213 protein-coding genes, 6 tRNA genes and 1 pseudogene (2 of these 220 cut by a window edge) are annotated in these 228,833 nt (G+C 71.3%); 150 read left to right on the top strand and 70 right to left on the bottom strand.

What is annotated here, in order from left to right; translation table 11 throughout:
• The 4 genes in view from qcrB to ctaE are tightly spaced (at most 53 nt apart) and all read right to left on the bottom strand, a layout consistent with a single transcriptional unit that may run on beyond the window.
• A protein-coding gene (qcrB, locus tag FJ657_RS11330) for a cytochrome bc1 complex cytochrome b subunit (protein WP_141163718.1) crosses the window boundary here: on the bottom strand, positions 1-1,188 show its 5' portion. It extends 432 nt beyond the left edge of the window; only the first 1,188 of its 1,620 coding nucleotides appear in the window; its start codon is at positions 1,186-1,188; the stop codon falls past the left edge of the window.
• Entirely contained in the window at positions 1,188-2,258 is a 1,071-nt protein-coding gene (gene qcrA / locus FJ657_RS11325) for a cytochrome bc1 complex Rieske iron-sulfur subunit (RefSeq protein ID WP_141163717.1), read from the bottom strand. The genes qcrB and qcrA overlap by 1 nt, the downstream gene beginning before the upstream one ends.
• Positions 2,259-2,295: 37 nt before the next feature.
• Positions 2,296-3,126, bottom strand: coding sequence for a cytochrome bc1 complex diheme cytochrome c subunit (qcrC, locus tag FJ657_RS11320; RefSeq protein WP_141163716.1), 831 nt, complete (start codon positions 3,124-3,126; stop codon positions 2,296-2,298).
• Between the two features lie 53 nt (positions 3,127-3,179).
• Positions 3,180-3,806 (bottom strand): aa3-type cytochrome oxidase subunit III, encoded by a 627-nt coding sequence (gene ctaE, locus FJ657_RS11315; RefSeq protein ID WP_141163715.1) that lies wholly within the window; start codon positions 3,804-3,806, stop codon positions 3,180-3,182.
• 78 nt (positions 3,807-3,884) lie between these two features.
• Between ctaE and trpD the strand changes: the two genes are divergently transcribed.
• Both trpD and dhaK read left to right on the top strand, forming a co-directional pair.
• Positions 3,885-4,940 (top strand): anthranilate phosphoribosyltransferase, encoded by a 1,056-nt coding sequence (gene trpD / locus FJ657_RS11310; RefSeq protein ID WP_141163714.1) that lies wholly within the window; start codon positions 3,885-3,887, stop codon positions 4,938-4,940.
• A gap of 130 nt (positions 4,941-5,070) precedes the next feature.
• Positions 5,071-6,072, top strand: a complete 1,002-nt coding sequence (dhaK, locus tag FJ657_RS11305; protein ID WP_141163713.1) for a dihydroxyacetone kinase subunit DhaK — start codon at positions 5,071-5,073, stop codon at positions 6,070-6,072.
• Positions 6,073-6,167: 95 nt separating this feature from the next.
• Here the strand turns inward: dhaK and FJ657_RS11300 are convergent, their stop codons facing one another.
• On the bottom strand, positions 6,168-6,650 hold the full coding sequence (locus FJ657_RS11300) for a hypothetical protein (RefSeq protein ID WP_141163712.1): 483 nt from the start codon (positions 6,648-6,650) through the stop codon (positions 6,168-6,170).
• Between the two features lie 214 nt (positions 6,651-6,864).
• Here FJ657_RS11300 and thrS point away from each other — a divergent pair, with 214 nt between their 5' ends.
• Both thrS and FJ657_RS11290 read left to right on the top strand, forming a co-directional pair.
• Positions 6,865-8,820 carry a threonine--tRNA ligase gene (thrS, locus tag FJ657_RS11295; protein WP_141163711.1) on the top strand — a complete coding sequence of 652 codons (1,956 nt, stop codon included), beginning with the start codon at positions 6,865-6,867 and terminating at the stop codon, positions 8,818-8,820.
• A gap of 62 nt (positions 8,821-8,882) precedes the next feature.
• Complete coding sequence (locus FJ657_RS11290; RefSeq protein ID WP_141163710.1) at positions 8,883-9,458, top strand: HIT family protein; 576 nt, start codon at positions 8,883-8,885, stop codon at positions 9,456-9,458.
• A 3-nt stretch (positions 9,459-9,461) separates the two neighbouring features.
• On the opposite strand, the gene pdxY is transcribed toward FJ657_RS11290, so the two are convergent.
• Positions 9,462-10,313 carry a pyridoxal kinase PdxY gene (gene pdxY / locus FJ657_RS11285; RefSeq protein WP_141163709.1) on the bottom strand — a complete coding sequence of 284 codons (852 nt, stop codon included), beginning with the start codon at positions 10,311-10,313 and terminating at the stop codon, positions 9,462-9,464.
• 197 nt (positions 10,314-10,510) lie between these two features.
• Here pdxY and pdxS point away from each other — a divergent pair, with 197 nt between their 5' ends.
• From pdxS to FJ657_RS11270, 4 genes are all read left to right on the top strand, one after another.
• Positions 10,511-11,410, top strand: a complete 900-nt coding sequence (gene pdxS / locus FJ657_RS17085; protein WP_181408945.1) for a pyridoxal 5'-phosphate synthase lyase subunit PdxS — start codon at positions 10,511-10,513, stop codon at positions 11,408-11,410.
• Entirely contained in the window at positions 11,407-12,033 is a 627-nt protein-coding gene (pdxT, locus tag FJ657_RS17080; RefSeq protein ID WP_255447272.1) for a pyridoxal 5'-phosphate synthase glutaminase subunit PdxT, read from the top strand. The genes pdxS and pdxT overlap by 4 nt, the downstream gene beginning before the upstream one ends.
• Positions 12,034-12,117: 84 nt before the next feature.
• Positions 12,118-13,416: a histidine kinase gene (locus tag FJ657_RS11275; RefSeq protein WP_141163708.1), complete on the top strand. Its 1,299-nt coding sequence runs from the start codon at positions 12,118-12,120 to the stop codon at positions 13,414-13,416.
• Positions 13,413-14,078: a response regulator gene (locus FJ657_RS11270; protein ID WP_219995897.1), complete on the top strand. Its 666-nt coding sequence runs from the start codon at positions 13,413-13,415 to the stop codon at positions 14,076-14,078. Before FJ657_RS11275 ends, FJ657_RS11270 begins: the two co-directional genes overlap by 4 nt.
• A 24-nt stretch (positions 14,079-14,102) precedes the next feature.
• On the opposite strand, the gene FJ657_RS11265 is transcribed toward FJ657_RS11270, so the two are convergent.
• Positions 14,103-14,666: a hypothetical protein gene (locus FJ657_RS11265; RefSeq protein ID WP_141163707.1), complete on the bottom strand. Its 564-nt coding sequence runs from the start codon at positions 14,664-14,666 to the stop codon at positions 14,103-14,105.
• Positions 14,667-14,750: 84 nt separating this feature from the next.
• Between FJ657_RS11265 and FJ657_RS11260 the strand changes: the two genes are divergently transcribed.
• From FJ657_RS11260 to FJ657_RS11225, 8 genes are all read left to right on the top strand, one after another.
• Complete coding sequence (locus tag FJ657_RS11260; RefSeq protein WP_141163706.1) at positions 14,751-15,518, top strand: YebC/PmpR family DNA-binding transcriptional regulator; 768 nt, start codon at positions 14,751-14,753, stop codon at positions 15,516-15,518.
• 137 nt (positions 15,519-15,655) lie between these two features.
• A complete protein-coding gene (gene ruvC / locus FJ657_RS11255) occupies positions 15,656-16,300 on the top strand; it encodes a crossover junction endodeoxyribonuclease RuvC (protein WP_141163705.1) in 645 nt (214 codons plus the stop codon).
• Positions 16,297-16,905 carry a Holliday junction branch migration protein RuvA gene (gene ruvA / locus FJ657_RS11250; protein WP_141163704.1) on the top strand — a complete coding sequence of 203 codons (609 nt, stop codon included), beginning with the start codon at positions 16,297-16,299 and terminating at the stop codon, positions 16,903-16,905. Before ruvC ends, ruvA begins: the two co-directional genes overlap by 4 nt.
• The gene (ruvB, locus tag FJ657_RS11245) at positions 16,902-17,975 is read left to right on the top strand and encodes a Holliday junction branch migration DNA helicase RuvB (RefSeq protein ID WP_141163703.1); all 1,074 of its coding nucleotides are present in this window, start codon (positions 16,902-16,904) and stop codon (positions 17,973-17,975) included. The genes ruvA and ruvB overlap by 4 nt, the downstream gene beginning before the upstream one ends.
• A 105-nt stretch (positions 17,976-18,080) precedes the next feature.
• Positions 18,081-18,470 (top strand): preprotein translocase subunit YajC, encoded by a 390-nt coding sequence (yajC, locus tag FJ657_RS11240; protein WP_141163702.1) that lies wholly within the window; start codon positions 18,081-18,083, stop codon positions 18,468-18,470.
• Between the two features lie 98 nt (positions 18,471-18,568).
• Complete coding sequence (gene secD / locus FJ657_RS11235) at positions 18,569-20,278, top strand: protein translocase subunit SecD (protein ID WP_255447270.1); 1,710 nt, start codon at positions 18,569-18,571, stop codon at positions 20,276-20,278.
• Positions 20,278-21,309, top strand: coding sequence for a protein translocase subunit SecF (secF, locus tag FJ657_RS11230; RefSeq protein WP_141163700.1), 1,032 nt, complete (start codon positions 20,278-20,280; stop codon positions 21,307-21,309). Before secD ends, secF begins: the two co-directional genes overlap by 1 nt.
• Before the next feature lie 60 nt (positions 21,310-21,369).
• Positions 21,370-23,625, top strand: a complete 2,256-nt coding sequence (locus tag FJ657_RS11225; protein WP_141163699.1) for a RelA/SpoT family protein — start codon at positions 21,370-21,372, stop codon at positions 23,623-23,625.
• On the opposite strand, the gene FJ657_RS11220 is transcribed toward FJ657_RS11225, so the two are convergent.
• From FJ657_RS11220 to FJ657_RS11210, 3 genes are all read right to left on the bottom strand, one after another.
• Positions 23,612-24,283, bottom strand: a complete 672-nt coding sequence (locus FJ657_RS11220) for a hypothetical protein (RefSeq protein WP_141163698.1) — start codon at positions 24,281-24,283, stop codon at positions 23,612-23,614. The two genes, FJ657_RS11225 and FJ657_RS11220, sit on opposite strands and share 14 nt — an antisense overlap.
• A gap of 112 nt (positions 24,284-24,395) precedes the next feature.
• Positions 24,396-25,625, bottom strand: a complete 1,230-nt coding sequence (locus tag FJ657_RS11215; RefSeq protein ID WP_255447269.1) for a DUF349 domain-containing protein — start codon at positions 25,623-25,625, stop codon at positions 24,396-24,398.
• A gap of 138 nt (positions 25,626-25,763) precedes the next feature.
• A complete protein-coding gene (locus tag FJ657_RS11210) occupies positions 25,764-26,558 on the bottom strand; it encodes a peptidylprolyl isomerase (RefSeq protein WP_141163697.1) in 795 nt (264 codons plus the stop codon).
• A 166-nt stretch (positions 26,559-26,724) separates the two neighbouring features.
• Here FJ657_RS11210 and FJ657_RS11205 point away from each other — a divergent pair, with 166 nt between their 5' ends.
• The 13 genes from FJ657_RS11205 (at position 26,725) to nusB (ending at position 39,537) form a co-directional block, all read left to right on the top strand.
• Positions 26,725-28,260, top strand: a complete 1,536-nt coding sequence (locus FJ657_RS11205; protein WP_439653940.1) for a replication-associated recombination protein A — start codon at positions 26,725-26,727, stop codon at positions 28,258-28,260.
• A 179-nt stretch (positions 28,261-28,439) separates the two neighbouring features.
• A complete protein-coding gene (gene rpsD, locus FJ657_RS11200) occupies positions 28,440-29,069 on the top strand; it encodes a 30S ribosomal protein S4 (RefSeq protein ID WP_141145829.1) in 630 nt (209 codons plus the stop codon).
• A gap of 244 nt (positions 29,070-29,313) precedes the next feature.
• Positions 29,314-29,541: a hypothetical protein gene (locus FJ657_RS11195; protein WP_141163696.1), complete on the top strand. Its 228-nt coding sequence runs from the start codon at positions 29,314-29,316 to the stop codon at positions 29,539-29,541.
• Between the two features lie 116 nt (positions 29,542-29,657).
• Positions 29,658-32,315 carry an alanine--tRNA ligase gene (gene alaS / locus FJ657_RS11190; protein WP_141163695.1) on the top strand — a complete coding sequence of 886 codons (2,658 nt, stop codon included), beginning with the start codon at positions 29,658-29,660 and terminating at the stop codon, positions 32,313-32,315.
• Positions 32,312-32,806, top strand: coding sequence for a Holliday junction resolvase RuvX (gene ruvX / locus FJ657_RS11185; protein ID WP_141164005.1), 495 nt, complete (start codon positions 32,312-32,314; stop codon positions 32,804-32,806). Before alaS ends, ruvX begins: the two co-directional genes overlap by 4 nt.
• Positions 32,807-32,808: 2 nt before the next feature.
• Positions 32,809-34,158 carry an endolytic transglycosylase MltG gene (mltG, locus tag FJ657_RS11180; protein ID WP_255447268.1) on the top strand — a complete coding sequence of 450 codons (1,350 nt, stop codon included), beginning with the start codon at positions 32,809-32,811 and terminating at the stop codon, positions 34,156-34,158.
• Positions 34,151-34,975, top strand: coding sequence for a shikimate dehydrogenase (locus FJ657_RS11175; protein WP_141163694.1), 825 nt, complete (start codon positions 34,151-34,153; stop codon positions 34,973-34,975). Before mltG ends, FJ657_RS11175 begins: the two co-directional genes overlap by 8 nt.
• A gap of 106 nt (positions 34,976-35,081) precedes the next feature.
• Positions 35,082-36,281 (top strand): chorismate synthase, encoded by a 1,200-nt coding sequence (gene aroC / locus FJ657_RS11170; RefSeq protein ID WP_141163693.1) that lies wholly within the window; start codon positions 35,082-35,084, stop codon positions 36,279-36,281.
• Entirely contained in the window at positions 36,278-36,823 is a 546-nt protein-coding gene (locus tag FJ657_RS11165; protein ID WP_141163692.1) for a shikimate kinase, read from the top strand. Before aroC ends, FJ657_RS11165 begins: the two co-directional genes overlap by 4 nt.
• A complete protein-coding gene (gene aroB, locus FJ657_RS11160; protein ID WP_141163691.1) occupies positions 36,820-37,896 on the top strand; it encodes a 3-dehydroquinate synthase in 1,077 nt (358 codons plus the stop codon). Before FJ657_RS11165 ends, aroB begins: the two co-directional genes overlap by 4 nt.
• Before the next feature lie 25 nt (positions 37,897-37,921).
• Positions 37,922-38,359 carry a type II 3-dehydroquinate dehydratase gene (locus tag FJ657_RS11155; RefSeq protein ID WP_141163690.1) on the top strand — a complete coding sequence of 146 codons (438 nt, stop codon included), beginning with the start codon at positions 37,922-37,924 and terminating at the stop codon, positions 38,357-38,359.
• 156 nt (positions 38,360-38,515) lie between these two features.
• Positions 38,516-39,079 carry an elongation factor P gene (gene efp, locus FJ657_RS11150; RefSeq protein ID WP_141163689.1) on the top strand — a complete coding sequence of 188 codons (564 nt, stop codon included), beginning with the start codon at positions 38,516-38,518 and terminating at the stop codon, positions 39,077-39,079.
• Positions 39,076-39,537 (top strand): transcription antitermination factor NusB, encoded by a 462-nt coding sequence (gene nusB, locus FJ657_RS11145; protein ID WP_141163688.1) that lies wholly within the window; start codon positions 39,076-39,078, stop codon positions 39,535-39,537. The genes efp and nusB overlap by 4 nt, the downstream gene beginning before the upstream one ends.
• A 94-nt stretch (positions 39,538-39,631) precedes the next feature.
• On the opposite strand, the gene FJ657_RS11140 is transcribed toward nusB, so the two are convergent.
• Positions 39,632-40,075, bottom strand: a complete 444-nt coding sequence (locus FJ657_RS11140) for a MarR family winged helix-turn-helix transcriptional regulator (protein ID WP_141163687.1) — start codon at positions 40,073-40,075, stop codon at positions 39,632-39,634.
• 180 nt (positions 40,076-40,255) lie between these two features.
• Here FJ657_RS11140 and pyrR point away from each other — a divergent pair, with 180 nt between their 5' ends.
• The 32 genes and pseudogenes from pyrR (at position 40,256) to FJ657_RS10980 (ending at position 77,017) form a co-directional block, all read left to right on the top strand.
• On the top strand, positions 40,256-40,813 hold the full coding sequence (pyrR, locus tag FJ657_RS11135; RefSeq protein WP_141163686.1) for a bifunctional pyr operon transcriptional regulator/uracil phosphoribosyltransferase PyrR: 558 nt from the start codon (positions 40,256-40,258) through the stop codon (positions 40,811-40,813).
• Complete coding sequence (locus FJ657_RS11130) at positions 40,810-41,763, top strand: aspartate carbamoyltransferase catalytic subunit (protein ID WP_141163685.1); 954 nt, start codon at positions 40,810-40,812, stop codon at positions 41,761-41,763. Before pyrR ends, FJ657_RS11130 begins: the two co-directional genes overlap by 4 nt.
• Positions 41,760-43,070, top strand: coding sequence for a dihydroorotase (locus FJ657_RS11125; RefSeq protein ID WP_141163684.1), 1,311 nt, complete (start codon positions 41,760-41,762; stop codon positions 43,068-43,070). Before FJ657_RS11130 ends, FJ657_RS11125 begins: the two co-directional genes overlap by 4 nt.
• Positions 43,067-43,633 carry a PH-like domain-containing protein gene (locus FJ657_RS11120; RefSeq protein ID WP_141163683.1) on the top strand — a complete coding sequence of 189 codons (567 nt, stop codon included), beginning with the start codon at positions 43,067-43,069 and terminating at the stop codon, positions 43,631-43,633. The genes FJ657_RS11125 and FJ657_RS11120 overlap by 4 nt, the downstream gene beginning before the upstream one ends.
• Positions 43,630-44,793: a glutamine-hydrolyzing carbamoyl-phosphate synthase small subunit gene (gene carA / locus FJ657_RS11115; RefSeq protein WP_141163682.1), complete on the top strand. Its 1,164-nt coding sequence runs from the start codon at positions 43,630-43,632 to the stop codon at positions 44,791-44,793. Before FJ657_RS11120 ends, carA begins: the two co-directional genes overlap by 4 nt.
• Positions 44,793-48,104, top strand: coding sequence for a carbamoyl-phosphate synthase large subunit (gene carB, locus FJ657_RS11110; RefSeq protein ID WP_141163681.1), 3,312 nt, complete (start codon positions 44,793-44,795; stop codon positions 48,102-48,104). The genes carA and carB overlap by 1 nt, the downstream gene beginning before the upstream one ends.
• The gene (gene pyrF, locus FJ657_RS11105) at positions 48,097-48,963 is read left to right on the top strand and encodes an orotidine-5'-phosphate decarboxylase (protein WP_141163680.1); all 867 of its coding nucleotides are present in this window, start codon (positions 48,097-48,099) and stop codon (positions 48,961-48,963) included. The genes carB and pyrF overlap by 8 nt, the downstream gene beginning before the upstream one ends.
• On the top strand, positions 48,960-49,889 hold the full coding sequence (gene gmk / locus FJ657_RS11100) for a guanylate kinase (protein WP_141163679.1): 930 nt from the start codon (positions 48,960-48,962) through the stop codon (positions 49,887-49,889). The genes pyrF and gmk overlap by 4 nt, the downstream gene beginning before the upstream one ends.
• 51 nt (positions 49,890-49,940) lie before the next feature.
• Positions 49,941-50,819 carry a hypothetical protein gene (locus tag FJ657_RS11095; protein ID WP_141163678.1) on the top strand — a complete coding sequence of 293 codons (879 nt, stop codon included), beginning with the start codon at positions 49,941-49,943 and terminating at the stop codon, positions 50,817-50,819.
• A gap of 58 nt (positions 50,820-50,877) precedes the next feature.
• Positions 50,878-51,147 (top strand): DNA-directed RNA polymerase subunit omega, encoded by a 270-nt coding sequence (gene rpoZ, locus FJ657_RS11090; protein ID WP_141163677.1) that lies wholly within the window; start codon positions 50,878-50,880, stop codon positions 51,145-51,147.
• A 33-nt stretch (positions 51,148-51,180) separates the two neighbouring features.
• Positions 51,181-52,437: a bifunctional phosphopantothenoylcysteine decarboxylase/phosphopantothenate--cysteine ligase CoaBC gene (coaBC, locus tag FJ657_RS11085; protein ID WP_141163676.1), complete on the top strand. Its 1,257-nt coding sequence runs from the start codon at positions 51,181-51,183 to the stop codon at positions 52,435-52,437.
• A gap of 86 nt (positions 52,438-52,523) precedes the next feature.
• Positions 52,524-53,720, top strand: coding sequence for a methionine adenosyltransferase (metK, locus tag FJ657_RS11080; protein ID WP_141163675.1), 1,197 nt, complete (start codon positions 52,524-52,526; stop codon positions 53,718-53,720).
• A gap of 2 nt (positions 53,721-53,722) precedes the next feature.
• Positions 53,723-55,798: a primosomal protein N' family DNA-binding protein gene (locus tag FJ657_RS11075; RefSeq protein ID WP_255447267.1), complete on the top strand. Its 2,076-nt coding sequence runs from the start codon at positions 53,723-53,725 to the stop codon at positions 55,796-55,798.
• A gap of 186 nt (positions 55,799-55,984) precedes the next feature.
• Positions 55,985-56,905: a methionyl-tRNA formyltransferase gene (gene fmt / locus FJ657_RS11070; protein ID WP_141163674.1), complete on the top strand. Its 921-nt coding sequence runs from the start codon at positions 55,985-55,987 to the stop codon at positions 56,903-56,905.
• Entirely contained in the window at positions 56,902-58,596 is a 1,695-nt protein-coding gene (locus tag FJ657_RS11065; RefSeq protein WP_141163673.1) for an RsmB/NOP family class I SAM-dependent RNA methyltransferase, read from the top strand. The genes fmt and FJ657_RS11065 overlap by 4 nt, the downstream gene beginning before the upstream one ends.
• A 55-nt stretch (positions 58,597-58,651) precedes the next feature.
• The gene (gene rpe, locus FJ657_RS11060; RefSeq protein WP_141163672.1) at positions 58,652-59,314 is read left to right on the top strand and encodes a ribulose-phosphate 3-epimerase; all 663 of its coding nucleotides are present in this window, start codon (positions 58,652-58,654) and stop codon (positions 59,312-59,314) included.
• A 37-nt stretch (positions 59,315-59,351) separates the two neighbouring features.
• Positions 59,352-59,723: an FKBP-type peptidyl-prolyl cis-trans isomerase gene (locus FJ657_RS11055; protein WP_141163671.1), complete on the top strand. Its 372-nt coding sequence runs from the start codon at positions 59,352-59,354 to the stop codon at positions 59,721-59,723.
• A 137-nt stretch (positions 59,724-59,860) separates the two neighbouring features.
• Positions 59,861-60,124: a phosphoribosyl-ATP diphosphatase gene (locus FJ657_RS11050; protein ID WP_141163670.1), complete on the top strand. Its 264-nt coding sequence runs from the start codon at positions 59,861-59,863 to the stop codon at positions 60,122-60,124.
• 63 nt (positions 60,125-60,187) lie between these two features.
• Positions 60,188-61,027 (top strand): ATP phosphoribosyltransferase, encoded by an 840-nt coding sequence (gene hisG / locus FJ657_RS11045; protein WP_141163669.1) that lies wholly within the window; start codon positions 60,188-60,190, stop codon positions 61,025-61,027.
• An 11-nt stretch (positions 61,028-61,038) separates the two neighbouring features.
• Complete coding sequence (gene hisF, locus FJ657_RS11040) at positions 61,039-61,800, top strand: imidazole glycerol phosphate synthase subunit HisF (RefSeq protein ID WP_141163668.1); 762 nt, start codon at positions 61,039-61,041, stop codon at positions 61,798-61,800.
• A pseudogene (gene hisI, locus FJ657_RS11035) lies at positions 61,797-62,189 on the top strand (phosphoribosyl-AMP cyclohydrolase); the annotation flags it as partial. The gene hisF and the pseudogene hisI, both read left to right, overlap by 4 nt.
• Before the next feature lie 77 nt (positions 62,190-62,266).
• Positions 62,267-63,817 carry an anthranilate synthase component I gene (locus FJ657_RS11030; RefSeq protein ID WP_141163666.1) on the top strand — a complete coding sequence of 517 codons (1,551 nt, stop codon included), beginning with the start codon at positions 62,267-62,269 and terminating at the stop codon, positions 63,815-63,817.
• On the top strand, positions 63,814-64,542 hold the full coding sequence (locus FJ657_RS11025; protein ID WP_141163665.1) for a Trp biosynthesis-associated membrane protein: 729 nt from the start codon (positions 63,814-63,816) through the stop codon (positions 64,540-64,542). The genes FJ657_RS11030 and FJ657_RS11025 overlap by 4 nt, the downstream gene beginning before the upstream one ends.
• A gap of 102 nt (positions 64,543-64,644) precedes the next feature.
• Positions 64,645-64,875 (top strand): DUF6704 family protein, encoded by a 231-nt coding sequence (locus FJ657_RS11020; protein WP_141163664.1) that lies wholly within the window; start codon positions 64,645-64,647, stop codon positions 64,873-64,875.
• Positions 64,876-64,877: 2 nt separating this feature from the next.
• Complete coding sequence (gene trpC / locus FJ657_RS11015; protein ID WP_141163663.1) at positions 64,878-65,711, top strand: indole-3-glycerol phosphate synthase TrpC; 834 nt, start codon at positions 64,878-64,880, stop codon at positions 65,709-65,711.
• Complete coding sequence (trpB, locus tag FJ657_RS11010; RefSeq protein ID WP_141163662.1) at positions 65,708-66,922, top strand: tryptophan synthase subunit beta; 1,215 nt, start codon at positions 65,708-65,710, stop codon at positions 66,920-66,922. The genes trpC and trpB overlap by 4 nt, the downstream gene beginning before the upstream one ends.
• Positions 66,919-67,701: a tryptophan synthase subunit alpha gene (gene trpA, locus FJ657_RS11005; protein ID WP_141163661.1), complete on the top strand. Its 783-nt coding sequence runs from the start codon at positions 66,919-66,921 to the stop codon at positions 67,699-67,701. The genes trpB and trpA overlap by 4 nt, the downstream gene beginning before the upstream one ends.
• Before the next feature lie 80 nt (positions 67,702-67,781).
• A complete protein-coding gene (gene lgt, locus FJ657_RS11000) occupies positions 67,782-68,810 on the top strand; it encodes a prolipoprotein diacylglyceryl transferase (RefSeq protein ID WP_439653939.1) in 1,029 nt (342 codons plus the stop codon).
• 124 nt (positions 68,811-68,934) lie between these two features.
• Positions 68,935-73,530, top strand: a complete 4,596-nt coding sequence (gene gltB / locus FJ657_RS10995; protein ID WP_141163660.1) for a glutamate synthase large subunit — start codon at positions 68,935-68,937, stop codon at positions 73,528-73,530.
• Positions 73,531-73,581: 51 nt separating this feature from the next.
• Positions 73,582-75,039, top strand: a complete 1,458-nt coding sequence (locus FJ657_RS10990) for a glutamate synthase subunit beta (RefSeq protein WP_141163659.1) — start codon at positions 73,582-73,584, stop codon at positions 75,037-75,039.
• A 57-nt stretch (positions 75,040-75,096) separates the two neighbouring features.
• Complete coding sequence (gene pyk, locus FJ657_RS10985) at positions 75,097-76,563, top strand: pyruvate kinase (RefSeq protein WP_141164001.1); 1,467 nt, start codon at positions 75,097-75,099, stop codon at positions 76,561-76,563.
• Positions 76,564-76,759: 196 nt separating this feature from the next.
• On the top strand, positions 76,760-77,017 hold the full coding sequence (locus FJ657_RS10980; RefSeq protein ID WP_141163658.1) for a hypothetical protein: 258 nt from the start codon (positions 76,760-76,762) through the stop codon (positions 77,015-77,017).
• A 75-nt stretch (positions 77,018-77,092) separates the two neighbouring features.
• Here the strand turns inward: FJ657_RS10980 and FJ657_RS10975 are convergent, their stop codons facing one another.
• Positions 77,093-78,004 (bottom strand): helix-turn-helix transcriptional regulator, encoded by a 912-nt coding sequence (locus tag FJ657_RS10975; RefSeq protein ID WP_141163657.1) that lies wholly within the window; start codon positions 78,002-78,004, stop codon positions 77,093-77,095.
• A gap of 107 nt (positions 78,005-78,111) precedes the next feature.
• Here FJ657_RS10975 and FJ657_RS10970 point away from each other — a divergent pair.
• Positions 78,112-78,195: transfer RNA gene (locus FJ657_RS10970), tRNA-Leu, on the top strand.
• A 72-nt stretch (positions 78,196-78,267) separates the two neighbouring features.
• Positions 78,268-78,876: an ANTAR domain-containing response regulator gene (locus FJ657_RS10965; RefSeq protein WP_141163656.1), complete on the top strand. Its 609-nt coding sequence runs from the start codon at positions 78,268-78,270 to the stop codon at positions 78,874-78,876.
• A 110-nt stretch (positions 78,877-78,986) separates the two neighbouring features.
• On the opposite strand, the gene FJ657_RS10960 is transcribed toward FJ657_RS10965, so the two are convergent.
• Positions 78,987-79,715, bottom strand: a complete 729-nt coding sequence (locus FJ657_RS10960; RefSeq protein WP_181408943.1) for a tyrosine-protein phosphatase — start codon at positions 79,713-79,715, stop codon at positions 78,987-78,989.
• Positions 79,712-80,128 carry a PaaI family thioesterase gene (locus tag FJ657_RS10955; RefSeq protein WP_246287164.1) on the bottom strand — a complete coding sequence of 139 codons (417 nt, stop codon included), beginning with the start codon at positions 80,126-80,128 and terminating at the stop codon, positions 79,712-79,714. Before FJ657_RS10955 ends, FJ657_RS10960 begins: the two co-directional genes overlap by 4 nt.
• A 131-nt stretch (positions 80,129-80,259) precedes the next feature.
• On the opposite strand from FJ657_RS10955, the gene polA reads away from it, so the two are divergent.
• The 28 genes from polA (at position 80,260) to FJ657_RS10815 (ending at position 114,282) form a co-directional block, all read left to right on the top strand.
• The gene (gene polA, locus FJ657_RS10950; protein ID WP_141163654.1) at positions 80,260-82,917 is read left to right on the top strand and encodes a DNA polymerase I; all 2,658 of its coding nucleotides are present in this window, start codon (positions 80,260-80,262) and stop codon (positions 82,915-82,917) included.
• 257 nt (positions 82,918-83,174) lie between these two features.
• Positions 83,175-83,939, top strand: coding sequence for a DeoR/GlpR family DNA-binding transcription regulator (locus FJ657_RS10945; protein WP_141163653.1), 765 nt, complete (start codon positions 83,175-83,177; stop codon positions 83,937-83,939).
• Positions 83,936-84,889: a 1-phosphofructokinase family hexose kinase gene (locus FJ657_RS10940; protein ID WP_141163652.1), complete on the top strand. Its 954-nt coding sequence runs from the start codon at positions 83,936-83,938 to the stop codon at positions 84,887-84,889. The genes FJ657_RS10945 and FJ657_RS10940 overlap by 4 nt, the downstream gene beginning before the upstream one ends.
• Positions 84,890-84,961: 72 nt before the next feature.
• Positions 84,962-86,227, top strand: a complete 1,266-nt coding sequence (locus FJ657_RS10935) for a PTS transporter subunit EIIC (protein WP_141163651.1) — start codon at positions 84,962-84,964, stop codon at positions 86,225-86,227.
• Positions 86,228-86,259: 32 nt separating this feature from the next.
• Positions 86,260-86,568 carry a PTS sugar transporter subunit IIBC family protein gene (locus tag FJ657_RS10930; RefSeq protein WP_141163650.1) on the top strand — a complete coding sequence of 103 codons (309 nt, stop codon included), beginning with the start codon at positions 86,260-86,262 and terminating at the stop codon, positions 86,566-86,568.
• Positions 86,569-86,571: 3 nt separating this feature from the next.
• The gene (locus FJ657_RS10925) at positions 86,572-87,042 is read left to right on the top strand and encodes a PTS mannitol transporter subunit IIA (protein WP_141163649.1); all 471 of its coding nucleotides are present in this window, start codon (positions 86,572-86,574) and stop codon (positions 87,040-87,042) included.
• 6 nt (positions 87,043-87,048) lie between these two features.
• Complete coding sequence (locus tag FJ657_RS10920) at positions 87,049-88,089, top strand: zinc-dependent dehydrogenase (RefSeq protein WP_141163648.1); 1,041 nt, start codon at positions 87,049-87,051, stop codon at positions 88,087-88,089.
• 57 nt (positions 88,090-88,146) lie between these two features.
• A complete protein-coding gene (locus FJ657_RS10915; protein WP_141163647.1) occupies positions 88,147-88,416 on the top strand; it encodes an HPr family phosphocarrier protein in 270 nt (89 codons plus the stop codon).
• 35 nt (positions 88,417-88,451) lie between these two features.
• Entirely contained in the window at positions 88,452-90,131 is a 1,680-nt protein-coding gene (locus FJ657_RS10910; protein ID WP_141163646.1) for a DUF885 domain-containing protein, read from the top strand.
• A gap of 225 nt (positions 90,132-90,356) precedes the next feature.
• Complete coding sequence (gene rpsA / locus FJ657_RS10905) at positions 90,357-91,817, top strand: 30S ribosomal protein S1 (protein WP_141163645.1); 1,461 nt, start codon at positions 90,357-90,359, stop codon at positions 91,815-91,817.
• A gap of 134 nt (positions 91,818-91,951) precedes the next feature.
• Entirely contained in the window at positions 91,952-92,551 is a 600-nt protein-coding gene (gene coaE / locus FJ657_RS10900) for a dephospho-CoA kinase (protein WP_141163644.1), read from the top strand.
• Between the two features lie 82 nt (positions 92,552-92,633).
• Positions 92,634-94,700 (top strand): excinuclease ABC subunit UvrB, encoded by a 2,067-nt coding sequence (gene uvrB / locus FJ657_RS10895; RefSeq protein WP_141163643.1) that lies wholly within the window; start codon positions 92,634-92,636, stop codon positions 94,698-94,700.
• A 177-nt stretch (positions 94,701-94,877) separates the two neighbouring features.
• On the top strand, positions 94,878-96,062 hold the full coding sequence (locus FJ657_RS10890; RefSeq protein ID WP_141163642.1) for a hypothetical protein: 1,185 nt from the start codon (positions 94,878-94,880) through the stop codon (positions 96,060-96,062).
• A 115-nt stretch (positions 96,063-96,177) separates the two neighbouring features.
• Positions 96,178-97,746: an AAA family ATPase gene (locus FJ657_RS10885; protein WP_141163641.1), complete on the top strand. Its 1,569-nt coding sequence runs from the start codon at positions 96,178-96,180 to the stop codon at positions 97,744-97,746.
• A 14-nt stretch (positions 97,747-97,760) separates the two neighbouring features.
• Positions 97,761-98,375: a hypothetical protein gene (locus FJ657_RS10880; protein ID WP_141163640.1), complete on the top strand. Its 615-nt coding sequence runs from the start codon at positions 97,761-97,763 to the stop codon at positions 98,373-98,375.
• On the top strand, positions 98,375-100,393 hold the full coding sequence (locus FJ657_RS10875; RefSeq protein ID WP_141163639.1) for a vWA domain-containing protein: 2,019 nt from the start codon (positions 98,375-98,377) through the stop codon (positions 100,391-100,393). Before FJ657_RS10880 ends, FJ657_RS10875 begins: the two co-directional genes overlap by 1 nt.
• Positions 100,386-101,081: a phosphohydrolase gene (locus FJ657_RS10870; RefSeq protein WP_141163638.1), complete on the top strand. Its 696-nt coding sequence runs from the start codon at positions 100,386-100,388 to the stop codon at positions 101,079-101,081. Before FJ657_RS10875 ends, FJ657_RS10870 begins: the two co-directional genes overlap by 8 nt.
• Positions 101,074-102,495: a phenylacetate--CoA ligase family protein gene (locus FJ657_RS10865; protein ID WP_255447265.1), complete on the top strand. Its 1,422-nt coding sequence runs from the start codon at positions 101,074-101,076 to the stop codon at positions 102,493-102,495. Before FJ657_RS10870 ends, FJ657_RS10865 begins: the two co-directional genes overlap by 8 nt.
• Positions 102,496-102,557: 62 nt before the next feature.
• A complete protein-coding gene (uvrA, locus tag FJ657_RS10860; protein ID WP_141163637.1) occupies positions 102,558-105,461 on the top strand; it encodes an excinuclease ABC subunit UvrA in 2,904 nt (967 codons plus the stop codon).
• Positions 105,461-107,596, top strand: a complete 2,136-nt coding sequence (uvrC, locus tag FJ657_RS10855) for an excinuclease ABC subunit UvrC (RefSeq protein ID WP_141163636.1) — start codon at positions 105,461-105,463, stop codon at positions 107,594-107,596. Before uvrA ends, uvrC begins: the two co-directional genes overlap by 1 nt.
• The gene (rapZ, locus tag FJ657_RS10850; protein ID WP_141163635.1) at positions 107,593-108,483 is read left to right on the top strand and encodes an RNase adapter RapZ; all 891 of its coding nucleotides are present in this window, start codon (positions 107,593-107,595) and stop codon (positions 108,481-108,483) included. Before uvrC ends, rapZ begins: the two co-directional genes overlap by 4 nt.
• A gap of 68 nt (positions 108,484-108,551) precedes the next feature.
• On the top strand, positions 108,552-109,526 hold the full coding sequence (gene whiA, locus FJ657_RS10845; RefSeq protein WP_141163634.1) for a DNA-binding protein WhiA: 975 nt from the start codon (positions 108,552-108,554) through the stop codon (positions 109,524-109,526).
• Between the two features lie 202 nt (positions 109,527-109,728).
• Positions 109,729-110,358, top strand: coding sequence for a superoxide dismutase (locus FJ657_RS10840; RefSeq protein WP_141163633.1), 630 nt, complete (start codon positions 109,729-109,731; stop codon positions 110,356-110,358).
• An 88-nt stretch (positions 110,359-110,446) separates the two neighbouring features.
• Complete coding sequence (gene gap / locus FJ657_RS10835) at positions 110,447-111,451, top strand: type I glyceraldehyde-3-phosphate dehydrogenase (RefSeq protein ID WP_141163632.1); 1,005 nt, start codon at positions 110,447-110,449, stop codon at positions 111,449-111,451.
• Positions 111,452-111,509: 58 nt separating this feature from the next.
• Positions 111,510-112,718: a phosphoglycerate kinase gene (locus tag FJ657_RS10830; RefSeq protein WP_141163631.1), complete on the top strand. Its 1,209-nt coding sequence runs from the start codon at positions 111,510-111,512 to the stop codon at positions 112,716-112,718.
• Entirely contained in the window at positions 112,709-113,497 is a 789-nt protein-coding gene (tpiA, locus tag FJ657_RS10825; RefSeq protein ID WP_141163630.1) for a triose-phosphate isomerase, read from the top strand. Before FJ657_RS10830 ends, tpiA begins: the two co-directional genes overlap by 10 nt.
• 113 nt (positions 113,498-113,610) lie before the next feature.
• Complete coding sequence (gene secG / locus FJ657_RS10820) at positions 113,611-113,862, top strand: preprotein translocase subunit SecG (protein ID WP_141163629.1); 252 nt, start codon at positions 113,611-113,613, stop codon at positions 113,860-113,862.
• Between the two features lie 54 nt (positions 113,863-113,916).
• Entirely contained in the window at positions 113,917-114,282 is a 366-nt protein-coding gene (locus tag FJ657_RS10815; protein ID WP_141163628.1) for an RNA polymerase-binding protein RbpA, read from the top strand.
• Between the two features lie 88 nt (positions 114,283-114,370).
• Here the strand turns inward: FJ657_RS10815 and pgl are convergent, their stop codons facing one another.
• From pgl to tkt, 6 genes are read right to left on the bottom strand one after another with little or no spacing between them, the layout of a single operon-like run.
• On the bottom strand, positions 114,371-115,174 hold the full coding sequence (pgl, locus tag FJ657_RS10810; RefSeq protein ID WP_141163627.1) for a 6-phosphogluconolactonase: 804 nt from the start codon (positions 115,172-115,174) through the stop codon (positions 114,371-114,373).
• The gene (locus FJ657_RS10805) at positions 115,171-116,169 is read right to left on the bottom strand and encodes a glucose-6-phosphate dehydrogenase assembly protein OpcA (protein WP_141163626.1); all 999 of its coding nucleotides are present in this window, start codon (positions 116,167-116,169) and stop codon (positions 115,171-115,173) included. The genes pgl and FJ657_RS10805 overlap by 4 nt, the downstream gene beginning before the upstream one ends.
• Entirely contained in the window at positions 116,166-117,728 is a 1,563-nt protein-coding gene (gene zwf / locus FJ657_RS10800) for a glucose-6-phosphate dehydrogenase (protein WP_141163625.1), read from the bottom strand. The genes FJ657_RS10805 and zwf overlap by 4 nt, the downstream gene beginning before the upstream one ends.
• 3 nt (positions 117,729-117,731) lie before the next feature.
• Entirely contained in the window at positions 117,732-119,339 is a 1,608-nt protein-coding gene (locus tag FJ657_RS10795) for a phosphoglucose isomerase-related protein (RefSeq protein WP_141163624.1), read from the bottom strand.
• Complete coding sequence (gene tal, locus FJ657_RS10790; RefSeq protein ID WP_141163623.1) at positions 119,336-120,448, bottom strand: transaldolase; 1,113 nt, start codon at positions 120,446-120,448, stop codon at positions 119,336-119,338. Before tal ends, FJ657_RS10795 begins: the two co-directional genes overlap by 4 nt.
• A 48-nt stretch (positions 120,449-120,496) precedes the next feature.
• Entirely contained in the window at positions 120,497-122,596 is a 2,100-nt protein-coding gene (tkt, locus tag FJ657_RS10785; RefSeq protein ID WP_141163622.1) for a transketolase, read from the bottom strand.
• A gap of 373 nt (positions 122,597-122,969) precedes the next feature.
• Between tkt and FJ657_RS10780 the strand changes: the two genes are divergently transcribed.
• The 7 genes from FJ657_RS10780 (at position 122,970) to FJ657_RS10750 (ending at position 129,180) form a co-directional block, all read left to right on the top strand.
• Positions 122,970-123,905, top strand: coding sequence for a heme o synthase (locus FJ657_RS10780; RefSeq protein WP_141163621.1), 936 nt, complete (start codon positions 122,970-122,972; stop codon positions 123,903-123,905).
• Positions 123,906-123,918: 13 nt separating this feature from the next.
• Complete coding sequence (locus FJ657_RS10775) at positions 123,919-124,887, top strand: COX15/CtaA family protein (protein WP_141163620.1); 969 nt, start codon at positions 123,919-123,921, stop codon at positions 124,885-124,887.
• Between the two features lie 211 nt (positions 124,888-125,098).
• On the top strand, positions 125,099-126,517 hold the full coding sequence (gene sufB, locus FJ657_RS10770; RefSeq protein ID WP_141163619.1) for a Fe-S cluster assembly protein SufB: 1,419 nt from the start codon (positions 125,099-125,101) through the stop codon (positions 126,515-126,517).
• Positions 126,514-127,698 (top strand): Fe-S cluster assembly protein SufD, encoded by a 1,185-nt coding sequence (gene sufD, locus FJ657_RS10765; protein WP_141163618.1) that lies wholly within the window; start codon positions 126,514-126,516, stop codon positions 127,696-127,698. The genes sufB and sufD overlap by 4 nt, the downstream gene beginning before the upstream one ends.
• Entirely contained in the window at positions 127,695-128,021 is a 327-nt protein-coding gene (locus FJ657_RS10760; RefSeq protein ID WP_141163617.1) for a non-heme iron oxygenase ferredoxin subunit, read from the top strand. The genes sufD and FJ657_RS10760 overlap by 4 nt, the downstream gene beginning before the upstream one ends.
• Positions 128,022-128,044: 23 nt before the next feature.
• Positions 128,045-128,803 (top strand): Fe-S cluster assembly ATPase SufC, encoded by a 759-nt coding sequence (gene sufC / locus FJ657_RS10755; protein WP_141163616.1) that lies wholly within the window; start codon positions 128,045-128,047, stop codon positions 128,801-128,803.
• A 47-nt stretch (positions 128,804-128,850) separates the two neighbouring features.
• Positions 128,851-129,180, top strand: coding sequence for a metal-sulfur cluster assembly factor (locus FJ657_RS10750; protein WP_141145744.1), 330 nt, complete (start codon positions 128,851-128,853; stop codon positions 129,178-129,180).
• Positions 129,181-129,265: 85 nt separating this feature from the next.
• Here the strand turns inward: FJ657_RS10750 and FJ657_RS10745 are convergent, their stop codons facing one another.
• Together FJ657_RS10745 and FJ657_RS10740 are read right to left on the bottom strand one after the other, a co-directional pair.
• On the bottom strand, positions 129,266-129,910 hold the full coding sequence (locus tag FJ657_RS10745; protein WP_141163615.1) for a biotin transporter BioY: 645 nt from the start codon (positions 129,908-129,910) through the stop codon (positions 129,266-129,268).
• Positions 129,907-130,596 (bottom strand): TetR family transcriptional regulator, encoded by a 690-nt coding sequence (locus tag FJ657_RS10740; RefSeq protein ID WP_181408941.1) that lies wholly within the window; start codon positions 130,594-130,596, stop codon positions 129,907-129,909. The genes FJ657_RS10745 and FJ657_RS10740 overlap by 4 nt, the downstream gene beginning before the upstream one ends.
• A gap of 86 nt (positions 130,597-130,682) precedes the next feature.
• Between FJ657_RS10740 and FJ657_RS10735 the strand changes: the two genes are divergently transcribed.
• The 4 genes from FJ657_RS10735 (at position 130,683) to FJ657_RS10720 (ending at position 134,481) form a co-directional block, all read left to right on the top strand.
• Positions 130,683-131,369 carry a biotin transporter BioY gene (locus tag FJ657_RS10735; protein ID WP_141163614.1) on the top strand — a complete coding sequence of 229 codons (687 nt, stop codon included), beginning with the start codon at positions 130,683-130,685 and terminating at the stop codon, positions 131,367-131,369.
• Complete coding sequence (locus FJ657_RS10730; protein WP_141163613.1) at positions 131,366-132,121, top strand: energy-coupling factor ABC transporter ATP-binding protein; 756 nt, start codon at positions 131,366-131,368, stop codon at positions 132,119-132,121. The genes FJ657_RS10735 and FJ657_RS10730 overlap by 4 nt, the downstream gene beginning before the upstream one ends.
• Positions 132,118-132,726 (top strand): energy-coupling factor transporter transmembrane component T family protein, encoded by a 609-nt coding sequence (locus FJ657_RS10725; protein WP_141163612.1) that lies wholly within the window; start codon positions 132,118-132,120, stop codon positions 132,724-132,726. Before FJ657_RS10730 ends, FJ657_RS10725 begins: the two co-directional genes overlap by 4 nt.
• Before the next feature lie 156 nt (positions 132,727-132,882).
• The gene (locus FJ657_RS10720; protein ID WP_141163611.1) at positions 132,883-134,481 is read left to right on the top strand and encodes an ABC-F family ATP-binding cassette domain-containing protein; all 1,599 of its coding nucleotides are present in this window, start codon (positions 132,883-132,885) and stop codon (positions 134,479-134,481) included.
• A gap of 19 nt (positions 134,482-134,500) precedes the next feature.
• On the opposite strand, the gene FJ657_RS10715 is transcribed toward FJ657_RS10720, so the two are convergent.
• The 3 genes from FJ657_RS10715 to FJ657_RS10705 all read right to left on the bottom strand — a co-directional run bounded on the left by FJ657_RS10715 (position 134,501) and on the right by FJ657_RS10705 (position 135,911).
• The gene (locus FJ657_RS10715; protein ID WP_255447264.1) at positions 134,501-135,334 is read right to left on the bottom strand and encodes an SURF1 family cytochrome oxidase biogenesis protein; all 834 of its coding nucleotides are present in this window, start codon (positions 135,332-135,334) and stop codon (positions 134,501-134,503) included.
• A complete protein-coding gene (locus FJ657_RS17560) occupies positions 135,331-135,558 on the bottom strand; it encodes a hypothetical protein (RefSeq protein ID WP_439653938.1) in 228 nt (75 codons plus the stop codon). Before FJ657_RS17560 ends, FJ657_RS10715 begins: the two co-directional genes overlap by 4 nt.
• A gap of 71 nt (positions 135,559-135,629) precedes the next feature.
• A complete protein-coding gene (locus FJ657_RS10705) occupies positions 135,630-135,911 on the bottom strand; it encodes a DUF3099 domain-containing protein (RefSeq protein ID WP_141163610.1) in 282 nt (93 codons plus the stop codon).
• 61 nt (positions 135,912-135,972) lie between these two features.
• Here FJ657_RS10705 and FJ657_RS10700 point away from each other — a divergent pair, with 61 nt between their 5' ends.
• Positions 135,973-136,680: a beta-ketoacyl-ACP reductase gene (locus FJ657_RS10700; RefSeq protein ID WP_141163609.1), complete on the top strand. Its 708-nt coding sequence runs from the start codon at positions 135,973-135,975 to the stop codon at positions 136,678-136,680.
• Between the two features lie 22 nt (positions 136,681-136,702).
• Complete coding sequence (locus FJ657_RS10695; protein ID WP_141163608.1) at positions 136,703-137,083, top strand: hypothetical protein; 381 nt, start codon at positions 136,703-136,705, stop codon at positions 137,081-137,083.
• Between the two features lie 60 nt (positions 137,084-137,143).
• Here FJ657_RS10695 and serB read toward each other — a convergent pair whose 3' ends face one another.
• Together serB and glgC are read right to left on the bottom strand one after the other, a co-directional pair.
• Positions 137,144-137,785, bottom strand: a complete 642-nt coding sequence (gene serB / locus FJ657_RS10690; protein WP_141163607.1) for a phosphoserine phosphatase SerB — start codon at positions 137,783-137,785, stop codon at positions 137,144-137,146.
• An 84-nt stretch (positions 137,786-137,869) separates the two neighbouring features.
• The gene (gene glgC / locus FJ657_RS10685; RefSeq protein WP_141163606.1) at positions 137,870-139,108 is read right to left on the bottom strand and encodes a glucose-1-phosphate adenylyltransferase; all 1,239 of its coding nucleotides are present in this window, start codon (positions 139,106-139,108) and stop codon (positions 137,870-137,872) included.
• An 88-nt stretch (positions 139,109-139,196) separates the two neighbouring features.
• On the opposite strand from glgC, the gene glgA reads away from it, so the two are divergent.
• The 3 genes from glgA to FJ657_RS10670 all read left to right on the top strand — a co-directional run bounded on the left by glgA (position 139,197) and on the right by FJ657_RS10670 (position 141,629).
• On the top strand, positions 139,197-140,390 hold the full coding sequence (glgA, locus tag FJ657_RS10680) for a glycogen synthase (protein ID WP_141163605.1): 1,194 nt from the start codon (positions 139,197-139,199) through the stop codon (positions 140,388-140,390).
• 76 nt (positions 140,391-140,466) lie between these two features.
• Positions 140,467-141,252 (top strand): ABC transporter ATP-binding protein, encoded by a 786-nt coding sequence (locus tag FJ657_RS10675; RefSeq protein ID WP_141163604.1) that lies wholly within the window; start codon positions 140,467-140,469, stop codon positions 141,250-141,252.
• 128 nt (positions 141,253-141,380) lie between these two features.
• Positions 141,381-141,629: a type B 50S ribosomal protein L31 gene (locus FJ657_RS10670; protein WP_141163603.1), complete on the top strand. Its 249-nt coding sequence runs from the start codon at positions 141,381-141,383 to the stop codon at positions 141,627-141,629.
• Between the two features lie 112 nt (positions 141,630-141,741).
• Here the strand turns inward: FJ657_RS10670 and FJ657_RS10665 are convergent, their stop codons facing one another.
• From FJ657_RS10665 to treS, 3 genes are all read right to left on the bottom strand, one after another.
• Positions 141,742-142,194 (bottom strand): NUDIX hydrolase, encoded by a 453-nt coding sequence (locus FJ657_RS10665; protein ID WP_141163602.1) that lies wholly within the window; start codon positions 142,192-142,194, stop codon positions 141,742-141,744.
• Positions 142,191-142,880 (bottom strand): exonuclease domain-containing protein, encoded by a 690-nt coding sequence (locus tag FJ657_RS10660; protein WP_141163601.1) that lies wholly within the window; start codon positions 142,878-142,880, stop codon positions 142,191-142,193. Before FJ657_RS10660 ends, FJ657_RS10665 begins: the two co-directional genes overlap by 4 nt.
• Before the next feature lie 74 nt (positions 142,881-142,954).
• A complete protein-coding gene (gene treS, locus FJ657_RS10655) occupies positions 142,955-144,682 on the bottom strand; it encodes a maltose alpha-D-glucosyltransferase (RefSeq protein WP_141163600.1) in 1,728 nt (575 codons plus the stop codon).
• A gap of 102 nt (positions 144,683-144,784) precedes the next feature.
• Between treS and FJ657_RS10650 the strand changes: the two genes are divergently transcribed.
• The 3 genes from FJ657_RS10650 to FJ657_RS10640 all read left to right on the top strand — a co-directional run bounded on the left by FJ657_RS10650 (position 144,785) and on the right by FJ657_RS10640 (position 150,006).
• Positions 144,785-145,726: an alpha/beta fold hydrolase gene (locus tag FJ657_RS10650; protein WP_141163599.1), complete on the top strand. Its 942-nt coding sequence runs from the start codon at positions 144,785-144,787 to the stop codon at positions 145,724-145,726.
• Positions 145,723-146,832, top strand: a complete 1,110-nt coding sequence (locus tag FJ657_RS10645) for a glycosyltransferase family 4 protein (protein ID WP_141163598.1) — start codon at positions 145,723-145,725, stop codon at positions 146,830-146,832. Before FJ657_RS10650 ends, FJ657_RS10645 begins: the two co-directional genes overlap by 4 nt.
• Positions 146,833-147,006: 174 nt before the next feature.
• Positions 147,007-150,006, top strand: a complete 3,000-nt coding sequence (locus FJ657_RS10640; protein ID WP_219995896.1) for an MGH1-like glycoside hydrolase domain-containing protein — start codon at positions 147,007-147,009, stop codon at positions 150,004-150,006.
• A gap of 45 nt (positions 150,007-150,051) precedes the next feature.
• Here the strand turns inward: FJ657_RS10640 and FJ657_RS10635 are convergent, their stop codons facing one another.
• Both FJ657_RS10635 and FJ657_RS10630 read right to left on the bottom strand, forming a co-directional pair.
• Positions 150,052-150,675 carry a histidine phosphatase family protein gene (locus FJ657_RS10635; protein WP_141163596.1) on the bottom strand — a complete coding sequence of 208 codons (624 nt, stop codon included), beginning with the start codon at positions 150,673-150,675 and terminating at the stop codon, positions 150,052-150,054.
• A gap of 30 nt (positions 150,676-150,705) precedes the next feature.
• On the bottom strand, positions 150,706-151,506 hold the full coding sequence (locus FJ657_RS10630; RefSeq protein WP_141163996.1) for a Sir2 family NAD-dependent protein deacetylase: 801 nt from the start codon (positions 151,504-151,506) through the stop codon (positions 150,706-150,708).
• Positions 151,507-151,657: 151 nt separating this feature from the next.
• Here FJ657_RS10630 and FJ657_RS10625 point away from each other — a divergent pair, with 151 nt between their 5' ends.
• The 8 genes from FJ657_RS10625 to FJ657_RS10595 all read left to right on the top strand — a co-directional run bounded on the left by FJ657_RS10625 (position 151,658) and on the right by FJ657_RS10595 (position 159,221).
• The gene (locus FJ657_RS10625) at positions 151,658-152,464 is read left to right on the top strand and encodes a TrmH family RNA methyltransferase (RefSeq protein ID WP_141163595.1); all 807 of its coding nucleotides are present in this window, start codon (positions 151,658-151,660) and stop codon (positions 152,462-152,464) included.
• 119 nt (positions 152,465-152,583) lie between these two features.
• Positions 152,584-153,825: a D-alanyl-D-alanine carboxypeptidase family protein gene (locus FJ657_RS10620; RefSeq protein WP_141163594.1), complete on the top strand. Its 1,242-nt coding sequence runs from the start codon at positions 152,584-152,586 to the stop codon at positions 153,823-153,825.
• 208 nt (positions 153,826-154,033) lie between these two features.
• Complete coding sequence (locus FJ657_RS10615) at positions 154,034-154,303, top strand: GlsB/YeaQ/YmgE family stress response membrane protein (protein WP_141163593.1); 270 nt, start codon at positions 154,034-154,036, stop codon at positions 154,301-154,303.
• 91 nt (positions 154,304-154,394) lie between these two features.
• Positions 154,395-155,630, top strand: coding sequence for a DNA polymerase IV (locus FJ657_RS10610; protein ID WP_141163592.1), 1,236 nt, complete (start codon positions 154,395-154,397; stop codon positions 155,628-155,630).
• Between the two features lie 144 nt (positions 155,631-155,774).
• The gene (locus tag FJ657_RS10605; protein ID WP_141163591.1) at positions 155,775-157,580 is read left to right on the top strand and encodes a DEAD/DEAH box helicase; all 1,806 of its coding nucleotides are present in this window, start codon (positions 155,775-155,777) and stop codon (positions 157,578-157,580) included.
• Positions 157,581-157,638: 58 nt separating this feature from the next.
• Positions 157,639-157,929: a hypothetical protein gene (locus FJ657_RS17410; protein WP_255447263.1), complete on the top strand. Its 291-nt coding sequence runs from the start codon at positions 157,639-157,641 to the stop codon at positions 157,927-157,929.
• 27 nt (positions 157,930-157,956) lie between these two features.
• Positions 157,957-158,727 (top strand): DUF4037 domain-containing protein, encoded by a 771-nt coding sequence (locus FJ657_RS10600; protein ID WP_255447262.1) that lies wholly within the window; start codon positions 157,957-157,959, stop codon positions 158,725-158,727.
• A gap of 44 nt (positions 158,728-158,771) precedes the next feature.
• The gene (locus tag FJ657_RS10595; protein ID WP_141163590.1) at positions 158,772-159,221 is read left to right on the top strand and encodes an MSMEG_6728 family protein; all 450 of its coding nucleotides are present in this window, start codon (positions 158,772-158,774) and stop codon (positions 159,219-159,221) included.
• A 148-nt stretch (positions 159,222-159,369) separates the two neighbouring features.
• On the opposite strand, the gene FJ657_RS10590 is transcribed toward FJ657_RS10595, so the two are convergent.
• Positions 159,370-160,209, bottom strand: a complete 840-nt coding sequence (locus tag FJ657_RS10590; protein WP_255447261.1) for a Cof-type HAD-IIB family hydrolase — start codon at positions 160,207-160,209, stop codon at positions 159,370-159,372.
• 135 nt (positions 160,210-160,344) lie between these two features.
• Positions 160,345-163,827 carry an error-prone DNA polymerase gene (locus tag FJ657_RS10585; RefSeq protein ID WP_141163588.1) on the bottom strand — a complete coding sequence of 1,161 codons (3,483 nt, stop codon included), beginning with the start codon at positions 163,825-163,827 and terminating at the stop codon, positions 160,345-160,347.
• A 104-nt stretch (positions 163,828-163,931) separates the two neighbouring features.
• On the opposite strand from FJ657_RS10585, the gene FJ657_RS10580 reads away from it, so the two are divergent.
• The gene (locus FJ657_RS10580) at positions 163,932-164,603 is read left to right on the top strand and encodes a GNAT family N-acetyltransferase (protein WP_141163587.1); all 672 of its coding nucleotides are present in this window, start codon (positions 163,932-163,934) and stop codon (positions 164,601-164,603) included.
• A 16-nt stretch (positions 164,604-164,619) separates the two neighbouring features.
• On the opposite strand, the gene FJ657_RS10575 is transcribed toward FJ657_RS10580, so the two are convergent.
• A complete protein-coding gene (locus FJ657_RS10575; protein ID WP_141163586.1) occupies positions 164,620-166,236 on the bottom strand; it encodes a DNA polymerase Y family protein in 1,617 nt (538 codons plus the stop codon).
• A 98-nt stretch (positions 166,237-166,334) separates the two neighbouring features.
• Between FJ657_RS10575 and FJ657_RS10570 the strand changes: the two genes are divergently transcribed.
• Together FJ657_RS10570 and FJ657_RS10565 are read left to right on the top strand one after the other, a co-directional pair.
• Entirely contained in the window at positions 166,335-166,682 is a 348-nt protein-coding gene (locus tag FJ657_RS10570) for a VOC family protein (protein WP_141163585.1), read from the top strand.
• 91 nt (positions 166,683-166,773) lie between these two features.
• The gene (locus FJ657_RS10565; protein ID WP_141163584.1) at positions 166,774-168,273 is read left to right on the top strand and encodes a hypothetical protein; all 1,500 of its coding nucleotides are present in this window, start codon (positions 166,774-166,776) and stop codon (positions 168,271-168,273) included.
• A 22-nt stretch (positions 168,274-168,295) separates the two neighbouring features.
• Here FJ657_RS10565 and imuA' read toward each other — a convergent pair whose 3' ends face one another.
• The 3 genes from imuA' to FJ657_RS10550 all read right to left on the bottom strand — a co-directional run bounded on the left by imuA' (position 168,296) and on the right by FJ657_RS10550 (position 170,154).
• Positions 168,296-169,354 carry a DnaE2-dependent mutagenesis accessory factor ImuA' gene (gene imuA' / locus FJ657_RS17075; protein ID WP_181408940.1) on the bottom strand — a complete coding sequence of 353 codons (1,059 nt, stop codon included), beginning with the start codon at positions 169,352-169,354 and terminating at the stop codon, positions 168,296-168,298.
• Between the two features lie 73 nt (positions 169,355-169,427).
• Complete coding sequence (locus FJ657_RS10555) at positions 169,428-169,958, bottom strand: hypothetical protein (RefSeq protein ID WP_141163583.1); 531 nt, start codon at positions 169,956-169,958, stop codon at positions 169,428-169,430.
• Positions 169,959-170,069: 111 nt separating this feature from the next.
• A tRNA-Leu gene (locus FJ657_RS10550) sits at positions 170,070-170,154 on the bottom strand.
• A gap of 267 nt (positions 170,155-170,421) precedes the next feature.
• Between FJ657_RS10550 and FJ657_RS10545 the strand changes: the two genes are divergently transcribed.
• Both FJ657_RS10545 and FJ657_RS10540 read left to right on the top strand, forming a co-directional pair.
• A complete protein-coding gene (locus FJ657_RS10545; RefSeq protein ID WP_141163582.1) occupies positions 170,422-171,720 on the top strand; it encodes a M20/M25/M40 family metallo-hydrolase in 1,299 nt (432 codons plus the stop codon).
• A gap of 14 nt (positions 171,721-171,734) precedes the next feature.
• Complete coding sequence (locus FJ657_RS10540) at positions 171,735-172,589, top strand: undecaprenyl-diphosphate phosphatase (protein WP_141163581.1); 855 nt, start codon at positions 171,735-171,737, stop codon at positions 172,587-172,589.
• Here the strand turns inward: FJ657_RS10540 and FJ657_RS10535 are convergent.
• Complete coding sequence (locus FJ657_RS10535) at positions 172,523-173,170, bottom strand: VanZ family protein (protein ID WP_141163580.1); 648 nt, start codon at positions 173,168-173,170, stop codon at positions 172,523-172,525. The two genes, FJ657_RS10540 and FJ657_RS10535, sit on opposite strands and share 67 nt — an antisense overlap.
• 23 nt (positions 173,171-173,193) lie before the next feature.
• Entirely contained in the window at positions 173,194-174,057 is an 864-nt protein-coding gene (locus tag FJ657_RS10530; RefSeq protein ID WP_141163579.1) for a proteasome assembly chaperone family protein, read from the bottom strand.
• A 68-nt stretch (positions 174,058-174,125) separates the two neighbouring features.
• Between FJ657_RS10530 and FJ657_RS10525 the strand changes: the two genes are divergently transcribed.
• From FJ657_RS10525 to lnt, 9 genes are all read left to right on the top strand, one after another.
• Positions 174,126-174,800 carry an HAD family hydrolase gene (locus FJ657_RS10525; protein ID WP_141163578.1) on the top strand — a complete coding sequence of 225 codons (675 nt, stop codon included), beginning with the start codon at positions 174,126-174,128 and terminating at the stop codon, positions 174,798-174,800.
• The gene (locus tag FJ657_RS10520) at positions 174,797-175,870 is read left to right on the top strand and encodes a tRNA (adenine-N1)-methyltransferase (RefSeq protein ID WP_141163577.1); all 1,074 of its coding nucleotides are present in this window, start codon (positions 174,797-174,799) and stop codon (positions 175,868-175,870) included. Before FJ657_RS10525 ends, FJ657_RS10520 begins: the two co-directional genes overlap by 4 nt.
• 31 nt (positions 175,871-175,901) lie before the next feature.
• Positions 175,902-176,831 (top strand): hypothetical protein, encoded by a 930-nt coding sequence (locus FJ657_RS10515; RefSeq protein WP_141163576.1) that lies wholly within the window; start codon positions 175,902-175,904, stop codon positions 176,829-176,831.
• A 73-nt stretch (positions 176,832-176,904) separates the two neighbouring features.
• Positions 176,905-177,945 carry a helix-turn-helix transcriptional regulator gene (locus tag FJ657_RS10510; RefSeq protein WP_141163575.1) on the top strand — a complete coding sequence of 347 codons (1,041 nt, stop codon included), beginning with the start codon at positions 176,905-176,907 and terminating at the stop codon, positions 177,943-177,945.
• A complete protein-coding gene (locus tag FJ657_RS10505; RefSeq protein WP_141163574.1) occupies positions 177,932-178,930 on the top strand; it encodes a helix-turn-helix transcriptional regulator in 999 nt (332 codons plus the stop codon). Before FJ657_RS10510 ends, FJ657_RS10505 begins: the two co-directional genes overlap by 14 nt.
• 76 nt (positions 178,931-179,006) lie before the next feature.
• On the top strand, positions 179,007-179,261 hold the full coding sequence (gene tatA / locus FJ657_RS10500; protein ID WP_141163573.1) for a twin-arginine translocase TatA/TatE family subunit: 255 nt from the start codon (positions 179,007-179,009) through the stop codon (positions 179,259-179,261).
• 53 nt (positions 179,262-179,314) lie between these two features.
• On the top strand, positions 179,315-180,085 hold the full coding sequence (gene tatC / locus FJ657_RS10495) for a twin-arginine translocase subunit TatC (RefSeq protein WP_141163572.1): 771 nt from the start codon (positions 179,315-179,317) through the stop codon (positions 180,083-180,085).
• Positions 180,082-182,529: a DEAD/DEAH box helicase gene (locus FJ657_RS10490; protein ID WP_141163571.1), complete on the top strand. Its 2,448-nt coding sequence runs from the start codon at positions 180,082-180,084 to the stop codon at positions 182,527-182,529. The genes tatC and FJ657_RS10490 overlap by 4 nt, the downstream gene beginning before the upstream one ends.
• Positions 182,526-184,127, top strand: a complete 1,602-nt coding sequence (gene lnt / locus FJ657_RS10485; protein ID WP_255447259.1) for an apolipoprotein N-acyltransferase — start codon at positions 182,526-182,528, stop codon at positions 184,125-184,127. The genes FJ657_RS10490 and lnt overlap by 4 nt, the downstream gene beginning before the upstream one ends.
• Positions 184,128-184,249: 122 nt before the next feature.
• Here lnt and FJ657_RS10480 read toward each other — a convergent pair whose 3' ends face one another.
• The 4 genes from FJ657_RS10480 to FJ657_RS10465 all read right to left on the bottom strand — a co-directional run bounded on the left by FJ657_RS10480 (position 184,250) and on the right by FJ657_RS10465 (position 187,140).
• Positions 184,250-184,612 carry an RNA polymerase-binding protein RbpA gene (locus tag FJ657_RS10480; protein ID WP_141163570.1) on the bottom strand — a complete coding sequence of 121 codons (363 nt, stop codon included), beginning with the start codon at positions 184,610-184,612 and terminating at the stop codon, positions 184,250-184,252.
• Positions 184,613-184,718: 106 nt separating this feature from the next.
• The gene (locus FJ657_RS10475) at positions 184,719-185,513 is read right to left on the bottom strand and encodes a glycerophosphodiester phosphodiesterase family protein (RefSeq protein ID WP_255447258.1); all 795 of its coding nucleotides are present in this window, start codon (positions 185,511-185,513) and stop codon (positions 184,719-184,721) included.
• The gene (locus FJ657_RS10470) at positions 185,510-186,670 is read right to left on the bottom strand and encodes an SPFH domain-containing protein (RefSeq protein WP_141163569.1); all 1,161 of its coding nucleotides are present in this window, start codon (positions 186,668-186,670) and stop codon (positions 185,510-185,512) included. Before FJ657_RS10470 ends, FJ657_RS10475 begins: the two co-directional genes overlap by 4 nt.
• Positions 186,667-187,140, bottom strand: a complete 474-nt coding sequence (locus FJ657_RS10465) for an NfeD family protein (protein ID WP_141163568.1) — start codon at positions 187,138-187,140, stop codon at positions 186,667-186,669. The genes FJ657_RS10470 and FJ657_RS10465 overlap by 4 nt, the downstream gene beginning before the upstream one ends.
• A gap of 111 nt (positions 187,141-187,251) precedes the next feature.
• Here FJ657_RS10465 and FJ657_RS10460 point away from each other — a divergent pair, with 111 nt between their 5' ends.
• From FJ657_RS10460 to FJ657_RS10445, 4 genes are read left to right on the top strand one after another with little or no spacing between them, the layout of a single operon-like run.
• Positions 187,252-188,013: an SDR family oxidoreductase gene (locus tag FJ657_RS10460; protein ID WP_141163567.1), complete on the top strand. Its 762-nt coding sequence runs from the start codon at positions 187,252-187,254 to the stop codon at positions 188,011-188,013.
• Between the two features lie 4 nt (positions 188,014-188,017).
• The gene (locus FJ657_RS10455; protein WP_141163566.1) at positions 188,018-188,485 is read left to right on the top strand and encodes an NUDIX hydrolase; all 468 of its coding nucleotides are present in this window, start codon (positions 188,018-188,020) and stop codon (positions 188,483-188,485) included.
• Position 188,486: 1 nt separating this feature from the next.
• Positions 188,487-188,981 (top strand): heme-degrading domain-containing protein, encoded by a 495-nt coding sequence (locus FJ657_RS17405; RefSeq protein ID WP_141163565.1) that lies wholly within the window; start codon positions 188,487-188,489, stop codon positions 188,979-188,981.
• On the top strand, positions 188,978-189,781 hold the full coding sequence (locus FJ657_RS10445; RefSeq protein WP_181408969.1) for an ABC transporter ATP-binding protein: 804 nt from the start codon (positions 188,978-188,980) through the stop codon (positions 189,779-189,781). Before FJ657_RS17405 ends, FJ657_RS10445 begins: the two co-directional genes overlap by 4 nt.
• Before the next feature lie 45 nt (positions 189,782-189,826).
• On the opposite strand, the gene FJ657_RS10440 is transcribed toward FJ657_RS10445, so the two are convergent.
• The 3 genes from FJ657_RS10440 to corA form a co-directional block, all read right to left on the bottom strand.
• Positions 189,827-190,378 (bottom strand): dihydrofolate reductase family protein, encoded by a 552-nt coding sequence (locus tag FJ657_RS10440; protein WP_141163563.1) that lies wholly within the window; start codon positions 190,376-190,378, stop codon positions 189,827-189,829.
• A gap of 437 nt (positions 190,379-190,815) precedes the next feature.
• Positions 190,816-191,097, bottom strand: coding sequence for an antibiotic biosynthesis monooxygenase (locus FJ657_RS10435; RefSeq protein WP_141163562.1), 282 nt, complete (start codon positions 191,095-191,097; stop codon positions 190,816-190,818).
• A gap of 40 nt (positions 191,098-191,137) precedes the next feature.
• Positions 191,138-192,100: a magnesium/cobalt transporter CorA gene (corA, locus tag FJ657_RS10430; protein WP_141163561.1), complete on the bottom strand. Its 963-nt coding sequence runs from the start codon at positions 192,098-192,100 to the stop codon at positions 191,138-191,140.
• Positions 192,101-192,190: 90 nt separating this feature from the next.
• On the opposite strand from corA, the gene FJ657_RS10425 reads away from it, so the two are divergent.
• Entirely contained in the window at positions 192,191-193,276 is a 1,086-nt protein-coding gene (locus FJ657_RS10425; RefSeq protein ID WP_141163560.1) for a hypothetical protein, read from the top strand.
• Between the two features lie 45 nt (positions 193,277-193,321).
• Here FJ657_RS10425 and FJ657_RS10420 read toward each other — a convergent pair whose 3' ends face one another.
• Positions 193,322-193,834: a TetR/AcrR family transcriptional regulator gene (locus FJ657_RS10420; RefSeq protein WP_255447315.1), complete on the bottom strand. Its 513-nt coding sequence runs from the start codon at positions 193,832-193,834 to the stop codon at positions 193,322-193,324.
• Positions 193,835-193,870: 36 nt separating this feature from the next.
• Between FJ657_RS10420 and FJ657_RS17215 the strand changes: the two genes are divergently transcribed.
• From FJ657_RS17215 to FJ657_RS10410, 3 genes are all read left to right on the top strand, one after another.
• Positions 193,871-194,308, top strand: a complete 438-nt coding sequence (locus tag FJ657_RS17215) for an NAD-dependent epimerase/dehydratase family protein (protein WP_219995895.1) — start codon at positions 193,871-193,873, stop codon at positions 194,306-194,308.
• Positions 194,265-194,747: a Rossmann-fold NAD(P)-binding domain-containing protein gene (locus FJ657_RS17210; RefSeq protein WP_219995894.1), complete on the top strand. Its 483-nt coding sequence runs from the start codon at positions 194,265-194,267 to the stop codon at positions 194,745-194,747. The genes FJ657_RS17215 and FJ657_RS17210 overlap by 44 nt, the downstream gene beginning before the upstream one ends.
• A 69-nt stretch (positions 194,748-194,816) precedes the next feature.
• Positions 194,817-195,251, top strand: a complete 435-nt coding sequence (locus FJ657_RS10410; protein ID WP_141163559.1) for a DUF1801 domain-containing protein — start codon at positions 194,817-194,819, stop codon at positions 195,249-195,251.
• A gap of 3 nt (positions 195,252-195,254) precedes the next feature.
• On the opposite strand, the gene FJ657_RS10405 is transcribed toward FJ657_RS10410, so the two are convergent.
• The 10 genes from FJ657_RS10405 to FJ657_RS10360 all read right to left on the bottom strand — a co-directional run bounded on the left by FJ657_RS10405 (position 195,255) and on the right by FJ657_RS10360 (position 200,457).
• Positions 195,255-195,527, bottom strand: coding sequence for a putative quinol monooxygenase (locus FJ657_RS10405; RefSeq protein WP_141163558.1), 273 nt, complete (start codon positions 195,525-195,527; stop codon positions 195,255-195,257).
• Complete coding sequence (locus FJ657_RS10400) at positions 195,524-196,012, bottom strand: hypothetical protein (RefSeq protein ID WP_141163557.1); 489 nt, start codon at positions 196,010-196,012, stop codon at positions 195,524-195,526. Before FJ657_RS10400 ends, FJ657_RS10405 begins: the two co-directional genes overlap by 4 nt.
• 40 nt (positions 196,013-196,052) lie before the next feature.
• Positions 196,053-196,775, bottom strand: coding sequence for a dihydroxyacetone kinase phosphoryl donor subunit DhaM (gene dhaM / locus FJ657_RS10395; RefSeq protein ID WP_141163556.1), 723 nt, complete (start codon positions 196,773-196,775; stop codon positions 196,053-196,055).
• Positions 196,772-197,410: a dihydroxyacetone kinase subunit DhaL gene (gene dhaL / locus FJ657_RS10390; protein WP_141163555.1), complete on the bottom strand. Its 639-nt coding sequence runs from the start codon at positions 197,408-197,410 to the stop codon at positions 196,772-196,774. The genes dhaM and dhaL overlap by 4 nt, the downstream gene beginning before the upstream one ends.
• A 148-nt stretch (positions 197,411-197,558) precedes the next feature.
• Positions 197,559-198,407 carry a cytochrome c oxidase assembly protein gene (locus FJ657_RS10385; RefSeq protein WP_255447257.1) on the bottom strand — a complete coding sequence of 283 codons (849 nt, stop codon included), beginning with the start codon at positions 198,405-198,407 and terminating at the stop codon, positions 197,559-197,561.
• Positions 198,408-198,710: 303 nt separating this feature from the next.
• Positions 198,711-199,295, bottom strand: a complete 585-nt coding sequence (locus FJ657_RS10380) for a hypothetical protein (RefSeq protein ID WP_141163554.1) — start codon at positions 199,293-199,295, stop codon at positions 198,711-198,713.
• The gene (locus FJ657_RS10375) at positions 199,292-199,870 is read right to left on the bottom strand and encodes a helix-turn-helix domain-containing protein (protein ID WP_141163553.1); all 579 of its coding nucleotides are present in this window, start codon (positions 199,868-199,870) and stop codon (positions 199,292-199,294) included. Before FJ657_RS10375 ends, FJ657_RS10380 begins: the two co-directional genes overlap by 4 nt.
• Positions 199,871-200,183: 313 nt before the next feature.
• Positions 200,184-200,255: transfer RNA gene (locus FJ657_RS10370), tRNA-Val, on the bottom strand.
• Between the two features lie 26 nt (positions 200,256-200,281).
• Positions 200,282-200,352: transfer RNA gene (locus tag FJ657_RS10365), tRNA-Cys, on the bottom strand.
• Positions 200,353-200,384: 32 nt separating this feature from the next.
• A tRNA-Gly gene (locus tag FJ657_RS10360) sits at positions 200,385-200,457 on the bottom strand.
• Between the two features lie 154 nt (positions 200,458-200,611).
• Between FJ657_RS10360 and FJ657_RS10355 the strand changes: the two genes are divergently transcribed.
• Positions 200,612-200,684 (top strand) — tRNA-Val (locus FJ657_RS10355).
• Between the two features lie 104 nt (positions 200,685-200,788).
• Here FJ657_RS10355 and FJ657_RS10350 read toward each other — a convergent pair.
• The 6 genes from FJ657_RS10350 to FJ657_RS10325 all read right to left on the bottom strand — a co-directional run bounded on the left by FJ657_RS10350 (position 200,789) and on the right by FJ657_RS10325 (position 210,418).
• On the bottom strand, positions 200,789-201,283 hold the full coding sequence (locus FJ657_RS10350) for a PaaI family thioesterase (protein WP_255447256.1): 495 nt from the start codon (positions 201,281-201,283) through the stop codon (positions 200,789-200,791).
• A 61-nt stretch (positions 201,284-201,344) separates the two neighbouring features.
• Positions 201,345-202,358, bottom strand: coding sequence for an ammonium transporter (locus FJ657_RS10345; protein ID WP_141163552.1), 1,014 nt, complete (start codon positions 202,356-202,358; stop codon positions 201,345-201,347).
• A 205-nt stretch (positions 202,359-202,563) separates the two neighbouring features.
• Entirely contained in the window at positions 202,564-203,832 is a 1,269-nt protein-coding gene (locus FJ657_RS10340; RefSeq protein WP_141163551.1) for an ammonium transporter, read from the bottom strand.
• Between the two features lie 307 nt (positions 203,833-204,139).
• A complete protein-coding gene (gene cydC, locus FJ657_RS10335; RefSeq protein ID WP_141163550.1) occupies positions 204,140-207,763 on the bottom strand; it encodes a thiol reductant ABC exporter subunit CydC in 3,624 nt (1,207 codons plus the stop codon).
• The gene (gene cydB / locus FJ657_RS10330; protein ID WP_141163549.1) at positions 207,760-208,788 is read right to left on the bottom strand and encodes a cytochrome d ubiquinol oxidase subunit II; all 1,029 of its coding nucleotides are present in this window, start codon (positions 208,786-208,788) and stop codon (positions 207,760-207,762) included. The genes cydC and cydB overlap by 4 nt, the downstream gene beginning before the upstream one ends.
• Positions 208,789-208,807: 19 nt before the next feature.
• The gene (locus FJ657_RS10325; RefSeq protein ID WP_141163548.1) at positions 208,808-210,418 is read right to left on the bottom strand and encodes a cytochrome ubiquinol oxidase subunit I; all 1,611 of its coding nucleotides are present in this window, start codon (positions 210,416-210,418) and stop codon (positions 208,808-208,810) included.
• A gap of 167 nt (positions 210,419-210,585) precedes the next feature.
• Here FJ657_RS10325 and FJ657_RS10320 point away from each other — a divergent pair, with 167 nt between their 5' ends.
• Complete coding sequence (locus tag FJ657_RS10320) at positions 210,586-210,957, top strand: BlaI/MecI/CopY family transcriptional regulator (RefSeq protein WP_141163547.1); 372 nt, start codon at positions 210,586-210,588, stop codon at positions 210,955-210,957.
• A 9-nt stretch (positions 210,958-210,966) separates the two neighbouring features.
• Complete coding sequence (locus tag FJ657_RS10315; RefSeq protein WP_141163546.1) at positions 210,967-211,896, top strand: M56 family metallopeptidase; 930 nt, start codon at positions 210,967-210,969, stop codon at positions 211,894-211,896.
• A gap of 12 nt (positions 211,897-211,908) precedes the next feature.
• Here the strand turns inward: FJ657_RS10315 and zapE are convergent, their stop codons facing one another.
• On the bottom strand, positions 211,909-212,880 hold the full coding sequence (gene zapE / locus FJ657_RS10310; RefSeq protein ID WP_141163990.1) for a cell division protein ZapE: 972 nt from the start codon (positions 212,878-212,880) through the stop codon (positions 211,909-211,911).
• Positions 212,881-213,076: 196 nt separating this feature from the next.
• Between zapE and FJ657_RS10305 the strand changes: the two genes are divergently transcribed.
• From FJ657_RS10305 to FJ657_RS10295, 3 genes are read left to right on the top strand one after another with little or no spacing between them, the layout of a single operon-like run.
• Positions 213,077-213,976: a sulfurtransferase gene (locus tag FJ657_RS10305; RefSeq protein WP_141163545.1), complete on the top strand. Its 900-nt coding sequence runs from the start codon at positions 213,077-213,079 to the stop codon at positions 213,974-213,976.
• Positions 213,977-213,988: 12 nt separating this feature from the next.
• Complete coding sequence (locus tag FJ657_RS10300; RefSeq protein ID WP_141163544.1) at positions 213,989-214,432, top strand: SufE family protein; 444 nt, start codon at positions 213,989-213,991, stop codon at positions 214,430-214,432.
• Positions 214,433-214,457: 25 nt separating this feature from the next.
• Complete coding sequence (locus FJ657_RS10295) at positions 214,458-215,183, top strand: dihydrofolate reductase family protein (RefSeq protein ID WP_141163543.1); 726 nt, start codon at positions 214,458-214,460, stop codon at positions 215,181-215,183.
• On the opposite strand, the gene FJ657_RS10290 is transcribed toward FJ657_RS10295, so the two are convergent.
• Entirely contained in the window at positions 215,167-216,375 is a 1,209-nt protein-coding gene (locus tag FJ657_RS10290) for an alpha/beta hydrolase family protein (protein ID WP_141163542.1), read from the bottom strand. The genes FJ657_RS10295 and FJ657_RS10290 overlap by 17 nt on opposite strands.
• Positions 216,376-216,473: 98 nt before the next feature.
• Here FJ657_RS10290 and FJ657_RS10285 point away from each other — a divergent pair, with 98 nt between their 5' ends.
• The 4 genes from FJ657_RS10285 to FJ657_RS10270 all read left to right on the top strand — a co-directional run bounded on the left by FJ657_RS10285 (position 216,474) and on the right by FJ657_RS10270 (position 221,752).
• Positions 216,474-217,082, top strand: coding sequence for a DUF3000 domain-containing protein (locus FJ657_RS10285; RefSeq protein WP_141163541.1), 609 nt, complete (start codon positions 216,474-216,476; stop codon positions 217,080-217,082).
• Positions 217,075-218,310 carry an HRDC domain-containing protein gene (locus tag FJ657_RS10280; protein ID WP_141163540.1) on the top strand — a complete coding sequence of 412 codons (1,236 nt, stop codon included), beginning with the start codon at positions 217,075-217,077 and terminating at the stop codon, positions 218,308-218,310. The genes FJ657_RS10285 and FJ657_RS10280 overlap by 8 nt, the downstream gene beginning before the upstream one ends.
• 80 nt (positions 218,311-218,390) lie before the next feature.
• The gene (locus FJ657_RS10275) at positions 218,391-219,593 is read left to right on the top strand and encodes a thiolase family protein (RefSeq protein ID WP_141163539.1); all 1,203 of its coding nucleotides are present in this window, start codon (positions 218,391-218,393) and stop codon (positions 219,591-219,593) included.
• Complete coding sequence (locus tag FJ657_RS10270) at positions 219,590-221,752, top strand: 3-hydroxyacyl-CoA dehydrogenase NAD-binding domain-containing protein (RefSeq protein ID WP_439653937.1); 2,163 nt, start codon at positions 219,590-219,592, stop codon at positions 221,750-221,752. Before FJ657_RS10275 ends, FJ657_RS10270 begins: the two co-directional genes overlap by 4 nt.
• Positions 221,753-221,846: 94 nt before the next feature.
• Here FJ657_RS10270 and FJ657_RS10265 read toward each other — a convergent pair whose 3' ends face one another.
• The 4 genes from FJ657_RS10265 to FJ657_RS10250 all read right to left on the bottom strand — a co-directional run.
• The gene (locus FJ657_RS10265; protein ID WP_255447255.1) at positions 221,847-223,361 is read right to left on the bottom strand and encodes a DHA2 family efflux MFS transporter permease subunit; all 1,515 of its coding nucleotides are present in this window, start codon (positions 223,359-223,361) and stop codon (positions 221,847-221,849) included.
• Between the two features lie 256 nt (positions 223,362-223,617).
• Positions 223,618-225,561 carry a 1-deoxy-D-xylulose-5-phosphate synthase gene (gene dxs / locus FJ657_RS10260; protein WP_141163538.1) on the bottom strand — a complete coding sequence of 648 codons (1,944 nt, stop codon included), beginning with the start codon at positions 225,559-225,561 and terminating at the stop codon, positions 223,618-223,620.
• 137 nt (positions 225,562-225,698) lie between these two features.
• Positions 225,699-228,557: an aconitate hydratase AcnA gene (gene acnA / locus FJ657_RS10255; protein WP_141163537.1), complete on the bottom strand. Its 2,859-nt coding sequence runs from the start codon at positions 228,555-228,557 to the stop codon at positions 225,699-225,701.
• Between the two features lie 133 nt (positions 228,558-228,690).
• Positions 228,691-228,833, bottom strand: partial view of a DUF3159 domain-containing protein gene (locus FJ657_RS10250; RefSeq protein ID WP_141163536.1) — the 3' portion only. Its footprint extends 628 nt past the window's final position; only the last 143 of its 771 coding nucleotides appear in the window; the start codon falls outside the window, past its right edge; it ends in the stop codon at positions 228,691-228,693.

Here is a 228,833-nt window from a genome sequence, read left to right as displayed (position 1 = left end):
GTAGAACGTGACACCGGCGGCGCCGATGGCGGTGCGGGTCGGGGCGTTGCGCGGACGGTCGGCGATGTGGTGCTCGCGCTTGTCGTTGGTGATCCACGCCTCCACGAAGGGGTAGACGGCGACGACCGCGAGGAACACCAGCAGCACCAGGATCGGCACGAGGATGTTCAGCGACAGGGTGTACGGCCCGAGCATGAGCTCCCAGCCCGGCGGGATCAGACGCAGCGCGCCGTCCGCGAAGCCGATGTACCAGTCCGGCTGCGTGCCGGCGGAGACGGGGGAGGGGTCGTACGGTCCGTAGGCCCAGATCGGGTTGATCGTGACGGTGGCCGCGACGAGCGCGATGACGCCGAAGACGATGAAGAAGAACCCACCCGCCTTCGCGGCGAACACCGGCATGATCGGCGATCCGACCACGTTGTCGTTCGTCCGGCCGGGGCCGGCGAACTGGGTGTGCTTGTTGACGATGAGCAGCAGCATGTGCACGCCGAGCAGGGCGACGAGGATCGCCGGCAGCAGCAGGATGTGCAGCGTGTACAGGCGGCCCACGATCTGGGTGCCCGGGAACTCCCCACCGAACAGCAGGTACGAGATCCAGGTTCCGAAGAACGGGACGCCCTTGACCATGCCGTCGATGATGCGGAGGCCGTTGCCCGAGAGCAGATCATCCGGCAGCGAGTAGCCGGTGAAGCCCTCGGCCATCGCCAGCACGAAGAGCAGGAATCCGACCAGCCAGTTGACCTCGCGCGGCTTGCGGAACGCGCCCGTGAAGAACACGCGCAGCATGTGCAGGCCGATCGAGGCCACGAACAGCAGTGCAGCCCAGTGGTGGATCTGACGGATCAGGAGTCCGCCGCGCAGGTCGAAGCTGATGTTCAGCGTCGACTGCATGGCGGCCGACATCTCCAGGCCCTTGAGGGGGACGTAGGAGCCGTCGTACTCGACCTCGGCCATGGAGGCCTGGAAGAAGAACGTCAGGAACGAGCCCGAGAGCAGGATGACGACGAAGCTGTAGAGCGCGACCTCGCCGAGCATGAACGACCAGTGGTCGGGGAAGATCTTGCGGCCGAGCTCCTTAACGAGGCCCGACATGCTCGTGCGCTCATCGACGTAGTTCGCGGCCCAGCTGGTGAAGCGGGTTCCGCGAGTCGCCTGTTCGTTCGGCGCCGGTGCGGTGGTGGTGGACATCAGTGCTCACGCTCCCAGAAGCTGGGGCCGACGGGCTCGTGGAAGTCGCTCCGCGCGCGGAGGTAGCCCTCGTCGTCGACGTAGATGGGAAGCTGCGGCAGCGGGCGCTTGGCCGGTCCGAAGATCACCTCGGCTTCGCGGGTGATGTCGAACTGCGACTGGTGGCACGGGCACAGCAGGTGGTGGGTCTGCTGCTCGTACAGCGCCACAGGGCAGCCGACGTGCGTGCAGATCTTGGAGTAGGCGACGATGCCGTCGTAGCTCCAGTTCTCCTTGCCCTTCGAGACGTGGAGGTCTTCGGGCTTGAGGCGCATGAGCAGAACCGCGGCCTTGGCCTTCTCCTCGAGCTTGTGCTCGGAGTCGTTGAGGCCCTCGGGGATGACGTGGAACGCCGATCCCAGGGTGACCTCGGAGGCCTTGATGGGCGTGCCGGAGGGGTCGCGGGTCAGACGCGTGCCCTTCTTCCACATGGTGTGGCGGAGCACGTCGTTGGCGTCCTCCTTCGGCGCGAGGCCGCGGAAGAGCACGATGCCGGGGAGCGGGAACGCGACGAGGGCGCCGATCAGCGTGCCGACGATCGCCTTGCGGCGCGAGAAGCCCGACTCCTCGTTGCCGGCGGTGAAGACGGCGACCGCCTTGGCGCGGGTCTCCTCGCTGCCGCGGGTGGGGTGCCGCATCTCGACCAGGTCGTGACCGTGCATGAGCGACTTGGCCCAGTGAACCGCGCCGAAGCCGATGCCGAAGAGGCCGAGGGCGATGCCGAGGCCGATCAGCAGCGTGACGATGCGCGTCTCGGACGGGTCGATGGATCCGCGGGTGTCGAGCGGGAAGGCCACGTAGGCGGCCACGGCGCCGACGGCGCCGATGATGCCCACGACGAACCAGGCGACGACGCGGCGCTCCTGCTGCTTCTCCTTGGCGGGGTCGAGGTCGGCGACGCGCTTCCGCTCCGGCGGGAAGCCGGGGTTCTGCGGACGGTCGGTCGGCACGACGGCAGCACTGCGCGGACCCGGGTCCGTCGCGATGATCTCGACGGCGTTGCCGGTGTCGGCGCTGCCATGGTCTGCCATGAGGTTCCTCTCGCTGTGTTTCTCGCGCCGAGGCGACTTAGTTGGACTTCGCCGTCAGCCAGACGGTGATCGCGACGATCGAGCCGAGGGCGAAGATCCAGACGAACAGACCCTCCGACACCGGGCCCAGGTCGCCGAGGTCGAGACCGCCGGGCGAGGCGTGGTCATCGAGGTAGGTCAGGTAGGCGATGACGTTCGCCTTGTCCTCGGGGGAGATGTTCTGGTCGTTGAAGACCGGCATGTTCTGCGGGCCGGTGAGCATGGCCTCGTAGATGTGCGCGGCGCTGACGCCCTTGAGGCTCGGCGCGAACTTGCCCTCGGTCAGCGCGCCGCCGGCACCGGAGACGTTGTGGCACATGGCGCAGTTGATGCGGAAGAGCTCGGCGCCCTCGGTGACGTCGCCCTTGCCCGTGAGGTACTCGTCGGCGGGGATCTCCGGGCCGGGGGCGAGGGAGGCGACGTAGGCGGCGAGGTCCTTGACCTGCGCATCGGTGAACTGCGGGGGCTTGCGCTCGGCCTGCGGTCCCTGAACGGCCATCGGCATGCGGCCGGTGCCGACCTGGAAGTCGACCGAGGCCGCGCCGACGCCGAGCAGCGTCGGGGCCTGGTTGGTGCCCTCGCCGTTGGTGCCGTGGCAGGTGGCGCAGTTCGCCTGGAACAGCTTCTCGCCGTTCTTCGCGTCGGCGTCCGCGATGTTCGCGCTGCCGTTGTCTTCAGCGCTGGCCGCCGAGGTGAACGCGGCGTAGGCGCCGCCCGTGGCCATGAGGCCGATGACGAGCAGGGCGACCGAGGCGAGCGGCGAGCGGCGCCCGGTGCGGGTGCGGCGGGCCGAACGGCTGGTGCGGGGGCTGGATGCTGACTTCGCCATGCGCTGCGAGGTGTCCGATCTGTCTCGTGGGTTCGTCGTCGGGGCGGGGTCGGTCATCTCAGCACGTAGATGACGAGGAACAGGCCGATCCAGACCACGTCGACGAAGTGCCAGTAGTACGACACGGTGATCGCGGTCGTCGCCTCGCGGTGCGTGAACTTCTTGACGGCGAAGGTGCGGCCGATCACGAACAGGAAGGCGAGGAGGCCGCCCGTGACGTGCAGGCCGTGGAAGCCGGTCGTGAGGTAGAACGCCGAGCCGTAGGAGTCGGACTGGAATCCGACGCCCTCGGTGACGAGGTTCGCGTACTCGTAGATCTGACCGATGACGAAGACGGCGCCCATCGCGAAGGTCACGAAGAACCACTCGACGAGGCCCCAGTGACGCGGGTTCCAGCTCGTGCGACGGGGCTGGAGACGCTCGGCGGCGAAGACGCCGAACTGGCAGGCGAACGACGACAGCACGAGGATGATCGTGTTCGTCAGCGAGTACGGCAGGTCGAGCTTCGACGACTGGTCGGCCCACAGCTCGGGCGAGACCGAGCGGAGCGTGAAGTAGATCGCGAAGAGGCCGGCGAAGAACATGACCTCGCTGCCGAGCCACACGATGACTCCCACCGACGTGACGTTCGGCCGGTTGACGACCACAGGTGTCCTAGGGAGTGATGTCGCAGTGCTCACGACTCCATTATGGCCCCATGTGAGAGTGCCCAGAACGCACGGAGGGGCGGGTGTCGCCGTCGTCGATACGATTTCGGCATGGCGACCTCCCCGACCTGGCCGGAACTGCTGACGCGACTCCTCGAGGGGGAGCACCTCACGATCTCCGAGTCCGCGTGGGCGATGGGCGAGATCGTGGCCGGTCAGGCCACTCCGGCTCAGCTCGCGGCCTTCCTCATCGCCCTGCGCGCGAAGGGCGAGACGGTGGATGAGGTGGTCGGCTTCCGCGACGCGATCCTCGAGAACGCCCTGCCGCTGACCGTCGATCCGATGGCTCTGGACATCGTCGGCACGGGAGGGGACCGCTTCCGCACGGTGAACGTGTCGACGATGTCGTCGATCGTCTGCGCGGCCGCCGGCGCCCGCGTGATCAAGCACGGCAACCGTGCGGCGTCGTCCGCGTCCGGCTCCTCCGACGTGCTGACGGCGCTCGGTCTCGACCTCACCATCCCGCCGGAGAAGGTCGCGGCGGTGCTCGAGTCGAGCGGCATCACCTTCGCCTTCGCGTCGCTGTTCCACCCGGGGTTCCGGCACGCGGCGCCGGTGCGCGCCGACCTCGGCATCCCGACCGTGTTCAACTTCCTCGGCCCGCTCGTGAACCCGGCGCGTCCGGAGGCCTCGGCCGTCGGCGTGTCGAGCCTCGAGAAGGTGCCGCTGTTCGTCGGCGTCTTCCAGACCCGCGGCGCGACGGCGCTCGTGTTCCGCGGCGACGACGGCCTCGACGAGCTGACGACGACGGGCCACAGCCACCTCTGGGAGGTCAGCCGCGGCTCCGTCACCGAGCACGACCTCGACCCGGCCGACCTCGGCATCCGCCGCGCGAAGATCGACGACCTGCGCGGCGGCTCGCCCCAGCACAACGCCGACGTCGTGCGGGCGACGCTCGCGGGCGAGGAGGGCGCGGTGCGCGACATCGTGCTGCTCAACGCCGCGGCGGGTCTCGTCGCCTGGGATCTCGCGCGCGATCACACCCAGGCCGAGCTCGACATCCGCGCCCGCTTCCGCGCCCGCATCGCGGATGCCGCCGCCGTGATCGACGACGGCAGCGCGACGGCGAAGCTGGACGCGTGGGTCGCCGCGACGACCGCCGGGTGAACGGATTCTCATGATGCGCGCGGGCGTCTTCCCCGCGCGTGTCGGCCGCGCGTAGATTCGGCCTCGGACCGATGGGGATCGCCCCCGATCCCGGCCAGCGTCGGCGTCGGTCGCGAGAGGACCCGAGTTCATGAAGAAGCTCATCAACGACCCCAAGAACGTCGTCGCCGAGGCCCTCGAGGGCGTCGCGCTCGCACATCCCGGCCTCGTCACCGTCGTCGCCGATCCCGCCCACATCGTGCGGGCGGATGCGCCGGTGCAGGGCAAGGTCGGCCTCGTCTCCGGCGGCGGCAGCGGCCACGAGCCGCTGCACGGCGGATTCGTCGGCTACGGCATGCTCGACGCCGCGGTTCCCGGCCCCGTCTTCACCTCGCCGACGCCCGATCCGATCGTCGCGGCGACGAAGGCGGTCGACGGCGGCAAGGGCGTGCTGCACATCGTGAAGAACTACACGGGCGACGTGCTCAACTTCGAGACGGCCGCCGACCTGGCGCTTGCGGAGGGCATCGAGGTGCGGGCCGTGGTCGTCGACGACGACGTCGCGGTCAAGGACTCGCTCTACACGGCGGGACGCCGCGGCGTCGCCGGCACCGTGCTGATCGAGAAGATCGCCGGCGCCGCCGCGCAGCGCGGGGACGACCTGGATGCGGTGGCCGCGATCGCCGAGAAGGTCAACGGCCAGGTGCGCTCGATGGGCGTCGCGCTGACCGCGCCCACCGTGCCGCACGCGGGGGAGCCGAGCTTCAGCATCGGCGACGACGAGATCGAGATCGGCATCGGCATCCACGGCGAGCCCGGCCGCGAGCGCGTCGGACTCGAGCCGGCCGACCAGATCGTCGACCGCATCCTGCACCCGATCCTCGAGGACCTGCCCTTCGCCTCGGGCGACAAGGTGCTGCTCTTCGTGAACGGCATGGGCGGCACCCCGCTCGTCGAGCTCTACATCGCGTTCCGCCGCGCGGCGCACGTGCTGGCGGAGCAAGGCATCGAGGTCAGCCGCACGCTCGTCGGCAACTACGTCACGTCGCTCGAGATGCAGGGCTTCTCGATCACCGTGCTCAAGCTCGACGACGAGTTGACCGAGCTGTGGGACGGGCCGGTGCAGACCGCGGCGCTCCGCTGGGGTCGCTGACGCGGGTCGTCCGAATCGACGATCGTCGCTGCTGCGAGGCCGTCATCCCGTTCGCGCGGCGTGGCGGCCTCGTCGCGTCGGCCCTGGGTTCTGCGTCAGCCGACGTCGGAGTGGCGACGCGCCTCGAACGACTCGACGCGCTCGAGCGTCGCCTCGACGACGATCGGCGGCACGATGTCGGCCGGGTCGATGCCGATGAGCAGCTCGTGCTCCTCGGTCAGGATCGTCTCGATGTGGCCCAGCGTGAGGGTCGGATGCTCGGTCGCGAGCCGGGTCGCGAGCTGCTCATAGCTCTCGGCCGAGCGCGTCGCGGCCTCGGGCGGGGGAGCGAGACGCGGGGCGCGGAGGACGGCCTCGCGGGCCGCGGCCTCGCACTCGAACAGGCCGAGAGCGAGGTTCGGCTCGGCGATCGCGAACCAGCCGTTCGCGAGGTGTTCGACGCGGCCGAGCACCTCGCCGTCCCGCGTCGCGATCCAGACCGCGGTGCGCAGCTGGTGCCACGAGGTCGCCGCCGGGCTCTCGGCGGACGGGACCGGGATGACGGGGAGGTCGGGGGAGATGGAGCTGTCGGCGGCCATGCGGCTCTCTTCTCTGCTCGCGGTGCGGAGGAGTCGGAGGGACGAGGGCATCGCGGGCGCTCGAGGCGAGGTTAGGTCGCGCCGGGAATCCGCGACAGGGGTTGACGCGGATGTGACGTCGTGATCCGCCCCCTCGTCCGGCTCGTGCGCGGAGCGCATCGACGCCGCCCGACGGCGTCGGCCGCGCACCCCGCGCCGCACTAATCTGGGAGGCGTGACTGAGCAGACCGGATTCGACCTCTTCCCCGACCGCTCCGTCGTCGCCCTGCGCGTCGACGGCGAGCTGAAGGACCTGGCGACGACGGTCACCGAGACGCAGACCGTCGAGCCCGTCACGATCGACTCCGAAGACGGGCTGAACATCCTTCGTCACTCGGCCGCGCACGTGCTCGCGCAGGCCGTGCAGCGGATCAACCCCGAGGCGAAGCTCGGCATCGGCCCGCCCGTCGCCGACGGCTTCTACTACGACTTCGACGTCGCCACCCCCTTCACGCCCGAGGACCTCAAGGCGATCGAGAAGGAGATGGACCGCATCATCCGCCAGGGCCAGCGCTTCGTGCGCCGCGTCGTGAGCGACGACGAGGCCCGCCGCGAGCTCGCCGCCGAGCCCTACAAGCTCGAGCTGATCGGGCTCAAGGGCGGTTCCGCCGAGAGCGGCGACAACGAGTCGGTCGAAGTGGGCGCGGGCGAGCTGACGATCTACGAGAACGTCGACGGCAAGACCGGCGAGCGCTACTGGCAGGACCTCTGCCGCGGACCGCACCTGCCCAGCACCCGGATGATCGGCAACGGCGCGAAGCTCATGCGCGTGGCCGCCGCCTACTGGCGCGGCAGCGAGAAGAACCCGCAGCTGCAGCGCATCTACGGCACCGCCTGGCCGACGAAGGACGAGCTGCGCGCCTACCTGACCCGCCTCGAGGAGGCCGCGAAGCGCGACCACCGCAAGCTGGGCAAGGAGCTCGACCTCTTCTCCTTCCCCGACGAGATCGGCTCGGGCCTCGCGGTCTTCCACCCGAAGGGCGGCGTCGTGCGCGCCGAGATCGAGAACTACATGCGCGAGCGCCTCATCGCGCACGGCTACGAGCAGGTGTACTCGCCGCACATCACCAAGGCGAACCTGTTCGAGACCAGCGGTCACCTGCAGTGGTACAAGGACGGCATGTTCCCGGCCATGCACCTCGACGAGGAGACGGATGCCGAGGGGCACGTCACGCGCCAGGGCCAGGACTACTACCTGAAGCCCATGAACTGCCCCATGCACAACCTGATCTTCCGCGCGCGCGGGCGCAGCTACCGTGAGCTGCCGCTGCGCCTCGCCGAGTTCGGCACGGTCTACCGCTACGAGAAGAGCGGTCAGCTCTCCGGACTGACCCGCGTGCGCGGCCTCACGCAGGACGATGCGCACGTCTACGTCACGCCCGACCAGGTCAAGGCCGAGGTGGCCAGCCAGCTCGAGTTCGTGCTCGAGACGCTGCGCGGCTACGGACTCACCGACTTCTACCTCGAGCTCTCGACGAAGGACCCCGAGAAGTACGTGGGCAGCGACGAGGCCTGGGATGAGGCGACCGACACCCTGCGTCAGGTCGCCGAGGAGTCGGGCCTCGAGCTCGTCGCCGACCCGGGCGGCGCGGCCTTCTACGGCCCGAAGATCTCGGTGCAGGCACGCGACGCGATCGGCCGCACCTGGCAGCTCTCGACCGTGCAGCTCGACTTCAACCAGCCGGAGCGCTTCGAGCTGGAGTACACCGCATCCGACGGCACGAAGCAGCAGCCGGTCATGATCCACCGAGCGCTGCTCGGCTCGATCGAGCGCTTCTTCGCGATCCTGCTCGAGCACTACGCCGGCGCCTTCCCGGCCTGGCTCGCACCGGTGCAAGTCGTCGGCATCCCGATCGCCGAGGAGTACAACGACTACCTCGGCGAGATCATCGCGCGTCTGCGCACGGCCGGCGTGCGCGCCGAGCTGGATGCCAGCGACGACCGCATGCAGAAGAAGATCCGCACGCACACGCAGCAGAAGGTGCCGTTCCAGCTGATCGCGGGCGAGCAGGATCGCGCCGGCGGCTCCGTCAGCTTCCGCTTCCGCGACGGCACGCAGGACAACGGCGTGCCGATCGACGAGGCGGTGCGACGCATCCTCGAGGCCATCGAGACGAAGGCCCAGGTCTGAGCGTGACCCCGGGGTCGGACGGCGGCGCGGTGTCGGATGACGGCGCGGCGTCGGAGGGTGCCATGCCGACCGGTGCGGTGCCGACCGACTACGACGGCACGCCCTACCCGCAGGCCGAGCCCGCATCCGACCTCGCCGGCGTGCCCGACGGGCTCTCGCGACTCTGGACGCCGCACCGCATCGCCTACATCGAAGCGGGCGGCGTTCTCGCGAGTCACGAGTGCCCGTTCTGCGTCGCGCCGACGCTGAGCGACGAGCAGGGGCTCATCGTGCACCGCGGCGAGCACGCCTTCGTGCTGATGAACCTGTTCCCCTACAACAGCGGGCACCTGCTCATCTGCCCCTACCGCCACGTCGCCGGCTACGACGAGACGTCGGAGGCCGAGTCGGCCGAGATGACGCACCTCACCCAGACCGCGATGCGCGTGCTGCGGGCGACGAGCGGACCGGCGGGCTTCAACATCGGCATGAACCAGGGCGCGGTCGCCGGGGCTGGCGTCGCCGCGCACCTGCACCAGCACGTCGTGCCGCGCTGGGCGTCGGACGCGAACTTCTTCCCGATCATCGCCCAGACGAAGGCGATCCCGAAGCTGCTCGGCGACGCCCGTCGCGAGCTCGCCGAGGCCTGGCCGGCCTGAGCCTCAGCGCACCTGCGTGACGGTGAACTGGCGGCGCGGGTCCGCGTAGAACTCCTGCGACTCGACGAGCAGCAGCTCCTTCGCGCCCGACTCGTGGGTCGTGCGCAGCAGGTCGAAGACGCTCGAGACGGCGAGCTCGAGGGCCTCGGCAGCCGACCCGGTGCGGCGGTAGTGCGCCGTGAACAGCGCGGCCGTGACATCCCCCGAGCCGTTCGCCTTGAACGGCAGGTGCGGGGTCTGCACGAGCCAGGCGCCCTGATCGTCGACGGCGAGCATCTCGATCGTGCCCTCGGGGCGGTCCGGACGCTCGACGCTCGTGACGAGCACGGTCTTCGGGCCCATCGCACGCGCGAGATCGGCGGAAGCGAGGGTCGACTCGAGCGTGTCGGGCTCGGTCTCGGTGAGGAAGCCCAGCTCGAACTGGTTGGGCGTGATGATGTCGGCAACGGGCACGACGCGCTCGCGCAGCAGCACCGGGATCGCGGGGGCGACGAAACAGCCCGACTTGGCGTTGCCCATGACCGGGTCGCAGGCGTAGATCGCGCTCGGGTTCGCCGCCTTCACGCGGTTCACGGCGTCGATGATGACCTCGCCGATGCCCTCGCCGCCCTGGTAGCCCGAGAGCACCACGTCGATCTCGCCGAAGACGCCGCGCTCCTCGATGCCGGTGATGACCTCGCGCACGTCGTCGGGCGAGATCAGGGGCCCGCGCCACGCGCCGTAGCCCGTGTGGTTCGAGAAGTTGACCGTGTAGACCGGCAGCACCTCGACGCCGATGCGCTGCAGCGGGAACACCGCCGCCGAGTTGCCGACGTGGCCGTAGGCGACCGCGGACTGGATGGACAGCACCTTCATGCCGCCGATCCTGCCACCGCGCGCCCGGCCGCGGCGGCGAGAAGGCGGTCGACGGGCGGCCCTGTGCGAACAGCCGGTCCACTCGATCGCGATCGGCCTGATCGGCGGTCCGCTTCGCGGCCCGTGGCCCGAACGCCGGTCCAGTCGATCGGCGTCGGCCCGCGCGCCCGGGCCGGGGCCCGACCTACCGTCCCCTCGTGACCGAGAACACCACGACCCAGACCGGCGGACTCCGCGTGAAGCGCGGCCTCGCCGAGATGCTGAAGGGCGGCGTCATCATGGACGTCGTCACCGCCGAGCAGGCCCGCATCGCCGAAGACGCGGGCGCCGTCGCCGTCATGGCGCTCGAGCGCGTGCCCGCCGACATCCGCGCCCAGGGCGGCGTCGCGCGCATGAGCGACCCCGACCTGATCGACCAGATCATCGCCACCGTCAGCATCCCCGTCATGGCGAAGGCCCGCATCGGCCACCAGGTCGAGGCGCAGGTGCTGCAGGCGCTCGGCGTCGACTACATCGACGAGTCGGAGGTGCTGAGTCCCGCCGATTACGTCAACCACATCGACAAGCAGCCGTTCACGACCCCGTTCGTGTGCGGCGCGACCAACCTGGGGGAGGCGCTGCGGCGCATCACCGAGGGCGCGGCCATGATCCGCTCGAAAGGCGAGGCCGGCACGGGGGATGTGTCGGAGGCGACGAAGCACATCCGCACGATCACGGGCGAGATCCGCGCGCTGGCCGCGAAGAGCCGCGACGAGCTCTACGTCGCCGCGAAGGAGCTGCAGGCGCCCTACGACCTCGTCGTCGAGATCGCCGAGACCGGCAAGCTGCCCGTCGTGCTGTTCACGGCCGGCGGCGTCGCGACTCCCGCGGATGCGGCGTTCATGATGCAGCTCGGCGCCGACGGCGTCTTCGTCGGCTCGGGCATCTTCAAGTCGGGCGACCCGGCCGCGCGCGCCGCCGCGATCGTCAAGGCGACGGCGTTCTTCGACGACCCGGCCGTGATCGCCGAGGCCTCGCGCGGCCTCGGCGAGGCGATGGTCGGCATCAACGTCGCCGACCTGCCCGCCCCGCACCGCCTGGCCGAGCGCGGCTGGTGAGCGCCCCCGACCTCGGTGCCGCGCCGGTCGGCGCCGGACTGCGCGTCGGCGTGCTCGCCCTCCAGGGCGACGTGCGCGAGCATGCGGCCGTGCTGACCGCGCTCGGCGCCGGGGTCGTGCTCGTGCGTCGCGCGAGCGAGCTGGATGACGTCGCCGGCCTCGTGCTGCCGGGTGGCGAATCGAGCGTGATGGACAAGCTCACCCGGCGCTTCGCGCTGCGGGATCCGCTGCGCGAGCGCATCGCCGCCGGGCTCCCGGTCTACGGCACCTGCGCGGGTCTCATCCTGCTCGCCGACCGCCTGCTCGACGGGATCGCCGGTCAGCAGACGCTCGGCGGACTCGACGCGACCGTGCGCCGCAACGCCTTCGGCGCGCAGAACGAGTCCTTCGAGACCCGGCTCGCGGTGCCGGCGCTCGGCGATGCGCCGGTCGCGGCGACGTTCATCCGCGCCCCCGAGGTCGTCGAGGTCGGCGCCGGGGTGGATGTGCTGGCCCGCCTCGCCGACGGACGCATCGTCGCGGTAGAGCAGGGCCCGTTGCTCGGCACCGCCTTCCACCCCGAGGTCGACGGCGAGACCCGGTTCCACGCGCGCTTCCTCGAGCAGGTGCGCGCGGCCGTCTGAGCACGGATCCGCGCTCTCCGCCTTTCGGACGATTTCGTCGGCGGCGTGCCAGTTCGCGCCCGCGATCCGCTTAGCGTGAGCCTCATGTACATCTCGCGCGATCACCTGAAGCCCTGGGCCGTGCCGACGGCGGCAGCCCTGATCTTCATCGCCGGTGCGCTCACGCTCGTCAGCTCCGGGGTCACCTCGGTGATCCTGCTGCTGATCATCTGCGTGGCGGCCGGGCTGAGCTGGTCGTATCCGGTGGCGGCGCTGGCGGTGCTCGCGCCGTCGACCGTATTCGGCACGGTGATCATGTCGATCTCGATGGGATGGAGCGTGAGCGTCGGATGGTTCGCGGCGATCATCGCCGTCGCCCTGACAGTCGGGGTCGTCGCCGCACGCCACCGTCAGCTGCGCTGGATCGCCCTGGGGGCGGTTCTGACCGCGGGAGTCGCGTCCTCGGCCTGGTGGAACGGGCAGGGGCTGATCACGAATGTCGCGAGCTTCCTCTTCTCCAACGCGGTCGCCGCCGCCGGATGGGGCATCGGGGTCGCGATCCGCGAGAACTCGGCCCGGATCGCCGCACTCACACAGGCGGCGCGTCTGGAGACCCGCCTCGAGACGACCGAGTCGAGCCTCAGCCTCGCCGACGAGCGCAACCGGCTCGCCCAGGAGATGCACGACGTGGTCGCCCACTCGCTCGCGGTGATCGTCGCGCAGGCCGACGGCGCTCGGTATCTCAAGGAAGCTCGGCCGCAGGCGATGGCCGACGCGCTCGAGGCGATCGCGGGTTCGGCACGTTCGGCGCTGCTCGACGTGCAGGGCATGATCGACGGGATGCTCGACGGCACCGAGGCGCCGCAGCCGACGCTCGAACAGCTCCCCGATCTCGTCGAGGGCTCGCGCGGGGCCGGCCTCGAGGTGACGCAGGTCACCGCCGGCGAACCCGCCGCGCTCGGCCTCGCCCAGCAGGCCGCCGCCTACCGCATCGTGCAGGAGGGTTTGACCAACGCCCTGCGGCATCGCGGCCGCGGCAGCTCGGTGTCGATCGTCTTCGACTGGCGCGGCCCGGGGCTCTCGATCCAGCTCGTCTCGAGCGGGCAGGGGGAGCAGTCCGGCCTCGAGACCCGCGGAAGCGGACGCGGTGTCACCGGCATGCAGGAGCGCGCGCGCCTCGCCGGCGGCTGGCTCGCCGACGGCGCCGACGAGAGCGGCGACCATCGTCTGACCGCGTTCATCCCCTACCGCGAACTGGAGGTCGACGAGCAGCTGGCCGCGGCGTCCGGCACGAACGGTCCGTTCCCGACGCCCTCGGCGCCGGCGCCGGCGGCGTCGGTCGCGTCGACGCCGTCCCGGCCGGCCTCCTCGACATCTCCGAGCACCCCCGGGGCTCTCGCGTGAGCGCATCCATCCGCGTGCTCGTCGCCGACGACCAGCGGCTGTTCTGCGACGGGATCGCGATGCTGCTCGAGTCGCAGGCCGACCTCGAGCTCGTCGGCAGCGCGGCGACCGGCGTCGAGGCGGTCGAACTCGCGAGCACGACCCGCCCCGACGTCGTGCTCATGGACATCCGCATGCCCGTGCTCGACGGCCTCAGCGCGACCGAGCGCCTGCTCACCGCGCCGGTGCCGCCCGGCGGGGCGGCTCCTCGCGTGCTCGTCGTCACGACCTTCCGTCGCGATGAAGCGGTAGCCCGCGCCATCCGCGCGGGCGCGAGCGGATTCGTCACGAAGGATGCGCAGCCCGAGTTCCTGCTCGCCGCGATCCGCACCGTGCACGCCGGTCAGGCGGTGATCGCACCCGCGGCGACCTTCGACCTGCTCGCCCGCTTCTCGCAGCCGGTGCGCGAGGCGCGGCCCGACCTGATCCAGGTGCTTTCGCCGCGCGAGAAGGAGATCTTCCTGCTCGCGGCGAAGGGACTCAGCAACGCCGAGATCGCCGCGGACGCCTTCGTCGAGGAGACGACGGTGAAGACGCACGTGGGCAGCATCCTCGCCAAGCTGGGACTGCGCTCGCGCGTGCAGGTCGTCGCCTTCGCCTGGGAGAACGGGCTCGTCGGCTGAGCCGAGCGGTCGACCGCGCGGGTGTCAGCTCTTCTTCGCCGGGGGAGTCCAGCGCCAGTGCTCGAGCAGGGTCAGCTCGCGCACGCCGCCCTTCTCGCCGAGCAGGATCTGGCACGCCGCGACCTCTTCGCCCTTCGCGAGGGCCTTCGCCTCGTCGGCGCCGAAGGCCGGGCAGGAGCGCAGCGAGCCGAAGACGCTGAGCGGCGCGAGCGTCGCGCCGGTCGCATCCGCGCCTGACCACGCGTCGTAGAACGGCGTCTGGAAGTCGCTGCTGTAGTCGCCGTCGGCGAGCTTCGCGCGGAACTGCACGAAGTAGGGCGTGAGTGCGCGCTCCTCGGCGTCGAGGTCCACGCCGTCGAGCGCATCCGCCGGGGCGACGTCGACGCCGGTCACCGTGACGGCGACGGTCGCGTCGGTCTTCGTGCGCTCATCCGTCACCCGCACCGACTGCGCTCGGCCGTAGGCGACGGCGGCGGGATCGCCCGAGCAGCCGGAAAGCAGCAGAATCGAGGCGGCGAGCGTCGCCGCGGTGACGCCGACGCGCAGAACCGGAGCCGTGCGCGGACGGCGGACTCGGGAGGCGCTCACCCGCCCAGCCTAGGTCGCCCCGGCGGCCGCACCACCGCGTGGTCGCTAGGATGACGGGGTTCAGACCATCGACGAAGGAGCACCGTGAGCGGGCATTCCAAGTGGGCGACGACCAAGCACAAGAAGGCGGTCATCGACCAGCGCCGCGCGAAGTCGTTCGCCAAGCTCATCAAGAACATCGAGGTGGCCGCCAAGATCGGCGGCGCCGACCTCTCCGGCAACCCGACGCTCGTCGACGCCGTGCAGAAGGCCAAGAAGACCTCGGTCCCCAATGACAACATCGACCGCGCCATCAAGCGCGGCGCGGGTCTCACGGGCGAGACGATCGACTACACGACGATCATGTACGAGGGCTATGGCGCCAACGGCGTCGCGTTCTACGTCGAGTGCCTCACCGACAACAAGAACCGCGCCGCGGCCGAGGTGCGCACCGCGTTCTCGCGCAACGGCGGAACGCTCGCCGACCCCGGCAGCGTCGCCTACAACTTCAGCCGCAAGGGCGTCATCTCGGTCACCAAGGCCGACGGCGTGACCGAGGATGCGATCCTCGAGGCCGTGCTCGAGGCCGGCGCCGAGGAGGTCGTCGACCAGGGCGGCGGCTTCGAGATCCTCACCGACCCCTCCGACCTCGTCGCCGCGCGCACCGCGCTGCAGGGCGCGGGCATCGACTACGACTCGGCCGATGCCGAGTTCGTGCCGAACCTGCAGGTCGAGGCCGACGCCGACACGGCGCGCAAGGTCTTCCGTCTGATCGACGCGCTCGAGGACAGCGACGACGTGCAGAACGTGTACACCAACATCCAGGTGAACGCCGACGTGCAGGCCGAGCTCGACGCCGACTCGGACGACTGACGCGCGACGCGGTCTCCGCGAGAAGGGCGCTGCCGGTCGGCGGCGCCCTTCTCGTCGTCTCCGAAGGGTCCATTCGTGCGGGCATCGCCCGGTGAGTCTCGAACATCTGTACGACCGGATGCCGTAGCGTCGCCCTCATGCGCGTGCTCGGAATCGACCCCGGTCTGACCCGCTGCGGCGTCGGCATCGTCGACGTCGCGCCGGATCGCCGGGCGACCCTGGTGCACGTCGGCGTCATCCGCACGAGCCCCGACACCCGGCTCGAGCAGCGCATCCACGCGATCGCCGTCGGCGTGCGCGCCGCGCTCGACGAGCACCGGCCGGATGCGGTGGCGCTCGAGCGGGTCTTCGCGCAGCACAACCTCAGCACCGTGATGGGCGTCGCGCAGGCCAGCGGCGTCGTGCTCGCCCTCGCCGCCGAACGCGAGTTGCGGGTCGGACTGCACACCCCGAGTGAGGTCAAGGCCGCCGTCACCGGCTACGGCGCGGCCGAGAAGGCGCAGGTCGGCACGATGGTCGCCCGCGTGCTGCGCCTCGACGAGATCCCCAAGCCCGCCGACGCCGCCGACGCCCTCGCGCTCGCGCTCTGCCACGCCTGGAGCGGGCAGGCGGTCGCGTCGGCCTCCGGCTCCGCCGCCGCCGCGAGCGGCTCCGGAACCGCGGACGGCCTCACCCCCGCCCAGCGCGCCTGGCGCGACGCCGAGAAGCGCACGGCGCGCACCGACCCGCGTTCTGCCGCTCCGTCGCGGCTCGGCGCCCCGACCCGAAAGGCCACCCGATGATCGCCTCCGTGCGCGGACCCGTCCTCAGCGCCGCCGGAACCCTCGTCGTCATCGAGGTCGGCGGCGTCGGCATGGCCGTGCAGGTCACCCCCCAGCACGCCCTGAGCCTGCGTCTCGGTCAGGAGGCTTTGGTGCACACGGCTCTCATCGTGCGCGACGACGACCTCAGCCTGTTCGGCTTCGCGACCCGCGAAGAACTCACCGTGTTCGACCTGCTGCGCGGCGTCACCGGCGTCGGCCCGAAATCGGCGCTCGGCGTGCTGGCGGCGCTCAGCCCCGACGAGATCGCGCGGGCGATCGGCGCCGAGGACGACGCCGCGTTCCGCAAGGTCTCGGGCATCGGACCGAAGACCGCCAAGCTCATCACCGTCAGCCTCGCCGGCAAACTCGTGCCGGTCGCCCCGGCCGCTGCCGGGGGAGCGACGACCGCCGCGCCGCGGGGCACCGCCGACAGTGTGCTGGCCGCGCTCGTCGGGCTCGGCTGGCCCGAGAAGAACGCCGCGCAGGCCGTCGACGAGGTGCTGACCGAGGTGGATGACGCCACGCGCGGCTCGGTGCCGACGGTGCTGCGCCTCGCCCTGTCCCGTCTGGGACCGCAGCGATGAGCGGCGACGACCTCGACCGCGACGGCGCGCGCGACGTGGATCTCGGCGACGACCCGGTCGTGCGACCGCAGCCGGAGTCGGAGGCCGAGCTCGCCTTCGAGGGCGCGCTCCGCCCGCGCTCGCTCGCCGAATTCGTGGGACAGACGAAGGTGCGCGGCCAGCTGCAGCTGCTGCTGACCGCCGCGACCCTGCAGCAGCGCACGCCCGACCACATCCTGCTCGCCGGTCCGCCCGGTCTCGGCAAGACGACCCTCGCGATGATCGTCGCCCACGAGGGCGACCGGCCGCTGCGCATGTCGAGCGGTCCCGCCATCCAGCACGCCGGCGACCTCGCCGCCCTGCTGTCGAGCCTCACGCCCGGCGAGGTGCTGTTCATCGACGAGATCCACCGCATGGCGCGCAGCGCCGAGGAGATGCTCTACCTCGCGATGGAGGACTTCCGCATCGACATCATGGTCGGGAAGGGCGCCGGCGCGACGAGCATCCCGCTCGATCTCGCCCCGTTCACGCTGGTCGGCGCGACGACGCGCTCCGGTCTGCTGCCGAACCCGCTGCGCGACCGCTTCGGCTTCACCGCCCACCTCGAGTTCTACGACGATGGCGAACTCGAGGAGGTGCTGCGCCGTGCCGCCGGCAAGCTCGGCCTCGACATCCCCGCGCCGGCCCTCGCCGAGATCGCCGGGCGCAGCCGCGGAACCCCGCGCATCGCCAACCGGCTGCTGCGTCGGGTGCGCGACTACGCGCTCGTGCACCGCACCGAGCCCGACGTCGCCGTCGTCGGCGCCGCCCTCGAGCTCTACGACGTGGACGCCCACGGTCTCGACCGCCTCGACCGCGCCGTGCTCGACGCGATCGTCACCCGCTTCGACGGCGGCCCCGTCGGGCTGACGACGCTCGCCGCCGCCGTCGGCGAGGAGGCCGACACGATCGAATCCGTCGTCGAGCCCTTCCTGGTGCGCATCGGGATGGTCACCCGCACCCCGCGGGGACGCGTCGCCACGCGCACCGCCTGGCAGCACCTCGGCGTCGCGCGCCCCTCCACAGGGGCGCTGTTCGACGATGACGTATGATCTGACCGAATCGCCCGGGCCGCTCGGCTAGGGCGCCGCCGCCGCATCGCGGCACCTCTTGATCGGCGAGTTCCGCCGAGACCCCCGGAAGGCCCCCACACCACCATGGACCAGACTCTCCTCTACGTCGCCCTCGGCGCCGTCCTCGTCGTCTTCATCTTCCTCAGCTGGCGCAACAGCAAGAAGCGCCAGAAGGAGCAGACGGAGCTCAAGGAGAAGATGGTGCCCGGCGTCGAGATCATGACCTCGACCGGCATCTACGGCACCCTGATCTCGGTCGACGACGACAAGAACGAGGCCGTCATCGAGACCGCGCCCGGCCAGACCCTGCGCATCCACAAGCAGACCCTGCTCAAGGTCGTCGAGCCCGAGGCCACCGAGCCGGAGGTCGAGGAGAAGGCCGGTCCGAGCCTCAACGAGTCGAGCGTGCAGCCGATCAGCGAGAAGGCCGAGTTCGGCGAGCGCACCGCGTCCGACAAGAAGGACTCGGAGTAGCCACTAATGTGGTGAACCGTCGCCCGGGATGAGCCGGGCGGCGTAGATGGGGCCGGGGGCAGTCACGCCATCGGCTCCGGATGGAGAGCGAACCCTTCGTGGCGACCAGAACCACCCCCACGCGCAAGGCGTGGAGAGCCCTGACCTGGCTGATCCTCATCCTCGTCGTCCTCGCCGGTCTTCAGACCGCGGGGATGATCTGGGGCAAGTGGGGCACGACGCCGAAGCTCGCGATCGACCTCGACGGCGGCACGGAGATCATCCTGTCGCCGGTCGTGCCGGGCGGTAAGCAGGCCACGGCCGAGCAGCTGCAGCAGGCCGTGTCGATCATCCGTCAGCGCGTGGACGCCACCGGTTCCTCCGAGGCGGAGATCTCGACCCTGGGCAACCAGAACATCGTGGTCTCGATCCCCGGCACGCCCGACCAGGCGACGCTGCAGCGCATCCAGTCGTCGTCGAAGCTCGAGTTCCGCCCGGTGCTGCTGACCGGCGCGCCGACGGCCGCCGCGTCGACCGACCCCTCCGCCTCGCCGAGCGACGACCCGAGCCTGTCGTCCACGCCGAGCGTGAAGCCGTCCAACGCGAGCGACACCAACTGGGTCACGCCGGCGCTGCAGAAGCAGTACGACGACTTCCAGTGCGCCGACGTCGAGAAGTCGGGCGCGAACGTCGCCGACCCGAAGAAGCCGCTCGTCACCTGCGATGACACCGGCACGAAGAAGTACATCCTCGGGCCGGTCGAGGTCGACGGCGCCGACATCACCGACGCGAGCGCCGGCACCATCCAGGGCTCGCAGGGCGTCAGCACCAACACCTGGGCCGTCAGCCTGCGCTTCAACAGTGCCGGCGGCGACGCGATCAAGAAGATGGGCACCCGCCTCATCGCGCTCGACAGCCCGCGCAATCAGTTCGGCGCCGTGCTCGACGGACTCGTCATCACCGACCCGGCCGTTCAGGGCGTGACCGACCAGCCGCAGATCACCGGCAGCTTCACGCAGGAGAGCGCGCAGGCGCTGGCCGACCAGCTCAAGTACGGCGCACTGCCGGTGAGCTTCCAGGTGCAGAGCCGCGACACCGTCTCGGCCACCCTCGGAACCAGCCAGCTGCAGAGCGGCCTGATCGCCGGCCTGATCGGCCTGATCCTGGTCGTCATCTACTCGCTGTTCCAGTACCGCCTGCTCGGCTTCGTCACGATCGCCTCGCTCGTCGTGACGGCCGCGATCACCTACGGCGTCATCCAGGTCGCCTCGTGGCACTCGGGCTACCGCCTGTCGCTCGCGGGCGTCGCGGGTCTGATCATCTCGATCGGTCTGACAGCGGACTCGTTCATCGTCTACTTCGAGAGAATCAGGGATGAGCTGCGCGACGGGCGAGGTCTCGTCGGCGCGGTCGAAGCCGGCTGGGGTCGAGCTCTGCGCACGATCGTGGCCGCCAAGGGCGTCAACCTGCTGTCGGCCGTGGTGCTCTACATCCTCGCCGTCGGCAACGTGCGCGGCTTCGCGCTCACCCTCGGCATCACGACGATCATCGACGTCCTGGTCGTGCTGCTGTTCACCCATCCGGTGCTGCAGCTGCTCGCCAAGACGCGCTTCTTCTCCAGCGGCCATCCGCTCTCGGGTCTCGACCCGAACGCACTCGGCGCCGTGTATCGCGGCCGTGCGCAGTTCCGCGTCTCGACGGAGGCCCGCAAGGGCGGCGCGAGCCGTGAGGCGCAGCGACGACAGACGATCGCCGAACGCAAGGCGGCTGAGCTCGCCGACGCGAAGTCCGGCTCCTCCGACCGTGCCGAGAAGGGCAAGGACTCCTGATGGCCAGCATGCAGAAGTTCGGAAACGACCTCTACACCGGCGCCCGCTCGGTCCCCTTCGTCGGCAAGCGCCGCATCTGGTTCACGATCGCCATCGCGCTGATGGTCATCGCGATCCTCGTCCCCTTCATCCGCGGTGGCGGCAACTTCGGCGCCGGGTTCAACTTCGGCATCGAGTTCCGCGGCGGGTCGCAGTTCCTCGTGAGCGACATCCCGAACCCGGGCAGCTCGACCGCGCTGCAGAAGCGCGGTGAGGACACCGTGACCGAGATCGTGCCGAACGCGGTGCCGCGCTCGTCGACCCTCGGTGAGAACGGCCTGCGCGTGCAGACCACGCAGCTGAAGGACGAGCAGACGCAGGAGGTGCGCGCCGCCCTCGCGAAGGAGTTCGACGTCGCCGAGAAGGACGTCACGGCCTCGTTCATCGGCGCGACCTGGGGTGCGGATGTCACGGGCAACGCCCTGCGCGGCCTCGGCGTCTTCCTGCTGCTCGCGGCTGTCGTGATGGCGCTGTACTTCCGCACCTGGAAGATGTCGGCCGCCGCCATGCTCGCGCTGCTGCACGACCTCGTGATCACGATCGGCGTCTACGCGGCGACCGGATTCGAGATCACGCCGGCCGCGATCATCGGCTTCCTCACCATCCTCGGCTTCTCGCTGTACGACACCGTCGTGGTGTTCGACAAGGTGCGCGAGAACACCACCGAGTGGGGCCCCGACTCGACGCGCACGTTCAGCGAGACGATCAACCTCGCTGCGAACCAGACGCTCGTGCGCTCGATCAACACCGGTGTCGTCGCCGCCCTCCCGGTGGCCGCGATCCTGTTCATCGGAGCCTTCGTGCTCGGCGCCGACACGCTGCGCGACATCTCGCTCGCACTGCTCGTCGGAACGATCATCGGCACCTATTCCACGCCGTTCATCGCGACGCCGCTGTACGCGCTGTTCCGCCAGGGCGAGCCGGAGCTCGCCAAGGCCGAGAAGCGCATCCTGCAGCAGCGTGCGCGCTCGACCGACGTCGTCCCGGCCTGATCGGCGCCATCCCGTGAAGCCGGTCATGCGCGCGTATCATCCTCGGATGGAGGCGCGCGCATGACCGAGACCCAGCCGTCTCCGTCGAGCACCGCCACGCTGCGGACGATCCTGCCGCGGCTGTTCTCTCGGGCTCAGCCGGCGGGCGCAGTGGACCGCCTGCTGAAGACGGTGCGTCAGCATCATCCGAAGGCGGACCTCGGCTTCATCGACCGCGCCTACGTCACCGCCCGCAAGGCGCACAACGGTCAGATCCGCCGATCGGGTGAGCCGTACATCACGCATCCGGTCGCGGTCGCGCAGATCCTCGCCGACCTCGGGATCGGCACGAAGACGATCGCGGCGGCACTGCTGCACGACACCGTCGAGGACACCGACTACACGCTCGACGATCTGCGCGCCGACTTCGGCGACGAGGTCGCGATGCTCGTCGATGGCGTCACCAAGCTCGACAAGCTGAAGTACGGCGACAGCGCGCAGGCGGAGACCGTGCGCAAGATGGTCGTGGCGATGTCGAAGGACATCCGCGTGCTGATCATCAAGCTCGCCGACCGCCTGCACAACGCCCGCACCTGGGGCTTCGTGCCGGCGGAGTCCGCCCGGCGCAAGGCGCAGGAGACCATCGAGATCTATGCGCCGCTCGCGCACCGTCTCGGCATCCAGACGATCAAGTGGGAGCTCGAGGACCTGAGCTTCGCGGTGCTCTACCCGAAGCTCTACGTCGAGATCGAGAGCCTCGTGCGCGACCGCACGCCGGAGCGCGAGGAGTTCGTGCAGCAGGTCATCGACTCGGTCGCCGACGACCTGAAGTCGCAGAAGATCAAGGGCCAGGTCGTCGGGCGCCCGAAGCAGTACTACTCGATCTACCAGAAGATGGTCGTGCGCGGTCGCGAGTTCGACGAGATCTACGACCTCGTCGGCATCCGGGTGCTCGTCAACAACATCCGCGACTGCTATGCCGTGCTCGGCGCGATCCACGCGCGGTGGAACCCGATCCCGGGCCGCTTCAAGGACTACATCGCGACACCGAAGTTCAACCTGTACCAGTCGCTGCACACGACCGTGGTCGGGCCGAAGGGCCGCGCGGTCGAGATCCAGATCCGCACGCACGAGATGCACCAGCGGGCCGAGTTCGGCGTCGCCGCGCACTGGGCCTACAAGGAGCGGATGGCCGGTCGCACCGCGGACGTGAAGCAGGCCGGCACCGAGATGGCCTGGCTCGCGCACATCAGCGACTGGGAGGCCGAGACGGCCGACCCCGGCGAGTTCCTCGACAACCTCCGCTTCGAGATCGGGGCGAAGGAGGTCTACGTCTTCACGCCGCAGGGCAAGGTCATCGGCCTGCCGGCTGGGGCGACGCCGGTCGACTTCGCCTACGCCGTGCACACCGAGGTCGGCCACCGCACGATGGGCGCCAAGGTCAACGGGCGTCTGGTGCCGCTGGAGTCGACGCTGAACTCGGGCGACTCGGTCGAGGTGTTCACCTCGAAGAACCCCGACGCGGCGCCGAGCAAGGACTGGCTCAACTTCGTCAAGAGCCCCCGCGCGCGCAACAAGATCCGCGGCTGGTTCACGAAGGAGCGCCGCGAGGAGGCGATCGAGCAGGGTCGCGACGCGATCGCGCGCGCGATGCGCAAGCAGAACCTGCCGCTGCAGAAGCTGATGAACCAGGACTCGGTCGGCGAGGTGGCGCACAGCCTGCGCTACGAGGGCGTGGATGCGCTCTACGCCGCGGTCGGCGAGGGTCACGTCTCGACGCAGTCGGTGATCGAGAAGGTCGTCGCGCTCGTGCAGGGCGAGGGCGAGGTCGAGGAGCACGAGGTCTCGGTGCCGAGCCGGGCCCGTGGCCGACAGCTGCGCACGAGCGATTCCGGCGTGCTCGTACGCGGGGCGCCCGACATCCTCGTCAAGCTCGCCAAGTGCTGCACCCCGGTTCCGGGCGATGTCATCGTCGGCTTCGTCACCCGCGGCGCCGGCGTGAGCGTGCATCGCGACGACTGCCCGAACGTGAAGACGCTCACCGCCGAGCCCGACCGGATGATCGACGTGGAGTGGGCGCCGACCTCGCGCAGCCTGTTCCTCGTGCACATCCAGGTCGAGGCGCTCGACCGCTCGGGTCTGCTGTCGGATGTGACGCGGGTGCTCTCCGAGCATCACGTCAACATCCTCTCGGCGTCGGTGTCGACCTCGAGTGACCGCCTCGCGATCAGCCGTTTCGTCTTCGAGATGGGCGATACGGTGCACCTCGATCGTCTGCTCAACGCCGTGCGCCGCATCGACGCCGTCTACGACGTCTACCGCGTCAACAGCGGCTGAATCGCCGGTCACCGGCCGCACCCGCGCTCGTGTCGGCGAGCTCGAGTCGGCGCAGCCGCTCAGTCGCGCGTCGCCGCCCCGGCAGCCCGCGCCCGTGGTCGAGCCGGGCCAGCGCGGCGTCGACGCTGACGTCGGCGCGGTCGAGCAGCGCCCGGAGCGCGACGTCGCCCCGCTCGATCTCGCGCGGATCGCGGGCGATGTCGACCAGCGTGCGCAGCGGTGAGGTGATGCCGAGGCCATCGAGTCGCCGCAGTTCGTCGTCGCGCAGCGTCAGCTCGCGCACCTCGACGCCGGCGCCGGAGCCCTCGGCGCGGCTGCCGAGCGCGCAGCAGAGACGCACGACGGACGGCGGCATCGGCAGCGCGCCCCAGACCCACGCCGCGGTCATGCCCTCGGCGGCGAGGCGGCGGGACCGCGTCTGCAGGATCGAGCGCAGCCGCTCGGCGGGCCCGACGAGCACGTCGCTCGGACAGTAGCCGTCGCCGAGCGCGAAGAGCTCTCCGTCGAGTCCTGCGGCACGCAGCTCCGCCTCCGGGAGATCCATCGCGTCGTCGACGCCGCGCGCTCCGCCGCCCGAGCCGTCCGCGCCGTCCCCGGGGCGGCGGGCGACCGCTCCCGATCGGGCGGGAGCGGGGAACAGCACGCGGGGGAGAGGCATGCCTCGATCCTCCGCGCGATCGCCGGCCCGGAGACGCCGCAGCCCCGATCTGTGGACAGACCGGGGCTGTGGAGAGCGACGGCGCGCACCCGCGGGCGCGACGCCGGCGCGATCAGTTCTTGACGGCGCCGAGCAGGGCGCGGCGTGAGGCGAGCTCCTCCTCGAGCGCGGCCTGCTTCTTCGCGTCGCCGCGCTTCTTGGCGTCGGCGATGTCGCTCTCGAGCTTGTCGATCGCGGCGCCGAGCAGAGCGGCGAAGCCCTCGGAGCGCGCCTGCTTCTCGGGGTCGCTGCGGTTCCAGTGGTCTTCGTCGAGCTTGCGCACGTGCGTCTCGACCTTGCGCAGACGGTCTTCGACCGTCCGGATGCTGTCGCGCGGCACCTTGCCGATGGCATCCCAGCGGCGCTGCACGCCGAGCAGGAGCTCCTTGGCCTTGACGCGGTCGTCGACCTCGAGGATCTTCTCCGCCTCGGTGAGCAGCTCGAGCTTGAGATCGAGGTTGCCGCGGAACTCCTCGTCCTCGACGGCGTCGACCTCGGCCTTCGCCTGGTAGAGCACGTCGCCCGCGGCCTTGAACCGCGCCCAGAGCGCGTCGTCGGCCTTCTTGCCGGCGCGACCGGCGCGCTTCCAGTCGTCGAGCAGGTTGCGGTAGTCGGGGATGCCGGCGGCGCCGCGCGACGCGAGCGACTCGGCCTTCTCGACGAGCGACTGCTTGCGCGTGCGGGCGTCCTTGTGGGCGCTGTCCAGCTCGGCGAAGAACGCCTTGCGGTGGGTCTCGATCGTGCTGCGCGCGGCGCGGAAGCGCTTCCACAGCTCATTGCTCTCGCCCTTGGGAAGGCGGGGGCCGTCCTGCTGGTGGCGCTGCCACTGCTGGAACAGGCTGTCGAGCTCGGCGCTCGCCTGCTTCCACTGCACGCGCGCCGGATCCTGCGCGGCGAGCTTCTCGGCGGCGACGACGATGGTCTCGCGCTCGGCGAGCCCCTGCTGCACGGCCTCGCGGGCCTCTTCGCTCTGCTTCTCGGTCAGCTCGCCGACGGTGCCGCCGAGCTTCTCGACGCGGGCGCGCAGCGACGCGAGGTCGCCGACGGCGTTCGGCTCGGCGACGGACTCGCCGAGGTGCTTGAGCGCCTTCGCGACGTCGCCGGCGGGGGCGCCCTTGAGGATGCGCTGCTCGAGCAGCGTCACCTGGCCCTCGAGCTCGACGAACTTGCGGGTGAAGTACGCGAGCGCCTCCTCGGGCGTCGCGTCGGGGTACTGACCGACGGCCCGTTCGGCGTCGCCCTCCCGCACGTACACGGTGCCGTCGTCGTCGACACGTCCCCAGGGCGTGCTCTGGTCGCTCACGTTCGATCCCACTTCGTCGTCATCCCGGGCGGAGGCGCACCGGCGCCGTCCAGCCTAGGGCACCCTCGCCTGCGGCTCACCCCGAGTTCGGAGCGGGCGTCATCGTCGTGGCGCGCGGTCGCGGCGACGACCGCGCGATCACTTCAGGCTGAAGGCCGTGATCTTCGTCGCGACGGTGGGTGCGCCATCCGACGAGCCGCCGGTGATGCCCTTGTCGACGATCTCGCTCTTCAGCTTGTCGAGGCCGCTCGTGACCTTGCCGACCACGGTGTAGCCGCCGCCGTCGGTGGGCAGCTTGGTGTCCTTGTAGACGACGAAGAACTGGTGGTCCATCGAGTACTGCGAGCTGGCGCGCGCCATCGCGATGGTGCCCGCCGGGTACACGCCGTCCTCGGGCGCGTTCTCGACCGGTCCGTACTGGAAGTCGGGATCGCCGCTGCCGTCGCCGGTGAGCGAGCCGCACTGCAGCACGCCGAAGTCGGTCGAATCGGTCAGGCGGTGGCAGGTCTTGCCCGGGTAGTAGCTCTTCTTCACGTCCTGGATGATCGAGCTGACCGCCTGCGGCGCCTTCGCACCGTCGAGGGTCACGCCGAGCGCGATCTCGTTGAGCGTGAGCGTGCCGGTCCAGTCGCGCCCCTCGGCGAGACTCGGATCGGGCACGTCGCCCTTGTTCTGCTCGGCCGAGTCGCTGGGCGACGCCGAGGGCGAGGGGCTGGCGCTGTCCTTGCCGCCCGAGCCACCGGGTCCGGCGGTGAAATAGAAGATCTGCGTGCCGGCCGCGAGGCCCGCCACGACGACGACGCCCACGATCGCGAGCAGGTTGTCGCGCCAGCGGCGCTTGCGCTGGCCCTCGTGCACCTGCTGCCGGGCCGAGTAGCTGCGGAGTCGATCGCGCGCCTCGCGCGCATCGCGCTCGTTCCTGCTCGGTGCCACCGGACCTCCCGTGTCGTCGAGGCCGCGGTCATCGCGGCCACCGAGAACTCTAACCAAGCCGCGCCCCTCCTCCCTGCGCCACCTCGCGCAGCGCGTCGCGACGGGGCCTCGCGGGATGCGGCGACGCGGGTCGGCTCGTGTCGGCCGCCGGCTGTAGCGTGGGCGCATGGCCAGCCAGCAGGGGCTCTTCGCCGGATCGACCCCGCTGGCGGTGCGGATGCGTCCGACCTCGCTCGATGAAGTCGCCGGGCAGCAGCACCTTCTGCGCCCGGGCTCGCCGCTGGTGAATCTGGCGAACGACACGACCGGCACCTCGGGTGCGGTGTCGGTCATCCTCTGGGGTCCTCCGGGCACCGGCAAGACGACGCTGGCGCAGGCGATCGCGCACAGCTCCGGCCGGCGCTTCGTCGAGCTCTCGGCGGTCACGGCCGGCGTCAAGGACGTGCGGCAGGTCATGGTCGACGCCCAGACCAACCGCGATCTGTATGGCGTCTCGACCGTCCTCTTCCTCGACGAGATCCACCGTTTCACCAAGGCCCAGCAGGATGGCCTGCTGCCGGGCGTCGAGAACGGCTGGGTGACGCTCGTCGCGGCGACGACCGAGAACCCGTCGTTCTCGGTGATCTCGCCGCTGCTCTCGCGCTCGCTGCTGCTGACCCTGCAGCAGCTCGACGACGACGATCTGGGTCTGCTGATCGATCGCGCCGTCGCCGACGACCGCGGGCTGCGCGGTGCGGTCGAGGTGGATGCCGAGGCGCGGGCGGCGCTCATCCGCCTGGCGTCAGGGGATGCGCGGCGCGCGCTCACCGCGCTCGAGGCCTCGGCCGGCTCCGCGGCCTCGCAGACGCCCGAGGGCGAGACCCCGATCGTGACGGCCGACATCGTCGCCGCGAGCGTCGACCGCGCGCTGCTGCGCTACGACCGCAACGGCGACGAGCACTACGACGTGATCAGCGCCTTCATCAAGAGCGTGCGCGGCAGCGACGTGGATGCGGCGCTCCACTACCTGGCGCGCATGATCGAGGCGGGGGAGGATCCGCGCTTCATCGCGCGTCGGGTCATCATCTCCGCAGCGGAGGACATCGGTATGGCCGACCCGCAGGCGCTGCCGATCGCGGTGGCCGCGGCGGAGGCCGTGCAGATGATCGGCATGCCCGAGGGGCGCATCCCGCTCGCTGAGGCCGTCGTCTACCTCGCGACGGCGCCGAAGTCGAATGCGGCCTACAACGGCATCAACGCGGCGATCGCGGATGTGAAGGCGGGCCGCATCGGCCGCGTGCCGAAGCACCTGCGCGACGCGCACTACCCGGGCGCGAAGCGGCTGGGGCACGGGCAGGGCTACCGCTACGCCCACGACGCCCCGTTCGGCGTCGCCGAGCAGCAGTACCTGCCCGACGAGCTCGTCGGCACCCGCTACTACACGCCGACCGGGAACGGGCACGAGCGCGAGGTCGGGCCCCGGCTCGAGCGGCTGCGTGCCGTGATCGAGGGGCGGCCGATGCCGGCGCGCGAGAAGCCGACGGAGAAGGCGCCCGAGGTGACGGAGGCGAAGGCCGCCGAGAAGCCGGAGGCGAAGCCCGCCGAGCGGGCGACTGACGAGGCCGCCGAGAAGCCGGCCGAGTCCGCTTCGGCCGACGCGGAAATGGATGCCGAGAGCACGTCGTCGACCGACGCGGGCTCTGCTAAGCTTCCGGAGGCCTGAAACCTGATCTCCCCGTGCGGCTGCGTGGGAGATCGCCGGTCGAGGCGGATCTGCTCTGTAGCCGAGCGACCGCCGTGGTCGACACCCTCTCTTCGCACGGATCCTCCGTTGCGCGCGTCCGCGGGCGTGCGAGCGGCCGTGACATCCGAACGTTCGAGACAACCAGAAGGACACACTTCGTGACCACCAAGTCCCAGGACCGCCGCAAGGTCCGCCTGTCGCGCGCCCTCGGCGTCGCGCTGACCCCGAAGGCCGCCCGCTACCTCGAGAAGCGTCCCTACGCCCCGGGTCAGCACGGCCGCACCAAGCGCCGCACCGACAGCGACTACGCCGTCCGTCTGCGCGAGAAGCAGCGTCTGCGCGAGCAGTACGGCATCCGCGAGAAGCAGCTGCGCATCGTCTTCAACGAGGCGCGCCGCACCCAGGGCCTGACCGGTGAGAACCTGGTCGAGCTGCTGGAGATGCGCCTCGACGCCCTCGTGCTGCGTGCCGGCTTCGCCCGCACCACCGCGCAGGCTCGCCAGCTCGTCGTGCACCGCCACATCATGGTCGACGGCCAGCTCGTCGACCGCCCGTCGTTCCGCGTGAAGCCGGGCCAGCTCATCCACGTCAAGCCCAAGAGCGAGGGCACCGAGCCCTTCCAGGTGGCGGCCGCCGGCGGTCACGCCGAGGTCCTGCCCCCGGTTCCGGGCTACCTCGAGGTCGAGCTCGACAAGCTGCAGGCGCGCCTCGTGCGTCGCCCGAAGCGCGCGGAGGTCCCCGTGACCGCCGAGGTGCAGCTCGTGGTCGAGTACTACGCCGCTCGCTAAGCAGCAGCTCAGCGACAGCACGAAGGCCCCCGGAGAGATCCGGGGGCCTCCGTCGTCTCCGCGTCGTCAGGCGGGAGGCATGTCGCATCGGGGCCACGGCTCGGATACCGCGTCGCCGCATGAGAAGACGCTCATCCGCCGGGCGTGCTGCGTCGAGAGCCCGCGCAGGGCGCGCGTAATAGGCTGAAGCCCGATCGAATCCGCCGTGACCCCACGGCGTACCCCGCGAGCTGAGGAGAGTCCCATGAAGAGCGCCTTCTGGCTGGTCGTCGGCGTGGCTGCGGGCTTCGTCGCCGCCCACTACGTCTCCCGCACCCCGCAGGGCCGAGCCCTGTTCGACGAGATCGACGAGAAGACGCGCGGCTTCGGCGCCGCCGTGGTCGACGGCTACCGCTCGCGCGAGGCCGAGCTGCGCGACTCGATCCGCGACGCCGAGGATGCGATCGCCGACATCGCGAAGCGCCTCGACTGACGCCACGCCCCGACCTGACAAGCTGACACTCCGCCACCTAGAGCTCCGTCGTCCGAGCGTCGCGCTCGCGCGCATCCGACTCGTTCCAACTCCGCACCACCGAACCGGGAATACCTGTGCAGACCGCTGAAATCCAACGCCGCTGGCTCACCTACTTCGGAGAGCGCGGCCACACCGTCATCCCCTCCGCCTCCCTGGTCAGCGACGACCCCTCGCTGCTGTTCACCGTCGCCGGCATGGTGCCGTTCATCCCGTACCTCACCGGTGTCGTGCCGGCGCCGTACCCGCGCGCGACGAGCGTGCAGAAGGTGATCCGCACGAACGACATCGAGGAGGTCGGCAAGACCCCTCGGCACGGCACGTTCTTCCAGATGAACGGCAACTTCTCCTTCGGCGACTACTTCAAGGAGGGCGCCATCACCTACGCCTGGGACCTGCTCACGAGCAGCCAGGCGGATGGCGGATTCGGCTTCCAGGAGAAGGATCTCTGGGTCACCGTCTACGAGGACGACGACGAGGCGATCCAGCTCTGGCGCAAGGTCGCCGGGCTGCCGGAGGAGCGCATCCAGCGCCTCGGCAAGGACAGCAACTACTGGTCGACCGGCCAGCCCGGCCCCGCGGGCCCCTGCTCGGAGATCTTCTTCGACCGCGGCCCTGCCTACGGCGTCGACGGCGGTCCGGTCACCGATGACGATCGCTACGTCGAGATCTGGAACCTCGTGTTCATGCAGTACGCGATCCAGAACGTGCGCTCGAAGGTCGATTTCGACATCGTCGGCGAGCTGCCGAAGAAGAACATCGACACCGGCATGGGCATGGAGCGCGTCGCGTTCCTGCTGCAGGGCGTCGACAACATGTACGAGATCGACCAGGTGCGCCCCGTGCTCGACGTGGCCTCGCAGCTGTCGGGCCGCCGCTACGGCGCCGACCACGAGGACGACGTGCGCATGCGCGTCATCGCCGACCACGTGCGTTCGTCGCTCATGCTCATGACGGATGGCGTGAGCCCGTCGAACGAGGGCCGCGGCTATGTGCTGCGCCGCCTCATGCGCCGCACGATCCGCGCGATGCGGCTGCTCGGCTACGACACCGCGAGCTTCCCCGAGCTGTTCGCCGCGTCGCGCGACGCGATGGCGCCGGCGTACCCGGATGTCGCGGCGGACTGGGCCCGCACCTCGGGCATGGCGTTCGCCGAGGAGGAGACCTTCCTGCGCACGCTCGCCGGCGGGACGACCATCCTGGACGTCGCGGTGCAGGACACGAAGAAGGTCGGCTCGGCCGTGCTGCAGGGCGACACCGCCTTCCTGCTGCACGACAGCTTCGGATTCCCGATCGACCTGACGCTCGAGATGGCCGAGGAGGCCGGGCTGAGCGTCGACCGCGCCGCGTTCGACACGCTCATGCAGGAGCAGCGCGACCGGGCGAAGGCCGACGCGAAGAACCGCAAGAAGGCGATCGCCGACCTGTCGGTGTACGCCGACTTCCGTGCGCAGGGCGAGACCACCTTCACCGGCTACGACTACCTCGAGACGGAGACGAGCATCCTCGGCCTCCTCGTCGACGGCGTGGCCGTGAACAAGGCGGTCGCGGGCGAGATCGCCGAGGTGATCCTCGCCGAGACCTCGCTCTACCCCGAGTCGGGCGGTCAGTCGGCTGACGCCGGCACGATCGTGGGCAGCGGCTTCGAGCTCGAGGTGCTCGACGTGCAGCGTCCGGTCAAGGGGCTGATCAGCCACACCGTGCAGGTGCGCTCGGGCGAGGTGGGCGTCGGCGACGCCGCGACGAGCGTCGTGGATTCGGACTACCGCCGCGGGGCGACCCAGGCGCACTCGGCGACCCACCTCATCCACGCGGCCCTGCGCCAGACGCTCGGGCAGCAGGCGCATCAGGCGGGCTCGTTCAACAAAGCCGGCTACATGCGCCTCGACTTCTCGTGGAGCCAGTCGCTGAGCCCCGAGACGCGCAGCGAGATCGAGGAGATCGCGAACGACGCGATCCGCAAGGACTTCGAGGTCGTCACGCGCGTGCTGCCGCTCGACGAGGCGCGCGCCGCGGGCGCGATGGCGCTGTTCGGCGAGAAGTACGGCGACACCGTGCGCATGGTCGACATCGGCGGCCCCTGGTCGCGCGAGCTCTGCGCGGGCACGCACGTCTCCAGCTCGGCGCAGGTCGGGCTGATCAACCTCGTCAGCGAGTCGTCGATCGGCTCGACCAACCGCCGCGTCGAGGCGCTGGTCGGCGCCGACGCCTTCCGCGACCTCGCCGTGGAGCGCTCGATCGTCGGCGCGCTGTCGTCGTCGCTCAAGACCCCGCGCGAGCAGCTGCCCGACCGCATCGCCGAGCTGGTGGCCAACCTCAAGGCGGCCGAGAAGAAGATCGCGGCCTTCGAGGCGAGCAAGCTGGCCGATCGCGTGCCCGCGCTCGCGCAGGGCGCGACGCGGCTCGGCGCGCACACCGCCGTCATCGAGGATCTCGGCGAGCTGGCCTCGGCCGACGAGCTGCGTCAGCTGGCCCAGCAGGTGCGCGAGCGCCTCGGCAGCGACTCCGCCGTCGTGGCGCTGCTGGCCCGCGTCGGCGAGCGCCCCTCGGTCGTCGTGGCGACGAACCCGGCCGCGCGCGATGCCGGCGTCAAGGCCGGTGCGCTCGTCAAGCAGGCCGCGGGCGTGCTCGGCGGCGGCGGCGGCGGCAAGGACGACCTCGCACAGGGCGGCGGAACCGACGTGACCGCGGTCCCGGCCGCGGTCGAGGCGCTGCGCCGGGCCCTGGAGGGCTGAGCGTGCGTCGTGGCCGCCGGCTCGGGATCGACGTCGGGCGGGCGCGCGTCGGCGTGGCCACCTGCGATCTCGACGGGCTGATCGCGACTCCCGTCGAGACCGTCCCGCGCGACGAGCGCACGGTGCTCGTCCTGCGGGAGATCGTCGACGAGTACTCGCCGATCGAGGTGGTCGTGGGGCTGCCGCTGTCGCTCTCGGGCGCCGACACCCCGTCGACCGACGACGCCCGCGCGCTGGCGGCCGAGATCGCGACCGCGCTGGCCGCCGTGCCCGCCGCCGACGGGCAGAGCGGCATCCCCGTCGTGCTCGTCGACGAGCGGATGTCGACCGTCACCGCCCAGCGTCAGCTTCGCGAGAGCGGCAAGAAGGCCCGCAAGCAGCGGCCCGTGGTCGATCAGGCGGCCGCTGTTATCATCCTGCAGACCGCGCTCGACGCCGAACGTGCGTCGGGCCGACAGCCGGGTACCCCGGTGACTCCGGAAGGAAGCTGACCGTGTCGCACGAGCCCGGATCGCCCGACGACGACCAGCGCCGCCCCGCTCCGGGCGAGCCCAGCTGGGACGAGATCTTCCAGCCGGGGGGCGCGAGCGAGACGGCTCGGGTCGAGCAGGTCGAACAGCATGCGCCGGCGCCGCGCAGCGGGGTCGCGGCCGCCGCCGAGCAGGCGCGCACTGGCCAGATCCCGCAGCAGCAGGCCGCACCCGCCGGGCGTCGCGGACGCCGCGGCGCCGAACCGCTCAGCGCCCGCGAGCAGCAGCGCCGCCGCACCCGCCGTCGTCGCCGCATCGCCCTGCTGGTCGTGCTCCTGGTCTTCATCGCCGGCGTCGGCGCCACCGGCGCGGTCGTCTACCACCAGTACGGCGACCGCATCAACGCGATCCTCGGCGTCGGCGAATCGAACGACTACGAGGGCGAGGGCACCGGCGAGGTCACGATCGCCATCCAGTCGGGGCAGATCGGATCGGATGTCGCGACGACCCTCGCCAAGGCGGGCGTGACGAAGACCTACACGGCCTTCTACCGTCTGCTGCTGAAGAGCCCCGACGTCTCCTTCGAGCCCGGCAACTACAAGCTGAAGAAGCAGATGAGCGCGAAGTCGGCGCTCGCGGCGCTGCAGGACCCGAAGAACCGGGTGCAGAACACCGTGCTGATCCCTGAGGGCTTCAGCGCCGAGGCGGCGTTCGAGCAGCTGTCGGCGGGCACGGGCATCCCGATCGCCGACTTCCAGGCCGCCGCGAAAGACTACGTCGCGCTCGGCGTGCCGGCCGAGGCGCCGAGCATCGAGGGCTTCCTGTTCCCGGCGACGTACACCTTCGATCCCGGCGTGACCGCGCACGATGTGCTCGCGAAGCTGGTCGCCGAGATGAACTCCCGCCTCGACAAGGCCGGGGTCGCGCCGGCCGACCGCTTCAAGGTCGTGACGCTGGCCTCGATCGTGCAGCGCGAGTCGGGCCCGAGCGTGGAGGACATGCACAAGATCGCCCGTGTGTTCGAGAACCGTCTCGAGATGGGGATGCGTCTGCAGTCGGATGCCACGGTCGCCTACGGCACCGGACACACCGACCGCGTGACGACGACCGGCGCCGAGCGCGGCGACGCGAGCAACAAATACAACACCTACGCCAACGACGGCCTGCCGATCGGGCCGATCGGGCTGCCGGGCGCCGACGCGATCGACTCGGCGCTGCATCCCACGCCAGGCCCGTGGCTGTACTTCGTCGCCGTCAACCTGAAGACCGGCGAGACCCGCTTCTCGACGACGATCGCCGAGCACGACGCCGCCGTGAAGGAGTGGCAGGCCTGGTGCCGCGAGAGCGACGAGAACAAGGCCTACTGTGCCTGATCCGGTGCGGCGTCTCGCCGTGCTGGGCTCCCCGATCGGCCACTCGCAGTCGCCGGCGCTGCACCGTGCCGCGTACGGCGTGCTCGGCCTCGACTGGGAGTACGACCGCGCCGAGGTGACCGACGCCGAGCTCGAGGGCTTCCTCGCCGGGCTCGGGCCGGAGTGGCTCGGGCTGTCGCTGACGATGCCGCTGAAGCGCCGGCTGATCGAGCTCGTCGACGACGTCGATCCGGTGGCCAGGGCGACCGGCCAGGCGAACACGCTGCTGTTCACGCCCGAGGGGCCGCGCGTCTTCAACACCGACGTCGCCGGCATCGTGGATGCGGTGCGCGAGGCCGGGGGAGCGGATCCCCGTCGCGTGCTCGTGCTCGGCGGCGGGGCGACCGCGCGCAGCGCCGTCGCGGCCGGGCACGAGTTCGGCGCCGAGGTCCTGCTCGCCGCCCGTGCGCCGGAGCGGGTCGCCGACGCCGGCGGGGCCGAGGTCGTCCCGCTCGCCGCGGCCGACCTCGCCGGCGCCGACCTCGTCGTCAGCACGATCCCCGGCGGCGTCGACATCCCCGTGGTCGTTCCGGCGCTGCGCGCCGATCAGCTGCTGCTCGACGTCGTCTACCACCCCTGGCCGACGCCGCTCGCGGCGCGCTGGCAGGTGTCCGGGGGCGCGCTCGTGCATGGACTCGGGATGCTGCTGCACCAGGCGGTGCGTCAGATCCGCATCTTCCGCTCGGGCGATCCCGAGCTCCCGCTCCCCGATGAGGCCGCGGTGCTCGCGGCCATGCGCGCGGCCGTGCACGGTGAGGCGCCGTCGCGCCGCTCGTGACCCGTCGGCCGCCCCGTCGCGGCTGTGGGAGGATCGACCGCGTGCCCGCGCGTCGATCGCCGGGCCCGCGAAAACGCGTCTGCCGCACTGATGGAGTTCTGATCGCATGCTGCGCTGGTTGACCGCGGGCGAGTCCCACGGCCCCGAACTGCTGGCCATCCTCGAGGGGCTCCCGGCCGGGGTGCCGGTGTCGCTCGACGACATCCGGGCCGACCTGGCCCGCCGCAAGCTCGGCTACGGCCGCGGCGCGCGCATGAAGTTCGAGGCGGATGAGCTGAACCTCTCCGGCGGCGTGCGTCACGGTCTGTCGATGGGCAGCCCCGTCGCCCTGCGCATCGGCAACACCGAGTGGCCCAAGTGGACGCAGGTGATGAGCCCCGAGCCGGTCGACCCGAGCGTCTTCGAGACCGGCCGCGGCGCCGCGCTGACGCGCCCGCGTCCGGGACACGCCGATCTCGTCGGCATGCAGAAGTACGGCTTCGACGAGGCGCGTCCGGTGCTCGAGCGGGCGAGCGCCCGCGAGACAGCCGCGCGCGTCGCCCTCGGCGCCGTCGCGCGCTCCTTCCTGCGCGAGCTCGGCATCCGCCTGGTCAGCCACACGCTCGCGATCGGCCCCGTGCGCGTGCCCGAGGGCTCGCCGCTGCCGCGCCCCGACGACGTCGCGACGCTCGACGCGGATCCGCTGCGCTGCTTCGACCCCGCGACGAGCGAGCGCATGGTCGCCGAGGTGGATGACGCGCACAAGGAGGGCGACACGCTCGGCGGGGTCGTCGAGGTGCTCGCCTACGGCGTTCCGCCGGGACTCGGCAGCTACGTGCACGGCGACCGCCGCCTCGATGCGCGTCTCGCCGGGGCGCTCATGGGCATCCAGGCCATCAAGGGCGTCGAGGTCGGCGACGGCTTCGAGACGACCCGTCGCCGCGGTTCGGCCGCCCACGACGAGCTCGTCGTCGGCGACGACTCGATCGAGCGCGTCAGCGACCGCGCGGGCGGCACCGAGGGCGGCATGTCGACCGGCACCGTGCTGCGCGTGCGCGCCGGCATGAAGCCGATCGCGACCGTGCCGCACTCGCTGCGCACCGTGGATGTGAGCACCGGCGAGGCGGCGGCCGCGCACCACCAGCGCTCCGACGTCTGCGCCGTGCCCGCCGCGGGCGTCGTCGCCGAGGCGATGGTCGCGCTCGTGGTCGCCGACGCCGTGCTCGAGAAGTTCGGCGGCGACTCGGTCGCCGAGACGAAGCGCAACCTCGAGGGCTACCTGGCCGCGATCCCGGAGGCGCTGCGCACGGCGACGATCGAGGGATGACCGCCGAGCCGGCTCCGCGCGCCGATCTGGTGCTCATCGGGCCGATGGGCTCGGGCAAGACCCGCCTCGGCAAGCGCGTCGCGAAGCTGATCGGGCGTCCCTTCGCCGACACCGACAAGATCGTCGTCGCCGAGCACGGGCCGATCGCCGACATCTTCGACGCGCACGGCGAGCCGCACTTCCGCGCCCTCGAGCGCGATGCCGTCGCCGGCGCGATCACCGCCGGCGGCGTCGTGTCGCTCGGCGGGGGAGCCGTGCTCGACGAGCAGACCCGCGCCCTGCTCGGGACCGAGCGCGTCGTGCTGCTCTGGACCACCCCCGAGGCCGTCGAGGCCCGCATCGCGAACGGCAAGCGCCCGCTCGTGCGCGGCGGCGTCGACGACTGGATCCGCATCGCCGAGTCGCGGCGCCCGATCTACGAGGCGCTCGCCCGGCACCTCATCGACACCTCCTCGCGCCCGATCGACCACCTGGCGGCCGAGCTCGCCGACTGGTGGCGCACTGAGACCGGCGCCGCGCAGACCGGAAGGACCCCGTCATGACCGACGCCACCCGCATCCCCGTCGCCGGCACCCCCGGCTACGACATCGTCGTCGGCCGCGACCTCGACGCCCTCATCCCCGAGGCGCTCGGCGCCGGCGTGCGCAAGGTGCTCGTCGTGCACGCGCCGACCCTCGGCGCGAAGGCCGAGGCGCTGCGCGCGCAGCTCTCCGAGCGCTTCGAGGTCTACCTCGCCGAGGTGCCGGATGCCGAGGCCGCCAAGCGCATCGAGGTCGCCGCCTTCTGCTGGCAGGTCATGGGCCAGACCGACTTCACCCGCAGCGACGCCGTCATCGGGCTCGGCGGGGGAGCGACGACCGACCTGGCCGGCTTCGTCGCCGCGACCTGGCTGCGCGGCGTGAAGGTCGTGCAGATCCCGACGTCGATCCTCGGCATGGTGGATGCGGCGGTCGGCGGCAAGACGGGCATCAACACGGCCGAGGGCAAGAACCTGGTCGGCTCCTTCCACGCGCCGGCGCAGGTCATCGTCGACCTCGCCTGGCTCGACACCCTGCCGCGCAACGAGCTGCTCGCCGGCTTCGCCGAGATCGTCAAGGCGGGCTTCATCGCCGAGCCCGAGATCCTCGACCTCATCGAGGCCGACGTCGACGCCGCGACCGACCCGACCTCGCCCGTGCTGCGCCGCCTCGTCGAGCTGGCGATCGGCGTGAAGGCGCGCGTCGTCGGCGAGGACTTCACCGAGCAGGGGCTGCGGGAGATCCTGAACTACGGCCACACGCTCGGCCACGCGATCGAGCACGCCGAGCGCTACCAGTGGCGTCACGGCGCCGCGGTCGCGATCGGCATGGTGTTCGCCGCCGAGCTGTCGCGTCTCACCCGCGGTCTCGACGACGAGGCGGTCGACCGCACCCGCCGCATCCTCGACCTGCTCTCGCTGCCCTCGACCTACCCGCTCGGCCGGTGGAAGACGCTGCTCGCGACGATGCAGCGCGACAAGAAGGCCCGCGCGGGCATGCTGCGCTTCATCGTGCTCGACGCGATCGGCAAGCCGGCCGTGCTCAACGGGCCTGAGGAGCATCTGCTCTTCGCCGCGTACTCCGAGATCTCGGCCTGAGCCGGCTGTCGCTACGGTTGACCCCATGACCCGCGTGCTCGTGCTCAACGGACCGAACCTCGGCCGCCTCGGCAGCCGCGAGCCCGACGTCTACGGCGACCAGGACCTCTCGGCGCTGCGCGTGCTGCTGACCGGAATCGCCGCCGACGGCGTCGAGATCGACCTGCGCCAGACCGACGACGAGGGCGAGCTCATCCACTGGCTGCACGAGGCGGTGGATGCGCAGAACGACGTCATCCTCAACCCCGCCGCGTTCACGCACTACAGCTACGGGCTGCGGGATGCGGCCGCGCTCGTGACCAAGGCCGGGCAGAAGCTCGTCGAGGTGCACATCTCGAATCCGCACGCGCGCGAGGAGTTCCGGCACCGCTCGGTCGTCTCCGGCATCGCGACCGGCGTCATCGCCGGGTTCGGCTTCGACAGCTACACGCTCGCGCTGCGGGCGATCGGCGCGGCGGCCTGACGCGCGTCCCCGCGATCGGCGCCGTCCGCGTCGACGGAGATCGGCCCGAGTGCGGCCGGAGAGGGCGCGGGCGGCCTGGACTGTAAGATCGTCCGGGCGATTCCCCGGCTCACCGCACGGGCGCCCCGCGACGGAACCGACTGGAGAACCCACACCATGGCTACCACGAACGACATCAAGAACGGCAGCGTCCTCAACATCGACGGCCAGCTGTGGAGCGTGATCGAGTTCCAGCACGTCAAGCCGGGCAAGGGCGGCGCCTTCGTGCGCACCAAGCTGAAGAACGCGCTCAGCGGCAAGGTCGTCGACCGCACCTTCAACGCCGGCACCAAGATCGACTTCTCGACGATCGACCGCCGCGACTTCCAGTACCTGTACAAGGACGGCGCCGACTTCGTCTTCATGGATCTGAGCGACTACGACCAGATCACCATCCCGGCCGCCACGGTCGGCGACGCCGCCAACTACATGCTCGAGAACCAGACCGTCACGGTCGCCAGCAACGAGGGCTCGCCGCTCTACATCGAGCTGCCCGCCTCGGTCGTGCTCGAGGTCACCTACACCGAGCCCGGCCTGCAGGGCGACCGCTCGAGCGCCGGCACCAAGCCCGCGACCCTCGAGACCGGCCACGAGATCCAGGTTCCGCTGTTCCTCAACTCCGGCACCAAGGTCAAGGTCGACACCCGCAACGGCGACTACCTGGGTCGCGTCACCGAGTGAGCGCCCGCAGCAAGGCCCGCAAGCGCGCGGTCGACATCCTCTACGGCGCCGACCTGCGCGAGCTGCCGATCTGGCAGCTGCTCGGCGAGGAGGCGACGCGCGCGCTCGACGAGCCCGACCGTCGCGCCTCGTGGGAGTACGCCCGCCAGATCGTCGAGGGCGTCGCCGACAACCAGGCCGCGATCGACCGCCTGATCGGCGAGAACGCCCAGGGCTGGACGCTCGAGCGGATGCCGGTGCTCGACCGCGCGATCGCGCGCGTCGGCGTGTGGGAGATCCTCTACAACGCCGAGGTGCCCGACGCGGTCGCGATCTCGGAGGCCGTGGAGTCGGCCACCGTGCACAGCACCGACGACTCCGCCGGGTTCCTCAACGGGCTGCTGGCCGCGATCGCGCGTCTGCCGAAGCCGGAGGCCGCGCCGCACATCGAGCTGCCGGTCGGCGACGACCAGGCCTGATCGCCGGAGGCCGCCGCGGTCGGCGTGCGCCTCGACCTCGCCCGCTTCCCGGATCCGTCCGGCGGGGCGGGCGTCGTCGTTCCGGGCCCCGGCCTCAGAGCTCGGCGAGCCGCTGCAGTGCCGGCAGGGCGCGCGTGAGCGCCCGCAGCTGATCCGCATCCAGCCGATCGAGCAGGTCGGCGAGGATGCCCGCGCGCTCGCTGCGCGCCCGCTGCACGGTCTGCGCGCCGTGCTCGGTGATCTCGACGATGACCGAGCGCCCGTCGCGCAGGTCGGGGCGACGCTGAACGAGCTGTCGCGACTCGAGCTCGGTCACGGTGCGGGTCATCGACGGCGCCGAGACCTGCTCGCGCCCGGCGAGCTCGCCGAGGCGCAGCGGCCCGTCGCGCAGCAGCGTCGCCATCGCCGAGAGATGCGCGTGGTTGAGGGATCCGCCGGCGCGCTGCATGCGCCGGTTGACGCGGCCGACCGCGAGGGCGAGCGCGTGCGCGACCTCGATGTCGTCGCCGACCGGATATCCCGCTGTGATGGTGCTCATCGCTCTCCCCTGAGCTGCTCCGCCGACGCCCGCGGCCCCCGCTGCGGCGTCCCTGGTCTGACACTAGGCGCTGTGTCGCGAATCCGTGTCAGGTCGAGGCCGCGCCGTGCGACTGCTAGGCTCGTCGGCGGTTTCGACATCCTTTAAATTCCGTCCAGAGAGGCGGGGAAGGAGGTCAGGATGGCTGTGCGCCTCGTGCTGCAGCAGGCTGACATTCAGCGGGCTCTGACCCGCATCTCGCACGAGATCCTCGAGAGCAATCGCGGATCCGACGATCTCGTCCTCCTCGGCATCCCGACCCGGGGTGTCATGCTCGCCGAGCGCATCGCCGGCATCATCGGCTCGCTCGAGCAGCGCGACATCCCCGTCGGCGCGCTCGATGTGACGATGTACCGCGACGACCTCGATCGCCACCCGACGCGCACGCCGCGCCCGACGCGCATCCCCGAGTCGGGGATCGACGGCCGCACGGTCGTGCTGGTCGACGACGTCCTCTACTCGGGCCGCACGATCCGCGCCGCGCTCGACGCGATCGGCGATCTCGGCCGGCCGCGCGCCGTGCGCCTGGCGGCGCTGGTCGACCGCGGCCACCGCGAGCTGCCGATCCGCGCCGACTTCGTGGGCAAGAACCTGCCGAGCGCGGCCGCCGAGCGCGTCAACGTGCGCCTGGCCGAGATCGACGGCGAGGACGCCGTCGAGATCGACGGCGGAACCGAGCACCCGGGAGGCGCGGCATGAGGCACCTCCTCTCGACGCGCGACCTCGACCGCACCACCGCGGTGCGCATCCTCGACATCGCCGAGGACATGGCCGACGTCGCCCAGCGCGCCGTGCCGAAGCTGCCGACGCTGCGCGGCAAGACCGTGGCCAACCTGTTCTTCGAGGACTCGACCCGCACCCGCCTGTCGTTCGAGGCCGCCGCGAAGCGGCTCAGCGCCGAGGTCATCACCTTCAGTGCGAAGGGCTCGAGCGTGTCGAAGGGCGAGAGCCTCAAGGACACGGCGCAGACGATCGCCGCGATGGGCATGGATGCGGTGGTGCTGCGGCACTCGGCGTCCGGCGCCGCCGCGACGCTCGCCGGCAGCGGCTGGATCGACGCGGCCGTCGTCAACGCCGGCGACGGCACCCACGAGCACCCGACGCAGGGGCTGCTCGACGCCTACTCGATCCGCAAGCGCCTGCACGGCGCCGCATCACGCGGCCGCGACCTCGACGGCGTGCGTGTCACGATCGTCGGCGACATCGTGCACTCGCGTGTCGCCCGCTCGAACGTGTGGCTGCTCACGACCCTCGGCGCGGAGGTCTCGCTGGTCGCCCCGGCGACGCTGCTGCCCGGCGCGATCGACTCCTGGCCGGTGACCGCGAGCCACGACCTCGATGCCGCGATCGCGGCCAAGCCGGACGCGCTCATGATGCTGCGCGTCCAGGCCGAGCGCATGACGAGCGGCTTCTTCCCCAACGAGCGCGAGTACGCGCGCGAGTGGGGGCTCTCGGCGGAGCGCTTCGCCCGTCTCGACGCGGATACGATGGTGCTGCACCCCGGTCCCATGAACCGCGGCCTCGAGATCAGCTCGGCCGCGGCCGACTCGGCCCGCTCGGTCGTGCTCGACCAGGTCACGAACGGGGTGTCGATACGGATGGCGGTGCTCTACCTGGTGCTCTCGGGAAACGACGGGACGGACGCATGACGCATCTCCTCATCACCGCTGCCACTCTGCTCGACGGCTCGCGCGCCGATCTGCGCGTGCGCGACGGCGTGATCGTCGAGTCGGGTTCCGGCCTCGCCGCCGACGGCGCCCGCGTGATCGACTCCGACGGGCTGCAGGCCCTGCCCGGTCTCGTCGACCTGCACACCCACCTGCGCGAGCCCGGCTCCGAGCAGAGCGAGACCGTGCTGACCGGAACCCGCGCGGCCGCGGCCGGCGGCTTCACGGTCGTGCACGCCATGGCCAACACGCAGCCCGTGCAGGACACGGCCGGCGTCGTCGAGCAGGTCGCCTCGCTCGGCGCCCAGCACGGCTACGCCACGGTGCGTCCGGTCGGCGCCGTCACGGTCGGACTCGCGGGGGAGCGCCTCAGCGAGATCGGCGCGATGGCCGGATCGCGGGCCGCCGTGCGCGTGTTCAGCGACGACGGCAAGTGCGTCTCGGATGCGCTGCTGCTGCGCCGCGCGCTCGAGTACGTGAAGACCTTCGACGGCGTCGTCGCGCAGCACGCCCAGGAGCCGCGGCTCACCGAGGGCGCCCAGATGAACGAGGGCGCGCTGAGCAGCGAGCTCGGCCTGGCCGGCTGGCCGGCCGTCGCCGAGGAGTCGATCATCGCCCGCGACGTGCTGCTCGCCCAGCACGTGGGCGCGCGCCTGCACATCTGCCACGTCTCGACGGCCGGCAGCGTCGATATCGTGCGCTGGGCGAAGGCCCGCGGCATCGACGTGACCGCCGAGGTCACGCCGCACCACCTGCTGCTGACCGAGCAGCTGGCCGCCACCTACGACCCGCGGTACAAGGTCAACCCGCCGCTGCGTCGCGAAGAGGATGTGCTCGCCCTGCGCGCCGCCCTCGCCGACGGCACAATCGACGTCGTCGCGACCGACCACGCCCCGCATCCCGTCGAGGCCAAGGAGTGCGCCTGGCCGGAGGCCGCCGTCGGCATGGTCGGGCTCGAGTCGGCCCTCGCCGTCGTGCAGGAGTCGATGGTCGAGACCGGACTGCTCGACTGGGCCGGCGTCGCCCGCGTGCTCTCGACGACGCCCGCGCGCATCGGCCGCGTGGCCGGCTACGACGCCCCGCTGGCGGTCGGCAGCCCGGCGAACATCACGCTCGTGGATGCGGCGGCGCGCGGCGACTTCGACCTCGCGCGACTGCACGGCAAGAGCGTGAACTCGCCGTTCCTCGGCCGCTCGCTGCCGGGTCGTGTGATGGCCGTCGTGCACGACGGGCGCCCGACCGTGCTCGAGGGCGCGCTGCTGCCGACGGAGGAGGTGGCGACCGCGTGACCCGGGAGCTCATCTGGGCGATCGTGCTCGTCGGCTTCGTCGTGGTGATCGTGCTCGGCATCCTCGGCTGGCGTCGCCGCGCCTGCGGCCAGGCCGGCCTCGACAGCGTCGAGCCGGTTCCCGCCGACCTCGGCGCGCCGCTGCTGCGCGACGACCTGCTCTACGTCGCGACGACCCGCGCCGGCGACCCCTATGACCGCATCCACGTCGCCGGGCTCGGCTTCCGCGCCCGCGGCGTCGTCACGGTGCACGAGCGCGGCGTTCTGCTCGAGCTGGCGGGATCGCCGGCCCGCTGGATCGCCGCCGACACGCTGCGCGGCGCCGGCCGCGCCACCTGGACGATCGACCGCGTCGTCGAGCGCGACGGTCTCGTGCTGCTCGGCTGGACGCTCGCGGGCGACGACGTCGACACCTACCTCCGCTCCGAGCAGCCGTCTGCGCTGCTCGCCGCGCTCCACGAACTCGCGCCGGCTCTCGCCGACGCTCCGACCCCCGCCGACACGGCGGCCGAGGCGCAGCCCGCCGACGCCGCACCGGCCCCCGCCCCGAAGGAGTCCGCATGACCTCCGCCGACCCCGCCGTCCTCGTCCTCGAGGACGGCACCCGCTACACCGGCCGCGCCTACGGCGCGCGAGGCCGCACCCTGGGCGAGGCCGTCTTCACGACCGGCATGACCGGCTACCAGGAGACGCTGACCGACCCGAGCTACGCCGGCCAGATCGTGGTGCAGACGGCGCCGCACATCGGCAACACCGGCGTCAACGACGAGGATCTCGAGTCGCGCCGCATCTGGGTCGCCGGCTACGTCGTGCGCGATCCCAGCCGCGTCGTGTCGAACTTCCGCGCCACGCGCAGCCTCGACGACGACCTCGTCAAGGACGGCATCGTCGGCATCTCCGGCATCGACACCCGCGCCCTCACCCGCCGCATCCGCGAGGTCGGCGCCCTGCGCGCCGGCGTGTTCTCGGGGGAGGACGCGAAGCTCGACCCCGAAGAGCAGCTCGCCGCCGTGCGCGCGGGCCGCGACATGCGCGGTCTCAACCTCTCCGGCGAGGTGTCGGTCAGCGAGACCCAGGTCACCCCGGCCGTCGTCGCCGAGGGGGAGACGAGCCTCGGCGCCCTCGCCGTGCTCGACCTCGGCGTCAAGCAGGCCACGGTCAACCGCCTCTCCGAGCGTGGCTTCGACGTGCACGTCATGCCGCAGTCGTCGACGCTCGCCGAGGTGCTCGCGATCGACCCCGTCGCGGTCTTCTACTCGAACGGCCCCGGCGACCCCGCGGCGTCGCAGACGCACGTCGAGCTGCTGCAGGGCGTGCTGAGCGAGGGGCTGCCGTTCTTCGGAATCTGCTTCGGCAACCAGCTGCTCGGCCGGGCGCTCGGCTTCGGCACCTACAAGCTGCCCTTCGGCCACCGCGGCATCAACCAGCCCGTGCTCGACAAGGCCACCGGCCGGGTCGAGATCACGTCGCAGAACCACGGCTTCGCCGTGGATGCGCCGGTCGAGGGCGTGCATGACAGCCCGGCCGGCTTCGGCCGCGTCGAGGTCAGCCACGTCGGCCTCAACGACCAGGTCGTCGAGGGCCTTCGCGCGCTCGACATCCCCGCGTTCTCGGTGCAGTACCACCCGGAGGCTGCGGCCGGCCCGCACGACTCCGACTACCTCTTCGATCGTTTCCGCGAGCTCGTGCTCGCCCACCAGGCCAGCCAGGGAGCCCAGCAGTAATGCCCAAGCGCGACGACATCAACAGCGTCCTCGTCATCGGGTCAGGCCCGATCGTCATCGGCCAGGCCGCCGAGTTCGACTACTCCGGCACCCAGGCATGCCGCGTGCTGCGCGCCGAGGGGGTGCGCGTCATCCTCGTCAACCCGAACCCGGCGACGATCATGACCGACCCCGACTTCGCCGACGCGACCTACATCGAGCCGATCACGACCGAGTCGCTCGAGGCGATCATCGTCAAGGAGAAGCCCGACGCGGTGCTGCCGACGCTCGGCGGCCAGACCGCGCTCAACGCGGCCATCGCGCTCGACGCGGAAGGCATCCTCGCCAAGCACGGCGTCGAGCTGATCGGCGCGAAGGTGGATGCGATCCAGCGCGGCGAGGACCGCCAGCTCTTCAAGGAGCTCGTGCTCGAGTCGGGCGCCGACGTGGCCCGCAGCCACATCGTGCACACGGTCGACGAGGCCGTCGCCGGCGCCGCCGACCTCGGCTACCCGCTGGTCGTGCGCCCCTCGTTCACGATGGGCGGACTCGGCTCCGGCTTCGCCTACGACGAGCCCGAGCTCATCCGCATGGTCACCGACGGCCTGCACCAGTCGCCGACCACCGAGGTGCTCCTCGAGGAGTCGATCCTCGGCTGGAAGGAGTACGAGCTCGAGCTCATGCGCGATACGCACGACAACACCGTCGTGGTCTGCTCGATCGAGAACGTCGACCCGGTCGGCGTGCACACCGGCGACTCGATCACGGTCGCGCCGGCGCTCACGCTGACCGACCGCGAGTACCAGAAGCTGCGCGACATCGGCATCGACATCATCCGCCGGGTGGGCGTCGACACGGGCGGCTGCAACATCCAGTTCGCGATCGACCCGACCAACGGCCGCATCATCGTCATCGAGATGAACCCGCGCGTCTCGCGCTCGAGCGCGCTCGCGTCGAAGGCCACCGGCTTCCCGATCGCCAAGATCGCCGCGAAGCTCGCCCTCGGCTACCGCCTCGACGAGATCCCGAACGACATCACCCAGGTCACCCCGGCGAGCTTCGAGCCCACGCTCGACTACATCGTCGTCAAGGTTCCGCGCTTCGCCTTCGAGAAGTTCCCCTCGGCGGATGCGACGCTCACCACGACCATGAAGAGCGTCGGCGAGGCGATGGCCATCGGCCGCAACTACTCGACCGCGTTGCAGAAGGCGCTCCGCTCGCTCGAGAAGCGCGGATCGAGCTTCCACTGGCAGGGTGAGCCCGGCTCGAAGTCGGCGCTGCTCGAGAAGGCGAAGACCCCGACCGACGGCCGCATCGTCACGGTGCAGCAGGCCTTCCGCGCCGGCGCCACGATCGAGGAGGTGTTCGACGCCACCGCGATCGACCCGTGGTTCCTCGACCAGATCGTGCTGATCAACGAGGTCGCCGACCGCATCGCGGGCCTCGGCAAGCTCGACGCCGATCTGTTCGTGCTCGCCAAGGACCACGGATTCAGCGACGCCCAGATCGCGGAGCTGCGCGGCCTCACCGAGCAGGAGGTGCGCAACCTGCGCTGGCAGCTGGGTGTGCGCCCCGTCTACAAGACGGTCGACACCTGCGCCGGCGAGTTCCCCGCGCTCACGCCGTACCACTACTCGAGCTACGACCTCGAGACCGAGATCGCGCCGAGCGACCGCCGCAAGGTCGTCATCCTCGGCTCGGGCCCGAACCGCATCGGCCAGGGCGTCGAGTTCGACTACAGCTGCGTGCACGCGAGCTTCGCGCTGAGCGACGCCGGCTTCGAGACGATCATGATCAACTGCAACCCCGAGACGGTGTCGACCGACTACGACACCAGCGACCGGCTCTACTTCGAGCCGCTCACCCTCGAGGACGTGCTGGAGGTCATCCACGCGGAGTCGAAGTCGGGCGAGCTGGTCGGCGTCGTCGTGCAGCTCGGCGGCCAGACCGCGCTGGGTCTCGCGAAGGGGCTCGAGGCGGCCGGCGTGCCGATCCTCGGCACCACGCCCGCCGCGATCGACCTGGCCGAGGAGCGCGGCGAGTTCTCGCGCATCCTCGACGAGGCCGGGCTCCTCGCCCCGCGCAACGGCACCGCGACCGACGCCCCGAGCGCCGTGCGCGTCGCCGAGGAGATCGGCTACCCGGTGCTCGTGCGCCCCAGCTTCGTGCTCGGCGGCCGCGGCATGGAGATCGTCTACTCGACGCCCGACCTCGAGGACTACTTCGACCGCGTGCGCGACCAGGCCATCATCGGCCCCGGCTCGCCGCTGCTCGTCGACCGCTTCCTCGACGACGCGATCGAGATCGACGTCGACGCGCTGTTCGACGGCGAGAGCCTCTACATCGGCGGCATCATGGAGCACCTCGAGGAGGCCGGCGTGCACTCCGGCGACTCGGCCTGCACCCTGCCCCCGGTCACGCTCGGCCGCGACGTGCAGCAGCGCGTGATCGAGGCGACCCGCAAGATCGCCGAGGGGATCGGCGTGCGCGGCCTGCTCAACGTGCAGTTCGCGATCGGCGCCGGCGTGCTCTACGTGCTCGAGGCCAACCCGCGTGCCTCGCGCACCGTGCCCTTCGTCTCGAAGGCGCTCGGCATCCCGCTCGCCAAGGCCGCGTCGCTGATCATGGTCGGCCGCACGATCGGCCAGCTCGTCGACTCGGGTCTGCTGCCCGCGCATGACGGCTCGCAGGTGCCGCTGGATGCGCCGGTCGCCGTCAAGGAGGCCGTGCTGCCCTTCAAGCGCTTCCGCACGATCGAGGGTCACGTCGTCGACTCGGTGCTCGGGCCGGAGATGCGCTCCACCGGCGAGGTCATGGGCATCGACCGCGACTTCCCGCGCGCCTTCGCGAAGAGCCAGGACGCCTCCTACGGCGGGCTGCCCGAGCAGGGCACGGTCTTCGTCTCGGTCGCCGACCGCGACAAGCGCGCCGTCGTGCTGCCGATCCTGCGGCTGCACCAGCTCGGCTTCCAGATCCTCGCGACCGACGGCACCGCCGAGGTGCTCGCGCGCAACGGCATTCCCGCGACGAGCGTGCGCAAGTGGTTCCAGGGTCAGGAGATCGTCGAGGGCGAGCCCTCGGTCGTCGAGCTGATCAACGCCGGCAAGGTCGACCTGATCATCAACACCCCGAGCGGCCGCAGCGCGCGCGCCGACGGCTACGAGATCCGCACCGCCTCGGTCGCGAACGACAAGCCGCTCTTCACCTCGATCGCGCAGCTCGCCGCCGCTGTGGCGACCTTCGACGAGGCGCACCTGCCGATCGAGGTGCGCAGCCTGCAGGACTACGCGCTCGACCGCGCCCGCGGGGCGGAGGTCGCCGCCGGTGCCTGAAGCTCTCGCTGAGCGGGGTCGCTTCGGCGACCGGCTCGCCGCGGCGATCGCGGCGAGCACCGGGCTGTGCTTCGGCATCGACCCGCATCCGGCCCTGCTCGCCGGCTGGGATCTGGCCGACGACGCCGACGGCGTGCGCGACTTCGGTCTGCGCGCGGTCGAGGGCGCGACCGGCCGGGTCGCCATCGTGAAGCCGCAGGTGGCGCTCTTCGAGCGGCACGGCGCGGCGGGGCTCGCGGCTCTCGCCGAGGTGCTCGCCGCCGCGCGGGCGGCCGGCCTGATCGTGATCGCCGACACGAAGCGCGGCGACATCGGCTCGACCATGGACGGCTACTCGGCCGCCTGGGTGGATGCCGACGCCCCCTTCGCCTCCGACGCGGTCACCCTGAGCCCGTACCTCGGCTTCGGCTCGCTCTCCGGTGCGATCGCACGGGCGGGGGAGTCGGGCGCCGGCGTGTTCGTGCTCGCCGCGACCAGCAACCCCGAGGCGCGGGATGCGCAGACCGCCACCGTGCGCACCGGTCAGCACCGGGGACGCACGCTCGCCGCGGCGAACGTCGCCGAGGCCGCCGCTCACGCGCGCGGCGCCGTCGAGCGCGGCTCGCTCGGCGACGTCGGCGTCGTGATCGGCGCCACGGTCCGCCTGCTCGACTACGGCATCGAGCCCGCCGACCTGGCCGGGGTGCCCGTCCTGGCTCCGGGCTTCGGCGCGCAGGGCGCCCGCCTCGGCGACGTGCGCTCGATCTTCGGAGTCGCGGCGCCGCAGGTGCTCGCGTCGTCGTCGCGCGAGCTGCTGGCGGGTCCGCTCGCCGAGCTCGGTGACCGTCTCGTCGCGGCGACCGCGGAGCTGGGCCGATGAGCGACGACGCGACCGCGGCCCCGCGCGGCAGCTCCACGAACCCGCCCGACGTCGATCGCGTCGCCGCGGCCCGCGCCGCCGTCGCGGCCCGCCGTGCGCGCGCCGTCGTCAAGCGCGACGTCGCCGAGCGCCGGCGCAGCCCGCTCGCGGTCGCCGAGACCGCCTGGGCCAGCGACGACGCCCGCATTCCCGAGTCGAGCCTGCGCGTGCGCGAGCTGCTCACCAGCATCCCGAGCGTCGGCCCGCTGCGCGCCGACCGTGCGATGGCCGAGCTCGGCATCGCCGCCTCGAAGCGCGTCGGCGGCCTCGGCGTGCGTCAGCGCACCAAGCTGCGCACGTGGCTGCAGGACCGCGGACTCGGTCAGCGCACCGGGCGCCTGGTCGTGCTCGCCGGACCCACCGCGGTCGGCAAGGGCACGGTGTCGCGCCACATCCGCGAGCAGTACCCGGATGTGCTGCTCAGCGTGTCGGCGACCACCCGCGCCCCGCGCCCCGGCGAGATCGAGGGCGAGCACTACTACTTCGTCAGCGACGCCGACTTCGACCGGATGATCGCCGATGACGAGTTCCTCGAGTGGGCGACCGTGCACAACGCCTCGCGCTACGGCACGCCGCGCGGCCCGATCGATGCGGCCCTCGCCACCGGGCGCAGCGTGCTGCTGGAGATCGACCTGCAGGGCGCCCGCGCCGTCAAACGCTCGATGCCGGAAGCGCTGCTGGTCTTCCTCTCGCCGCCCACCTGGGAGGAGCTCGTGCGGCGCCTCATCGGCCGCGGCACCGAGAGCTCGGAGGAGCAGGCGCGTCGGCTCGAGACCGCGAAGGTCGAGCTCGCCGCGGTCGGCGAGTTCGACGTCGAGGTCGTCAACGACGAGGTCGGCCGTGCCGCCGCCGAGGTCGTCGCGCAGCTCGACGTGGGGGCGGTCTAGTCTCGAGGTCGAGGATCCCTCTCGAACGCCGCTGATCGAACGGAGATGCCGGTGACCGACGGCTTCGGCGACACCCAGCAGTCCGGCGCGCGCGCCGAGGCGCCGCCCTTCGACGCGGCGCCGACGGCGTACCCGGTTCATCCCACCCGTCAGCCGACCGTCGGAGCGGCGCCGCTGTGGGCTGACGCCAGCGCCGTCATCTCCCGGTACCCCGCGAGGCCGACCCCCACCCCCGCCTTCAGCGCCGACCGCGGGCAGTGGTGGTCGTGGTTCCTCGGCGGCGGACGCTACGGCTTCGAGTACTCGCTCGCCGCGGCCGCACCGCGGACGAGGGACCCGAACGGCGCCTACTGGACCTACATGGCGATCGCCCAGCAGAACCCGAGCCTGTTCTTCGTCGGCCAGTACGAGGCCCGCGCCAAGCAGGAGCGGCTGCGGGTCGAAGCGGAGGCACTGCGCCCCTACTTCGGCGACGGACCCGCCGCGTTCATCGGCGTCTCGATGGCAGGCATCCACCTGCCGACGGTGCCGCTCATCCGCTGGGCCGATCTGGCGCTCGTGGTGCGCACCAACGTGCGCGCGCTGCGCAGTCGCGCGAAGAACTCCCCGCTGCTGCCGGATCCGGGTGTCGGCGGTCTCGACGGCGACGGTGAGCTCGTGCTGCTGTTCCGCAACGGCCCGGCGGTGCGCGGCAGCGTCGATCCCCGATACGACCGCGTCGTGCTGCCGTGCACGACCGCGTCGGGGCAGCAGTGGGGCGCCGTGGTCGCGCAGCTCCATCCGGGGCTGCGACCCGAGCAGGCGCTGGAGCTGATCTTCCTCGTCGAGCTGCTCGGCGCCCCGCAGGGGGTGCGCTTCGGCGACACCGGCGGGCCCGCCGACGAGGTGGATGCCTTCCGGCTGCTCGATCAGATGCGCGCCGCGAGCTGAGCGGCCGCGCGTCAGCTAGAATCGAGAGTCTTTTCCTCCGAACCGTCAGGAGCGCACCATGGCCGACAAGAACTCCGGCATCATCGACCCGCCGATCGACGAGCTGCTCTCGAAGGTGGAGTCGAAGTACCAGCTCGTCATCTTCGCCTCGAAGCGCGCGCGCCAGATCAACGACTACTACGCCGACCTGCACGAGGGCTCGCTCTTCGACAACGTCGGCCCGCTCGTCGACTCGACGATCGACGACAAGCCGCTCTCGGTCGCCATGCGCGAGATCAACGAAGACAAGCTGGTGCTCGCCGCCGACCCGAACGCCGAGGCCGAGTAAGCGTCTGACGACGCCCTCGTCCGCGGAGCCAGCGTGAACATCGTCGTCGGCGTGACCGGCGGCATCGCGGCCTACAAGGCCGTCGCCGTCGTGCGCGCCCTCGTGCTCGCCGGGCATGACGTGCATGTCGTGCCGACGGATGCCGCGCTGCGCTTCGTCGGCCTCCCCACCTGGGAGGCCATCAGCCGCAACCCGGTGACGACGTCGGTCTTCGACGACGTCAGCGAGGTGCGCCACGTCGCCCTCGGCCAGCGCGCCGACGCGATCGTGATCGCCCCGGCGACCGCCGCCGCGCTCGCGAAGCTCGCCGCGGGCATCTCCGACGACCTGCTCGGCACGACGGTCCTCGCCTCCCGCGCCCCGCTCGTGATCGCCCCGGCGATGCACACCGAGATGTGGCAGAACCCGGCAACCGTCGCGAACGTCGCCCTGCTGCGCGAGCGCGGCGTCGTGTTCGTCGGCCCCGCCGACGGTCAGCTCACCGGCGCGGACAGCGGACCGGGCCGGCTCAGCGAGCCGGACGAGATCGTCGCCGCGGTCCTCTCCGTGCTGCCGGGGGAGTCGGCGTCGCCCGCCGCCGTCGACGCGTCCGCATCCGCGATCCCGCAGGACCTCGCCGGCCGCCGCGTGCTCGTCACGGCCGGAGGCACCCGCGAGCCCATCGACCCGGTGCGCTTCGTCGGCAACCGCTCCTCGGGCCGGCAGGGCGTCGCGCTCGCGCTGGCCGCCGCCGCCCGCGGCGCCGACGTGACCCTGCTCGCCGCGAACCTCGACATCGCCGCCCCGACGGGTGTGCGGGTCGTCGCCGTCAGCACCGCGGCCGAGCTGCGCGAGGCCGCCCTCGCGGCGACCGGCGAAGCGGATGTCGTGATCATGGCCGCGGCCGTCGCCGACTACCGCCCGGTCGAGATCGCCACCGCGAAGATCAAGAAGGACGACCAGGGCGACGAGCTCGCCCTGCGGCTCGTGCGCAACCCCGACATCCTGCGCGAGCTCACGAGCGTGCGACGCCCGGGCCAGACGATCGTCGGCTTCGCCGCCGAGACCGAGCCCGACCGCGACGCCCAGCTCGCCCTCGGCCGCGCCAAGGCCGCCCGCAAGGGCGTCGACCTGCTCGTGCTCAACCGCGTCGGCTGGCACGAGGGATTCCAAGCCGAGACGAACGAGATCATCGTCATCGACGCGGCCGGAGAGATCCGCGCCGAAGCAACGGGGAGTAAAGCGTCGGTCGCCGACCGTATCCTCGATCTCGTCACCGAGACCGCCGCCGACGCGGCCCGCACCACCTGAGCGGTGACGTCGCATCCCGCGCTCGTCCTGCCCCGCGCAGGCGGGCACCCGACCGCGACGTCACCCCCACGAACCCCGGAGCGCCCATGAGCACCCCCCTGCGCCTGTTCACCTCGGAGTCGGTCACCGAGGGCCACCCCGACAAGATCTGCGACCAGATCAGCGACTCGATCCTCGACGCGCTGCTCGAGGTCGACCCCGGCGCCCGCGTCGCCGTCGAGACCCTCGTCACCACCGGTCTCGTGCACGTCGCCGGCGAGGTCTCGACGACCGGCTACGTCGACATCCCGGGCATCGTGCGCAAGCGCATCACCGACATCGGCTACACCTCGTCGGACGTCTGGTTCGACGGCCGCTCCTGCGGCGTCACCGTCTCGATCGGCGGGCAGTCGCCCGACATCGCCCAGGGCGTCGACTCCGCCTACGAGGCCCGCGAGCAGGCGAGCATCGACGAGCTCGACCGCCAGGGCGCCGGCGACCAGGGCATCATGTTCGGCTTCGCGACGACCGAGACGCCGAGCCTCATGCCGCTGCCGATCTGGCTGGCGCACCGCCTCAGCGAACGACTCGCGCGGGTGCGCCACGACGGCGTCGTCGACTGGCTGCGCCCCGACGGCAAGACCCAGGTCACCGTCGGCTACGAGGGCACCGTGCCGCGCACGATCGACACCGTCGTGCTCTCGACGCAGCACGCGCCGACGATCGCTCTCGACGACCTGCGCGCCGCCGTGCGCGAGATCGTCATCGATCCCGTCCTCGCCGAGGTCGACCTCGACTCCACGGCGCACAAGGTGCTCGTGAACCCGACCGGTAAGTTCGAGATCGGCGGCCCGCAGGGCGACGCCGGCCTCACCGGCCGCAAGATCATCGTCGACACCTACGGCGGCGCCGCCCGTCACGGCGGCGGCGCGTTCAGCGGCAAGGACCCGTCGAAGGTCGACCGTTCGGCCGCGTACGCGATGCGCTGGGTCGCCAAGAACGCGGTCGCCGCGGGCCTCGCCGACAGGCTCGAGGTCCAGGTCGCCTACGCGATCGGCGCCGCGGCCCCCGTCGGCCTCTACGTCGAGACCTTCGGCACCGCGCACCTGCCCGAGGAGCGCATCGCGAGCGCGATCCGGGAGGTCTTCGACCTGCGTCCGGCGGCGATCATCCGCGACCTCGATCTGCTCCGTCCGATCTACGCGGAGACGGCGACCTACGGCCACTTCGGCCGCGAGCTGCCCGACTTCACCTGGGAGCGTCTCGACCGCGTGGATGCGCTCCGCGAGTCCGCCGGGCTCTGAGCGTGCCCGGGGCCGCTGACGCGAGCCCGGGCACGGACGACCTGCCCGGGGCGTCGAGCGCGCCCGCGGGGCTGTTCCCGGCCGCGGCCGTCGGCGCCCCGGTCATCGCCCGGGTGCTGCTCGACTCGCCGCTGCCGCAGCTCGACCGGCTGCTCGAGTACCGCATCCCGCCGCAGCTGGCTGACGCGGTCGCGCCCGGCGTGCGGGTGCGCGCGCCGCTGCGCACGGTGGGTCGCACGGTGGATGCGCTCGTGGTGGAGCTGACCGACCAGCAGGAGTTCCCGGGGCCGCTGAGCGACCTCGAAGATGTCGTCTCGCCCGTGCCGGTTCTGCGTCCCGAAGTCTGGACGCTGGCGCGCGGCGTGGCGACGCGCGCCGCCGGGTCGGCCTCCGACGTGCTGCGACTCGCGGTGCCGAAGCGGCAGGCGCGCGTCGAGAAGGCGTGGCTCGAGCGCGATCCCGAGGAGGTCGAGCGGATGCGCGCCGTGGTGCGCGCGGTGTCGGCTCCGGCGGTCATCACCCAGCACGCGCCCGAGACGCTCGATGCCGTCGTGCGCGGCGGCCGACGCGCAGCGCTGCAGGCGCTGACCGGCGTGACGAAGACCCCGGCGGGCGACTGGGTCGGCCGCTGGGCGGTGACGCTCGCCGAGGCGGCGCGGATGGCGCTCGCGGAGGGCGGCACGGCCATCCTCGCGCTGCCCGACTACCGCGACATCGACCAGCTGCTCGCCGCGCTCACGGCGCTCGTGCCCGAGGAGGCGATCGTGCGCTGGGATGCGGCGGGCACGCCCTCGCAGCGCTTCCGCGCCCTGCTGCGCGCGATCGACGGTCCGTGCATCGTGGTCGGCACCCGCTCGGCCGTCTACGCGCCGGCTGAGAAGCTCGGACTGGTCGCGCTGTGGGACGACGGCGACCCGCTGCACCGCGAGCCGCACGCCCCTTATGTGCACACGCGGGATGCGGCGCTGCTGCGCCAGCAGCAGCAGGGCGGCGCGCTGCTCTTCGCCGGCCACGTGCGCAGCACCGAGGTGCAGCGCCTCGTCGAGCTGGACTACCTGGAGGCGATCGGCCCGGCCCGCACCCCGCGCCCGTCGGTGCTGCCGAGCGCCAATCTGACGGCGCGCGACGAGCTGGCCGAGCGGGCGCGCATCCCCTCGAGCGCCTGGCGCACCGCGCGCGAGGCACTGCGGAAGGGCCCGGTGCTGTTCCAGGTCGCCCGCCCGGGCTTCGCGCCGGGCCTCGCCTGCGCCGACTGCGGCAGCGCGGCCCGCTGCCGGCACTGCGGAGGCCCGCTGCAGCAGCGCGGCCGCGGCGGAGCCGTGAGCTGCCTCTGGTGCGGCGTGCCCGATTCGCAGTGGCAGTGCGCCCAGTGCGACGGCGTGAAGCTGCGGCCGCGGGGGAGCGGCTCGGTGCGCACCGCCGAGGATCTGGGCCGCGCGTTCCCGGGCGAGCGCGTGATCGTCGCCGACGGGGAGCACCCGGTGCAGCACGTCGACGACAAGCCCGCACTCGTCATCGCCACGCGCGGAGCCGAGCCGATCGCCGCCGGCGGGTACCGGGCCGTCGTGCTGCTCGACGGCGAGCGCATGGTCGCGCGCGAGAGCCTGCACGTCGGCGAGGACTGCCTGCGCTGGTGGGCGGATGCGACGGCTCTCGCCGCCGATGACGCGCCGACCGTGCTGGTCGGGGTCGGGGGAGCGCTGGCCTCGGCGCTGAGCACGTGGCGACTCGCCGACTACGCGCGCGACGAGCTCGCCGACCGGCGACCGCTGCGCTTCCCGCCGGCCGTGCGCGCGGCCACCCTGCTCGGGCCGCCGGATGTCGTGACGGCCGCGCTCGACCGCATCCAGCGTCCCGGCCTCGATGTGCTCGGCCCGCTGCCGCAGCCCGAGGGTCTCGTGCGCGCGATCGTGCGCCTCGACTACGGCATCGCCGCCGAGGTGGCGGCCGAGCTGCGCGCGGAGATGATCCGGCTGTCGTCGACGCGGCGCAGCGCGCGTCCCGATCAGCGCAAGCGCGGGCGCCAGCCGGTGCCGCTGCGGGTGATCTTCGACGACTCGACGCCCTTCGACGAGTAGGGCTCCGAGCGCGACGAGCGTCATCCTCGTCGCTGCTGTGCCGAGATGTCGCGCCGCTTCTCGCGGGTGGCCGCGACTGCCCGCGATACGCCGTGTGCGCCGTGCGCTCGTGGCCACTCCTTGGTCACCGACGCCGGAGTCCGCGCGCGGATCCGGAGGAGGGAGCTGCGTGGGAGGATCGGCGGGATGTCTTCGCTCCGTCTGATCTTCGCGGGCTCGCCCGCCGCCGCCGTGCCGAGCCTGCGGCGCCTGCTCGCCTCGCCGCACGAGGTCGCCGCCGTCGTGACCCGCCCCGACACCCCGCAGGGGCGCAAGCGCGTGCTCACGCCGACGCCGGTCGCCGAGGTCGCGGAGGAGGCCGGCGTCCCGGTCGTCCGCGCCGCTCGGCTCGCGCCGGTGGCCGACGAGCTGATCGCGCTGGATGCCGACCTCGGCGTCGTCGTCGCCTACGGCGGGCTCATCCGCGAGCCGCTGCTCTCGGCCCCGCGCCTCGGCTGGATCAACCTGCACTTCTCGCTGCTGCCCGCCTGGCGCGGCGCCGCCCCGGTGCAGCACGCGCTCATCGCGGGCGACGAGACGACGGGCGCGAGCGTGTTCCGCCTCGTCGAGGAGCTGGATGCGGGCCCGCTGCTCGCGACGCAGCCGTCAGCGGTCGGCCGGCACACGACGGCCGGCGAGCTGCTCACCCGCCTCGCCGACTCCGGCGCCGAGCTGCTGAGCGACACCGTGGATGCACTCGCCGCCGGCACCGCGACGCTCAGCGAGCAGAGCGGCGAGCCGAGCTTCGCCCCCAAGCTGACCCTCGACGACGGCCGTCTCGACTGGACCCGGCCGGGTGCCGAGCTCGTCGCGCGCCTGCGCGGCGTCACGCCCGAGCCGGGCGCCTGGACGACCCTCGACGGCGAGCGGTTCAAGGTGCTCGCCGGAGCCCTGGCGCACGACGTCGCCCCGCTGTCCCCGGGCGCAGTCGACCTGCGCGCCGGTCAGGTCGTGGTGGGAACCGCCGACACCCCGCTCGAGCTGAGCGAGGTGCAGCCCGCGGGCAAGAAGGGCATGCGCGCGGCCGACTGGTGGCGCGGACGCCAGGGCGCGACGGTGCTCTCGTGAGCGGCGCGGGCGGCCGTTCCGGCGGTGCGAACGGGCGCTCCGGCGGAGCGGGACGCGGTCGCGGCGGCGCCGAGCGGTCCGGCGGCGCGAACCGCTCCGGCGGCGACCGCGGTCGCCGTGCTCCGCGCGAGAGCGCCGACGACCGCGAGGCCCGCTCCGCGCGCGAGGAGCGCCGCGAGCGCGCGGACCGCGACCGTCGTCGAGCCGAGCGCGCGGCCGAACCGCCCCGGCCTCCGCGCCCGCGGGTGACGCTGCCGCGGCAGGTCGCCTACGACGTCATCCGCGCCGTCACCGCCGACGACGCCTACGCGAACCTGCTGCTGCCGAGCCGCATCGCCGAGGCCGGGCTGACGGGCCGGGATGCGGGCTTCGCGACCGAGCTCGCCTACGGCACGCTGCGTCGGCTCGGCTACTACGACCGCGTCATCGAGCTGGCCGCCGGCCGCGAGACCGACCGCATCGACCCGCCGGTGCTCGACGTGCTGCGTCTCGGCGCGCACCAGCTGCTCGGCATGGAGCTCGCGCCGCACGCGGCTGTCGACGAGTCGGTCGAGCTGACCCGGGCTGCGGGGGCGAAGAACGCCTCGGGCTTCGTCAACGGCGTGCTGCGCACGATCGCGCGCGACGACGCCGCGATCTGGCTGCGCCGTGCGACGGCCCACGTCGACGGCGACGCGCTGCTCGCCGTCGAGCACGCGCATCCGCTGTGGGTCGTCGAGGCCCTGCGCGCCGCGCTGGCCGCGTCCGGTCGCGAGGCGGAGCTCGCCGAGCTGCTCGCCGCCGACAACGTGCCGCCGCGCGTCAACCTCGTGGCGCTGCCGGGTCTCGTCGAGCCGACCGAGGTCGTCGGCGCGAGCACCGACGGCGCCGCCCTCCGAGCGGGCGCTGCCGCCGACATCCACCCCGCCGAGATCGACCGCGTCTCTCCTCTCGGCCTCGTCGCCGCGTCCGGCGATCCGGCCGCGATCCCCGCCGTCGCCGACGGCCGCGCCCGCGTTCAGGACCAGGGTTCGCAGCTCGCCGCCCTCGCGCTGAGCCGCAGTCGTCCGGTCGAGCCGGGGGAGCGCTGGCTCGACGTCTGCGCCGGCCCCGGCGGCAAGGCGGCCCTGCTCGCGGCCGAGGCCGCGCGCACCGGGGCGACCCTGCTCGCGAACGAGCTCGTGCCGGCCCGCGCCGGTCTGGTGCGGCGTGCGCTCGACGCCCTGCCCGAGCCGCCCGAGGTGCTCGAGGGCGACGGCCGCCGCTTCGGCTCCGGCCCGGCGGGCTCGATCACCGGACCGGAGCAGTTCGACCGCATCCTGCTCGATGCGCCCTGCACCGGGCTGGGCGCCCTGCGTCGCCGCCCCGAGGCGCGCTGGCGCAAGCACCCCGACGACGTCGCCGAGCTGGCCGTGCTGCAGGGCGAGTTGCTGGATGCGGCGGTGACGGCCCTGCGCCCCGGCGGCCTGATCGCCTACGTGACGTGCTCTCCGCACCTCGCCGAGACCCGCGAGGTCGTCGCCGGTGCGCTCGCCCGGCACCCCGAGCTGCGGGCGGTCGACACCCCGGCGGCGCTCGCGCCGATCGCGACCCGCGACCTGGAGCTGACCCCCGACGGCGACGCGGCCGACACGGCGGCGCAGCTGTGGCCGCACCGGCACGGGACCGACGCGATGTTCATCCAGCTGCTCACGCGGACCCCGGCCGAATGAGGTCGTGCGGCCTCGGGCGCGCGCCGCGGCCGCGCGCGCTCGCTAGGGTCGCTGCGTGACCGTGCGCATCGAACCGAGCATCCTCTCCGCCGACTTCGTCAACATGGAGGCCGAGCTCGCCCGCATCGCCGACGCCGACTACGTGCACGTCGACGTGATGGACAACCACTTCGTGCCGAACCTCACCTTCGGCCCGCAGATGGTGCAGCGCATCCAGGCGGTCTCGCCGATCGGGCTCGACGTGCACCTGATGATCGCCGACGTCGACCGCTGGGCTCCCGGCTACGCCGAGCTCGGCGCGTTCTCGGTCACCTTCCACGCCGAGGCGACCGCCGAGCCCGTGAAGCTCGCGCGCCGCCTGCGCGAGATCGGCTCGCGCGCCGGCATCGCCCTGAAGCCGGGGACCGCGATCGAGCCCTACCTCGAGCTGCTGCCCGAGTTCGACCAGATCCTCGTCATGACGGTCGAGCCCGGATTCGGCGGCCAGTCGTTCATGGCCGACCAGATGGGCAAGGTCGCGGCCGTGCGCGCCGCCGCCGACGCAGCCGGCTCCGAGCTGTGGCTGCAGGTCGACGGCGGCATCACCCTCGACACGATCGAGGTCGCGGCGGCGGCCGGCGCCGACACCTTCGTCGCCGGCTCGAGCGTCTACGGCGCCCCGCACGCGGGCGAAGCGATCGCGGGGCTCCGTGCCGCGGCTGCCGCCCACGCGCACTGACGCTGTCGACGCGCGTCAGACCTGCTTGACTGGTCGCATGACTGACAAGACCAAGCCCGAGATCGACTTCATCGAGGGCCCGGCCCCGACCGAGCTCGTCATCACCGACCTCGAGGTCGGCACCGGCGACGAGGCCACCCCCGGCGCGTTCGTCGACGTGCACTACGTCGGGGTCGACTTCGAGTCGGGCGACGAGTTCGACTCCAGCTGGAACCGCGGCGAGTCGATCCAGTTCCCCCTCACCAACCTCATCCAGGGCTGGAAGGACGGTATCCCCGGCATGAAGGTCGGCGGTCGCCGCCAGCTCGTCGTGCCGCCGCACCTCGCCTACGGCCCCGCCGGCTCCGGCCACCGCCTCGGCGGCCGCACGCTCGTCTTCGTGATCGACCTGATCGGCGTGCGCGGCTGATCGAGCCGTGACGCGGCTCCGGCGGCGCCGCATCCGACCCGACTCGCGCGGTCGCGTCGGGCCGCGCCGCCGGACCCGCACCGCTCGTGAGCGCGACGGTCATCCGCACCCTCCCCGCCCCGATACCCTTGGACACGATGAAGACCTTCGACGCCCTGTTCGCCGAGCTCAGTGAGAAGGCCGTGACCCGCCCCGCGGGCAGCGGCACCGTCGCCGAGCTCGATGCCGGGGTGCACGCCATCGGGAAGAAGATCGTCGAAGAGGCGGCCGAGGTCTGGATGGCCGCGGAGTACCAGAGCGACGAGGAGGCTGCCGAGGAGATCTCGCAGCTGATCTACCACCTCCAGGTGCTGATGATCGCCAAGGGGCTCACCCCGGCGGACGTCTGGCGACATCTCTGATCGATCTCAGCCAGACCATCCGCTCTCGATCCGCCGCGCACCGCGGCGAAAGGTGAATCCCGAATGCTCCGCATCGCCGTGCCGAACAAGGGCACGCTCTCCGAGACCGCCGTGCAGATGCTGCACGAGGCTGGCTACGCCACCCGTCGCGACAGCAAGGAGCTGATCGTCACGGATGCGCGCAACGACGTCGAGTTCTTCTACCTGCGTCCGCGCGACATCGCGACCTACGTCGGCTCGGGCGCGCTCGACATCGGCGTGACCGGCCGCGACCTGCTGCTCGACTCCCACTCGCCGGCCCTCGAGGTCGAGGCGCTCGACTTCGGCGGCTCGACCTTCCGCTTCGCCGGACCGGCGGGCCGTTTCTCGAGCCTCGACGACCTGAACGGCGTGCGCGTGGCGACGAGCTACGACACGCTCGTGGGCGATTTCCTCGAGCGGAACGGCGTGACGGCCGAGCTCGTGCGCCTCGACGGCGCGGTCGAGTCGGCCGTGCGTCTGGGCGTCGCGGATGCGGTGGCCGACGTCGTCTCGACCGGCACCACGCTGCGCAACCAGGGGCTGGAGATCTTCGGCCCGGTCATCCTCGAGTCGACCGGCGTGCTGATCGCCGCGCGCGAGGGCATCGCCGGTTTCGAGACCTTCCAGCGCCGCCTGCAGGGCGTCATGGTCGCCCGCCGTTACGTGCTGATCGACTACGACCTGCCGGCCGAGCTGCTCGAGAAGGCCACCGCGGTCACGCCCGGCCTCGAGTCGCCGACCGTGTCGCCGCTGGCCGACACCGGCTGGCTCGCCGTGCGCGCCATGGTGCCGCGCAAGGACATGAACAACGTCATGGACGAGCTGTACGAGATCGGCGCCCGCGCGATCCTGGTCAGCCCGATCCACGCCGCCCGCATCTGAGGCGGGTCGCCATGTCGGTTCCGACCCGCGTGATCCCCTGTCTCGACGTGTCCGGCGGACGCGTCGTCAAGGGCGTCAACTTCCTCGATCTGCGTGACGCCGGCGACCCGGTCGAGCTCGCGGCCCTCTACTACGCGCAGGGCGCCGACGAGATCACCTTCCTCGACGTCACGGCGACGGTGGATGAGCGCGCCACGACCTACGAGGTCGTCACCCGCACGGCCGAGCAGGTCTTCATCCCGCTCACCGTCGGCGGCGGCGTGCGCTCGACCGAGGACGTCGCCCGTCTGCAGGGCTGCGGCGCCGACAAGGTCGGCGTCAACAGCGCGGCGATCGCCCGGCCCGAGCTGCTCGGCGAGATCGCCGACCGCTTCGGCGCGCAGGCGCTCGTGCTGAGCCTCGACATCAAGCGCAGTGAGCGCATCGCGAGCGGCTTCGTCGTGACGACCCACGGCGGCCGCACCGAGACCGACCTGGATGCGCTGGCCTGGGCCCGCGAGGCGATCGAGCGCGGCGCGGGCGAGCTGCTGGTCAACTCGATCGACGCCGACGGCACGAAGCAGGGCTTCGATCTGGAGCTGATCCGCGCCGTGCGAGACCTGAGCAGCGTCCCGGTGATCGCGAGCGGCGGCGCCGGCAAGGCCGCGGACTTCGCTCCCGCGGTCGACGCGGGTGCGGATGCCGTGCTCGCCGCGAGCGTGTTCCACAACCGCGAGCTGACGATCGGCGAGGTCAAGGCGGCGATGGCCGCGGAAGGGGTGGCGGTGCGATGAGCTGGACCACCGAGAGCGCGAGCGACCAGACCCCGGAGGCTGTGGTCGCCCGGGTGAGCTGGAACCGCGACGGCCTGCTGCCCGCCATCATCCAGGACGATGCCGACGGCGCCGTGCTCATGCTCGGCTATATGGACGACGAGGCGCTGCGCCGCACGCTCACCGAGGGTCGCGTCACGTTCTGGTCGCGCTCCCGTCAGGAGTACTGGCGCAAGGGCGACACCTCCGGCCACCGCCAGTACGTGAAGACGGCGGCTCTCGACTGCGACGGGGATACGCTCCTGGTGCGGGTCGAGCAGCTCGGCCCGGCCTGTCACACGGGCGCGCGGGCCTGCTTCGACGTGGATCCGCTCGAGCCCGTCGTCGGCTCCGCGGCCGACGACGCCGAGTTCCCCGAGTCCGCCCCGGCGGGCGCCGCAGCGTCACCGTCCGCACCGCTCGACGACACCGCAGGAGAGAGCACCGAATGACCTCGACGTCGCGCACCGACTTCGGCGCCGCCCTCGACGACGGGCACCGCATCGTGCCCGTGCTGCGCGAGCTCTTCGCCGACGGCGAGACGCCCGTCGGGGTCTACCGCAAGCTCGCGGCCGGCCGTTCGGGCACGTTCCTGCTCGAGTCGGCGGAGCAGGGCGGCATCTGGTCGCGCTACTCCTTCGTCGGCGTGCGCTGCTTCGGCATGCTGACGCAGACCGGCGACAGCACCTCGACCGACCCGGAGGCGGGCGCCCGGGCGCACTGGATCGACACCGGCGTCTCGGCCGAGCGCGCCCTCGGATCCGATGCGCCGACCGGCCCGCTCGCGGCGCTCGAGCACCTCTACCGCCGCTGGAGCACGCCGCGCGTGGCCGGGCATCCGCCCCTCACCGGCGGCCTGGTCGGCTTCATCGGCTGGGAGGCGATCCGCCAGATCGAGCACCTGCCCGATGCCCCGCCGGCCGACTACGACGTGCCCGGCCAGGCGCTCGGCCTCGTGTCGGAGCTGGTCGTGCTCGACCACCGCACGGGCGCGGCGACCCTCATCGCCTCGGTTCTCAACGACGGCGAGGATGCGCCCGACGCGCTCTGGGCCGACGCCCAATCGCGCCTCGACGCGCTGCAGTCCGGCCTCGCCCAGCCCTCCGAAGCCTGGATCGGCGAGGTCGACCTGAGCCTGCCGGCGCGACCCGAGCCGCGGCAGGACGAGAAGGAGTACCGCGACGAGGTCGTGCGCTCGAAGGACTTCATCCGCGACGGCGATGTCTTCCAGGTGGTCATCTCGCAGCGCTTCGACGCCGAGCTGACGGCCGAGCCGCTCGACGTCTACCGGGTGCTGCGCACGCTCAACCCGAGCCCGTACATGTACCTGCTGAGCCTGGCGACTCCTGACGGACGCCCGTACAGCGTCGTCGGCTCGAGCCCCGAGGCGCTGTTCAAGGTGCAGGAGAAGCGCGTCTACATGCACCCGATCGCCGGCTCGCGCCCGCGCGGGGCGACGCCCGAGCTCGATCTCGACCTCGCCGAGGAGCTGCTCGCCGATCCCAAGGAGCGGGCCGAGCACCTCATGCTCGTCGACCTGGCGCGCAACGACCTCTCGAAGGTCAGCGTCGCCGGCACGGTCGAGGTGACCGAGTTCATGCAGGTCGAGCGCTTCAGCCACATCATGCATCTCGTCTCGAGCGTCGAGGGCGACCTGCGCGAGACGGTCACGCCGATCGACGTGTTCCGGGCGACGTTCCCCGCCGGCACGCTCTCGGGTGCGCCGAAGCCGCGGGCGCTCGAGATCATCGACGAGCTCGAGCCCGCGCAGCGCGGGGTCTACGGGGGAGTGGCGGGCTACATCGACCTCGCCGGCGACGCCGACCTCGCGATCGCCATCCGCACGGCGACGCTGATCGACGGACGGGCCCGCGTGCAGGCCGGCGCCGGCCTCGTCGCCGACTCGGATCCGCAGACCGAGCTCGAGGAGTCGCGCAACAAGGCGGCGGCCCCGCTGCGGGCCATCGCGGTCGCGAACGCGCTGCGGAGGCTGGGATGAGCGTGCCGGCGGAGCCGGGCCGGCGCGGCGGCCGCCTCAAGAGCCTGAGCCTGCTCGCGCTCCTTGCCGGCAACGGCGTCGTGCTGCTGGCCTGGAGCCAGCAGTGGTACGTGCTGCACCTCGACGACCGGGCGATCCCGGCCTCGGGTCAGGTCGCGGCGGGGCCTCTGCTCGCGCTCGCGCTGACCGGGCTCGTGCTCGTCGCCGCACTCGCCCTCGCCGGCGTCGCGTTCCGCATCATCCTCGGCGTGCTGCAGGCGCTGCTCGGCGGCTGCATCACGCTGCAGGCGGCTCTGACGATCGGCGACCCGGCGCACGCCTCCAGCTCGGTGCTGCGCGAGACCGCGGGGATCTCGGGGCAGCACGCCGCCGACCTGGTCGACCGCGTCGACGGCTCGGGCTGGCCGTTCCTCGCGCTCGCCGCCGGCGTCGTGCTCGTGCTGCTCGGCCTCCTCGTCGCCGTCACGGCGACGCGCTGGCCGGTGTCGTCGCGTCGGTACAGCCGCACCCGCCTCGTCGCGCCCGACGGACGCAGCGCGGCCGAAGCCCTCGACGAGGGCGACCGGGATGCCGCCGACGACGCCGGCGTCGACGTCCACGGCGACGACACGGCAGCGTCCACCCGCCCGTCCCCCTCCCCGTCCTCGTCGCCGCGCCCCGCGGCCGAGCGCGACGCCGTCGCCGACTGGGACGCCCTGAGCGAGGGCGACGACCCCACCCGCTGAGCGAGGCCGGCCGTCGAGCGATCGCCGCCGCGCCCCGCGTCCGTCCCGGCCATCCCGGTCGGGCCGATAGACTGAACGAACACCCCCGAGAAGGAGTCACCTGTGTCGGAAGAGAACGACCCCGGCCACGGCAATTCGCCCGCGGCATGGACGGCCGTAGTGATCATGCTCATCGCCTTCGCGATCGGCACCGTCGCCTTCTTCCTGGACGTCGCGTGGGTCGTCTGGGCGAGCGCCGGACTCCTCGTGGTCGGCCTCATCGTCGGCGGCATCCTCAAGAAGGCCGGCTACGGCGTCGGGGGAGCCCGCTACGTTCCGAAGGCTCACGACTAAAGGTGCTCAGCGACCTGGTCTCCGGAGCCCTCGCGGATGCTGCGGAGCGCCGCAGCATCCGTCCGCTCGCCGAGGTGGAGGCGGCCGCTCTGGCCCGCCCCGCCGCCCTCGACGCCGTCGCGGCGCTCGAACCGGCCGAGCGCGTCAAGATCATCGCCGAGGTGAAGCGCGCGAGCCCTTCGCGCGGTGCCCTCGCCGAGATCACCGATCCCGCCGCCCTGGCCGTCTCCTATGAGACCGGCGGAGCGAGCGCCATCTCCGTGCTCACCGAGCAGCGCCGCTTCCGCGGTTCGCTCGACGACCTCGAGGCGGTGCGCGCCGCCGTCGGCATCCCCGTGCTGCGCAAGGACTTCATCGCCGAGCCGTATCAGGTGTTCGAGGCCCGCGCCGCGGGCGCCGATCTCGTGCTGCTCATCGTCGCCGCGCTCGAGCAGCCGCTGCTCGCCGAGCTGCACGAGCTCATCCACTCGCTCGGCATGACCGCCCTCGTCGAGACGCACAGCGCCGAGGAGGTCGAGCGCGCGCTCGACCTCGGCCCCAGCGTGCTCGGCGTCAACGCGCGCGATCTGAGCACCTTCGAGCTCGACCGCGACCTGTTCGGCCGTCTCGCCGACCGCATCCCGGCCGGCGTCGTGCGCGTCGCCGAGTCGGCGGTGCTGCGGCCCGCCGATGTCGCGCACTACCGCGACGCGGGGGCGGATGTCGTGCTGGTGGGCGAGGCGCTCGTCACGGGCGGCGACCCCATCCAGACCCTCGAGTCCTTCCTCAACGCGCAGTCGGACCCCGCCCAGGCGGAGTCGGCCGAGGCGAGCACCACGGCGGGAGAGCGCGCATGACCGACCTCCGCACGGTCGACGGACCGTTCTTCGGCGACTTCGGCGGGCGCTTCATGCCCGAGTCGCTCATCGCCGCGATCGACGAGCTGACCGAGGCCTACGAGACCGCCAAGGTCGACCCGGCGTTCCAGGCCGACCTCGCCGAGCTGCACCGCACCTACACCGGCAGGCCCTCGCTGCTGACCGAGGTGCCGCGCTTCGCCGAGCACGCGGGCGGCGCGCGCATCCTGCTCAAGCGCGAAGACCTCAACCACACGGGCTCGCACAAGATCAACAACGTGCTCGGCCAGGCGCTGCTCACCAAGCGCATCGGCAAGACGCGCGTGATCGCCGAGACCGGAGCCGGCCAGCACGGCGTCGCCACGGCGACCGCCGCGGCCCTGTTCGGGCTCGAGTGCACGATCTACATGGGCGAGGTCGACACGCAGCGCCAGGCGCTCAACGTGGCCCGCATGCGCCTGCTCGGCGCCGAGATCGTGTCGGTCACGGCCGGTTCGCGCACGCTCAAGGACGCCATCAACGAGGCGTACCGCGAGTGGGTCGCGAGCGTCGAGACGACCAACTACATCTTCGGCACGGCGGCCGGGCCGCATCCGTTCCCGACGATGGTGCGCGACTTCCAGAAGATCATCGGCGAGGAGGCCCGAGAGCAGGTGCTCGAGCTGACCGGGGCGCTGCCCACGGCCGTCCTCGCCTGCGTCGGCGGCGGCTCGAACGCGATCGGCATCTTCCACGCGTTCCTCGACGACGCCGACGTGCGTCTGATCGGCTACGAGGCCGCCGGCGACGGCGTCGAGACCGAGCGCCACGCCGCCGCCATCCAGCGCGGACGCCCGGGCGTGCTGCACGGCGCCCGCAGCTACCTGCTGCAGGACGCCGACGGCCAGACGCTCGAGTCGCACTCGATCTCCGCGGGCCTCGACTACCCGGGCGTCGGTCCCGAGCACTCCTGGCTCGCCGACATCGGCCGGGCCGAGTACCTGCCCGCGACCGACGTGGAGGCGATGGAGGCGCTGCGCCTGCTGAGCCGCACCGAGGGCATCATCCCGGCGATCGAGTCGGCTCACGCGCTGGCCGGCGCGCTGCGCCTCGGCCGCGAGCTCGGACCGGAGGCGACGCTGCTCGTGAACCTCTCCGGCCGCGGCGACAAGGACGTGCAGACGGCGGGCCGCTGGTTCGATCTGTTCGACGAGGGAGCGACCCAGGAATGACCGAGTCCCACGTCGGGCGCGTCATCGACACCCGCAAGGCCGAGGGGCGCGGCGCGCTCATCAGCTACCTGCCGATCGGATTCCCCGATCTCGACACGAGCGTGGATGCCGCGGTCGCCCTCGCCGAGAACGGCGTCGACATCCTCGAGCTCGGTCTGCCCTACTCCGATCCGGTCATGGACGGGCCCGCCATCCAGGCCGCGACGCAGCAGGCGCTCTCGAACGGCTTCCGGCTGAGCGACGCCTTCACGGCGGTGGAGCGCATCCGCGCCCGCGTCGACGTGCCCGTCGTGATCATGACGTACTGGAACCCGGTGCTGCAGTACGGTCCGACGCGCTTCGCCGACGACCTGAAGTCGGCCGGCGGGGCCGGGCTCATCACGCCCGACATCACGCCCGACTCGGCCGACGACTGGATCGCCGAGAGCGAGCGCACCGGTCTCGACCGCATCTTCCTGGCCGCGCCGTCGTCGAGCGAGGCGCGACTGAAGCAGATCGTCGCCGCGAGCCGCGGCTTCGTCTACACGGTCTCGACGATGGGCGTCACCGGCGCCCGCGCCGACGTGGATGCGGCCGCCCGCGACCTCGTCTCCCGCCTGCGCGACGCCGGCGCCGAGCGCGCCTGCGTCGGCATCGGCATCTCGACGGCCGAGCAGGTCTCCGAGGTGCTCGAGTACGCCGACGGCGCGATCGTGGGCTCCGCCCTCGTGTCGTCGCTCGCCGACGGGGGAGTCGCCGGGCTCGCCCGCACGGCCGCCGCCCTGTCGGGCCGCCGCTAGAGCCGGCAGTAGACTCACCAAGTCCACCGATCGTCGTGCACGCTCTCGCGTGCCGTCGTGACAGCTGAGGAGATCCACCCGTGGCCGTGCCCGCCAGCATCCCGAGCCCGCCGTCCGACTGGCAGATCATCCAGGTCGGTCAGTGGATCCACTCCTGGTTCCCGGCCTGGCCGGCCGCGTGGGGCCAGATCCACGTCTACGCGCTCTGCATCCTGGCCGGCATCATCGCCGCGATCCTCATGGCGAACCACCGCCTGAACCAGCGCGGCGCGGAGCGGTGGGTCATCCTCGACATCGCCATCTGGACGGTTGCGCTCGGCATCGTCGTGGCGCGGTTCTACCACGTGTTCACCCACCCCGGCGACTACTTCGGCGCGGGCAAGAACACCTGGAACATCACGCAGCCGGGATCGATCTGGGCGGTCTGGGAGGGCGGCAACGCCTACTACGGCGCGCTGCTCGGCGGCGCCCTCGGCGCCTACATCGGCAGCCGCTTCACCGGCCTGCGCTTCACCGCGATCGTCGACGCGATCGCCCCCGGGATGCTCGCCGCGCAGGCGCTCGGCCGCCTCGGCAACTGGTTCAACCACGAGCTCTTCGGCCTGCCGACGCCCGACGGCGCCTGGTGGGGTCTGAAGATCGAGTCGAGCAACGCGGCCTGGCCCATCGGGCTGCCCGACGACACGCTGTTCCAGCCGACGTTCCTCTACGAGATCATCTGGAACATCATCGGCATCATCGTGATCTACGCCCTGCGCAAGAAGCTCGACCTCCAGTGGGGCAAGGTGCTCGCCGTCTACCTGATCTGGCAGGGCATCGGCCGCAGCTTCTTCGAGTCGATCCGCGTCGACCCGAGCGAGTACTACTTCGGCATCCGCGCCAACGTCTGGGCGGCGATCGCCGCGATCGTGATCGGCATCGTGATCCTGATCGTGCAGACCCGCCGTCACCCCGGCGCCGAGCCGAGCCCGTACCTGCCCGGTCGCGAGTGGACGCCCCAGAGTGCCGTAGACTCCGGCGAGACCTACTCCGACTCCGACGACGACGAGACGGTCGTCGATGAGGAATCCGACGAGGCCGCCACAAGCGGAGCGAAGGTCGCCTCCTGATTCTCGGCACCACCACGCCGAGGCCGGTTCCACCAGCCGGCATTCCGAGCCGCACTCCGGGCTCACCCTCTGTTCCTGTGGGCCAGCGACGTCCCATCCCGGTTTCATCATGAGGACGGTTCCCATGGCTGTCTCCAGCTCTTCCGCCGTGCCCAGCCCGTATCGGGCGTTCAGCACCACTCCGCCCGCTCAGGGCCTCTACCGCCCGGACTTCGAGAAGGACGCCTGCGGTCTCGCGATGGTCGCGACCCTCCGCGGCACCGCAGGGCACGACATCATCGACGGCGCGCTCGACGCGCTGCGTCACCTCGAGCACCGCGGGGCCATCGGCTCCGACGCGGGCACCGGTGACGGCGCCGGCATCATCACGCAGGTGCCTGACGACTTCTTCCGCGCCGTCGTCGAGGCCGAGCTGCCCGCCGCCGGCGAGTACGCCGTCGGCATGGCCTTCCTGCCTACCGACGACGACGAGCGCGCCGCCCTGAAAGCGGCGATCGAGCGGATCCTCGACGAGGAGGGCCTGACCCTCATCACCTGGCGCGACGTGCCGGTGAACCTCGACGAGCTCGGCAAGCTGGCCCGCGAGGCCGCCCCGGTCTTCGAGCAGCTCTTCGTCCGCGCGAGCGGCGCGGGCGCCGAGGGCCGGGCGATCGCCGGGATCGAGCTCGACCGCCTCACCTTCCGTGCGCGCAAGCGCGCCGAGCGCGAGCACGGCGCCTACCTGCCGTCGCTCTCCAGCCGCACCGTGGTCTACAAGGGCATGGTCACGACGCTGCAGCTCGAGCCGTTCTACCCCGACCTCAGCGACGAGCGCTTCACCTCGCGGCTCGCCCTCGTGCACTCGCGGTACTCGACGAACACGTTCCCGTCGTGGCCGCTCGCTCAGCCGTTCCGCATGATCGCCCACAACGGCGAGATCAACACGGTGCAGGGCAACCGCAACTGGATGCGCGCGCGCCAGAGCCAGCTCGAGAGCGAGCTGCTCGGCGACCTGAGCCCGGTGCTGCCGATCGTCACGCCCGGCGCGAGCGACTCGGCGTCGTTCGACGAGGTCGTCGAGCTGCTGACCCTGAGCGGCCGCAGCCTGCCGCACGCGGTCATGATGATGGTGCCGGAGGCCTGGGAGAACCAGCCCGACATCGACGAGCGCAAGAAGGACTTCTACGAGTTCCACTCCATGCTCATGGAGCCCTGGGACGGCCCGGCCGCGCTGGTGTTCACCGACGGCTCGCTCGTCGGCGCGACCCTCGACCGCAACGGTCTGCGCCCTGGCCGCTTCGTCGTGACCGACGACGGCCTCGTCGTGCTCGCCAGCGAGATCGGCGTGCTCGACTTCCCGGCCGAGAAGATCGTGCGCAAGGGGCGCCTGCGTCCCGGCAAGATGTTCCTCGTCGACACGGTCGCGGGCCGCATCGTCGAGGACGACGAGCTCAAGGCGTCCGTCGCCGAGCAGGAGCCGTGGGGCGAGTGGCTCGACGAGGGCCGCATCCACCTCAAGGACCTGCCTGAGCGCGAGCACATCCTGCACACCCCGGCGTCGGTCAGCCGCCGTCAGCGCACCTTCGGCTACACCGAGGAGGAGGTGCGCATCCTCATCTCGCCGATGGCGAAGAACGGGGCGGAGCCCCTCGGCGCGATGGGATCGGACACCCCGATCGCGGTGCTCAGCGACCGCCCGCGCCTGCTGTTCGACTACTTCACCCAGGCCTTCGCGCAGGTGACGAACCCGCCGCTCGACTCGATCCGCGAGGAGGTCGTGACCTCGATGTCGCTCGGCCTCGGGCCGGAGCGCAACCTGCTGGATGCGGGCCCCGAGCACGCGCGCCAGATCATCCTCGACTTCCCGGTCATCGACAACGACGAGCTCGCCAAGGTGCAGCACTTCGAGACGAAGTCGGGCCGCAAGCCGACCGCCGTGATCCGCGGCCTCTACGAGGCGGGCAAGGGCGAGAAGGGTCTGCGCAAGCGCCTCGAGGCGATGTGCCAGGAGGCCGACGAGGCCATCGCGAACGGCGCGCACTTCCTGGTGCTCAGCGACCGCGACTCGAACAGCGAGCTCGCGCCGATCCCTTCGCTGCTCATGCTCTCGGCGGTGCACCACCACCTCATCCGTCAGGAGACCCGCATGAAGGTCGGCCTCGTGGTCGAGGCGGGCGACGTGCGCGAGGTGCACCACATCGCGCTGCTCATCGGCTACGGCGCCTCGGCGATCAACCCGTACCTGGCGATGGAGACCGCCGAGCAGCTCGTGCGCTCCGGCATGCTCACCGGCATCTCGAGCGAGAAGGCCGTCAAGAACCTGATCAAGGCGCTCGGCAAGGGCGTGCTGAAGATCATGTCGAAGATGGGCATCTCGGTCGTCTCGAGCTACGCCGGCGCCCAGGCCTTCGAGGCCGTGGGGCTCAGCCAGCAGCTCATCGACGACTACTTCACCGGCACGACGACGCTGCTCGGCGGCGTCGGCCTCGACGTCATCGCGACCGAGAACGGCGCCCGCCACGCGGCCGCCTACCCCGAGGACGGCGCGATCCTCGCGCACGAGCGCCTCGAGACCGGCGGCGAGTACCAGTGGCGTCGCGAGGGCCCGCCGCACCTGTTCAACCCTGAGACCGTGTTCCGCCTGCAGCACTCGACGCGCACCAAGCGCTACGACATCTACCGGCAGTACACGAAGCAGGTGGATGAGCAGGCCGAGAAGCTGCAGACCCTGCGCGGGCTGTTCCGCCTGCGCGAGGGCGTGCGCCCGGCGCTGCCGATCGACGAGGTCGAGTCGATCTCGTCGATCATCTCCCGCTTCAACACGGGCGCGATGAGCTACGGCTCGATCTCCAAGGAGGCGCACGAGACGCTCGCGATCGCGATGAACCGTCTCGGCGGCCGCTCCAACACCGGCGAGGGCGGTGAGGACGTCGAGCGCCTGCTCGACCCCGAGCGCCGCAGCCGCATCAAGCAGGTCGCCTCGGGTCGCTTCGGCGTCACGAGCATGTACCTCAGTCACGCGACCGACATCCAGCTCAAGATGGCGCAGGGCGCGAAGCCCGGCGAGGGCGGACAGCTGCCGCCGCAGAAGGTGTACCCCTGGGTCGCCCGCACCCGCGGCGGCACGCCCGGCGTGGGCCTCATCTCGCCGCCGCCGCACCACGACATCTACTCGATCGAAGACCTCAAGCAGCTGATCTTCGACGTCAAGCGCGCCAACCCCTCGGCGCGCGTGCACGTCAAGCTCGTCTCGCAGTCGGGCATCGGCGCGGTCGCCGCGGGCGTGACGAAGGCCCTGGCCGACGTCGTGCTCGTCTCCGGTCACGACGGCGGCACCGGCGCGAGCCCGCTCAACTCGCTCAAGCACGCGGGAACGCCCTGGGAGATCGGCCTCGCCGAGACCCAGCAGACCCTCATGCTGAACGGGATGCGCGACCGCGTGGTCGTGCAGGTCGACGGCCAGATGAAGACGGGTCGCGACGTCATCGTCGCCGCCCTGCTCGGCGCGGAGGAGTACGGCTTCGCGACGGCTCCGCTCGTCGTGTCGGGCTGCATCCTCATGCGCGTCTGCCACCTCGACACCTGCCCGGTGGGCGTCGCGACGCAGAACCCCGAGCTGCGCGCCCGCTACACGGGCAAGCCGGAGTTCGTCGAGACCTTCTTCGAGTTCCTGGCGCAGGAGGTGCGCGAGTACCTCGCCGCTCTCGGCTTCCGCTCGCTCGACGAGGCGATCGGCCACGCCGAGCTGCTCGACGTCGACCGCGCCATCGACCACTGGAAGGCCGACGGCCTCGACCTCAGCCCGATCCTCGTCGGACCCGACTTCGACGACGACGAGCCGCGCGCGAACCGTCGCGAGCAGGACCACGAGCTCGAGAAGCACTTCGACCAGGAGCTGATCCGCCGCGCGCAGAGCGCGCTGCAGCACGCCCAGCCGGTCGAGATCGAGCTGCCGATCGCCAACACCGAGCGCGCCGTCGGCACCATGCTCGGCCACGAGGTCACGATGCGTCACGGCGAGCACGGGCTGCCCGCCGACACGATCTCGGTGAAGCTGCACGGCTCCGCCGGTCAGTCGCTCGGCGCCTTCCTGCCCTCCGGCATCACGCTGCGCCTCGAGGGCGACAGCAACGACTACGTCGGCAAGGGCCTGTGCGGCGGTCAGATCTCCGTGCGCCCGCCGCAGGGCGCCGGCTTCGACGCCGAGCACAACGTGATCGCCGGCAACGTGATCGGCTACGGCGCGACGCAGGGATCGATGTTCCTGCGCGGCTGGGTCGGCGAGCGCTTCCTGGTGCGTAACTCGGGCGCCACCGCGGTCGTCGAGGGCGTGGGCGACCACGCGCTCGAGTACATGACGGGCGGCCTCGCGGTCATCCTCGGCGGCACCGGGCGCAACCTCGGCGCGGGCATGTCGGGCGGAACCGCCTACATCCACAAGCTGCAGCGCGAGCGCGTCAACCTCGACTCGCTCGTCTCGGGTGAGCTCGAGCTGCTGTCGCTCGACAGCGCCGACGCGGAGATCCTCACCGATCTGCTGCAGCGGCACGTGGCCGAGACCGGCTCCACGCTCGCGCAGCGCATGCTCGATGACCTCGAGCAGACGCTGGCCGACTTCGTGAAGGTGCTGCCGCGCGACTACGCGGCCGTGCTCAAGACCCGCCAGGAGGCCGTCGACAACGGGATCGACCCCGACGGCGACGCCACCTGGAAGCGGATCCTGGAGGTGACGGGCGGATGACGCGCATCCTCGCCCCCGCTCCCGTCCGCATCGAACTTCTGGAGGCCGTCAATGGCTGACCCCAAGGGCTTTCTGACCACCCGCGAGCGGGAGACCCCCGCCCGCCGTCCCGTCGCGCTGCGGCTCATGGACTGGAAGGAGGTCTACGAGCAGGGCGACCTGACGCAGACCCGCCGCCAGGCCGGACGCTGCATGGACTGCGGCGTGCCGTTCTGCCACCACGGCTGCCCGCTCGGCAACCTCATTCCCGAGTGGAACGACCTCATGTGGCGCGGCGAGGGCCGCCAGGCGATCGAGCGTCTGCACGCCACGAACAACTTCCCCGAGTTCACCGGTCGCCTCTGCCCGGCGCCCTGCGAGTCGAGCTGCGTGCTCGGCATCAACCAGCCGGCCGTGACGATCAAGCAGGTCGAGGTCTCGATCATCGACCAGGCTTTCTCGAACGGATGGGTGCAGCCGCACCCGCCGGAGCGCCTGACCGGCAAGACGGTCGCCGTCGTCGGCTCGGGACCCGCGGGCCTCGCCGCCGCCCAGCAGCTCACCCGCGCCGGCCACACGGTCGCGGTGTACGAGCGCGACGACCGCATCGGCGGCCTGCTGCGCTACGGCATCCCCGACTTCAAGATGGAGAAGAAGCAGATCGAGGCTCGCCTGAGCCAGATGCAGGCCGAGGGCACCCGCTTCCGCGCCGGCGTCGAGATCGGCAAGGACATCTCCTGGGCCGACCTGAAGTCGCGCTACGACGCGGTCGTGGTCGCGACGGGCGCCACGGTGCCGCGCGATCTGCCCATCCCGGGCCGTGACCTGCTCGGCGTCGAGTACGCCATGGACTACCTGGTGCAGCAGAACAAGGTCGTCGCCGGCGACACGATCGCCGAGCAGCTGACCGCCGAGGGCAAGCACGTCGTCGTCATCGGCGGCGGCGACACCGGCGCCGACTGCATCGGCACCGCCCACCGCCAGGGCGCGCTCAGCGTCACCAACCTGGCGATCGGCTACCAGCCGCCGAGCGAGCGTCCCGAGCACCAGCCCTGGCCGACCACGCCGACGCTGTTCGAGATCGCCAGCGCCCACGAAGAGGGCGGCGAGCGCAAGTACCTCGCCTCGACGGTCGAGTTCCTCGGCAACGAGGCCGGCGAGGTGCGCGCGCTGCGCGTCGCCGAGACCGAGTACATCGACGGCCGCCGCGTGCCGAAGTCGGGCACCGAGCACGAGATCCCCGCCGACCTCGTGCTGGTCGCCATGGGCTTCACGGGCGCCGAGTCGGAGGCCCTCGACGGTCAGCTCCGCCTGCCCTTCGACGAGCGCGGCAACGTCGCGCGCGACGAGGACTACCAGACCAGCGAAGCGGGCGTCTTCGTCGCCGGCGACGCCGGTCGCGGCCAGTCGCTCATCGTCTGGGCGATCGCCGAGGGGCGTGCCGCCGCATCCGCGGTCGACCGCTACCTCGAGGGAGAGACGCAGCTCCCGTTCCCGGTGCGGCCTTCTGACCGTGCTATCACGGTCTGAGGCTCCCCGCCCCGGGCTCCCTGCGCCATCTACCACCACCACCACCGTTAGGAAATGATGAGACGAGCGAAGATCGTCGCGACCCTCGGGCCCGCGACCTCGAGCTACGAGAACATCCGGGCCATCATCGAGGCCGGCGTCGACGTCGCGCGCATGAACCTCAGCCACGGCAGCTACGCCGTGCACGAGGAGGTCTACGCGAACGTGCGCCGCGCGGCCGAGGACGTGCAGAAGCCGGTCGCCGTGCTGGTCGACCTGCAGGGTCCCAAGATCCGACTGGGCAAGTTCGCCGACGGCCCGCACCAGCTGGCCGAGGGTGACATCTTCACGATCACCACCGAGGACGTCGAGGGCACCAAGGAGCTCGTCGGCACCACCTTCAAGGGCCTGCCGCAGGATGTGAAGCCCGGCGACTTCCTGCTCATCGACGACGGCAAGGTGCGCGTGCGCGTGCTCGACACCGACGGTGTGCGCGTGCGCACCGAGGTCGTCGTGGCCGGCGCCGTGTCGAACAACAAGGGCATCAACCTGCCCGGCGTCGCGGTCAACGTGCCCGCCCTGAGCGAGAAGGACGAGGCCGACCTGCGCTGGGGCCTCAAGCTCGGTGCCGATCTCATCGCCCTGTCGTTCGTGCGCAACGCCGCCGATGTCACCCGCGTGCACGAGATCATGGCCGAGGAGGGGCGCCGCGTGCCCGTCATCGCCAAGGTCGAGAAGCCGCAGGCGGTGGATGCGCTCGAGGAGATCGTCGACGCCTTCGACGCGATCATGGTCGCCCGCGGCGACCTGGGCGTCGAGCTGCCGCTCGAGGCCGTGCCGATCGTGCAGAAGCGCGCTGTGGAGCTGTCGCGCCGCATGGCCAAGCCGGTCATCGTCGCCACGCAGATGCTCGAGTCGATGATCTCGAGCCCGGTGCCGACCCGCGCCGAGACCTCCGACGTCGCCAACGCGGTGCTCGACGGCGCCGACGCGGTCATGCTCTCGGGCGAGACCAGCGTGGGCGAGTACCCGGCCATCACGGTCGCGACGATGGCGCGCATCGTCGCGTCGACCGAGGACCACGGTCTCGACCGCATCCCGCCGCTCGGCACGAAGCCGCGCACGCAGGGCGGTGCGATCACCCTCGCCGCCGCCGAGGTGGCCGAGTTCGTCGAGGCGAAGTACGTCTGCGTCTTCACCGAGGGCGGCGACTCGGCGCGGCGCATGTCGCGTCTGCGCTTCGGCATCCCGATGAAGGCGTTCACGCCCGACGAGGCCATCCGCCGCCGCATGTCGCTCACCTGGGGCATCGAGTCGTTCCTGGTCGACCGCGTCGGCCACACGGATGCGATGTACCACCAGGTCGACGAGATCCTGCTCGCGAACGGCCTGGCCGAGCGCGGTGACAAGGTCGTCGTGATCTCGGGTTCCCCTCCCGGGATCTCGGGCGGCACGAACGACCTGCGCGTGCACGTCATCGGCACCGCGGTCGACGGCGAGGCGCCGGTCTGGCAGCAGGACGCCGGCGTGGCTCCGACCGTCTGAGTCGGCGCCGCGGTTCGCTCCGCGTCACGGAGGGCGGGATCCCGAGGGATCCCGCCCTCCGGCGTCTCCGTCCACCCGCGGGTCCGCACCGAGCGTCACGCGCCTGGAGTCTGAGCGTCGGGTCGGAAGGCGCGGTCGCGCGGGGTGCGGCGGTCGTACTCTGGCGTCGTCAGCACGAGACGACGGGAGGATCCCGATGACCGAGCGCATCAACGACGAGGAGCTGCAGGGGGAGTACCCGGATTCCGACATCCCGAGCGACCCGGCTGTGGTGCCGGATGCGTCGTTCGGCGAGTACACGGACGCCGACATCCCCGGTGAGGACGGCCGCCACCGCAGCGGCGTGCGACCCGGTGAGTTCACGGATGCCGACATCCCCGGCGAGGAGAAGCACGCCGGCGCCGAAGAGGAGCAACCCGGCCACTTCACCGACGCGGATCACGGCGAGCACTGACGGCGGCGCCGGCCGGGTGTGATCGCCCGGCGGGTGCGAAAGCCCGGCCGGCCCTTCGCCGCGCCATCGAGCGGCTCAGTTCTCGGGGCTGAGCCGCTTCGTCGTGCCGTCGGTCGTCTCGGCGGCGCCCGTCTCATCCGCGGCGGGGTCGGCCGCGTCGAGCGGTCTCGCGTCGCTCGCGTGCAGGCTCCCCAGCAGTGCCAGCTTCTGCGCGCTCGGCGATCCCGGCTCGGGGTGGTAGATCACGAGCAGCTGCCCGTCGGCGTCGCCGATCGTCAGCTTCTCGCGCCGGAACGCGAACTCTCCGACCTCGGGATGGTCGATGATCGAGGCGCTGCCGACGACCTCCCGCACGTCGTGGCGCGCCCACAGCCGGCGGAAGGTCTCGCTGGTGAGCGACAGCTCGCCGACGAGCTCCCGCACCGACGGGTCGTCGACCCACGGGCCGATCGAGGCGCGGAACGTCGCGACCATGCCCGCCACGGCGCGGTCGCGCTCGCGGTGCATCCCGTACTCGCGCGGGTCGAGCAGCATCGACCGCAGCCTGTTCTCGCCCTCGACGATCGCCGGCGACACCGCGGTCGCGAGCCGGTTCGCGGCGAGCACGGTGAAGGCGCGGTCCTCGACGAAGGCGGGAAGGTTCAGCGTGCCGAGCAGCTGGCGGATGCCGGCCGGCACGCTCGCGCGACGGGTGCGGGCGCGCGGGGCGCCGCGCTCGGCGACGAGACCGTGCAGGTACGCGGTGGCGGCCCCGTCGAGGAGCAGCACGCGTGCGAGGGCCTCGAGCACCTGGCCGGAGGGGTTGCGGTCGCGTCCCTGCTCGAGGCGCAGGTAGTAGTCGGCGCTGATGCCGGCGAGCGTCGCGACCTCCTCGCGGCGCAGCCCCGGGGTGCGCCGCACGCCGCCGCCGGGCAGACCGACCTCGGTCGGGTCGACCAGACCGCGGCGCGCGCGCAGGTAGTCGCCCAGCTCGTTGTCGTCGCTCACCCGGTCAGGCTACGCGGGCCGGCTCGCCGCATCCTGGCCCTCTCGGCCCCAGTCGGGCGCGGCGCCGCCGGTCGGGTATCGTTCGAGTGCCGCGTCTCGACGCGTGCGCCGGATTGGCGGAATTGGCAGACGCGGGGCACTCAAAATGCTCTGTCCGTGAGGGCTTAAGGGTTCGAGTCCCTTATCCGGCACCCGTGCTCGAGCGGGATGCACGCACATCCGTTCACCCGCGCGCGGCGGGTGTACGGACATGCCGTAGGCTCATGATCGTGACCGACGAGACCGAGATCAGCCGTCCGCGCCGCGTCGTCGTGGCCGAGGACGAGTCCCTCATCCGCCTCGACATCGTGGAGATCCTCCGCGACAACGGCTTCGAGGTCGTCGGCGAGGCCGGCGACGGCGAGACCGCGGTCGCGCTGGCCACCGAGCTCAAGCCCGACCTCGTCGTGATGGACGTCAAGATGCCTCAGCTCGACGGCATCTCGGCCGCCGAGAAGCTCAGCAAGAACCACATCGCCCCGGTCGTGCTGCTCACGGCGTTCAGCCAGAAGGAACTGGTCGAGCGCGCGAGCGAGGCCGGCGCCCTGGCCTACGTGGTGAAGCCGTTCACCCCCAACGACCTGCTGCCCGCGATCGAGATCGCGCTGAGCCGCTACCAGCAGATCGTGACGCTCGAGTCGGAGGTCGCCGACCTCGTCGAGCGCTTCGAGACCCGCAAGCTCGTCGACCGCGCCAAGGGCCTGCTCAACGAGAAGATGGGTCTCTCCGAGCCGGAGGCGTTCCGCTGGATCCAGAAGGCGTCGATGGACCGCCGACTGACCATGCACGACGTCGCCCAGGCGATCATCGACCAGCTGGGCGCGAAGAAGTAACGCACCCGCGCCGCGCGAGGCCCCGCCGTCCTCTCGAGACGCCGGGGGCTCGCGGCGTCTCGGGCGCGGGCTCCTGGCCGGGCTTCCGGGACCGCGGGCCGGCTCGCGATTCAGGCGCGCAGTCGCGCCGCGGCCCGCGCGAGCAGGTCGGGCTCCGCTCCGGCCGCGGTCAGGATCGCCGGCACGTCGACCGTGGTGAGGAACTCTCTCAGCGTCGCCGCGTTCTCGCGCAGCGCCGACTCGAACGCCGCGTCGTCGAGCGGCGGCTCGGGCGGCGACGGCAACGTCGCGAAGTGCGCGCGGATGCCGCGGGCCGCCGCCGCGTAGTCGTCGACGATCGCGTCGAGCGGCGCTCCTGCCGCCTGCAGCAGCAGCGCGACGACGAGACCGGTGCGGTCTCGCCCGGCCAAGCAGTGCACCAACACGCCGGCGTCGGCGGGGGATCCGGCGATCGCGCGCAGGGCGGCGGCCAGCAGCAGAGGCCAGCGGCGCACGGCCGTCGCGTAGTAGCGCGGGCTGCCGAGGTGCGCCCGCCACTCGGCGAGGAACTCGAGATCCTCGTCGTCCTCGATCGGCGTCCAGACCACCTCGACGGCGTCGGGGATCGCACCGGAGAGCTCGCGCTCGCGCTCGTTGCGCAGATCGACGACCCGGCGCACGCCGGCGGCGACCAGCTCGGACCAGCCCGCGGCCGTCATCCCGTCGGGGCGGCCAGAGCGGAACAGCCGTCCGGCCGCCGTGGTCGTGCCCGCCTCGAGCGGGATGCCGCCGAGGTCACGGGCGTTCGGCAGCCCCTCCCAGTCGACGTCGCGCGGCGTGAGCGGCCGGAGGGAGGTCACTGGTCGCGCAGCAGATTCGTGATGCGGATCGTGGAGAGACGGCGACCCTGCTCGTCGGTGTTGACGATCTCGTGCGTGCACAGCGTGCGGCCGAGCTGCAGCGCCGTGCAGGTGCCGGTGACCCAGCCCTCGGTCACCGAGCGGCTGTGGGTGGCGTTGATCTCGATGCCGACCGCGTAGCGGCCGGGACCGGCGTGGATGGCGGCCGAGATCGAGCCGAGCGACTCGCCGAGCACGACATGCGCTCCGCCGTGCAGCAGGCCGATGACCTGCTGATTGCCCTCGACCGGCATGCGGGCGACCGAGCGCTCGGCCGAGAGCTCGAGGAACTCGATGCCCATCTTGACCGAGAGCGAGCCGCCCTTCGTGTTGACGATGCGGTCGACCAGCTCGGGGTCGAGGTCGGGCGGCAGCAGGGTCACGCGGGGCTCCTTCGCGTCGGATGCGGACCCGGCGAGCCTATGCCGCCGCGGCCGCGCGCGACCCGGTGACCGGTGCTCTCTGTCGCTCCGGCACTGTCGGAGGTCGTCGCTAGGCTGATCGCGTGCCGGACAACGACAAGCCCACCCTTCTGCTCATCGACGGCCACTCGCTCGCCTTCCGCGCGTTCTACGCGCTGCCGGTCGACAGCTTCGTGACCCGCGACGGGCAGCACACCAACGGCATCCACGGATTCATCTCGATGCTGCTGAACCTGCTGCAGAACGAGAAGCCGACCCACCTCGCCGTCGCCTTCGACATCTCGCGGTTCTCCTTCCGCACGCGCGAGCTGCCCGAGTACAAGGGCACCCGCGCCGAGACACCGCCGGAGTTCGTGGGCCAGATCCCGCTGCTCGAGGAGGCGCTGCACGCGATGGGCATCACGACCCTGAGCAAAGAGGACTTCGAGGCCGACGACATCCTCGCGACGCTCGCCACGCAGGGCGCGGCCGACGGCTTCCGCGTGCTCGTCGTCTCGGGCGACCGCGACACGATCCAGCTCGTCGACGACGACGTGACCCTGCTCTACCCGAACGTGCGCGGCGTCAGCGAGCTCAAGCGCTACGACCGCGACGCCGTCGTCGAGCGCTACGGAATCGAGCCGGCGCAGTACCCCGAGATCGCCGCGCTCGTCGGCGAGACCAGCGACAACCTGGTCGGCATCGACAAGGTCGGCGAGAAGACCGCCGTCAAGTGGATCCAGCAGTACGGAACGGTCGACGAGCTGCTGAAGCACGCCGACGAGATCAAGGGCGTGGTCGGCAACAACCTGCGCGAGCAGCAGGAGCGCGCCGTGCGCAACCGCCGGCTCAACCGCCTCGTGCGCGATGTCGAGCTGCCGGCGAAGCCCGCCGACCTCGCACGCAAGCCGATCGACGCCGCGGCGGTGCGCGAGGTCTTCGCGCGATTGCAGTTCCGCACCCTGCTCGATCGCGTCATCAAGCTCGAGGGCACGGCCGAGGATGCGGCGGCCGGCGTCGAGCAGACCCTCGCCGGAGCGGGCGCCCCGGCCGTGCGGCAGATGGTCGACGAGGAGCTCGCGAAGTGGCTGCAGACCGCCACGAAGGCGGGGGAGCCGCTCGGCCTGCGCGTCACGGTCGCCGGCGGCGAGCTCGACGGCTTCGGCATCGCCACGGCGACCGAGAGCGCGTGGGTGCCGTGGGGTGCCCACCGTCCCGACTACGCGGCGCTCGAGGAGTGGCTCGCGAGCCCGGCTCCGAAGGTGCTGCACGAATCGAAGCGCGCCATCAAGGCCCTCGCCAAGCTCGACATCCCGCTCGACGGCGTCGTCTTCGACACCGCGATCGCCGGCTGGCTGCTGCGGCCCGGCAACAAGCCGGAGTCGTTGTCGAAGCAGGTCTACGACCACCTCGGCGAGACGCTGCCCGAGCCCGACCCGAACCAGCTCGTGCCTGAGGCGCAGGTGAGCCCGGCCACCGAGGCCTGGTACCTGCTGCGGCTGCGCGACGAGTTCCAGGAGCAGCTCGACGCCGGCTCGCTCGGCGTGCTGAACGACATCGAGGTGCCGCTCATCCCCGTTCTCGCCCGCATGGAGCTCCAGGGCGTCACGGTCGACACGGACGTGCTCGGCGACCTCAACGCGCGACTCACCGCGAACGCCGCCGAGTACGCGGCATCGGCCTACGCCGAGATCGGCCGCGAGGTGAACCTCGGCTCGCCCAAGCAGCTGCAGGAGGTGCTGTTCGAGCAGCTGCAGATGCCGAAGACCCGGGCGAACAAGACCGGATACTCGACCGATGCCGCGTCGCTCGCCGACCTGCAGGAGAAGAGCCCGCATCCCTTCCTCGCGCTGCTGCTGCAGCACCGCGACGCGACCAAGCTCAAGCAGATGGTCGAGACGCTCGAGAAGGCGATCGCGCCCGACCACCGGGTGCACACCACCTACGAGCAGGCGGGGTCGAGCACCGGCCGTCTGTCGTCGAACGACCCGAACCTGCAGAACATCCCGATCAAGACCGAGACCGGTCGCGAGGTGCGCTCGGCGTTCCGCAGCGGTCCCGAGTTCGCCCAACTGCTCACCGCCGACTACTCGCAGATCGAGATGCGCATCATGGCGCACCTCTCCGGCGACGAGGGTCTCATCGAGGCCTTCCACTCCGGTGAAGACCTGCACCGCTTCGTCGGCGCCCGCATCTTCCACGTCGACCCGGCCGACGTCACGCCGGTCATGCGCACCAAGGTCAAGGCCATGTCGTACGGCCTCGCCTACGGGCTCAGCGCCTTCGGCCTGTCGAAGCAGCTGCGCATCGAGACGAAGGAGGCGAAGGAGCTCATGGCCGACTACTTCGCCCGCTTCGGCGCCGTGCGCGACTACCTGCGCGGCGTGGTCGAGCAGGCCCGCGTCGACGGATACACGACGACGATCTTCGGTCGCCGCCGCCCGTTCCCCGACCTGGTGTCGACCAACCGGGTTCTGCGTGACAACGCGGAGCGCCAGGCGCTCAACTCGCCCATCCAGGGGTCCGCGGCCGACATCATCAAGCGCGCCTCGATCGACATCGATGGAGACATCCGCGAGAAGGGCCTCGCGTCGCGCATGCTGCTGCAGGTGCACGACGAACTCGTCTTCGAGGTCGTCGACGGCGAGCAGGATGCGATGGCCGAGATCGTGCGCTCGCGCATGGAGGGCGCGGCCGAGCTCTCGGTGCCGCTCGTCGTGCAGGTCGGCACCGGCCCGAACTGGGACGCCGCCGCGCACTGAGCTTCGCTGGCCGCCTCGTCGCGCCCGCCATCCCGGGCGGGCCGTGACGCTGGCGTGAGCCGTATCCGGAACCCCCGTCAGCCCCGCGCTGACGGGGGTTTCGCATTCCGAGCGCCGATCATGTCCGTTTTGCTCCGGGTGCGCCACGCCACACCGCCCGGCTGTGTTGACATCCGGACGCAATCGGGCTTTTATGGGCACAGATCAACACAGGACTTTGCCAGCAAAGCCCGCCCGCATCACGAAGAGGTCGATCGATGTACGCACCGGAGCGTCACCAGCAGATCCTCGCCACCGCGCGCTCGCGCGGTCGCGTGGATGTCGCCGGTCTCGCCAAGGAGCTCTCGGTCACCCCGGAGACCGTGCGCCGCGATCTGACGGCCCTCGAGCGCCGCGGCGTGCTGCGCCGCGTGCACGGCGGCGCGATCCCCGTCGAGCGACTCGGCATCGAACCGGGCGTCGCCGACCGCGAGGTGCGCGCCACCGGCGAGAAGGAGTCGATCGCCCGCGCCGCGCTCGACGAGCTGCCCGACGGCGGATCGATCATCCTCGACGCCGGCACCACGACCGTGCGCCTGGCCGAGCTTCTCCCCACCGACCGCGAGTTCACGGTCGTCACCCACAGTCTTCCCGTGGCCGCCGCGCTCGTCGCGCGCCCGAACATCAGCCTGCACCTGCTGGGTGGAGTCGTGCGCCCGCGAACCCTCGCCGCCGTCGGCGAGTGGACGCGGGCGCAGATCGGCGAGGTCTTCGCCGACGTGGCGTTCATGGGAACGAACGGAATCAGCGTCGAGCGCGGGCTCACCACGCCCGACATGGCCGAGGCGTCGGTCAAGCGCGAGCTGATCACGGCCGCCCGCCGCACGGTGCTGCTGGCCGACCACTCGAAGTTCGGCCGCGAGGACTTCGCGCGCGTCGCCCCGATCTCGGCGATCGACACGATCATCACCGACGCGGCCATCGACGCGGAGCTCGCGGAGGACCTCGAGAACGCCGGCCCGCGGGTGGTGATCGCGCCGTGATCGTCACGCTCACCATCAACCCGAGCCTCGACCGCACGGTCACCCTCGACCGCCTCGAGCCCGGCCGCGTGCTGCGCACCTCGGCCCCCGTGCTCGAGCCCGGCGGCAAGGGCGTCAACGTCACTCGCGCGCTCACCGCGAACGGGCACGCCTCGATCGCGGTCGTGCCGGTCGCGGGCGCCGAGGGCAGCGAGCTCGGGCGCCTGCTGGATGCGGCCGGCGTCGACGGCCGTTACGTCGCCGTGAGCGGCCGCACGCGCTCGAACCTCAGCATCGTCGGCGCCGACGGCGCCGTCACCAAGCTCAACGAGCCCGGGTCGCCGCTCGACGCCGATGACCTGCTCGCGATCGCGACGACCCTGCGCGGCACCGTGCGCCCCGGCGACTGGCTGGTCGTCTCGGGCAGCGGCACCCCCGGCCTCATCGCCGACGACGTGCGCGCGCTCATCGAGGCCGCGACCGCTGGGGGAGCCTCGGTCGCCGTCGACACGAGCGGCGACCCGCTGGCCGCCGCCGTCGCCGCGGCCCCGCGCATCCTCAAGCCCAATCGTGACGAGCTCGCCGAACTGGTGGGCCGTCCGCTGCGCACGATCGCCGACGTGCTCGAAGCCGCGCGCGAGGTGCGCGACTCGGGTGTCGCGATCGTGCTCGTCACGCTCGGCGCCGCCGGCGCCGTGCTCGTCGCCGACGACACCGAGCTCGTCGGCGAGTCGCCCGTCGCCCGACCGGTCAGCCCGGTCGGCGCGGGGGACTGCCTGCTCGCCGGGTTCCTCTCGAAGTACGGGACGGATGAGAGCGATCTCGTCGCCGCGTTCACCGAGGGGCTCACCTGGGGCGCCGCCGCCGCCGGACTCCCCGGCAGCGCGGTCCCCTCGCCGAGCGACCTGCACCCTGAGAACGTCCAGCTGGTGTGGCAGCCAGACCTGGATCGGCCCCTCGTGGCCGGCTGACGCCTCCGGCGCCGCTGAAACCTGCACCACCACCTACCACCGCAACTCGCTCTGTACGAAGGAGTACCCCCGATGTCCGACTACACCCCCGCCGCCACCGGCACCGGGGCCCGCGCCCGCGTCCAGCGGTTCGGCGCGTTCCTCGCCGGCATGGTGATGCCGAACCTGGGCGCGTTCATCGCGTTCGGTATCGTCACCACGCTGTTCATCCCCACCGGCTGGATCAACCTCATCGCCCACTGGGGCGGTCTGCCGGCCGACAAGACCCTGCCGATCACCGACCAGATCGGCTCGATCGTCGGGCCGCTGATCACGATCCTCATCCCGATCCTGATCGCCTACACCGGCGGCAAGAACGTGCACGGCCACCGCGGCGGCGTCGTCGGCGCCGTGGCGCTGATCGGCGCGATGCTCGCGCCGGTCGCGCTGCAGCTCGTCGCGATCCCGCTGAACGGCGAGGAGGTCTCCGCGCCGAAGAGCATCGCCGAGATCGGACCGACCATCCTGGCCGCGTTCGTGCTCGGACCGCTGGCGGCCCTCGTGATGAAGTGGTGGGACAACTTCATCTCCGGCAAGGTGCGCGGCGGCTTCGAGATGCTCGTCGACAACTTCTCGGCCGGCATCGTCGGCGCGGTCTTCGCCGTGCTCGGCCTCTACGTCGTCGGCCCGATCACCTTCTGGATCACGCAGGGCCTCGGCTGGCTGGCGAACGCGCTCGTCAACGCGGGTCTCCTCCCGCTCGTGTCGATCGTGGTCGAGCCCGCCAAGGTGCTGTTCCTCAACAACGCGATCAACCACGGTGTGTTCACCCCGCTCGGAATCGAGCAGGCCGGCGCCGGCGCCGGTCACTCGATCTTCTTCATGATCGAGTCGAACCCCGGGCCCGGCCTCGGCATCCTGACCGCGATGCTCCTCTTCGGACCCCGCGCGATCCGCCCGACCGTCCCGGCCGCCATGGTCGTGCACTTCCTCGGCGGCATCCACGAGATCTACTTCCCCTACGTGCTCATGAAGCCGATCCTCATCGTCGCCGCCATCGTCGGCGGTGCGACCGGTGTGCTCTGGGAGACGATCTTCGGTCTCGGCCTCGTCGGACCGGCCTCGCCGGGCAGCATCATCGCCTGGGTCGCGGTCTCGCCGCCCACGCAGATCCCGCTGATCGTGGCCGGTGTGATCATCTCCGCCGCCGTCACGTTCATCGTCGGCGCCCTGCTCCTCGGCTTCGGTCGCAAGGAGAGCGCCACGGATGCGGCGATCGACCTCGAAGCGGCGCAGGAGAAGACCGCGCAGAATAAGGCAGAGTCGAAGAACCAGCCCGCGGCCGGTTCCGCGGCCTGACCGACACCGTCACTCACCGAAGGAGACCCCTCATGGCAACCATCGACGGATCGAACGTGAAGAAGCTCATCGTCGCCTGCGACGCGGGCATGGGATCGAGCGTCATGCTCGCCTCCACGCTCAAGAAGCAGCTCGCGAAGAGCGGGGTGACGGTCGAGCACTCGCCCGTCGCGCACATCCCGTCCGACGCCGATGTCGTCGTGACCCAGGCGAGCCTGGCCGAGCGCGCCCGCGGCGTCGTCCCCGACGTCCCGGTCGTGCCCTTCCAGCTCTTCCTGGGCGACCCCGCCATCACGAAGGTCGTCAAGGCGATCCAGAACGGCGAGACGGTCGAGGTCTGATCGATGAGCGACGAGTCGAACGAGTCGAAGCCGCTGACTGAGCTGCTCGCCGAGCAGTCGATCCGACTGGAGTCGAGCGCGACGGGCCGCGATGACGCGATCCGTCAGGCCGGTCAGGCCCTGCTCGACGCCGGCGCGATCGACGCGTCGTACATCGACGCGATGCTCGAGCGCGAGAACTCGGTGTCCACCTACGTCGGCGAGGGTGTGGCGATCCCGCACGGCACCCTCGCCGGCAAGGAGGCGGTGAAGTCGGATGCGCTCAGCGTCATCCGCTTCCCCGACACCGTGGACTGGGACGGCAACGAGGTCAGCGTCGCCGTCGGCATCGCCGCGAAGGGCAACGGGCACATCGCCCTGCTCTCACAGCTCGCGACGATCCTGCTCGACTCGGAGAAAGCTGCCGCTCTCCGCGGTGCGACGACTCCGGAGAAGGTGTACGAGCTGCTCGCCTCCGAGGACGAGGACGAGTAGACCCACGTGAGAGTCGCGAGGTTCCACGCCCCCGGTGACATCCGTCTGGAGACGGATCCCGACCCGGTGGCGTCCGACGACGAGGTCGTGATCCGCGTGCGCGCGTGCTCGACCTGTGGAACCGACGTCAAGATCTCCCGCTCGGGCCACCCGAACATGACCCCTCCGCAGGTCATGGGCCACGAGATCGCGGGAGAGATCACCCAGGTCGGCCGTGCGGTCGACGGCTGGGCTGTCGGGGATCGCGTGCAGGTCATCGCCGCGATCCCCGACGGCACCTGCCGCGAGTGCCGTGCCGGCCACCCCGCGGTGTGCCGCAACCAGCTGTCGATGGGATATCAGTTCCCGGGTGGCTTCGCCGAGCACATGATCGTGCCGCGCGAGGTGCTCGCCGTCGACGGGCTCAACCGCATCCCCGAGGCGCTGTCCTTCGCCGAGGCATCGCTCGCCGAGCCGCTCGCCTGCGTGCTCAACGGCCAGGAGATCGCCGGAGTCGGCGACGGCGACACGGTCGTCGTCATCGGCGCCGGCCCGATCGGCTGCCTGCATGTGCGGCTCGCCCGCGCTCGCGGCGCCGAGCGCGTCATCCTGATCGACCTCAACGCCGACCGGCTCGCCGCGTCGGCCGACATCGTGAAGCCCGACCTGGCCATCGCGGCCGGCGACGGCGACATCGTCGCCCGGGTGCTGGAGGCCACGGGCGGCGACGGCGCGGATGTCGTCATCACCGCGGCGGCCTCGGGTCGCGCCCAGGAGCTGGGCTTGCAGATGCTCGCCCGTCGTGGCCGGCTGAGTCTGTTCGGCGGGCTGCCGAAGGACGCCGCCGTGATCGCCCTCGACGCGAATCTCGTGCACTACCGCGAGCTCAGCGTGCTCGGCGTCAACGGCTCGAGCCCCGCGCACAACGCCGAGGCCCTGCGCCTCATCGCCACCGGCGCCGTCCCGGTCGCCGATCTCATCACCCATCGCCTGCCGCTCGAGCAGGTGCTCGACGCGATCGAGCTCGTCGCCCGCGGCGAGGCGATCAAGGTGACCATCGAGCCCTGACGGCTCGCCCACGACTTCATCGACCGACACCGAACCCCCGACAACCAGGAGGATCCCATGCCCGAACGCACCGTCACCGTCGCCTCGAGCGTCGGCCTGCACGCCCGCCCCGCCTCGCTGTTCAGCCAGGCCGCGGCGAAGGCCGGCGTTCCCGTCACCCTGACCTCGGCCGCCGGCAAGTCGGTCAACGCCGCCAGCATCCTCGGCGTGCTCTCGCTCGGCATCGGCTCGGGCGAGGAGGTCACGCTGGCCTCCGACGCCGAGGGCTCGGAGGCCGCGCTCGACGAGCTCGTCGCGCTGCTCTCGCGCGACCTCGACAAGGAGTAGACGCTCCGTCGGAGGCGTGTGCCAGGCTGGGGAGCATGGCGAATGATCCCCAGCCCGGCCGCGCGTCCACCGAACTCGACTCCGTCGCCGAGCGATGGATCGACACCCAGCTCGAGCTCTTCCCCGAGTTCCACGTCTACCTCGGTCGCCCGGGGCGTGAGGGCGAGTACTCGGACTACTCGCCGGAGGGCGCCGAGCGCGCGGTCGCCGCGACCCGCGCCGCTCTCGCCGAGGTCGAGGCCGCACCCGTCGTCGACGAGGTCGACCGCGTCACCCAGCTCGACCTGAGCCGCGAGCTCACCCTCGCGATCGAGAAGCACGAGGCCGGCTTCCCGCTGCGCGACCTCAACGTGATCGCGTCGCCGCCGCAGGATCTGCGCGCGATCTTCGACCTCGAGCCGACAGCCACCTCCGAGAACTGGGAGGGCATCGCCCGCCGACTGCGCAATCTGCCCGCGGCGGTCGACGGCTACGTCGCGACTCTGCGCGAGGGCGTGCGCACGGGAGTGGTGCCCGCGATCCGCCAGGTGCGCGAGGTTGCCGCCCAGGTGCGTGAGCACGCTGCGGCCGACGGGTTCTTCGCGCAGTTTGCCGGATCGGCGTCAGCTGGCGGCGCAGAACTGCCGTCAGCGCTGCGCACGGAGCTGACCGGGGCGGCCACCGGCGCGAGCGCCGCCTACGGCCGCCTCGCCGAGTTCCTCGAGCAGGAGCTCGCTCCGGCCGCTCCCGAGAAGGACGCCGTCGGCCGCGAGCTCTACGCGCTCGCCTCGCGCGACTTCCTCGGCGCGACGGTCGACCTCGACGAGACCTACGAGTGGGGCATCGAGGAGCTCGCGCGCATGGTCGCCGAGCAGGAGTCGATCGCCGCCGAGATCGTCGCCGGCGGGGGAGTGGCCGAGGCCATCGCCTTCCTCGACGCCGATCCGGCCAGCAAGCTGCACGGCACCGAGGCGCTGCAGCGCTGGATGCAGGAGACCAGCGACCGCGCCATCGAGGAGCTCGGCCGCACCCACTTCGACATCGCGCCGGAGATGCGCGCGCTCGAGTGTCGCATCGCGCCCACGCAGGAGGGCGGCATCTACTACACCGGACCCTCCGACGACTTCTCGCGCCCGGGCCGGATGTGGTGGAGCGTGCCCGAGGGCGTCACCGAGTTCGACACCTGGCGTGAGCTGACGACCGTCTACCACGAGGGCGTCCCGGGCCATCACCTACAGATCGCGCAGGCCACCTTCAACAAGGCCGAGCTGAACACCTGGCGCCGCTTCGCCGGCACCTCCGGCCACGCCGAGGGCTGGGCGCTCTACGCCGAGCGGCTCATGGCCGACCTCGGCTACCTCGACGCGCCCGCCGACCGCTTCGGCATGCTCGACGGCCAGCGCATGCGTGCCGCTCGCGTCGTGCTCGACATCGGCGTGCACCTCGAGAAGCGGATGCCGGGAAGCGACCGGGTCTGGACGGGCGACGACGCCTTCCCCTTCCTGCGCGCCAACGTCAACATGCCCGACGAGTTCGTGCGCTTCGAGACGAACCGCTACCTCGGCTGGCCGGGGCAGGCGCCGTCGTACAAGGTCGGCCAGCGCATCTGGGAGCAGCTGCGCGACGAGTACCGGCGTCGCGAGGGCGCGGCCTTCGACATGAAGCGCCTCCACACCCGTGCGCTGAACATCGGCGGCGTCGGCCTCGATACCCTGAAGTCGGCCCTGCTCGACTGATCGGAGCGGTTCGACGGCGCCCGCCGGCGGGGGAATCGGCCGCGTTGTTGAACGGTTACCTTCCTGTGGCTAAGCTAGACCGTCGCTTCTCTGCGACATCCCATCCGCGCGCCGTCGGCGGAGGGTCCGATCCCGCTCCTGCGAGATCGTGCTCGAGCTCATCCGAGTTCATCGTCGCCGGCCTGACATGACCCCCGGGCATCCGCCCCACGGAGCAACCACTACATGACTACCGCTACGACCGCCTCGGCCCCCAAGCAGATCGCGATCAACGACATCGGATCCGCTGACGACTTCCTGGCCGCGGTCGAGAAGACGCTGAAGTTCTTCAACGACGGAGACCTCATCGAGGGCACCGTCGTCAAGATCGACCGCGACGAGGTCCTCCTCGACGTCGGCTACAAGACCGAGGGTGTCATCCCCTCGCGCGAGCTCTCGATCAAGCACGACGTCGACCCCAACGAGGTCGTCGAGGTCGGCGACACCGTCGAGGCCCTCGTTCTCCAGAAGGAGGACAAGGAAGGCCGCCTCATCCTGTCGAAGAAGCGCGCGCAGTACGAGCGCGCCTGGGGCGACGTGGAGAAGATCAAGGAGTCGGACGGCGTCGTCACCGGCACCGTCATCGAGGTCGTCAAGGGCGGCCTCATCGTCGACATCGGCCTCCGCGGCTTCCTCCCCGCCTCGCTCATCGAGCTGCGTCGCGTCCGCGACCTCACGCCGTACCTCGGCCAGGAGATCGAGGCGAAGATCCTCGAGCTCGACAAGAACCGCAACAACGTGGTCCTGAGCCGCCGTGCGCTGCTCGAGCAGACCCAGTCGGAGTCGCGCTCGACCTTCCTCAACAACCTCTCGAAGGGCCAGGTCCGCAAGGGCGTCGTCTCGTCGATCGTCAACTTCGGCGCGTTCGTCGACCTGGGCGGCGTGGACGGCCTCGTGCACGTCTCCGAGCTCAGCTGGAAGCACATCGAGCACGCCAGCGAGGTCGTCGAGGTCGGCCAGGAGGTCACCGTCGAGATCCTCGAGGTCGACCTGGAGCGCGAGCGCGTGTCGCTGTCGCTCAAGGCGACCCAGGAGGACCCGTGGCAGGTCTTCGCCCGCACCCACGCGATCGGTCAGATCGCGCCGGGCAAGGTCACCAAGCTCGTCCCCTTCGGCGCCTTCGTGCGCGTGGCCGACGGCATCGAGGGCCTCGTGCACATCTCGGAGCTCTCGACCAAGCACGTCGAGCTCGCCGAGCAGGTCGTGTCGGTCGGCGACGAGGTCTTCGTCAAGGTCATCGACATCGACCTCGACCGTCGCCGCATCTCGCTGTCGCTCAAGCAGGCCAACGAGGGCATCGACCCCAACTCGGCCGAGTTCGACTCGGGCCTGGCCGCGCTGTACGGCATGGTCACCGAGTACGACGAGCAGGGCAACTACAAGTACCCCGAGGGCTTCGACCCGGAGACGGGCGAGTGGCTCGAGGGCTTCGAGGCCCAGCGCGAGGCCTGGGAGGGCGAGTACGCCGCCGCTCAGACCCGCTGGGAGGCGCACAAGGCGCAGATCCTCGCGGCCGAGGCTGCTGGCGACAACGACGACTTCCTCCCGAGCACGTCGTCGAGCTACTCCAGCGACAGCGGCAGCGGCACCCTCGCCGACGACGAGTCGCTCGCGGCTCTGCGCGAGAAGCTGTCGGGCAACGCCTGATCGCAGCCTGATCGGTCGTGAGACCGAGATCTCTTCGGAAGCCGGTCAGCACCTTCGGGTGCTGGCCGGCTTCCGGCGTTGAGCCGCATGTCGGGAGTCGGGGCGCCTGCCGCGACAGCGCCTAGGCTGGATCGGTGAGCTGGATCGGACTGACCGGGGGCATCGCGGCGGGCAAGAGCGCGGTCGCGCAGCGGCTGGCGGAGCACGGCGCCGTCATCATCGACGCCGACGTCGTCGCCCGCGAGGTGGTCGAGCCCGGCACCGCGGGTCTCGACCGCATCGTCGAGGAGTTCGGGCCCGAGGTGGTGGATGCGGACGGCCGCCTCATCCGTCCGGCGCTCGGCGCGATCGTCTTCCGCGACCCGGCGAAGCGCGTCGCGCTCGAGGGCATCACGCATCCCGCGATCCGCGAGCGCACGCGGGCGCTGCGGGATGCGGCGCTGGCGGCCGATCCGGATGCGGTCGTCGTGAACGACGTGCCGCTGCTGGTCGAATCGCGCGGCCGCGATCACGGCTTCGACGAGGTCATCGTCGTGCACGCGCCCGCCGAGGAGCGCATCCGCCGCATGGTCGAGCTGCGCGGCATGGATCGTGCCGAGGCGGAGCGCCGCATCGCCGCCCAGGCGAGCGACGAGGATCGCCGGGCGGTCGCGACGGCGGTGATCGACGCGTCGGGCACGCTCGAGCAGACGCTGGCGCAGGTCGACTCGTGGTGGGCGGCGCACCGGGGCTGATCCCCGCCTCCGGCGATGCGTCCGCTCTGCGTGCGGGCTGGGCGCGCCAGCGCGTGTCGGTGGTCGTCCCTAGGCTGGAGCCATGGAACCGACCCGCTCCGTCCGCCCCTTCGAGGTCATCTCGGAGTACCAGCCGAGCGGAGACCAGCCGACCGCGATCAAGCAGCTGGCGGGGCGCATCAACGCGGGTGAGACCGACATCGTGCTGCTCGGCGCGACCGGAACCGGCAAGTCGGCGACGACCGCCTGGCTGATCGAGCAGGTGCAGCGTCCGACCCTCGTGCTCGCGCACAACAAGACCCTCGCGGCGCAGCTCGCGAACGAGTTCCGCGACCTGCTGCCGAACAACGCGGTCGAGTACTTCGTCAGCTACTACGACTACTACCAGCCCGAGGCCTACGTGCCGCAGACGGACACCTTCATCGAGAAGGACTCCTCGGTCAACGCCGAGGTCGAGCGCCTGCGTCACTCCACGACGAACTCGCTCCTCTCCCGGCGCGACGTGGTCGTCGTCTCGACGGTCTCCTGCATCTACGGCCTCGGCGCCGCCGAGGAGTACCTGGACGCGATGGTCGCCGTGCAGGTGGGCGATCGCGTGTCGCGCGACCGGCTCATCCGCCAGTTCGTCGGAATGCAGTACGAGCGCAACGACATCGACTTCTCGCGCGGCATATTCCGCGTGCGCGGCGACACGATCGAGATCATCCCGATGTACGAAGAGCACGCGCTGCGCATCGAGATGTTCGGTGACGAGATCGAGGCGCTCTACGAGCTGCACGCGCTGACCGGCGAGGTGATCCGCAAGATGGACGCCATCTCGATCTTCCCGGCCACGCACTATGCGGCGAGCCCCGAGACCATGCACAAGGCGATCGGCACGATCAAGAGCGAGCTGGGCGAGCGACTGCCCGAGCTCGAGCGGCAGGGCAAGCTGCTCGAGGCCCAGCGTCTGCGCATGCGCACGACCTTCGACCTCGAGATGATGGAGCAGATCGGCTTCTGCAACGGCATCGAGAACTACTCCCGCCACATGGACGGCCGCGTCGCCGGCCAGCCGCCGAACACGCTGCTCGACTACTTCCCCGACGACTTCCTCGTCGTGATCGACGAGTCGCACGTGACCGTGCCGCAGATCGGCGCGATGTACGAGGGCGATGCGAGCCGCAAGCGCACCCTGGTCGAGCACGGATTCCGCCTGCCGAGCGCTCTCGACAACCGGCCGCTGCGCTGGGAGGAGTTCCTCGATCGCGTCGGTCAGAAGGTCTACCTGTCGGCCACGCCGGGCCGCTACGAGATGGGCGTCGCCGACGGCATCGTCGAGCAGATCATCCGCCCGACCGGACTCGTCGACCCGCAGATCGTGGTCAAGCCGTCGAAGGGGCAGATCGACGACCTGCTCGAAGAGATCCGCACCCGCGTCGAGCGTGACGAACGCGTGCTGGTCACGACGCTGACGAAGAAGATGGCCGAGGAGCTCACCGACTTCCTCAGCGAGGCGGGGGTGCAGGTGCGCTACCTGCACAGCGACGTCGACACCCTGCGTCGTGTCGAGCTGCTCACCGAGCTGCGCGCCGGCGTCTACGACGTGCTCGTCGGCATCAACCTGCTGCGCGAGGGCCTCGACCTGCCCGAAGTGTCGCTCGTGGCGATCCTCGACGCCGACAAGGAGGGGTTCCTGCGCAGCTCGACCTCGCTCATCCAGACGATCGGCCGTGCCGCCCGCAACGTCTCGGGTGAGGTGCACATGTACGCCGACAACATCACCGACTCGATGGCCTCCGCGATCGAGGAGACCGAGCGCCGCCGCGAGAAGCAGATCGCGTACAACACCGAGAACGGCATCGAGCCGACCGCACTGCGCAAGCGCATCGCCGACATCACCGACGTGCTGGCCCGCGAAGGCGCCGACACCGCCAAGCTGCTCTCGGGTCGCGACCCCGGCAAGCGCGCCGCGACACCGAACCTGCGCCGTGAGGGCCTCGCCGCGAAGGGCGCGAACGAGCTGGAGGCGATCATCGCCGACCTCAACAGCCAGATGCTGGCGGCGGCCGACGAGCTCAAGTTCGAGCTGGCGGGGCGCCTGCGTGACGAGCTCTCCGATCTCAAGAAGGAGCTGCGTCAGATGGAGGCCGCGGGGCACGTGCGCTGACCCGCATGGGGAGTCGTCTCCATCGCGGACCACCGCGCAGCGGAGCACCATGGTCGTGACACGACGTCGAATCACCTTCGGGTTCCCCGTAGGGTGATGCGGAGTCCCTCACCGGACCGACGACGCTGACACCACGTCACGACACTCACGACACCTGACGAGCACGGAGCACATCCCATGTCGACGCCCTACGATCCGAACACCCCTCAGCAGCCCCAGGGCGGCTTCGGCTACGGGTCGCCGCAGCAGCCCGGGCAGCCGAACGGCGCGCAGCCCGGCGCGGCCGCGCCGAACACGACTCCGTACGGCGCTCCGCAGCAGGCCTATGCCGGCGCTCCCGCGCAGCCGTCGAAGCCCGCCGCACCGCGCCACCCCGGCTACCCGAACGCGACCCCCGGCATGTCGGGCCTTGCCCGCGGCATCGTCATCGGCGGCATCGTGCTCGGCGCCGTCATCGTCGGAGCGGTCGGACTCAACATCGTCGGATCGACGTTCTTCTCGCCGCAGTCGGTCGCCCGCGAGTACATGAACGCGATCGCCTCCGGAGACCTCGCGAAGGCCACCAAGATGGCCGAGCCCGAGAGCACCAGCCGCGACGACGCCACCCTGCTCGAGAGCAAGGAGGTGCTCGCGAAGGCCGAGAACCGCATCTCCGACGTGCAGGTCGGCAGCGTCGGCTCCACCGGATACACGCGAGTCACGTTCTCGGTCGACGGCCACAAGCAGTCGATCAGCCTGCAGCTCGCCCGCGCCGGCAAGCAGGCGGTCTTCTTCGACAAGTGGGTCGTCGACAAGTCGATCGCCTACCCGATCAGCGTGAGCGCGAGCGGCGCCGACTCGGTGTCGGTCAACGGCGTCGACGTGGCGGTCTCGCGCAAGGCCGGGGGCTACCTCAGCATCCTGGCCTACCCCGGCGTGTACGACATCGGCACGCCCGACTCGAACAAGTGGCTCGAGGCCGACAACGCGAAGGTCGTCGTCGGCGCCTACGGCTCCGATGGAGCGGCGAGCATCGACATCCAGCCGACGGCCGCGCTCCAGAAGGAGGTCGAGAAGCAGATCAACGCGAACATCGACAAGTGCGCCGCCAGTACCGAGGCGCGCCCCAGCGGCTGCCCGTTCTACACCTACGCCTACGGCGACGTGCAGGGTCTCAGCTGGAAGGTCGACAGCTACCCGACGATCAAGATCCAGAACGGGAGCACGCTGCGCTTCACAGGCGACGGCGGCAAGGCGACGGCGACGTACCAGCAGCGCTACAGCTCGAGCAGCCCCTACACGCCGCGCACGTCCACCGACACCTTCTACCTCTTCGGCACGATCAAGGTCTCGGGCGACAAGGTCACCGTCAGCTACGAGTGATCCACTCCGGAAACGCAGCGAGCAGCGGCCGTCGACCCCTCCCGGGTCGGCGGCCGCCGTCGTGAGGGCTGAGGGGCGCCCGGATGTCGATGGCGGCTCGCAATAGAGTGGCGACATGAGCGACCGGTGGAGCCACATCTCGTCTTCGCCCACCCGCAGCGGTGCCGACGCCGGAGCCGAGCTCACGGCCGACGACCTGTTCGCGTCCACCGCGCCGGTCGACCCGCCCCTCGACGAACGGCTGCGCCAGGCCTACTTCTGGCTCGTCAACCGCGCCGTGATCTCGCCCTTCTACGACGTCGAGTTCTCCCGTGACGCCCCGCTGAGCTTCGAGCTCGGCGATGCCGGGGCGCGACTCGAGCTGGCCACCGACCAGTCCTACTCGTCGAACGTGCTGCTGCCGCTGCTCACCTTCGCGGTCGGCGGGCGCTGCCTGCTCATCGGCGGACCCGGTCGTGGCAAGACGACGCTGGCCGTACTGATGGGCGTGCTGGCCGGCGACGAGCCGACCGTGGTGCGCACCTCGGTCGTGCAGGGGCAGCCGCAGCTGACCGTGAGCGATCTCGTCGGCGCTCCGCTTCCGCGCGACCTGGTCGAGGCCGACAGCCTGGATGCGGTGCGTGTCGCCTGGCGCGGCTGGCTCGCCCGACCGGTGAAGATCGTCGACGAGTACAACCGCATCCCGACGAAGACCCAGTCGGCGCTGCTGACGATGGTCGCCGAGGGCTACGTCGAGAGCTACGACCAGCAGCTGCGCACGGCGGGGGAGTCGGGCGTCGACGCCTGGTACTTCACGGCGAACGACGACGCCGGCGGCGGCACCTTCCCGGTGATCCAGGCGCTGCGGGATCGCATGGACGTCACGGTCGCGGCGCTCGGCTTCAACAGCCGCTTCTTCGGCGAGCTGGTGTCGCGCGTCGAGGCGGGGGAGCGCCCCGAGGATCACGTGCCCGTCGAGCTGCGGTTCGACGCCGACCGGCGCACCCGCATGGCGGCAGAGATCCGCGCCGTGCCGCTCCCGGCCGACGTACAACGCCGTCTGGAGTTCTTCACGAGCCACTTCGAGTTCGTGCAGCACGGCGGCCGCGCCTTCGAGTACCGCACCAAGGACACCGTGGCGACCGGGGGAGCGAGCGTCTCCGAGGCGATCGAGAGCAACGGCGGCGCCGACCTCGAGGTCGATCTCGGCGCGCAGACGGTCAACAGCATCTCGGTGCGCGCGCTGCAGACGCTGATCCTCTACGCCAAGGCGATGGCCTGGTTCCGCGGCGTCGGCGCGGTCGGGCTCGACGACGTGGCGGCGGTGCTGCCGTTCGTGCTGCGGGGCAAGCTGCTGCCGAACCCGACGCATCCGCGGTTCGAGGGCGAGCTCGACCGCGAGCTGGCGACGGATGCGGTGGCCTGGCTGCGCGATCTGTGGCGCCAGTCGGGTGAGCAGTTCCGGGCGCTGGGCCTCGACCGCGACGATCCCGTCGGCGCGCTGCTCGCGCAGGCGTCGGGTGGGCTCGAGGGCCTGGATGCGCTCGAGACCTCGCGCCGCATCACGGCCGTCGAGTCGGCGATCGGCGCGATCGCGGCGACCCGCAAGCTCTACGGTCGGCACTACGACGAGCTGCTCGCCCTGAAGTACCTGCACCAGCGCTACACGAACTACCTGCGCTGGCTGGAGTCGACCGGCCGATGATGCAGCGCGCGGGGATGGCGGCGAACGCGCAGCTGCGGCGGCCGACGGCGGTGGAGCTGCCGCCGCTGCTGACCGCGACGGTGGAGCGCGTCGCCGGGTGGGGCGGTGATCCGGGCCGGTACACGGAGTCGGCGGCGTCCGGTCTCGCGAGGCTGCGCGCGATCGGGGGCGACGAGGCGGCGACGGAGCCTGCGCTTCGCGCGATCGGCGCGGTCTCGGCCTGGCGCAGCGGCATCCCTGCGTTCCGACGCGCGGCGCGCGGCGCGGCGGCCGAGCTGCCGCGGGACGTGGCCGGGGCGGCGCTCGCCCTCGACACCGATCGTATCGGCGAGCTCCTGGCATCCGACGATCCGCTGGCGTGGCCCGGCGCAGGCAGCGAACTCGCTCTGGTGGGCGGATTCCGCGGCCTCGGGGGTGTCTGGACCGAGGCCCCGAGCGACCTCGTCGTCGCCGAGGGCGCCGTGCTGTCGGTGGCCACGGGCGCGCAGTGGTGGCAGGTCGAGTTGGATGCGGTGGGCTGCCGCATCACGCCGGCGGCCGAGCCGCTCAGCGAGGCGCCGTCGGATCGCGCGCGTCTCGCCGCCGCGATCTCGCCCGACAGCTATCTCGTCTCCGTGTGGCGGCGCTGATGAGCCGCGCGCCGCGTCCGGAGCGCGGGAACCGGAGTCGCGTCGGGCGCCGCGGCACGCAGCCCGGCCCCCTGCCGACGAGCCTGCTGCCCGCGTGGGATTCGGCGCAGGCGCTGTGGGGCGTGCACCTGCACCCCGCGCAGGCGCATCCCGATGCCGGCGAACGCAGCTTCGCCTGGTTCAGCTTCCCGCCGCAGGTGACCGTCGACCCCGCCCTGGCGCAGCGGGACGGCATCGACGCCGAGTGGGAGTCGGTCTTCGCCCACGAGATCGGGCATCACGTGCTCGCGCCGAGCACGCGGATCGTCGACCTCAAGATCGTGCAGCAGATGGCACGCGCTCTCGTCGCGAGCTCCTTCGAGCCGCCGGCACAGCTGCGCGACCGCGCGAACTGGCTCGCGAACGTCTGGTGCGACCTGCTGATCAACGTGCGCGTCGCCGAACTGCAGCGGCGGCGGGATGCGCGACAGGCGGCGGCGGATCCGGTGGCCGACCCCGCCGCGGGCGCGTCCGTCGAGCCCGGGATCGTGCGGCTGTGGCGGATCCTGGCTCCGTCGTCGGGGCGCAGCCACGTGTTCTGGGTCATGCTGCGCGCCTACGAGCTGATCTGGGATCTGCCCGACGGCTCCTACGTGGCCGCCGAGCCTCCGCCGACGCCGCCGAGAGCCGCGCCGCTCACGCCGGCCCCGGCGCGTGCCGCGACCGTGCCCGAGCGCTTCCGCGAGCAGCAGGCGAAGCTCGACGCGGCGACGGCGGAGGCCGAGCGCGCCCGCGCCGAGCTGCTCGCGCTGACCCGCACCCATCCCGAACCGGATGCGCGTCTGCTGGCGCGCACGGTGCGCACCTTCGGCGACGACCCGATCCGCGGAGCCCTGCGCGCCGGCATGATCCTGGCGCCGTACCTGCTCGAAGGCGACCAAGGTGACCAGGGCGACCCGGGGGATCCGGGCGACCACCGCGGCCAGGGCGGCGGCCTGGCGGGATCGGCGATCTGCGGCGGCCAGGTCGGCGGCGCAGACCCCACGGAGGCCGAGCTCGGCGAGGTGCTGCGCGACGCGCGTCTGCGTGAAGAGCCGCGGCATCCGGCCCTCGACGACGACGGCCGAGCCGTCTCGACGGCCGACGACCCGACATCCACCGGATCGGACAGCCAGGCCTACGGACTCGCTCAGACGCTCGAGCTCTACGATCCGGCGATCGCCGATGCGGTGCTGCGGGCCTGGTACCTCGACGGCGCGCGGCGCTGGGTGAAGCCGATCCGCGAGCCGGCGCAGCCGATCTCGACCGGAGCGCAGATCCCCGGGCCGACGGAGCTGTGGGATGTCGACGACGAGCTCAGCGCGGTCGACTGGCGGGCGACGCTGGCCGCGTCGCCGCGGATCGTGCCCGGGGTCACGACCCGGCGCCGCACCTGGCTGGAGGACGATCCGCCGACGCGGCAGGAGAGCGTCGACCTCGACCTCTGGGTCGACTCCTCGGGGTCGATGCCGAGCCCGGCGGCGGATTCTCCCGCGCTGCTCGCGGGCGCCATCCTCATCGAGTCGGTGCTGGCGGGCGGCGGGCGCGTGCAGGTCACCTCGTTCTCCGGCCCCCGCCAGGTCGCCGGTCTGGCGCGCCCGACCCGAAACCGCTCCGAGGCGCTCGGCGCGCTGCTGCACTACTTCGGCGGCGGCACCACCTTCCCGCTCGACGTGCTGGCGGAGCGCTACCGCACGCTGCCGAGCGCGCGCGATCGCCGTCGTCATCTCGTCGTGCTGTCGGACGGCGGACTCGAGTCGCTGTTCGGCCAGGGGCAGCCGGGTCTCGAGCACGTCGCCGGCGACGTGCGGCAGCGGATCGACACGGCGACGCTGATCGTGATCGGCTGGCTGGGGCGCGTGCCCGAACTGGCGGAGGCGAACGGCTACGCGGTCGAGCACGTGCAGCGGCACGCGGATGCGCCGGCGGCCTGCCGGCGACTGGCCGAGCAGATCGCGCGGGCGGGGCAGCCGAGCAGGAGAGGACGCGCGCGTGTCTGACAGCAGCGGAGTCGGGGCTGGAGCCGGTGGCGGAGACGCGCGCGGATCCTCGACGCTCGGCGGGCCGGGACCGCTCGACCGCTGGTTCGCCCTGCGCCTGGACGAGACCCGCGTCTGGGACGCGCTCGCGCCCGGCCCCGCGCTCGAGGTCGTGCAGACGCGCATCTCCTCGGCTCCGCAGTCGTTCCTGGCCGAGTCGATCTCGCTGCGCGCGCTCACGGGCGACGTGCTCGCCGAGGCTCCCGAGCACGTGCGGACGACCGCGGCCGCGATCGCCGACGGGGCCCAGCGCGATCCCGCGTCGCGGCAGGGCGCGGCCCTGGCGCTCTGGCTCTGGGCCTCGCACGAGCTGCTCGCGCCGTTCCGCCCGGAGCTCGACGTGCGTTGGGCGCACTCGTCGATCGGCGCGCTCGCGTTCCGGCTCGCGCCGCTCGTCGAGCCGCGTCGCTGGCTCGCCGACGGCGAGAGCCGCGAGGAGGCGGCCCGGCTGTTCCTGCTCTGGTCCGGCCGGACGCCGGCGGGCGAGGATGCGGCGACCGCGCGGGCGCGCTGGGAGCGTCGCGACACGATCGCGCGCGACGCGGCCCTGCGCGAGCTCGTGGCCGACGAGGAGCACCGGCGACGCGTGCAGGCCGCCCTGGCCGAGAAGCGTGCGGCGGAGGCGGCGGCACGGTATTCGCATGAGTGACGCGGGGGCCGCGGTTCCGGCCGCCGAGTCCGGTCCCGCTGACCTGCTGCTGCCGCACTACGTGCCGGGCTCCACCGTCGCCCTGAGCGACGACGAGCGCTGGCCGGCGCTGCCCGCGGCGGCGCGCGCCCACCTGGACTCGGTGCTCGCGCATCCGGCCGCCCCGGTCTGGCGTCATCGGGTGGGGCATCGGCTCGACCCCGCCGCCGTCGAGCGGGCGCGCACGGAGCTCCCGACCGACGACTGGCTGCCGGCGCACCTCGACGCGGTGCGCGAGCTGCCCGCGTACCGCGGTCTGCGCGGACGCCTGCACGCTCTCGACGACTTCCCGCTCGTCTCCCGAGCGGAGCTCGCGGCCGACATCGGCGGCTTCGTGCCGCGCGACGCCGACCTCTCCCGGCTCGTGCAGGGCTCGAGCTCGGGGTCGACCGGGGCGGCGCTCCGGCTGCCCGACGACATCGAGGATGTGGCCCGCACCTTCTGGCTCGTGCACCGCCTGCTCGCCGGACTGGGCGTCGACTGGCGGCCCGATCCGCGCCGCCTCGCGCTCGCGCTCGTGGTGCACCAGCGGCAGGCCTTCACCTACGTCTCGCCAGTGCCCGGATTCATCGCCGAGGGAGGCGACGGGGGCGCCGGTGCCACCGGACGGAGCGCCGACGGCCAGACCCTGATGGCGCGCCTCAACCTCGATCCGCGCGACTGGCCGACCACCGATCGGATCGCGTTCCTGCGCGACCAGGATCCTCAGCTGATCAGCGGCAACCCGAGCAGTCTCGCGACGCTGCTCGAACCCGCGACGGCCGCGGTGCTGAACCCCCTCGCGATCGTGAGCGGGGCCCTGCATCTCACCCCGGCGCTGCGCGCCGCGCTCGAGACCCGCTTCGGCGTTCCGGTGCTCGACCTCTACGGCCTGCACGAGACCCGCCCGATCGCCTGGCGCGCCGACGACGGACCCTTCCGGGTGCTCGACACCCGGGTGCTGGTCGAGACGGTGGATGCGGCGGGTCGCCCCGCCGGCGCGGCCCGCGGCGAGCTGGTGGTCACCGCCGGCAGCAACCCGCTACTGCCGCTCGCTCGCTACCGCACGGGCGATCACGGCCGCCTCGTCGAGCGCGACGGCCGCCCGGCGATCGCCGACCTCGAGGGCCGCGAGCACGTCGAGTTCGTCACGGCCGGCGGGCGGGCGATCAACACGGTCGACCTGACGCAGTACCTCCAGGACGCGGGCGCGCTCGCCTGGTCGCTGGTGCAGCGCGCCGACGGCTCGGTGACCGCGCGTGTGGCCGGCGGCGACCCGGAGCGCGCGGCCCGCAGCATCCGCGCCCTGCTAGCGCAGCCGGTGGAGCTCGACCGCGTCGCGCGGCCGATCGATCTGGGGGAGGGGAAGCCCCGGCGCTTCCTCCGCGAGAGCTGATCGTCGCGCTCCCGCGACGGGGGTGTCCGGCGGATGTCGGTGGTCGTTCGTAGACTCTCGGGGTGTCGATCTCTGCCGTGCCCGGAAACTCCAAACTCAGCGTCCGCGGTGCCCGCGTCCACAATCTGAAGGACGTCGATCTCGAGATCCCGCGCGACTCGCTCGTCGTGTTCACCGGGCTCTCTGGCTCGGGCAAGTCGAGCCTCGCCTTCGACACGATCTTCGCCGAGGGGCAGCGCCGCTACGTCGAGTCGCTGTCGGCGTATGCGCGCCAGTTCCTCGGCCAGGTCGACCGCCCCGACGTCGACTTCATCGAGGGCCTCAGCCCCGCCGTCTCGATCGACCAGAAGTCGACCAACCGCAACCCGCGCTCGACCGTCGGCACGATCACCGAGATCTACGACTACATGCGCCTGCTCTGGGCCCGCGTCGGCGAGCCGCACTGCCCGGTCTGCGGTGAGCGCATCCAGAAGCAGAGCGTGCAGCAGATCGCCGACCAGCTCATGGAGCTCGAGACCGGCACCCGCTACCAGGTGCTCGCGCAGGTCGTCAGCCAGAAGAAGGGCGAGTTCGTCGACCTCTTCGCCGAGCTCAGCTCGAGCGGCTACTCGCGCGCGATCGTCGACGGCGAGATGATCCAGCTCACCGACCCGCCGAAGCTCAAGAAGTCGTACAAGCACGACATCGCGGTCGTGATCGACCGCCTGGTCGCCGCCGACGACATCCTCGGCCGCCTCACCGACTCGCTCGAGACGGCGCTGCGCCTGACCGACGGCCTCGTCACGATCGACTTCGTCGACCGCGAGGAGAAGGCGAAGGATCGCCGCCGCACCTTCAGCGAGAAGCTCAGCTGCCCCAACGACCACCCGCTGCAGCTCACCGAGATCGAGCCGCGCACCTTCTCGTTCAACGCGCCCTTCGGCGCCTGCCCCGAGTGCTCGGGCCTCGGCACCAAGATGGCGGTCGACCCCGACCTGCTGCTCGGCGACCCCGAGCTCACGCTCAACGAGGGCGTCATCCTGCCCTGGAACCAGGGCGGCAAGGGCCTCTACAGCTACTTCCAGCGCCTGCTCGGCGGTCTCGCCCGCGACCTCGGTTTCGACCTCGACACCCCGTGGAACCAGCTCAGCGCCGAGGTGCAGCAGGCGATCCTGCGCGGCAACGACTTCGAGGTCGTCGTGCAGTGGCGCAACCGCTTCGGCCGCACCATGAAGTACTCGACCGGCTTCGAGGGCGTCATGCCCTACATCGAGCGCAAGTTCCACGAGGCCGAGAGCGACTGGGCGCAGCAGCGCCACGGCGAGTACCTGCGCGAGGTGCCCTGCCAGGTCTGCCACGGCCAGCGCCTCAAGCCCGAGGTGCTCGCGGTCACGGTCGTCGGCAAGAGCATCTCGGCCGTGACCGAGCTCAGCCTGCTCGACGCCTACGAGCTGATGCAGACGCTCGAGCTGACCGAGCGCCAGGCCCGCATCGCGGCGCAGGTGCTGCGCGAGATCCGCCTGCGCCTCGAATTCCTGCTCGAGGTCGGCCTCGGCTACCTGACGCTGTCGCGCGCCGCGGCGACGCTCTCCGGCGGCGAAGCCCAGCGCATCCGCCTCGCCACCCAGATCGGCTCCGGACTCACCGGCGTGCTCTACGTGCTCGATGAGCCCTCGATCGGCCTGCACCAGCGCGACAACCGCCGCCTCATCGACACCCTCGTCAAGCTGAAGAACCTCGGCAACACGCTCATCGTCGTCGAACACGACGAAGACACCATCCGCACCGCCGACTGGATCGTCGACATCGGCCCCGGCGCGGGCGAGCACGGCGGCGAGGTCATCCACTCCGGCGGCTACGAGGCGCTGCTCGACAACCGCAAATCGATCACCGGCGACTACATCGCCGGCCGCAAGGCGATCTCGGTGCCCGGCAAGCGGCGCAAGATCGACCGCAAGCGCATGATCGCCGTCGAGGGCGCCTCGGCCAACAACCTGCGCGACGTGACCGTGAAGTTCCCGCTCGGCGCCTTCGTCTCGGTGACCGGCGTGAGCGGATCGGGCAAGTCGTCGCTCGTCAACGACATCCTCTACAAGGTGCTCGCCAACACCCTCAACGGCGCCAAGCAGGTGCCCGGCCGGCACAAGCGCGTCACCGGACTCGACCAGCTCGACAAGGTCGTGCACGTCGACCAGGCGCCGATCGGCCGCACGCCGCGCTCGAACCCGGCGACCTACACGGGCGTCTTCGACCGCATCCGCACCCTGTTCAGCGAGACCGTCGAGGCGAAGTCGCGCGGCTACCTGCCGGGCCGCTTCAGCTTCAACGTCAAGGGCGGGCGCTGCGAGAACTGCTCGGGCGACGGCACGATCAAGATCGAGATGAACTTCCTGCCCGACGTCTACGTCGCGTGCGAGGTCTGCCATGGGGCGCGCTACAACCGCGACACCCTGCAGGTGCACTACAAGGGCAAGAACATCGCCGAGGTGCTCGACATGCCGATCGAGGAGGCCGCGAGCTTCTTCGAGCCGATCACGGCCATCCACCGCTACCTCAAGACGCTGGTGGATGTGGGCCTCGGCTACGTGCGCCTCGGCCAGTCGGCGACGACCCTCTCGGGCGGCGAGGCGCAGCGCGTGAAGCTCGCGACCGAGCTGCAGAAGCGCTCGAACGGCCGCAGCATCTACGTGCTCGACGAGCCCACGACCGGTCTGCACTTCGAGGACGTGCGCAAGCTGCTGCTCGTGCTCAACGGCCTCGTCGACAAGGGCAACACGGTCATCGTGATCGAGCACAACCTCGACGTGATCAAGAGCGCCGACTGGCTCATCGACCTCGGCCCCGAGGGCGGCTCGGGCGGCGGTCTCGTGATCGCCGAGGGCACGCCCGAGCAGGTCGCCGACAACCCCGACAGCCACACCGGGCAGTTCCTCGCCGAGCTGCTCGAGTCGGAGGCGGCGGGACGGGGACGCCGGAAGGCCGGCTGATGGCGCGGCCCGAGCGCGCCGACGCCATCCCGTGGCGGCCGAAGCCGAGCGAGATCCCGACCCAGCCGGGCGTCTACCGCTTCCGCTCGCCCTCGGGGCGGGTGATCTACGTCGGCAAGGCCGTGAACCTGCGCCAGCGGCTGGCGAACTACTTCCAGCCGCTGCGCAGCCTGCACGAGCGCACCCGGGCGATGGTGCTCACGGCGGCGAGTGTCGAGTGGACCGTCGTCGGCAGCGACTTCGAGTCGCTGCAGCTCGAGTACACCTGGATCAAGGAGTTCGATCCGCCGTTCAACGTCAAGTTCCGCGACGACAAGAGCTACCCCTACCTCGCGGTGACGATGGCGGATGAGGCGCCGCGCGTGATGGTCACGCGCAACCGCCGCATCCCCGGCGCCCGGTACTTCGGCCCGTACCCGAAGATCTGGGCGGTGCGCGAGACGATCGAGCTGATGGTGAAGGCCTTCCCCATCCGCACCTGCTCCGACTCGAGCTACAAGCGCGCGATGCAGACCGGGCGTCCCTGCTTCCCCGGCCAGATCGGGCGCTGCGGCGGGCCCTGCTCGCACAAGGTCTCGATCGAGCAGCACCGGCGCACGGTCGAGCAGTTCGTCGCCTTCATGGCGAGCCACGACCGCTCGATCATCGGGTCGCTGCAGCGCGACATGAAAGACGCCGCGGCGATGCAGGACTACGAGGAGGCCGCGAAGCTGCGCGACCGCATCGTCGCCCTCGAGAACGTGCTCGAGAAGAGCGCCGTCGTGCTCGCCGACGGCGTCGACGCCGACGTGTTCGGCATCGAGCACGATGAGCTCGCCGCCGCCGTGCAGCAGTTCGTCGTGCGCGGCGGCCGGGTGCGCGGTGTGCGCAGCTGGGTCGTCGACAAGGAGCTGGATGTGCCGCTCGGCGAGCTCGTCGACGGCGTGCTCGAGACGGCCTACGAGAACGAGGAGCCGCCGCGCGAGATCATCGTGCCCGAGGTGCCCGACGACGTCGAGGCGCTGCAGCTGTGGCTGGGGGAGCGGAGGCAGAACCGGCAGGTCGTCATCCGCACGGCGCAGCGCGGCGACAAGAGGCAGGTGCTCGAGACGGCGACGCTCAACGCGAAGCAGGCGCTTGCGCTCTACAAGACCCGCCGCACGGCCGACTACGTGGCGCGCACGCAGGCCCTCGAGGACATCCGCGACGCCCTCGGGCTCGACGAGGCGCCGCTGCGCATCGAGTGCTACGACGTCTCGCATCTGGGCGGCACCGGCATCGTCGCCTCGATGGTCGTCTTCGAAGACGGACTGCCGCGCAAGAACCAGTACCGCAAGTTCGGCGTGCCCGAGTACGCCGATGACACGGCCGCGCTCTACCAGGTGCTCTCGCGTCGACTCGCGCACCTCGAGGACGACCCCGAGCCGGGATCGCCGGGGGAGCGGGGGGCGACGATCGACCTCGACGACGCGCTGGACGCGGACGCGAGTGCGGCCGAGGACGCGGCGGACGACGACGTGGACTTCGGCGACGAGTTCGACGCCGACGCCGACGCCGCCGACCCTGACGCCGCGCCGACCGCCGAGCAGATCGCCGACCGCGTCACCGCCGAGACGTCGACGAGCAGTCAGCGCAAGCGCTTCGCCTACCGCCCCGGACTGCTCATCGTCGACGGCGGTCAGCCCCAGGTCGAGGCCGCGGCGCGCGCCATGGCCGATGCCGGGGTGACCGACATCCCGCTCGCCGGGCTCGCCAAGCGACTCGAGGAGATCTGGCTGCCCGGCAGCGACTACCCCGTCATCCTGCCCCGCAACAGCGAGGCGCTGTTCCTGCTGCAGCGCGTGCGCGACGAGGCCCACCGCTTCGCGATCACGTTCCAGCGGCAGAAGCGCAAGGGCGGCATCCAGACCGAGCTCAGCGGCATCCCCGGGCTCGGCCCGACCCGCGTGCAGGCGCTGCTCAAGCACTTCGGCTCGGTCACCCGACTGCGCGGCGCCGACGCGGCGCAGATCGCCGAGGTCAAGGGGATCGGCCCCGCCCTCGCCGACACCATCGCGGCTAGGCTGGGCAGGCCGAAGGCGGACGCGGCATCTCCCGCCGCCGTCGCCGGCGCAGCACCCGCGAGCATCCCCGAGCGCAGCGACGAGGAGACATGACCGATCCCGGCCAGGACGACCCCCGCGAAGAGCGGGAGATCCTCATCGTGACGGGGATGTCCGGCGCCGGGCGCTCGACCGTCGCGAACGCGCTCGAAGACCTCGGCTGGTATGTCGTCGACAACCTGCCGCCGCAGATGCTGCGGCCGCTCGCCGACCTCTCGGAGCACGCGGCCGACACGATCCCGAAGATCGCGGCGATCGTGGATGTGCGCGGCGGACGGCTGTTCGCCGACGTGCAGGAGGCGATCACCGAGTTGAAGACCGCGGTGCCGGTGCGCGTGCTCTACCTCGACGCGGGCGACGCCGCTCTCGTGCGCCGCTTCGAGCAGGTGCGGCGACCGCATCCGCTGCAGGGCGAAGGGACGCTGCTCGACGGCATCCACGCCGAGCGCGCGCGCATGGCCGAGCTGCGCTCGTCGAGCGACGTGCTCATCGACACCTCCGACCTCAACATCCACCAGCTCGCGCGCGAGACGGCCGAGCGCTTCTCGGCCGACGGCGCCGTGCGGATGCGCGTGATCGTGCTCACCTTCGGCTTCAAGTACGGCCTGCCCGCCGATGCCGACAACGTGGCCGACGTGCGATTCCTGCCGAATCCGTTCTGGGTGCCCGAGCTGCGCGAGCACACCGGGCTCGATCCCGAGGTGTCGGCGTACGTGCTGGGGCAGGAGGGCGCGCTGCTCTTCGCCGAGCGCTATGTCGCCGCTCTCGAGCCGCAGCTGGCGGGGTATCTCCGCGAGAACAAACGACACGCTACGATCGCTGTCGGCTGCACCGGCGGAAAGCACCGCTCGGTCGCGATGGCCGAGGAGATCGCGCGCAGGCTCCGCGCCGCCCCCGATGTGGCGGTGACCGTGAAGCACCGCGATCTCGGCCGCGAGTAGCCCACCCCACCACCAGAACACCGGCGCGTGCGCGCGCCCCCTGAACGATCTCGATGAGAGGACACGGCGTGGCACTGACGTCCGATGTGAAGGACGAGCTGACGGCCGTGCAGGTCGCCAAGAACACCGTGCGGGCGGCCGAGCTCGCCGCGCTGCTGCGCTTCTCGGGCGGACTGCACATCATCTCGGGCCGCATCGCGGTCGAGTCGGAGGTCGACACCCCGGCGATCGCCCGCCGCGTGCGCAAGGACCTCGCCGAGCTCTACGGCGTGCGCAGCGAGGTCGGCTCGATCTCGTCGGGCGGCTCGCGCAAGGGCGAGAGCTTCGTCGTGCGCGTCATCGAGGGCGGCGAGACGCTCGCCCGCCAGACCGGGCTGATGGATGCGCGTCGTCGCCCCATCCGCGGCCTCCCGAACCGTCTCACGACGGGTTCCCGCGAGGAGCTCGCCGCCGTCTGGCGCGGCGCCTTCCTCGCCTCCGGCACCCTCACCGACCCGGGCCGCTCCGCCGCGCTCGAGGTGACCTGCCCCGGCAACGAGGCCGCCATGGCGCTCGTCGGCGCGGCCGGCCGTCTGCGCATCCCGGCGAAAGCCCGCGAGGTGCGCGGCATCCACCGTGTCGTCGTGCGCGACGGCGAGGCCATCTCGGCGATTCTGCGCCTCATGGGCGCCGGCAACACGGTCGACGAGTGGGAGGAGATGCGCCAGCGCCGCGAGGTGCGGGCGACCGCCAACCGCCTCGTCAACTTCGACGACGCCAACCTGCGCCGCTCGGCCCAGGCCGCCGTCGCCGCCTGCGCCCGCGTCGAGCGCGCGCTCGAGATCCTCGGCGAGGGCGTGCCCGAGCACCTGCGCTACGCCGGCGAGCTGCGCCTCGCGCACCGCGACGCCAGCCTCGACGAGCTCGGCCACCACGCCGACCCGCCGATGACGAAGGACGCCGTGGCCGGCCGCATCCGCCGCCTGCTCGCGATGGCCGACAAGGAGGCCGGCGACCGCGGCATCCCCGGCACCGAGGCGAACGTCCCGCCCGGCGCGGAGTGACGCGCCCGGAGATCCCCGCCGCGTAACGGAGCGTCATCGAGGTCGGCGCGGGGCGTGCGTCGGTTCTGCGTGCACCGGGAGTTCTCTGGACGTCGATCTCGGAATCCCTGAGCGGCTCCGTGACTTTCACTACTGTGAAAGAAGAAGCCGGGTGCTGTTCGAACTGGCGCCCGGATCGATCCTGCGAGGAGATGACATCCGAATGGCCAAGTACACGCTCCCTGAGCTCCCGTACGACTTCGCCGCTCTCGAGCCGCACATCAGCGGCAAGATCATGGAGCTGCACCACGACAAGCACCACGCGACCTACGTCGGCGGCGCGAACACGGCTCTCGAGAAGCTGGCGGAGGCCCGCGACAACGGCGACCTCGCGAACGTGAACAAGCTCGAGAAGGACCTCGCGTTCAACCTCGGCGGTCACGTCAACCACTCCATCTTCTGGACCAACCTCTCGCCCGAGGGCGGCGGACAGCCCGAGGACGCGGACCTCAAGGCCGCGATCGAGGACGGCTTCGGCTCCTTCGACAGGTTCCAGGCCCACTTCACGGCCAACGCGCTCGGCATCCAGGGCTCCGGATGGTCGGTGCTCAGCTGGGACCCGATCGGCGAGCAGCTGCTCATCCAGCAGCTCTTCGACCAGCAGGGCAACACCGCCCAGGGCACCATCCCGATCTTCCAGGTCGACATGTGGGAGCACGCGTTCTACCTCGACTACCTCAACGTCAAGGCCGACTACGTGAAGGCGATCTGGAACATCGCGAACTGGCAGAACGTGGCCGCGCGCTTCGCCGCCGCCCGCTCGAAGACCGAAGGCCTGCTGGTACTGTCGTAAGCGGTCCGGAAGCCGGGCGATCTGCCCGGCTTCCGCCGTTTCACCACCTCTACCACCACCTCGCTCACCACCGAGCACAAGGAGAAGCATGTCCGTCAAGATCGGTATCAACGGCTTCGGCCGAATCGGTCGCAACTACTTCCGTGCCGCCCTCGCCAAGGGCAGCGACCTCGAGATCGTCGCCGTCAACGACCTCACGGACAACAAGACCCTCGCGCACCTCCTGAAGTACGACTCGATCACCGGTCGTCTCGACGCCGAGGTCACCTACGACGAGAACAACATCTACGTCGACGGCAAGGCCATCAAGGTCTTCGAGGAGCGCGACCCCGCGAACCTCCCCTGGGGCGAGCTGGGCGTCGACATCGTCATCGAGTCGACCGGTCGCTTCACCAAGGCCGACGACGCCAAGAAGCACATCGCCGGCGGCGCGAAGAAGGTCATCATCTCGGCCCCCGCCTCGGGCGAGGACGCGACGTTCGTCATGGGCGTCAACGAGTCGACCTACGACCCGGCGAGCCACCACATCCTCTCGAACGCGTCGTGCACCACGAACTGCCTCGCGCCCCTCGCCAAGGTCTTCAACGACACCTTCGGGATCGAGAACGGCCTCATGACGACGGTCCACGCCTACACGGCCGACCAGAACCTGCAGGACGGCCCGCACAGCGACCTGCGTCGCGCCCGCGCCGCCGCCGTCAACATCGTTCCGACCTCGACCGGCGCCGCCAAGGCCATCGGCCTCGTGCTGCCCGAGCTGGTCGGCAAGCTCGACGGCTTCGCGCTCCGCGTCCCGGTGCCCACCGGCTCGGTCACCGACCTCACGGTCACCGCCTCGCGCCCGGTCACGGTCGACGAGGTCAAGGCCGCGTACAAGGCCGCCGCCGAGGGCCCGCTCAAGGGCATCCTCAAGTACACCGAAGACGAGATCGTCTCGAGCGACATCGTCAGCGACCCGCACTCGTCGATCTTCGACGCCGGTCTGCTGCGTGTCATCGGCAACCAGGTCAAGCTGTCGTCGTGGTACGACAACGAGTGGGGCTACTCGAACCGCCTCGTCGACCTCGCCGAGTACGTCGCCGCGCGCCTCTGATCCACCGAAGGCCCGGAACCCCCGCGGTTCCGGGCCTTTCCTCTGAGAAAGGGAGAGCATGGCTCTTCGCACCATCGAGAGCCTGGGAGCTCTCTCCGGCAAGACGGTGCTGCTGCGCAGCGACCTGAACGTGCCGCTCAAGGACGGCGCGATCACCGACGACGGCCGCATCCGCGCCTCCGTCCCCACCATCCAGGCGCTGCTCGCCGCGGGCGCGAAGGTCGTGGCCTTCTCGCACCTCGGCCGGCCCGAGGGCGCCCCTGACGCGAAGTACAGCCTCGCGCCGGTGGCCGAGCGCCTCGGCGAGCTGCTCGGCGAGTCCGTGCGCTTCGCGACCGACACGGTCGGCGAGAGCGCCCGTGAGGCCGTTGCGAGCGACGCCCGCGTCGTGCTGCTCGAGAACCTGCGCTTCAACCCGGGCGAGACCGCGAAGAGCGACGAGGAGCGCGCCGCCTTCGCCGCGCAGCTCGCCGCCTTCGGCGACGTGCTCGTCTCCGACGGCTTCGGCGTCGTGCACCGCAAGCAGGCCAGCGTCTACGAGCTCGCGCAGCAGCTGCCGAGCGCGGCCGGTCTGCTCATCGCGGCCGAGCTCGACGTGCTCGACCGTCTGACCGAGAACCCCGAGAAGCCCTACGCCGTCGTGCTGGGCGGCTCGAAGGTCAGCGACAAGCTCGGCGTGATCGCCCATCTGCTGCCGCGGGTGGATGCCCTGCTCATCGGCGGCGGCATGCTCTTCACCTTCCTCGCGGCCCAGGGCCACAAGGTCGGCAAGAGCCTGCTCGAGGTCGACCAGATCGAGACCGTCAAGGGCTACATCCGTGAGGCGGAGGAGCGCGGCATCGAGCTGCTCATCCCCACCGACGTCGTGGTGGCCTCGAAGTTCGGCGCCGACGCGGAGCACGTCGTGACCGCGGCCGACGCGATCGAGCAGACGCCGTTCGGCGCCGAGGGACTCGGCCTCGACATCGGCCCCGACACCGCGGCGGCCTTCGCCGCGGTCATCGGCCGCTCGCGCACCGTGTTCTGGAACGGCCCGATGGGCGTCTTCGAGCTCGCGCCGTTCGCGGCCGGCACGAAGGCCGTCGCGCAGGCGCTGACCGAGGTCTCTGGCCTCGGCGTGGTCGGCGGCGGCGACTCGGCCGCGGCCGTGCGCGCACTCGGTTTCAACGATGACCAGTTCGGTCACATCTCGACAGGCGGCGGAGCGAGCCTGGAATTCCTCGAGGGCAAGAAGCTCCCCGGACTGGAGGTCCTCGGATGGCAGTGAAGCGCACCCCGCTCATCGCGGGCAACTGGAAGTTGAACCTCGACCACCTGCAGGCGATCGCCTTCGTGCAGAAGCTGCACTGGAAGCTCGAGGAGGGCAACCACGATTACGCCGACGCGGAGGTCGCGGTCTTCCCGCCGTTCACCGACCTGCGTTCGGTGCAGACCCTCGCGGCCGCCGACAAGTACTCGCTCGCCTACGGCGCGCAGGACCTGTCGGCCCACGACTCGGGTGCCTACACGGGTGAGATCTCGGGCGCGTTCCTGGCGGCCCTCGACGCGAAGTACGTGCTCATCGGGCACTCCGAGCGTCGCGAGTACCACCACGAGACCGACGAGCTCATCGCCGAGAAGGTCGCCGCGGCGCACCGTCACGGCATCGTGCCGATCATCTGCGTCGGCGAGACCGCCGACGACCTCGAGAAGCACGGCGCGAGCGCCGTGCCCGTCGCCCAGCTGCGCACCGCCCTCGGCGGCGCGAAGAAGGGCTCCGAGGTCGTCGTGGCCTACGAGCCGGTCTGGGCGATCGGCTCGGGTCAGGCGGCCACGGCCGAGCAGGCTCAGCAGGTCGCCGAAGCGCTGCGCGCCGTCGTCGCCGAGGAGCTCGGCGCCGAGGCGGGCGAGTCGACGCGCATCCTCTACGGCGGCTCGGTGAAGTCGGGCAACATCGCCGGCTTCCTGCGCGAGAAGGATGTCGACGGCGCCCTGGTGGGCGGCGCGAGCCTCGTCGTCGACGAGTTCGCGGCCATCGTGCGCTTCAAGAGCCACGTGGGCGTCTGAGTCAGAAACCCCGACGGCGGGCCGGAGCGCTTCGGCGCCCGGCCCGTCGCCTATACTGAACGCTGGCATTCCGGCGCTCATCGCGCTTCTCGGAAGCACAGGAAAGGTCTCGCGTGGAAATCCTCCAGGTCATCGTGCAGGTGGTGCTCGGCATCACGAGCCTCCTGCTGACCCTGCTCATCCTCCTGCACCGCGGTCGCGGCGGCGGTCTCTCCGACATGTTCGGCGGCGGCGTCACCTCGAACCTCGGCGCCTCGGGCGTAGCAGAGCGCAACCTGAACCGCATCACCGTCGTGCTCGGGCTCGTGTGGGTCGCCTCGGTGATCGTGCTCGGCCTGATCACCCGGTTCGACGCCGGCAGCTGAGCCGGCTCACCCGATCGAACGTCCGTCGCGCGGCGACGGAGAAGGAGCACAGCAGTGGCTACCGGAGGCAGCGCCATCCGCGGATCCCGTGTCGGATCCGGACCCATGGGCGAGCAGGACCGCGGATATCACGCCGAGCGCGTCGCCGTGTCGTACTGGGATGCGATGGGCAACGAGACCGTCCGCTACTTCGCGGCGAATGTGCCGGCCGAAGAGATCCCCGAGACCATCGACAGCCCGTCCACGGGTCTGCCGGCCGGTCGCGACAAGGCCAACCCGCCGCAGTCGGCGAAGAACGAGCCGTACAAGACGCACCTCGCCTACGTGAAGGAGCGTCGCACCGACGAGGAGGCGGCTCAGCTCCTCGAGGAGGCGCTGCAGGCCCTGCGCGCCCGCCGCGGCACGACGACCGCGAGCTGAATCCCCGCGAACGACGAAGGCCCGGATCCCCTGAGGGATCCGGGCCTTTCGCTGTCGGCGGTTCCCCGTCGCGACGTGCTGCCGACGATCAGTGCTCGTCGATCGAGTGCGCGGCAGTCCAGAACTGCTCGCTCGTGATGAGCTCGGCGGGCACCTCGGCGGCCGCGTCCTGGTCGACGAAGAACACCGTGCGCTTGCGCCCCTGTGCGCCCGCGGCGGGCACGTCGGAGATGCTGGCGTCGGCGAGGGCGAGGCCCAGGGCGCCGGCCTTGTCGGCGCCGGCGAGCACCATCCAGATGCGGTCGGCCGAGTTGATGACCGGCAGTGTGAAGCTCAGGCGCTCCGGCGGCGGCTTGGGCGAGTTCGTCTCGGCGATGACCGTGCGGTCGGTGACGTGCACGCCCGCGCGGTCGGGGAACAGCGAGGCGATGTGCCCGTCCGGTCCGACGCCGAGGAACAGCACATCGAAGCGCGGGTACTCGGCGCCCTCCGGGGCAGCCGCGGCCAGCTCCGCCGCGTAGGCGTCGGCAGCCGCCTCGATGTCGGCGTGCTCGCCCGGCGCCGGGAGCGATTTGACCTGGCCGGGGGCCAGCTCGAGCGCATCCAGCAGGGCCGCCTTCGCCTGGGAGTCATTGCGCTCGGCGTCGCCGTGCGGCAGATACCGCTCGTCGCTGAACCAGAACGTGATCTTCGACCAGTCCACGCTCTGGTGAGCGGGGGAGTCTCCGATCGCGCGGAGCACGGCTCCGCCCATGGTGCCGCCCGTGAGGGCGACGTGGGCGGAGCCCTGCTCCTCGAGCACGTCGATGATCTTCGTGATGAACCGCGCCGCGACGCTGCCGGCCAGCGCCGCCTTGTCAGGGTGGACCAGCACCCGCCGCTCGTTGGTCACGCTCGATCGCCTCCATCGGTGGTCGCACGTCGCCCGAGCAGGGTGACGCCCTTCTGCACGACCTCGCCGAAGAGCTCGTCGGGGTCGAGTCGGCGCAGCTCCTCGGCGAGGCAGTCGCGCAGGCTGCGCCGGGGGAGCGAGATGTCGTGCGTCGGCTGTCCGGGCTGCTCGAGCGTGGCCACCGTGGGGGTGTTGCGCTCGAGGCGCACCTCGCCCGAGGTGCGGTGCAGCACGACCTTGTGGATGCCGCTCGATCCGTGACCGGGGCCGGCGAGATCGAGGGTGACCGGCGCATCCAGCTGCAGGCCGAGCCAGGCGGCGAGCAGCTCGGTCGACGGCGACTGCGCGGCGCCCTCGACCTGGATCGCGGTGACCGGCTCGTAGGGCGGCTGGTCGAGCACGGCGGCGAGCTGGGCCCGCCACAGCGTCAGACGCGTCCAGGCGAAGTCGGTGTCGCCCGGGCGGTAGTTCGAGCTGAGGCGCTCGATCGCGCTGTTCGGGTCCTTCGCCGTGGCCGAGTCGGTGATGCGGCGCTGAGCGATGCGGCCCAGCGGCGACTCGCTCGGGTTCTCGGGCGTGACATGCGGCCACCAGACGACGACGGGCGCGTCGGGCAGCAGCAGGCTCGTGACGAGACCCTCCTCGTCGGAGGCGGCCTCGCCGTAGGCGCGCAGCACGATGACCTCGCTCGCGCCGGCGTCGCCGCCGACGCGGATCTGCGCGTCCAGTCGTGCGTCCTGGATCTCGGCGCCCGCGGGGGCGGCCGTCGCGACGCCCGTGCGGGCATCCGGACCGACCGACACGACGATGACGCGCATCGGGTGCTCGCGCGAGGCGTCGTTGGCGGCCTCGATGGCCTCCTCCTCCTCGCCGAGCACGGTCGAGATCACGAGCGTCAGCACGCGACCGAGGGCGACGGCGCCGCCCTCCTCGCGGATCGACACGAGCGCCTTCGAGATCGCGCTCGTCGTGGTGTTGGGAAGATCGACGATCACGGGCGCCTCCAGACACGTCCGTCGCGGGCGAGGAGCTCGTCCGCCTCGGGCGGACCCCACGTCCCGGGCTTGTACTGCTCGAGCGGGCCGCCCTGCTTCGCCCAGAACTCCTCGATCGGGTCGAGGATCTTCCAGCTCAGCTCCACCTCCTGATGGCGCGGGAACAGCGGCGGGTCGCCCAGCAGCACGTCGAGGATGAGTCGCTCGTAGGCCTCGGGGCTCGCCTCGGTGAAGGCGTGGCCGTAGCCGAAGTCCATCGTGACGTCGCGCACCTGCATCCCCGCGCCCGGCACCTTGGAGCCGAAGCGGATGGTGACGCCCTCGTCAGGCTGCACGCGGATGACGAGCGCGTTCTGACCGAGCGCCGAGGTCTGCTCCTCGGCGAAGAGGTACTGTGGGGCGCGCTTGAACACGACGGCGATCTCGGTGACGCGACGTCCCAGGCGCTTGCCGGCGCGCAGGTAGAAGGGCACCCCGGCCCAGCGTCGGGTGTCGACGTTGAGCTTGATCGCGGCGTAGGTCTCGGTGACCGACTCGGGGTTCATCCCGTCTTCGTCGAGGAAGCCGACGACCTTCTCGCCGCCCTGCCATCCGCCCGAGTACTGACCGCGCGCGGTCGCCGTCGAGAGGTCCTCGTCGAGGTGCACCGCCGAGAGCACCTTCTCCTTCTCGGCACGCAGGTCGGCGGCGTCGAACGACACCGGCTCCTCCATGGCTGTGAGGGCGAAGAGCTGCAGCAGGTGGTTCTGGATGACGTCGCGGGCCGCGCCGATGCCGTCGTAGTAGCCGGCCCGGCCGCCGACGCCGATGTCCTCGGCCATCGTGATCTGCACGTGGTCGACGTAGTTGGCGTTCCAGATGGGCTCGTAGAGCTGGTTGGCGAAGCGCAGAGCGAGGATGTTCTGCACCGTCTCCTTGCCCAGGTAGTGGTCGATGCGGAACACCGCGTCGGGCGGGAAGACCGACTCGACCACGGCGTTGAGCTCGCGGGCCGTCTGCAGGTCCGAGCCGAACGGCTTCTCGATCACGACGCGACGCCACTGACCGGGCTCGCCATCCTGGCCGCCCTTCGGGTCGGCGAGGCCGGAGCGGCGCAGCTGCTCGGTGACCTGCGGGAACGACTTCGGCGGGATCGAGAGGTAGAACGCGTGGTTGCCCATGGTGCCGCGCTCACGGTCGAGCTCGTCGAGCGTGGCCTTGAGGCGGTCGAACGCCGCGTCGTCGTCGAACTCGCCCTGCACGAAGCGGATGCCCTGCGCGAGCTGGTTCCAGACGTCCTCGTCGAACGTGGTGCGGGCGTGATCCCGCACCGCGTCGTGGACGACCTTCGCGAAGTCCTGGTCCTCCCAGTCGCGGCGCGCGAAGCCGACGAGTGCGAAGCCCGGCGGCAGCAGGCCGCGGTTGGCGAGGTCGTAGACCGCTGGCATGAGCTTCTTGCGCGACAGGTCGCCCGTGACGCCGAAGATCACGAGCCCGCTCGGACCGGCGATGCGGTTCAGGCGGCGATCGTAGGAGACCCGGAGCGGATTCGACTCCGGGGTGATCTCTGCTGGGGACATGGCTCAGGCGACCGCCGAACGGATCTGCTGGATGCCGGCGGCGACGTCGCTCAGCGTCAGGGTGAGCACCGGGCGACCGTGCTCGGCGAGCACGCTCGCGTCGCCGGCGGCCTGGGCGCGGATGAGCTGGCCGAAGGTGAAGGGACGGTCGGGGATCTGCAGGTCGGGGCCGTCGCTGTCGGCGTCGGCGACGATCTGCAGGAAGACGCCGACCGGCGCTCCGCCCTTGTGGTACTGGCCGGTCGAGTGCAGGAAGCGCGGGCCCCAGCCGAAGGTGACCGGGCGGCCCGAGCGCGCGGCGAGGGCGTCGCGCACCGACTCGAGCTCGCTGTGGGCGAGGCGGTCGAGGTAGGCCTGCACCGCGATGTAGCCGTGATCCTGGACCGTCGCGAGCAGCGCGTCCACCGCGGCGGCGACGGTCTGCTCGGCGGGGGAGAGGTCGCCCTTGACGCGCACCTGCACGGCGCCGTCGACGAAGATCGGCTCCTCGGGGGCGGGCGTCGCGTCGAGCAGGCTGCGCGCGGCGGCCTTGGCCGACTCGACGTCGGGCTGGTCGAAGGGGTTGATGCCCAGCAGACCACCGGCGACCGCGACTGCGTACTCCCAGGTGAGGATCTGGGCGCCGAGCGAGCCCGACACCTCGATCTCACCCTCGCGCACCTCGCGGGTGGCCTCGGCGTCGGCGACCAGGCGCACGATCTGCACGTCGGCGGCGCCGCTCGTGAGTTCCGGCGCATCCAGGCCGACGACGACCGGGAGCAGGCCCGTGCCGTCCTTGCCGGTCGACTCGGCGATGAGCTGCTCGACCCAGTCGCCGAAGCCGACGATGTGGGTGCCGTCGGCGACGATCACGATCTTGTCGCGCAGGGGCTTCGTGCCGCCGATCGCGGCGCCGAGCACGAGGCCCGGGTTGCTCTCGCGGTCGATCGCGAGCTCGAGGGAGGCGGCCTGCACCTCGTCGAGCAGCTCGCGGATGTCGGCGCCGGCGAGGCCGCTCGGCACGAGGCCGAAGGCGGTGATCGCCGAGTAGCGTCCGCCGACGTTGGGGTCGGCGTTGAACACGCGGTAGCCGTCGGCGCGCGCGGCCTGGTCGAGCGGCGAGCCGGGGTCGGTCACGATGACGATGCGCTCGGTCGGCTCGATGCCGGCCTCGCGGAACGCCGCCTCGTAGACGCGCTTCTGGCTGTCCGTCTCGAGGGTCGAACCCGACTTCGACGAGATGACCACGGCGGTCTTCTCCAGGCGGTCGGCGAGGGCCGAGCGCACCTGGCGCGGGTCGGTCGAGTCGAGCACGGTCAGCGGCACGCCGTAGGTGCGCGTGATGACCTCGGGGGCCAGCGACGAGCCGCCCATGCCGCCGAGCACGATGTGCTCGACGCCCTTGGCGTGCAGGTCCTCACGCAGGGCGAGGATGTCGTCGACGAGCCCGGCGCTGATCGCGGCGGCCTCGACCCAGCCGAGTCGCTTCGACGACTCGTCCTCGGCCGCGGCGCCCCAGAGCGTCGGGTCCTGCGTCGTGATGCCGCCGGCGACGCCGTCGCTGACGAGCTGCGGCACGATGCGCTCGACCGCCTCCGCGGCCGCGCCGGTGGCGTGGACCGTGGCACTCACTTGGCGGCCTCCAGCGCGGCGGTGACCGTGTCGAGCAGCTCGTTCCAGGACACGATGAACTTCTCGACGCCCTCCTTCTCGAGCACGGCGCTGACGTCGTCGTAGTCGACGCCCACGGCGGCGATCGCGGCGAAGACCTCGTCGGCCGCCGCGTAGGAGCCGGTGACCGCGTCGCCGGTGACGACGCCGTGGTCGAAGGTCGCCTCGAGGGTCTTCTCGGGCATCGTGTTGACGACGCCGTCGACGGCGAGCTCGGTCACGTAGAGCGTGTCGGGCAGGTTCGGGTCCTTGACGCCGGTCGAGGCCCAGAGCGGACGCTGCACGTTCGCGCCCGAGCCGAGCAGCGCCTGGGCGCGGTCGCTCGCGAACTCCTCCTCGTAGAGGCGGTAGGCGAGCTGGGCGTTCGCGACGCCGAGCTTGCTCTTGAGCGCGAGGGCCTCGTCGGTGCCGATCGCCTCGAGGCGCTTGTCGGTCTCGGTGTCGACACGCGACACGAAGAACGAGGCGACCGAGCGGATGGTCGACAGGTCGATGCCCGCGGCCTGCGCCTTCTCGAGACCGGTCAGGTAGGCCTGGATGACCTGACGGTGGCGCTCGAGGCTGAAGATCAGGGTCACGTTGACGCTGATGCCGAGGCCGATGACCTCGGTGATGGCCTCGAGGCCCTCGATCGTCGCGGGGATCTTGATCATCGCGTTGGGGCGGTCGACCGTGGCCCAGAGCTGCTTGGCCTGGGCGATCGTGCCGGCGGCGTCGTGCGCGAGGCCCGGCTCGACCTCGATCGAGACGCGGCCGTCCTCGCCCTCGGTGGAGTCGTAGACGCCGCGGAAGACGTCGGAGGCGGCGCGCACGTCGTCGGTCGTGATCGCGAACACGGCGTCGGTGACGCTGGTGCCCGCGGCAGCGAGGGTCGCGACCTGCTCGTCGTACGCCTCGCCCTTGGCGAGGGCGCCGGCGAAGATCGTCGGGTTGGTCGTGACGCCGACGACGTCGCGCTCGGCGATCAGCTTCTCGAGGCCGCCCGAGGCGATGCGCTCACGCGAGAGGTCGTCGAGCCAGATGCTGACGCCGACGGCGGACAGCTGGGCGGTGGGGGTGGTGTCGGACATGATCCGGATTCTCTTCTCTGTCTGTTCTGACGTGTCGGGTCGGCCGGATCAGGCGCGCGCGGCGGCGATCGACTCGGTGGCGGCCGCGACGGCGGCCTCGGTCGTGATGCCGAACTCGCGGAACAGCGTCTTGTAGTCGGCGGACGCGCCGAAGTGCTCGATCGAGACGCTGCGCCCGGCGTCGCCGAGGAACGGCGCCCAGGTCAGCTTCAGGCCGGCCTCGATCGAGACGCGGGCCTTGACGGCGGCCGGAAGGACCGACTCGCGGTAGGCGGCGTCCTGAGCGAGGAACCACTCCTGGCTCGGGACCGACACGACGCGGGCGTTGACGCCCTGGCCACGCAGCACCTCGCGGGCTTCGACGGCGATCTGCACCTCCGAGCCGGTGGCCAGGAAGATCACGTCGGGGGTGCCGTTCGGCGCCTCGGCGAGCACGTAGGCGCCCTTGGCGGTGTTCGAGGCGGCCGCGAAGGTGTCGCCCGAGGCGTCGCCCTCTCCGCGCTCGAAGACCGGCAGGTTCTGGCGGCTGAGCACGAGGCCGACTGGGCCGTCGCGGTGCTCGATGATCGCCTTCCACGCCCAGGCCGTCTCGTTGGCGTCGGCGGGGCGCACGATCGTCAGGTTCGGGATGGCGCGCAGCGCGGTGAGCGTCTCGACCGGCTGGTGGGTCGGGCCGTCCTCGCCGAGGGCGACCGAGTCGTGCGTCCAGACGAACACCGAGGGGATGCCCATGAGAGCGGCCAGACGGACGGCGGGGCGCATGTAGTCGCTGAAGATGAGGAAGGTCGCGCCGAACGGGCGGGTCTTGCCGTGCAGCACGATGCCGTTGATGATCGCGCCCATGGCGTGCTCGCGGATGCCGAAGTGCAGCACGCGCCCGTAGGGGTTCGCCGTCCACATGGCGGTCGAGCGCTCGGCCGGCGCGAAGGAGCCGGCCTCCTCGATCGTGGTGTTGTTCGACTCGGCCAGGTCGGCCGATCCGCCCCAGAACTCGGGCAGCAGCGGCGCGAGGCCGTTGATCGACTTGCCGGAGGCGACGCGGGTCGAGACGTCCTTGCCGGGCTCGAACACCGGCAGCGCCGCGGCGATGCCCTCGGGCAGCTCGCCCGCCTCGAGGCGGTCGAAGAGCTGCTTGCGCTCGGGGTTGGCGGCGGCCCAGGCGTCGAAGCCCTTCTGCCACTCGGCGCGCTCGGCCTGGCCGCGCTCGATGGCGCCGCGGGTGTGAGCGATGACGTCGTCGGCGACGTCGAAGTGCTTCTCGGGGTCGAAGCCGACGGCCTTCTTCAGCCCGGCGACCTCGTCGCCGCCCAGAGCGGATCCGTGGATCTTGCCGGTGTTCTGCTTGGTCGGCGAGGGCCAGCCGATGATGGTCTTGAGCACGATCAGCGAGGGCTGCGTCGTGTTGGCCTTGGCGGTCTCGATCGCGTCGAACAGCTCGGCGACGTTCTCGACGTAGCCGGCCTTGGTGTTCCAGTCGACCGTCTGCACCTGCCAGCCGTAGGCGGCGTAGCGCGCGGCGACGTCCTCGCCGAGGGCGATGTCGGTGTCGTCCTCGATCGAGATCTGGTTCGAGTCGTAGATCGCGATCAGGTTGCCGAGCTGCTGCAGTCCGGCGAGCGAGCCGGCCTCGCTGGTCACGCCCTCCTGGATGTCGCCGTCGCTGGCGATCACGTAGACGTGGTGGTCGAAGGGGCTGGTGCCCGCGGCGGCCTCGGGGTCGAACAGGCCGCGCTCGTAGCGCTGCGCGTAGGCGAAGCCGACGGCGGAGGCGAGGCCCTGGCCGAGCGGGCCGGTGGTGATCTCGACGCCCTTGGTGTGCCCGTACTCCGGGTGGCCGGGGGTGAGGGAGCCCCAGGTGCGCAGGGCCTCGAGGTCCTTCAGCTCGAGGCCGTAGCCGCCGAGGTAGAGCTGCACGTACTGGGTCAGCGAGCTGTGGCCCGCCGAGAGGATGAAGCGGTCGCGTCCGATCCACTGGTCGTCGCTGGGGTCGCGACGCATGACCTTCTGGAAGAGCAGGTAGGCGGCGGGGGCCAGGCTGATGGCCGTTCCGGGGTGGCCGTTGCCGACCTTCTCCACGGCGTCCGCGGCGAGGACTCGAGCCGTGTCAACGGCCTTCGCGTCGATGGGTTCCCAGTTCAGAGCTGTCACGGTGGAGTGTGACCCTTCGTTAGGTTCGCGACGCTGCATCGCGGCGCCACGGGTGGAAATCGTCTCGCCGAGCTCTGCGCGCCGCGTCGAACCACAGGAAGCGGGCGACAACGCACGGGTCGGCATCGGCACCGGCGAGCAGTCCCGATCCTAGACCGGCGACCCCGCTCGCTGCCGAATCGGAGCCCGCGTCCAGGAGACGTGTACATGGTTGTATATACAGCATGCTTCGCCCGCGCGGCCCCGCATCCGACCCGCGCGTCGTCACGTAGACTCCTGTCCTGTCGCGCCGTCTCACCCCGGCGCACCGCCAGAGTCGTCGCCTCGCTTTCGCCGGCGGCGCGGCACCCGCACGTCACACGTCTGAGGAACCATGCAGCCTGTCGCCGAGTCCGCGAGCCCGCAGCTCGAGAGGATCGGCGTCCGCCGCAAGATCAAGGCCTACGTCGCACTGACCAAGCCCCGCGTGATCGAGCTGCTGCTCGTCACGACCGCGCCGGTCATGATCCTGGCCGCGCAGGGCATCCCGAATCTCTGGCTGCTGCTCGGCACCCTCGTCGGCGGATCGCTGTCGGCGGCCTCGGCGAACGCCTTCAACTGCTATATCGACCGCGACATCGACAAGGTGATGGAGCGCACGAAGAAGCGCCCCCTCGTCACCGGCGAGCTGTCGCCGCGCGAGGCCCTGGTCTTCGCCTGGGCGACCGGCATCGGCTCGACCATCTGGCTCGGCCTGCTCATGAACTGGCTCGCCGCCGCGCTCTCGGTCGTCGCGATCCTGTTCTACGTCTTCGTCTACACGCTCTGGCTCAAGCGCCGCACGCCGCAGAACATCGTCTGGGGCGGCGCCGCCGGCTGCATGCCCGTGCTGATCGGCTGGGCCGCCGTGACCGGCTCGCTCGACTGGGCGCCGGTCATCCTGTTCGGCATCGTGTTCCTCTGGACTCCGCCGCACTACTGGCCGCTCTCGATGCGCTACAAGGCCGACTACGCCGCCGTGTCGGTTCCGATGCTCGGCGTCGTGCGCGGGGGGACCGCGGTCGGGCTGCAGGTCGTGCTCTACGCCTGGGCGACCGTCGCCTGCTCGCTGCTGCTCGTGCCGCTCGCGCAGATGGGCATGATCTACGGCGTCGTCGCGCTCGCCTCGGGCGCCTGGTTCGTCGTCGAGTCGCACAAGCTCTACAGCCGCGCGGTGCGCGGCGCCGAGATCAAGCCGATGCGCGTCTTCCACGCCAGCATCAGCTACCTCACGCTCGTCTTCCTCGCGGTGGGCATCGACCCGCTCGTGCACCTGCCCATCCCGTTCTGATCGGAGCGCGGAGATGAGGATCATGACCCCGCTCGGCTGGGCGGCGTCCCGCTGGCAGCTCGGCCCTCGCGCCCTGCGCTGGGGCACCACGGCGGCACTCGTGGTGAGCGTGCTGATCGTGCTCGGCGGGGGAGTCGTGCGCGTCACCGGATCCGGGCTCGGCTGCCCGACCTGGCCGACCTGCGACGGGCAGAGCGTCATCCAGCTCGTGCCCGACTCGATCCACCTCCTCATCGAGCAGACGAACCGGATGCTGACGGGCCTGCTCATCGTCGCCGTCGGCTGGGCGATCATCGCGGCGCGCCTGCAGCGCCCGCGCGACCGCGTGCTGACCCGCCTCGCCTGGTCGCAGTTCTGGCTCGTCGTCGCCAACGCGGTCGCCGGCGGCTTCACCGTGCTGTTCAAGCTGAGTCCGTGGATGGTCGCCGTGCACTTCGTGCTCGCGATCGGACTGCTCACGACGGCGACGCTCACCTGGCATCGCGCCCGTGCCGGGCTCCGGCACGAGAATCCGCCGCGCGCGCCGCGCGCCGCCCGCACGCTGGCGTGGACGCTCGTCGCCGCGACGCTCGTGCTCATCCTCGTCGGCACCCTCGTGACCGGGTCGGGACCGCACTCCGGCGACTCGCAGGAGGTGACGCGGATGCCGTTCCACTGGGAGTCGGTCACGCTCGTCCACGCCGTGCTCGGCACGGCGGTGCTCGTGCTCGGCATCGCCCTGCTCGTCGTGCTGCGCGGCTACCCGCTCGCGCGCGGTCGGGCGCTCGCCTTCGTCGTCGTGACGCTGCTGCAGGGCGCGCTCGGCGCCGTGCAGGCGCTCACGGGCCTCCCGGAGTGGCAGGTCGCCCTGCACCTGGTCGGCGCGTCGCTGGTCTGGATCGGCGCCCTGCGCGTGCTGCTCGACACCGACACCCGCCTCTTCGCGGTGCGCGACATCCCCACGGCGCCGACGCGCGCCGCTGAGCCGGTCGCGGCATCCTGAACCCGGCCGACCAGTCGCCTGCGTCACGGCTCCGCGCCCTGTAGACTTGGTGAGTTCAGGAGCGTCGTCGCTCGGTCCGCTGCTCCGGACGAGGCTCCGCTGCCCCGGTCGAGATCGGCTCCTGAATCCCGCGTCTGCGCACCGGAACCCCGCGCAGCCTGACGCACCGACACGGACAGGACAGTCCGCTTCGGCAGAAACGAGGTAACCCATGTCCGATGTGCTCATCGACCGACCCGAACTGGCCTCTCTCGGCCAGTACGAATTCGGGTGGGCCGACTCCGACGCCGCCGGCGCGATCGCCAAGCGCGGTCTCTCCGACCAGATCGTCAGCGAGATCTCCGCGCTCAAGAGCGAACCGGAGTGGATGACCAAGAACCGCCTCAAGGCGCTCAGCATCTTCCACCGCAAGCCGATGCCCACCTGGGGCGCCGACCTCAGCGGCATCGACTTCGACAACATCAAGTACTTCGTGCGGTCGACGGAGAAGCAGGCCCAGTCGTGGGAGGACCTGCCCGAGGACATCCGCAACACCTACGACCGCCTGGGCATCCCCGAGGCCGAGCGCAAGCGCCTCGTCGCCGGTGTCGCGGCGCAGTACGAGTCCGAGGTCGTCTACCACCAGATCCAGGAGGATCTGGAGGCGCAGGGCGTCATCTTCATGGACACCGACACGGCGCTCAAGGAGCACCCGGAGTTCTTCGAGGAGTACTTCGGCTCGGTCATCCCCTCGGGCGACAACAAGTTCGCTGCGCTGAACACGGCCGTCTGGTCGGGCGGATCGTTCGTCTACGTGCCCAAGGGCGTGCACGTCGAGATCCCGCTGCAGGCCTACTTCCGCATCAACACCGAGAACATGGGCCAGTTCGAGCGCACGCTGATCATCGCCGACGAGGGCAGCTACGTGCACTACATCGAGGGCTGCACCGCCCCGATCTACAAGTCCGACTCGCTGCACTCGGCCGTCGTCGAGATCATCGTGAAGAAGAACGCCCGCGTGCGCTACACGACGATCCAGAACTGGTCGAACAACGTCTACAACCTGGTCACGAAGCGCGCGATCGCGCACGAGGGCGCGACCATGGAGTGGATCGACGGCAACATCGGCTCGAAGGTGACGATGAAGTACCCGTCGATCTTCCTCGCGGGCGAGCACGCCAAGGGCGAGACCCTCTCGGTGGCCTTCGCGGGCCCCGGCCAGCACCAGGACGCCGGCGCGAAGATGATCCACATGGCGCCGTACACGACGTCGTCGATCGTCTCGAAGTCGATCGCCCGCGGCGGCGGCCGTGCCGGCTACCGGGGAGAGGTGCGCGTGGATGCCGGCGCCCACCACGCCGCCAACACGGTGCGCTGCGACGCGCTGCTGGTCGACACGATCTCGCGCTCGGACACCTACCCGGCCATCGACATCCGCGTGGATGACGTGCAGCTCGGCCACGAGGCGACCGTGTCGCGTGTGAGCGAGGAGCAGCTCTTCTACCTGCAGTCGCGCGGCATGCCCGAAGACGAGGCCATGGCGATGATCGTGCGCGGCTTCATCGAGCCGATCGCGCGCGAGCTGCCGATGGAGTACGCCCTGGAACTGAACAAGCTCATCGAGATGAGCATGGAAGGCAGCGTCGGATGACCCTGGTCGACACCGCCCCGTCCACCCCCGGATCGGCGGCGCCGATCCAGACGCGCTCGGAGCGTCCGACCTCCTTCGACCCGGCCGACTTCGGCACGCCCAGCGGGCGCGAGGTCAACTGGAAGCTGTCGGACACCGCGCGCCTCGCGCCGCTGTTCGCCGACGAGGAGACCTCGGGCGCCGTTGAGTACGACCTGTCGGCCCTCGAGGCCGCCGGCGTCCTCGTGACGGGCGACGACGCCGCGCGCGGCGAGATCTTCCGCCCGGAGGACCTGCCCAGCGCGATCGCCTGGAAGCGCAGTGAGACCGGGCTGCACGTGCGCATCCCGGCCGGCGAGGTGCTCTCCGAGCCGCTCATCGCGCGCCTGCGTGGTCTCGGCGCCGGACTGCACGGCAACGACCACATCGTGATCGAGGCGCTGCCCGACAGCGTCGCGACCGTGGTGCTCGACCACAGCGGCACGGCGGCGCTCGCTCAGAACGTCGAGATCATCGTGCGCGACCGCGCCACGCTGACCGTCATCACGGTGCAGCAGTGGGAGGACGACGCGGTGCACGCCGCGGCCCATCAGGCGGTCGTCGGCGAGCGCGCCACCCTCAAGCACATCGTCGTCTCCTTCGGCGGCGGCGTCGTGCGCGTCAACCCGTCGGTGCGTCTCGCCGGGCAGGGCTCGGAGACCGCGCTCTACGGTCTCGCCTTCTCGGACGCGGGCCAGCACCTCGAGTCGCAGGTGTACCTGTTCCACGAGGGCCAGGACACCAAGGGCGACGTGCTCTACAAGGGCGCGCTGCAGGGGCAGGGTGCGCGCACGGTCTGGATCGGCGACGTGCTCATCGGACCCGACGCGACCGGCACCGACAGCTACGAGAAGAACCAGAACCTCGTGCTGACCGACGGCACCCGCGCCGACAGCATCCCGAACCTCGAGATCGAGACCGGCGACATCGCCGGCGCCGGTCACGCGAGCGCGACCGGACGCTTCGACGACGAGCAGCTGTTCTACCTGCAGGCGCGCGGCATCACCGAGGAGACGGCCCGCCGTCTCGTCGTCGCCGGCTTCCTCATGGAGATCGTGCAGCGCATCGGCATCCCCGAGCTCGAGGAACGCCTCGCGGCCGACATCGAGGCCGAGCTCGCGCGCGGCGCGGGTCTCGCTCCGGCGTCGAAGGCGGGGGCATGACCTCGACCCGCGTTCTGGCGCTCGACGAGCTGAGCCAGGACGAAGCGCATCGCGTCGTCGTCGAGGGCATCGCGATCGCCGTGGTGCTCGACTCGTCGGGCACGGTGCACGCGATCGGCGACACCTGCACGCACGGCGACATCTCGCTCGCCGAGGGCTTCGTCGAGGGCGACACCCTCGAGTGCTGGGCGCACGGCTCCAAGTTCGAGCTGACGACCGGCAAGCCCCTCACCCTCCCGGCCTACGAGCCGGTCCCCGTCTTCGCCGTCGAGATCGTCGACGGCGACGTGTACATCGATCCGAGCCAGAAGCTCGCGGTCTGAATCAGAAGCAGCAAGGAAGAAGCATGAGCACCCTCGAGATCCGCGACCTCCAGGTCAGCATCGAGACCGACCAGGGCACGAAGCCGATCCTCAAGGGCGTCGACCTGACGATCGAGAGCGGCGGGATCCACGCGATCATGGGCCCCAACGGCTCGGGCAAGTCGACCCTCGCGTACACGATCGCCGGCCACCCGCGCTACAACGTCGACGGCGGCACCATCACCCTCGACGGCGAGGACGTGCTGGCGATGAGCGTCGACGAGCGCGCCCGCGCCGGTCTCTTCCTCGCGATGCAGTACCCGGTCGAGATCCCGGGTGTCACGGTCGCGAACTTCCTGCGCACCGCCAAGACCGCGATCGACGGCGAGGCGCCGGCGATCCGCGGCTGGGCCAAGACGGTCAACGAGCACATGGACCAGCTGCGCATGGACAAGTCCTTCTCGGCGCGCAACGTCAACGAGGGCTTCTCGGGCGGCGAGAAGAAGCGTCACGAGATCCTGCAGCTCGAGCTGCTCAAGCCGCGCTTCGCGGTGCTCGACGAGACCGATTCGGGCCTCGACGTGGATGCGCTCAAGATCGTCTCCGAGGGCGTCAACCGCGCCCACGAGACCAGCGATCTCGGCGTGCTGCTGATCACGCACTACACGCGCATCCTGCGCTACATCCAGCCCACGCACGTGCACGTCTTCGTGAACGGCCGCGTCGCGGAGGAGGGCGGCCGCGAGCTGGCCGACCGCCTCGAGGACGAGGGCTACGACCGCTACCTCACCGCCCAGGCGTAAGCTCCGGCGCACCGCTACCGCCGATCGAGATCCCCGAGGAGGCCGGAATGCCCACTGCTCTCGAGCCGAAGCTCTTCGACGACGTCGAAGAGGGGCTGAAGAACGTGATCGACCCCGAGCTCGGGGTCAACATCGTCGACCTCGGCCTCGTCTACGACCTGGCCTGGGATGACGAGAACGACGCGCTGATCATCTCGATGACGCTGACGTCGGCGGGCTGCCCGCTGACCGATGTGATCGAGGAGCAGGTCGGTCAGTCGCTCGACGGCATCGTCGAGCGCTTCCGGATCAACTGGGTGTGGATGCCGCCGTGGGGTCCCGAGCGCATCACCGACGACGGCCGCGACATGATGCGCGCGATCGGATTCAGCATCTGATCGACGCGCACCCGCGACGAGCGAGAGCCCCGTACCGCTGAGGTGCAGGGCTCTCCTGCATGCGGAGCACGCCGGTCGCGGTGAGTCAGGCCGCGGCGAGGCGGCGTTCGCGCCGGGCGGCGAGGGCGTCGGCTCCGCGCCAGCAGAGGGGGATCAGCAGCGCCGCGATGCCCGCCTTCACGATCCCGCCGGGGATGAACGGCACGAGTCCGCTCAGGAGCGCCGCCTGGAACGGGGTGTCGGCGATGCCGCTCCAGGCTGCGGGCCCGAGGGCCGTGAACGAGGCGTAGAGCCAGGGGACGCCGATCGCGAAGGTGACGACCGTGCCGGCGAGGAAGGTGAGCAGCGCGCGCAGTCGCCGGCGATCCCATTCGTGCTCGGAGAGCCATCCGACGAACGCCGCCGACGCGACATAGCTGACGATGAAGCCGCCGCTGGGCCCGGTGAGCACGTGCACGCCCGAGCTGAGACCGCTGAACACGGGCGCGCCGGCGGCGCCGAGAGCGGCGTAGAGGATCATCGCGATCGCTCCGCGGGCGGCGCCGAGGCTCGCGCCGACGAGCAGCACGGCGAGCGTCTGGCCGGTGATGGGCACGATCGGCAGCGGGATGGAGGCCTGAGCGAGCAGCGCGGTGAGCAGCACGGCCCCGACGACGAGCAGGACGTCGACGCCGAGGGATCGCCGGATGACGCGGTCGGCGAGCACGAGCCTCGGCGAGGCGCCGCTCATGCGCTCATCCCCGTGCCCAGCGTGACCGGCTCCGCTCGCGCGGCGCGATCGGGACTCCCGCCCTGCGCTCGCCCGGGCTGCGTCGAGCGCAGCTCGAGCCCGGCGAGCATCAGCTCGGCGCCGAGCAGCACCGCGTCGACGGGAGCATCGGCGGAGGCGTCGGAGTGTTCCGGATCGAGCCCGACGCGGGAGCTGGTGACGCCGAGGACGTCGGCGTGTGCGCGCTGCTGCACGAGCACGGCGTCGCCCAGCACCAGGTCGAGCAGCGCCGTCGCGACGACTCCGGCGACCGGGGAGTCGTGGCGCGGGCTGAGGGCCGAGCGGAGGCGCTCGTGCGCGGCGTCGGCTCCCAGCCCGAGCGCGCGGGTGCTGAGCACGACCTCGGCCCCGTCGCGGAAGGCGAGCACGGCGTCGCGCACGGCCTCCACCTCGGCGAGCGTCGCCGTGCGCCAGTCGGCGTCGGACGGCGGCGACGGACGGGCCGCGGCGAGGATACGGTCGGCGACCGCGGCGAGCAGGGTCTGCTTGTTCTCGACGTGCCAGTAGAGCGCGCTCGGCTGCACGCCGAGGGCGGCGGCGAGTCGGCGCATCGTGAGCTCGGGCAGGCCGTGCTCGTCGAGGAGAGCGAGGGCCGTGCCGATGACGGCGTCGCGATCGTGACGCGCGGAGTTGCGGTCGACGGGCATGCCCTCACTATAGTGAACGCCGTTCAGGTGAACGCTGTTCAGGAGGCGTGCCCGACACCCCCCGACCCCGAACCCGAGGAGCTGCCATGGCCCGGTCCCCCCGCTTCGACACGCGCGACATCGCGCGCATCGCCGTCTTCGCCGCGATCATCGCCGCGCTCGGGCTCATCGCCCCCATCCAGCTCCCCGGTCTCGTGCCGATCACGGCACAGACGCTCGGCGTGATCCTCGCCGGGGCCGTGCTGGGGCCGCTGCGCGGACTCGCCGCGGTCGCCGTGTTCGAGGTGCTGGTGCTCGTCGGCCTCCCTCTCCTGTCCGGGGGATTCGGCGGCCCGTCGGTGTTCGTCGGCTTCAGCGCCGGCTACCTGCTCGGCTGGCTGCCCGGAGCGTTCGTCACCGGCCTCCTCGCCTACAGCGGGCGCGGGGCGCTCGCCTGGTGGCGCGTCGCACTCGGCGCGGTCGTCGGCGGGATCGTCGTCATCTACGCGATCGGCATCCCGGTGCAGGCGGCGCTGACCGGGCTGCCGCTCGGGGCCACCGCGCTCGGCAGCCTGCTGTTCGTCCCGGGCGACGCGATCAAGGTCGTCGTCGCGACCCTGCTGACCCTCGCGCTCTGGCGCGCCTACCCTCCGGCGTTCGGACGCCGGGCGGATCGGCGGGGTGTCGCGCGCTCCGCGGCGCCGGTCCCGACGTCCGGCGCACCGGCGACGGGAGCACCGGCCGAGCCGTCGTCGCTGTCTCCCGTCGACGCCGCCGACGCCGGCGAGCGATGAGACGATCCGGTCCGGACACCGGCCCGGACACCGGCCCGGACACCGGCCAGGGCGCCGACCACCCCGCGCCGCGCGAGCTCGTCGTCGACGCGCTCGACGTCGAGCTCGGCGGAACCGTCGTGCTCTCCGAGGTCTCGGTTCGCCTCGACCAGCGCCGCGTCGCCGTGATCGGCGCGAACGGCTCGGGCAAGTCGACGTTCGCCCGGGTGCTCGGCGGACTCGTCCCGCCGACCCGCGGGACGGTCGCCGTGCACGGCATCGACGTGCGACGCGAGCCGAAGCCGCTGCGACGCGCCGTCGGCATCGTGTTCACCAACCCCGACGCGCAGATCCTCATGCCCACCGTCGCCGAAGACGTCGCCTTCTCGCTGCGGGGGAGCGGGCTCGACCGCGCGGAGGCCGCGGACCGCGTCGCCGCGGCGCTCGACGCGTACGGTCTGACCGCGCTGGCCGAATCGCCCGCGCATCAGCTGTCGGGCGGGCAGAAGCAGCTGCTCGCCCTCGCGGCGGTTCTCGTGCGGCGACCCGCCCTCGTCATCGCCGACGAGCCGACGACGCTGCTCGACCTCGGCAATGCGCGTCGGGTCGGCGGCATCCTCATCGACGAGCTCGACGCACAGCTCGTCGTCGTCACGCACGACCTCGAGCTCGCGGCCCGCTGCGACGTGGCGCTCCGCTTCGCCGAGGGGCGTCTCGTGGATGCGGGGGATCCTGCCGCGCTCATCGCCGACTACCGGGCGCTGCACGCGTGATCTCGCTCTACCGGCCCGGAACGAGCCCGCTGCATCGCGCGCCGGCGGGTCTCAAGCTCGCGCTGCTCGCGCTGCTCGGGGTCGGGTTCTCACTGATGCCGCGCCAGCCGATCGTGCTCGGGCTGAGCCTCGCCGCGGGCGGGCTCGTTCTCGTCGTGGCGTTCTTCGCCCTCGCCGAGCTCGCGGGTCGCCCGCTGCTGCGGCAGCTCTGGTCGACGCGCTGGATCGTCGTGGCGATGGTGGGAACCCAGCTGATCTTCCTCACGCCCGGCGACGCGGCCGTGAACACGGTGCGCGTCGTCGCGATCGTGCTGCTCGCGGGGCTGCTCAGCCTCACGACGCGCAGCTCCGATGTGCTGGCCGCCCTCGAGACCGGGCTCGGCCCGTTGCGCCGGCTCGGCGTCGATCCGCGACGGGTCGGCCTGACGCTGTCGCTCGCGATCACGATGGTGCCGGTGATCGCCGCTCTGGCGCAGCGGGTGCGCGAGGCGCAGCGCGCCCGCGGTGTGCGGTTGGGATTCCGTGCGGTCGTGCCGCTGCTCGTGCTCGCGCTGCGGCACGCCGACGACGTCGCCGACGCGCTGTCGGCGCGCGGGGTCGACTGAGGCGCCGGCTTCCGCCTCGGTGGTCGCGTCGGCGCGGAGTGCCGGGCTGACGTAAACTGGGCGGCTGGCTCTCGTCATCGTCACCCGATGCCGCGCCCGCGCGTCGCCGCCGACGCTCCCAGACCTCTCCCGCATCCCGCAGATCGGACCTCCATCGTGCTCGCCGTCCACGACCTCGAACTCCGCGTGGGCGCCCGCCTGCTCATGGAGAACGTGAACTTCCGCGTCGACGCCGGCGACAAGATCGGCCTCGTCGGCCGCAACGGCGCCGGCAAGACCACGATGACGAAGGTGCTCGCGGGCGAGTCGCTGCCGACCGCAGGTCGCATCGACCGCACCGGCGAGATCGGCTACCTGCCGCAGGACCCGCGCTCCGGCGACCCGGAGTCGACGGCCCGCACCCGCATCCTCGACGCCCGTGGACTCGGCCAGCTCGTGATCGACCTGCGCCAGGCCACCGAGGACATGGCGTCGACGGATGCGAAGGTCAGCGAGGCGGCGATGGCCCGCTACGGCCGGGTCGAAGACCGCTTCCTCGCGCAGGGCGGCTACGCCGCGGAGGCCGAGGCCGCCGCGATCGCGTCGAACCTCGCCCTGCCCGACCGCATCCTCGACCAGCCGCTCAAGACTCTCTCCGGCGGTCAGCGGCGCCGTATCGAGCTGGCACGCATCCTGTTCTCGGGCGCCGACACGATGCTGCTCGACGAGCCCACCAACCACCTCGACGCCGACAGCGTCGTGTGGCTGCGCGAGTTCCTCAAGGGCTACCCGGGCGGCGTCATCATGATCAGCCACGATGTCGAGCTCGTCGGCGAGACCGTCAACAAGGTCTTCTACCTGGATGCGAACCGCCAGGTCATCGACGTCTACAACATGGGCTGGAAGCACTACCTGCGCCAGCGCGAGGCCGACGAGGAGCGCCGCAAGAAGGAGCGCGTCAACGTCGAGAAGAAGGCCTCGCAGCTGCAGCAGCAGGCCGCGCGCTTCGGTGCCAAGGCCTCGAAGGCGGCCGCCGCGCACCAGATGGTCGCGCGTGCCGAGAAGATGCTCTCCGGACTCGACGAGGTGCGTCAGGTCGACCGCGTCGCCAAGCTGCGTTTCCCCGAGCCGGCCGCCTGCGGGCGCACGCCGCTCGCGGCATCCAACCTGTCGAAGAGCTACGGCTCGCTCGAGATCTTCACTTCTGTCGACCTCGCGATCGACCGCGGCTCGAAGGTCGTCGTGCTCGGCTTCAACGGCGCCGGCAAGACGACGCTGCTGCGCATGCTCGCCGGCGTGGATGCGCCCGACACGGGTCGCATCGAGCCGGGTCACGGCCTGCGCGTCGGCTACTACGCGCAAGAGCACGAGACCATCGACGTGAAGCGCAGCGTGCTCGAGAACATGAAGAGCTCGTCGCCGAACCTCAACGACACCGAGGCCCGCAAGGTGCTCGGCTCGTTCCTGTTCACCGGCGACGACGGCCACAAGCTGGCCGGCGTGCTCTCCGGCGGCGAGAAGACCCGCCTGGCGCTGGCGATGATCGTCGTCTCGGGCGCGAACGTGCTGCTGCTCGACGAGCCGACCAACAACCTCGACCCGGCGAGCCGCGAGGAGATCCTCTCGGCGCTGGCCGGTTACTCGGGCGCCGTCGTGCTCGTCTCGCACGACCCGGGTGCGGTCGAGGCGCTGAACCCCGAGCGCGTGCTGATCCTGCCCGAGGGCGTCGAGGACCACTGGAATAAGGAGTACGCCGAGCTCATCGAGCTCGCGTAAGCGCTCCGACGATCCGACGTCAGCGCACGCTGTCGAGCAGCTCGTCCTCGATGTCGGCGTCGCTGAGTCGTCGGCGCCGCTTCGGTTCCGGCTTCGGCAGTCCGGCGCGCTCGGCGGCCTCCTCGCGGGCGATCCGCCGTTCGCGACGCACGGCCCAGACGAGGCCGACGAAGGCGAGGATGCCGAAGGCGATCCACTGCAGCGCGTACGACAGGTGCGGTCCCTCGTCGGGTTCGGGCTTCTGCGAGAGGGTCGGCGTCGCGACGGCGGGGCTCTCGCTCGCCAGCAGCCCGTAGGCGCCCGTGTAGGTCGGGCGGTCGCCGAGGTGCTCGGCGACGGTCGGCAGATGGATGGTGGCCAGCTGTCCCTTCGACGAGGTGCTCGCGCCGATCGTCGGCTCGCTCGCCTTGAGTCGCGCGATGACCGTGACCTCGCCCTTCGGCGCGGCGGGGATGCTGTCGGGCAGATCCTGCTTGTCGCCGACCGAGACCCAGCCGCGGTCGACCAGGAACACGCGGCCGTCGTCGAGCTGCAGCGGCACGAGCACCTCCCAGCCGGGGTTGCCCTCGAGCGGACGGTTGCGCACCAGCGCCTGCTCGCTGCGCAGGTAGCGGCCGGTCAACGTCACGGGCGTCCACTCGTCGTCGAGCTTCCACGAGTCGAGCTCGGGCAGCACCGTGTCGAGGGCGACGGGCTTCGCGTCGTAGTTGTCGACGACGCGCTGGATGGCGGCGACGGCCTCGGCGCGGCGCTCCCACTGCCAGTTCGACAGCAGGGCGCAGGCGATCGCGAACACGATCACGAGGGCGAGGTAGCCGCCCCAGCGACGCAGGAAGCGGATGATCGCGCTCACGAGCGGGCTCCGTCGGGTCGAGGGGCGGAAGCGGCGTCGGTCACCGCGGATCCGGCCGGGACGGCGCCATCCGGCACGACGTCGACCGGGGAGTCGAGCGGCGAGATCACGACGGGGAACCCGCGGGTCGCGAGGTAGTCGCCGAGCGTCGCACGGTGCTCGTCGCACGCGAGCCAGACCTTCACCCGGTCGGCGCCGTGGATGCGGGGGTTGCGCCAGTTCACGCGCCACGCCGCATCGGCGCGGCAGCGTGCCGAGGAGCAGGTCGTGCGGTCCGGGTCGCCGCCGAGGCCGATCACGCGTCGCGGTCCCGCCGCGTGACCTTCACGACGGCGCCCGGACGCGCGACGCGGCGGGTCGTGCGGGGGCCGGCGGCGTTCGCGATCACGACGGCGAAGTACGGCAGGAAGACCGCGCCGAGGATCGGGAGCACCAGCCACCATCCCTTCACGACGACGCAGAGGATCACGCAGACGACGCGGATCGTCATCGCCACGACGTACTTGATCATGCGCGATCGACGCTCCTGCTCGGGTGAGATCGGGAGCTCGGTGACGGCGGCGGACTCGTGGCGCATTGCCCGTCAAGAGTACGTCCGTCGCGGGGGCATCACCTGCACGCCGATAGGCTCGGGAGTCATGACCTCTCGCACCGTTCTCATCACCGGCGGCAACCGCGGCATCGGCCGCGCGATCGCGGAGGAGTTCGTCGCCCAGGGCCACCGCGTGGCCGTCACGGCGCGCTCCGGAGAAGGTCCCGAGGGCGCCCTCACGGTGCGAGCGGATGTGACCGACTCGGCCGCGCTCGACGCGGCTTTCACCGAGGTGGAGGCGAAGCTCGGCCCGGTCGAGGTCGTCGTCGCGAATGCCGGCATCACGCGCGACATGCTGCTGATGCGCATGAGCGAGGACGACTTCGACGCCGTCGTCGACACGAACCTCGGCGGCGCCTTCCGCGTCGTCAAGCGCGCGTCGAAGGGCATGCTCAAGGCCCGCTTCGGCCGCATCGTGCTCATCTCCAGCGTGGTCGGCCTCTACGGCAGCGCCGGTCAGGCGAACTACTCGGCGTCGAAGGCGGGCCTCGTCGGCTTCGCCCGCTCGCTCACCCGCGAGCTCGGCGCCCGCGGCATCACCGCGAACGTCGTCGCGCCCGGCTTCATCGAGACCGAGATGACCGCCGCGCTGCCCGAGGCGCAGCAGGCCGAGTACCTCAAGGCGATCCCGGCGGGCCGCTACGCCAGCGCGAACGAGGTCGCCCGTGTCGTGACCTGGCTCGCCGGCGATGACGCCGGCTACATCTCGGGCGCCGTGATCCCGGTCGACGGCGGCCTGGGCATGGGCCACTGACGCGCAGCGTCGGCAGCGCATCATGACGCGTCGCCCCTCTCGCTCCGGCCGTCCCGCCTCGGCGTCGCGGCACGACGATCGCGCCGAGATCCCGCCGAACCGCGCACGGGTCATCGCCTCGGCGGCGGGTGTCGGACTGATCGGCGCCGCGGTGCAGTGGATCGTCTCGGCGCCGCTCGTGGCGTCGTCGCTGCACGGGGCCGGCTCCGGGGTGCTGCCGATCCCGCTGGCGATCGGCGTCATCCTCACCGCGGGCGTGCTGTTCGCGACCCTGCTCATCGCCGGCTCGGCGCTGCGCCGCGGGGGAGTGGCGGATGCGGTCGCTCGCCGGGTGCTCTGGCCGATCGGCGTCGTCTCGGTCGCGGTCGTCGTCGCGCTCGTGACCGTCAGCTACCTCGTCTGACGACCGCGCTCACGGCCGCCGGCGACGGGCGTGAGCGGATGGGCGTGGGCGTTCGCGGGATCAGACGCGCGGCAGGCCGAGCAGCGGCAGCACGAGAGACAGGTCGCGCTCGTCGAGCAGCACGGCCGCCTCGTCACGGACCGGGGCTTTGGCGTCGAAGCCGATCGACAGGCCGCAGTTCGACATCATGTCGAGGTCGTTCGCTCCGTCGCCGATCGCGATCGTCTGGCTCAGCGGCACATCGAGCGCGGCGGCCCACTCGCGCAGGGCGGTCGACTTGGCGGCGGCGTCGATGATCGGGCCGACGAGCCCGCCGGTCAGTCGGCCGTCGACGACCTCGAGGCGGTTGGCGCGCCAATGATCGAGACCCAGCCGCTCGGCGACGGGGTCGACGATCTCGTGGAATCCACCCGAGACGACGGCGACGTGACCGCCCGCCGCGTGCACGCCCGCGACCAGCTCCGGAACCCCGCGGGTGACCTCGACGCGGGCGCCGACGCGATCGAAGACGCCGTCGTCGAGCCCGGCGAGGGTCGCGGCGCGCTCGCGGAGGCTCTGCTCGAAGTCGAGCTCGCCGTTCATCGCGCGGAAGGTCACGTCGCGCACGGCGTCGGCGGATCCGGCCTCGTCGGCCAGCAGCTCGATCACCTCGTTCTCGATCAGAGTGGAATCGACATCGAGCAGCACGAGGAAGCGGGGCACGGCTCCCGAGCCTAGCGGCGCGACGAGAGCCCCCTGAGCCGCCCCGTCACGCGGAGTCGGAGCGATCGGGATGAGCCCCCGCGATCAGTCGACCCGCTCGCCCTTGCCGACCACCGTGATTCCCGAGTCGGTCACCGTGAAGCCGCGCGCGCGGTCGGCGTCGTGATCGACCCCGATCTGCGCCCCGGGCGAGACGGTGACCTCCTTGTCGAGGATCGCGCGCTGCACGACGGCGCCCGCGCCGATCGTCACCTGGTCGAACACGATCGAGTCGCTCAGCTTCGCCCCGGATCCGATCGTGGTCCACGGTCCGACGACGCTGCGTTCGACATGACCGCCGACGACCACCACGCCGAGCGACACGATCGAGTCGATCACGGTGCCGATCGCGCCGCCCTCGTCGCGCACGAACTTGGCCGGCGGCGAGTTGAGCTGCTGACTGAAGATCGGCCAGTCGCGGTTGTAGAGGTTGAAGACCGGCAGCGCCGAGATGAGGTCCTGGTGGGCTTCGAAGAAGCTGTCGATCGTGCCCACGTCGCGCCAGTAGAACTTGTCGCGGTCGGTCGACCCGGGCACCTCGTTGCGGTTGAGGTCGTACACGGCTGCCTCACCGCGCGAGACGAAGTCCGGCACGATGTCGCCGCCCATGTCGTGGTTCGAGTCGGGCTTCTCGCCGTCACGGATGACCGCATCCATCAGCACGTCGGCGTCGAAGACGTAGTTGCCCATCGAGGCGAGCACCTCGCCGGGGGAGTCGGCGAGACCAACGGGGTTCTTCGGCTTCTCGAGGAACTCGGCGATCTTCGTCGGGTCGTCCGCGTCGGTCTGGATGACGCCGAACTGGTCGGCGAGCGAGATCGGCTGCCGGATCGCCGCGACCGTGACACCGGCGCCCGACTCGATGTGCGCCTCGATCATCTGGCTGAAGTCCATGCGGTAGACGTGATCGGCGCCGACCACGACCACGATGTCGGGCTTCTCGTCGCGCAGCAGGTTGAGGCTCTGCAGGATCGCGTCGGCCGAGCCGCTGAACCAGCGCTTGCCGAGGCGCTGCTGCGCCGGCACCGAGGCGACGTAGGCGCCGAGCATGCCGGAGAGGCGCCAGGTCTGCGAGACGTGACGATCGAGCGAGTGCGACTTGTACTGCGTGAGCACGACGACCTGCCGCAGGCCGGAGTTCACGAGGTTCGACAACGCGAAGTCGATCAGTCGGTAGCCGCCGGCGAACGGGACCGCGGGCTTGGCGCGGTCGGCGGTGAGAGGCATCAGCCTCTTCCCCTCGCCCCCAGCCAGAACGATTCCGAAGATCTTCTTCGATGCCATGGGGCCAACATAGGCGGTGGATGCCCGCCGCGACCACCGTCGATTCCGCCCGTACAGCGCGCGGTCAGTCTGTACTACCGTCGGCACCATGCGAGTCGACCTGCTGAGCCGTGAGTTCCCGCCGGAGGTCTACGGAGGTGCGGGGGTGCACGTCGCCGAGCTCGTCACCGCGCTCCGCGACACGCAGGCCGACCTCGACGTGCAGGTGCGCGCCTTCGGCATGCCCCGCGAGGAGGACGGCGTCACCAGCTACCTGGTGCCGCCCACGCTCACGAGCGCCAACCCCGCGCTGGCGACGCTCGGCGTCGACCTCGCGATCGCGCAGGACGTCGCCGGCGCCGACCTCGTGCACTCGCACACCTGGTACGCGAACGGCGCGGGGCACCTCGCGAAGCTGCTGCACGGCATCCCGCATGTCGTCACCGCCCACAGCCTCGAGCCGCTGCGCCCCTGGAAGGCCGAGCAGCTCGGCGGCGGCTATCGCGTGTCGAGCTGGATCGAGAAGACCGCCTTCGAGGCGGCGGATGCGGTGATCGCCGTCTCGAACGGCATGGCGCTTGACATCGTGCGCAGCTACCCCGACCTCGACGAGACCCGCCTGCACGTCGTGCACAACGGCATCGACCTGAGCCGCTGGCAGCGCGTCGACGACGGCGAGGTGCTGCGCGAGCTCGGCATCGACCCCGACCGGCCGAGCGTGGTCTTCGTCGGCCGCATCACCCGGCAGAAGGGCCTGCCCTACCTGCTGGCGGCCGCTCGGCAGCTGCCGCCCGAGGTGCAGCTCGTGCTCTGCGCCGGCGCTCCGGACACCCCCGAGATCCTCGCCGAGGTGCAGGCGGGCGTGAACTTGCTGCAGCAGGAGCGCACCGGCGTCGTCTGGATCGAGCGCATCCTCAGTCGCCACGAGCTCAGCGCCGTGCTGTCGCAGGCGACGACCTTCGTCTGCCCCTCGGTGTACGAGCCGCTCGGCATCGTCAACCTCGAGGCCATGGCCTGCGGGGCGGCGGTCGTCGGCACGGCGACGGGCGGCATCCCCGAGGTCGTCGATGACGGCGTCACCGGCCGCCTGGTGCCGATCGAGCAGGTGGATGACGGCACCGGCACCCCGATCGACCCGGAGACCTTCGTGAACGATCTCGCGCGCACACTCACCGAGGTCGTCTCCGACCCGGAGCAGGCGCGTCGCTACGGCGAGGCCGGGCGGGCCCGCGCCGATTCGCAGTTCAGCTGGTCGAGCATCGCCCAGGCGACCCGCGCGATCTACGACCGGGTGCTCGCCTGATCCGATCCGGATCGTGCGCCGGACACGCGCCGGCGTACCGGCCGCGCCCGGCTCCAGCCGACTAGGGTTGGGGATCATGGGCAGTGTTCTCCAGCTCACCGACGTGTCGGTCGTGCGTGACGGCAATCGCATCCTCGATCGCGTGTCGTGGGAGGTGCAGCCCACCGACCGCTGGGTCATCCTCGGACCCAACGGCGCCGGCAAGACGACGCTCCTGCAGGTCGTGTCCGCGTCGATCCACGCGACCGAGGGCGAGTCGATCCTTCTCGGTGAGACGGTCGGCAAGGTCGACGTCTTCGACCTCCGCCCGCGCATCGGCTTCGCGTCGAGCGCCCTGGCCCGCCGCATCCCCGCCGACGAGAGCGTGCTGGATGTCGTGCTGACCGCGGCCTACTCGGTCACCGGCCGCTGGAACGAGAACTACGAGGACGTCGACATCCGCCGCGCCCGCCGCGTGCTGGCCGAGTGGAAGCTCGACCACCTCGCCGAGCGCCGCTTCGGCAACCTCAGCGACGGCGAGCAGAAGCGCGTGCAGATCGCCCGCTCGGTCATGACCGACCCCGAGCTGCTGCTGCTCGACGAGCCCGCCGCCAGTCTCGACCTCGGCGCGCGCGAGGAGCTCGTGCAGCTGCTCGGCAACTACGCCCGTTCGTCCGAGGCGCCGGCCATGGTCATGGTCACCCACCACGTCGAGGAGATCCCGCCGGGATTCACTCACGCGCTCCTCATCGCCGACGCGCGCGTGCGCGCTGCCGGCCCGATCGAGGACGTCATCACCGAGCCGCACCTGAGCGAGGCCTTCGGTCTGCCGCTCATGGTCGAGCGCAGCGATGATGGCCGGTTCGCGGCCCGCGCGGCCTGAGCCGACACCGACACACCGCCCCCGGATCCTGCGGCCGGGCGGCGGCGTCGATCTGGTAGCATCGACCCTTGGTCCGTTCGGGCCCGCAGACTTTCCATCCCACGATTCGATCCATCCGAGGTAGAGCCATGAAGACCGAGACCCACCCCGAGTACCGCGCGATCGTCTTCCGCGACCTCGCGAGCGGTGAGACCTTCCTGACCCGCTCGACCGCGACCAGCGACAAGACCATCGAGCTCGACGGCGAGACCTACCCCGTCATCGACGTCGAGATCTCGTCGGCCTCGCACCCGTTCTACACGGGCAAGCAGCGCATCATGGACAGCGCCGGCCGCGTCGAGAAGTTCAACAAGCGCTTCGCCAACTTCGGCAAGTAAGCATCCGCTCCTCGCGAGCGACGAAAGGCCCCGACCATGCGGTCGGGGCCTTTCTGCGTTGTGGCGCTGCGCGCAGACGCGGCTGCTCGGCTCGGTTGCGGCTCGCTCGAACTCAGCGCACGGCGCGGCGCGCCAGCACCAGCGGCACGAGGATGTCACGGCTGAGCGGGGCGACGTCGCGATCGCCGAGGTCGCTCGGATCGACCCAGGCCAGTTCGGCGATCTCGGCGGCGATGCGCGGCTCGGTGGTCAGCGGCGCGTCGTAGACCCACGCATCCACGTCGGTGTCGGGTTCGTTGGCGGCGCGGGCGTGATGCCGGCCGAGGAAGCCCAGTTCGCTCGGCGCGACGTCGAGCCCGAGTTCTTCGGCGAGCTCGCGGACGAGGGCGGCGTCGGGCGCCTCGTCGGGCTCGAGCTTGCCGCCCGGCTGCATGAACGCGGTCGTGCCCTGCTTGCGCACGAACAGCAGGCGGCCGTCGTCGCCCTCGATCACGGCCGCGGCGATGCGCAGCACCGTGCGACCCGACGCGTCGCCGTCGGACGCGGCGACGGGGGCGTCGCTCATCGCACCGGCCACGCGGTCGGCGCGACGAACGACGTGTCGCCCTTCACCCGGTGGATGTAGTCCTGGAAGCTGCGCGCCTGCTCGGCGAACCAGACCTCCTGGCGGCCGTGCAGGTCTTCGGCGGTCACGCCGAGCTCGTCGGGGAAGGTGCGGCCGATGGCCTGCGCGACCCGCCCGGCGGCGATCGCGTCCGCGCCGGCATCGTGCGCCGCATCCAGTTGCACGCCGTAGTGCTCGGCGGCGAGCACGAGCGTGCGCTTGCCCTTGCGGTAGCGGTCGACCGCCTTGTCGATCACGAGCGGGTCGATGATCGGGCCCGGCTCGCCGAGCGGCTCGAGGTGGTGGCGCAGCGCCTCGGCGTGGAGCAGCGACAGGTCGTAGGGGGCGTTGTAGATCACGATCGGGATGCCGCGCTCGGTCAGCCGGCGCAAGGTCTCGATGATCTCGGCGACGACGTTCGCGGCCGGGGCGCCCTCGGCGCGGGCCCGCTCGGTCGTGATGCCGTGCACGGCGCTCGCCTGCTCGGGGATCTCGATTCCCGGGTCGGCGAGCCAGTCGTCGCGCTCGATCACGGCGCCGCTCTCGTCGAGCAACCCGACGTGGGCGCTGACGATGCGCGCCGTGCTGGTGTCGACTCCCGTCGTCTCGAGATCGAAGACGCCGAGGAGGTCGAACCAGTTGTTCATGCCACCAGGCTAGGGCGCGCCGCCGACACCCTCCGTCACCCGCGCCGCCGAGGACGACGACGCCGGCGCGCGCCTCAGTAGTGCTGCGTCGCCGTGAAGCGCGGCTGGCCGACGTGGAGCCAGAAGAAGCTCTGCGTTCCGAGCGTCAGCCGCACCTCGCCGTCGTCGCCGACCGACGGGAACTCGCCGCCGCCGAAGAGGTCGAAGAGCGGCTCTCCGGCGTCGTCGGGCAGCTTGATGCGGGCCGACACCGGGTTGTGGGCGAAGCTGAAGACGCAGAGCACGCGCTCGGGCTGGTCGCCGAACTGCGTGCCCGATCCCGGGTGGTCGCGCACGAAGGCGAGCACCGACTCGTGGTCGGTGTCGAGCACCTGGATCGAGCCGAGCCCGAAGGTCGGGTGGTTCTTGCGCACGTGGATGACGTTGCGCACCCAGTGCAGCAGCGAGCGCGACTGGGCGAGCTGCGACTCGACGTTGACGAGCGAGTAGTTGTAGACGAGCGACTGCACGACCGGCAGGTAGAGCTTGCCGGGGTCGGCGGACGAGAAGCCGGCGTTGCGGTCGGGCGTCCACTGCATGGGCGTGCGCGAGGAGTCGCGATCGGGCAGCCAGATGTTGTCGCCCATGCCGATCTCGTCGCCGTAGTAGAGGAAGGGCGCGCCCGGCAAGGAGAAGAGCAGGGCGTGGGCGAGCTCGAGCTCGGCGCGCGAGTTGTCGAGCAGGGGAGCGAGCCGGCGTCGGATGCCGATGTTCGAGCGCATCCGCGGGTCGTAGGCGTACCAGCCGTACATCGCCTGCCGGTACTCCTCGCTCACCATCTCGAGCGTCAGCTCGTCGTGGTTGCGCAGGAAGACGCCCCAGGCCGCGCCGGCCGGCACCTCCTGCGTCTCGGAGAGCACGCGCTTGAGCTCCTGCGCCGACTGCGAGCGCAGGGAGTAGAAGATGCGCGGCATGACCGGGAAGTCGAAGGCCATGTGGCATTCGGGCGCCTCGTCGGTGCCGAAGAACTTCGCCACCTCGGCCGGCCACTGGTTCGCCTCGGCGATGAGCACGCGGCCGGGGTACTCGAGGTCGACCATGGCGCGCAGCTTCTGGATGAACTCGTGCGTCGGCGGCTCGCTCTCGCCGTTGCCCTCTTCGGACTCGTAGAGGTAGGGGATCGCATCCAGTCGCAGTCCGTCGACGCCCATGTCGAGCCAGTAGCGCACGATGTCGAACATCGCGTCGTGCACGGCCGGGTTCTCGAAGTTGAGGTCGGGCTGGTGCGAGAAGAAGCGGTGCCAGAAGAACTGGCGGCGCTCGGAGTCGAAGGTCCAGTTCGAGTCCTCGGTGTCGACGAAGATGACGCGGACGTTCGAGTACTCCTCGTCGGTGTCGCGCCACACGTAGAAGTCGCCGTACGGGCCGTCGGGATCGCTGCGCGACTGCTGGAACCACTCGTGCTGGTCGCTCGTGTGGTTCATGACGAGGTCGATGACGATGCGCATGTTGCGTTCGTGCGCCTTGGTGACGAGCTCGCGGAAGTCGTCGATCGTGCCGAAGTCGGGGAGGATCCCCTTGTAGTCCTGCACGTCGTAGCCCCCGTCGCGCAACGGCGACGTGTAGATCGGCGGGATCCAGATGCCGTCGATGCCGAGCCACTGCAGATAGTCGAGCTTCGAGATGAGGCCCTGCAGGTCGCCGGTGCCGTCGCCGTTGGAGTCGACGAAGCTGCGCACCATCACCTCGTAGAACACCGACCTGCGGTACCACTCGGGGTTCAGGGCGAGTCCGGGCAACGTGATCGGCGCGGTGAAGGTCACCTTCCTCACCCTAGGCAGAGCCGTTTCGCGTGCCCAGAGGCGTTCAGGAATCGCCCGGGTTGGCGGGGAGCCGTCCGTCCCGCGCTCCCTAGACTGAGCGAGATGCCCGTCCCCTCGCCCTACGCCGCCCAGCTCGCCGCCCTGCCCACGCGCACCGGCGAGGTCGACGCGCGGGGTTCGCGCACCCGCTACTGGGACTACGGACCGGCGGATGCACCCGTCGCCCTCGTCGTGGTCCACGGCTACCGCGGCGACCATCACGGCCTCGAACCCGTGCTCGCCCAGCTGCCGGGGCTGCGCATCATCGCCCCCGACCTGCCCGGATTCGGGGAGTCGACGCCGATGGCGCCGGGGGAGCACGGCATCGCCGGCTACGCGGCCTGGCTCGGCGAGTTCCTCGGCGCGCTCGGGCTGCGCGGCACGGTGCCGCTGCTCGGCCACAGCTTCGGCTCGATCGTCGTCGCGCACGCCCTCGCGGCCGGTCTGCCGACGCCGCGCCTCATCCTCGTGAACCCGATCTCGACCGACCCGATGTCGGGCGTCAACGGTGCCCTCGCGCGCCTGACCCGGCTCTACTACACGGTCGGCCGAAAGCTCCCCGCCCGCGCCGGCGGCGCCTGGCTCGGCAACCCGCTCATCGTGCGTTTCATGTCGGTGACGCTGGCGAAGACGCCCGATGCGGTGCTCAAGCGCTGGATCCACGAGGAGCACGGCCGCTACTTCTCGGGCTTCAGCGACCGCGACACGCTGGCCGAGGGCTTCGATGCCTCGCTGAGCACCGATGTGACGCGGGCGGCCGAGGCGCTGACGATGCCGACGCTGCTGATCGCGGGCTCCGACGACCTGATCGCGCCGATGGCCGGGCAGCACGCCCTGCTGACGAAGCTGCCGGACGCACGGCTCGTCGAGCTGCCGGGAGTCGGGCACCTCATCCACTACGAGCGTCCGCGGGAGGCCGCGGCGGAGATCGAGCGCTTCCTCGCGGAGCGATCAGAGGGCGACGGATCGACGACGGTCGATGGCGCCGGCGAGGGCGCCGCGTGAAGGTCGTCGTCGACTGCCGCTACACCCGCATCGGGTTCCACGACGGCATCAGCCGCTACGGCGCGCGCGTCGTCGAGGCGCTCGCGAGCCTGCACGACGTGACGATGCTGATCAGCGACGAACGTCAGCTCGAGATGCTGCCCGACCTGCCGTGGCAGAAGGTCTCGGGCCCGACGAGCGCGCGCGAGCCGTTCATCGCCCGGCAGATCAACCGGCTGAAGCCCGACGTGGTGTGGTCGCCGATGCAGACGATCGGATCGGCGGGCAGGAAGTACGGGCTGGTGCTCACGCTGCACGACCTCATCTACTACGAGAACCGCACCCCGCCGCGCGATCTGCCGCAGATCATCCGTCTGCTCTGGCGGCTGTACCACCTGTCGTGGTGGCCGCAGCGCTGGCTGCTCAACCGCGCCGACGAGATCACGACGGTCTCGGCGACGTCGCAGCGCCTGATCGAGAAGCACCGGCTCACGAGGCGGCGCATCACCGTGGTGACGAACGCGGCCGACGAGCTCGCGCCGCCGGTCGAGCGGGTCGAGCCGGGGGAGGCCGCCGCCCAGACCGGCGCGCCGCGCGAGCTCGTCTACATGGGCTCGTTCATGCCCTACAAGGGCGTGGATGTGCTGGTGCGGTCGCTGCATCACCTGCCCGGCTACCGGCTCACCCTGCTCAGCCGCGTCTCCGACGCCGAGCGCGCCCGGCTGACCGCGCTCGCTCCGACCCCGGAATCCGTCGTCTTCGCGAACGGCGCGAGCGATGCCGAGTACGCCGCCGCGCTCGACCGCGCCACCGCCTTCGTGCATGCCTCGCGCGCGGAGGGCTTCGGCATCCCGCTCGTCGAGTCGATGAGTCGCGGCACCCCGGTGGTCGTCAGCGACATCCCGATCTTCCGCGAGGTCGGGTCGGATGCGGCGCTCTACTTCGCGCCGGGCTCGGCCGAGCAGCTGGCTTCCGCCGTGCGGACGCTCGAGGATCCGGCCGAGTGGACAGCCCGATCCGCGGCCTCGCGTGAGCGCGCGGCGCACTATCGCTGGGCGGATGCCGCCGAGGCGCTGCTCGAGGTTCTCGAGCGCGTGCACGCCGCGCGGGTCGCGCGGCGTCGCTGACCCCGCTCTCACCCGCCTCGCCCCCGGGATCGTTGACCGGAACCGTCCCCGCTCGATAGCGTCAGCGTCAACGGGCGGTGACATCGGCGTCACCGGGGAGAGCGGGGTTCCTTCATGTCCAGGAGTGTCCGAAATCGTGTGCGAAATACGTTCGCACTGACCCTGGGGATGGCGGTGACGGCCAGCGTGCTCAGCGCGCTCCCCGCCCTCGCCCACGACCAGAGCAGCGCGAGCGATTCGGGGCCCTATCCGGCGGTGGGGGCCGGCACGAGCTTCCTCGACCATCAGCAGAAGCTCGCCGGACTGCCCGATCCGGCGTGGTTCGAGGCGAACATCCCCTTCGTCGACCTGCCCGATGCCGACATCGAGAGCACGTACTACTACCGCTGGCGCACCTACAAGGAGGCGCTGAAATACACCGGGCCCGAGAACGGCTGGATCGTCACCGAGTTCCTCGGGCCGGTCGGCTACGCCGCGCCCGGCGGCGCGATCTCGGCCGCGGCCGGCCACCACATCTACGAGGGCCGCTGGCTGCGCGATCAGCGCTACGTCGACGACTACCTCGACTACTGGCTCACCGGTCCTGGCGCGGGTGCGAAGCCGGCCACCGACGGACTCGGCAGCGACACGACCGACTGGGCGCACCAGTACTCGTTCTGGGTCGCCGACGCCGTGCTCGCGAAGGCCGAGGTCGACGGCCGCGTCGACGAGGCCACCGCGCGACTCGGCACGCTCGAGAAGCAGTGGCAGGGGTGGTCGCCGCAGTACGACAAGGCCACGGGCCTCTACTGGCAGACGCCGGTGTGGGATGCGATGGAGTACACCGCCAGCTCGTACCAGAGCGACGATCCGTATCACGGCGGCGCCGGCTACCGGCCGACGCTGAACGCCTACCAGTACGGCGACGCGCAGGCGATCGCGAAGCTCGCCGACCTCAGCGGCGACCGCCGCACGGCGAAGCAGTACCGCGACGCCGCGGCGGCGCTGCAGAAGGCGCAGGACAAGTACCTGTGGGATGCGCAGTCGGGCTTCTACAAGCACGTCATGCGCGATGACAACCCGCAGCGCACCAAGATCGCCGACCGCGAGGAGATCGGCTTCATCCCCTGGGCCTTCGACATGGCTCCGAAGGATGCCGCGCACACGGCGGCCTGGGCGCAGCTCACCGACGAGCAGGGCTTCACAGCGGCCTACGGTCCGACGACGGTCGAGCGTCGCAGCCCGCTGTTCATGAAGGACGCCGAGCTGGGATGCTGCCGCTGGAGCGGACCGTCGTGGCCCTACGCCACGAGCCAGACCGCGACCGCGCTCGGCAACCTGCTCGCCGACTACCCGAAGCAGAAGGTCGTGACGAGCCAGGATCTCGTCGACCTCATGCACGGCTACGCGCTGACGCAGCGCAAGGACGGCAAGCCCTACGTCGCCGAGGCGCACCACCCTGACGAGGACCGCTGGCTCTACGACGGCACGGGCCACAGCGAGGACTACAACCACTCCACCTACACCGACCTGGTGCTCGGATCGCTGCTCGGCATCCGTGGGCAGACCGGCGACAGCGTGCGGATCGATCCGCAGGTCGGCGGATGGGACCACTTCGCCGCCGAGAACGTGCCGTATCACGGGCGCAACCTCACGGTCGTGTGGGATCGGGACGGCTCGCACTACGCGGCGGGCAAGGGCCTCAGCGTGTGGCTCGACGGCAAGAAGGTGCTGAGCCAGAAGAAGCTCGGCGACGTCACGGTCCGCGTTCCCGCGAAGGGCGCCCGCGCTCAGCTCGCACCCGAGGCCGACGACCTCGCCGCGCCCGACGGCCGCGCCTACCCGGTCGCGACCGCGAGCTACAGCTGGCGCGACGACAGCCCGGCCGAGGCGATCGACGGTCAGGACTTCCAGCTCGACGTGCCCGGCACGCGCTGGACGACCTACGGCTCGCCGAACGCGAGCGACTGGCTGCAGGTGGATCTCGGCACGGCCACGACCGTGCGGGATGTGCGCACGACCTTCTATGACGACGGCGGCGGGGTGAAGGTGCCGGCGTCGTACCGCGTCGAGTACCGCAAGTCCGACGGGAGCTGGGCCGCGGTGCCCGGAGCGCCGACGCCCGCGACGCCGGTGGGCGGGGCGCTCAACCGCATCCAGCTCACCACACCCGTGACGACCGACGCGCTGCGTCTCGTCGGCACGCCGCAGTCGGGAGCCGCGTTCGGCGTGACCTCCTTCGGGGCCTGGCGACCGGTGGACGCGAGCATCCGGGCGTCGATCGCGACCGCGGCCGACGGCTCGATCGCGGTCACTGCGGCGACGCCGACCACCGTGACGACCACGCTGAAGATCACGAGTCGCGACAGCACCGTCGCGAGCGACAAGCTCGTCGCTCCTGTCGGCTGGAAGGTCGAGCGGCTCGACCGCGGCGTCACGAAGCCGCGCCCCGGCACCTACACCTCGAAGTGGAAGGTGACGCCGCCCGCCGATCTCGCGATCGGAGCGGATGCGCCGCTGCGCTACGCGGTCGACTCGACGCGTCGCGGCTTCACGGCCGACACCGTGGTCGTCGCGCGGGCGGCGTTCGACCCGGCGGCGTTCCCGACGACAGCGTGGAACGACGACTTCTCGACCGACGAGCTCGCGCGGTACGGGCTGCAGGGCCAGCTCGGCGAGCCGGCGCCGACCGCGACGGTCGACACGGCTGCGGGAACCCTGGTGGTGACGTCGACCGGCGGTCGCGACCGCGGTCTGTTCACCGTCCCGGTCGCGGCCGGCGCGCAGTCGGCCGTCGTGATGACGCCGAAGTCGTTCGCTGCCGGCGACGGGGGCGAGAACAGCCTCTTCCTCGGCCTGACGAACGGCCCGGACGACATCGCGATGAGCTGGTACAACCACCGCGGTCAGTCGAGCGGCGTGAACGTCGTCGTCGGCGGTCAGGGCCGCGGGGATGCCGAGGGCGGCGGCTCATCGGCCGTCACCTGGCAGCCGGGCGACCGCCTCGCGACCGTCGTGAGCAACGGCCGGCTGTCGAGCTGGATCGAGCACGCGGGCACCTGGACGCGCTTGCGCAGCGCGCCGGTCTCGGTCGCGATCCCGGCCGACCAGCTCGCGGCGTGGCATCCGGCGTTCGCCCTGCGGCTCGACCCGGGCACCATCACGCTCGACCGCGTGCAGGTGCTGACGAGCTGATTCCCGTAGAGGAGCCGGGTCGCTCGCGAGAACGGGCGACCCGGCTCAGCTCGGCCGGTGCTCCAGCGCGTTCTGCTCCTCGATGTCGCCGCCGTCGCCCACCGACTCGGCCCCGATCGGGTCGTCGAACGCGATGAGCTCGAGGCCGTCATCCGTCACCCGGAAGCTGTGCACCGATCCGTTCGTGATCATCGGGTGCTGCGTGTCCGGCTCCGCGTGCTGCAGCACCGAGCGGATCGCGCCGCCGTGGCTCACGACGATGAGCCGCTCGCCCGGGTGCGCGGCGGCGAGCTCGCAGAGCGCGCCGACGACGCGCTCGGCCACCTGCTCGCGTGTCTCGCGTCCGGGCACCTCGGCGCCCTCGGGGAACTTCTGCTCGATCTGCTCCCAGGTGAGCCCCTCGGCCTCGCCGTACTCGCGCTCGACCACACCGGGAACCGGCGCGGGGGCGGCGAGGCCGAGCTCGGCGGCGATGATCGCGCCCGTCTCGGTCGCGCGCGACAGCGGACTGGCATACACGCCGTCCCAGCTGCGTCGGGCGAGCAGCTCGCCGGCGGCCTTCGCCTGCGCGCGGCCGGTGTCGTTGAGCGGGATGTCGGTGCGGCCCTGGATGCGCCGGGCGAGGTTCCAGTCGGTCTCGCCGTGACGCACGAGGAAGAGCTCGGTCATGGTCCTTCTCCGGGACCGCGACTCAGGAGGTCAGACGCTCGCGGTCAGCCGCTCGGCCAGAGCGCCGAGCACCTCCGAGGTCCCCGCGTCGATCTTAAGCGTGGCGCGGGCGTCGCCCTTCGTCGTGCCGCGGTTGACGATCACGATCGGGATGCGGCGCTTCGCGGCCTGGTCGAGAAGGCGGATCCCCGAGTTCACGGTGAGCGACGAGCCCGCGATCACGAGCGCCTCGGCGCCGCGCACGAGTGCACTCGCCTCCGCGAACTTCTCGGTCGGCACGAACTCGCCGAAGAACACCACCTCAGGCTTGAGATCGCCGCCGCACACCGTGCAGCTCGGCACGACCATGTCGCCGTAGTGCTCGATCACGACGTCGCCGTCGGGATTCAGCTCGACGCCCTCGGGCGCATTGAGCCACGGGTTCGCGGCGGCCATCCGCTCGGCGACCCCGTCGCGGGAGAAGATCTGCCCGCACTGCAGACAGCGCACGCGGTCGGACGAGCCGTGGATGTCGACGACCCGCCGCGATCCGGCCCGCAGGTGCAGCCCATCCACGTTCTGCGTGACGACGCCGTTCGCGACGCCGGCGAGCTCGAGCGCCGCGATCGCGCGATGCCCGGCGTTCGGCTGCACCGCCATGAAGCGCCGCCAGCCGAGGTGGCTGCCGGCCCAGTAGCGCTTGCGCGCGGTCTCGTCGCCGAGGAACTGGCTGATCGTCATCGGGTTGACGACGCGCGAGCCCTCGCCGCGGTAGTCGGGGATGCCGGAGTCGGTGCTGAGACCCGCGCCGGTGAGGATCGCGATCGGCCGCCCGACGAGGATGTCCGTCATCGCGTCGACGGCCTCGTCGAGCCCTGCCGTGCGCACCGCGGCGCTGGTGCTGGTCGCGTCCGTCGTCACCGACGACTCCTTCCGACGGGTCGAGGAGCAGACCCGTGCCTCGCCAGAGTAAACGCACGAGTTTTCGGATATGTTTCCGCGAGTGCAGCTGATCGAGATCGACGACCCCGCCGATCCGCGGCTCGAGGACTACACCCGGCTCACCGACGTCGTGCTGCGACGCAAGACGGAGCCCGAGGGCGGCCTCTACATCGCCGAGTCGACCAAGGTCGTCGAGCGGGCCCTCGCCGCCGGGCACCGCCCGCGCTCGGTGCTGCTGCAGCGCAAGTGGCTGGCCGAGATCGGCCCGCTCGTCGAGGCGTACGACATCCCCGTCTTCGTCGGGGAGTCGAGCGTGCTCGAGCAGCTCACCGGCTACGTCATGCACCGGGGAGCTCTCGCGGCGATGCACCGCCCGCCGCTGCTGCCGGTCGCCGAGCTGCTCGCCGACGCCCGCCGCGTCGTCGTGATCGAGGATGTCGTCGACCACACCAACGTCGGCGCGATCTTCCGGGCGGTCGCGGGACTCGGGGCGGATGCGGTGCTCGTCACCCCGCGCTGCGCCGATCCCTTCTACCGTCGCAGCGTGCGCGTCAGCATGGGCACGGTGCTCCAGGTGCCGTGGACCCGCCTCGCGGAGTGGCCCGAAGGCGCCGACCAGCTGCACGACGCCGGCTTCGAGATCGCGGCGCTCGCCCTCGCCGACGATGCGGTCACGCTGGATGTTTACGCCGCATCCGCCCCCGAGCGCGTCGCGCTCATGCTCGGCACCGAAGGCGACGGTCTCAGCCGCGCGGCACTCCGCGGCGCGGATCGCGTCGTCACGATCCCGATGCGGCACGGCGTCGACTCGCTCAACGTCGCCGCGGCGAGCGCCGTCGCGCTCTGGGCGCTGCGCACTCCGACCTGAGGATCGTCGCTCGGCGCGCGCCCCAGCCGTATCCGCGAGTACGCCGACTCCGGCACGCGCGCCGGTCGACGCAGGCGGGTCGGGGCGTCCGCTCGGGCGGGCGCGGCTAGCATGACCCGGTGCCGAACCCGACCGCTCCCCGTTCGCGCGCGCAAGTCTACCGCCGGCGTCGCATCACGGTCGGCGTCATCCTCGTGGTCGTCGTCGCGCTGCTGGTCTACCTGCCGCTGACGCTGCTCGCGCCCCTCTCGAAGGCGAGCGCGCAGACCATCTCCTCGCCTGCTGCGCCGCAGGCCGCCGCGGCGCCGTCCTTCCCCGGCTACGGCGTCGGCGCCATCGGCGCGATCGGCTGGGATGGCGTGCTCGCCCAGAGCGGCGACGGCCAGCCGCACGCGATGGCGAGCATCACGAAGATCATCACGACCCTCGTCGTGCTCGAGAAGCATCCGCTGGCCGCCGACGAAGACGGCCCCTCGGTCACGATGACCGCGAAGGACGTCGGCTACTACAGCCACTACCAGGCGATGAACGGCTCGGTGAAGCCGGTCAAGTCCGGCGCCGTCTACACGGAGCGGCAGCTGCTCGAGCTGACCCTGATCGAGTCGGCCGCGAACTACGCGCAGACCACGGCGGTGTGGGCCTACGGCAGCGAAGAGGCCTACCTCGCCGCCGCGAAGGACTGGCTCGTCGCGCACAAGCTGACGTCGACGACCGTCGCCGACACGATCGGCCTCGACCCGGGCAGCACGAGCACGGCGACCGACCTCGTCGAGCTCGGCAAGATCGCCCTCACCCAGCCGGCGCTCGCGCAGATCGTCGACACCAAGAAGATGACCATCCCGGGCGTCGGCGAGGTCGAGAACACCAACTACCTGCTCGGCCACGACGGTGTCGACGGGATCAAGACCGGGACGCTCGACGGCTACGGCGCGAACCTGCTGTTCTCGGCGACGTGGAAGATCGGCGGTCACTCGGTGCGCATCGTCGGCGTCGTCGTCGGCGCACCTGACCACAAGACGCTGCGCGGAGACCTGGTCACCCTGCTGACGACCACGCGCGCCGGGTTCCACTCGGTGGATGTCGCAGCCGAGGGCACGGCCTTCGCCAGCTATCAGACGGTGTGGGGCCAGAAGTCCCAGGCCGTCGCCGCCAAAAAGGAATCGCTGCTCGTCTGGTCGGACACCCCGATCGCGGTGAAGGTGACGGCCGCCCAGACCGGCGTCGCGCTCAAGGGCGCCAAGCTCGGAACCGCGGTGTTCTCGGCGGGGCCGAACACGGTCGAGGTGCCGCTCACCCTCTCGAAGAAGATCACCGACCCCGGGCCCTGGTGGCGGCTGTCGAACCCGGGCTCCCTGGGCTGATCCGCCGGGACGGCCGATCACCATCCCACCTCGAGACGTGGGGCTCCACGTCTCGCCGCCGACGTCCAGGAACGCACGGCTCGCGCGCAGGTCGCGCCCAGTCAGTTCCTCGTTGTCCTGACCGTCGTGCGCTGTCACCGTGGTCTCAGGCCCCCACGACGGGCCGCGCACACCCCGTGCGCACCACGACCGACTGGGAGGTCGCATCATGGGAATCCTCGCCTGGATCGTGCTCGGGCTCATCGCCGGAGCCATCGCCAAGCTGATTCTGCCCGGCAAGCAGCCGGGCGGCATCATCGCCACGATCGTCATCGGCATCATCGGCGGTCTCGTCGGCGGCTTCATCGGCGGCGCGCTGTTCGGGGCCGGCGACGTGACCGGCATCAACATCGGCAGCATCATCCTCGCCGTCATCGGCTCGATCATCGTGCTGCTGGTCTGGGGTCTCATCACCGGCCGTAAGGGCGCGCGCACCTGATCACGACCGCGACCGCTCGCACGACGGGGCGCCGATCGACGACGGATCGGCGCCCCGTCGCCGTGTCGGCGGTGGGTGCGAGGATGGGCGCGTGAGCAAGCAGGACGGCCGCGGTCGGCAGGTCACCGACGCCGACTCCGGCGACCTCACGGCCACGGTTCTGCACGTCGACATGGACGCGTTCTACGCCTCCGTCGAGCTGCTGCGGCGCCCGGAGCTGCGTGGCAAGCCGGTGATCGTCGGCCACGACTCCGCACGCAGCGTCGTCACCGCCGCGACCTACGAGGCGCGCAGATACGGCGTGAACTCGGCGATGCCGATGTCGCTCGCGCTGCAGCGCTGTCCCAACGCGATCGTGCTCGAGCCGCACTTCGAGCTCTACGCGGCCGCCTCGAAGCAGGTCATGGGCATCCTCGACGACGTCACCCCGCTGGTCGAGCGGCTGAGCATCGACGAGGCCTTCCTGGATGTGACGGGCGCCCTGCGGCTGATGGGCTCGCCCTGGCAGATCGGCGCCGCGATCCGCGAGCGGGTGCTGCGCGAGACGCAACTGGTCTGCTCGGTCGGGGCCGGCGCAACCAAATTCGTCGCCAAGCTCGCCTCCTCCCGCTCCAAGCCCGACGGGCTCCTCGTGGTGCCCCGCGGGGAGACGATCGACTTCCTGCACCCGCAGCCCGTCTCGGCGCTGTGGGGCGTCGGCGCGACGACGGAGGAGAAGATCACCCGCCTCGGCATCCGCACTGTCGGCGATCTCGCCACGACCCCGGTCGACACCCTGCGGCGCGCGATCGGCGACGCCGGCGCCGAGCGCCTGCACGAGCTCGCCTGGGGTCGCGACCCGCGTCCGGTCAGCACCGAGCGCGAGGAGAAGAGCATCGGGCACGAGACGACCTTCGAGCACAACGTCAGCGATCGCGCCGAGCTGCACCGCGAGCTGCTGCGTCTCGCCGACGGGGTCGGGTCGCGCCTGCGCACGGCCGGAGTGACCGCGCGCACGGTCGTGCTCAAGCTGCGCTTCGGCGACTTCTCGACCATCACCCGCTCGCGCACCCTCGCCGAGCCGACCGACGTGAGCCGGCGCATCTACGAGGCCGCCCGCGAGCTCTACGATCAGGCGTCGCAGAACGGGCGACCGGTGCGGCTGATCGGCGTGCGCGCCGAGCAGCTCGGCGGGGGAGCGGCCGGGCTCGGCCTCTGGGACGACGACGAGCAGTGGCGCGACGCCGAGCGCACGGTCGATGGGATCACCGAGCGCTTCGGCTCGGCCGCGCTGCGCCCGGCGACGCTGCTCGGCAAGCAGACGCGGCGGCGGATGCGGATCGAGTAGCGCGCTCGATCCTGACGGCACGAGCGACGCGGCTGATCTCTCAGCGTCGCCTCCGCACGACACGCCCGACCCTCTCGGCGACGCGCCGGACGACCCCGCCGCGACCGCATCCGTGTCGCCGGACTGACCTACCATCGAGGAACGATGACCGAGACCTCCGCGAGCAGTGCCGCCTTCCGCGCCACCGCCGCCGCGGATCACCTCTCGCCGGCGTTCCCGGATCGCGCCGCCCGCGGCACCGTGCAGAAGCTGCGGGCCTGGCAGCAGGAGGCGCTCGAGGCCTACGCCCGGGCAGGCCGGAAGGACTTCCTCGTCGCCGCGACGCCCGGCGCCGGCAAGACGACCTTCGCTCTGCGCCTCGCCAGCACCCTGCTGCAGGAGCGCGTGATCGACCGCGTCACCGTCGTCGCTCCGACGGAGCACCTCAAGGTGCAGTGGGCGGATGCGGCGCACCGGGCCGGCATCCACCTCGACCCCCGCTTCAGCAACCGGCACCGGCGCGAGGGCCGCGGCTATCACGGCGTCGTCGTCACCTACGCCCAGGTCGCGGTGCGCGCGGCGCTGCACCGGCAGCTGACCGAGTCGGCGCGCAGTCTCGTGATCCTCGACGAGGTGCATCACGCCGGCGACGCGCTCAGCTGGGGCGACGCCGTGCGCGAGGCCTTCGAGCCGGCCGAACGGCGGCTCTCGCTGTCGGGCACGCCGTTCCGCAGCGACACCGCGCCGATCCCCTTCGTCGACTACGCGCCGAACGAGCGCGGCATCCGCCTCTCGCGCACCGACTACAGCTACGGCTACGGTCACGCCCTGCGCGACGGCGTCGTGCGCCCGGTGATCTTCCTCTCCTACGCCGGCTCGATGCGCTGGCGCACCCGTCAGGGCGACGAGATGGAGGCGCGGCTCGGGCAGGACGACACGAAAGACGTCACCTCGCAGGCCTGGCGCGCCGCGCTCGACGCCGGCGGCGAGTGGATCCCGGCCGTGCTCACCGCCGCCGACCGTCGCCTCACCGAGGTGCGACACGCGGTGCCCGACGCCGGCGGCCTCGTGATCGCGACCGATCAGACGCAGGCGCGCGCCTACGCCGAGATCCTCACCCAGATCACCGGCTACGAGCCCGTCGTCGTGCTCAGCGACGACGCCGGCGCGAGCGAGCGCATCGAGCAGTTCTCGAACGGCAGCCAGCGGTGGATGGTGGCCGTGCGCATGGTGTCGGAAGGTGTGGACGTGCCGCGCCTCGCCGTCGGCGTTTACGCGACCAGCGCCTCCACGCCCCTGTTCTTCGCCCAGGCGATCGGCCGCTTCGTGCGCGCCCGGCGTCGCGGCGAGCTCGCGTCGATCTTCCTGCCGAGCGTGCCGATCCTCACCGAGCTGGCCGCGCAGCTCGAGCGCGAGCGCGACCACGCCCTCGACAAGGACACGGATGACGATGCCGGACTGCTCGACGACAGCCTGATCGAGAGCGCCAACCGCGAGGAGAAGGCGAGCGAGGCGCTCGTCGACGAATTCACCTGGCAGGCGCTCGGCTCGGTCGCCGAGTTCGAGAAGGTCATGTTCGACGGGCACGAGTTCGGCCAGCTGGCCGAACCGGGCAGCGACGAGGAGTGGGACTTCATCGGGCTTCCGGGACTGCTCGAGCCCGAGCAGGTCAGCGACCTGCTGCGGCAGCGGCAGGCGCGGCAGTCGCGGCGCGCCGAGGAGCGTCGACGGCAGATGCCCGAGGCCGAGCGGATCGCGGCCGAGCCGGTCGCCCTGCACCGCACGATGGCCGAGCAGCGCAAGCTGCTCAACAGCCTCGTCTCCATCCAGGCCCGCAACAGCGGCATGACGCACGGGCAGGTTCACGCCGAGGTGCGCCGCCTCTGCGGTGGGCCGGAGGTCGCGAAGGCGACCGTCGTGCAGCTGCAGGCGCGCATCGAGCACCTGCGCCGACGGCTGCACCACGGCTGACGGCACAGGGCAGACCTGAACGACGGACGGCGGACGCGATGGAGGGCGGGGTGTCGACATGACCGGAACTGGAACGGCGTCGGGAACGCAGCTCGCCGCCGCCTGCGCGCACGAGATCGTGGGGCCGCTGCTCGACGAGGCCTTCCCGGGCATGCCGATCGCGCTCGCCCGGCTCGGCTCCGGGTCGGATGTGCTCGGGCTCGACGACCTGCGCTCCCGCGATCACGACTGGGGACTGCGGCTCGCGGTCGTGGCACCGCCCGAGGCGGTCGACGAGGTGGATGCGCGGCTCGAGCGTGCGCTGCCCGCCACCTTCCGCGGGCATCCGGTGCGGTTCCCGGTCACCTGAGATCGCTGGGAGCATCAGCGGGCCGAGGTGGTGTCGCTGGCGGGATTGCTGGCGTCGCGCACCGGTCTGGAACTCGGCGCGGTCGTGCCCGGCGCGTCCGTCGCCTCCGCGGCATCCGGCATGACGCTGCTCGACTGGCTGTCGTTGACCGGTCAATCGGTGCTCGAGGCCACCGCCGGCCCGGTCTTCCGCGACGACACCGGCGAGCTCACCGCGGAGCGTGAAGCGTTGGCTCGCTATCCGGATGACGTCCGCAGCTGGCTGCTGGCGAGCGGCTGGCAGCGCATCGGTCAGGAGCTGCCGTTCCTCGGCCGTGCCGCAGAGCGCGGCGACGAGCTCGGAGCGACTGTGGTCGCCGCCCGCCTCGTGCGGACGGTCATGCACCTGGGCTTCGTGCTCGAGGAGCGGTGGGCGCCGTATTCGAAGTGGCCGGGAACGCAGTTCGCCGCGCTTCCCGGTGTCGGCGCGCTGCGGGCTCCGTTGCGCCGCGCTCTGTCGGCACGATCGGGCTCGGATCGCGAGACGGCGCTGGTCGCGGCGCTCGAGGCGCTCGCGCTGCGTCAGGGGGAGCTCGGTCTCCCGGCAGTCGTGCCGGTGGCCGAGCCGTTCTGCGACCGCCCCTTCCACGGCTTGCGCCCGATGCCGGAGACGCTGCGCGACGCGATCAGGGACGACGGTCTGCGGTCGCTGCCGCTTCTCGGCGTGCCCGGGCAGTGGAGCGACAGCGTGGATCTGCTCCTGGACTCGGGGCGTCGCCGCCGCGCGACCGCCGCTCTGCTCGGGCTGGATGCGGGCTGAAGCGAGCCCGCTCCTCGGCTGTCGCGCCGCTAGCGTGACGCGCGATGCAGACCTTCCTCCCGTATCCGTCGTTCGCCGAGTCGGCGGCCGCGCTCGATCAGGCGCGGCTCGGCAAGCAGCGGGTGGAGACGCTGCAGCTGCTGCGGGCGAATACCATGCCGGGCTACGGCTGGCGACATCACCCGGCGGCGCGGATGTGGGCCGGACGTCTTCCGGCGCTCGTGCTCTACGGGCTCGCGATGACCGATCGCTGGATCGCGGACGGCCACGCGGACACGGTGCGTGCCCAGCTGCTGGAGTTCGCTCCCGAGGTCGACGGTGTCGGTCAGGACGCCGTGCCGCTGCCGTCGTGGCTCGGCGACGAGACCCTGCACCTCAGCCACCGCTCGAACCTCGTGCGCAAGGCGCCGGAGTTCTATCGTCCGCTCTTCGGCGACGTCCCCGACGATCTGCCCTACGTCTGGCCGCCCGGCGACGCCCCGCTGCCCGACTGATCCTGCCCGGACGGGCCCGAGGGGTCGACTGGATCAGTGGACAGCGCTCGTGGCGTGCGGTGTCGGTGCGATGACGTGGTTTTGTCGGGCGCGCTAGCGCGGACTGCGTCTCCTCGTGCTGCCGCGGGTGTCTCGGTGCGTAGCGCGATCAGCGGGCGGCAGCGCGCCAAGTCGACAGGAATCCCGCCGTCGCCGCGTCGTGGATGACGGCGTCGTCGGCGGCGCGCAGCACCGGGTAGGGGGTGGCGGGCACGCCGTCGAGCGGGCGCACGTCGAGGTGCTCGACGTCGTAGCCGAGTTCGTGCAGCGCGTCGGCCATGGCGTAGTCGCTGCGCGAGTCGCCGGCGGTGTACCAGCGGCGCGGCAGCGGTCCGCGGGCGCTGATCAGCTCGAGGGCGCGGCGCGCGCCGAGGTCTTTGCCGGTGTCGCGATGCTCGATGTCGGTGGAGATGATCGTGGGGTCGATGCGGAAGTCGGCGGTGAGGCCGTGCTGCTCCATGCAGGCGAGCGCCTCGGCATCGAAGCGCGCCTGCGCCTCCCGGTAGGCGGCGTCGTCGCTGCCGACGTTCTGCTCGACGGAGATCATCGTCAGCTTGGTCTCGTCGAAGAACATGAGGTCGCTGTAGCGCTCGGCGACGACGGTGCGGACGAAGTCGCCGAATGCGGCGGGGGTCTGCAGGCGCGGATCGGTCTGCACGGTGCCGGTGAGGTCGGCCGCGGCGGGGTCGAGCGAGAACCAGCTGCCGCCCTTCTCGCAGATCGCGTGCACGGGGGCCGATGCGTCGAGGCCGGCGTCGACGAGCGCGGGGATGACCACATCGCGGATGAAGGCATCCGACCGCCCGGTGTTGAACACGACCGGGTTGCCGGCGTTCGCGATCGCGACGAGGTCGTCGGCGATGCTGGGGATGGCGACGGTGCGCGTGATGGGGCTGGCGATGGGGCCGTCGACGTCGAGCAGCAGGCCGAGGCGGGGAGTCTCACTCACCCGTCGATCCTTCCATCTGCGCGGAACGTGCCCGACCGCTTGCTCCAGCATCGACGTCGCCGCGCAGCGCCGCGCAGCGCCGCGCAGCGCCGCGCCGCGCGGTTGCGCCCCCTGTCTGGTCCCGAAGCGCTCGGCTCACTGGAAGTCGCGACTGCGGTGCTTGACGTCGAGCCGCAGCGGCTCGATGTGGTCGGCGAGCACGTTCGTGACTCCTTCGCTGCTGCGTTCGAGCATGCCGCGCACGATGAGCGCGGGGGAGTCGCGCACGACCCGTCGGAAGCGCCCCCACACGCCCATCGAGACGATCACGTTGGTCAGCCCGGTCTCGTCTTCGAGGTTGAGGAAGGTGATGCCGCTCGCGGTCGCGGGCCGCTGCCGGTGGGTGACCACCCCGGCGACCTCGATGCGCCGCCCGCTCTCACCCGTGCGCAGGCCGGCGGAGGTGAGCACTCTCCGCTCGTCGAGCCGTGCTCTCAGATGCCGCAGCGGGTGGTCGTCGACGCTGACTCCGGTCGCCCAGAGGTCGGCGGCGAGCGTCTCGAAGGCGGTCGGATCGGGGAACAGGGGCGGCTGCACGGTCACGACCGTGTCGGGCAGGAACTCGGCCCGATCCTGGGCGGCGCTCCCTGCTCGCCAGAGCGCCGAGCGTCGGCTCAGTCCGAAGCACTCGAGGGCGCCGGCGGAGGCGAGCGCCTCGAGCTGCGGCGTGGTGAGCCCGGTGCGGCGCACCAGATCCTCCATGTCGCGGTAGGCGCCCGCGCGTTCGCGCTCGGCGACGATCCGCTTCGCGACGGCGTCGCCGATCCGCGTCACGGAGGCCAGTCCGAGCCGTACCGCGAGGTGGTCGTCGCGGCGGTGGGCGGCATCCTCGTTCGGCGCGGCCGCGTCGAACGCTTCGACGAGCGGCTGCACGTGGTCGGCGCAGCTCGCGCGCCCGCTGACCGGCTGCGGTTGCGCACCGCCGCCCCCGGGCGCGATCGGCGCGGACTCGTCGAGCGGCTCGACCTCCGCCTGCCAGCCGGAGCGCTGCAGGTCGGGCCGGCGCACCGTGACCCCGTGCCGTCGGGCGTCGGCGGTGAGCGACGACGCCGAGTAGAAGCCCATCGGCTGCGAGCGCAGCAGCCCGGCCAGGAAGGCCGCCGGGTAGTGGAGCTTGATCCACGACGAGGCGTAGACGAGCAGGGCGAAGCTGAGGCTGTGGCTCTCGGCGAAGCCGAAGTTCGCGAAGGCCTGGATCTTGCCGTAGATGTCGTCGGCGATCTCGCCGACGAGCCCGTTCTCGGCCATGCCCTCGTACAGCTTCGCCTTGAGCGAGTCGATCTTCTCGAGCCCGCGCTTGGATCCCATCGCCCGCCGCAGCTTGTCGGCGTCCTCGCCGGTGCATCCGCCGACCGCGACGGCCATCTGCATGAGCTGCTCCTGGAACACCGGAACCCCGAGCGTGCGCTCGAGCGGCTCGACGAGCTTCGGGTGCAGGTAGCTGATCGGCTCCTGCCCGAGTTTGCGGCGCACGAAGGGATGCACGGCGCCGCCCTGGATCGGACCGGGCCGCACGAGCGCGATCTGCACGACGAGGTCGTAGAAGCGTCGCGGCTGCAGGCGCGGCAGCAGACCCATCTGCGCCCGCGACTCGACCTGGAACACTCCGATGGAGTCGGCTCGGCAGAGCATGTCGTAGACCCCTGGCTCCTCCTTCGGCAGGGTCTGCAGGCTCCAGTCCTCCCCGGTGGCGGCGCGGATGAGGTCGAAGCAGTGCTGCAGCGCCGCCAGCATGCCGAGGCCGAGCAGGTCGAACTTGACCAGGCCCATCCAGGCGCAGTCGTCTTTGTCCCACTGCACGACGGTGCGCTTCTCCATGCGGGCGTGCTCGATCGGCACGACCTCGCCGACGGGTCGCTCGGTCAGCACCATGCCGCCGGAGTGGATGCCGAGGTGGCGCGGGAACTTCAGCAGCTGCGTGGCGAGGTCGATCACCGGCTGCGGGATGTCGTTGCCCTCGTCGCTCGTGAGCTGCGCGCCCCAGCGTTCGACCTGCTTCGACCAGGCATCCTGCTGGCCGGGGGAGTGCCCGAGGGCTTTCGCCATGTCGCGCACGGCGTTCTTGGGCCGGTACTGGATGACGTTGGCGACCTGCGCCGCCCGGTCGCGCCCGTAGGTCTCGAAGACGTGCTGGATGACCTCCTCGCGCCGGTCGGAGTCGAAGTCGACGTCGATGTCGGGCTCCTCGTCGCGCAGGCTGGAGAGGAAGCGCTCGAAGGGGAGCTTGTAGAAGATCGCGTCGACGGCGGTGATGTTCAGCAGGTAGCAGACCGCGGAGTTGGCGGCCGAGCCGCGGCCCTGGCAGAGGATCCCCTCGCCGCGAGCGAAGGCGACGATCTCGTGCACGATGAGGAAGTAGCCGGGGAAGTCCTTCATCTCGATGACGGCGAGCTCGCGCTCGATGCGGTCGCGCACGGCGTCGTCGGCGTCGGGGTAGACGGTCGGCACCGCATCCCAGACGAGCTTGCGCAGCCACGACATCGGCGTGAAGCCCTCGGGTACCGGCTGGGTCGGCAGCTTGGGCTTGGCGCTGCGCAGTTCGAAGGCGAGCTCGTCGGCCACCTCGACCGTGCGTTCGACGGCACCGGGGTAGCGGAAGAAGCGGGCGCGCATCTCGCGGCCGCTGCGCAGGTGCGCCGCGCCCGAGGGCGGCAGCCAGCCCTCGAGCTCGTCGAGGCTGCGTTGCGCGCGCACGGCGGCGACCGCGGTGGCCAGCTGGTGTCGGTCGGGGGTGGCGTAGTGCACGTTGCCGGTCGCGACGAGCCGCAGCCCGCGCAGTGCGGCGAGCGCCGCGAGCACGTCGTTGCGTTCGCTGTCGAGCGGTTCGCCGTGATCGAAGATCTCGACCACCACGTTCTGCGACCCGAACAGCGCGACGAGACGGTCGAGCTCGCCCACGGTCTCGGGGAAGGCGAAGTCGGCGCCCCGCTGCTCCTGCACCCGTGCGGTCGGCAGCTCGCGTTCGAGCGCCTGCCGCACGGCGCCCTTGCGGCATCCGGTCAGCACGATCCAGTGCCCTCCGGCCCGTCGGGCGAGGTCGTCGAGATCGTAGATCGGCCGTCCCTTCTCGCCGCCGGCGAGCTGCGCGGCGGTGATCGCGGAGGAGAGCCGGTGGTAGCCCTCCTCCCGGCGAGCGAGCACGAGCAGGTGGCTGCCCTCGGGGTCGGCCTCGCCGTTCTGCGGGCCGGAGAGCCCGAGCGAGAGCTCGGCGCCGAACACCGTCCTGGTCTGGATCTGCTTCGGCTCGGCCGCCTCAGCGAAGCGGGCGACGCCGTAGAAGCCGTCGTGATCGGTGAGCGCGAGCGCGTGCAGGCCGAGCCTCTCCGCCTCCTCGAGCAGCTCCTCGGGGCCGGACGCGCCGTCGAGGAAGCTGTAGCTCGAGTGCGCGTGCAGCTCGGCGTAGGGCAACGGATCCTCGGCGCGCACGACCGTCTCGGGCACGCGGTAGCGCGGCCGCTTCGGACCCCAGGCCGGACTGTCGCCGCCGTCGACATCGGCCGGCTGCTCGGCGGGGCGCCGCACGTCCGACAGGGCGCGCTCGAACTCCGACCAGGGGATCGGGGGATTGCTCCAGCCCATCAGCGCACCTCCCCGTCGGTCGAACCTGCTCGATGGGCGACGTATCCCGCTCGACTGGCGGTGGACCCCGTTCGACTGTCGGCGGCGCGGTCTACGCTCCGGCCATGGCGAGCCGACCGCGGTATCCCACCGACCATGAGCCCGAGCTGACGGTGCGCTCGGCCGTGCACCGCTTCGACGACTTCGCCGAGGTCGTCGGCGTGAAGAAGCCGGGTGGCGGCGGATGCTGGTGCATGAGCTACCGCGACGCCCGCCTGTCGAACACCGAGCGGCCGGAGTACATGCGCGCCGAGTGCGCGACCGAACCCGGGCCGGGTGTGCTCGCCTATGTCGACGGCGAGGTCGCGGGCTGGTGCTCGGTGGCGCCGCGCTCGAGCTATCGCCGACTCATGAACTCGCGCACGATCCCGTTCGTCGACGAACGCGACGCCTGGGTGGCCGTGTGCTTCGTGGTGAGAGCCGGGTTCCGCGGGCACGGGGTCATGCACACGCTGCTCGACGGGGCCGTCGAGCACGCTGCGGCGCACGGGGCCGAGGTGATCGAGGGCTACCCCGTCGACCTCGACCCCGCTGCCGGTGCGCCGAGCGGATCCGGTCGGGGCGCCGAGCCCGGACACGGCGACGCCGACGGCGGCGTCAGCGGCCGGGTGGATGTGATCTCCGGCTACGTCGGAACCGTGCGCCTCTTCGAGCAGCACGGCTTCCATCGGGTCGCCGAGACGACGGCGCACAGCGGGGGCCGGACGCGCTGGATCCTGCGCCGGGAGCTGGGCTGATCGGGCGATCGCGCGCTCAGTCATAGCGGCCCTCCGCCCACCAGCCGCGCTCGTCGAGCACGAGCAGCCAGGCGCCGCCGGTGCCGTCCACCATCTGGAAGCGATGCGCACGGCGAGCGGTGCGCGCATCCCACCAGCGTTCGTCGAGCGGCCAGGGGCCGGCCCACGAGCTCACGTCGAGCCGTTCCCCGCCCGGAGCGACCAGGGCAGCGGGCGGCGCGCTGATCACCCCGCGTGCGCTGACGCTCACCTCGCGACCCGTCGCATCCTGCACCCGCAGCTCGCGCGGCATCTCGTACACGGTCGCCGGCGCGGGGTCGGGCAGCCGCCCGGGCCAGGGACGGGTGCGGTCGCGGGTCACGACCGCACGGTCGCCCCAGGCGACCGGGGTCTGCCGCTCGCCGGGGGAGCGGCCGCCTGTCGGCGTCGCGGTCAGCACGCCGCGATGCCCGACCAGGCCCTGCACCCGCGACAGCCCGGAGTGCACGCCCTCCTCCGGCCCCGAGCCGAACAGTCCGCGCTCATGGCTGCCCGCCGCATCGACGGTCTCGGGCTCGATGCGCACCCGCACGACGGCGCTGCGCAGCTCTCCCGCCGCATCCGGGTCGTGACGTCGTTCGCCGCTGCGCAGCGCGCCGCTGAGCTGCCAGCGCACCCGGTCGACGATCTCGGTCGCCTGGAAGAAGCGGGGGTGCAGCCAGAGCCGGTCGCTCTGCTCGCCCTCCTCGCCCTCGAACACGACCCGCAGCGCCGTGCACACCAGCTTCTGCTCGAGCAGCGTGGTGACGATCTCGTCGGCGGCGGTGCGCACGGCGAAGGCGACCTGGTCGACCCGGTCGAGCGCCGGCTCGAAGTCGATCACGGCCGTCGCGTCGTGAGGTGGCGTACGGGGCGTCGCCGCTCGCGCATCGCGCCCGCGCGCGAGCACGTGCAGCCGCGCGCCCTCGGCGCCGAAACGCGCCGCGACGTCGTGCGGCCGCAGCGCGGCGAAGGAACCCAGATCGTGCACGCCCAGCCGGGGGAGCAGCACCGACAGCTCCGGCGACTCGAGCAGCCGCACCGGCAGCGGCGCGAGGAAGTCGGCCGAACGGCCCTCCGGCACGATGAGCGTCGGCTGGCCGGGACGCGTCGCCCGCGCCGCGAGCGTGGCCGCGAACAGCCCCTCGGCGATCCCGGCCCGCCCGTCGGCGACCCCGAGTTCGCGCAGCGCGCCGAGCAGCGCGAGGGCCGCCGCCTTCTCGCCGCCGTAGAAACGCGCAGGTCCGCGTGCCGCCACGGCGAGCATGCCGGGGCGGATCGGGTGCACGGCCGGCAGCAGCTGCTCGAGCCCGGTGATGATCGGCTCGTAGGCACGCGCATCCAGGGAGGAGTCGTAGCGCAGAACCGTCAGCCCCGGGCATCGGGACTGCGCCTCACGCTGCCGCAGCCCGCGGCGCACGCCCTCGTCACGGGCTGAGCGCGAGCAGGCCAGCACCTCGCCGCGTTCGACCAGCGCGATGGGTGCGCTCTCGGAGAGCCGCTCGGCGCGGGCGTGCGCGATCACCGGCCAGTCGGGTGCCCAGAGCACGAGCAGCCGGTCGCCGTCGTCGGCGGCGTCGGGCTCGGCGAGAAAGCCGGCAGGTCGGAAGCGCATGCCATATATTCGAACACATATTCGAATGCGTCAACTCGGATTCTCCACAGCCTCCGGGAGGCGTCCTCGATGTCCGCGGTGCGGTGCAGACTGCGGCCATGCTGAAGATCAGAACCTTCGTCTGGGGCGTCACCGACATGCGCAGAGCGGTGGCCTTCTGGACCGCCGCGCTCGACTACGAGGTGAAGCCGGGCTCGGATGGCGAGTGGACCGTGCTCGTCCCGCGCGACGGCGAGACCCTCCCGCGATTCGCCCTGCAGCTCGCCACCTCCGAGAAGCCGCGCCGCCATCACCTCGACCTCCAGCCCGACGATGCCGAGGCGGAGATCGCGCGCCTGGTCTCGCTCGGCGCGACCCGCGTCGACGACTGGCGATACGAGGACGACGCCGACTACACGGTTCTGCGCGATCCCGAGGGCAACGCCTTCTGCGTTCTCGACGGCTGAGCGGATGCCGATGCCGCCGTCCGCAGGTGGGCCCGCGACCCGAGCGCGAGAGATGTCGTCATGATTCGCAGAAAGGTGCCAGGGTGGACACATGACCGACCCTCGTGATCAGGATCCCGCCGACCGCTCGACGCCGCTGGCTTCTGCTGCCGGAGGTCGTGAGGGCGGTGGCGATGGCGCACCGCAGATCCCGCCGCGCACGGTCGGCCCCTCGCCCTATGCGCAGTACCAGTCGCCGACACCGCCCCAGGAGTCCGGGCCGCCGCAGTACGGCGAAGCGGACGAGACCCAGTTGCGCTTCGGTCAGCGCCAGGGCGGCGAGCCGTCGCCGGCGGGTCAGCACCAGCCGGGTCAGTCCCAGCCGGGGCAGCCTCACTACGGCGCTCCCCAGTACGGCGTTTCCCCGCAGCCCGGCGCTCAGCAGTACGGCCAGTCGACGCCGGGGCAGTACGGCGCCCAGCAGTACGGCGGTCAGCCGCAGAACGGTCAGCCGCAGTACGGTCAGCAGCCTGCTCAGCCCCAGTACGCACAGCAACAGTACGCGGCTCCGCAGCAGTCCGGTCAGCAGTACGGCGCACCGCAGTACGGCGTCCCCACCCCTCCGCCGCGCAAGCGCCGGCTGGGAACCGGCGCCGTCATCGGCATCATCGCGGGCGCTCTCGTCCTCGTGATCGGCGCGGTCGTGGGCATCACGGCCGGAATCAACGCCAGCCGCCCCGCATCGGCCGATCCGGCCGCCACGGTGACCGGCTATCTCGACGCCCTGCGTGCCGGCGACGCGAAGAAGGCGCTGACCTTCCTGGAGAAGCCCGACGACGACACTCTGCTCACCTCCGCGGTGCTCAAGGAGTCGAACAAGATCGCCAAGATCGGCAAGGCGACCACGACCGTCTCGGGCAGCAAGTACTTCCCGCAGGTGCGGGCGAAGTTCGCGATCGGATCCGAGTCGGTCACCCAGGAGTTCCGCCTCACCCGCGACAGCGACGGCGCCTTCACCATCAGCGGCGGCACCGTCGCGCTGTACCCGAGCTCGCTGAAGAGCGCGCCGGTGACGATCAACGGCCAGAAAGCGCCCTCGAGCGACACCTGGGTGCTGTTCCCCGGTGCTTACACGCTGGCTCTCGACGTCAAGGGATTCCAGGTCGAGAACGGCGAGAAGCTGGTCGCCGCGGGCGACGACACCTATGACACCCTGCGCGACGTCAAGGTGTCGTTGACGGATGACGGCGTCGAGACGTTCCGCACGGCGGTGACGACGGCGGTCGACGCCTGCATCGCGTCGAAGAACTTCGCGGCGGGATGCGGTCTCGACCTCAAGAGCCCGCTGTCCGACGGCACGATCCTGCAGGAGGGGTCCATCACCCGCACCCTGTCGGGCGATGCGCAGACGGCGCTCGCGAACCTGCAGCCGGAGACCTCCTCATCGACGACGCCGCTGGTCGTGCGCGGCGGCTACATCGGCGGCGTGACCACGACGGCCACCTGCACGAAGGGCTCCGCGACCGGCACCTGCAGCATCCTCTTCGGGCCGTCGCTGAAGTCGCCGCTGGTCGACTTCACCTCGGGCACCCCGGTGGTGCGCTGGAGCTGATCGCCCTTTCTCGACGATCCGATCAGCCCACGCTGCGCAGTCGCGGCTGGTCGGCGTCGCGCGAGTCGGTCGCGCTCGTCGAGACGGCCGCAGCGGTGACGGGCGTGATCCCGCCGTCGGCCGCCGGCAGCCACAGTCGGCGCGATCGCTCACGACCCGCCCAGGCCTGCGCCGCCGAGGTGACGGTGACCTGACGGCCGCTGAGGTGGCCGAAACCGGCGCCCACACCCGACCAGCTCGCGTCGGTCACGGCGAGGCGGGCCTCGGCGCGCGGCCAGTCGTCCATCGCCAGCAGCACGGCCTCGCGCTGCCGCAGGCGCGAGGCGAGCCGCGTCGCGGCCGTCTCGCCGACACGGGCGCGCCCCTCTCGCAGCGGCGGGCGCACGAGCACGATCGAGACCACGTCAACGAGGGCGGACACCACGGCCATCCAGTGCTCGCCGGGATGCGGCACCAGCACGACGCGCTCGAGGTCGAGCCCCAGTCCTGCGGCGGCTTCGAGACCGAGATCGGGAAGGCCGACGATCGCGCACCAGGCCCCGGCTCGGCTGGGGGCGCGCAGCAGCGCGAGGGCGAGCGAGGTCGATCCGCTGATGGCATAGCCCGAGCCCGCGCTGAGGGCGCCGCCCGGCAGCAGCTCGCCGAGGGCCTCGTCGGTCGGCAGGGCTCTGCTGTCGAGTCGCCGCCGCTGCATCCCGCGGATCCGCCCCTGCAGCTCCTCGACGGTGCGAGCGCGATCAGGAGAAGCGGAGCCCGGAGGAGCGGAGCCAGCGTCGGCGGCGCCGTGCGGCGCGGAGGCGTTCCTCCTGCGGGCCGGGGCGGCGAGCGCGGAGGCGGGGCGCAGCGCATCCAGTCCTCGGAGGCCCTGCCCGGGATCGCGTCGACGATCAGTCGCTGACGTCGCTGACGTCGCTGACGTCGCTGCGAAGCGGCCATCCGAACCCTCGTGCTCATCCCTGGAGAGAGCGTCGCCGGGCTCGTCGCCGAACTCGTCGCCGAGCAGATCGGGCGCGATCTCGAGCACGGCGGCGGCCGCCGCGCCCCGTGTCGCTCCCGATCCCATGGCCCCAGCATCGAACATGTGTTCGATCGTGTCAAAGGCCGCCGACATGACGGGCGCGCCTCAGAGGATCCGGAGAGCGCGATCTCCGGTCTCAGTGCAGGCGCGCGAGCATCCGCTGGTACTGCGCCGACAGTCGGGCGAGCTGCGCGCTCGTCTCCGGCTGCCAGGGGAAGGCGAGCTGGTCGAGGCCGTCGATCTCGGCCGAGAAGCGGAACGCCGACTCCTCGCCTTCCGCCGCCGTGATCTGCTCGGTCAGGGCGGACTCGCCGGACTCGCCCGTGCCCATGGACGTCGCGGCCGCGCGCGGGTGCACGAGCGGCGTCGCCGTCACGCTGAGCGCCCGCACGACCAGCGGGCGCACGTGCAGGCCGAAGCCCTCGCCCGTCAGCACGGCGTGCAGCACGAGTCCGTCGGCGAGCACGACCGCCTCGGCCTTGGGGCTCGCCGGGATGAAGCGCGACTCGATCCACTCGATGCGCTCAGGTCCGATCGTGTGCACGAGGCCGGAGACGAGACGCTCGAAGCCGCCGGGGAACGCGGCGATGAACCCGTCGGACTCCCAGAGTCCCGACGAGGCCCGCAGCGCGGTGGCGACCTGATCGAACGCGGCTTCCTGCTCCATGAGCTCCTCCGAGGAGAGGGGCGCCGGCGTCAGCGCGGCGCGAAGAGGGATGCGAGCGAGCGGATGCGCGAAGGGCCCGGATCATTCCTGATCCGGGCCCTTCGACTCGCGTGCGCGAGGGGGGACTTGAACCCCCACGCCCTATACGGGCACTAGCACCTCAAGCTAGCGCGTCTGCCATTTCCGCCACCCGCGCGAGTCCGGTTCCGCTGTGTTCAGCAGCAGCACCGAGTGACGACAGTAGCACGCTGCGCGAGGCCGCTTTGACCACTTCGGCGCCGACCGTCGTTCCCGGGCGCGTCGCGCGCTGTTCGCCCCCGCGTCGCCTGCGCGCGCGCACCGCATCGCGACTCGCGCCCCGCCCCGCATCGCCGTCCGCATCCTCGACGTCTCGCGCACATGCCGCTCGCCGCATCCGTCATCCGGCGACGCGGCGTCCGACGCCGCGGGTAGCGTGGATGCCATGGCCGACGAGCTCGAGGACACCGCCCGCATCGCCCGTGATCTGATCCGCTTCGACACCTCGAACTACGGCTCGGGCAAGTCGAACGGAGAGAGCGACGCGGCCGAGTATCTGGAGGCCGAGCTGCGTTCGATCGGGCTCGAGCCGCAGCTCTTCGGCGCCGCCCCCGGGCGCACGAGCGTGATCGCCCGCGTCGAGGGCGCCGACCCGAGCCGCCCGGCGCTCGTGCTGCACGGGCACACCGACGTCGTGCCCGCCGACCCCGCGAACTGGACCGTCGATCCCTTCGGCGGCGAGGTGCGCGACGGTCTGCTGTGGGGCCGCGGCGCCGTCGACATGAAGGACATGGACGCGATGATGATCACCGCGCTCCGCGACCTGCACGAGGCGGGGGAGCGCCCGGCGCGCGACGTGATCGTGGCCTACTTCGCCGACGAGGAGAACGGCGGCGTCTTCGGGGCCCACCACCTGGTGGATGAGCGTCCCGAGCTCTTCGCCGGAGCGAGCGAGGCGATCAGCGAGGTCGGCGGCTACTCGATCGACGTCGCCGGCCGCCGCGCCTATCTGCTGCAGACGGGGGAGAAGGCGCTGCTCTGGATCAAGCTCATCGCCCGCGGCACCGCGGCGCACGGCTCGCGCGTCGTGCGCGACAACGCGGTCACCCGGCTGGCCGAGGCGGTCGCGGCACTCGGACGCACGGAGTGGCCGGTCGAGCTGACCGGCACGACCGAGGAGCTGCTGGCCGAGCTCGCGAAGCTGCACGGCGTCGATCCGGCGGCGACGGATGCCGAAGAGCTGCTGCGCTTGACGGGCACCGGCGCGGGCTTCCTGCACGGCGCCCTGCGCGTCACCTCGAACCCGACGGTGCTCGACGCCGGCTACAAGCACAACGTGGTGCCCGACCGCGCCGAGGCGCTCGTCGACATCCGCACCCTGCCGGGCGATGAGGACAAGGTGCTCGCCGAGGTGCAGCGCATCGTCGGCGCCGATGTCGAGATCGAGATCCTGCACCGCGACGTCGGCCTCGAGAACCCGTTCTCCGGTCGCCTCGTCGAGGACATGTCGGCGGCCCTGCGCCGCGCCGACCCCGAGGCGGCCGTGCTGCCCTACCTGTTGAGCGGCGGCACCGACAACAAGGCGCTGTCGAAGCTCGGCATCGCCGGCTACGGCTTCGCTCCGCTGCAGCTCGGCTCCGACCTCGACTTCCCGGCCATGTTCCACGGCGTCGACGAGCGGGTTCCTCTGAGTGCTCTCACGTTCGGTCGGCGGGTTCTGGGCGACCTCCTGCGCAACTGCTGACAGACTCCTACCCCGTGAACGATCTCCTCAACGCGATCATCCTCGGGTTCGTCCAGGGTCTGACCGAGTTCCTGCCCATCTCCTCGAGCGCGCATCTGCGCATCGTCGGCGAGTTCCTGCTCGGCGGCAGGGATCCCGGGGCCGCGTTCACCGCGATCACGCAGATCGGCACCGAGCTGGCCGTGCTGATCTACTTCTGGCGCGACATCACCCGCATCATCGCGACCTGGGCGAAGTCGCTCGTCGGCAAGGCGCCCCGCAACGCGCCCGACGCGAAGATGGGCTGGTTCATCATCCTCGGCACGATCCCGATCGTCGTGCTGGGCCTGCTCTTCCAGAACGACATCGAGACGACCCTGCGCTCGCTCTGGTTCGTCGCGATCTCGCTCATCGTCTTCGGCATCCTGCTCGGCGTCGCCGACCGCTTCGCGAGCCGCAAGCGCACGCTCGACCAGCTGACCCTGCCGCACGGCATCGTCTTCGGCCTCGCGCAGGCCGCCGCGCTCATCCCCGGCGTCTCGCGCTCGGGCGGCACGATCACCGCCGGGCGCCTCATGGGCTACGACCGTCCCGCCGCGGCGCGGTACTCGTTCCTGCTCGCCCTGCCGGCGGTCTTCGGCAGCGGGCTCTACCAGGTCTACAAGTCGGTCAAGGGATGCGACCCCGGCGCCGTCTGCACCCCCGAGGTCTTCGGTCCGGTCGAGACGCTCGTGGCGACCGTGATCGCGGGCGTGGTCGGCTTCGCCGTCATCCACTTCTTCCTGCGTTACGTCTCGAAGGGCTCGTTCCTGCCCTTCGTGATCTACCGCGTGGCCCTGGGCGCGGTGCTGCTGGTGCTGCTCGGCACGGGAGTGCTCGCCGCCAGCTGATCCGCGGGCGCCGACGGTATCGTCGCGACGACACCGCCCGCACCGTGGTGGCGTCGATGCAGCGCCGCCCCGACCGCGGCGCCGAGGAGCGCTCCGATCGTGAACCCGGCTGCGTTCGCGACGATGTCGGCGCTCGATGCGACCCGGTCGGGCAGCCACAGGTACTGGGCGACCTCGGCGGCGGTCGACAGCGCGACGCCGATCACGGGCAGCCACCAGCGCCAGCGGAACGACAGCAGCGCCACCAGCAGCAGCCCGCCCGGCACGAACAGGGCCACGTTCGCGGCGGATTCGAGCAGGTCGTAGGCGCTCGTGCGATCGACGCCCCAGCCGGCGAGCAGGTCGAGCAGCCATCGGATGCGCGCCCCGCCCGGTCCGTCGACGCGCTCGGGCCAGAGCAGCACCGCGCCGAGACCGGCGATGTAGATGACGGCGAGCGCGATCACCACGATCCGCGAGCGTCGCAGCGCGCGTCGGTGGGCGTGGTGTCGAGCGGAGTGCGGTGTGCGGTGCTGTGCGCCCGCCCGGTCGGCATCCGCGGCGCGCGTCGATCCGGCATCCCGCTTCGTCGACGCGCTCATGGCGGGCTCGGGCCGTTCCGCCGTCAGCCGCGCGGCCGGTCGGGGTCGCCGCCGGCCTTGCCGTCGCGGCGCCTCAGGTATCGCTCGAACTCCTCCGCGATCGCGTCGCCGCTCGCCTCGGGGGAGTCGACCGTGTCACGCGCCTGCTCCAGCTGCTGGATGTAGGCGGCCATGTCGTCGTCGTCGCCGGCGAGAGCGTCGATCCCGTCCTCCCACGCCGCCGACTCCTCGACGAGCGAGCCGCGCGCGATCTGCACGTCGATGAAGTCCTCGAGCCGCTCGATCAGCGCGAGGGTGGCCTTGGGGCTGGGGGAGTTGTGCACGTAGTGCGGAACCGAGGCCCAGATCGAGAGGGTCGGCACGCCGGCGCGATCGAGCGAGTCGCCGAGCACGCTGAGAATGCCGACGGGCCCCTCGTAGCTCGAGCGCTCGAGGCCGAAGCGCTCGCGGATCTCCCGGCTCTCGCTCGACGCGAACACCGAGATCGGCCGCGTGTGCGGCACGTCGGCGAGCATCGCGCCGAGGAAGACGACGCCGCTCGCGCCCGTCGCGAGCACCTTGTCGGTGATCTCGGCGGCGAAGGTGCGCCAGCCGCGCGAGGGCTCGGTGCCCATGAGCAGCATGACCGGCGAGGCGCTGCCGCGGTCGCCGTAGAGGGTCACCTCCGGCCACTGCAGCACCCGGTCGCCGTTCTCGTCGGTGACGACGCTGGGGCGGTTGAACTGGTAGTCGAAGTAGTCCTCGGGGTCGATGCTGGTGAGCGGATCGAGCTCGAGCTGGTCTCGCAGCGCCCGGGCGACGCCGCTCGCGGCCTCTCCGGCGTCGTTCCAGCCCTCGAAGGCGACGACGACGACGGGTCCCGCGCCGAAGCCCTGCTCATCCGCCATGCCGTCATCCGTCCCGTCGGCCGACCCGGCCGACTGTCCTGCACAACAATAGGCGCGCCGTAGACTCGATGCTCGTGACCGACGCGCTGCCCTCTGCTGTTCTCTGGGATATGGACGGCACGCTCGTCGATACCGAGCCGTACTGGATGACCGCCGAGTCGGAGCTGGTCTCCGCCTGGGGCGGTTCGTGGACGCAGGAGCACGCGCTGCAGATGGTCGGCCTCGGCCTGCCCGACGCGGCGCGGATCCTGCAGTCGCACGGCGTCGGCCTCTCCGCCGACGAGATCGTCGCGACGATGACCGCCCGTGTGATCGAGCTGACGCGCGCCGAGGTGCCGTTCCGGCCGGGCGCGCGCGAGCTGCTGCGCGGCCTGAAGGACGCGGGCATCCCCTCGGCGCTCGTGACGATGTCGTATCGCGACTTCGCCGACGTCGTGATCGAGGCGATCGGCGCCGACCTGTTCGCCGCGACGATGACCGGCGACGAGGTCGAGCACACGAAGCCGCATCCGGCTCCGTATCTGCGCGGCGCCGAGCTCCTGGGGGTGGATGTGCGCACGGCCATCGCGATCGAAGACTCCCGCCCGGGCGTGGCCTCGGCCGTCGCCTCGGGGGCGACCGTCGTCGCGGTGCCCCTGCACGTCGAGCTGCCCGAGAGCCACGAGTACACCCTGTGGGACGGCTTCGACGGTCGCGGACTCGCCGACCTGCTCGCCGTGCACGCCGAACGGAGCAACGCATGAGCGCCCAGCGCCGCCGCAGCGGCCCCTTCGTGCCGGGCGACCGCGTTCAGCTTACCGGTCCCAAGGGCCGCATGAACACGATCACCCTCGAGGCCGACAAGGTCTTCCACACCCATCGCGGCACGGTGCGCCACGACGAGATCATCGGGCTGCCCGACGGCTCGGTGCTGACCGCCTCGAACGGCGACGAGTACCTGGCGCTGCGTCCGCTGCTCGCCGATTTCGTCATGTCGATGCCGCGCGGCGCCGCGATCGTCTATCCGAAGGATGCGGCGCAGATCCTCGCTCTCGCCGACATCTTCCCGGGGTCCACCGTCGTCGAGGCCGGTGTGGGCTCCGGTGCGCTGTCGCTGTGGCTGCTGCGCGGGGTCGGACCGGAGGGGCGCCTCGCGTCGTTCGAGCGTCGCGAGGAGTTCGCCGAGATCGCGCAGGCGAACGTCGCCGCTTTCCTCGGCGAGGAGCCGGCGAACTGGAGTGTCACGGTCGGCGACCTCGCCGACGAGCTGCCCGCGGCCTTCGAGCCGGGCACGGTCGACCGCGTCGTGCTCGACATGCTCGCGCCCTGGGAGTGCTTCCCCGCGGTGTCGGATGCGCTCCGTCCCGGCGGCGTGGTCATCTGCTACGTCGCGACGGTCACCCAGCTCTCGCGCGTCGTCGAGGCGATCCGCGCGACGGGGGAGTACACGCATCCCGAACCGGTGGAGACGCTCGTGCGCGGCTGGCACGTCGAGGGTCTCGCCGTGCGTCCCGACCACCGCATGGTCGGGCACACCGGCTTCCTCGTGACCGCGCGCCGCCTCGCGCCCGGCGCCGAGCTGCCGCAGCTCAAGCGCCGCGCCTCGAAGAGCGAGTTCAGCGACGAGGACGTCGAGCTGTGGACCCCGGGTTCGCTCGGCCAGCGCTCGACGAGCGACAAGCGCCTGCGCCGGGTCGTGCGGGATGCGCAGAAGCTGGCCTCCGAGACGGGCGCCGATCTCGACTCCGCTGCGTCGGACACCGGCTCCGCTGGTCACGCCACCGCTCCCGCCACCGACGTGGCGGCGGACGGCGACGCCGATCAGCCCCGATAGACTCTCCCTCGGCCCCTTCGGAAGGACACCCGTGCGTCGCATCGCCCCCGTTCTCGCCATCGCCGCTCTGGCGATCGCCTCGCTGAGCGCCTGCGCGCCGGCTGAGACCGGCAAGGACGTCTCCTGCAACCCGTACCGCTCGGGAGCGGCGAGCTCGACCGTGACGGCGAGCGGCAAGGTCGGCTCCGAGCCGAAGATCGACTTCCCGACGCCGCTGCGCGCGAAGAGCGCGCAGGTCAGCGCGCTCGTGCGCGGCGACGGCGCTCAGGTCGGCCAGGGCGATGTCGTGCAGTTCAAGACGACCATCTCGCTCGCGCGCACCGGTCAGAAGCTGCAGGCGGTCGGCTACGACGCCAACGGCGACGCCTTCTGGTGGACGAAGCAGAAGGATGCGCTCGCGAAGTCGCTGCTCTGCCAGACTGTCGGGTCGCGCATCGCGCTGACCGCCACGGCGAAGCAGATCTTCGGCGAGGGCGCCCTCGCGCAGCAGGGCATCGCCGACAGCGCGACGCTCGTGCTCGTGACCGACATCGTGAAGCGCTTTCCCGGCAAGGCCGACGGCGTGAACCAGCTGCAGACCCCGGGGCTCCCCGCGATCGTCACGGCGCCCGACGGCCAGCCCGGCATCGTGCTCCCGGGCGACCCCGCCCCGAAGGAGAAGACGACCGCGGTCGTCAAGGCCGGCGGCGGCAAGACCGTCCGCAAGGGCGAGAAGGTGCTCGTTCAGTACTCCGTCTTCCAGTGGGGCGACACCGCGACTGCGGGTCAGTCGACCTGGGAGAACAACTCCCCGTCGCTCGTCCCCGCCGGCGACGACTCGTCGACCTACCCGTTCTCGCCGCAGCTCGTGGGCAAGAAGCTCGGCACCCAGCTCATCCAGGTCGTGCCGGCCGACGCCACGGGCGCCGCGAACGCCGCCCCGCAGATCATCGTGATCGATCTGCTCGGCGTCGTCAGCTGACCCCGGGGCGAAGACCCTCTCCGCCTCTCTCGCAACGGACACGGCCGGGTGTCCCCGATCTAGGATCCTTCACGTGTCCGCATCGAGAACCGCGCCGCGCGTCGCCGTCGAGGAGCGTCTCTTCAGCCTGGTGCTGGCGCTGCTCGCCACCGAGGGCGGTCTGAGCAAGAGCGAGATCCTGTCGACCGTGCAGGGCTACCGTCAGCGCTTCGACAAAGGCGGCGACAACGCGAACCTCGAGCGCCAGTTCGAGCGCGACAAAGACGACATCCGCGACCTCGGCGTCCCGCTCGAGACCGTGGAGTCGCCCGGCGACGCGGGCAACAACCAGCTGCTGCGCTACCGCATCCGCAAGGGCGCCTACGAGCTCCCCGCCGATGTGCGCTTCTCGGCCGAGGAGACGTCGATGCTCAACCTCGCCGCCATGGTGTGGCGCGAAGGCGCGCTCTCGGGGGAGTCGCGGCGCGCGCTGCTCAAGCTGCGCGGTCTCGGCGGCGCCCAGGCGCAGCAGCCGGTGCTCGGCTACGCGCCCCGACTGCGGTCGCGGGATGCGGCCTTCGCGGCGATCGACGCCGCACTCGAGAAGCACCTGACCGTGCGCTTCCGCTATCTGAAGCCGGGCCAGACCGAGGCCAGCGAGCGTCACGTCATCCCGCTCGCGCTCGTGCAGTACCAGGGGCGGTGGCACCTCTCGGCCGAGGAGCCCGAGACCGGCCGACGCAAGATGTTCCTGCTGCGCCGCATCGTCGGCGCGGTGACGACGGGTAGGCCCGCACCGCAGCGCGACGGCGACTTCGCCGCGCAGGCGCTGGCCTCGCTGGCCGAGGTGTGGGAGGCCGGGATCGCCGAGCTGGAGGTCGTCGCCGGCAGCGATGCCGACCGACGGCTGGGCAGCCGGGCCGGGGCCGAACGACATGGCGTCGTGAGCACTGACGGCGGCTCCTCGAACGCCGGGGAGTCCCTGCGCCTGCGGCTGCACTTCGTCGACCTCGCGATCCTCGCCGACGAGCTCGCCGCCTTCGGGCCGGAGGTCGTCGTGCTCGAGCCCGCCGCCCTGCGCTCCGCCGTGCGCGAGCGCCTCACTCTGATCGGAGCGGCGCATGCCCCGGCGTGATCCCGATGCCGTGCGCGCGCCGAAGTTCAGCGCCCGCGACCGTCTCGCCTTTCTGCTCGCGCTGGTGCCGTGGCTCATGGACCACGAGCGCGTCACGGTCGACGAGGCCGCCGCCCACTTCGACGTGGATGCCGACCTGGTGCGCGAGTCGGTCGAGCTCATCGCGGTCAGCGGCGTGCCGGGTGACACGTCGTCGTACCAGCACGGCGACCTGTTCGACATCGCCTGGGACGCCTTCGAGGATCGCGGCGAGATCGTGCTGACGAACCTCGTGGCGATCGACGACGCCCCGCGTTTCTCCGCCCGTGAGGCGGCAGCCCTCATCGCCGGGCTGCAGTACCTCTCGTCGCTGCCCGAGACGGCCGACAGCGCCGCGATCGCGACCCTCATGGGCAAGCTCTCCCGGGGTGCCTCCGGCCCGGTCGCACCCGTCGGCGTGGCTGGTGAGGCGACGGACGGACGCCTCGCGACCATCCGCGACGCCGTCAGCCGCGGCGTGCAGCTCGAGCTCGACTACCTCAACTCGCGGGGCGAGCACGAGCGCCGCCGCGTCGACCCGCTGCGCATCGACTCGAACGACACCGACTGGTATCTGCGCGGCTGGTGCCACCTGCGTCAGGCCGTGCGCACCTTCCGGCTCGACCGCATGTCGGATGTCGTCGTCACCGACCGTCCGATCGAGCACCGTGTCGACGAGGTCGCTCTCCCCGACAAGCTCTTCGAGGGCGCGACGACCGAGCTGGTGGTGACGCTCGACGTCGCGTCCGCGGCCGTCCCGCTGCTCGACGACTACATCCCCGACGGCGCGCCGCGATCGACGCACGGAGACCTGGTGCGCCTCGAGCTGCCGATCTCGCACCTCGACGTGCTGAAGCGGCTGGTCGCCGGGATGCCGGGCGTCGCCACCGTCGTCGGACCGCCGGAGGCGCGTGCGGCCGTCGAAGCCTGGGCACAGGCGGCGCTGGAGCGCTACTCGGTCGATTGATCCCGGGCCCATCGCCGGAGAACGGGATGCCGGGGTTACACTGAAGGACACTTCCCGACCACGTAAGGATCGGATCATGGGATTCCTCGGCAACGCATTCACGGGCTGGCACCTTCTGCTGGTTCTCGCGGTCATCGTCCTGATCTTCGGCGCGACCAAGCTCCCGGCCCTCGCGCGCAGCGTCGGTCAGTCGGCCAAGATCCTCAAGAGCGAACTCAAGGATGACGACAAGGGCAAGGACGCCCCTGCCGCAACCGTCGAGAACACCGCGGCCCCCGTTGAGACCTCGTCGGCGACGACGACGAGCGCTCCGCCCGTCGACAAGCCCTGACGCGGGTGGCCGCGCGCACTCAGCGGAAGCGGCAGCGCAACCCTGAAGGGCGGATGTCCCTCGGGGAGCATCTGGTCGAACTCCGCAATCGCCTGATGATCGGCGCCGCGGGCATCCTCGTGGGTACCGTCGCCGGGTTCATCCTCTACGACTTCATCTGGCCGATCCTGTCGGCGCCGGTGACGGTGCTGTCGGAGGCCAAGCACAATGCGGTGTCGATCAACTTCTCCGGGATCGCGACCGGATTCGACGTCCGGCTCCAGGTCGCACTGGCCGTCGGCATCGTGATCTCGAGTCCGATCTGGCTCTTGCAGATCTTCGGCTTCCTCACTCCCGGGCTGACCAAGACCGAGAAGCGCTACGTCTTCGGCTTCTTTTTCTCGGCGATCCCGCTCTTCCTGGCCGGATGCGCGGCCGGTTTCTATGTCATGCCGCACATCGTCGAGTTGATGGCCGGATTCGTGCCCAAGGGTGGCACGACCTTCTTCGACGCGAAGTACTTCCTCGACTTCATCCTCAAGCTGGTTCTAGCCACGGGGGTGGCGTTCGTGCTGCCGGTCTTCCTCGTGCTGCTGAACTTCGCCGGCATCCTTCGCGGCAAGTCGATCCTCAAGGGGTGGCGCTGGGCGATCCTCGCGATCACGCTCTTCACAGCGGCGGCGACCCCGGCAGCCGACCTCTTCTCGATGTTCCTGCTCGCTGTGCCCATGGTCGCGCTGTACTTCGCCGCTGTCGGAGTCTCGCTTCTGCACGACCGCTCGGTCGATCGGAAGACCGCTGCGGCGATCGCCGGCACCGACGCCGGCCTCCCCGCCGGCGCATGAGCACGGCCGAATCGAGCGCTCCGAGCCCCTCCGAGCGCTACGCCCAGTCACGGGCGCGCCGCGGGTCGCCGCGACTCGAGGCGTTCCGGGCGAAGCTCGCCTACGATCTCGACCCCTTCCAGCTCGCCGCCTGCCGCACCCTCGAGGAGGGACGGAGCGTCCTCGTCGCCGCTCCGACGGGCGCCGGCAAGACGATCGTGGCCGAGTTCGCCGTCTACCTGGCGATGTTCGAACCGCGCGACAAGGTCTTCTACACGACCCCGATGAAGGCGCTGTCGAACCAGAAGTACGCGGAGCTCGTCGCCGAGTACGGCTCGGACGAGGTCGGCCTGCTGACCGGAGACAGCAACATCAACAGCTCCGCCCGCGTCGTCGTGATGACGACCGAGGTGCTGCGCAACATGCTCTACGCCGACTCGCCGCTGCTGACCGACCTGGCGTTCGTCGTGATGGACGAGGTGCACTACCTCGCCGACCGATTCCGCGGCGCCGTGTGGGAGGAGGTCATCATCCACCTGCCGAAGCAGGTGCGGATGGTGTCGCTCAGCGCCACGGTGTCGAACGCAGAGGAGTTCGGCGACTGGCTCGGCGCCGTGCGCGGTCACACCGACGTGATCGTGTCGGAGGAGCGACCGGTTCCGCTCGATCAGCACGTGCTCGTGCGCACGAAGCTGCTCGACCTCTTCGACTCCTCCGGGCAGGCGGCCACGAACCGCGTGAACCCCGAGCTCGCGCGGCTGGCCGCCGCGGGCGGGCGGGAGCTCGGCGGGCGTGCCGGCGGCGATCTGCGCCGCATCCACCATAAGGACACCGGGCGCCGCGACTTCCGCAACGCCGACCGCGTCGACCGGGCCGCGTTCGTGCACATGCTCGACGACAAGAACCTGCTGCCGGCGATCTTCTTCGTCTTCAGCCGGGTCGGATGCGACGCCGCCGTCACCCAGGTCGTGCGCAGCGGCATCCGGCTCACTGAGGCCTGGGAGCGCGAGGAGATCCGCGCGATCGCCGAGGAGCGCTGCCGCACCCTGCGCGACGAGGACCTGGCGGTGCTCGGCTACTGGGAGTGGCTCGAGGGACTGACCCGCGGCGTCGCCGCCCACCACGCCGGACTGCTGCCGGCGTTCAAGGAGGTCATCGAGGAGCTCTTCCAGCGCAAGCTGCTGAAGGTCGTCTTCGCGACCGAGACCCTCGCCCTGGGCGTGAACATGCCGGCCCGCACGGTCGTGCTCGAGAAGCTCGAGAAGTTCAACGGCGAGGCCCGCGTGCCGATCACGCCGGGGGAGTACACCCAGCTCACCGGCCGTGCCGGCCGCCGCGGCATCGACGTCGAGGGTCACTCGGTCATCCAGTGGTCGAGCGGACTCAACCCCCAGGCCGTCGCCTCGCTGGCCTCCCGTCGCAGCTACCCGCTCAACTCCAGCTTCCGCCCGACCTACAACATGGCGGTCAACCTCGTCGCGCAGTTCGGCCGCGTGCGCACGCGCGAGATCCTCGAGAGCTCCTTCGCGCAGTTCCAGGCCGACCGTGCGGTCGTCGACCTGGCGCGCAAGGTCAAGGCGCAGCGTGAGAGCCTCGACGGCTACGCGCAGGCGATGACCTGTCACCTCGGCGACTTCCGCGAGTACGCGTCGATGCGGCGCGAGCTCAGCGACCTGGAGCGCAAGAACGCGCGCTCCGACGGCGGCGGTCGCGGGGAGCGCGAGCGCCGGCAGCGGCACATGGCCGATCTGCGGCGGCGGATGCGGCAGCACCCCTGCCACTCCTGCAACGACCGCGAGGCGCACGCGCGCTGGGCCGAGCGCTGGTGGCGGTTGAAGCGCGAGACCGACCAGCTCACCTCGCAGGTCGAGGGGCGCACCGGCGCCGTCGCGAAGGTCTTCGACCGCGTCACCGACGTGCTGCTCGAGCTCGGCTACCTCAGCGGCAAGGGCGACCAGATCGAGACGACCGTCGACGGGCGGCTGCTGCGGCGCATCTACGGCGAGCGCGACCTGCTGGTCGCCGAGTGCCTGCGCCGCGGACTGTGGGACGAGCTGGATGCGCCGGCTCTCGCCGCGCTCGTCACCGCGCTCGTCTATGAGCCGCGCCGCGAGTCGGGCGAGCCGGTCGAGCTGCCGCGCGGGCCGTTCCGCAAGGCCTTCGGCGCGACCGAGGAGCTCTGGGCGCAGCTGAGCGATCTGGAGGACGAGCACCGGCTGCCGTCGAAGGACGCGCCCGCCGCGGGTCTCTCGCTGGCCGCCTATCGCTGGGCCGGCGGAGCGCGCCTCGACAGCGTGCTGCGCGACGCCGACCTCGCCGCAGGCGACTTCGTGCGCTGGATGAAGCAGGTCATCGACCTGCTCGACCAGATCTCGCTCGTCGCCGAGGGCCGCGTCGGCCCGACCGCCCGGCGGGCGATCGACGGCATCCGGCGCGGCGTCGTCTCCGATTCGGCGGTGTCGTGAGCGAGTTCGTCATCCCGCGGCGCGCTGTGGTGCCCGCGGGGGTCGCGGATGACCGTGCTCGCTGCGACGGGTTCGTGCTCGGCGGGCGCATCCCGCTGCTCGCCTCCGTGCTCCTCGCCGCGGCCGGCGGCCTGCTGCTGCGCGCCGCATTCCCCGGCCCGGCGGTCTGGGTCCTCGCGTTCCCGGCCATCGCGATCGCCCTGGTCGCCCTGCGGGGCCGTCGTCTCGGCGCGGCTCTGCTCGTCGGTCTCGTATTCGGCGCCGCGTTCTGGTTCCCGCACATCGGCTGGGCTTCGCGGTTCCTCGGCGTGCTGCCGTGGGCGGCGCTCGCGACCCTGATGTCGCTGTGGATGGGCGCCGGCGCGATGCTCATCACGCTCGCTTACCGCTGGCTGCCGCGGGTCGTGCCCGGCCGCGTCGGACGGCTGGTGCTGCTCCCGGCCGTGGTCGCGGGTCTCTGGATCCTGCGCGAGGGCGTGTCGAGCATCTGGCCCTACGGCGGCTTCTCGTGGGGTCGTGTCGCGTTCTCGCAGTCGGACTCGCCGTTCCAGAGCCTGTTCAGCTGGCTCGGCTCCTCGGGCCTCAGCTTCCTCATGGTGCTGCTCGTCGCGGCCGCGATCGAGATCGTGCTCGATCCCGCCGGTCGTCGCGCGCTGCGCGGCGCCGTCGTCACAGCGGTCGCGCTCGCGGTGCTGATCGTGCCGACGTTCCCGACCACGCCCGACGGCACGCTGCGCGTCGGCGCCGTGCAGGGCGACACCAAAGCGGGCTACTTCGACCCGCCCGAGAACGTCGGCGACAACCTGCTCGGTCAGGCGCGGGCGACCGAGCCGGTGTTCGACCAGAACGTGGATGTGGTCGTCTGGCCGGAGGGCGCCTCCGACGTCGACCCGCTGCGCAACGGCTGGGCCGCGCGCATCTGGGACCTCGTCTCCGCTGAGGCCGATGCGCCGATCGTCGGCGGCACGATCACGCACCGCGGCGACGAGTACTTCAACACCTCGCTGCTCTGGAAGGACGGCGAGGCGGCCGACCACTACGACAAGAAGCATCCGGTGCCGTTCGGCGAGTACATCCCCGACCGGGCCTTCTGGCGTCCCTTCGCACCCGACCTGATCGACCTCGTGCAGCGCGAGTACACGCCCGGCACGACCGACACGGTGATGGATGTGGGCAAAGCCGTCGCCGGGTTCGCGATCTGCTTCGACATCGTCGACGACGCGATCATGCGGCAGAGCGTCGATGACGGGGCGCAGGTGATCCTCGCGCAGACGAACAACGCCGACTTCGGCGAGGACACCGACGAGAGCGTGCAGCAGCTCGCGATCGCGCAGGTGCGCGCGCTCGAGCTGGGACGCTCGGTCGTCAACATCTCCACGGTCGGCACCTCGGCGGTCGTGCTGCCCGACGGGACCGTGACGCACCGGCTGCCGACCTACGAGCCGGGCGTCATCGTGGATGATGTGCCGCTGCGCACGGGCACGACGCCCGCCGTCGCGGTGGGTCTGCAGCTGGAGTGGTTCCTCGCGCTCGGCGGTCTGCTGCTGCTCGCCGCGTCCGGCATCCGCTCACGTCTCGATCGTCGCGCCCGGCTCTGATCGCGTTCTCGCCGCGCACGTCTCTCCGCGACCGCGGCTGTCGACGCCGGAGATGACACTGGCGGCACCGTCTTGAGACGGTGCCGCCAGGATGTCGGGGGGAGTGCGGGGGTGACGTGCGGTCAGGCGCTCTTGCGGCTGCCGCGGCGGGCCCGGAGGTACTCGAGCCGCTCCTGAAGGAGCTCCTCGAGCTCCGCCTCGGTGCGTCGCTCGAGCAGCATGTCCCAGTGGGTTCGGGCCGGCTTGGCCTCGACCTGCTCGACCTCGACCAGCTCGCCGTCCTCGCCGACGAGGCGGCCTTCCTGGCCGGTGCGCGGCGAGGACCAGAACTCCGGAACTTCGGCGTCGGCGGAGAACATGACCTCGAAGGTCTGCCCTTCCTCCGTGCGATAGACGCTCTTCTTGCGCGGTGAGAACTCGATGCCCTCTTCGCTCTGCAGGCTCTGTGATCCGAGTCGCATACCGCGCAGGCTTCGATCTGCCATCGTGTGGCCTCCTCTGTGCGCTGCGTGCCACAACTGTCGCTGTGACACCACTGTCTAACGGAAAGGGTCCTCCGGAGATGCCCGGGACCGGCCCTTTCCAGATCATTCACAGACGATCGGGGGTGCCTGTCCGGGCTCTCAGAACCGCCATCGCGAGGTCCGCGCGATCGGTCACGATCCCGTCGGCGCCGGCATCCAGCAGCGCCGACATCTGGGCCGGGTCGTTGATGGTCCAGAAGTGCGCCTCGGCGCCCGCGGCATGGATGGCGCGGATGACCCGGGGCGCGTCGACGGCCATGCCGAGCACGCGTGTCGGCAGCTGAGTCGCATCCACCCCGCGCAGTGCGCGACGCACCAGCGGAGTCAGGCCCGCGGAAGCGGCGGCGACCGCGATCACCGCGCCGAACGACGAGACGGAGGTCGCGACGCCGGGCAGCGCGCGCACGACGGCGGTTCGCCGGGAGCCGCTGAACGATCCGATCAGCACCCGGTGCTCGGCCTTCGTCCGTCGGATCGCTGAGATGGCCGGGCCGATCGCATCCGCGCTCTTGATGTCGATGTTGACCCGGGCGTCGGGGAAGCCGTCGAGCAGCTCCTCGAGCGAGCAGTAGCCCTGGTCGTGGCCGAGCGGCACGCGGCGCAGTTCCGCCATCGTCAGATCGGAGACCTGGCCGGGTCGCCCGGCGACCCGGCTCAGGTCGGGATCGTGACTCACCACGGCGACCGCGTCACGGCTGCCGTGCACATCCGTCTCCAGATGGGTGACGCCGACGTTGAGCGCGTGGAAGAACGCGAGCAGCGTGTTCTCCGGCGCGTCGACCGCGAGCCCGCGATGCGCGATGACGCGCGGGGGAGCGGGCTGCAGGTAGGCGCTCGACCCGATTCGAGCGCCCCAGCTCACGCGACCGGGCCGGTGGGTCCGGCCGGCGGCGCCGTGGGCGGCGTCGGCCCAGCCGGCGGAGCGGGCGGCGCGGTCGGCGGCGTGCTCGGTGCGGCCGGCGGGTCGTCCACCGAGCTCGGGAACGACGGCGGCGCGTCGGCGACGCTGACATCCGGGATCTCGATCCCGGCCGCGGCCTCGCTGTGGTCGGTGTTCGAGTCGCTGTGCAGGTTCGCGAGGCTCGACGCCGGCTTCACCGGGTTCGGCACGAAGGGCTGGTCGGAGCGCGGCGAGAAGAAGCCCTGCCCGATGCCCTTGAGGGCCTCGGTGAGCTCGCTCGGGATGATCCAGAGCTTGTTCGCGTCGCCCTCGGCGAGCTTCGGCAGCGTCTGTAGGTACTGGTAGGCCAGCAGCTTCTCGTCGGGGTCGCCGGCGTGGATGGCGTTGAACACCGTCTGGATCGCCTCGGCCTCACCCTGGGCGCGCAGCACCTGGGCCTTGGCATCACCCTCGGCCTCGAGGATCGCCGCCTGGCGACCACCCTCGGCCTGCAGGATCGCAGCCTGCTTGGTTCCCTCGGCGGTGAGGATCTGCGCGCGACGGTCACGCTCGGCGCGCATCTGCTTCTCCATCGAGTCCTGGATCGACACGGGCGGGTCGATGGCCTTGAGCTCGACACGTCCGACGCGGATGCCCCACTTGCCGGTGGCCTCGTCGAGCACGATGCGCAGCTGGCTGTTGATGTTGTCGCGGCTGGTCAGGGCCTCTTCGAGGTTCAGGCCGCCGACCACGTTGCGGAGCGTGGTGGTCGTGAGCTGCTCGACGGCACCCAGGTAGTTGGCGATCTCGTAGGTCGCGGCGCGCGCATCCGTCACCTGGAAGTAGACGACCGTGTCGATCGAGACGACCAGGTTGTCCTCCGTGATCACGGGCTGCGGCGGGAAGGAGACGACCTGCTCGCGCATGTCGACCAGGGGGCGCAGACGGTCGATGAACGGCACCAGCAGGTTCAGACCCGGCTGGAGGGTCTTGTGGTAGCGGCCGAGGCGCTCGACGACGCCGGAGTAGGCCTGGGGCACGATGCGGATCGAGCGGAAGATCGTCACCAGCACGAAGATGACGACGATGATCACGACGATCACCAAGAGGGCCGCTCCGAAGAGCTCACCGGAATTCACTGGGGTGCGGTCCTTTCTGCGGGCTCGACCACGGCGGTCGAGCCTTCGATCGCGGTGACGACGACGCGGTCGCCGTCGTGGGGCTGCAAGGGGGAGTCGGTGCCGAGGCGCGCCGTCCAGGTCTCGCCGTTGGCGAGCTTGACCTGTCCGCGGCCCTCGTCGAAGGCCTTGACGACGCTGCCGCTGAGGCCCAGCAGGGCTTCGACGTTGCTCTTGGCCGGATCCGCGCCGCGGTGGATGCGCCGATGCAGGGCAGGACGGACCAGGAACAGCAGCAGGATCGCCGTCACACCGGCGATGATGATCTGCGCCCACCACGGAGCGCTGAAGAGGCTGGAGACCAGGCCGCTCAGGCTGCCGACCGCCAGCATGAGGAAGGTGAACTCGAGGTTCATCATCTCGATGACCACGAAGAGGAGGATCAGGGCGATCCACACGATCCAGGCCCACTGGGTCAAGAACTCGGCCATCGGGCGCCTCCCTCGGGTAGTCCGACGATGATTCGAAACTATCACCGAAGAGCGGAGCGCGGGCCGGATCGAGGAATCCTCCGGCGCGTCGCGTTGCTAGGCTCGCATCCCGTGGAAACTCCCCTCGCTACCGGCTCCCTGGCCGGCATCCGCGCCCTCGTCACCGGCTCGTCTCGCGGCATCGGCGCGGACACGGCCACGTTCCTCGCCGCGGCGGGAGCGAAGGTCGTCATCAACTTCCGCAACAAGGAGCCGCGCGCGCTCAAGATCGTCGCCGGCATCGAGCAGAGCGGGGGAGAGGCCTTCGCCGTCGGCGCCGACCTGACCGACCCGGCGAGCGTCGAGGCGATGTTCCAGCAGGTGCAGGAGCGCTGGGGCGGCCTCGACCTGCTCGTGCTCAACGCCTCCGGCGGAATGGAGTCGGGGCTCGGCGAGGACTACGCCATGAAGCTCAACCGCGACGCGCAGGTCAACGTGCTGACCGCCGCCGAGGAGGTGCTGGTCGAGGGCGCGCGCGTCGTGTTCGTCACGAGCCACCAGGCGCACTTCATCAAGACCACCCCGACGATGCCCGAGTACGAGGCCGTCGCCCTGTCGAAGCGCGCCGGCGAGGATGCGCTGCGCGAGCGCATCCCGGGCCTCACCGAGAAGGGCATCGAGTTCGTCGTCGTCTCGGGCGACATGATCGAGGGCACCATCACGGCCACGCTGCTCGAGCGCGTCAACCCGGGCGCGATCCAGTCGCGTCGCGAGGATGCGGGACGCCTCTACAAGGTGGACGAGTTCGCGGCCGAGGTCGCACAGGCCGCGGTCGACCAGATCCCCGAGAATCACACGCGCTACGTCGGCGACATCAGCGGCTTCACCCGCTGATCGCATGACGCGCCTGCGCCGCACGTCGCGCATCCTGGTCGTCGACGACCGAGACCGGGTGCTGCTCTTCCTCACGCGCGCGCCCGACTCGAGCGGGTTCGCGCGGTGGATGACGCCCGGCGGCGGCGTCGAGGGCGACGAGACGCACGGCGAGGCCGCCGTGCGCGAGCTCTGGGAGGAGACCGGGCTGCGCGACGCCGTGCTGACCGGGCCGATCTGGAGCCTCGACTTCGACGTGACCTGGGACGAGGCCGACCACGATCGCGGTCACGCCGAGTACTACGCGCTGCGCACGGACACCTTCGCGCCGGCGAACGACAACTGGACCGACGACGAGCGGGTCGACCTCGAGCAGCATCGCTGGTGGAGCGTCGACGAGCTGGCCGCCACCGACGAACCCTACGAGCCGGAGGGGCTTCCCGAGCTGGTGCGTCGCACCATCGCCTCCCTCGGCCGCGAGACGGAGGACTGACATGGCCGAGACCGACGCGCCCACGACGACGCAGCGCCGCAAGCTGAAGCGGCTTGAGGAGCAGGAGCGCAAGCTCGTCTTCGCCGACTTCTCGCACGCCGACGCCTGGCAGCTGGGCACGATCCTCGTCGGCGTCGCCGCCGAGCGGAACCTCGCCATCGCCATCCGCATCACGATCGGCGAGCAGACCGCTTTCCAGGTCGGCATGCCCGGCTCGTCGAGCGACAACGACGACTGGCTGGTGCGCAAGGCGCGTGCGGTGCAGCGCTTCGGAGCAAGCACGTTCCTGCTCAAGATCCGCGGCGAGGTCACCGGCCGCAGCTACGCGGAGCTCGACGCGTCGCGCTTCGCGATCGCCGGCGGATGTGTTCCCATCAAGACCGCGTCGGGGGCGCTGCTCGGAACCGTCGGCGTCTCCGGGCTCTCGCAGGCCGACGACCACGCGCTCGTCGTCGACGCGGTCAGCCAGTTCCTCTCCGGCGAGAACGCGCGGTGACCGCCCCGGTCGTCGCGCTGCGCGACGTCGGGTTCCGCCGCAACGGGCGCCAGATCCTCGAGGACGTGACGCTCGAGGTGCGCGCGGGCGAGCACTGGGCGCTGCTCGGCCCCAACGGCGCCGGCAAGAGCACGATCCTGGGTTTCTGCGGCGCGGTGACGCATCCGTCAGCCGGCACGGTCGAGGTGCTCGGCGAGCGGCTGGGGCGCGTCGAGCTGGCGGCGCTGCGGCGGCGGATCGGCCATGTGAACCCGCGGCATCCGCTCGACTCGCCGCTGTCGGTGCGCGAGGTGGCGCTGACCGGCATCACGTCGACGATCGAGCTGCCGATGCGCTGGGTCGCGGCGCCCGACGAGATCGAGCGAGCGGATGCCGTGCTCGAGCAGCTGGGGCTGTCGCCGATCGCCGAGTCGCGCTGGCCCACCCTGTCGCAGGGGGAGCGGGGTCGCACGCTCATCGCGCGGGCGCTCCTCTCCGATCCGGCGCTGCTGCTGCTCGACGAGCCCTCGACGGGGCTGGACGTCGCAGCGCGCGAGCAGCTGCTGGAGACGGTGGATGCGCTCGAGCGCACGCATCCGGATCTCGCGTCGATCCTCGTGACGCATCACCTCGAGGAGCTGCCGGAGACGACCACGCACGCCGTGCTCGTCGCCCACGGGCGGATCACGGCCTCCGGCCCTGTCGCGGAGGTCGTCACGAGTGAGGCGGTGTCGGCGGCGTTCGAGCATCCGATCGACGTCGAGCATCGAGACGGACGGTGGTCGGCGCGGGCGCGCCGGCGTCGCGCCGTGGCGCTCTGAGCGGGGAACCGGTCCGCATCCGCACGCGCCGACGATCGTGACTCGTCAGCGGCTCACGCGGTAGACGAGTCGCGCGAATGCGCCCACTCGCGCGACGGATTCGAGACTGAGGCGCTCGGCGCCGAGCCGGCGGGGGAGCAGCGGAGCTCCGGAGCCGAGCGTGGCGGGCGCGTACGACAGCCGCAGCTCGTCCAGTGCCCCGGCGTCGTCGAACTGGCCGACGAGATCGCCGCCGCCGACCAGCCAGATGTCGCCGTCGCCGGCCGCCGCGCGGATCGCGGGCAGTGCATCCTCGACCGAGCCGCGGACGAATCGCACGTCGGCACCGGCCGGTGCCGGGAGCTCTCGGGTCGTGAACACGAACACGGGCGTGTCGCCGTGGAAGGCAGCCCAGCGCTCCGGATGCGCGAGGAGATCCTGATCGCGCAGCACCCATTCGTAGGTGTGCGATCCCTCGACCATGACGGCCGCCGGCCCGGGTGCGAGCTCAGGGGAGGGGGAGTCGCCTCCGGGCACCGCGAACAGCCAGGCGAGGGAGTCCTCGTCGTCGGCCAGGTAGCCGTCGAGCGTCGTCGCCGTGTCGAAGAAGATCGCCATGTGCTCACGGTAGGCCCGACCACCGACATGGATCGGTCTGACGGGGCGCGATGGGAGCGCGTCATTATGTCAGCGATGCCGCGAAGCGTGAGAGTGGTGTCGGATGCGCTGGCGCCGGCGACGGCGACGGCGACGGCGACAGTCGCTGTCGCCGGCGGGCCGCGCACCGCCGACGCGCCTGGCGTGGATGGGGCCGAGCCGGGCGGCCGCGAGCTGCCGCGTGATGCGGTGCGCGGCCCGTCGCACGTGTGGCGCCGTCCTCAGCTCCAGGGCCGAACTGCGCGGCCGCGCGGCGCGGTGAGCGCCGCACTCAATGCTCCTCGATCGCTCTTCTCCTGCCCCCGATTTATTCACCGATAATGCACATTATGACAACTCAGACGGAGGACCCCGCCCCTGGCCGGACCATCGCGCCACGAGCCCGGTGGTGACGACGGTCAGCGCAGGAGGCCGCGAAGGCTGTCGATCGGGTGCTCGTCCCAGGTGGTGAACGGGTCGTCGCCGACCTCCGCCATGAGCGCCGGTGCGGCGCGGCGCGCGGCATCCTCGTTCTCCCAGACCGCGATCCCGACGAATCGGCCCCCGGCGTCGTCGACGACGCCGGTCCAGACGAGGCCCGGCTGGCTGCGCGCGACGCCGCTGTAGCGCTGCATCGAGTCGAGCACGGCGTCGCGATGCTCGGCGCGGGGTGAATGGACCGAGACGACAGCGAATGTCATGCCGCCCAGTCTGTACCGGCACGTGCGGACGCGCGACCGGTCAGTCGTCGCGGCCCGTCCAGCCCTTGCGGTGGAACCACCACCACATCGCGCCGGCCGAGAGCAGCATCGAGCCGAGTCCGAGGAACAGGAACAGCCACGGGCCTTTCAGCACGTGGTCGACCTCCCAGTCGAAGTTCATGCCGAAGAATCCGGTCAGGAAGCTCAGCGGCAGGAACACCGAGGCGACGATCGTTAGCTGCTTCGACACCTCCCCCTGCCGATTCGCGACCGTGGAGAGGTAGAGGTCGGTGCAGCTCGTGATCATCTCCTGATACGAGTCGAGCTCGTCGGTGATGCGGATGAGGTGGTCGTAGACGTCGCGGAAGTAGTCGCGGCTGTCCGCCTCGAGTCCGGCGAGGTCGACGATCTGATCCGCCTCGCGCGCGAACACGTCGCGCATCGGCACGACCGCCTTGCGCAGGCGCAGCAGAAGACGCTTCAGCCGGAAGATCTCCTCGAGCTGACGTCGCTTCGCGCCGGCGACGATCGCATCCTCGAGGTCGTCGATCTCCTCGTCGAGGTCGGCGAGGATCGGGAAGAAGCTGTCGACGATCGCGTCGACGACCTTGTAGACGTAATACTGCTCGCTCTTCGCGGCCGCTGACTGCTCGAGCTGCGATCGCAGACGCTCGAGGTCGTCGAAGCGATCACGGTGCAGGGTCACGATCCAGTCGCCGCTGAGGTAGAGGTGGATCTCCTCGAGCGGCTGTTCGTTCTCGTCTTCGGGCTTCTGCTCGCGACCACCCTGCAGCACCAGCAGGGCCTTGTCGCCGTAGACGTCGAGCTTGGGCCGCTGGCCGAAGTGGATGCTGTCCTCCACCGCCAGCGGGTGCAAGCCCAGCAGCTCTCCCAGGTGGCGGATGTCGTCGTCGCTCGGCGTCGTCAGGTCGAGCCAGAAGAACTCGCCGCGACCGCAGAGGTCGCGCAATCGGGCGTCGTCGATCCGATCGATCACGTGCATGACTCGATTCTCGGGGCGGGGCGATCGGTGCGCTGGCGAAACGCCGCCCTCGCCGTCGACGTCGTCGCGCCGCGCGCGCAGACTGAGGGCATGAGCGATCCTCTCCCCCGCGTCTCTCTGGCGATCGGCGCGCTCGCTGTCGTGGCGCTTCTCGCCGCGTGCACCGCGTCGCCCGGGACAGAGCCGATGTCGCCTCGACCGACTCCGTCGTCGTCGCCCGCGGCGCTCGGCTGCGCGGATCTCGCCGACGAGGGCACGATCGGCGCCGCGATCGGCGGTGCGGCGGCGGCCGTCGACCCGGTCGCGACGATGATCAGCGCCGGCGTCGATGCGGTCGCCGCGACGGCGATCCCGGCGGCGGGAGGGCTGCAGTGCGCTTGGAGGGGCGCGCCGATCTCGGGCTTCACCCCGGTGCTGACCGCGCTGCTGCTGCCCGATCCGGATGCGCGCTGGACCGGCATGCTCTTCGGCGACGCCCCCGCGACGGCGACCCGCACCTTCGGTTCGCACACGGTCGTGGCGAGCTCCGGCGATCCGGGCTTCGGCGCGACCGCCCGGATCGGCGGGACGTGGGTGTTCCTCGAGCGCACGTTCCCGCCCGAGGCGACGGGCGATCCCGGCGCGGATCATGACCTGGATGCCGCATTCACCGCGATCTTCGACGCGGCGGCGGCGGAGGGGGCCCGGCTCGCTCCCCCGTCGTCGCCGGCTGATCCGAGCTCGCCTTCGGCATCCCCTGCGACCGGCGGGGCGACGGCGGACTGCGAGGCGGCGCTCGACTCCGGCGCCCTCGGGGCCGCGCTCGGCGCGCCGGCCTCCTACGTCGCGCAGCCGGCGCGACCGGAGCTCCTGACGATCCAGGAATCCGCGATGCAGCGGGTCGGCGACCTGGACTGCTTCGCCGGCAGCGTCACGCAGAGCGTCAAGATCGTCCGCGGACACGGGCGCGCCGCCGCGGTCGCGCAGCTGAAGCCGGGCTTCGGCGACGCCGCCGGCATCACCTTCGCGCCGGCGAAGCTCGCCGGACTCACGCGGAAGGAGTGGGCGGTCGACGACGGCTGCACCGCCGACTCGGCCTGCGCTGTGATCTTCGTGCACGGCGGCGACCTCTACGAGGTCGACTACGCGAGAGGATCGGTCGCCGTCGCGGAGGCGCTCATCGCCCAGGACGGCTGAAGCCGCGCTCCGGCGGGCCCCGACGCCGTCGGCGACCGAGCGCCATCACGCCCCGGGCTCGGTCCGCACGCTGTCGATGATGAGCTCGAGGACGCGGTCGGCCTGCGCGAGTCCGGAATCGGTCGGCGGCACCCGCCAGAGTGCGCTGAGCATGAGCAGGACGTCGGACGGATCGATGCCCGGTCGTGCGGCGCCGCGTTCGGCCGCCGCGTCGAGCAGCTGCCCGATCGCGGAGGTGACCGGTCCGTAGGTGCTGTCGGTGAGCGCTTGCGCGGTCGGGGTGGAGAGCGCCTCGCCCAGGCCGTGCTTGACCCGCACCGAGGCGGCGAGGTGCCGAGCCCAGACGCGGAAGGCGTCGAGTGGTTCCTGCTGTTCGAGCGTCCGGCTCACCGACGCCTCGAGTCCCTCGATCTCGTCCTTATAGACCGCGAGCAGCAGATCTTCGCGCGTCGGGAAGTGCCGGTACAGCGTGCCGGCCCCCACCCCCGCCGACTTCGCGATCGCGTTGAGTGACGTCTCGGGGTCCGCCGCGAAGGCAGCCGATGCGACGTCGAGGATGCGCGCACGATTGCGCTGGGCATCCGCTCGGCGCGCATGCCGCAGCGCATCCTGGTCACCGGCGGTTCCGGATACATCGGCGGATGGTGCGTGCTGGCCGCGCTCCGAGCCGGCTACGACGTGCGCACGACCGTGCGCGACCTGCGCAAGGGCGAAGTGCTGCGCGGCCAGCTTCACCACGCGGAGTCCTTCGACGACGCGCGCGTGCTGACGGCGTCCCGCGACGCGGGCGTGAAGCGCGTCGTGCTCACCAGCGCCTCGGGGGCGATCGTCTACGGGCATCCGAAGCGCTCCGAACCCTTCACCGAAGCGGACTGGACTGCCGTCGACAACCCCGACGTCGCCCCGTATCAGCGTTCGAAGACGCTCGCCGAGCGCGCGGCGTGGGCGTTCATCGCCGAGGACGGCGGGGGCGCTCGAGCTGGCGGTCGTGAATCCGACCGCGGTGATCGGACCGCTGCTCGGCAGCGATGACCCGCCTTCGCTGCGCACGATCCGCGGCATGCTGACCGGAGCGCTTCCCGCCTGTCCGCCCTTCGGCACCGGCTGGGTGGATGTGCGCGACGTCGCCGACCTCCACCTGCGCGCCATGACCGACCCGGCGGCCGCGGGCGAGCGCTTCCTCGCCATCTCGGGTCGCAGCCTGCGCATCGTCGAGGTCGCCCGCATCCTGCGTGCCCGGCTCGGCGAGCGCGCCGTGGCGGTGCCGACGCGCGAGCTCCCCGTCCTCGTCGCCCGACTCCTCGGCATCGGCGATCCGGCCCTGCGCTCGCTTCGGCCGCAGCTCGGGCGCGACTTCCCGGCGACGAGCGCGAAGGCCGAGCGGATGCTGGGCTGGCGCCCGCGCCCGATCGAGGACAGCATCGCCGAGACGGCCGCGAGTCTGATCGCGCACGGACTCGATCGCGCGTGAGCGGCGGATGTCCGGCGATCGAGCAGGATCCGAGAAGCGGTCGGGACGGAGCGGGCGCAGACTCGTCGCATGACCACCACCACGAAGTCCGGCTCGGCGGGATTCAGCGCCGAGGAGAAGGCGGCGATGAAGCAGCGCGCACGCGAGCTGAAGGCCTCGAGCAAGAAGGCCGACATGCTCGCCGCCTGCGAGGAGGCGATCGCCGGGATGCCGGAGCACGATCGGGTGCTCGCGCAGAAGATTCACGAGATCGTCACGGCGACGGCCCCTGCGCTCGACCCGAAGACGTACTACGGGATGCCGGCCTACGCGAACGCCGACGGCAAGGTCGTCTGCTTCTTCCAGCCGTCGGAGAAGTTCGGCACGCGCTACTGCACCCTCGGCTTCGAGAGTCCCGCGCAGCTCGATGACGGCGCGGTCTGGCCGACGCACTTCGCCCTGCTCGAGATCGGCGCCGCCGAGGAGGAGCGGCTCACCGCGTTGGTCGCCCGCGCCGCCGGCTGACCGTCACTCGATCGCGTAGCGGCGTTCGATTCCCGCGGTCGCCGCTCCCCAGGTGCTCTCCGCCACGCGCTGCTGGTGTGCGGCGAAGGCCCGCGCGTCGACGAATCGCTCCGCGACGTCCCAGGTCCGCGTGCCGGGGCGGCGGGTGACCTCGAACGCGAGACAGCCGGGTTCGGCGCGCGTGCGGCGCAGGTGCTCGGGCAGATGACGTTCGACCGCCGCCGCCTCCGTCTCATCGCGGCAGATGAGCAGCCCGGTCAGGGTCACGACTGTCATCCGGCGACCCGCGAGCAGGTGATCGTGCCCGACACCGTCACGGCCGCTCCCCCGGCGGGATCGTCGAGCTCGGTCGAGGCGAACGCGATCGACCAGACTCCGCGGTGCTCGCCCGCGACGACGCCGTCGAGCGTGCCGCCGCGCGAGAAGACGCGACCGTCCGGGAGCGCGAAGCGAGCCCCGTCGCCGTCGGTGATGGCGTAGCTCAACGAGGGCGCGTCGGTGCTCTGGCGCGGATCCGGGGTCGTCATCGCGGTCAGGCGGCCGTTGGCGACAGTGCAGGCGGCCGTGGTCCAGGCGACCGTGCCGCCGGCTCCCCCGGCGTACTCGATGCCGCCGCCGCCCGCGATCGCGACGCCGCCGCTCGCTGTCGGACTGCTCGACGGCGACGCCGAGCGGTGCGAGCTCGTCGCGGTCGCGACGCATCCGCTGAGCAGCGCCCCGGTGACGACAGCGGCGATCACGGTCACGAGCGGGCGGCGCATGCCTCCATCGTGTCAGGTCGCTCGAGCGCCGAGATGCCGGTCAGTCCTCGCCGAAGCCCGACTCGACGAGCGCGACGAGGGCGTCGAGGGCGGCATCCGCGTCGCGTCCTTCGGCGGTCAGCTCGAGCTCGCTGCCCTTGCCGCGCCCGAGCGCCATGATGCGCAGCAGGCTCGTCGCGTCGACGCCGTCCACCGTGATCACGGCCTCGAAGGCGCTCGCGGCCTTGACGAACTCGGCGGCCGGTCGCGCATGCAGGCCGCTGCCGTTGACGAGGGTGACGCGGCGGATGTGGACGTCGGACGACGTCGCGTCGGATCCCGCATCCGGGTCGGAACTCGCGACGGCGCCGGCGGCGGAGACCGCGTCCGAGACGTCGGCCGTGGCCCCGTTCGCGCTGGCCGCGGCCGAGATCACCGCGGCGCGATCGCCCCCGGTGCGCGCGGCGACGGCCGCGGCGACGGCGCCCTCGACGATCGGCGCGTCCGCGATCTCGACGCCCGCGCGGGCGCTGTCATCGAGGAAGTCGAGCGCCGTCTCCGTCGTCAGGATGGCCGAGCCGAGGTCGCAGAGCACGACGACGCCGTCGCCCGACTCGGCGGCCTCGATCGCCGCGCCGACCTTGTCGAAGCTCGTGCCGATGCCGCCCTCGTCGGTACCGCCGGCGGCCACGATCGTCACGCCGTCGGCCATCTGGCCGGCCAGCTCGACGACGCCCTCGGCGATCTTCGCGCTGTGAGAGACGATGACCAGACCGACGGTCACGCGGCGGCCGCCGCGTCGGCTGCGGCGCGCAGGATGAGCGTAGTCGACACCGAACCCGGGTCGCGGTGCCCGATGGCCCGCTCGCCGAGGTAGCTGGCACGGCCCTTGCGCGCGACGAGCGGATCGGTCGACTCGGCGCCCGTCTGAGCCGCGTCCGCGGCGGCGGCGAGGATCTCGGCCTCGCTCCGGCCCTCCGCCTGAGCTGCTGCCGCGGCATCCACCGCAGGGGTCCAGGCGTCGATCATCGTCTTGTCGCCGACCTCGGCCTTGCCGCGCAGCACGATGCCATCGCGGGCGGCGGTGAGGAAGGCGACGAGCGCCGCTCCGTCGAGTTCGGACTGGTCGGCGACGGCCTGCGAGCCCTTGAGGAAGGCGGTGCCGTACAGCGGACCCGATGCGCCGCCGACGGTCGAGATGAGCGTCGTCGCGACGACCTTCAGCACATCGCCGGGCGTCGCGTCGGCGGGCAGGTCGCCCGACTTCACGGCGACGGCGGTGAAACCGCGATCCATGTTCTCGCCGTGATCGCCGTCCCCGATCTCCCGGTCGAGGGTGATGAGCTCGCTGCGGTGCTCGCTGATCGCCTGCGCGCTGCGCGCGATCCAGTCGGCGACGAATTCCCTGCCCAGTGCCATCGGTCTTCCTTCCGCTCGGCTGCTCCGCCGGTCGCGATCAGCGTAGTGCGCGGCCGTGCTGCTCGGTCGGGATCGCACGGATGTGCGCGGCGGTCACGACCATCGCGGAGCGCCCTTCGGCCGCGGTCCGCCTCCCCGCCCGCGTGCCTCATCTGTCGGGCGCGGCTCGCGGACCGTGCAGGTGCTGCCGGGTGAGTTCGGCGAGCTCCTCGTCACTGAGCTCGTCGTAGCTCCTCGCCTCGCGCCGGTCGGAGCGGGCCCAACGGATACCGAGCACGATCAGGATCGGCACGTCGGCGACCTCGGCGATGAACCACAGCAGGTCGCCGGCGAGCTGCTGGTCGCGCAGCGGGCTCGGCCACCAGGAGGCGAGGGCCGCCGCACGCGGAACCTGGTCGAGCACGGCCGGCGTGATGCGCAGCACGATGCCGGGGATCGCGTCGATGATCAGCTCGACGAAGGCGAGCAGGAACTCGACGGTGATGAACAGCGACGTCCGCGCCGCGGCATCCTCGGCGATCGGCAGCACCATGAGCAGTCCGAGCATCGGGACGACCACGGTCAGCGCGTCCTCGGTCGCGGGCGAGGTTCGCGCGATGCCCGCCAGTGGCGTCAGGAACAGTGTGAACACCGCCGCGGAGGACAGCGTTGCGAACATGGCGTTGCCGAAGAGGCGCACGACGCGGCTCGCGAGCACTCGATCGAGTCGCGCCCGGCCCCGCTCCCCCGAGGCGGCACGGAGCAGCGCCAGCGGGCGACCCGCGGCGATCGCCGCAGGCACGACGACGAGCAGCAGCGCGACGCGGGTCGTGAAGGCCCAGCGAAGATCGGCGCTGAGCACTCCGAGCACGCCGAAGGAGACCGCCGCGAACGACCCGAGGCCGACGGCGACGAAGAGCGCTGTCGAGTGCAGCGGCCATCTCCCGCCGGCCCGAGCCACCCGCGCGACGCCGATCAGGTACGCCGCGGCGGCCACGACGATGACGGTCGCGGCCACGGGGTCGAAGCCCCAGATGCTGAGGAGGACGGGAATCGATGGCGTGCTCGCAGGCTAGGAGAGCCGCTCTGGACGCCGGGCGTGATCCGAGCGCGCTCGTCTGAGGAAGATCTCAGAGAGCGCGCGGATCGCCCCGGAGACGACGAAAGCCCCCGGCGAACCAGGGGCTTCATGAACTTCGAGCAAGCCGTCTCGAGCCATCTCGAGGAATCGGGGTGCGCGATACTGAGATCGCCCGCTTGCTGCTGCGCGACCGTCCTGACCTTCTCGGTTTGGCGGGTGCTGTCGGGTGCCCGACGACGGCTAGCCGAGCGGCGGGATTGGGTCTGGGTTTTCGATGTCGGGAATACCCTGCTCGAAGGCATTGTCGAGCAGCACTCTGGCGCGCTCGGTGAGCGCGTCCCCGGGATAGTAGTTGCCGTAGATTTCTTCGGCTTCGTCGGCGTCTCGGATGCCGAGCTTGGCGACGAGGGCGAGGATGTCGGCCATATCCCGGCGACCGCGGCGGTTGGCGGCCTGCATCTTCATCGCGAGCAGGGTGCGGTCGTCGGCGTACTCCACGATGATGCCGTCTTCGTCGAAGATGCTGATCCAGCCAGCCGGTTGCCCCATCCCGGATGGGAGGAACTGCGCTGCGGCGTCGTTGATCCAGTCGTCGGGCCAGCCGCGGCGGGTCGCCACAGTACGAGCGATGGTGAGCACTTCGTCACGGGGTGTGATGAGCGCGTCCACGTCGACTGTGGCTTCGCGGTGGGCGGAGTGTCCGAGCCAGATGGCGGCACCGCCGACGATGCGGATGCGTCCCCTCTGCTTCATGGCGCGCATTGCAGCGATGATGTCCTGGAGGCCGGCGATGATGTCGTCGCGGCTGAGTTCTCCGCTGCTCATGCGCTGGTCAGCTCTTTTGCGTCGATCCAGATGCCGCGGTTGCGGAATGAGTCGGGCACGTCGGCGGCGTCTGGGAGCTGGTCGTCGTCGAACTCGGCGGGGATGCGCCAGCGGTCTTCGGGGTCGCCCGAGCGGTTGGCGGCCCAGTGCGGGGTGGGCAGACCGGCGGCGCTGAGTCGCCAGTCGACGACTGCGGCTACTGCGGCGTCGTAGCGGGCGTCGATCGACGCGGGTTCTTGGGCGGCGAGCAGGATCCGGGTGAATGGGTCGGCGGCCTCGAGATTGTCCGCGATCTGAATGTATGACCGGTACGCGCGAGAGGTGTTGCCGGTGCTGACGGCGTCCGCGATGCGGTCGACGAGCTGTGCGACGGTGGCACGGTTCCCGAGGGGCGCGGCGATGACGGTGAGCCCGAGTCCGTTGGCGACTCGCTCGATGGTCGACGCTTGCGGGTCTCGGGTACCTGCAAGCAGGGTCGACAGGTTCGAGCGTGTCTGGCCGGTGAGCTCGGCGAGTTGGCTGAGCGTGGTGTGGCTGGTGGCCCGTGCACGGCGAAGGTCTTCGACGACGGTCATGGCTACTCCTCACCAAGGGCTGTTCTATGATCATAGAACAGCCCTTGGGAGTGTGCGCGGCATTCAAGCGGCCGGGGTGATGGCGAAACGGCCCGTCCCCATTCGAGCTGGGATTCGCGCCGCCTCGTGAGCCGAAGGCACCCGATCTGTCGCCTGCAGTGTTGTTCGCCGCCGGGCATCTTCCAGCTTCGCCACGCCGAGGAACTGTCTCGTTGCACGAGCTCTAAAGCCACTACGCAGGAATAGCGCGAAAATCGGCGCTTCAGAGGCCTTAAATAACGAAACTCCCCTGGAAATCCAGGGGAGTTTGGGGTGCGCGATACTGGGATCGAACCAGTGACCTCTTCCGTGTCAGGGAAGCGCGCTACCGCTGCGCCAATCGCGCCTAAACAGGCTATTCAGTTGAGAGCGAGGTGGCGACGGGATTCGAACCCGTGTAAACGGCTTTGCAGGCCGGTGCCTCGCCTCTCGGCCACGCCACCAGGTGGCCCGTTGGACCGCGAGCCTTCACTCGAGCGGATGACGAGACTCGAACTCGCGACCCCAACCTTGGCAAGGTTGTGCGCTACCAACTGCGCCACATCCGCATTTCCCCGCGGTTTCCCTCGGGGCGAGAATGACTGTACCCGATCCGCGGCGGGTGTCCAAAACGGGTAGACCCGGGCGTGTCGCGGACCGTGCGCACGCTGTTCACGCGGATGGTCGGGAACGGTCTCCGAGGTGTGGCAGAATCATCCCGACGGGCGATTGGCGCAGTTGGTAGCGCGCTTCCTTCACACGGAAGAGGTCATCAGTTCGAGTCTGGTATCGCCCACCGCAGTCGGTGACGACAGCAGGAAGGCCCCCGAGGAATCGGGGGCCTTCGCTCGTTGTCGGGGTGGCTGGTTCGATCCCGGCCCCTCGGAGGCGATCCGGACGTCAGCGGAGCACGAGCAGTGACGAGGATGCGGTCGCGACCGTGCGGCCTTCGGCGTCGACGGCCACCGCATCCACGAACACGACGCGGGAGCCGGCCTTCGTGACCGTCCCGGTCGCCGTGACCGGCCGACCGTCGGGCGCGACCGCTCGGAGATAGCTGACCTTCAGCTCGATCGAGGTGTAGCCGACCCCGGCTTCGAGCACCGAGTGCGCTGCGCATCCCGCCACGGTGTCGAGCAGCGTGCACACGAAGCCGCCGTGCACCGTGCCGAGCGGATTGAGGTGCTGCTCCCCCGGCGTCGCCCTCATCACGACGCGACCGGGCTCCACCGCGGCGAACTCGGCATCGATGAGCGACCCCATCGGCGGCGCCGGGAGGGTGCGATCCCTGAGCCGCTGCAGGTACTCCATGCCCGAGAGCCGTCGGATCTCCGACGCTGTCGTGCTCGGGTCGGTCCAGGTGACGGTCGTGCTGCGGAGGGCTTCGTCGCTCACCCGGCGATCTTCGCACCGGCGCCGGGCAGCGTGCCGGGCTGCGCCGTCGGCGGTCGTCCGGTCAGCGGCCGCGGCGGCGGCCGAGGACGGCGACGGGGAGCGACAGCGCGGTCGCGCCCGCGGCGACCGCGAGGGTCGCGACGAACTGCGACCCCGTGACGTCGGTGCGGGCGGCGAAGACGAAGCCGATCGCCGTGCCGAGGATGCCGGGGGCGACCATGCCGACCGCGCCGAGGGTCAGCGCCGTGACGGCGGCGCGAAGGGCCTCCGGCGCGGAGACGATGGCGCGGGCGTCGTGGGCGAGGGCGCCGACGCAGCCACCGACGAAGCCCAGTCCGATGAGCCACGGTGGCGTCATGGCCGCGGCTCCGGGAAGGATCACCGCCATCCCGGCCATCGCGCCCATCCGCAGCGCCCGTCCGGTCGTGGCCCGTACACCGCGCAGACGGTCGACGGTGAGCCAGCCGAGAGCGCCGAGCGCCGGCGCGGCGAGACCCGAGATGACGAGCCCGTTCGTGTAGTCGTCGACGTCGCCCTCGGCGGCCGCGAGCCACACGGCGAAGAGCGGGACCACGGCGAGACCGGCGACGAGGTCGATCAGCCGGCTGCCGCTGCCGTTGCGCAGCCGGTTGAGCCCGATGGTGCCCACCGAGGGCACGAGCAGGAAGCCCCCGACCGCGACGACGAAGGGCAGCGCTCCTCCGAAGTCCTCGACGACGCAGGACGTCGGCGGGCACGTCGCGACGATCCGCGCGGGCACGACGATCGCGAGCGGCACGATCACGGCGGCCCAGACGGCGACGGCGATGTGCTCGCGGACTCCGGTTCGGGGCCCGCGCGAGAGCGCGGCCGCGAGAGGCACGGCGATCGGCGCGGCGCCGCTCGCGATCGTGGCGCCGAACAGCGGGGAGATCCCGCCCAGCGCCGCGGCGAGAGCGGCCGTCACGAGCACCGCGAGCAGGCCGGCGCCCAGGGGCACCCAGAACCGGATCCGCACCGAGGCGCGGACGAGCAGCGTGCCCGCCAGAGCGAGCAGAGCGGCGGCGAGGATCGCGGCCGGCAGAGTCCAGATCATCGCCGCGACCTCCCGGTCATGACCCTAGGCGGGGCGGACGCCGCGGCCCGGCCGCGACGCGGTCGCGGATGCCGGACATCCGACGGGAAATCGACCCGCGACCCGCGACCCGCGCTTCGCGGTCGATCGCCGAGTCGAGCACGCGCGCACACGACGGCGCCCCGACTCCGAAGAGCCGGGGCGCCGGTGCAGGGAGAGCTGAGGATCAGCGCTCGGCGGTGAGGACGTAGCCCTCTTCGCCGTGAACCGCCTGGTCGATGCCGGCGACCTCGTCCTCGTTCTTGATGCGGAATCCGATCGTCTTCTCGATCACGAAGCCGATCGCGAAGGCCAGCACGAAGCTGTAGACGAGGACCGCGAGGGCGCTGATCGCCTGGACGGCGAGCTGGTTGAAGCTGCCGCTGAAGATCAGGCCGGTGCCGTTGGCGAAGATGCCGAGGTAGAGCGTTCCGATGAGACCGCCGACCAGGTGCACGCCGACCACGTCGAGCGAGTCGTCGAAGCCGAGCTTGAACTTCAGGTCGATCGCCAGGGCGCAGACGGCGCCGGCGACGATGCCGAGCAGGATCGCCCAGCCCGGGGTCAGCGCGGCACAGGCCGGGGTGATCGCGACGAGACCGGCGACGGCACCCGAGGCGGCGCCGACCGAGGTCGACTTGCCGTCCTTGATCTTCTCCACGACGATCCAGGCGAGCAGCGCGGCGGCCGGGGCGACGATCGTGTTGAGGAAGGCGACGGCGGCGACGCCGTCGGCGGCGACCTCCGAGCCGGCGTTGAAGCCGAACCAGCCGAACCAGAGCAGACCGGCGCCGAGGAGGACGAAGGGCGGGTTGTGCGGGGCGTAGGCGCCCTTGGTGAAGCCGACGCGCTTGCCGAGCACGAGCGCCAGGGCGAGGGCGGCGGCACCGGCGTTGATGTGCACGGCGGTTCCACCCGCGAAGTCGATCACGCCGACACCCAGCGGGGTCTGGCTGAGGCCGTAGACGATCCAGCCGCCGTCGACGATCGAGCCGTCCTTGCCGAGGGTGAAGTTGAAGACCCAGCTCGCGACCGGGAAGTAGACGATGGTGACCCAGATGCCGGCGAAGATCATCCACGCGCCGAACTTGGCGCGGTCGGCGATGGCGCCGGAGATGAGCGCGACGGTGATGATCGCGAACGTCGCCTGGAACGAGACGAAGGCGATCGGCGGGAACGCCGCGTCCTTCGGCACCTCGAGCTGGTTGTTCAGGAACAGCGCGTTGATGTCGAGGCCGAAGACCCCGTCGATGCCGACGTTGTTGCTGAACGCGATCGCGTAGCCGTAGACGACCCACAGGACTCCGACCAGACCGATCGCGCCGAAGCTCATCATCATCATCGAGATGACGCTCTTCGCCTTGACGAGTCCTCCGTAGAAGAAGGCCAGGCCCGGGGTCATGAGCAGCACGAGCGCTGCGCAGATGAGCACGAAGGCGGTATTGCCTTGATCCATCGTGTTACCTCTCTCACTTAGCAAGGAACGCACCGTGAGCCGGAGCGTCCGCCTGCAGGGAGCGGAGTGGCCTCGGGTACGCCGGTCAGTCTGACCAGTTGAGGTTTCGCCGGGGATGTCCGCGTGTTTCGCGTCTGTTACGTCGGGTGCATGGGCGTGAACATCGTGTTTCGAGACGCCGGGCTGGCGCTCCGCATCGACTGGCGGGTTGCGCAGAACCGGCCCGCAGCGAGCCGGCGTGACGACTCGGGGCGACCCGGGATCGCTCCGCACGACGGGACCGCGCGAGTGCGGTGCCGTCGTCGGCTCAGAGGACGAGCAGCGGCTGGCGGTGCGTCGCTCCGGCTCCGAGCGTCAGACGCAGATCTCCCGGCTCGGCGGCCCCGGGGTCGTGCGAGACCAGCACGACGATGCGCCCGTCGAGAGCGGAGCGCAGTTCGGCGAGCAGGGCGGATGCGGTCGCGGCGTCCAGGTGCGCTGTCGGCTCGTCGATCAGCACGACGTCGGCGCGGCTGAGCAGGGTGCGGGCGACCGCGAGACGCTGGCGTTCTCCGCCGGAGAGCGCCGCTCCCCCGGCGCCGACCCGCGTGTCGAGCCCGTCGCGGGCGTCGAGCACCCGGCCGAGTCCGACCCGGTGCAGCACCTCGATCAGCTCGTCGTCATCGGGGGCGTCGGCGGCGGGGCGACCCAGGCGCAGGTTGGCCCTCAGGCTGGCATCGAAGACGTGCGCGTCCTGGGGAGCCCAGGTGACACGCGGGCCCTCGTGCGGGGACGCGGGGTTCGCCGGCGCAGCCGTCGTCGGCGTCTCAGGGAGGAGGATGCGCCCCTCCTCGGGTGCCAGCTGGCCGAGCACCGCGCTGAGCAGCGTCGACTTGCCCGACCCCGACGGCCCGTCGACGACGAGCCATTGGGACGGCGTCGCGACCGCATCGAGACCGTCGACGACACGCGATCCGCCGGGCCAGCGCAGCGCGACGCCGTCGAGCACGAGCGCTGGCGATCCGTCGAGATCGCGCCCGGATGATGCCGCGATCGCGTCGCCGGCGGGCAGCTGGGCGTCGTGCACGGTCGTCGTCGCCGACGCGCGGCGCGTCGAGCGGGTGGGTTCCGCCGTCGAGCCCGTGGGCACGGCCGCGATGCGCCCCAGTGCGTCGACGAGCGCCGGAGCGCGCCGCGCCGCGTCGACAGCCGACTCCCCCGCCTCGATGAGCGCGAGCGGAAGCAGGGCGAGCACCGCGACGAAGGGGCCGGTGAGCGAGCCGGCCGCGACCGCGCGCGCCGACAGATCGAGCAGGAGCACGGTCGCGACGCCGAGGGCGGCCAGCACGACCGCGGAGCCGGCTCCCGCGGCGAACGATCCGCGGTGCTCGGCGCGGGTGAGGCGGGATGCCGTTCCCCGCAGTGCGGTCAGCGCCCGGTCGGCGAGACCGGCGGGCACGAGCTCGTCGGCGGCGTCGCCGGCCGTCGCGGCGCCGCGCAGCAGCTCGGCGCGTTCGACCTCGATCCGTCGGGTCGCGGCGCCGTCGGCGAGGAGCGTCGTCACCGGGGCGGCGACGAGGGCGAAGAGCGCGGCCGGGAGCGTGACGGCGAGGGAGTCCGGCAGCACGATCGCGGAGGCGGCGATCCAGGCTGCCAGCGACAGAGCGGCGCCGAGCACCGGGGTCACGACGCGGGGCAGCAGATCGCGCACGGTGTCGGCGACCCCGACCAGCATGTCGAGGGTCTCGCCCGAGCGCGTCGCGCGGCGGTAGCCCGGACCGAGCGCCGCGAGCGCCGACCAGAGCCGTCCGCGCAGGCGGGCCGCCCCGCGCAGCGCCGCGTCGTGGCCGAACAGCCGCTCGAGGTAGCGCAGCACAGCTCGCGCGATGCCGAAGAAGCGGACTCCGACGATCGCGACGAGCAGGTACATGATCGCCACGTGCTCGCCGGCGCGCACGATCAGCCACCCCGAGACTCCGGTGAGTGCGGCGGCGGAGGCGGTGGCGGCGGCGCCGAGCACCGCGGCGACGAGAAGGCGGGGCAGCTCGGGAGCCAGCAGGGTGGCGATCGCCGCGAGCCGCGGCCGGGATGCCCGGAGTGCGGTCTCGTCGTCGGGTTCGGCCTCGTGCGCCGTGGATATCGCACGATCCGCGGGCTGAGCCTGCCGTTCCCGCGCCGCCATCGCGGTCGGCAGCACCGCGCTCGGGGTGCCGGCCTCCGCACCGCGGGCGGCGAGCGAGCCGGGCTCGTCGGCCGTCGTCGCCGGGATCGCGGAGGCGGTGTCGTCGAGGCTCCAGCGCCGGTCGGCCAGCGCGACCAGCAGCGGGTCGTGGGTCGCGACCACCACGAGATGCTCGGCGGCCAGCTCGTGGATCAGCCCGCGCACCGTCGCGGCGCTCGCCGCATCCAGCTGCGAGCTCGGCTCGTCGAGCACGGCCATCCGCGCGCCGGCGTCGAGGCGCAGGGCGGCGCGGGCGACCGCGAGGCGTCGCAGCTCGCCCGGGCTGAGGGTCGCCGGGTCGTGCCCGAGAAGCGGGAGCAGACCGAGCCGCTCGGCCATCGCCCGGCTGGCGCCCTCGGCGCCGTCCGACCAGAGCAGCAGCTCGTCGAGCACCCGCGGTTCCGTCGTGCGCGGATGCTGGCGGGCGACCGCGGCGGGCGCGGGCGTCGTCACCTCGCCGAGAACGAGCGCCTCGGGCGCGAGACGATCGGCGAGCAGGGTCAGCAGGGTCGATTTGCCGCCGCCGCTGCGCGCCGTCACGGCGATGAGGCCCGGGCCGCGATGCTCGGCGTCCATCCGGGCGAGAGCCGGAGTCCGACCGACCGGAGGGTGCGGTGTGGTCGGGTCGTTCCGCTCGGCCTCCTCGCTCTCGCGGGGCTCGACGTACGTGACGCTGACGCCGGCGAGGCGAACGGCGGGCATCGCATCCGCATCGTCGAGTGCGACCCGGTGTGCGACGATCTGCTCCGGCTCCCGCCCGCCCGAGATGAGCATCCGGGCGCGGCGCAGCGCATCCAGCCCGTCCTCCGCGGCGTGGAAGGCCGATCCGAGGGCGCGGAACGGCGCGAAGCACTCGGGGGCGAGCACGAGCACGAGCAGGGCCGTCTCGAGCGGAAGCGCACCGCCGATCAGACGGATGCCGATCACGACCGCGACGACCGCGACCGAGATCGTCGCGATCAGCTCGAGCACGAGCGCCGAGAGGAACGCCGTGCGCAGGGTGCGCACGGTCGCCCGCCGGTGGCGCTCGGCGATCCCCGTCAGCGCCGTTCGCTGCTCGTCGAGCCGCCCGAGTCCGACGATGACCGGCAGGCCGCGCGCGAGCTCCACCAGGTGCGCGGCCAGCCGGTCCAGTGCCGTCGAGGCCCGCGCGACCTCGTCGCGCGTGTGCATCCCCACCAGGGCGAGGAAGACGGGCACGAGCGGCAGCGTAAGCACGAGGATGATCGTGCTGAGCAGATCCGCGCCGAGCACCCGCACGAGCACCGCCGCCGGCACCACCGCCACCCCCAGCGTCGCCGGGACGACGTCGAGGAAGTAGCGGTCGAGCTCGTCGAGGCGACGCCCCGCGAGCAGGGCGACCCGGGGCGTGTCGACCCCGGGCCGCAGCAGAGCGCCGAGCAGCCCGCGGCGCTGCTCGGCCTTGATCCCCGATCCGGTGCGGGCCGCGACGACGCGGGTCGCCCACTCGGCGACGATTCGCGCGAGGATGCCGCCGGCGAGCAGGAGCAGCGGCGCATCCATCACCGGCCCGGCGTCTCCGGCCACCGCCGCCGTGATGCCGCGGGCGAGACCTTCCGCGATCAGCAGCACGCCCGCCGCGCGCAGCAGCGTGAGCAGGGTGAGGCCGACGAGGCGCGGACGGTCGCGCAGCAGCAGCTCGCGCTGCAGCTGCGGATCCCGCCCGATGCCGGTCTCGGCACGGCGCGCGCGGTCGGCGGTGTCGCTCATCGGCGCACGGCGGCGACGACCGGATGCGCGTCGGGGATGTGGTGCACAGCGAGACGTCGGCGGAATACCCAGTACGTCCAGCCCTGCGAGGCGAGCACGAGCGGCACCCCGAAGGCGGCGACGACGGTCATGACGCCGAGCGTGTAGTCGCCGCTGGACGCGTTCGCGACCGTGAGCGAGTCGGCCGGGTCGAGGCTCGAGGGCAGCACGACCGGGTACACCGCGGTGAAGATCGCGGCGACGCCCGCCACCAGGAAGATCGCCATGCCGAGGAAGCCGATCCCGTCGCTCCCCCGCCGCGATCCGAGCACGCCGACCAGCGCGCCGGCGGCCGCGACGACGACGAGACCCCAGCTGAAGGGATTGCCGTCGGCGAGCTGCACCGCGACGACCCAGACCACGATGGGGATCAGCAGCGGCACGGTCGCGCGGCGGAAGAAGCGCCGCATCCGCGTCGACATCTCCCCCTCGGTCTTCAGCCCGAGGAACGCGGCCGCGTGCGCCAGGCAGAAGCCGACGACCGCGAGCCCGCCGACGACCGCCTGCCAGCTCAACCAGGTGAAAGCGCCGCCCACCCGGTCGCCGTTGGCGTCGATCGGCAGACCCGTGGTCGTGATCGCCAGCATCGCCCCCACCCCGAAGGCGGCGACGAAGCTCCCGAGTCCGAGCGCGACATCCCACGCCCGCCCCCAGCGCAGCGAGTGGTGCTTGCCGCGGTACTCGATCGCGACGGCGCGGAAGATCAGCGCGACCAGCACGATCACGAGCGGGATGTAGAGGCCCGAGAACAGGGAGGCGTACCAGAGCGGGAACGCGGCGAACGTGGCGCCGCCCGCGGTCAGCAGCCACACCTCGTTGCCGTCCCAGACCGGCCCGATCGTGTTGAGCATGAGCCGGCGCTCCTTGTCGCCGCGGGCGCTCACGAGCATGTGCATGCCGACGCCGAGGTCGAAGCCCTCGAGCAGCAGATAGCCGGTCCAGAGCACGGCGATGACGACGAACCAGAGGGTGGGCAGAACGTCCATGGTGTCTCTCCTCGCGCTCTCAGTAGGCGAACGACAGCACGCCGTCGTCCTGCTTCGCGGTGCGGGGATGCGCCCCGTCGTCGGGCCCGTCCGGGCCGTCGCCGTCGTCGTCTGCGCCGCCCGCGTGCGCCAGCTCGGGCATCGCCGAGGCGACCCCGCCGCGGATGTAGCGCACGAGGATCGACACCTCCACCACGAGCAGCACCGCGTACAGCGCGGTCAGCGTGATGACCGAGAACAGCAGCTCGCCCGCCGAGACACCGGGAGAGACCGCCGCGGCCGTGAACATGAACACGCCGTCGACCCCGTCGGGGTTCGGCGCCACGACGAAGGGCTGGCGCCCCATCTCCGTGAACACCCATCCGGCCGCATTCGCGCCGAAGGGGGCGAGGATGCCGAGCACGGCCAGGCGCATGATCCACTTCGAGCGCGGCACGGTGCCCTTGCGGGTCAGCCACAGCGCGACGACCGCGGCGAAGGCGGCGAGCCCGCCGAAGCCGATCATGATGCGGAAGCCCCAGTAGGTCACCGGCATGAGCGGCACGTACTCGATCGCCTCGCCGGCGCGCTCGCCGTAGATCGCCTTGTCGGGCAGGTGGGTGCCGTACTTCTGCTGGTACTCGCTGATGAGCGAGTTGACGCCCGTGATCTGGGTGTCGAAGTCGCCGTGGGCGAGGAACGACAGCAGGCCCGGGATCTCGATCAGGTTGGTGAGCTCGTCGCAGTCCTTCGCGCCGAGGTCGCCGATCGTCAGCACCGAGAAGCTCGTGCCGTTCTCGCACGCGGCCTCGGCGGCGGCCATCTTCATCGGCTGCTGCTCGAACATGAGCTTGCCCTGGATGTCGCCGGTGATCGCGACTCCCCCGAAGCCGATGATCGCGACGGCGGCGCCGATGCGCAGCGAGCGGATCCACACCGAGTGGTCCGCGTGGTCGCGGCCCGGCAGCTCGCGCGCCTCGCCGACGACGACCCGGCCCCGCGCATCCACCGTGTCGATGCCGTCCTGGCGCCGGCGCCACAGGTGGTACCAGCTGATGCCGAGCAGCAGCCCGCCGGCGACCCCGGCGGCGCCGCAGAGCGCGTGACTGTAGGCGGCGAGGGCGGTGTTGTTGGTCAGCACGGCCCACACGTCGGTCATGACCGGGCGGCCGTCGATCAGCTCGACGCCGACGGGATGCTGCATCCACGAGTTCGCGACGATGATGAAGTAGGCCGAGACGATCGAGCCGGCGACCGCGATCCAGAGCGTGGCGAGGTGGATGCGCTTCGGCAGCCGGCTCCAGCCGAAGATCCAGAGGCCGAGGAACGTCGACTCGAAGAAGAACGCGAGCAGCGCCTCCATGGCGAGCGGGGCGCCGAACACGTCGCCGACGAAGCGCGAGTACTCGCTCCAGGCCATGCCGAACTGGAACTCCTGGACGATGCCGGTGGCGACGCCCATGATGAAGTTGATCAGGTAGATCTTTCCCCAGAACTTCGTCATGCGCAGCCAGCGCACGTCGCCGGTGCGCACCCACTTCGTCTGCATGATCGCGACGACCGGGCCGAGACCGAGCGTCATCGGCACCATGAGGAAGTGGTAGACGGTCGTGATGCCGAACTGCCAGCGGGCGATGTCGAGGGGATCCATGCGCGGTCCATCCCGGATGTCGAGTCGTTTTCTACGGTGTGTAGAAGTCGCGACGCGGTCAGTGTAGGACTCTCGGCACGCACATTTCTACTTCGCGTAGAAAAATCCGCGGAACCCGGTATCGTGGATGACGCACCGGCACGACCGGGCCGGGAAGGCGAACGAAAATGGCAGCACTGGGAGAGCTCGAGCGCTCCGTCATGGACCAGCTCTGGAGCACCCCGGCGGGACTCACCGCCTACGACCTCGTCGACCTGCTGCCCGCCGACGCCGGCAAACGGCTCGCGCCGACGACCGTGCTCACGGTGCTCTCACGGCTCGAGAAGAAGGGCTTCGTGACCCGCGAGCGCAGCACCCGCCCGCACCGCTACACCGCCGTCGCGAGCCGCGCCGACCACTCGGCCGAGCTGATGCGCGACGTTCTCGACGGCGCCGACGACCGCGTCGCCGTGCTCGAACGCTTCGTCGGCCAGGTCAGCCCGGCCGAGGCCGACGCCCTGCGCGAGCTGCTGCTCGGTCGCGCGCGCGACGCGAGCTAGCTCCCGCCCGTGCTGCTGGCCTCGGCCCTGCTCGCCGCGCTCGCGGTGCTGCTGGCGGTGCCCGTGCCCATCCTGCTCGACCGCGCCGCGTGGCCGCGGCGCGCCCCCGCGACCGCGCTCGTGCTCTGGCAGGCGATCGCGCTCTCGGGCGGACTCTCGATGGTGGGCGCCCTCGCCACGTTCGGGCTCGCGCCCTTCGGCGACGACCTCGTGCACGCCGCCGGGCTCTTCCTCGTCGTCGTGAGCACCGAGAAGACCGTGCCGACCTCCGACGTCTGGCCGACGCTGGCCGTGGGCGCCGCCGCGCTGCTCGTCGCGCACCTCGTGCTGAACCTCGCGCTGACGATCGTCGTGAGCGTGCGGGAACGCCGGCGCCACCGCGATCTCGTGACGCTGCTCAGCTCGCCCGATCCGGGTCGCCCCGGCACGCGGCTGCTCGACGACCCCGCTCCCCTGGCCTACTGCCTTCCGGGCGTCGGATCGCTGCCGATGACCGTGCTCTCGCAGGGGCTCGTCGAGCTGCTCTCCGACGACGAACTCGGCGCCGTCGTCGCGCACGAGCGGGCGCACCTGGCGCAGCGGCACGCGCTCATGACGACCGCGTTCCGGGCCTGGAGCCTGTCGCTGCCGTGGTTCCCGATCGCGTCGCGGGCGCGAGCGAGCGTCGCCCGCCTGGTCGAGTACCTCGCCGACGACAGGGCGCGGGCGAGTCACGGCGCCGAGCCGCTGGCCCGCGCGATCGCCTTGGTCGGCGGCTCGGAGAGCACCGGACCCATGGAAGCCGGCGCGGCCGACCGCTCGGCGATCCTCGACCGGGTGCGCCGCGTGGGCCTCGCCCCGCTTCCGGGTGCCGCGCGCGTGCTCATCACCGTCGGCGCCGTCGCGCTCGTCGTGGTGCCGACCGTGCTGCTGCTCGGACCGGCGCTGCTCGACGGCTGAGCGCCGCCGGCGTCAGTCGCGTCCCGCGGTGAGGGCGACGAGGCGCGAGATCGCGCGCAGGTACTTCTTGCGGTAGCCGCCCGCGAGCATGTCGTCGCCGAAGACCTGGTCGAGCGGCGTGCCCGTCGAGAAGATGCGCACCTGCGCGTCGTAGAGGCGGTCGACGAAGGCGACGAAGCGCAGCGCGTCCGACTGGTCGGTCAGCGTCTGCACTCCGCGGATGCCGATGCCGCGCAGACCGTCGACCATCTTCACGTAGCGCGAGGGATGCACCGAGGAGAGGTGCTTGAGCAGGGCCGCGAAGTCGTCGGAGGCGACGTCGCCGTCGACCGCCTGGAGGCCCGCATCCACCCCCGCGTCGTCGAGGATCACGGCGCTGCCCTCGACCTCGCGGCGGCGGTAGTCGAGACCGTCGATGCGCACGATCTCGAAGCGGTCGGCGAGGGCGCTGATCTCGCGCAGGAAGTCGGCGGCGGCGAAACGGCCCTCGCCGAGCGCGTTCGGCGGCGTGTTCGAGGTCGCGGCGATGCGGGTGCCGCCCGCGGCGAGCTCGCCCAGCAGGCGGCTCATCATCATCGTGTCGCCCGGGTCATCGAGCTCGAACTCGTCGATCGCGATGAGGCTCGCGCCGCTGAGCGTCTTGACCGTGTTCTGGTAGCCCAGCGCGCCGACGAGCGCCGTGTACTCGATGAAGGTGCCGAAGTACTTGCGACCCGGCGCGAGCGACCAGAGCGCCGCGAGCAGGTGGGTCTTGCCGACGCCGAAGCCGCCATCGAGGTAGATGCCCGGGCGGGTCTCGGCGCCGCGACGGCGACGCGAGAACAGGCCGCCCTGGCGGGGTCCCCAGCTGGCCACGAAGGCGCGCACGCGCTCGACGGCCTCCGACTGCGACGGGTAGTCGGGGTCGGGGCGGTAGCTCTCGAGCGTGGCGCCGTCGAACTGCCGCGGCGGCACGAGCGACTGGGCGATCTCGGCTCCGGTCATCTCCGGGCTGCGGTCGCGCAGGGAGGGGAAGGACGTGTCGACGCTCACGGAAAGCACCTCGGATCGGACGGCTCGCAGACGGAGACGAGATTGCGAATCCTTACGGCACTCCAGCGGGCCGCCAGTCGCCTGGCTAGATTCGAGAACGGCGCCGAGTCTACCCAGGTGCCGACGCTCGATGCCCAGGAGGCCAGACATGTCCGTCGCCCGAGACGACTCCCCCGCATTCGCCGGCTACGCGCACCCCGAGCGCCTGGTCAGCACGGAATGGCTGGCCGAGCACCTCGGCGACGAGGGGCTGGTGGTGGTCGAGTCGGATGAGGACGTGCTGCTCTACGAGACCGGCCACATCCCCGGCGCGGTCAAGGTCGACTGGCACACCGAGCTCAACGATCCGGTGACCCGCGACTACGTCGACGGCGCCGGCTTCGCGAAGCTGGTCGGCGGCAAGGGCATCTCGCGGGACAGCACCGTCGTGATCTACGGCGACAAGACGAACTGGTGGGCCGCCTACGCCCTCTGGGTGTTCACGCTCTTCGGTCACGAGGATGTGCGCCTGCTCGACGGCGGACGCGCCAAGTGGGAGGCCGAGGGCCGCGAGTACACGACCGAGCCGACGACCCGCGAGGCCGTCGACTACCCCGTCGTCGAGCGGGACGACAGCGCCGTGCGCGCCTTCAAGGAGGACGTGCTCGCCCACTTCGGCAACCCGCTGATCGACGTGCGCTCGCCCGAGGAGTACAGCGGAGAGCGCACGACCGCGCCCGCCTACCCGGAGGAGAGCGCCCTGCGCGCCGGCCACATCCCGACCGCCCAGAGCGTGCCGTGGGGCAAGGCCGTCGCCGAGAACGGCACCTTCAAGCCGGTCGGCGAGCTGGATGCGATCTACCGCGACGGAGCCGGGCTGCAGGCGGGCGACGACGTGATCGCGTACTGCCGCATCGGCGAGCGGTCGAGCCACACCTGGTTCGTGCTCACCCACCTGCTCGGCTTCGAGGGCGTGCGCAACTACGACGGCTCGTGGACCGAGTGGGGCAGCGCCGTGCGGGTGCCGATCGTCACCGGGGCGGAGCCCGGCGAGGCTCCCGTCAAGTAGAGTCGGCGCTCGATGAGCGCTACCGAGCTGCCCCCGGCCCTGGCCGAGATCCGCGACGACTTCCTCGCGATCACGAAGCAGGAGCGACTCCAGCTGCTGCTGGAGTTCTCGCGCGACCTGCCGGCCCTGCCGGAGCGGCTCGCCGATCACCCCGAGCTGCTCGAGCGGGTCGAGGAGTGCCAGTCCCCCGTCTTCATCATCACCGAGGTGGATGAGGCGGGTCACGTGCACCTGCACGCGACGGCTCCGCAGGAGGCGCCGACGACGCGCGGCTTCGCCTCGATCCTCGCCCAGGGGCTGGACGGGCTGACGGTCGACGACTTCTTCGCGGTGCCCGACGACTTCCCCTTCGAGCTCGGACTGACCGAGGCGGTCAGTCCGCTGCGTCTGCGGGGCATGGTCGGCATGATCGGCCGCGCGAAGCGCCAGGTGCGCGCCGCGATCGCCGACTCCTGATCGCGTCGGACGAGAGCACCGCACCGTGATCCTGCGCAGCGTCCACCCCGGTGTCGGCGAGCCTTTCGAGCACGACGCCGACGACGCCCGCGACCGCATCGCGGCGCTGTACGCGCCGCCGCGCGCCGACTGGACCCGCATCAACCTGATCGCGAGCGTCGACGGATCGGCGACCGGCTCCGACGGCACCTCCGACACGCTGAGCAACCCGGCCGACCGGCGCATCCTCGGCGTGATCCGGTCGCAGGCGGATGTCGTGCTCATCGGCGCGCAGACGCTGCGGGCCGAGGGCTACCTGCTCCCCCGGCGCGCGCATCTCGCGGTCGCGACCGTCAGCGGCGATCTGAGCGGAGCACATCCGCCGCGCGAGGGCGACACCACCTCGGTTCTCGTGCTCGGCCCGGCCGAGGCGGAGGAGCGAGCGCGGGCGACGATGACCGCCGCGGAGGTCGTGTTCCTGCCCGTGCCGCGCGGCGACGACGGCCGGCCCACGGCCGAGTCGATCCTCGACGCCCTGCACGCCCACGGCGCGACCTCGATCGTCTGCGAGGGCGGACCGGCGCTGGCGGGACAGGTGCTCGCGACTGGCCGCGTCGACGAGATCTGCCTCAGCACGAGCCCGCGCATCGCCGCGACCGGGCACTCGGTGTTCGGCTCCGACACGGGAGCCGCGCAGCCGCTTGAGCTCGCCGGACTGCTCGTCGACCAGATCGGCGGCCTCTACGCGCGCTGGCTCACCCGAGCGAGCTGAGGAACTCCTTCAGGGCGCTGGTCCAGCGCACGGGCGCGTAGTTCCAGAGCCGGGTGTGCTGGGCGGTGTCGAAGGGCTCGTAGCGCACGATGTCGGGTCGGGCCACTGCCAGAGCGCGGGAGGCGCGCGAGGGCACGAACTGGTCGTCATCGCTGTGCAGCACGAGCATGGGCAGCCGCAGCTCGGCGGCGCGGTCGACGAAGTTGAGTCGGGCCAGGTCGACGGGCTGTTCGAGTCCGGTCAGCCGTCGCGAGCCGCGGGAGCCGAGGATGCGCTCGACCAGTCGGCTGAAGGCACCCGGCATTCCGCGCACGGTCACCACCTGGTGGTCGATCGTGTCGGTCCAGTCGACGACCGGCGATTCGAGCACGACGCCGCGCACGACGTCGGCGCGCGGCGAGCGGGTGATCGTCTGCAGCACCGTGGCGCCGCCCATCGACCAGCCCATGAGCACCACGTCGCGGGCGCCGCTCGCGACCGCGTAGCCGAGCGCCGCATCCACATCGGCCCATTCCCGGTCGCCGAGCGCATAGCGGCCGTCGACGCTCGCCGGGGCGTCGCCGTCGTTGCGGTACGAGATCGCGAGCACCGTGTAGCCGGCGTCGTGGAAGGTGTCGACGGCGCGCAGGGTCTCCGCGCGTTTCACCGCGCGCCCGTGCACGAGCACCGCCCAGCGGCCGCCCCGGGCGTCGTCGCCTTCGGCGGGGATCAGCCACGCGGGAGCCGGCCCGAGCTCGGTGTCGATCGCGACGTCGCGGTACTCGTGACCCAGGTCGCGGGGCGTGAGGTAGTACCAGCCGCTCCAGCGTCCCGCGGTCGCCGCGGACAGATCGCCGAACACGACGCGCTCGATGCGGCGGATGACCTGGTCGTCGCCGAGCGACACCACGTCGCCGAGGCGCACATAGCCGGTGTCGCCCGAGAACCAGAGCCCGTAGCGTCCGTCGACCTCGGTCTCGTGATCGCGCGACAGTGCGATCTCGCCGGCGTCCTCGTCGACGCCGATGATGCGCACGTCATCCGGCTTCCTCTTCGGCGGCGTCACCACCGTGCGCGCGACGAGCGCACCGAGGCCGGCGACCCCCGCGCCGAGCAGCGCGGCTCCGGCGACGACGCCGACCGCGACGGCTCCCCCGACCGCGAGACCGCGACGGGCGCGCGATCCCGCACGACGCTGCTGACCGGATGCCATGCCACCTCCGAGCGAACGGATGCGTCGTGTAACACGGCGCACCTGACAGGTCGGCGTGCCGCGGCGGCACGCTCGTGTCTGAACCCTAATCTGCAGGGGTGACCGATACCTCGACGCCGCCCGGGAGCCCCACGGACGCCCCCGCCGAGTTCGAGGCCGCGGTCGCCGCGATCCGCGCCGCCGCGCCGCGCGAGGAGGTCGTGATCACCGAGATCCCGGCCCCGAAGGGACTCGCGCCCAGCGCCTTCGCGCTCGCGGCGGACGTGCGCCCGACCCGGCACGGCATCGACTCGATCCTCGGCACCGGCCGTTTCGTGCTGCTGCACGACCCCGAGGAGCCCGAGGCGTGGGGCGGCCCGTTCCGCGTCATCTGCTACGCGCAGGCCCCGCTCGAGACCGACATCGGACTCGATCCCTTCGTCGCCGACGTCGCCTGGGCCTGGCTCACGGATGCGCTGGCGGCGCGCGGAGCGGACTACGCCGCCGCGTCCGGAACGGCCAGCAAGACGCTCTCCACCGGCTACGGAGAGCTCGCCGATCAGGGCGACGGCGCCGAGCTCGAACTGCGCGCCTCCTGGTCGCCGCTCGACGACCGCGTGGGCGCCCAGGTCGAGGCCTGGGCCGAGCTGCTGTGCATGCTGGCCGGGCTTCCCCCTACTCTCGAAGGCGTGACCATGCTGAGAACGACCCGGGCGGCACGTGACTGACACCGCCGCACCGGGCGCCCGCCCCGAAGACCACGCGCCGCTGATCGTCATCGACACGGTCGAGGGCTACCGCGCCGCCGTCGCCGAGATCGCCGCCGGCGAGGGGCCGGTCGCGATCGACGCCGAGCGCGCCTCCGGCTTCCGCTACTCCCAGCGCGCCTACCTCATCCAGGTCTTCCGTCGCGGCGCCGGCGTCTACCTCTTCGACCCGCCCGCGATCGGCGACTTCTCCGAGCTGCAGGCTGCGATCGGCGAGGAGGAGTGGGTCCTCCACGCCGCCAGCCAAGATCTCGCCTGCCTGCGCGAGGTCGGTCTCGATCCGGCGCGCATCTTCGACACGGAGCTCGGCGCGCGTCTCGCCGGACTCCCCCGCGTCGGACTCGGCACGGTCGTCGAGCAGCTGCTCGGCATCCATCTCGCGAAGGAGCACTCGGCCGCCGACTGGTCGACGCGGCCGCTGCCGCAGAGCTGGCTCGTCTACGCCGCCCTCGACGTCGAGCTGCTGCCCGACCTGCGCGACGCGGTCGCCGATCTGCTCGAGTCGGGCGGCAAGCTCGAGTACGCCGAGCAGGAGTTCCAGGCGACCCTCGCCAAGGAGCCGCCCGTGCGCACCGATCCGTGGCGCCGTCTCTCGGGCATCCACTCGATCCGCTCCCCGCGCTCGCTCGCCGTCGCGAAGTCGCTCTGGGAGGCGCGCGACGCCTACGCGCAGGAGGTCGACACCGCTCCGGGTCGACTCGTGCCCGACGGCTCGCTCGTCGCCGCCGCGAAGGCGCTGCCGCCGACCAAGCGCGACCTCGCCGGCATCAAGGAGTTCGTGGGTCGGGCGAGCCGCAGCCAGCTCGATCGCTGGTTCGCCGCGATCGAGGCGGGTCTCGCCGCGACCGAGATCCCGTCGCTGCGCGCGCCCGGCGATGCCGGGCCGCCTCCGCCGCGCATCTGGCCCGACCGCGACCCCGAGGCCGACCGCCGCCTGAAGAAGGCGCGTGCCGGCATCACCGTGATCTCGGAGCACGTCAGCATCCCGGTCGAGAACCTGCTGACCCCCGAGCTGCTGCGCCGTCTCGCCTGGACTCCGCCTGAGAGCGCCGATCGTGACACGATCGCCGCCGCCCTCGCCGAGCTCGGCGCTCGCCCGTGGCAGATTGACGCAACCGCACAGGTGATCGCGGATGCCTTTGTGGAAGCCCGACAGGACGGCGCCGAGGCGCCCGACGCCGCTTCGTAGCCTCCGTCAAAGGATTCCTGCCTCCCAGGCTCGATTCCTAGGCTTGCTCTCGTCCCTGGATCTACCCGAGGAGAGGCACTGTGGCCGAGAGAAACGATGTCGTGTTCGTCGATGGGGTTCGCACCCCGTTCGGACGCGCTGGAGAGAAGGGGCAGTACTGGGGCACCCGTGCTGACGACCTCATCGTGAAGGCGATGATCGGTCTGCTCGAGCGCAACCCCTCGCTGCCGAAGGACCGCGTGGATGACGTGGCGATCGCCGCGACCACGCAGACCGGCGACCAGGGGCTCACCCTCGGCCGCACCGCCGCGATCCTCGCCGGACTCCCGCTGTCGGTTCCCGGCTATGCGATCGACCGGATGTGCGCCGGCGCCATGACCGCCGCCACCGCCGTCGCCGGCGGCATCGCCTTCGGGGCCTACGACGTCGCCATCGCGGGCGGCGTCGAGCACATGGGCCGCCACCCGATGGGCTTCGACGCCGACCCGAACCCGCGCTTCCTCGCCGAGAAGCTGGTCAGCCCCGACGCGCTCAACATGGGCAACACGGCCGAGCGCCTGCACGACCGCTTCCCCGCGCTCACGAAGGAGCGGGCCGACCGCTACGGCATGCGCAGCCAGCAGAAGGTCGCCGCCGCCTACGAGGCCGGCAAGATCCAGCCCGACCTCGTGCCGGTCGCGATCCGCAGCGCTGAGGGCTGGGGACTCGCGACCCGCGACGAGGGCATGCGCCCCGAGACCACGATGGAGGGTCTCGCGAGCCTGAAGACGCCGTTCCGCCCGCACGGCCGCGTCACGGCCGGCAACTCCTCGCCGCTCACCGACGGCGCGACGGTCTCGCTGCTCGCGAGCGCCGACGCCGCGAAGGAGCTCGGCCTCTCGAGCAAGATGCGCATGGTCAGCTTCGGCTTCGCCGGCGTCGCCCCCGAGGTCATGGGCATCGGACCGATCCCGTCGACCGAGAAGGCGCTGAAGAAGGCCGGCCTGACGATCGACGACATCGGGCTCTTCGAGCTCAACGAGGCGTTCAGCGTGCAGGTGCTGTCGCTGCTCGACCACTTCGGCATCGACGACGAAGACCCGCGCGTCAACCCGTGGGGCGGCGCGATCGCCATCGGCCACCCGCTCGCCTCCTCGGGCGTGCGCCTCATGATCCAGCTCGCGGCGCAGTTCGCCGAACGCCCCGACGTGCGCTACGGCCTGACCGCGATGTGCGTCGGCCTCGGCCAGGGCGGCTCGGTCATCTGGGAGAACCCGCACTTCGACGGAAAGAAGAAGAAGTGACCGACGTGACCACCGCATCCACCGACCTCAGCCGTTTCGACAAGCTCGCCGCGCTCGACCCCGACGAGGTGGTCACGCACTCCTACGTGCGCGACATCACCCTGCCGAGCGGCAGCGTGCTGGCTCTGCTCACGCTCGACAACGGGCGCGACCACACCCGCCCGTCCACGCTCGGCCCGGCGACCCTGCTCGAGCTCTCGCGCACGCTCGACGAGCTGCGCGCCCGTGCCGCCGCCGGCGAGATCCACGGCGTCGCCGTGACCGGCAAGCCGTTCATCCTCGCCGCGGGCGCCGACCTCTCGAAGGTCGGCGAGATCCCCGACCGCGAGACCGGACTGCTCATGGCGCAGCTCGGACACCTCGCCCTCGGCAAGCTGTCGACGCTGGGCGTGCCGTCGTTCACGTTCATCAACGGCCTCGCCCTCGGCGGCGGCGTGGAGATCGGCCTCAACTCCGACTACCGCACGATCGACAGCTCGGTTCCGGCGCTCGCGCTGCCCGAGGTGTTCCTCGGCATCATCCCGGGCTGGGGCGGCGCCTGGCTGCTGCCGAACCTGATCGGCATCGAGAACGCCCTCGAGGTGATCATCTCGAACCCGCTCAAGAACAACCGGATGCTCAAGGCCCAGCAGGCCTTCGACCTCGGCATGGCGGATGCGATCTTCGGGCCCGCAAACTTCCTCGAGGAGTCGCTGCGCTTCGCGGACGGCGTCATCACCGGGAAGACGGTGATCAAGCGGAAGAACGCGCCGGGCAAGCTCGAGCGCGCGGTCAAGTGGGATGTCGCGATCGGCATCGCCGAGAAGACGCTCGCCTCGCGCATCGGCCGGGTTCCGAAGAGCCCGTACAAGGCTCTCGAGCTGCTCAAGGCGGCGAAGAACACCGACAAGGCCACCGGCTTCGCAGCGGAGGACGAGGCCCTCGCCGACCTCATCTCGGGCGACCAGTTCCGCGCGTCCATCTACGCCTTCAACCTCGTGCAGAAGCGCGCGAAGAAGCCGGCCGGCGCGCCCGACCCGAAGCTCGCGAAGAAGATCGGCAAGATCGGCGTGCTCGGGGCCGGGCTCATGGCCTCGCAGTTCGCGCTGCTGTTCGTGCGCCGCCTGCAGGTTCCGGTCGTCATCACCGACCTCGACCAGGCGCGCGTCGACAAGGGCGTGGAGTACATCCACTCGGAGATCGACGCGCTGCTCGGCAAGGGCCGCATCGACTCGGACGAGGCGAACCGTCTCAAGGCCCTCGTGACCGGCACGGTCGACAAGGCCGACTTCGCCGACTGCGACTGGGTCATCGAGGCCGTCTTCGAAGAGCTCGGCGTGAAGCAGTCGGTGTTCGCCGAAGTCGAGCAGCACATCGCCGACGACGCCATCCTGGCGACGAACACCTCCTCGCTGTCGGTCGAGCAGATCGGCGCGAAGCTGAAGCACCCGGAACGCCTCGTCGGCTTCCACTTCTTCAACCCGGTCGCGGTCATGCCGCTGATCGAGGTCGTGAAGACGCCCGCGACGACCGACGAGGCGCTGAGCACCGCGATGGTCACGGCGAAGGGTCTGCGCAAGAACGCGGTCATCACGACCGACACTCCCGGCTTCGTGGTCAATCGCGTGCTGGCGAAGGTGCTCGGCGAGGCGATGCACGCGGTCGAGCAGGGCACGTCGTTCGAGACCGTCGTCGAGGCGCAGCGTCCCTTCGGCCTGCCGATGGACCCCTTCGTGCTGCTCGAGCTCGTCGGCCTCAAGGTCGGCGCCCACGTGCTCGACACGCACCACGCCGCGTTCCCTGAGCGCTTCTTCGAGAGCACGGCGCTGCACGAGCTCGCCGAGCTTGGGCACATCTACGAGAAGGACTCCAAGGGCAAGGTCAAGGGCGTCGACAAGGCCGCCCAGAAGATCGTCGACAAGCACCGCGCCAAGGATGCGACGCCGTACACGGCCGAGCAGCTGCGTCAGCGGTTCGAAGACGGCCTGGCCGATGAGATCCACCGCATGCTCGAGTCGGATGTGGTCGCCGCGGCGGAGGACATCGACCTCTGCCTGATCCTCGGCGCCGGCTACCCCTTCCAGATGGGCGGCGTGACGCCGTACCTCGACCGGGTCGGCGCCTCGGAGCGCGCCTTCGGCGACACCTTCCACCACCCGAAGATCGTCGGCGTGGTGTGAGCCGCACCGCGAACTGAACGACGAAGGCCCCGGGATCCCGTCCCGGGGCCTTCGTCGTTTCTCCGCGCAACGTGATCAGCAGCGCGGGCCGCGCTCAATGCGGTGCGGGCGCGCCCTCCATGCCGGGCTGGTCGGCCGGCCTGCGGATGAAGAACGCGAGCACGATCACGACCATCGAGATTCCGGCACCGAAGAGGAAGGCGTAATGCACTCCCCCAGCCACCTCGCTCGGCGAGGCGTGCTTGAGGTCGGTCGCACCGGTGCTGAGGATCCCGATCGCGAACAGGGCCACGAACAGCGCCGTGCCGGCGGCCGCGGCCACCTGCTGCAGGGTTGCGACGGTCGCCGAGCCGTGCGAATAGAGCTTCGGCGTCAGGGATCCGAGACCGGTCGTGAAGAGCGGCGTGAACAGGAACGCGAGCCCGAGGCTGAGCACGATGTGCGAGGCCAGCACGACCCACAGCGGCGTGCCGTCGCCGAAAGTCAGCGCCATGATCCAGAACGCGAGGCTGATCACGATCGAGCCGGGCACCACGAGCACGCGCGGGCCGACCTTGTCGTAGAGACGACCGACGATCGGACCGAGCGCGCCCATCAGCAGGCCGCCGGGCAGCAGCAGCAGGCCGACGACGCTCGCATCCTGTCCGAGCGCGTTCTGCACGAACTGCGGGATCAGGATGACGGTGCCGAAGAGCGCGAGCATGCCGACCGCGAGCATGACCAGCGACATCGTGAACTGGGAGGAGCGGAAGGTGCGCAGGTCGAGCAGCGCCGCGTCCCGCTTCTGCAGCGAGACCTGGCGCAGCACGAACGCGACCAGGCCGACGACCCCGACGACGATCGGGATCACGGGCGGGATCGCGGTCGCCTCACCGGCCGACTCACCGAGCGACGACAGACCGTAGACCAGGGCGCTGAATCCGATCGCCGACAGGATGACCGACGGCACATCGAGCGGGGTCTTGCGCTGCTCGGAGACGTTCGGGATCCAGGCGATGCCGGCGACGAGCATGACCAGCGCGATCGGCAGCATGACCCAGAACAGGCCGGCCCAGGGCAGCACGGTGAGCAGCAGTCCCGAGAACGCCGGGCCGACGGCCGGAGCCATCGACATGACGATCGAGACGCGCCCCATGATCCGGCCGCGGTCCTGCGGCGGGACGACCGTGAGCATCGTGGTCATCATCAGCGGCATCATCACGGCGGTGCCGCTCGCCTGCACGACGCGGCCGACCACCAGCAGGCCGAAGACCGGCGACACGGCGGCGATGAGGGTGCCGATGCTGAACAGCGTCATGGCAGCGATGTAGAGCGTGCGCGTGCTGAGCACCTGCAGCAGCCAGCCGGTGATCGGGATCACGACGGCCATGGTCAGGGCGAAGGCGGTCGTCAGCCACTGCCCCGTGCTGGCGCTGACGCCGAGGCTCTCCTGGATGTCCGGGATCGCGACGCTCATCGCCGTCTCGTTGAGGAAGACGGTGAAGGTGGCGGCGAGCAGCAGGACGAGGGCGATCCGGTTGCGACGGCGCGTGGCCTCGTCGAGGGTCCCGCCGGCTCCGGCGGCGTCGAAGCAGCCGGTCTGGGGGTCGCGGATGGCGTTGTCGGTCACAAGGTCTCCTGGTCTCAGGGCGCGGCCGGAACCGCTGAGGCGCTCGTGGCGCGGGTGGTGGGGTGCTCGGAGGTTCAACGCGACGGGAAGCGGAGCATTCCCGGATCGCACTGATCGGCGCGCATCCGGGCGCAGCGTGCAGAGCCGACCGGATGTTCACACTGTACACATAGTACACCGGCGACCGCGGACATCCACATGAACACTGGTCGGGGGGCGACCCGGGCCCGGCGCCGGACAGCGGAGCGGTCGGTGCTCAGTCGCGCCGCAGCACGTCGTCGCGCAGGACCATCTCATCGGGCAGCGGACGCGCCCGCGGGATGCGCGTGCCGAGCACCTGCGACACGATGTCGCGCGCGATCGCCTGGTCGGTCAGCCCGACCTGCTCGAGGATCTGATCCCGGCTGGCGTGATCGATGAACTCGTCGGGCAGTCCGAGCTCGTCGACCGCCGTGTCGACGTCGGCGGCGCGCAGGTCTTGACGGATGCGCGTGCCGATGCCGCCGACGCGGATGCCGTCTTCGATCGACACGACGAGCCGGTGCTCGGCGGCGAGCTCGATCACGCTCGGCGGAACCGGCACGACCCAGCGCGGGTCGACCACGGTCGCGCCGATCCCCTGCGCGGCGAGCCGCTCGGCGACCGTCATCGCCAGCTTCGCCATCGGCCCGACCGCGACGAGCAGCACGTCGCGATGCGGCGCCTCGCGCAGCACATCCACGCCGTCGCCGGTGCGGCGCACCGCGTCGTACTCGCTGCCGACGGAGCCCTTCGAGAAGCGCAGGACCGTCGGCCCGTCGTCGACGGCCACGGCCTCGCCGAGCTCCTCGCGCAGGCGCGTCGCGTCCCGCGGTGCGGCGATGCGGATGCCGGGGATCGCCTGCAGCACGGCCAGGTCCCACATGCCGTGATGGCTGGGGCCGTCGGGTCCGGTCACGCCGGCGCGGTCGAGCACGAGGGTCACACCGGCCTTGTGCAGCGCGACATCCATCATCAGCTGGTCGAAGGCGCGGTTGACGAAGGTCGCGTAGAGCGCGACGACCGGGTGCAGCCCGCCGAAGGCGAGGCCCGCGGCGCTGGTGACCGCGTGCTGCTCGGCGATGCCCACGTCGAAGACCCGCTCGGGGAAGCGCTCGGCGAAGCGGTGCAGGCCGACCGGGCGGAGCATGGCCGCCGTGATGCCGACGAGCTTCGGGTCGCGCTCGGCGAGAGCGACGATCTCATCGGCGAAGACGCTCGTCCACGAGGGCTTCGACGCGACCTCGACCGGCTCGCCGGTCTCGGGGTCGATCTGGCCGACCGCGTGGAACTGATCGGCCTGGTCGTGCACGGCGGGCTCGAAACCGTGCCCCTTCTCGGTGATCGCGTGCACGATGACCGGCGCCGCGTACTCCTTCGCCTGGCGCAGCGCCTCCTCCATCGCCGCCTGGTCGTGACCGTTGACGGGACCGATGTATTTGATGTCGAGGTTGGAGTACAGCGCCTCGTTGTTGACGAATCGACTGAGGAAGCCGTGGGTTCCGCCGCGCACCCCGCGATAGACGGCGCGGCCGACCGGACCCAGCTTGTCGAACACGGCCTCGCTCGAACGGTGCAGCGAGCGATAGGCGGGGCGGGTGCGCACGGTGCTGAGGAACCGCGCCATGCCGCCGATCGTGGGCGCATAACTGCGGCCGTTGTCGTTGACGACGATCACGAGGCGGCGCACGTTGTCGTCGCTGATGTTGTTCAGCGCCTCCCACGTCATCCCGCCCGTCAGCGCACCGTCGCCGACGACGGCGACCACGTGGCGGTCGTCCTGGCCGGTCATCGCGAAGGAGCGGGCGATGCCGTCGGCCCAGCTGAGCGAGCTCGAGGCGTGCGACGACTCGACGATGTCGTGCTCGCTCTCGGAGCGCTGCGGGTAGCCGGCGAGGCCGCCGCGCTCACGCAGGTGCGAGAAGTCCTGGCGACCGGTCACGAGCTTGTGCACGTAGCTCTGGTGGCCGGTGTCGAAGATGATCGCGTCCTTCGGCGAGTCGAAGACGCGATGGATGGCGAGGGTCAGCTCGACGACGCCGAGGTTCGGTCCGAGGTGGCCGCCGGTCTTCGCGACCTCGGCGACCAGGAACCGGCGGATCTCCCCCGCCAGCACCAGCATCTGGTCGGGCGTGAGGCGATCGAGGTCGCGCGGACCGCGGATCGTCTCGAGCAGTGACATGGTTTCAGCCTATTCCTCGGGGTCGGCGCGGCCCGCACCATCCACCCGCGCTCGGCGGACGCGGAGGTCACGGATCGGACACGGCGAAGGCCCGCCCCGAGCGGTCGGGGCGGGCCTTCGCGGCGATGCGGCGTGCCTCAGACGAGGCTGCGCAGCACGTACTGCAGGATCCCGCCGTTGCGGTAGTAGTCGGCCTCACCGGGGGTGTCGATGCGCACGACCGCGTCGAACTCGACTGGCTGCTTGCCCGCGGGCGAGTGCTCGCTCGGGGTCGCGGTGACCTTCACCGTCTTCGGCGTGGTGCCGTTGTTGAGCTCCTCGAGACCGGTGATCGAGACGATCTCGGTGCCGTCGAGGCCGAGCGACTCCCAGCTCTCGCCCTGCGGGAACTGCAGCGGCACGACGCCCATGCCGATGAGGTTCGAACGGTGGATGCGCTCGAAGCTCTCGGTGATGACGGCCTTGACGCCGAGCAGCGAGGTGCCCTTCGCCGCCCAGTCGCGCGACGAGCCCGAGCCGTACTCCTTGCCGCCGAAGATCACCAGCGGGATGCCGGCGGCCTGGTAGTTCTGGCTGGCGTCGTAGATGTACGACTGCGGGCCCTCGGGCTGGGTGAAGTCGCGGGTGAACCCGCCCTCGACGACCTGGCCGTCGTTGACGGCCTGGACGATCGCGTTCTTGAGACGGATGTTCGCGAAGGTGCCGCGGATCATGACCTCGTGGTTGCCGCGACGTGAGCCGTAGGAGTTGAAGTCCTTCTGCGCGACGCCGTGCTCGGTGAGGTACTGCGCGGCCGGGGTGCCGGCCTTGATGTTGCCCGCGGGGCTGACGTGGTCGGTCGTGACCGAGTCGCCGAGCGTGGCCATGACGCGCGCGCCGGTGATGTCGGTGACCGGGGTCAGCTCCATCTTCATGCCCTCGAAGTACGGGGGCTTGCGCACGTAGGTCGACTTCTCGTCCCACTCGAAGACCGGACCGGTCGGGGTCGGCAGGCTCGTCCAGCGCTCGTCGCCGTCGAAGACGGTCGCGTACTGCTTGATGAACTGCTCACGCGAGATCGACGAGTCGATGATCTGCTGCACCTCGGCAGGCTCGGGCCAGATGTCCTTGAGGAACACCTCCTGGCCGTCCTTGCCCTTACCGAGCGAGTCGCTGTCGAAGTCGAAGTTCATCGAGCCGGCGAGGGCGTAGGCGACGACGAGCGGCGGCGACGCGAGGTAGTTCATCTTCACGTCGGGGCTGATGCGTCCCTCGAAGTTGCGGTTGCCCGAGAGCACCGCCGTGACGGCGAGGTCGTTGTCGTTGATCGCGGCCGAGACCTCCTCGATCAGCGGGCCGGAGTTGCCGATGCAGATCGTGCAGCCGTAGCCGACGGTGTAGAAGCCGACGCTCTCGAGGTCCTTGTCGAGGCCCGACTTCTCGTAGTAGTCGGTGACGACCTTCGATCCCGGCCCGAGGGTGGTCTTGACCCACGGCTTGCGGGTCAGGCCCTTCTCGACGGCCTTCCGGGCGAGCAGACCCGCCGCGATCATGACCGAGGGGTTCGAGGTGTTGGTGCACGAGGTGATCGCCGCGAGGGTGACCGCGCCGTTGTCGAGCAGGTAGCTGTCGCCCGAAGGCTGCGTGACCTTGACCGGGTTCGACGCCGCGTGGCGGTCGCCGCTCGCGAGGAGGCCCGCGTGGGCGTGCTCGTGCTGATGCGACACGTGCTCGTGGTTCACGGTCTCGTGCTCGACGCCGGGCGCGGTGCCCGGGTCGGACGCCGGGAAGGTGCCCTCGACCTCGACGGCCTCGTCGGTCGCCTCGGCGTAGTTGAGGATGTCCTTGCCGAACTGCGACTTGGCCTCGGAGAGCAGGATGCGGTCCTGCGGGCGCTTCGGGCCGGCGATCGACGGCACGACGGTCGCCAGGTCGAGCTCGAGGTACTCGCTGAACGCGGGCTCGACCGAGGGGTCGTGCCAGAGCTTCTGCTGCTTGGCGTAGTCCTCGACCAGCTGGACGGCGTGCTCGTCGCGTCCGGTCAGACGCAGGTAGTCGAGCGTGACGTCGTCGATCGGGAACATGGCGGCGGTCGAGCCGAACTCGGGGCTCATGTTGCCGATGGTGGCGCGGTTCGCGAGCGGAACCGAGCCGACGCCCTCGCCGTAGAACTCGACGAACTTGCCGACGACTCCGTGCTTGCGCAGCATGTCGGTGATGGTGAGCACGACATCCGTCGCGGTCACGCCGGCGGGGATCTCGCCGGTCAGCTTGAAGCCGACGACGCGCGGGATGAGCATCGACACGGGCTGGCCGAGCATGGCCGCCTCGGCCTCGATGCCGCCGACGCCCCAGCCGAGCACGCCCAGGCCGTTGACCATGGTGGTGTGCGAGTCGGTGCCGACGCAGGTGTCGGGGTAGGCGCGCAGGACGCCGTCGACGGTGCGGTCGTAGATGACCTTGGCGAGGTGCTCGATGTTGACCTGGTGCACGATGCCGGTTCCCGGCGGCACGACCTTGAAGTCGTCGAAGGCCGTCTGGCCCCAGCGCAGGAACTGGTAGCGCTCGCCGTTGCGCTCGTACTCGATCTCGACGTTGCGCTCGAGCGCGTTGTCGCTGCCGAAGAGGTCGGCGATGACCGAGTGGTCGATGACCATCTCGGCGGGCGACAGCGGGTTGATCTTCTTCGGGTCGCCGCCGAGGGCGGTGACGGCCTCGCGCATCGTGGCGAGGTCGACGATGCAGGGCACGCCGGTGAAGTCCTGCATGACCACGCGGGTCGGCGTGAACTGGATCTCGGTGTCGGGCTCCGCGTTCGGATCCCACGACCCGAGGGCGTCGATCTGCGCCTTGGTGATGTTGGCGCCGTCCTCGGTGCGGAGGAGGTTCTCGAGCAGCACCTTCAGGCTGAACGGGAGCTTCTCATGACCCGGGACGGTGTCGATGCGGAAGACCTCGTAATCGGTGTCTCCGACCTTCAATGTGCTCTTGGAACCGAAACTGTTGACCGTCGACACTGCTGTCTCCTCCGTGAACTCGCGTCCATCCTGGTGGGGTCCGGACAACCCCGTCCAGCAAGGCAAGCCTAAGCCTGCGGCCCGCGATCGAAGCCGGGATGGACGCGTCGATTTATCTCGACATCGAGATACTTTACACGCCGGAGGCGGGCTTCTCAGCGTCGGCGGGGCGTGTCCACGCGGCGCGCATCATGAGCCAGGTGACCCAGAGCAGCGCGGCGTAGAACGGCACGCCCATGACGAGCTTGGTCGCGCCGAGGGCCTGCGTCGCGTCCG

It is taken from the genome of Schumannella soli, from assembly GCF_006517435.1.
Lineage (GTDB): Bacteria > Actinomycetota > Actinomycetes > Actinomycetales > Microbacteriaceae > Schumannella > Schumannella soli.
The sequence above is the reverse complement of the archived record's forward strand: the minus strand, read 5'-3'. Positions and strand labels throughout refer to the sequence as shown.

Coding starts and splice junctions, on each gene's coding strand:
- FJ657_RS11055 (WP_141163671.1), top strand. CDS start 59,352: ATGACTGACAAGACCAAGCCCGAGATCGACTTCATCGAGGGCCCGGCC.
- efp (WP_141163689.1), top strand. CDS start 38,516: ATGGCTACCACGAACGACATCAAGAACGGCAGCGTCCTCAACATCGAC.
- trpB (WP_141163662.1), top strand. CDS start 65,708: ATGACCGACCTCCGCACGGTCGACGGACCGTTCTTCGGCGACTTCGGC.
- gap (WP_141163632.1), top strand. CDS start 110,447: ATGTCCGTCAAGATCGGTATCAACGGCTTCGGCCGAATCGGTCGCAAC.
- FJ657_RS10530 (WP_141163579.1), bottom strand. CDS start 174,057: ATGGCGGATGAGCAGGGCTTCGGCGCGGGACCCGTCGTCGTCGTCGCC.
- FJ657_RS10290 (WP_141163542.1), bottom strand. CDS start 216,375: ATGGCATCCGGTCAGCAGCGTCGTGCGGGATCGCGCGCCCGTCGCGGT.
- FJ657_RS10605 (WP_141163591.1), top strand. CDS start 155,775: ATGACCGAGACCTCCGCGAGCAGTGCCGCCTTCCGCGCCACCGCCGCC.
- fmt (WP_141163674.1), top strand. CDS start 55,985: ATGTCTTCGCTCCGTCTGATCTTCGCGGGCTCGCCCGCCGCCGCCGTG.
- aroC (WP_141163693.1), top strand. CDS start 35,082: ATGCTGCGCTGGTTGACCGCGGGCGAGTCCCACGGCCCCGAACTGCTG.
- ruvA (WP_141163704.1), top strand. CDS start 16,297: ATGATCGCCTCCGTGCGCGGACCCGTCCTCAGCGCCGCCGGAACCCTC.
- FJ657_RS10375 (WP_141163553.1), bottom strand. CDS start 199,870: ATGACCGTCGTCGAAGACCTTCGCCGTGCACGGGCCACCAGCCACACC.
- FJ657_RS17405 (WP_141163565.1), top strand. CDS start 188,487: ATGGCCGAGACCGACGCGCCCACGACGACGCAGCGCCGCAAGCTGAAG.
- FJ657_RS11225 (WP_141163699.1), top strand. CDS start 21,370: ATGACCGAGACCCAGCCGTCTCCGTCGAGCACCGCCACGCTGCGGACG.
- ruvB (WP_141163703.1), top strand. CDS start 16,902: ATGAGCGGCGACGACCTCGACCGCGACGGCGCGCGCGACGTGGATCTC.
- FJ657_RS10570 (WP_141163585.1), top strand. CDS start 166,335: ATGCTGAAGATCAGAACCTTCGTCTGGGGCGTCACCGACATGCGCAGA.
- FJ657_RS10830 (WP_141163631.1), top strand. CDS start 111,510: ATGGCTCTTCGCACCATCGAGAGCCTGGGAGCTCTCTCCGGCAAGACG.
- FJ657_RS10740 (WP_181408941.1), bottom strand. CDS start 130,596: ATGCCCGTCGACCGCAACTCCGCGCGTCACGATCGCGACGCCGTCATC.
- cydB (WP_141163549.1), bottom strand. CDS start 208,788: ATGGACGTTCTGCCCACCCTCTGGTTCGTCGTCATCGCCGTGCTCTGG.
- FJ657_RS10380 (WP_141163554.1), bottom strand. CDS start 199,295: ATGAGCAGCGGAGAACTCAGCCGCGACGACATCATCGCCGGCCTCCAG.
- FJ657_RS10545 (WP_141163582.1), top strand. CDS start 170,422: ATGGCCGACGAGCTCGAGGACACCGCCCGCATCGCCCGTGATCTGATC.
- FJ657_RS10910 (WP_141163646.1), top strand. CDS start 88,452: ATGGCGAATGATCCCCAGCCCGGCCGCGCGTCCACCGAACTCGACTCC.
- trpA (WP_141163661.1), top strand. CDS start 66,919: ATGACCGAGTCCCACGTCGGGCGCGTCATCGACACCCGCAAGGCCGAG.
- imuA' (WP_181408940.1), bottom strand. CDS start 169,354: ATGTTCGATGCTGGGGCCATGGGATCGGGAGCGACACGGGGCGCGGCG.
- rpsA (WP_141163645.1), top strand. CDS start 90,357: ATGACTACCGCTACGACCGCCTCGGCCCCCAAGCAGATCGCGATCAAC.
- FJ657_RS11220 (WP_141163698.1), bottom strand. CDS start 24,283: ATGCCTCTCCCCCGCGTGCTGTTCCCCGCTCCCGCCCGATCGGGAGCG.
- FJ657_RS10580 (WP_141163587.1), top strand. CDS start 163,932: ATGGCGAGCCGACCGCGGTATCCCACCGACCATGAGCCCGAGCTGACG.
- FJ657_RS10300 (WP_141163544.1), top strand. CDS start 213,989: ATGAGCGCTACCGAGCTGCCCCCGGCCCTGGCCGAGATCCGCGACGAC.
- FJ657_RS11125 (WP_141163684.1), top strand. CDS start 41,760: ATGACGCATCTCCTCATCACCGCTGCCACTCTGCTCGACGGCTCGCGC.
- dhaL (WP_141163555.1), bottom strand. CDS start 197,410: ATGGCACTGGGCAGGGAATTCGTCGCCGACTGGATCGCGCGCAGCGCG.
- FJ657_RS10930 (WP_141163650.1), top strand. CDS start 86,260: ATGGCAACCATCGACGGATCGAACGTGAAGAAGCTCATCGTCGCCTGC.
- FJ657_RS11130 (WP_141163685.1), top strand. CDS start 40,810: ATGAGGCACCTCCTCTCGACGCGCGACCTCGACCGCACCACCGCGGTG.
- FJ657_RS17215 (WP_219995895.1), top strand. CDS start 193,871: ATGCCGCAGCGCATCCTGGTCACCGGCGGTTCCGGATACATCGGCGGA.
- FJ657_RS11300 (WP_141163712.1), bottom strand. CDS start 6,650: ATGGCCGCCGACAGCTCCATCTCCCCCGACCTCCCCGTCATCCCGGTC.
- FJ657_RS10865 (WP_255447265.1), top strand. CDS start 101,074: ATGAGTGACGCGGGGGCCGCGGTTCCGGCCGCCGAGTCCGGTCCCGCT.
- FJ657_RS10410 (WP_141163559.1), top strand. CDS start 194,817: ATGACCACCACCACGAAGTCCGGCTCGGCGGGATTCAGCGCCGAGGAG.
- tal (WP_141163623.1), bottom strand. CDS start 120,448: ATGTCCGACACCACCCCCACCGCCCAGCTGTCCGCCGTCGGCGTCAGC.
- FJ657_RS10650 (WP_141163599.1), top strand. CDS start 144,785: ATGCCCGTCCCCTCGCCCTACGCCGCCCAGCTCGCCGCCCTGCCCACG.
- dhaK (WP_141163713.1), top strand. CDS start 5,071: ATGAAGAAGCTCATCAACGACCCCAAGAACGTCGTCGCCGAGGCCCTC.
- FJ657_RS10305 (WP_141163545.1), top strand. CDS start 213,077: ATGTCCGTCGCCCGAGACGACTCCCCCGCATTCGCCGGCTACGCGCAC.
- FJ657_RS11030 (WP_141163666.1), top strand. CDS start 62,267: ATGACCTCGACGTCGCGCACCGACTTCGGCGCCGCCCTCGACGACGGG.
- FJ657_RS10555 (WP_141163583.1), bottom strand. CDS start 169,958: ATGGAGCAGGAAGCCGCGTTCGATCAGGTCGCCACCGCGCTGCGGGCC.
- FJ657_RS10665 (WP_141163602.1), bottom strand. CDS start 142,194: ATGAGCGACGCCCCCGTCGCCGCGTCCGACGGCGACGCGTCGGGTCGC.
- uvrC (WP_141163636.1), top strand. CDS start 105,461: ATGGCGCGGCCCGAGCGCGCCGACGCCATCCCGTGGCGGCCGAAGCCG.
- FJ657_RS11025 (WP_141163665.1), top strand. CDS start 63,814: ATGAGCGTGCCGGCGGAGCCGGGCCGGCGCGGCGGCCGCCTCAAGAGC.
- pyk (WP_141164001.1), top strand. CDS start 75,097: ATGAGACGAGCGAAGATCGTCGCGACCCTCGGGCCCGCGACCTCGAGC.
- aroB (WP_141163691.1), top strand. CDS start 36,820: ATGACCGACGCCACCCGCATCCCCGTCGCCGGCACCCCCGGCTACGAC.
- FJ657_RS10760 (WP_141163617.1), top strand. CDS start 127,695: ATGACCTCGACCCGCGTTCTGGCGCTCGACGAGCTGAGCCAGGACGAA.
- qcrC (WP_141163716.1), bottom strand. CDS start 3,126: ATGGCGAAGTCAGCATCCAGCCCCCGCACCAGCCGTTCGGCCCGCCGC.
- FJ657_RS11205 (WP_439653940.1), top strand. CDS start 26,725: ATGGCCAGCCAGCAGGGGCTCTTCGCCGGATCGACCCCGCTGGCGGTG.
- FJ657_RS10780 (WP_141163621.1), top strand. CDS start 122,970: ATGCAGCCTGTCGCCGAGTCCGCGAGCCCGCAGCTCGAGAGGATCGGC.
- FJ657_RS10750 (WP_141145744.1), top strand. CDS start 128,851: ATGCCCACTGCTCTCGAGCCGAAGCTCTTCGACGACGTCGAAGAGGGG.
- corA (WP_141163561.1), bottom strand. CDS start 192,100: ATGCACGTGATCGATCGGATCGACGACGCCCGATTGCGCGACCTCTGC.
- FJ657_RS10890 (WP_141163642.1), top strand. CDS start 94,878: ATGTCGACGCCCTACGATCCGAACACCCCTCAGCAGCCCCAGGGCGGC.
- gltB (WP_141163660.1), top strand. CDS start 68,935: ATGGCTGTCTCCAGCTCTTCCGCCGTGCCCAGCCCGTATCGGGCGTTC.
- FJ657_RS10525 (WP_141163578.1), top strand. CDS start 174,126: ATGCTCGTGACCGACGCGCTGCCCTCTGCTGTTCTCTGGGATATGGAC.
- FJ657_RS11290 (WP_141163710.1), top strand. CDS start 8,883: ATGCCGACCGGTGCGGTGCCGACCGACTACGACGGCACGCCCTACCCG.
- FJ657_RS10915 (WP_141163647.1), top strand. CDS start 88,147: ATGCCCGAACGCACCGTCACCGTCGCCTCGAGCGTCGGCCTGCACGCC.
- cydC (WP_141163550.1), bottom strand. CDS start 207,763: ATGAGCGACACCGCCGACCGCGCGCGCCGTGCCGAGACCGGCATCGGG.
- carB (WP_141163681.1), top strand. CDS start 44,793: ATGCCCAAGCGCGACGACATCAACAGCGTCCTCGTCATCGGGTCAGGC.
- FJ657_RS10675 (WP_141163604.1), top strand. CDS start 140,467: ATGGGCAGTGTTCTCCAGCTCACCGACGTGTCGGTCGTGCGTGACGGC.
- FJ657_RS17410 (WP_255447263.1), top strand. CDS start 157,639: ATGACCGGAACTGGAACGGCGTCGGGAACGCAGCTCGCCGCCGCCTGC.
- FJ657_RS10505 (WP_141163574.1), top strand. CDS start 177,932: ATGCCCCGGCGTGATCCCGATGCCGTGCGCGCGCCGAAGTTCAGCGCC.
- FJ657_RS10885 (WP_141163641.1), top strand. CDS start 96,178: ATGAGCGACCGGTGGAGCCACATCTCGTCTTCGCCCACCCGCAGCGGT.
- FJ657_RS10925 (WP_141163649.1), top strand. CDS start 86,572: ATGAGCGACGAGTCGAACGAGTCGAAGCCGCTGACTGAGCTGCTCGCC.
- sufD (WP_141163618.1), top strand. CDS start 126,514: ATGACCCTGGTCGACACCGCCCCGTCCACCCCCGGATCGGCGGCGCCG.
- FJ657_RS10700 (WP_141163609.1), top strand. CDS start 135,973: ATGACCTCTCGCACCGTTCTCATCACCGGCGGCAACCGCGGCATCGGC.
- FJ657_RS10425 (WP_141163560.1), top strand. CDS start 192,191: ATGAGCGATCCTCTCCCCCGCGTCTCTCTGGCGATCGGCGCGCTCGCT.
- tatC (WP_141163572.1), top strand. CDS start 179,315: ATGTCCCTCGGGGAGCATCTGGTCGAACTCCGCAATCGCCTGATGATC.
- FJ657_RS10990 (WP_141163659.1), top strand. CDS start 73,582: ATGGCTGACCCCAAGGGCTTTCTGACCACCCGCGAGCGGGAGACCCCC.
- uvrB (WP_141163643.1), top strand. CDS start 92,634: ATGGAACCGACCCGCTCCGTCCGCCCCTTCGAGGTCATCTCGGAGTAC.
- zapE (WP_141163990.1), bottom strand. CDS start 212,880: ATGACCGGAGCCGAGATCGCCCAGTCGCTCGTGCCGCCGCGGCAGTTC.
- hisF (WP_141163668.1), top strand. CDS start 61,039: ATGTCGGTTCCGACCCGCGTGATCCCCTGTCTCGACGTGTCCGGCGGA.
- FJ657_RS10980 (WP_141163658.1), top strand. CDS start 76,760: ATGACCGAGCGCATCAACGACGAGGAGCTGCAGGGGGAGTACCCGGAT.
- trpD (WP_141163714.1), top strand. CDS start 3,885: ATGGCGACCTCCCCGACCTGGCCGGAACTGCTGACGCGACTCCTCGAG.
- FJ657_RS10695 (WP_141163608.1), top strand. CDS start 136,703: ATGACGCGTCGCCCCTCTCGCTCCGGCCGTCCCGCCTCGGCGTCGCGG.
- FJ657_RS10535 (WP_141163580.1), bottom strand. CDS start 173,170: ATGAGCGCGTCGACGAAGCGGGATGCCGGATCGACGCGCGCCGCGGAT.
- FJ657_RS10575 (WP_141163586.1), bottom strand. CDS start 166,236: ATGCGCTTCCGACCTGCCGGCTTTCTCGCCGAGCCCGACGCCGCCGAC.
- FJ657_RS10455 (WP_141163566.1), top strand. CDS start 188,018: ATGACGCGCCTGCGCCGCACGTCGCGCATCCTGGTCGTCGACGACCGA.
- FJ657_RS10935 (WP_141163651.1), top strand. CDS start 84,962: ATGTCCGACTACACCCCCGCCGCCACCGGCACCGGGGCCCGCGCCCGC.
- FJ657_RS11050 (WP_141163670.1), top strand. CDS start 59,861: ATGAAGACCTTCGACGCCCTGTTCGCCGAGCTCAGTGAGAAGGCCGTG.
- FJ657_RS11155 (WP_141163690.1), top strand. CDS start 37,922: ATGACCCGCGTGCTCGTGCTCAACGGACCGAACCTCGGCCGCCTCGGC.
- sufC (WP_141163616.1), top strand. CDS start 128,045: ATGAGCACCCTCGAGATCCGCGACCTCCAGGTCAGCATCGAGACCGAC.
- FJ657_RS10630 (WP_141163996.1), bottom strand. CDS start 151,506: ATGACGGACATCCTCGTCGGGCGGCCGATCGCGATCCTCACCGGCGCG.
- FJ657_RS10400 (WP_141163557.1), bottom strand. CDS start 196,012: ATGCGCCGCCCGCTCGTGACCGTGATCGCCGCTGTCGTCACCGGGGCG.
- FJ657_RS11275 (WP_141163708.1), top strand. CDS start 12,118: ATGTACATCTCGCGCGATCACCTGAAGCCCTGGGCCGTGCCGACGGCG.
- FJ657_RS10440 (WP_141163563.1), bottom strand. CDS start 190,378: ATGGCGATCTTCTTCGACACGGCGACGACGCTCGACGGCTACCTGGCC.
- tatA (WP_141163573.1), top strand. CDS start 179,007: ATGGGATTCCTCGGCAACGCATTCACGGGCTGGCACCTTCTGCTGGTT.
- rpoZ (WP_141163677.1), top strand. CDS start 50,878: ATGGCCGACAAGAACTCCGGCATCATCGACCCGCCGATCGACGAGCTG.
- FJ657_RS10595 (WP_141163590.1), top strand. CDS start 158,772: ATGCAGACCTTCCTCCCGTATCCGTCGTTCGCCGAGTCGGCGGCCGCG.
- FJ657_RS10965 (WP_141163656.1), top strand. CDS start 78,268: ATGATCGTGACCGACGAGACCGAGATCAGCCGTCCGCGCCGCGTCGTC.
- hisG (WP_141163669.1), top strand. CDS start 60,188: ATGCTCCGCATCGCCGTGCCGAACAAGGGCACGCTCTCCGAGACCGCC.
- FJ657_RS10565 (WP_141163584.1), top strand. CDS start 166,774: ATGACCGACCCTCGTGATCAGGATCCCGCCGACCGCTCGACGCCGCTG.
- tpiA (WP_141163630.1), top strand. CDS start 112,709: ATGGCAGTGAAGCGCACCCCGCTCATCGCGGGCAACTGGAAGTTGAAC.
- ruvC (WP_141163705.1), top strand. CDS start 15,656: ATGCGCGTGCTCGGAATCGACCCCGGTCTGACCCGCTGCGGCGTCGGC.
- FJ657_RS10435 (WP_141163562.1), bottom strand. CDS start 191,097: ATGACATTCGCTGTCGTCTCGGTCCATTCACCCCGCGCCGAGCATCGC.
- FJ657_RS10730 (WP_141163613.1), top strand. CDS start 131,366: ATGAGACGATCCGGTCCGGACACCGGCCCGGACACCGGCCCGGACACC.
- FJ657_RS10320 (WP_141163547.1), top strand. CDS start 210,586: ATGGCAGCACTGGGAGAGCTCGAGCGCTCCGTCATGGACCAGCTCTGG.
- FJ657_RS10345 (WP_141163552.1), bottom strand. CDS start 202,358: ATGATCTGGACTCTGCCGGCCGCGATCCTCGCCGCCGCTCTGCTCGCT.
- FJ657_RS10660 (WP_141163601.1), bottom strand. CDS start 142,880: ATGAACAACTGGTTCGACCTCCTCGGCGTCTTCGATCTCGAGACGACG.
- qcrA (WP_141163717.1), bottom strand. CDS start 2,258: ATGGCAGACCATGGCAGCGCCGACACCGGCAACGCCGTCGAGATCATC.
- FJ657_RS10945 (WP_141163653.1), top strand. CDS start 83,175: ATGTACGCACCGGAGCGTCACCAGCAGATCCTCGCCACCGCGCGCTCG.
- dxs (WP_141163538.1), bottom strand. CDS start 225,561: ATGTCACTGCTCGAGACGATCCGCGGTCCGCGCGACCTCGATCGCCTC.
- zwf (WP_141163625.1), bottom strand. CDS start 117,728: ATGTCCCCAGCAGAGATCACCCCGGAGTCGAATCCGCTCCGGGTCTCC.
- FJ657_RS10405 (WP_141163558.1), bottom strand. CDS start 195,527: ATGACAGTCGTGACCCTGACCGGGCTGCTCATCTGCCGCGATGAGACG.
- rapZ (WP_141163635.1), top strand. CDS start 107,593: ATGACCGATCCCGGCCAGGACGACCCCCGCGAAGAGCGGGAGATCCTC.
- FJ657_RS10465 (WP_141163568.1), bottom strand. CDS start 187,140: ATGGCCGAGTTCTTGACCCAGTGGGCCTGGATCGTGTGGATCGCCCTG.
- secF (WP_141163700.1), top strand. CDS start 20,278: ATGGCCAGCATGCAGAAGTTCGGAAACGACCTCTACACCGGCGCCCGC.
- FJ657_RS10880 (WP_141163640.1), top strand. CDS start 97,761: ATGGCGGCGAACGCGCAGCTGCGGCGGCCGACGGCGGTGGAGCTGCCG.
- gmk (WP_141163679.1), top strand. CDS start 48,960: ATGAGCGACGACGCGACCGCGGCCCCGCGCGGCAGCTCCACGAACCCG.
- FJ657_RS10735 (WP_141163614.1), top strand. CDS start 130,683: ATGGCCCGGTCCCCCCGCTTCGACACGCGCGACATCGCGCGCATCGCC.
- FJ657_RS10480 (WP_141163570.1), bottom strand. CDS start 184,612: ATGGCAGATCGAAGCCTGCGCGGTATGCGACTCGGATCACAGAGCCTG.
- FJ657_RS10705 (WP_141163610.1), bottom strand. CDS start 135,911: ATGCGCCACGAGTCCGCCGCCGTCACCGAGCTCCCGATCTCACCCGAG.
- yajC (WP_141163702.1), top strand. CDS start 18,081: ATGGACCAGACTCTCCTCTACGTCGCCCTCGGCGCCGTCCTCGTCGTC.
- pdxY (WP_141163709.1), bottom strand. CDS start 10,313: ATGAAGGTGCTGTCCATCCAGTCCGCGGTCGCCTACGGCCACGTCGGC.
- FJ657_RS10585 (WP_141163588.1), bottom strand. CDS start 163,827: ATGGGCTGGAGCAATCCCCCGATCCCCTGGTCGGAGTTCGAGCGCGCC.
- carA (WP_141163682.1), top strand. CDS start 43,630: ATGACCTCCGCCGACCCCGCCGTCCTCGTCCTCGAGGACGGCACCCGC.
- FJ657_RS10745 (WP_141163615.1), bottom strand. CDS start 129,910: ATGAGCGGCGCCTCGCCGAGGCTCGTGCTCGCCGACCGCGTCATCCGG.
- FJ657_RS10875 (WP_141163639.1), top strand. CDS start 98,375: ATGAGCCGCGCGCCGCGTCCGGAGCGCGGGAACCGGAGTCGCGTCGGG.
- FJ657_RS11165 (WP_141163692.1), top strand. CDS start 36,278: ATGACCGCCGAGCCGGCTCCGCGCGCCGATCTGGTGCTCATCGGGCCG.
- sufB (WP_141163619.1), top strand. CDS start 125,099: ATGTCCGATGTGCTCATCGACCGACCCGAACTGGCCTCTCTCGGCCAG.
- FJ657_RS10635 (WP_141163596.1), bottom strand. CDS start 150,675: ATGACCGAGCTCTTCCTCGTGCGTCACGGCGAGACCGACTGGAACCTC.
- FJ657_RS10775 (WP_141163620.1), top strand. CDS start 123,919: ATGAGGATCATGACCCCGCTCGGCTGGGCGGCGTCCCGCTGGCAGCTC.
- FJ657_RS10490 (WP_141163571.1), top strand. CDS start 180,082: ATGAGCACGGCCGAATCGAGCGCTCCGAGCCCCTCCGAGCGCTACGCC.
- glgC (WP_141163606.1), bottom strand. CDS start 139,108: ATGGCATCGAAGAAGATCTTCGGAATCGTTCTGGCTGGGGGCGAGGGG.
- pyrR (WP_141163686.1), top strand. CDS start 40,256: ATGGCTGTGCGCCTCGTGCTGCAGCAGGCTGACATTCAGCGGGCTCTG.
- FJ657_RS11140 (WP_141163687.1), bottom strand. CDS start 40,075: ATGAGCACCATCACAGCGGGATATCCGGTCGGCGACGACATCGAGGTC.
- glgA (WP_141163605.1), top strand. CDS start 139,197: ATGCGAGTCGACCTGCTGAGCCGTGAGTTCCCGCCGGAGGTCTACGGA.
- metK (WP_141163675.1), top strand. CDS start 52,524: ATGAGCACCCCCCTGCGCCTGTTCACCTCGGAGTCGGTCACCGAGGGC.
- FJ657_RS11195 (WP_141163696.1), top strand. CDS start 29,314: ATGAAGAGCGCCTTCTGGCTGGTCGTCGGCGTGGCTGCGGGCTTCGTC.
- FJ657_RS10670 (WP_141163603.1), top strand. CDS start 141,381: ATGAAGACCGAGACCCACCCCGAGTACCGCGCGATCGTCTTCCGCGAC.
- FJ657_RS10340 (WP_141163551.1), bottom strand. CDS start 203,832: ATGGATCAAGGCAATACCGCCTTCGTGCTCATCTGCGCAGCGCTCGTG.
- FJ657_RS10615 (WP_141163593.1), top strand. CDS start 154,034: ATGGGAATCCTCGCCTGGATCGTGCTCGGGCTCATCGCCGGAGCCATC.
- FJ657_RS10325 (WP_141163548.1), bottom strand. CDS start 210,418: ATGGATCCCCTCGACATCGCCCGCTGGCAGTTCGGCATCACGACCGTC.
- FJ657_RS10840 (WP_141163633.1), top strand. CDS start 109,729: ATGGCCAAGTACACGCTCCCTGAGCTCCCGTACGACTTCGCCGCTCTC.
- FJ657_RS10520 (WP_141163577.1), top strand. CDS start 174,797: ATGAGCGCCCAGCGCCGCCGCAGCGGCCCCTTCGTGCCGGGCGACCGC.